The organism is Ruegeria sp. A5 (assembly GCF_056543005.1).
This window is the reverse complement of the sequence record NZ_JBQGAV010000002.1, coordinates 282,830-509,192: the sequence shown is the minus strand read 5'-3', so window position 1 is coordinate 509,192 and position 226,363 is coordinate 282,830. Positions and strand designations below refer to the sequence as shown.

230 protein-coding genes, 1 tRNA gene and 3 pseudogenes (2 of these 234 cut by a window edge) are annotated in these 226,363 nt (G+C 56.0%); 81 read left to right on the top strand and 153 right to left on the bottom strand.

Features of this window, described 5'->3' with window-relative positions; translation table 11 throughout:
• The 3 genes in view from ACR0AY_RS08345 to ACR0AY_RS08335 are tightly spaced (at most 3 nt apart) and all read right to left on the bottom strand, a layout consistent with a single transcriptional unit that may run on beyond the window.
• Positions 1–23: the 5' portion of a DsbA family oxidoreductase gene (locus ACR0AY_RS08345; RefSeq protein WP_480453987.1), read on the bottom strand. Its footprint begins 631 nt before the window's first position; 23 of the gene's 654 nt are visible here — the first part of the coding sequence; it begins with the start codon at positions 21–23; its stop codon lies off the left edge, out of view.
• A gap of 3 nt (positions 24–26) precedes the next feature.
• Positions 27–746 carry a glutathione S-transferase N-terminal domain-containing protein gene (locus ACR0AY_RS08340; protein ID WP_170510847.1) on the bottom strand — a complete coding sequence of 240 codons (720 nt, stop codon included), beginning with the start codon at positions 744–746 and terminating at the stop codon, positions 27–29.
• Positions 733–1,341 (bottom strand): NAD(P)H-dependent oxidoreductase, encoded by a 609-nt coding sequence (locus ACR0AY_RS08335; protein WP_170510850.1) that lies wholly within the window; start codon positions 1,339–1,341, stop codon positions 733–735. Before ACR0AY_RS08335 ends, ACR0AY_RS08340 begins: the two co-directional genes overlap by 14 nt.
• Before the next feature lie 213 nt (positions 1,342–1,554).
• Here ACR0AY_RS08335 and ACR0AY_RS08330 point away from each other — a divergent pair, with 213 nt between their 5' ends.
• Entirely contained in the window at positions 1,555–1,839 is a 285-nt protein-coding gene (locus ACR0AY_RS08330; protein WP_259462647.1) for a winged helix-turn-helix transcriptional regulator, read from the top strand.
• Positions 1,840–1,935: 96 nt separating this feature from the next.
• Here the strand turns inward: ACR0AY_RS08330 and ACR0AY_RS08325 are convergent, their stop codons facing one another.
• The 4 genes from ACR0AY_RS08325 to ACR0AY_RS08310 form a co-directional block, all read right to left on the bottom strand.
• Positions 1,936–2,214, bottom strand: a complete 279-nt coding sequence (locus ACR0AY_RS08325) for a GFA family protein (RefSeq protein WP_170511553.1) — start codon at positions 2,212–2,214, stop codon at positions 1,936–1,938.
• A 307-nt stretch (positions 2,215–2,521) separates the two neighbouring features.
• Positions 2,522–3,307 (bottom strand): hypothetical protein, encoded by a 786-nt coding sequence (locus ACR0AY_RS08320; RefSeq protein WP_170510853.1) that lies wholly within the window; start codon positions 3,305–3,307, stop codon positions 2,522–2,524.
• Between the two features lie 37 nt (positions 3,308–3,344).
• Positions 3,345–5,018, bottom strand: coding sequence for a sulfatase-like hydrolase/transferase (locus ACR0AY_RS08315; RefSeq protein ID WP_170510855.1), 1,674 nt, complete (start codon positions 5,016–5,018; stop codon positions 3,345–3,347).
• A gap of 14 nt (positions 5,019–5,032) precedes the next feature.
• A complete protein-coding gene (locus ACR0AY_RS08310; RefSeq protein ID WP_170380012.1) occupies positions 5,033–5,188 on the bottom strand; it encodes a hypothetical protein in 156 nt (51 codons plus the stop codon).
• Between the two features lie 106 nt (positions 5,189–5,294).
• Here ACR0AY_RS08310 and ACR0AY_RS08305 point away from each other — a divergent pair, with 106 nt between their 5' ends.
• Complete coding sequence (locus ACR0AY_RS08305) at positions 5,295–6,251, top strand: helix-turn-helix domain-containing protein (RefSeq protein WP_170510858.1); 957 nt, start codon at positions 5,295–5,297, stop codon at positions 6,249–6,251.
• A gap of 1,219 nt (positions 6,252–7,470) precedes the next feature.
• Entirely contained in the window at positions 7,471–8,370 is a 900-nt protein-coding gene (locus ACR0AY_RS08300) for a hypothetical protein (protein ID WP_480453984.1), read from the top strand.
• A gap of 165 nt (positions 8,371–8,535) precedes the next feature.
• Here ACR0AY_RS08300 and ACR0AY_RS08295 read toward each other — a convergent pair whose 3' ends face one another.
• Both ACR0AY_RS08295 and map read right to left on the bottom strand, forming a co-directional pair.
• The gene (locus ACR0AY_RS08295; RefSeq protein ID WP_170510861.1) at positions 8,536–8,898 is read right to left on the bottom strand and encodes a nuclear transport factor 2 family protein; all 363 of its coding nucleotides are present in this window, start codon (positions 8,896–8,898) and stop codon (positions 8,536–8,538) included.
• A 220-nt stretch (positions 8,899–9,118) separates the two neighbouring features.
• A complete protein-coding gene (gene map / locus ACR0AY_RS08290) occupies positions 9,119–9,973 on the bottom strand; it encodes a type I methionyl aminopeptidase (protein WP_480453982.1) in 855 nt (284 codons plus the stop codon).
• Positions 9,974–10,039: 66 nt separating this feature from the next.
• Here map and ACR0AY_RS08285 point away from each other — a divergent pair, with 66 nt between their 5' ends.
• Complete coding sequence (locus ACR0AY_RS08285) at positions 10,040–10,261, top strand: ParD-like family protein (RefSeq protein WP_480453980.1); 222 nt, start codon at positions 10,040–10,042, stop codon at positions 10,259–10,261.
• 369 nt (positions 10,262–10,630) lie between these two features.
• Here ACR0AY_RS08285 and ACR0AY_RS08280 read toward each other — a convergent pair whose 3' ends face one another.
• The 3 genes from ACR0AY_RS08280 to ACR0AY_RS08270 are packed head-to-tail and all read right to left on the bottom strand — an operon-like array spanning position 10,631 to position 12,696.
• Entirely contained in the window at positions 10,631–11,371 is a 741-nt protein-coding gene (locus tag ACR0AY_RS08280; protein WP_170510870.1) for an SDR family oxidoreductase, read from the bottom strand.
• Positions 11,372–11,399: 28 nt separating this feature from the next.
• Entirely contained in the window at positions 11,400–12,248 is an 849-nt protein-coding gene (locus ACR0AY_RS08275; protein WP_170510873.1) for an ergot alkaloid biosynthesis protein, read from the bottom strand.
• On the bottom strand, positions 12,241–12,696 hold the full coding sequence (locus ACR0AY_RS08270) for a nuclear transport factor 2 family protein (RefSeq protein WP_170510876.1): 456 nt from the start codon (positions 12,694–12,696) through the stop codon (positions 12,241–12,243). Before ACR0AY_RS08270 ends, ACR0AY_RS08275 begins: the two co-directional genes overlap by 8 nt.
• A gap of 58 nt (positions 12,697–12,754) precedes the next feature.
• Between ACR0AY_RS08270 and ACR0AY_RS08265 the strand changes: the two genes are divergently transcribed.
• Positions 12,755–13,390 carry a TetR/AcrR family transcriptional regulator gene (locus ACR0AY_RS08265; RefSeq protein WP_170510879.1) on the top strand — a complete coding sequence of 212 codons (636 nt, stop codon included), beginning with the start codon at positions 12,755–12,757 and terminating at the stop codon, positions 13,388–13,390.
• A 57-nt stretch (positions 13,391–13,447) separates the two neighbouring features.
• Here the strand turns inward: ACR0AY_RS08265 and ACR0AY_RS08260 are convergent, their stop codons facing one another.
• Entirely contained in the window at positions 13,448–14,197 is a 750-nt protein-coding gene (locus ACR0AY_RS08260) for an SDR family oxidoreductase (RefSeq protein WP_170510882.1), read from the bottom strand.
• Between the two features lie 103 nt (positions 14,198–14,300).
• On the opposite strand from ACR0AY_RS08260, the gene ACR0AY_RS08255 reads away from it, so the two are divergent.
• Positions 14,301–15,206 carry an AraC family transcriptional regulator gene (locus tag ACR0AY_RS08255; protein ID WP_170510884.1) on the top strand — a complete coding sequence of 302 codons (906 nt, stop codon included), beginning with the start codon at positions 14,301–14,303 and terminating at the stop codon, positions 15,204–15,206.
• Between the two features lie 309 nt (positions 15,207–15,515).
• Here the strand turns inward: ACR0AY_RS08255 and ACR0AY_RS08250 are convergent, their stop codons facing one another.
• From ACR0AY_RS08250 to ACR0AY_RS08225, 6 genes and pseudogenes are all read right to left on the bottom strand, one after another.
• Entirely contained in the window at positions 15,516–15,665 is a 150-nt protein-coding gene (locus tag ACR0AY_RS08250; protein ID WP_480453997.1) for a DUF6429 family protein, read from the bottom strand.
• Positions 15,652–15,753, bottom strand: a pseudogene (locus ACR0AY_RS08245) (DUF6429 family protein); the annotation flags it as partial. The pseudogene ACR0AY_RS08245 and the gene ACR0AY_RS08250, both read right to left, overlap by 14 nt.
• A gap of 138 nt (positions 15,754–15,891) precedes the next feature.
• Entirely contained in the window at positions 15,892–16,302 is a 411-nt protein-coding gene (locus tag ACR0AY_RS08240) for a hypothetical protein (RefSeq protein ID WP_480453977.1), read from the bottom strand.
• A gap of 184 nt (positions 16,303–16,486) precedes the next feature.
• Positions 16,487–16,897: a carboxymuconolactone decarboxylase family protein gene (locus tag ACR0AY_RS08235; protein WP_480453975.1), complete on the bottom strand. Its 411-nt coding sequence runs from the start codon at positions 16,895–16,897 to the stop codon at positions 16,487–16,489.
• A 47-nt stretch (positions 16,898–16,944) separates the two neighbouring features.
• Positions 16,945–17,355, bottom strand: coding sequence for a DUF6326 family protein (locus ACR0AY_RS08230; protein ID WP_170510893.1), 411 nt, complete (start codon positions 17,353–17,355; stop codon positions 16,945–16,947).
• A gap of 189 nt (positions 17,356–17,544) precedes the next feature.
• Positions 17,545–17,895, bottom strand: coding sequence for a hypothetical protein (locus ACR0AY_RS08225; RefSeq protein WP_480453973.1), 351 nt, complete (start codon positions 17,893–17,895; stop codon positions 17,545–17,547).
• A 172-nt stretch (positions 17,896–18,067) separates the two neighbouring features.
• On the opposite strand from ACR0AY_RS08225, the gene ACR0AY_RS08220 reads away from it, so the two are divergent.
• Positions 18,068–18,451 carry a winged helix-turn-helix transcriptional regulator gene (locus ACR0AY_RS08220; protein WP_480453972.1) on the top strand — a complete coding sequence of 128 codons (384 nt, stop codon included), beginning with the start codon at positions 18,068–18,070 and terminating at the stop codon, positions 18,449–18,451.
• A 488-nt stretch (positions 18,452–18,939) separates the two neighbouring features.
• On the opposite strand, the gene ACR0AY_RS08215 is transcribed toward ACR0AY_RS08220, so the two are convergent.
• The 5 genes from ACR0AY_RS08215 to ACR0AY_RS08195 all read right to left on the bottom strand — a co-directional run bounded on the left by ACR0AY_RS08215 (position 18,940) and on the right by ACR0AY_RS08195 (position 24,542).
• A complete protein-coding gene (locus ACR0AY_RS08215) occupies positions 18,940–19,758 on the bottom strand; it encodes a homocysteine S-methyltransferase family protein (protein WP_480453970.1) in 819 nt (272 codons plus the stop codon).
• 234 nt (positions 19,759–19,992) lie between these two features.
• On the bottom strand, positions 19,993–20,781 hold the full coding sequence (locus tag ACR0AY_RS08210; RefSeq protein ID WP_170510905.1) for a hypothetical protein: 789 nt from the start codon (positions 20,779–20,781) through the stop codon (positions 19,993–19,995).
• A gap of 234 nt (positions 20,782–21,015) precedes the next feature.
• Positions 21,016–22,500: a cytochrome c peroxidase gene (locus ACR0AY_RS08205; RefSeq protein WP_170510908.1), complete on the bottom strand. Its 1,485-nt coding sequence runs from the start codon at positions 22,498–22,500 to the stop codon at positions 21,016–21,018.
• A gap of 70 nt (positions 22,501–22,570) precedes the next feature.
• On the bottom strand, positions 22,571–23,116 hold the full coding sequence (locus ACR0AY_RS08200) for a GNAT family N-acetyltransferase (RefSeq protein ID WP_170510911.1): 546 nt from the start codon (positions 23,114–23,116) through the stop codon (positions 22,571–22,573).
• A gap of 73 nt (positions 23,117–23,189) precedes the next feature.
• A complete protein-coding gene (locus tag ACR0AY_RS08195) occupies positions 23,190–24,542 on the bottom strand; it encodes a tetratricopeptide repeat protein (RefSeq protein ID WP_170510914.1) in 1,353 nt (450 codons plus the stop codon).
• Positions 24,543–24,713: 171 nt separating this feature from the next.
• On the opposite strand from ACR0AY_RS08195, the gene ACR0AY_RS08190 reads away from it, so the two are divergent.
• Complete coding sequence (locus ACR0AY_RS08190) at positions 24,714–26,273, top strand: winged helix-turn-helix domain-containing protein (RefSeq protein ID WP_480453967.1); 1,560 nt, start codon at positions 24,714–24,716, stop codon at positions 26,271–26,273.
• 258 nt (positions 26,274–26,531) lie between these two features.
• Here ACR0AY_RS08190 and ACR0AY_RS08185 read toward each other — a convergent pair whose 3' ends face one another.
• Positions 26,532–27,095 (bottom strand): TetR/AcrR family transcriptional regulator, encoded by a 564-nt coding sequence (locus ACR0AY_RS08185; RefSeq protein WP_170510920.1) that lies wholly within the window; start codon positions 27,093–27,095, stop codon positions 26,532–26,534.
• An 80-nt stretch (positions 27,096–27,175) separates the two neighbouring features.
• Here ACR0AY_RS08185 and ACR0AY_RS08180 point away from each other — a divergent pair, with 80 nt between their 5' ends.
• Genes ACR0AY_RS08180 through ACR0AY_RS08160 form a run of 5 tightly spaced genes read left to right on the top strand, consistent with a single transcriptional unit; the run spans position 27,176 to position 30,524 of the window.
• Positions 27,176–28,057, top strand: coding sequence for an oxidoreductase (locus tag ACR0AY_RS08180; RefSeq protein ID WP_480453965.1), 882 nt, complete (start codon positions 27,176–27,178; stop codon positions 28,055–28,057).
• Complete coding sequence (locus ACR0AY_RS08175) at positions 28,047–28,901, top strand: oxidoreductase (protein WP_480453964.1); 855 nt, start codon at positions 28,047–28,049, stop codon at positions 28,899–28,901. Before ACR0AY_RS08180 ends, ACR0AY_RS08175 begins: the two co-directional genes overlap by 11 nt.
• A gap of 5 nt (positions 28,902–28,906) precedes the next feature.
• The gene (locus ACR0AY_RS08170) at positions 28,907–29,362 is read left to right on the top strand and encodes a hypothetical protein (protein WP_170510927.1); all 456 of its coding nucleotides are present in this window, start codon (positions 28,907–28,909) and stop codon (positions 29,360–29,362) included.
• An 18-nt stretch (positions 29,363–29,380) separates the two neighbouring features.
• On the top strand, positions 29,381–29,860 hold the full coding sequence (locus ACR0AY_RS08165) for an SRPBCC domain-containing protein (RefSeq protein ID WP_170510930.1): 480 nt from the start codon (positions 29,381–29,383) through the stop codon (positions 29,858–29,860).
• A complete protein-coding gene (locus ACR0AY_RS08160) occupies positions 29,844–30,524 on the top strand; it encodes an NAD-dependent epimerase/dehydratase family protein (protein ID WP_170510933.1) in 681 nt (226 codons plus the stop codon). Before ACR0AY_RS08165 ends, ACR0AY_RS08160 begins: the two co-directional genes overlap by 17 nt.
• Before the next feature lie 528 nt (positions 30,525–31,052).
• On the opposite strand, the gene ACR0AY_RS08155 is transcribed toward ACR0AY_RS08160, so the two are convergent.
• From ACR0AY_RS08155 to ACR0AY_RS08130, 6 genes are all read right to left on the bottom strand, one after another.
• Entirely contained in the window at positions 31,053–31,997 is a 945-nt protein-coding gene (locus ACR0AY_RS08155; protein ID WP_480453961.1) for a helix-turn-helix transcriptional regulator, read from the bottom strand.
• Between the two features lie 769 nt (positions 31,998–32,766).
• Positions 32,767–33,804 carry a hypothetical protein gene (locus ACR0AY_RS08150; RefSeq protein WP_170510939.1) on the bottom strand — a complete coding sequence of 346 codons (1,038 nt, stop codon included), beginning with the start codon at positions 33,802–33,804 and terminating at the stop codon, positions 32,767–32,769.
• 87 nt (positions 33,805–33,891) lie between these two features.
• Complete coding sequence (locus ACR0AY_RS08145) at positions 33,892–35,727, bottom strand: relaxase/mobilization nuclease domain-containing protein (protein ID WP_480453960.1); 1,836 nt, start codon at positions 35,725–35,727, stop codon at positions 33,892–33,894.
• Positions 35,724–36,143 carry a ubiquitin-activating E1 family protein gene (locus ACR0AY_RS08140; protein ID WP_170510945.1) on the bottom strand — a complete coding sequence of 140 codons (420 nt, stop codon included), beginning with the start codon at positions 36,141–36,143 and terminating at the stop codon, positions 35,724–35,726. Before ACR0AY_RS08140 ends, ACR0AY_RS08145 begins: the two co-directional genes overlap by 4 nt.
• Positions 36,144–36,356: 213 nt before the next feature.
• Positions 36,357–36,542, bottom strand: a complete 186-nt coding sequence (locus ACR0AY_RS08135) for a hypothetical protein (RefSeq protein WP_480453958.1) — start codon at positions 36,540–36,542, stop codon at positions 36,357–36,359.
• Between the two features lie 72 nt (positions 36,543–36,614).
• On the bottom strand, positions 36,615–36,950 hold the full coding sequence (locus ACR0AY_RS08130; protein ID WP_170510950.1) for a hypothetical protein: 336 nt from the start codon (positions 36,948–36,950) through the stop codon (positions 36,615–36,617).
• A 545-nt stretch (positions 36,951–37,495) separates the two neighbouring features.
• On the opposite strand from ACR0AY_RS08130, the gene ACR0AY_RS08125 reads away from it, so the two are divergent.
• A complete protein-coding gene (locus tag ACR0AY_RS08125; RefSeq protein ID WP_170510954.1) occupies positions 37,496–38,008 on the top strand; it encodes a class I SAM-dependent methyltransferase in 513 nt (170 codons plus the stop codon).
• Positions 38,009–38,077: 69 nt separating this feature from the next.
• On the opposite strand, the gene ACR0AY_RS08120 is transcribed toward ACR0AY_RS08125, so the two are convergent.
• The 6 genes from ACR0AY_RS08120 to ACR0AY_RS08095 all read right to left on the bottom strand — a co-directional run bounded on the left by ACR0AY_RS08120 (position 38,078) and on the right by ACR0AY_RS08095 (position 44,153).
• The gene (locus ACR0AY_RS08120; protein ID WP_170510957.1) at positions 38,078–38,680 is read right to left on the bottom strand and encodes a methyltransferase domain-containing protein; all 603 of its coding nucleotides are present in this window, start codon (positions 38,678–38,680) and stop codon (positions 38,078–38,080) included.
• 246 nt (positions 38,681–38,926) lie between these two features.
• Complete coding sequence (locus tag ACR0AY_RS08115; RefSeq protein WP_170510960.1) at positions 38,927–39,463, bottom strand: hypothetical protein; 537 nt, start codon at positions 39,461–39,463, stop codon at positions 38,927–38,929.
• Between the two features lie 177 nt (positions 39,464–39,640).
• A complete protein-coding gene (locus tag ACR0AY_RS08110) occupies positions 39,641–40,231 on the bottom strand; it encodes a hypothetical protein (RefSeq protein ID WP_170510962.1) in 591 nt (196 codons plus the stop codon).
• On the bottom strand, positions 40,232–41,506 hold the full coding sequence (locus ACR0AY_RS08105; RefSeq protein ID WP_170510965.1) for a ParB/RepB/Spo0J family partition protein: 1,275 nt from the start codon (positions 41,504–41,506) through the stop codon (positions 40,232–40,234).
• 221 nt (positions 41,507–41,727) lie between these two features.
• Positions 41,728–42,132, bottom strand: coding sequence for a DUF3768 domain-containing protein (locus ACR0AY_RS08100; RefSeq protein ID WP_170510968.1), 405 nt, complete (start codon positions 42,130–42,132; stop codon positions 41,728–41,730).
• Positions 42,133–42,713: 581 nt separating this feature from the next.
• Complete coding sequence (locus tag ACR0AY_RS08095) at positions 42,714–44,153, bottom strand: ATP-binding protein (protein ID WP_170510971.1); 1,440 nt, start codon at positions 44,151–44,153, stop codon at positions 42,714–42,716.
• A 539-nt stretch (positions 44,154–44,692) separates the two neighbouring features.
• On the opposite strand from ACR0AY_RS08095, the gene ACR0AY_RS08090 reads away from it, so the two are divergent.
• Complete coding sequence (locus ACR0AY_RS08090) at positions 44,693–45,001, top strand: hypothetical protein (protein ID WP_170510974.1); 309 nt, start codon at positions 44,693–44,695, stop codon at positions 44,999–45,001.
• A gap of 228 nt (positions 45,002–45,229) precedes the next feature.
• Positions 45,230–45,484 carry a hypothetical protein gene (locus ACR0AY_RS08085; protein ID WP_170510977.1) on the top strand — a complete coding sequence of 85 codons (255 nt, stop codon included), beginning with the start codon at positions 45,230–45,232 and terminating at the stop codon, positions 45,482–45,484.
• Between the two features lie 267 nt (positions 45,485–45,751).
• Here the strand turns inward: ACR0AY_RS08085 and ACR0AY_RS08080 are convergent, their stop codons facing one another.
• The 3 genes from ACR0AY_RS08080 to ACR0AY_RS08070 all read right to left on the bottom strand — a co-directional run bounded on the left by ACR0AY_RS08080 (position 45,752) and on the right by ACR0AY_RS08070 (position 47,683).
• A complete protein-coding gene (locus ACR0AY_RS08080) occupies positions 45,752–46,057 on the bottom strand; it encodes an ArsR/SmtB family transcription factor (protein ID WP_480453955.1) in 306 nt (101 codons plus the stop codon).
• A gap of 359 nt (positions 46,058–46,416) precedes the next feature.
• Entirely contained in the window at positions 46,417–46,686 is a 270-nt protein-coding gene (locus ACR0AY_RS08075; protein WP_480453953.1) for a WGR domain-containing protein, read from the bottom strand.
• A 310-nt stretch (positions 46,687–46,996) separates the two neighbouring features.
• The gene (locus ACR0AY_RS08070) at positions 46,997–47,683 is read right to left on the bottom strand and encodes a Crp/Fnr family transcriptional regulator (protein WP_480453952.1); all 687 of its coding nucleotides are present in this window, start codon (positions 47,681–47,683) and stop codon (positions 46,997–46,999) included.
• 275 nt (positions 47,684–47,958) lie between these two features.
• Here ACR0AY_RS08070 and ACR0AY_RS08065 point away from each other — a divergent pair, with 275 nt between their 5' ends.
• Together ACR0AY_RS08065 and ACR0AY_RS08060 are read left to right on the top strand one after the other, a co-directional pair.
• Positions 47,959–49,080 (top strand): choloylglycine hydrolase family protein, encoded by a 1,122-nt coding sequence (locus ACR0AY_RS08065; RefSeq protein WP_170510982.1) that lies wholly within the window; start codon positions 47,959–47,961, stop codon positions 49,078–49,080.
• Between the two features lie 127 nt (positions 49,081–49,207).
• Positions 49,208–50,554, top strand: coding sequence for a serine hydrolase domain-containing protein (locus tag ACR0AY_RS08060; protein ID WP_170510984.1), 1,347 nt, complete (start codon positions 49,208–49,210; stop codon positions 50,552–50,554).
• 289 nt (positions 50,555–50,843) lie between these two features.
• Here the strand turns inward: ACR0AY_RS08060 and ACR0AY_RS08055 are convergent, their stop codons facing one another.
• From ACR0AY_RS08055 to ACR0AY_RS08045, 3 genes are all read right to left on the bottom strand, one after another.
• On the bottom strand, positions 50,844–51,257 hold the full coding sequence (locus tag ACR0AY_RS08055) for a VOC family protein (protein ID WP_170510987.1): 414 nt from the start codon (positions 51,255–51,257) through the stop codon (positions 50,844–50,846).
• 178 nt (positions 51,258–51,435) lie between these two features.
• The gene (locus ACR0AY_RS08050) at positions 51,436–52,398 is read right to left on the bottom strand and encodes a VOC family protein (protein WP_480453950.1); all 963 of its coding nucleotides are present in this window, start codon (positions 52,396–52,398) and stop codon (positions 51,436–51,438) included.
• Complete coding sequence (locus ACR0AY_RS08045) at positions 52,301–53,080, bottom strand: VOC family protein (RefSeq protein WP_170510990.1); 780 nt, start codon at positions 53,078–53,080, stop codon at positions 52,301–52,303. The genes ACR0AY_RS08050 and ACR0AY_RS08045 overlap by 98 nt, the downstream gene beginning before the upstream one ends.
• A gap of 301 nt (positions 53,081–53,381) precedes the next feature.
• Here ACR0AY_RS08045 and ACR0AY_RS08040 point away from each other — a divergent pair, with 301 nt between their 5' ends.
• Positions 53,382–53,996 (top strand): LysE family translocator, encoded by a 615-nt coding sequence (locus tag ACR0AY_RS08040; RefSeq protein ID WP_170510993.1) that lies wholly within the window; start codon positions 53,382–53,384, stop codon positions 53,994–53,996.
• Positions 53,997–54,221: 225 nt separating this feature from the next.
• On the opposite strand, the gene ACR0AY_RS08035 is transcribed toward ACR0AY_RS08040, so the two are convergent.
• Positions 54,222–55,016, bottom strand: coding sequence for an SDR family oxidoreductase (locus ACR0AY_RS08035; RefSeq protein ID WP_170510996.1), 795 nt, complete (start codon positions 55,014–55,016; stop codon positions 54,222–54,224).
• A gap of 170 nt (positions 55,017–55,186) precedes the next feature.
• The gene (locus ACR0AY_RS08030; protein WP_170510998.1) at positions 55,187–55,585 is read right to left on the bottom strand and encodes a hypothetical protein; all 399 of its coding nucleotides are present in this window, start codon (positions 55,583–55,585) and stop codon (positions 55,187–55,189) included.
• Between the two features lie 182 nt (positions 55,586–55,767).
• Here ACR0AY_RS08030 and ACR0AY_RS08025 point away from each other — a divergent pair, with 182 nt between their 5' ends.
• From ACR0AY_RS08025 to ACR0AY_RS08015, 3 genes are all read left to right on the top strand, one after another.
• On the top strand, positions 55,768–56,412 hold the full coding sequence (locus ACR0AY_RS08025; protein ID WP_170511566.1) for a TetR/AcrR family transcriptional regulator: 645 nt from the start codon (positions 55,768–55,770) through the stop codon (positions 56,410–56,412).
• Between the two features lie 106 nt (positions 56,413–56,518).
• Complete coding sequence (locus ACR0AY_RS08020) at positions 56,519–57,142, top strand: LysE family translocator (protein WP_480453948.1); 624 nt, start codon at positions 56,519–56,521, stop codon at positions 57,140–57,142.
• A gap of 30 nt (positions 57,143–57,172) precedes the next feature.
• A complete protein-coding gene (locus ACR0AY_RS08015; protein WP_480453946.1) occupies positions 57,173–58,084 on the top strand; it encodes an alpha/beta hydrolase family protein in 912 nt (303 codons plus the stop codon).
• A 72-nt stretch (positions 58,085–58,156) separates the two neighbouring features.
• Here ACR0AY_RS08015 and ACR0AY_RS08010 read toward each other — a convergent pair whose 3' ends face one another.
• The gene (locus tag ACR0AY_RS08010) at positions 58,157–58,753 is read right to left on the bottom strand and encodes a dimethylsulfonioproprionate lyase family protein (protein ID WP_170511007.1); all 597 of its coding nucleotides are present in this window, start codon (positions 58,751–58,753) and stop codon (positions 58,157–58,159) included.
• 223 nt (positions 58,754–58,976) lie between these two features.
• Here ACR0AY_RS08010 and ACR0AY_RS08005 point away from each other — a divergent pair, with 223 nt between their 5' ends.
• Complete coding sequence (locus tag ACR0AY_RS08005) at positions 58,977–59,501, top strand: DUF6653 family protein (RefSeq protein ID WP_170511009.1); 525 nt, start codon at positions 58,977–58,979, stop codon at positions 59,499–59,501.
• A 420-nt stretch (positions 59,502–59,921) separates the two neighbouring features.
• Positions 59,922–60,380, top strand: a complete 459-nt coding sequence (locus ACR0AY_RS08000; RefSeq protein WP_170511013.1) for a hypothetical protein — start codon at positions 59,922–59,924, stop codon at positions 60,378–60,380.
• A 285-nt stretch (positions 60,381–60,665) separates the two neighbouring features.
• Here the strand turns inward: ACR0AY_RS08000 and ACR0AY_RS07995 are convergent.
• The 6 genes and pseudogenes from ACR0AY_RS07995 to ACR0AY_RS07970 form a co-directional block, all read right to left on the bottom strand.
• Positions 60,666–60,815 (bottom strand): annotated as a pseudogene (locus ACR0AY_RS07995) (ISNCY family transposase); the annotation flags it as partial.
• A gap of 6 nt (positions 60,816–60,821) precedes the next feature.
• Entirely contained in the window at positions 60,822–61,829 is a 1,008-nt protein-coding gene (locus ACR0AY_RS07990; protein WP_170403814.1) for an oligopeptide/dipeptide ABC transporter ATP-binding protein, read from the bottom strand.
• Positions 61,826–62,794, bottom strand: a complete 969-nt coding sequence (locus ACR0AY_RS07985; RefSeq protein ID WP_170511016.1) for an oligopeptide/dipeptide ABC transporter ATP-binding protein — start codon at positions 62,792–62,794, stop codon at positions 61,826–61,828. Before ACR0AY_RS07985 ends, ACR0AY_RS07990 begins: the two co-directional genes overlap by 4 nt.
• 9 nt (positions 62,795–62,803) lie before the next feature.
• Positions 62,804–63,721, bottom strand: coding sequence for an ABC transporter permease subunit (locus tag ACR0AY_RS07980; protein ID WP_170403821.1), 918 nt, complete (start codon positions 63,719–63,721; stop codon positions 62,804–62,806).
• Between the two features lie 12 nt (positions 63,722–63,733).
• On the bottom strand, positions 63,734–64,657 hold the full coding sequence (gene oppB / locus ACR0AY_RS07975) for an oligopeptide ABC transporter permease OppB (protein ID WP_170511019.1): 924 nt from the start codon (positions 64,655–64,657) through the stop codon (positions 63,734–63,736).
• 89 nt (positions 64,658–64,746) lie between these two features.
• Positions 64,747–66,396, bottom strand: coding sequence for a peptide ABC transporter substrate-binding protein (locus ACR0AY_RS07970; RefSeq protein ID WP_480453944.1), 1,650 nt, complete (start codon positions 66,394–66,396; stop codon positions 64,747–64,749).
• A 304-nt stretch (positions 66,397–66,700) separates the two neighbouring features.
• Here ACR0AY_RS07970 and ACR0AY_RS07965 point away from each other — a divergent pair, with 304 nt between their 5' ends.
• Together ACR0AY_RS07965 and ACR0AY_RS07960 are read left to right on the top strand one after the other, a co-directional pair.
• Positions 66,701–67,729 (top strand): LysR family transcriptional regulator, encoded by a 1,029-nt coding sequence (locus ACR0AY_RS07965; protein ID WP_170734000.1) that lies wholly within the window; start codon positions 66,701–66,703, stop codon positions 67,727–67,729.
• A 58-nt stretch (positions 67,730–67,787) separates the two neighbouring features.
• A complete protein-coding gene (locus ACR0AY_RS07960; protein WP_170511028.1) occupies positions 67,788–68,699 on the top strand; it encodes a glutaminase in 912 nt (303 codons plus the stop codon).
• Positions 68,700–69,182: 483 nt separating this feature from the next.
• Here the strand turns inward: ACR0AY_RS07960 and ACR0AY_RS07955 are convergent, their stop codons facing one another.
• The 6 genes from ACR0AY_RS07955 to ACR0AY_RS07930 form a co-directional block, all read right to left on the bottom strand.
• The gene (locus ACR0AY_RS07955; protein ID WP_170511031.1) at positions 69,183–72,767 is read right to left on the bottom strand and encodes a hydantoinase B/oxoprolinase family protein; all 3,585 of its coding nucleotides are present in this window, start codon (positions 72,765–72,767) and stop codon (positions 69,183–69,185) included.
• A gap of 71 nt (positions 72,768–72,838) precedes the next feature.
• On the bottom strand, positions 72,839–74,122 hold the full coding sequence (locus tag ACR0AY_RS07950) for a TRAP transporter large permease (RefSeq protein ID WP_010441863.1): 1,284 nt from the start codon (positions 74,120–74,122) through the stop codon (positions 72,839–72,841).
• Positions 74,123–74,126: 4 nt separating this feature from the next.
• A complete protein-coding gene (locus tag ACR0AY_RS07945) occupies positions 74,127–74,690 on the bottom strand; it encodes a TRAP transporter small permease subunit (RefSeq protein ID WP_480439428.1) in 564 nt (187 codons plus the stop codon).
• Positions 74,691–74,754: 64 nt separating this feature from the next.
• Entirely contained in the window at positions 74,755–75,792 is a 1,038-nt protein-coding gene (locus ACR0AY_RS07940; protein WP_170511034.1) for a TRAP transporter substrate-binding protein, read from the bottom strand.
• A 20-nt stretch (positions 75,793–75,812) separates the two neighbouring features.
• Entirely contained in the window at positions 75,813–76,628 is an 816-nt protein-coding gene (locus ACR0AY_RS07935) for a putative hydro-lyase (RefSeq protein WP_170511036.1), read from the bottom strand.
• Positions 76,629–76,714: 86 nt separating this feature from the next.
• The gene (locus tag ACR0AY_RS07930) at positions 76,715–77,596 is read right to left on the bottom strand and encodes a LysR family transcriptional regulator (protein WP_170511039.1); all 882 of its coding nucleotides are present in this window, start codon (positions 77,594–77,596) and stop codon (positions 76,715–76,717) included.
• A gap of 325 nt (positions 77,597–77,921) precedes the next feature.
• On the opposite strand from ACR0AY_RS07930, the gene ACR0AY_RS07925 reads away from it, so the two are divergent.
• The gene (locus ACR0AY_RS07925; RefSeq protein ID WP_170511042.1) at positions 77,922–80,447 is read left to right on the top strand and encodes a cation:proton antiporter; all 2,526 of its coding nucleotides are present in this window, start codon (positions 77,922–77,924) and stop codon (positions 80,445–80,447) included.
• A gap of 457 nt (positions 80,448–80,904) precedes the next feature.
• Here the strand turns inward: ACR0AY_RS07925 and ACR0AY_RS07920 are convergent, their stop codons facing one another.
• The 10 genes from ACR0AY_RS07920 to ACR0AY_RS07875 all read right to left on the bottom strand — a co-directional run bounded on the left by ACR0AY_RS07920 (position 80,905) and on the right by ACR0AY_RS07875 (position 91,674).
• Positions 80,905–81,849 (bottom strand): 2-dehydro-3-deoxygalactonokinase, encoded by a 945-nt coding sequence (locus ACR0AY_RS07920; RefSeq protein WP_170511045.1) that lies wholly within the window; start codon positions 81,847–81,849, stop codon positions 80,905–80,907.
• A 4-nt stretch (positions 81,850–81,853) separates the two neighbouring features.
• Complete coding sequence (locus ACR0AY_RS07915) at positions 81,854–83,017, bottom strand: mandelate racemase/muconate lactonizing enzyme family protein (RefSeq protein WP_170511048.1); 1,164 nt, start codon at positions 83,015–83,017, stop codon at positions 81,854–81,856.
• Positions 83,014–84,474, bottom strand: coding sequence for an NAD-dependent succinate-semialdehyde dehydrogenase (locus ACR0AY_RS07910; RefSeq protein ID WP_480453942.1), 1,461 nt, complete (start codon positions 84,472–84,474; stop codon positions 83,014–83,016). Before ACR0AY_RS07910 ends, ACR0AY_RS07915 begins: the two co-directional genes overlap by 4 nt.
• A 7-nt stretch (positions 84,475–84,481) precedes the next feature.
• Positions 84,482–86,098, bottom strand: coding sequence for a GMC family oxidoreductase (locus ACR0AY_RS07905; RefSeq protein ID WP_170511053.1), 1,617 nt, complete (start codon positions 86,096–86,098; stop codon positions 84,482–84,484).
• Positions 86,095–86,547 carry a hypothetical protein gene (locus ACR0AY_RS07900; protein ID WP_170511056.1) on the bottom strand — a complete coding sequence of 151 codons (453 nt, stop codon included), beginning with the start codon at positions 86,545–86,547 and terminating at the stop codon, positions 86,095–86,097. Before ACR0AY_RS07900 ends, ACR0AY_RS07905 begins: the two co-directional genes overlap by 4 nt.
• Positions 86,548–86,556: 9 nt before the next feature.
• The gene (locus ACR0AY_RS07895; RefSeq protein ID WP_170511059.1) at positions 86,557–87,777 is read right to left on the bottom strand and encodes an ABC transporter permease subunit; all 1,221 of its coding nucleotides are present in this window, start codon (positions 87,775–87,777) and stop codon (positions 86,557–86,559) included.
• Positions 87,767–88,582 carry an ATP-binding cassette domain-containing protein gene (locus ACR0AY_RS07890; protein ID WP_170511062.1) on the bottom strand — a complete coding sequence of 272 codons (816 nt, stop codon included), beginning with the start codon at positions 88,580–88,582 and terminating at the stop codon, positions 87,767–87,769. The genes ACR0AY_RS07895 and ACR0AY_RS07890 overlap by 11 nt, the downstream gene beginning before the upstream one ends.
• 12 nt (positions 88,583–88,594) lie before the next feature.
• On the bottom strand, positions 88,595–89,656 hold the full coding sequence (locus tag ACR0AY_RS07885; protein WP_170511064.1) for an ABC transporter substrate-binding protein: 1,062 nt from the start codon (positions 89,654–89,656) through the stop codon (positions 88,595–88,597).
• 154 nt (positions 89,657–89,810) lie between these two features.
• Complete coding sequence (locus tag ACR0AY_RS07880) at positions 89,811–90,578, bottom strand: FadR/GntR family transcriptional regulator (protein WP_170511066.1); 768 nt, start codon at positions 90,576–90,578, stop codon at positions 89,811–89,813.
• 541 nt (positions 90,579–91,119) lie between these two features.
• A complete protein-coding gene (locus tag ACR0AY_RS07875) occupies positions 91,120–91,674 on the bottom strand; it encodes a cupin domain-containing protein (protein WP_170511069.1) in 555 nt (184 codons plus the stop codon).
• A gap of 155 nt (positions 91,675–91,829) precedes the next feature.
• On the opposite strand from ACR0AY_RS07875, the gene aptA reads away from it, so the two are divergent.
• From aptA to ACR0AY_RS07835, 8 genes are all read left to right on the top strand, one after another.
• Positions 91,830–93,152 (top strand): omega-aminotransferase AptA, encoded by a 1,323-nt coding sequence (aptA, locus tag ACR0AY_RS07870; protein ID WP_170511072.1) that lies wholly within the window; start codon positions 91,830–91,832, stop codon positions 93,150–93,152.
• Between the two features lie 34 nt (positions 93,153–93,186).
• On the top strand, positions 93,187–94,698 hold the full coding sequence (locus ACR0AY_RS07865; RefSeq protein WP_480453940.1) for a CoA-acylating methylmalonate-semialdehyde dehydrogenase: 1,512 nt from the start codon (positions 93,187–93,189) through the stop codon (positions 94,696–94,698).
• Positions 94,699–94,723: 25 nt separating this feature from the next.
• Positions 94,724–95,833: an alanine dehydrogenase gene (gene ald, locus ACR0AY_RS07860; protein WP_170511076.1), complete on the top strand. Its 1,110-nt coding sequence runs from the start codon at positions 94,724–94,726 to the stop codon at positions 95,831–95,833.
• A 104-nt stretch (positions 95,834–95,937) separates the two neighbouring features.
• Positions 95,938–96,927, top strand: a complete 990-nt coding sequence (gene dctP, locus ACR0AY_RS07855; protein ID WP_170511570.1) for a TRAP transporter substrate-binding protein DctP — start codon at positions 95,938–95,940, stop codon at positions 96,925–96,927.
• A gap of 71 nt (positions 96,928–96,998) precedes the next feature.
• The gene (locus tag ACR0AY_RS07850) at positions 96,999–97,613 is read left to right on the top strand and encodes a TRAP transporter small permease (protein ID WP_254429826.1); all 615 of its coding nucleotides are present in this window, start codon (positions 96,999–97,001) and stop codon (positions 97,611–97,613) included.
• Complete coding sequence (locus tag ACR0AY_RS07845; protein ID WP_170511078.1) at positions 97,610–98,902, top strand: TRAP transporter large permease; 1,293 nt, start codon at positions 97,610–97,612, stop codon at positions 98,900–98,902. The genes ACR0AY_RS07850 and ACR0AY_RS07845 overlap by 4 nt, the downstream gene beginning before the upstream one ends.
• Positions 98,903–99,044: 142 nt before the next feature.
• Positions 99,045–99,455, top strand: a complete 411-nt coding sequence (locus ACR0AY_RS07840) for a universal stress protein (protein ID WP_170511082.1) — start codon at positions 99,045–99,047, stop codon at positions 99,453–99,455.
• A gap of 231 nt (positions 99,456–99,686) precedes the next feature.
• On the top strand, positions 99,687–100,319 hold the full coding sequence (locus ACR0AY_RS07835) for a tyrosine-type recombinase/integrase (RefSeq protein WP_170511085.1): 633 nt from the start codon (positions 99,687–99,689) through the stop codon (positions 100,317–100,319).
• Positions 100,320–100,479: 160 nt separating this feature from the next.
• Here ACR0AY_RS07835 and ACR0AY_RS07830 read toward each other — a convergent pair whose 3' ends face one another.
• Complete coding sequence (locus ACR0AY_RS07830) at positions 100,480–101,400, bottom strand: LysR family transcriptional regulator (RefSeq protein ID WP_170511090.1); 921 nt, start codon at positions 101,398–101,400, stop codon at positions 100,480–100,482.
• A gap of 115 nt (positions 101,401–101,515) precedes the next feature.
• Here ACR0AY_RS07830 and ACR0AY_RS07825 point away from each other — a divergent pair, with 115 nt between their 5' ends.
• The 4 genes from ACR0AY_RS07825 (at position 101,516) to ACR0AY_RS07810 (ending at position 104,403) form a co-directional block, all read left to right on the top strand.
• Positions 101,516–102,466: a glutathione S-transferase family protein gene (locus tag ACR0AY_RS07825; protein ID WP_480453938.1), complete on the top strand. Its 951-nt coding sequence runs from the start codon at positions 101,516–101,518 to the stop codon at positions 102,464–102,466.
• A gap of 41 nt (positions 102,467–102,507) precedes the next feature.
• A complete protein-coding gene (locus ACR0AY_RS07820) occupies positions 102,508–103,395 on the top strand; it encodes a DMT family transporter (protein ID WP_170819373.1) in 888 nt (295 codons plus the stop codon).
• Positions 103,396–103,434: 39 nt separating this feature from the next.
• Complete coding sequence (locus ACR0AY_RS07815; protein WP_170511100.1) at positions 103,435–103,812, top strand: nuclear transport factor 2 family protein; 378 nt, start codon at positions 103,435–103,437, stop codon at positions 103,810–103,812.
• A 93-nt stretch (positions 103,813–103,905) separates the two neighbouring features.
• On the top strand, positions 103,906–104,403 hold the full coding sequence (locus ACR0AY_RS07810; protein WP_170511103.1) for a DUF6653 family protein: 498 nt from the start codon (positions 103,906–103,908) through the stop codon (positions 104,401–104,403).
• A 67-nt stretch (positions 104,404–104,470) separates the two neighbouring features.
• Here ACR0AY_RS07810 and ACR0AY_RS07805 read toward each other — a convergent pair whose 3' ends face one another.
• Both ACR0AY_RS07805 and ACR0AY_RS07800 read right to left on the bottom strand, forming a co-directional pair.
• Positions 104,471–105,070, bottom strand: a complete 600-nt coding sequence (locus tag ACR0AY_RS07805; RefSeq protein WP_170511106.1) for an HdeD family acid-resistance protein — start codon at positions 105,068–105,070, stop codon at positions 104,471–104,473.
• A 20-nt stretch (positions 105,071–105,090) separates the two neighbouring features.
• Positions 105,091–105,402: a hypothetical protein gene (locus tag ACR0AY_RS07800; protein ID WP_170451072.1), complete on the bottom strand. Its 312-nt coding sequence runs from the start codon at positions 105,400–105,402 to the stop codon at positions 105,091–105,093.
• 163 nt (positions 105,403–105,565) lie between these two features.
• Here ACR0AY_RS07800 and ACR0AY_RS07795 point away from each other — a divergent pair, with 163 nt between their 5' ends.
• On the top strand, positions 105,566–107,158 hold the full coding sequence (locus tag ACR0AY_RS07795) for a hypothetical protein (RefSeq protein WP_170511109.1): 1,593 nt from the start codon (positions 105,566–105,568) through the stop codon (positions 107,156–107,158).
• A gap of 97 nt (positions 107,159–107,255) precedes the next feature.
• The gene (locus tag ACR0AY_RS07790) at positions 107,256–107,486 is read left to right on the top strand and encodes a hypothetical protein (protein WP_170511112.1); all 231 of its coding nucleotides are present in this window, start codon (positions 107,256–107,258) and stop codon (positions 107,484–107,486) included.
• A gap of 299 nt (positions 107,487–107,785) precedes the next feature.
• Here ACR0AY_RS07790 and ACR0AY_RS07785 read toward each other — a convergent pair whose 3' ends face one another.
• Entirely contained in the window at positions 107,786–108,556 is a 771-nt protein-coding gene (locus ACR0AY_RS07785; RefSeq protein WP_480453937.1) for a VOC family protein, read from the bottom strand.
• 383 nt (positions 108,557–108,939) lie between these two features.
• Complete coding sequence (locus ACR0AY_RS07780) at positions 108,940–109,365, bottom strand: VOC family protein (RefSeq protein WP_170511118.1); 426 nt, start codon at positions 109,363–109,365, stop codon at positions 108,940–108,942.
• 103 nt (positions 109,366–109,468) lie between these two features.
• Here ACR0AY_RS07780 and ACR0AY_RS07775 point away from each other — a divergent pair, with 103 nt between their 5' ends.
• The gene (locus tag ACR0AY_RS07775) at positions 109,469–110,062 is read left to right on the top strand and encodes a TetR/AcrR family transcriptional regulator (RefSeq protein ID WP_170511124.1); all 594 of its coding nucleotides are present in this window, start codon (positions 109,469–109,471) and stop codon (positions 110,060–110,062) included.
• Positions 110,063–110,391: 329 nt separating this feature from the next.
• Here ACR0AY_RS07775 and ACR0AY_RS07770 read toward each other — a convergent pair whose 3' ends face one another.
• From ACR0AY_RS07770 to ACR0AY_RS07755, 4 genes are read right to left on the bottom strand one after another with little or no spacing between them, the layout of a single operon-like run.
• Positions 110,392–110,856, bottom strand: coding sequence for a phosphate-starvation-inducible PsiE family protein (locus tag ACR0AY_RS07770; protein ID WP_480453936.1), 465 nt, complete (start codon positions 110,854–110,856; stop codon positions 110,392–110,394).
• A gap of 49 nt (positions 110,857–110,905) precedes the next feature.
• The gene (locus ACR0AY_RS07765) at positions 110,906–111,694 is read right to left on the bottom strand and encodes a transporter (protein WP_170511127.1); all 789 of its coding nucleotides are present in this window, start codon (positions 111,692–111,694) and stop codon (positions 110,906–110,908) included.
• A gap of 40 nt (positions 111,695–111,734) precedes the next feature.
• Positions 111,735–112,745: a DUF1254 domain-containing protein gene (locus ACR0AY_RS07760; protein ID WP_170511132.1), complete on the bottom strand. Its 1,011-nt coding sequence runs from the start codon at positions 112,743–112,745 to the stop codon at positions 111,735–111,737.
• 17 nt (positions 112,746–112,762) lie between these two features.
• Positions 112,763–113,818, bottom strand: coding sequence for a DUF1214 domain-containing protein (locus ACR0AY_RS07755; protein ID WP_170511134.1), 1,056 nt, complete (start codon positions 113,816–113,818; stop codon positions 112,763–112,765).
• Positions 113,819–114,293: 475 nt separating this feature from the next.
• Here ACR0AY_RS07755 and ACR0AY_RS07750 point away from each other — a divergent pair, with 475 nt between their 5' ends.
• The 3 genes from ACR0AY_RS07750 to ACR0AY_RS07740 all read left to right on the top strand — a co-directional run bounded on the left by ACR0AY_RS07750 (position 114,294) and on the right by ACR0AY_RS07740 (position 117,614).
• Positions 114,294–115,370: an AraC family transcriptional regulator gene (locus tag ACR0AY_RS07750; RefSeq protein ID WP_480453934.1), complete on the top strand. Its 1,077-nt coding sequence runs from the start codon at positions 114,294–114,296 to the stop codon at positions 115,368–115,370.
• 67 nt (positions 115,371–115,437) lie between these two features.
• On the top strand, positions 115,438–116,184 hold the full coding sequence (locus ACR0AY_RS07745; RefSeq protein ID WP_480453932.1) for an outer membrane protein: 747 nt from the start codon (positions 115,438–115,440) through the stop codon (positions 116,182–116,184).
• A gap of 254 nt (positions 116,185–116,438) precedes the next feature.
• A complete protein-coding gene (locus tag ACR0AY_RS07740) occupies positions 116,439–117,614 on the top strand; it encodes an alpha/beta hydrolase (RefSeq protein ID WP_170511138.1) in 1,176 nt (391 codons plus the stop codon).
• 298 nt (positions 117,615–117,912) lie between these two features.
• Here the strand turns inward: ACR0AY_RS07740 and ACR0AY_RS07735 are convergent, their stop codons facing one another.
• Positions 117,913–119,307 carry an aminotransferase-like domain-containing protein gene (locus ACR0AY_RS07735; RefSeq protein WP_170511140.1) on the bottom strand — a complete coding sequence of 465 codons (1,395 nt, stop codon included), beginning with the start codon at positions 119,305–119,307 and terminating at the stop codon, positions 117,913–117,915.
• Between the two features lie 116 nt (positions 119,308–119,423).
• On the opposite strand from ACR0AY_RS07735, the gene ACR0AY_RS07730 reads away from it, so the two are divergent.
• Positions 119,424–120,284, top strand: coding sequence for a DMT family transporter (locus tag ACR0AY_RS07730; RefSeq protein ID WP_170511142.1), 861 nt, complete (start codon positions 119,424–119,426; stop codon positions 120,282–120,284).
• Positions 120,285–120,703: 419 nt separating this feature from the next.
• Here ACR0AY_RS07730 and ACR0AY_RS07725 read toward each other — a convergent pair whose 3' ends face one another.
• Complete coding sequence (locus ACR0AY_RS07725) at positions 120,704–120,937, bottom strand: hypothetical protein (protein ID WP_170336649.1); 234 nt, start codon at positions 120,935–120,937, stop codon at positions 120,704–120,706.
• A gap of 135 nt (positions 120,938–121,072) precedes the next feature.
• Between ACR0AY_RS07725 and ACR0AY_RS07720 the strand changes: the two genes are divergently transcribed.
• From ACR0AY_RS07720 to ACR0AY_RS07690, 7 genes are all read left to right on the top strand, one after another.
• A complete protein-coding gene (locus ACR0AY_RS07720) occupies positions 121,073–121,825 on the top strand; it encodes a Crp/Fnr family transcriptional regulator (protein ID WP_170511144.1) in 753 nt (250 codons plus the stop codon).
• Between the two features lie 445 nt (positions 121,826–122,270).
• Positions 122,271–122,579: a hypothetical protein gene (locus ACR0AY_RS07715; protein ID WP_170511146.1), complete on the top strand. Its 309-nt coding sequence runs from the start codon at positions 122,271–122,273 to the stop codon at positions 122,577–122,579.
• A 3-nt stretch (positions 122,580–122,582) separates the two neighbouring features.
• Positions 122,583–122,936 (top strand): hypothetical protein, encoded by a 354-nt coding sequence (locus tag ACR0AY_RS07710; RefSeq protein ID WP_170329075.1) that lies wholly within the window; start codon positions 122,583–122,585, stop codon positions 122,934–122,936.
• Entirely contained in the window at positions 122,926–123,780 is an 855-nt protein-coding gene (locus ACR0AY_RS07705) for a hypothetical protein (RefSeq protein WP_170511148.1), read from the top strand. Before ACR0AY_RS07710 ends, ACR0AY_RS07705 begins: the two co-directional genes overlap by 11 nt.
• Positions 123,781–123,873: 93 nt before the next feature.
• Positions 123,874–125,073 (top strand): DUF1611 domain-containing protein, encoded by a 1,200-nt coding sequence (locus ACR0AY_RS07700; protein WP_170511150.1) that lies wholly within the window; start codon positions 123,874–123,876, stop codon positions 125,071–125,073.
• On the top strand, positions 125,070–126,191 hold the full coding sequence (locus tag ACR0AY_RS07695) for an alanine/ornithine racemase family PLP-dependent enzyme (protein ID WP_170511152.1): 1,122 nt from the start codon (positions 125,070–125,072) through the stop codon (positions 126,189–126,191). Before ACR0AY_RS07700 ends, ACR0AY_RS07695 begins: the two co-directional genes overlap by 4 nt.
• A gap of 379 nt (positions 126,192–126,570) precedes the next feature.
• Positions 126,571–127,143 carry a hypothetical protein gene (locus tag ACR0AY_RS07690; RefSeq protein WP_170511153.1) on the top strand — a complete coding sequence of 191 codons (573 nt, stop codon included), beginning with the start codon at positions 126,571–126,573 and terminating at the stop codon, positions 127,141–127,143.
• A gap of 327 nt (positions 127,144–127,470) precedes the next feature.
• Here ACR0AY_RS07690 and ACR0AY_RS07685 read toward each other — a convergent pair.
• A pseudogene (locus tag ACR0AY_RS07685) lies at positions 127,471–127,617 on the bottom strand (IS481 family transposase); the annotation flags it as partial.
• Here ACR0AY_RS07685 and ACR0AY_RS07680 point away from each other — a divergent pair.
• Positions 127,561–127,830, top strand: coding sequence for a hypothetical protein (locus tag ACR0AY_RS07680; protein ID WP_480453999.1), 270 nt, complete (start codon positions 127,561–127,563; stop codon positions 127,828–127,830). The pseudogene ACR0AY_RS07685 and the gene ACR0AY_RS07680 sit on opposite strands and share 57 nt — an antisense overlap.
• On the opposite strand, the gene ACR0AY_RS07675 is transcribed toward ACR0AY_RS07680, so the two are convergent.
• From ACR0AY_RS07675 to ACR0AY_RS07625, 11 genes are all read right to left on the bottom strand, one after another.
• Positions 127,807–128,916, bottom strand: a complete 1,110-nt coding sequence (locus tag ACR0AY_RS07675) for a Fic family protein (protein WP_170511155.1) — start codon at positions 128,914–128,916, stop codon at positions 127,807–127,809. The genes ACR0AY_RS07680 and ACR0AY_RS07675 overlap by 24 nt on opposite strands.
• A 155-nt stretch (positions 128,917–129,071) precedes the next feature.
• A complete protein-coding gene (locus ACR0AY_RS07670; RefSeq protein WP_480453929.1) occupies positions 129,072–130,697 on the bottom strand; it encodes a hypothetical protein in 1,626 nt (541 codons plus the stop codon).
• A complete protein-coding gene (locus tag ACR0AY_RS07665) occupies positions 130,678–131,127 on the bottom strand; it encodes a DUF5681 domain-containing protein (protein WP_480453927.1) in 450 nt (149 codons plus the stop codon). The genes ACR0AY_RS07670 and ACR0AY_RS07665 overlap by 20 nt, the downstream gene beginning before the upstream one ends.
• Positions 131,120–131,371: a DNA methyltransferase gene (locus ACR0AY_RS07660; RefSeq protein WP_480453925.1), complete on the bottom strand. Its 252-nt coding sequence runs from the start codon at positions 131,369–131,371 to the stop codon at positions 131,120–131,122. The genes ACR0AY_RS07665 and ACR0AY_RS07660 overlap by 8 nt, the downstream gene beginning before the upstream one ends.
• Before the next feature lie 56 nt (positions 131,372–131,427).
• A complete protein-coding gene (locus tag ACR0AY_RS07655; RefSeq protein WP_010442732.1) occupies positions 131,428–132,135 on the bottom strand; it encodes an IS6 family transposase in 708 nt (235 codons plus the stop codon).
• 256 nt (positions 132,136–132,391) lie between these two features.
• Positions 132,392–133,690 carry a carbohydrate porin gene (locus ACR0AY_RS07650; protein WP_170364430.1) on the bottom strand — a complete coding sequence of 433 codons (1,299 nt, stop codon included), beginning with the start codon at positions 133,688–133,690 and terminating at the stop codon, positions 132,392–132,394.
• Entirely contained in the window at positions 133,687–134,052 is a 366-nt protein-coding gene (locus ACR0AY_RS07645) for a DoxX family protein (protein WP_170342826.1), read from the bottom strand. The genes ACR0AY_RS07650 and ACR0AY_RS07645 overlap by 4 nt, the downstream gene beginning before the upstream one ends.
• A gap of 78 nt (positions 134,053–134,130) precedes the next feature.
• Positions 134,131–134,460, bottom strand: a complete 330-nt coding sequence (locus ACR0AY_RS07640) for a hypothetical protein (protein WP_170357382.1) — start codon at positions 134,458–134,460, stop codon at positions 134,131–134,133.
• Positions 134,461–134,600: 140 nt separating this feature from the next.
• Positions 134,601–136,313, bottom strand: coding sequence for an amidohydrolase family protein (locus tag ACR0AY_RS07635; protein WP_171177363.1), 1,713 nt, complete (start codon positions 136,311–136,313; stop codon positions 134,601–134,603).
• A gap of 41 nt (positions 136,314–136,354) precedes the next feature.
• Entirely contained in the window at positions 136,355–137,740 is a 1,386-nt protein-coding gene (locus ACR0AY_RS07630; protein ID WP_480453923.1) for a metal-dependent hydrolase family protein, read from the bottom strand.
• 51 nt (positions 137,741–137,791) lie between these two features.
• Complete coding sequence (locus tag ACR0AY_RS07625; protein WP_170343540.1) at positions 137,792–139,309, bottom strand: metal-dependent hydrolase family protein; 1,518 nt, start codon at positions 139,307–139,309, stop codon at positions 137,792–137,794.
• Between the two features lie 191 nt (positions 139,310–139,500).
• On the opposite strand from ACR0AY_RS07625, the gene ACR0AY_RS07620 reads away from it, so the two are divergent.
• The gene (locus ACR0AY_RS07620; RefSeq protein WP_170357385.1) at positions 139,501–140,544 is read left to right on the top strand and encodes a helix-turn-helix domain-containing protein; all 1,044 of its coding nucleotides are present in this window, start codon (positions 139,501–139,503) and stop codon (positions 140,542–140,544) included.
• Between the two features lie 408 nt (positions 140,545–140,952).
• Here the strand turns inward: ACR0AY_RS07620 and terL are convergent, their stop codons facing one another.
• Genes terL through ACR0AY_RS07605 form a run of 3 tightly spaced genes read right to left on the bottom strand, consistent with a single transcriptional unit; the run spans position 140,953 to position 144,236 of the window.
• Complete coding sequence (gene terL, locus ACR0AY_RS07615; RefSeq protein WP_170352647.1) at positions 140,953–142,431, bottom strand: phage terminase large subunit; 1,479 nt, start codon at positions 142,429–142,431, stop codon at positions 140,953–140,955.
• Positions 142,418–142,849: a DUF5681 domain-containing protein gene (locus tag ACR0AY_RS07610; protein WP_093964947.1), complete on the bottom strand. Its 432-nt coding sequence runs from the start codon at positions 142,847–142,849 to the stop codon at positions 142,418–142,420. The genes terL and ACR0AY_RS07610 overlap by 14 nt, the downstream gene beginning before the upstream one ends.
• Complete coding sequence (locus ACR0AY_RS07605) at positions 142,842–144,236, bottom strand: site-specific DNA-methyltransferase (RefSeq protein WP_480453922.1); 1,395 nt, start codon at positions 144,234–144,236, stop codon at positions 142,842–142,844. The genes ACR0AY_RS07610 and ACR0AY_RS07605 overlap by 8 nt, the downstream gene beginning before the upstream one ends.
• 448 nt (positions 144,237–144,684) lie before the next feature.
• Between ACR0AY_RS07605 and ACR0AY_RS07600 the strand changes: the two genes are divergently transcribed.
• From ACR0AY_RS07600 to ACR0AY_RS07590, 3 genes are read left to right on the top strand one after another with little or no spacing between them, the layout of a single operon-like run.
• Entirely contained in the window at positions 144,685–144,915 is a 231-nt protein-coding gene (locus tag ACR0AY_RS07600; RefSeq protein ID WP_093964945.1) for a DUF3489 domain-containing protein, read from the top strand.
• Positions 144,912–145,328 carry a DUF2924 domain-containing protein gene (locus ACR0AY_RS07595; protein ID WP_093964944.1) on the top strand — a complete coding sequence of 139 codons (417 nt, stop codon included), beginning with the start codon at positions 144,912–144,914 and terminating at the stop codon, positions 145,326–145,328. The genes ACR0AY_RS07600 and ACR0AY_RS07595 overlap by 4 nt, the downstream gene beginning before the upstream one ends.
• Positions 145,325–147,004: a recombinase family protein gene (locus ACR0AY_RS07590; protein WP_480453921.1), complete on the top strand. Its 1,680-nt coding sequence runs from the start codon at positions 145,325–145,327 to the stop codon at positions 147,002–147,004. Before ACR0AY_RS07595 ends, ACR0AY_RS07590 begins: the two co-directional genes overlap by 4 nt.
• 375 nt (positions 147,005–147,379) lie before the next feature.
• On the opposite strand, the gene ACR0AY_RS07585 is transcribed toward ACR0AY_RS07590, so the two are convergent.
• Positions 147,380–147,469, bottom strand: a tRNA-Ser gene (locus ACR0AY_RS07585).
• A 204-nt stretch (positions 147,470–147,673) separates the two neighbouring features.
• On the opposite strand from ACR0AY_RS07585, the gene ACR0AY_RS07580 reads away from it, so the two are divergent.
• The 8 genes from ACR0AY_RS07580 to ACR0AY_RS07545 all read left to right on the top strand — a co-directional run bounded on the left by ACR0AY_RS07580 (position 147,674) and on the right by ACR0AY_RS07545 (position 155,257).
• Positions 147,674–148,987: an SPOR domain-containing protein gene (locus ACR0AY_RS07580; protein WP_170511165.1), complete on the top strand. Its 1,314-nt coding sequence runs from the start codon at positions 147,674–147,676 to the stop codon at positions 148,985–148,987.
• A gap of 18 nt (positions 148,988–149,005) precedes the next feature.
• The gene (locus tag ACR0AY_RS07575) at positions 149,006–150,172 is read left to right on the top strand and encodes a D-alanyl-D-alanine carboxypeptidase family protein (protein ID WP_170396992.1); all 1,167 of its coding nucleotides are present in this window, start codon (positions 149,006–149,008) and stop codon (positions 150,170–150,172) included.
• Positions 150,169–150,801, top strand: coding sequence for a dTMP kinase (gene tmk, locus ACR0AY_RS07570; RefSeq protein WP_170403915.1), 633 nt, complete (start codon positions 150,169–150,171; stop codon positions 150,799–150,801). The genes ACR0AY_RS07575 and tmk overlap by 4 nt, the downstream gene beginning before the upstream one ends.
• Position 150,802: 1 nt before the next feature.
• Positions 150,803–151,921 carry a DNA polymerase III subunit delta' gene (locus ACR0AY_RS07565; protein WP_170511167.1) on the top strand — a complete coding sequence of 373 codons (1,119 nt, stop codon included), beginning with the start codon at positions 150,803–150,805 and terminating at the stop codon, positions 151,919–151,921.
• Positions 151,921–152,727, top strand: a complete 807-nt coding sequence (locus tag ACR0AY_RS07560) for a TatD family hydrolase (protein WP_170511169.1) — start codon at positions 151,921–151,923, stop codon at positions 152,725–152,727. Before ACR0AY_RS07565 ends, ACR0AY_RS07560 begins: the two co-directional genes overlap by 1 nt.
• The gene (locus ACR0AY_RS07555) at positions 152,724–153,521 is read left to right on the top strand and encodes an MBL fold metallo-hydrolase (protein ID WP_170511171.1); all 798 of its coding nucleotides are present in this window, start codon (positions 152,724–152,726) and stop codon (positions 153,519–153,521) included. The genes ACR0AY_RS07560 and ACR0AY_RS07555 overlap by 4 nt, the downstream gene beginning before the upstream one ends.
• Positions 153,522–153,565: 44 nt before the next feature.
• On the top strand, positions 153,566–154,498 hold the full coding sequence (locus ACR0AY_RS07550) for an AEC family transporter (RefSeq protein WP_170511173.1): 933 nt from the start codon (positions 153,566–153,568) through the stop codon (positions 154,496–154,498).
• Positions 154,499–154,570: 72 nt separating this feature from the next.
• On the top strand, positions 154,571–155,257 hold the full coding sequence (locus tag ACR0AY_RS07545; protein ID WP_170511175.1) for a CbiX/SirB N-terminal domain-containing protein: 687 nt from the start codon (positions 154,571–154,573) through the stop codon (positions 155,255–155,257).
• Positions 155,258–155,282: 25 nt separating this feature from the next.
• Here the strand turns inward: ACR0AY_RS07545 and ACR0AY_RS07540 are convergent, their stop codons facing one another.
• The 5 genes from ACR0AY_RS07540 to ACR0AY_RS07520 all read right to left on the bottom strand — a co-directional run bounded on the left by ACR0AY_RS07540 (position 155,283) and on the right by ACR0AY_RS07520 (position 159,661).
• Entirely contained in the window at positions 155,283–156,281 is a 999-nt protein-coding gene (locus tag ACR0AY_RS07540; RefSeq protein WP_170511177.1) for a GGDEF domain-containing protein, read from the bottom strand.
• Positions 156,278–156,865 (bottom strand): heme NO-binding domain-containing protein, encoded by a 588-nt coding sequence (locus ACR0AY_RS07535; RefSeq protein WP_170424083.1) that lies wholly within the window; start codon positions 156,863–156,865, stop codon positions 156,278–156,280. Before ACR0AY_RS07535 ends, ACR0AY_RS07540 begins: the two co-directional genes overlap by 4 nt.
• A 123-nt stretch (positions 156,866–156,988) precedes the next feature.
• Positions 156,989–158,548: a trimethylamine methyltransferase family protein gene (locus ACR0AY_RS07530; RefSeq protein ID WP_170511179.1), complete on the bottom strand. Its 1,560-nt coding sequence runs from the start codon at positions 158,546–158,548 to the stop codon at positions 156,989–156,991.
• Positions 158,549–158,661: 113 nt separating this feature from the next.
• Positions 158,662–159,357, bottom strand: coding sequence for an HAD family hydrolase (locus tag ACR0AY_RS07525; protein ID WP_170424087.1), 696 nt, complete (start codon positions 159,355–159,357; stop codon positions 158,662–158,664).
• A 19-nt stretch (positions 159,358–159,376) separates the two neighbouring features.
• Positions 159,377–159,661 carry a DUF3572 domain-containing protein gene (locus ACR0AY_RS07520; protein ID WP_170397013.1) on the bottom strand — a complete coding sequence of 95 codons (285 nt, stop codon included), beginning with the start codon at positions 159,659–159,661 and terminating at the stop codon, positions 159,377–159,379.
• Between the two features lie 83 nt (positions 159,662–159,744).
• Here ACR0AY_RS07520 and ACR0AY_RS07515 point away from each other — a divergent pair, with 83 nt between their 5' ends.
• On the top strand, positions 159,745–161,151 hold the full coding sequence (locus ACR0AY_RS07515) for a diguanylate cyclase (RefSeq protein ID WP_480453917.1): 1,407 nt from the start codon (positions 159,745–159,747) through the stop codon (positions 161,149–161,151).
• Positions 161,152–161,155: 4 nt separating this feature from the next.
• Here ACR0AY_RS07515 and ACR0AY_RS07510 read toward each other — a convergent pair whose 3' ends face one another.
• From ACR0AY_RS07510 to ACR0AY_RS07495, 4 genes are read right to left on the bottom strand one after another with little or no spacing between them, the layout of a single operon-like run.
• Positions 161,156–161,629, bottom strand: a complete 474-nt coding sequence (locus ACR0AY_RS07510; RefSeq protein WP_170397015.1) for a periplasmic heavy metal sensor — start codon at positions 161,627–161,629, stop codon at positions 161,156–161,158.
• Positions 161,626–161,970, bottom strand: a complete 345-nt coding sequence (locus tag ACR0AY_RS07505) for a hypothetical protein (protein ID WP_170511183.1) — start codon at positions 161,968–161,970, stop codon at positions 161,626–161,628. The genes ACR0AY_RS07510 and ACR0AY_RS07505 overlap by 4 nt, the downstream gene beginning before the upstream one ends.
• On the bottom strand, positions 161,963–162,577 hold the full coding sequence (locus ACR0AY_RS07500) for an RNA polymerase sigma factor (RefSeq protein WP_170511185.1): 615 nt from the start codon (positions 162,575–162,577) through the stop codon (positions 161,963–161,965). Before ACR0AY_RS07500 ends, ACR0AY_RS07505 begins: the two co-directional genes overlap by 8 nt.
• A gap of 6 nt (positions 162,578–162,583) precedes the next feature.
• Positions 162,584–163,039: an EF-hand domain-containing protein gene (locus ACR0AY_RS07495; protein WP_170403961.1), complete on the bottom strand. Its 456-nt coding sequence runs from the start codon at positions 163,037–163,039 to the stop codon at positions 162,584–162,586.
• A 222-nt stretch (positions 163,040–163,261) separates the two neighbouring features.
• Between ACR0AY_RS07495 and ACR0AY_RS07490 the strand changes: the two genes are divergently transcribed.
• A complete protein-coding gene (locus ACR0AY_RS07490) occupies positions 163,262–163,657 on the top strand; it encodes a DUF983 domain-containing protein (RefSeq protein ID WP_170511187.1) in 396 nt (131 codons plus the stop codon).
• Complete coding sequence (locus ACR0AY_RS07485) at positions 163,657–164,358, top strand: NUDIX hydrolase (RefSeq protein ID WP_170511189.1); 702 nt, start codon at positions 163,657–163,659, stop codon at positions 164,356–164,358. Before ACR0AY_RS07490 ends, ACR0AY_RS07485 begins: the two co-directional genes overlap by 1 nt.
• Here the strand turns inward: ACR0AY_RS07485 and ACR0AY_RS07480 are convergent.
• The 32 genes from ACR0AY_RS07480 to ACR0AY_RS07325 form a co-directional block, all read right to left on the bottom strand.
• The gene (locus ACR0AY_RS07480; RefSeq protein ID WP_170511191.1) at positions 164,355–166,022 is read right to left on the bottom strand and encodes a ribonuclease J; all 1,668 of its coding nucleotides are present in this window, start codon (positions 166,020–166,022) and stop codon (positions 164,355–164,357) included. The two genes, ACR0AY_RS07485 and ACR0AY_RS07480, sit on opposite strands and share 4 nt — an antisense overlap.
• Positions 166,019–166,798 (bottom strand): type III pantothenate kinase, encoded by a 780-nt coding sequence (locus ACR0AY_RS07475; RefSeq protein WP_170397028.1) that lies wholly within the window; start codon positions 166,796–166,798, stop codon positions 166,019–166,021. Before ACR0AY_RS07475 ends, ACR0AY_RS07480 begins: the two co-directional genes overlap by 4 nt.
• Before the next feature lie 12 nt (positions 166,799–166,810).
• Positions 166,811–167,560 carry a biotin--[acetyl-CoA-carboxylase] ligase gene (locus ACR0AY_RS07470; protein ID WP_170511193.1) on the bottom strand — a complete coding sequence of 250 codons (750 nt, stop codon included), beginning with the start codon at positions 167,558–167,560 and terminating at the stop codon, positions 166,811–166,813.
• Positions 167,561–167,614: 54 nt separating this feature from the next.
• Complete coding sequence (gene nuoN / locus ACR0AY_RS07465; RefSeq protein ID WP_170511194.1) at positions 167,615–169,057, bottom strand: NADH-quinone oxidoreductase subunit NuoN; 1,443 nt, start codon at positions 169,055–169,057, stop codon at positions 167,615–167,617.
• 15 nt (positions 169,058–169,072) lie between these two features.
• The gene (locus ACR0AY_RS07460) at positions 169,073–170,617 is read right to left on the bottom strand and encodes an NADH-quinone oxidoreductase subunit M (protein ID WP_170511196.1); all 1,545 of its coding nucleotides are present in this window, start codon (positions 170,615–170,617) and stop codon (positions 169,073–169,075) included.
• Positions 170,617–172,746, bottom strand: a complete 2,130-nt coding sequence (nuoL, locus tag ACR0AY_RS07455; protein ID WP_170511198.1) for an NADH-quinone oxidoreductase subunit L — start codon at positions 172,744–172,746, stop codon at positions 170,617–170,619. Before nuoL ends, ACR0AY_RS07460 begins: the two co-directional genes overlap by 1 nt.
• A 6-nt stretch (positions 172,747–172,752) precedes the next feature.
• Positions 172,753–173,058 carry an NADH-quinone oxidoreductase subunit NuoK gene (gene nuoK / locus ACR0AY_RS07450; RefSeq protein ID WP_005984024.1) on the bottom strand — a complete coding sequence of 102 codons (306 nt, stop codon included), beginning with the start codon at positions 173,056–173,058 and terminating at the stop codon, positions 172,753–172,755.
• 4 nt (positions 173,059–173,062) lie between these two features.
• On the bottom strand, positions 173,063–173,665 hold the full coding sequence (locus ACR0AY_RS07445) for an NADH-quinone oxidoreductase subunit J (protein WP_170397038.1): 603 nt from the start codon (positions 173,663–173,665) through the stop codon (positions 173,063–173,065).
• Entirely contained in the window at positions 173,662–174,072 is a 411-nt protein-coding gene (locus tag ACR0AY_RS07440) for a carboxymuconolactone decarboxylase family protein (protein ID WP_010442761.1), read from the bottom strand. The genes ACR0AY_RS07445 and ACR0AY_RS07440 overlap by 4 nt, the downstream gene beginning before the upstream one ends.
• On the bottom strand, positions 174,069–174,563 hold the full coding sequence (gene nuoI, locus ACR0AY_RS07435; RefSeq protein WP_170397042.1) for an NADH-quinone oxidoreductase subunit NuoI: 495 nt from the start codon (positions 174,561–174,563) through the stop codon (positions 174,069–174,071). Before nuoI ends, ACR0AY_RS07440 begins: the two co-directional genes overlap by 4 nt.
• A gap of 1 nt (position 174,564) precedes the next feature.
• Positions 174,565–175,602, bottom strand: a complete 1,038-nt coding sequence (gene nuoH / locus ACR0AY_RS07430) for an NADH-quinone oxidoreductase subunit NuoH (RefSeq protein WP_039534288.1) — start codon at positions 175,600–175,602, stop codon at positions 174,565–174,567.
• A 204-nt stretch (positions 175,603–175,806) separates the two neighbouring features.
• The gene (gene nuoG, locus ACR0AY_RS07425; RefSeq protein ID WP_480453913.1) at positions 175,807–177,828 is read right to left on the bottom strand and encodes an NADH-quinone oxidoreductase subunit NuoG; all 2,022 of its coding nucleotides are present in this window, start codon (positions 177,826–177,828) and stop codon (positions 175,807–175,809) included.
• Positions 177,829–177,830: 2 nt separating this feature from the next.
• Positions 177,831–178,235 carry a DUF5333 domain-containing protein gene (locus tag ACR0AY_RS07420; protein WP_480453912.1) on the bottom strand — a complete coding sequence of 135 codons (405 nt, stop codon included), beginning with the start codon at positions 178,233–178,235 and terminating at the stop codon, positions 177,831–177,833.
• 98 nt (positions 178,236–178,333) lie between these two features.
• Positions 178,334–178,690, bottom strand: coding sequence for a hypothetical protein (locus tag ACR0AY_RS07415; RefSeq protein ID WP_480438780.1), 357 nt, complete (start codon positions 178,688–178,690; stop codon positions 178,334–178,336).
• A 79-nt stretch (positions 178,691–178,769) separates the two neighbouring features.
• Positions 178,770–179,273: a DUF3291 domain-containing protein gene (locus ACR0AY_RS07410; protein WP_170403991.1), complete on the bottom strand. Its 504-nt coding sequence runs from the start codon at positions 179,271–179,273 to the stop codon at positions 178,770–178,772.
• On the bottom strand, positions 179,270–179,686 hold the full coding sequence (locus tag ACR0AY_RS07405; protein ID WP_170397051.1) for an MAPEG family protein: 417 nt from the start codon (positions 179,684–179,686) through the stop codon (positions 179,270–179,272). The genes ACR0AY_RS07410 and ACR0AY_RS07405 overlap by 4 nt, the downstream gene beginning before the upstream one ends.
• Before the next feature lie 5 nt (positions 179,687–179,691).
• Positions 179,692–180,990: an NADH-quinone oxidoreductase subunit NuoF gene (gene nuoF / locus ACR0AY_RS07400; protein WP_170511204.1), complete on the bottom strand. Its 1,299-nt coding sequence runs from the start codon at positions 180,988–180,990 to the stop codon at positions 179,692–179,694.
• Positions 180,991–180,997: 7 nt separating this feature from the next.
• The gene (locus ACR0AY_RS07395; protein WP_170424109.1) at positions 180,998–181,225 is read right to left on the bottom strand and encodes a DUF5337 domain-containing protein; all 228 of its coding nucleotides are present in this window, start codon (positions 181,223–181,225) and stop codon (positions 180,998–181,000) included.
• Positions 181,226–181,255: 30 nt separating this feature from the next.
• Complete coding sequence (nuoE, locus tag ACR0AY_RS07390; protein ID WP_170511206.1) at positions 181,256–182,356, bottom strand: NADH-quinone oxidoreductase subunit NuoE; 1,101 nt, start codon at positions 182,354–182,356, stop codon at positions 181,256–181,258.
• Positions 182,356–183,579, bottom strand: a complete 1,224-nt coding sequence (locus tag ACR0AY_RS07385) for an NADH-quinone oxidoreductase subunit D (RefSeq protein WP_010442773.1) — start codon at positions 183,577–183,579, stop codon at positions 182,356–182,358. Before ACR0AY_RS07385 ends, nuoE begins: the two co-directional genes overlap by 1 nt.
• Complete coding sequence (locus ACR0AY_RS07380; RefSeq protein ID WP_480453909.1) at positions 183,579–183,704, bottom strand: hypothetical protein; 126 nt, start codon at positions 183,702–183,704, stop codon at positions 183,579–183,581. Before ACR0AY_RS07380 ends, ACR0AY_RS07385 begins: the two co-directional genes overlap by 1 nt.
• Entirely contained in the window at positions 183,704–183,877 is a 174-nt protein-coding gene (locus tag ACR0AY_RS07375; RefSeq protein WP_170397057.1) for a hypothetical protein, read from the bottom strand. The genes ACR0AY_RS07380 and ACR0AY_RS07375 overlap by 1 nt, the downstream gene beginning before the upstream one ends.
• A 3-nt stretch (positions 183,878–183,880) precedes the next feature.
• On the bottom strand, positions 183,881–184,483 hold the full coding sequence (locus ACR0AY_RS07370; RefSeq protein ID WP_170511208.1) for an NADH-quinone oxidoreductase subunit C: 603 nt from the start codon (positions 184,481–184,483) through the stop codon (positions 183,881–183,883).
• Between the two features lie 11 nt (positions 184,484–184,494).
• A complete protein-coding gene (locus ACR0AY_RS07365) occupies positions 184,495–185,028 on the bottom strand; it encodes a NuoB/complex I 20 kDa subunit family protein (RefSeq protein ID WP_010442777.1) in 534 nt (177 codons plus the stop codon).
• A complete protein-coding gene (locus ACR0AY_RS07360; RefSeq protein WP_010442778.1) occupies positions 185,019–185,384 on the bottom strand; it encodes an NADH-quinone oxidoreductase subunit A in 366 nt (121 codons plus the stop codon). The genes ACR0AY_RS07365 and ACR0AY_RS07360 overlap by 10 nt, the downstream gene beginning before the upstream one ends.
• Before the next feature lie 182 nt (positions 185,385–185,566).
• The gene (locus ACR0AY_RS07355; RefSeq protein ID WP_170511210.1) at positions 185,567–186,349 is read right to left on the bottom strand and encodes a crotonase/enoyl-CoA hydratase family protein; all 783 of its coding nucleotides are present in this window, start codon (positions 186,347–186,349) and stop codon (positions 185,567–185,569) included.
• A gap of 3 nt (positions 186,350–186,352) precedes the next feature.
• The gene (locus tag ACR0AY_RS07350; RefSeq protein WP_170511212.1) at positions 186,353–187,207 is read right to left on the bottom strand and encodes a hydroxymethylglutaryl-CoA lyase; all 855 of its coding nucleotides are present in this window, start codon (positions 187,205–187,207) and stop codon (positions 186,353–186,355) included.
• Positions 187,208–187,286: 79 nt separating this feature from the next.
• Positions 187,287–189,218: an acetyl-CoA carboxylase biotin carboxylase subunit gene (locus ACR0AY_RS07345; RefSeq protein ID WP_170511214.1), complete on the bottom strand. Its 1,932-nt coding sequence runs from the start codon at positions 189,216–189,218 to the stop codon at positions 187,287–187,289.
• A 3-nt stretch (positions 189,219–189,221) separates the two neighbouring features.
• Positions 189,222–189,647, bottom strand: coding sequence for an ASCH domain-containing protein (locus ACR0AY_RS07340; RefSeq protein ID WP_170511216.1), 426 nt, complete (start codon positions 189,645–189,647; stop codon positions 189,222–189,224).
• 1 nt (position 189,648) lies between these two features.
• The gene (locus ACR0AY_RS07335; RefSeq protein ID WP_170511217.1) at positions 189,649–191,256 is read right to left on the bottom strand and encodes a carboxyl transferase domain-containing protein; all 1,608 of its coding nucleotides are present in this window, start codon (positions 191,254–191,256) and stop codon (positions 189,649–189,651) included.
• Positions 191,253–191,717, bottom strand: a complete 465-nt coding sequence (locus tag ACR0AY_RS07330) for a lysozyme inhibitor LprI family protein (protein ID WP_170511218.1) — start codon at positions 191,715–191,717, stop codon at positions 191,253–191,255. Before ACR0AY_RS07330 ends, ACR0AY_RS07335 begins: the two co-directional genes overlap by 4 nt.
• The gene (locus tag ACR0AY_RS07325; protein ID WP_170511219.1) at positions 191,714–193,240 is read right to left on the bottom strand and encodes an AMP-binding protein; all 1,527 of its coding nucleotides are present in this window, start codon (positions 193,238–193,240) and stop codon (positions 191,714–191,716) included. Before ACR0AY_RS07325 ends, ACR0AY_RS07330 begins: the two co-directional genes overlap by 4 nt.
• A 136-nt stretch (positions 193,241–193,376) precedes the next feature.
• Between ACR0AY_RS07325 and ACR0AY_RS07320 the strand changes: the two genes are divergently transcribed.
• Entirely contained in the window at positions 193,377–193,982 is a 606-nt protein-coding gene (locus tag ACR0AY_RS07320) for an OmpW family outer membrane protein (RefSeq protein WP_170511221.1), read from the top strand.
• 47 nt (positions 193,983–194,029) lie between these two features.
• Here ACR0AY_RS07320 and ACR0AY_RS07315 read toward each other — a convergent pair whose 3' ends face one another.
• The 3 genes from ACR0AY_RS07315 to ACR0AY_RS07305 form a co-directional block, all read right to left on the bottom strand.
• Positions 194,030–195,193, bottom strand: a complete 1,164-nt coding sequence (locus ACR0AY_RS07315; protein ID WP_170511223.1) for an isovaleryl-CoA dehydrogenase — start codon at positions 195,191–195,193, stop codon at positions 194,030–194,032.
• Positions 195,194–195,356: 163 nt separating this feature from the next.
• Positions 195,357–196,547, bottom strand: coding sequence for an aminotransferase class I/II-fold pyridoxal phosphate-dependent enzyme (locus ACR0AY_RS07310; RefSeq protein ID WP_170511225.1), 1,191 nt, complete (start codon positions 196,545–196,547; stop codon positions 195,357–195,359).
• Between the two features lie 39 nt (positions 196,548–196,586).
• Positions 196,587–197,258, bottom strand: a complete 672-nt coding sequence (locus ACR0AY_RS07305) for an HAD-IA family hydrolase (RefSeq protein WP_170424133.1) — start codon at positions 197,256–197,258, stop codon at positions 196,587–196,589.
• Between the two features lie 134 nt (positions 197,259–197,392).
• Between ACR0AY_RS07305 and glmU the strand changes: the two genes are divergently transcribed.
• The 3 genes from glmU to ACR0AY_RS07290 are packed head-to-tail and all read left to right on the top strand — an operon-like array spanning position 197,393 to position 201,262.
• Entirely contained in the window at positions 197,393–198,745 is a 1,353-nt protein-coding gene (gene glmU, locus ACR0AY_RS07300) for a bifunctional UDP-N-acetylglucosamine diphosphorylase/glucosamine-1-phosphate N-acetyltransferase GlmU (RefSeq protein ID WP_170511227.1), read from the top strand.
• A 3-nt stretch (positions 198,746–198,748) separates the two neighbouring features.
• Positions 198,749–200,572, top strand: coding sequence for a glutamine--fructose-6-phosphate transaminase (isomerizing) (glmS, locus tag ACR0AY_RS07295; protein WP_170511229.1), 1,824 nt, complete (start codon positions 198,749–198,751; stop codon positions 200,570–200,572).
• Between the two features lie 6 nt (positions 200,573–200,578).
• The gene (locus ACR0AY_RS07290) at positions 200,579–201,262 is read left to right on the top strand and encodes a DNA alkylation repair protein (protein ID WP_170511231.1); all 684 of its coding nucleotides are present in this window, start codon (positions 200,579–200,581) and stop codon (positions 201,260–201,262) included.
• Here the strand turns inward: ACR0AY_RS07290 and ACR0AY_RS07285 are convergent.
• Entirely contained in the window at positions 201,250–201,663 is a 414-nt protein-coding gene (locus tag ACR0AY_RS07285) for a hypothetical protein (protein ID WP_170404060.1), read from the bottom strand. The genes ACR0AY_RS07290 and ACR0AY_RS07285 overlap by 13 nt on opposite strands.
• 91 nt (positions 201,664–201,754) lie before the next feature.
• Between ACR0AY_RS07285 and moaA the strand changes: the two genes are divergently transcribed.
• Together moaA and ACR0AY_RS07275 are read left to right on the top strand one after the other, a co-directional pair.
• Complete coding sequence (gene moaA / locus ACR0AY_RS07280) at positions 201,755–202,762, top strand: GTP 3',8-cyclase MoaA (protein ID WP_170404063.1); 1,008 nt, start codon at positions 201,755–201,757, stop codon at positions 202,760–202,762.
• Between the two features lies 1 nt (position 202,763).
• Positions 202,764–204,062, top strand: a complete 1,299-nt coding sequence (locus ACR0AY_RS07275) for a 3-deoxy-D-manno-octulosonic acid transferase (protein WP_170511233.1) — start codon at positions 202,764–202,766, stop codon at positions 204,060–204,062.
• A 74-nt stretch (positions 204,063–204,136) separates the two neighbouring features.
• Here the strand turns inward: ACR0AY_RS07275 and ACR0AY_RS07270 are convergent, their stop codons facing one another.
• The 5 genes from ACR0AY_RS07270 to ACR0AY_RS07250 are packed head-to-tail and all read right to left on the bottom strand — an operon-like array spanning position 204,137 to position 210,677.
• Positions 204,137–205,300, bottom strand: a complete 1,164-nt coding sequence (locus tag ACR0AY_RS07270) for a M20 aminoacylase family protein (RefSeq protein WP_170511235.1) — start codon at positions 205,298–205,300, stop codon at positions 204,137–204,139.
• A gap of 17 nt (positions 205,301–205,317) precedes the next feature.
• The gene (locus tag ACR0AY_RS07265) at positions 205,318–206,481 is read right to left on the bottom strand and encodes a M20 aminoacylase family protein (RefSeq protein ID WP_170511237.1); all 1,164 of its coding nucleotides are present in this window, start codon (positions 206,479–206,481) and stop codon (positions 205,318–205,320) included.
• A gap of 14 nt (positions 206,482–206,495) precedes the next feature.
• Positions 206,496–207,662 carry a M20 aminoacylase family protein gene (locus tag ACR0AY_RS07260; protein WP_170511243.1) on the bottom strand — a complete coding sequence of 389 codons (1,167 nt, stop codon included), beginning with the start codon at positions 207,660–207,662 and terminating at the stop codon, positions 206,496–206,498.
• 22 nt (positions 207,663–207,684) lie between these two features.
• Complete coding sequence (gene argE / locus ACR0AY_RS07255) at positions 207,685–208,851, bottom strand: acetylornithine deacetylase (protein WP_170511245.1); 1,167 nt, start codon at positions 208,849–208,851, stop codon at positions 207,685–207,687.
• A gap of 5 nt (positions 208,852–208,856) precedes the next feature.
• A complete protein-coding gene (locus ACR0AY_RS07250; RefSeq protein WP_170511247.1) occupies positions 208,857–210,677 on the bottom strand; it encodes an ABC transporter ATP-binding protein in 1,821 nt (606 codons plus the stop codon).
• Between the two features lie 285 nt (positions 210,678–210,962).
• On the opposite strand from ACR0AY_RS07250, the gene ACR0AY_RS07245 reads away from it, so the two are divergent.
• From ACR0AY_RS07245 to ACR0AY_RS07235, 3 genes are all read left to right on the top strand, one after another.
• The gene (locus ACR0AY_RS07245) at positions 210,963–212,669 is read left to right on the top strand and encodes a peptide ABC transporter substrate-binding protein (protein WP_170397105.1); all 1,707 of its coding nucleotides are present in this window, start codon (positions 210,963–210,965) and stop codon (positions 212,667–212,669) included.
• A 94-nt stretch (positions 212,670–212,763) separates the two neighbouring features.
• A complete protein-coding gene (locus ACR0AY_RS07240) occupies positions 212,764–213,771 on the top strand; it encodes an ABC transporter permease (protein WP_170397107.1) in 1,008 nt (335 codons plus the stop codon).
• Positions 213,764–214,744, top strand: a complete 981-nt coding sequence (locus ACR0AY_RS07235; RefSeq protein WP_170397109.1) for an ABC transporter permease — start codon at positions 213,764–213,766, stop codon at positions 214,742–214,744. The genes ACR0AY_RS07240 and ACR0AY_RS07235 overlap by 8 nt, the downstream gene beginning before the upstream one ends.
• 6 nt (positions 214,745–214,750) lie before the next feature.
• Here ACR0AY_RS07235 and ACR0AY_RS07230 read toward each other — a convergent pair whose 3' ends face one another.
• The 6 genes from ACR0AY_RS07230 to ACR0AY_RS07205 form a co-directional block, all read right to left on the bottom strand.
• A complete protein-coding gene (locus ACR0AY_RS07230; protein ID WP_170511249.1) occupies positions 214,751–215,887 on the bottom strand; it encodes an MFS transporter in 1,137 nt (378 codons plus the stop codon).
• A 69-nt stretch (positions 215,888–215,956) separates the two neighbouring features.
• A complete protein-coding gene (locus tag ACR0AY_RS07225) occupies positions 215,957–217,234 on the bottom strand; it encodes a DUF3422 family protein (protein WP_170404096.1) in 1,278 nt (425 codons plus the stop codon).
• 107 nt (positions 217,235–217,341) lie between these two features.
• Positions 217,342–217,698, bottom strand: coding sequence for a VOC family protein (locus tag ACR0AY_RS07220; RefSeq protein ID WP_170404099.1), 357 nt, complete (start codon positions 217,696–217,698; stop codon positions 217,342–217,344).
• Between the two features lie 159 nt (positions 217,699–217,857).
• Positions 217,858–219,312, bottom strand: coding sequence for an NAD(P)(+) transhydrogenase (Re/Si-specific) subunit beta (locus tag ACR0AY_RS07215; RefSeq protein WP_170397117.1), 1,455 nt, complete (start codon positions 219,310–219,312; stop codon positions 217,858–217,860).
• 13 nt (positions 219,313–219,325) lie between these two features.
• On the bottom strand, positions 219,326–220,897 hold the full coding sequence (locus tag ACR0AY_RS07210) for a Re/Si-specific NAD(P)(+) transhydrogenase subunit alpha (RefSeq protein WP_170397119.1): 1,572 nt from the start codon (positions 220,895–220,897) through the stop codon (positions 219,326–219,328).
• Positions 220,898–221,029: 132 nt separating this feature from the next.
• Positions 221,030–221,479, bottom strand: a complete 450-nt coding sequence (locus ACR0AY_RS07205) for a methyltransferase family protein (RefSeq protein ID WP_170397122.1) — start codon at positions 221,477–221,479, stop codon at positions 221,030–221,032.
• 196 nt (positions 221,480–221,675) lie between these two features.
• Here ACR0AY_RS07205 and kynU point away from each other — a divergent pair, with 196 nt between their 5' ends.
• The gene (gene kynU / locus ACR0AY_RS07200; RefSeq protein ID WP_170511577.1) at positions 221,676–222,869 is read left to right on the top strand and encodes a kynureninase; all 1,194 of its coding nucleotides are present in this window, start codon (positions 221,676–221,678) and stop codon (positions 222,867–222,869) included.
• Here the strand turns inward: kynU and ACR0AY_RS07195 are convergent.
• Positions 222,862–223,440, bottom strand: coding sequence for a TetR/AcrR family transcriptional regulator (locus ACR0AY_RS07195; protein WP_170424159.1), 579 nt, complete (start codon positions 223,438–223,440; stop codon positions 222,862–222,864). The genes kynU and ACR0AY_RS07195 overlap by 8 nt on opposite strands.
• A 99-nt stretch (positions 223,441–223,539) precedes the next feature.
• Here ACR0AY_RS07195 and ACR0AY_RS07190 point away from each other — a divergent pair, with 99 nt between their 5' ends.
• Both ACR0AY_RS07190 and ACR0AY_RS07185 read left to right on the top strand, forming a co-directional pair.
• Entirely contained in the window at positions 223,540–224,004 is a 465-nt protein-coding gene (locus ACR0AY_RS07190) for a (2Fe-2S)-binding protein (protein WP_170397127.1), read from the top strand.
• Positions 224,005–224,007: 3 nt separating this feature from the next.
• Positions 224,008–226,248 (top strand): molybdopterin cofactor-binding domain-containing protein, encoded by a 2,241-nt coding sequence (locus ACR0AY_RS07185; RefSeq protein WP_170511251.1) that lies wholly within the window; start codon positions 224,008–224,010, stop codon positions 226,246–226,248.
• Positions 226,249–226,299: 51 nt separating this feature from the next.
• Here ACR0AY_RS07185 and ACR0AY_RS07180 read toward each other — a convergent pair whose 3' ends face one another.
• On the bottom strand, positions 226,300–226,363 hold the final stretch of the coding sequence (locus tag ACR0AY_RS07180; protein WP_170511253.1) for an autotransporter outer membrane beta-barrel domain-containing protein. The gene runs 1,301 nt beyond the window's last position; only the last 64 of its 1,365 coding nucleotides appear in the window; its start codon lies beyond the right edge, outside the window; its stop codon occupies positions 226,300–226,302.

The window sequence follows — 226,363 nt, the reverse complement described above, 5'->3', positions numbered from 1 at the left end:
CGAATGGGCAGAGCAGCTTGCACGGTTCAGGTTCCTTTTACATCGCTGGAAAAGCGCGACGCGTTTTCCTTAGCAAAGGCGCTGGCATCTGCGTTGGTATCCCAGAATTGGGGGTTGGCCTTTGGGATGGTCAACGCCCGTTGCACGGCCGGCCGGGCGTCAATACGGTCGAACCAGGCGTTCAGATGCGACAGGTCCGACACATCTACCCTTGCCCAGACATATGCACGCGCCCATGGGAACAGCATCATGTCAGCTATGGTGTATTCGTCTGCAGCAATCCATTCGCGCCCGTGCAGACGAGAGTTCATCACCTCCATCAAGCGGCGGCTTTCGTCCACGTAGCGACGGATTGAAAAGGGCTCTTCATGGCCATTAGGCGCAGCGATGTGCTGGAAATACATCGCCTGTCCCATCATCGGTCCTACGTGCCCAACCTGAAACAGCATCCATTGCATGACCTCGGACCGTTTGACCGGGTCCGATGGCAGAAATTTTCCGTATTTCTCGGCCAGATACCACAGGATCGCGCCGGATTCGAAAATCGCGCGCCCTTCCGAACGGTCTTCGATGGTCGGGATCTTTCCGTTCGGGTTCAGCGCCAGATAATCCGGCGCTTTTTGTTCCTGTTTGGAAAAGTTGATGTGAGTCAGGTCGTATGGGACACCTGCCTCTTCCAGAAAGATGACCGGCTTGTAACCGTTCATCGTACCGGCGGTGTAGAGATGGATATCAGGCTGGGACATGTTCAACCTCGGCAAACGTGGTTTTCAGATGCGCGTCAAATCGAGCGAAATCGGTGTCGATTTCTGGGTTCTTCATTACATCAAATGCCGCAAAGGTCGGAAGCGGCTGCATCGCAAAGAACTTTGCGTTCAGGTGCATCGGGCGCAGCAAATCATCGACGCTACCACCGGCAAAGAACGGTTCGGCCTCATTGTTAAACGCTTCTTTCGGGGCGTTGAACGTCACTGAAAGCATGTAAGTCTTATCGCTCAGCGCGCCTCCCATCCCATAATTGGCCTTCGGTGCTTCTGCCGTCCGACCGTCACCGGTACTTAGCCGCCCATCCATTCCAGCGGTGTAAACTTCATCCATGTACTTCTTGAAAACCCACGGAACGCCCATCCAATTCACCGGAAACTGCATGATGACCGTATCGGCCCACATGTGCGCCTCAACCTCAGCATTCGCGTCATAGCCGTCGGCGACAGTTGCCACGCGTACCTCGTGACCCATTGCGGTAAGCATGTCGCGCGCGCGCTCCGTTAGGCTGGCGTTCAACTGCCCAGGGGCGAATTCGTAGGGCTGAGTACCGTTCACGATCAGGATTTTTCTCATGTCCATATCCTATTTGTGTAATCTTGAACCCTTGACTTTCTTCGGGCTCAGAGAGCATTTGATGGTACAGGTGTTGGAAATCAACTAGTATACTTTTGGTAACCTAGTTGCCTAAGCTAAAGGATGACGATGCGAGCGCGGATTGACGAAGATGCCAAAGGGCGCCGACTGGTCTCGGAGGCCTGTGTGGAGCCATGTGCAATAGAACGAGGTATGCGGATCATTGGCGGAAAATGGACCGGGTCTATCTTATGGCACCTCAAAGATGGTCCTGTGCGTTTCAACGATCTGTCGCGCATGATCGGCGGGGCAAGCAAGAAGATGATCACCGAGCGATTGCGTCAACTTGAGGAGCAGGGCTTGGTTGCGAGGCAAGTAATGGATACTGCCCCTATTTCCGTTCAATATTCCATTACCAAGTTTGGCAGAACGGCGCTTGGATTTCTCGATGAACTGCGAAAGTGGAGTGAGGAGTTACCCAACGGTTTGAATCGATAGCATCGGTGTGTGTTATTGTTTCTTCTGATCGCCGTTTGTCAAAATGCAACGACTCGATTTTGATGTGTACAGTTCCCTTCAGACGTCTTGGTTGCGTCAGAGATTTCTTCCGTCATAGATTATCTCAGGAAGGCGAAGTGCGTCCAACTCATCTATGCATCCCAGGTTAACTCGATAGTGGCCAGGGTTCAGCCGCGTCTCGACGAATGTATGAATTCCACAGCGATTGCAAAAATAGTGCCGCGCCGATTCTGTGCCAAATTGGTAGGTTGAGAGAGCGTCCTGCTCACTTCTGATTTTAATTTCTTCAGGCGGGATAACCGTTGCACTCATCACCATGCCTTTGCGGGAACATAGTGAACAATCGCATCGCATTGCATGATCGATGTCGGGTAAGCATAGCTGGCTGGGGATTAGAAGCGCGAACGACGGTTTCAGTTTCAAGGTTCAAATCCATCTCAGCGGATCTCCCAGAGACTGTTGATCTTCCCCGAGTTCAGAGCGGAGTGAACAGATAGAATGATGCGGCGAGACACCAATTTGTTTCATCCCGACCCGGAGCGGGCAGGGATTGAATCAAGGCAGCTCCAAGACGGGTCAAGATAGACGCAGGAAACAAATTGCTGAACAGAGTTCTGGAATGTGACATAGATGATCTTCGCCGAGGTTGGGTGTGGGTGGACTAGTAGTTGAAACGCAAACCTAAGCCAGCACCTTTATCGTAGGGGCGGTCGGAACCTATACCGATGAGGAAATCAGCATAAATTGCCATGCCAGGACTGAGGTTCTTGCCAATCTGGAACTCAGCGGTCGCTGGCCAAGTATCGTTCTCCCAGTCATATGGTGCTTTGATATCAGCCTTGGCCCAGTACCCATCGCCAAACGGTTGTAGCGCAATTAACCGCATCGCGGTTTGGTTTATGTCCGTGGGGCCATTGTATGAAGCAAAATGCTGGAGCAGTGGGATCAGCGTCAGCCCTGATTTTGTGTTTGCAAAGGCGAACCCGCCAAAAGGCGCAATTTGATCGGACCCGGTTCCGATCCCTTTTTCCGGGTCGCCAAAGTCCAGTATCCACTCCAGGCCAATGGCCGACTTGATGGCCCATGTGTCGTTGAGCGGTCTCTGAGAAGGGAAATAGATCGCTTTGAGGCTCAATTTCTCAAAGTCAGTGAAACGCGTTCCGGTCACATCCGTTGAGTTGTAGTGCAACTCATATTTCAGTTTCAGATCAGGCCGCAGCATGTATGCGCCATCTATAAAGGCGTCCTGCTTGTCGGCACCGTTGCCCAAATCAAAATACTGATACCGGATGTCCGTGTTATTGACTGCGGCCAAAGGGTTTGAAGCGTTTTCATCGGCAATTGCTGGGGTCGAGACAATGCCAGTTGCCACTACAAGTACAAGCGCTTGGAATTTCATATCGTTTCCAGAAACTTTGTTGTGGGTGTCGAGCCCCACATCAAGCACATCATTTGTTGATGCGGGGCTTGCAGTACTTTTTGTTTTAGTCGGGCTGAATGTCCCGCTTGGCTACAAAGGCATCCACCGCTGCGACGGTTTCAGGACGAAGGTTCACGATACCTTCATAGGGACGTCCGGTCGCGGCCGGTTGATCGGGGTACATTTCCTTGAATTTCAGGTGGCGGGCAATAATGCGGTTAAACTCATGTCCAGCCCACGCGCCGATCTCTGTCGATACGCTCTGTTCTTCGCGGGGGTCGCGAAACAGGTTGTAGAACTTGGCCACGATAGCATTTTCACCTTTGGCCGGAACCTTGAGTTTGATGTGTTCCTTTACCACCTCTTTCAGTGAGTTGATCGAGTAGATCAGAACATGATCCCGGCGCCCATGCGTATCGCCAATGAACATCAGGGACGTCTGATCGACACCGTCAATGATCCGGTCGCGGGGGATGGCATCCATCGCTCCGCCGATACGCGCAATTGACGTGAACAAATCAGAGATATGAATAATGTCAGATACAATCGAGTCTCCCTCGATCAAGCCGGGCAGGCGGGCAAACGCGTCCACCCGAACGCCTCCTTCAGAAGTATCGGCCTTGCCGCCGCGGAAGACCAGCGGCGAAAACCCACTGCCGGGGGCATATTTGGTGAAGTGACCATTGTCGCCCATCAAAACGATCAGGGTATTGTCTCTGAGCCCCAGCGTATCGACTTCGTTCAGGATGACCCCGATCCATTCATCCAGCTCTTCCATGCTTTCAACGAATGTACCGCCGTTGGGTGTCGTGAACGCCTCTCTCGTCGTGCGCGTTGTCGACAGAGGGACAAGCGGCCAGTATTGCAGGAAGAACGGTTCATCCCGTTCTGCTAGCAGGCGCAACTGTTCCATCGCCTGTGCCTGATAGCGGATGTTCATTTCATTATATTTGTCCTGGGTCCATTTCTCACCCGGTTCCATATGGACTTCGCGGACCTCCCCGCCAATAACAGCTTCAAGGCCGGTAATCATGTGTCCCGGATCAGGGCGAAACCAATCATCCAGCGTGTATTTGGAGTTGTAGTTGTCTTGCCCAATGGCCATGGTGATTTCTTCCTTGGCTGCATCTTCGTTGAAGATGGCCAACTGGCCCTGCTGATGGATGGGGAACGCGGCGTAGTCAAAGCCCTGATAAGTAGGCCAAGATTCCTGAATGTCGCCCATGTGCCACTTGCCAACATGCGAGGTGTTGTAGCCTACGGATTTCAGAACTTCGGCAATTGTGACTTCTGCATCGGCAAGGCCAAAACCTGAAATATCGACGGCCGTATCGCCCATCCCATTGCGATACGGCTGGCGACCCGTCATGAAGGCGACCCGCGACGGTGTACAGGACGGCTCGGTGTACATGCGCGCAAACCGCATGCTTTGCTCTGCGAGCGCGTTGATATTGGGCGTCGAATACCCGCGTATCGCGTTCATCTCGGGCATACCCATGTCGCCAAAACCCATATCGTCAATAAGGATGTAGAAGATGTTTGGAGGGTTCCCTCCGTTTTTCTCACGAAAATCGGCCAGCAGTTGGTCAACCTGTGCGTCGTTCTCGACCCAAACGGCTTCGTTTTGCTGCTTCAGCACATAGTATTCCGCATCATGCACGATATTGCTGTCCTGAGCTGCCGCCGTGATAGCGGAGCCGGCAAAGACCAGCGCGGAGAGGAACAGTTTTGATTTCATGAGATACCCCTGTTTCATGATTTACTTGTTTTCAGACCTTCAAGGATCAGATGATGGCAAAAAGTCGAAAGGGAGAGTTCGCTGTCTTCAGCCTGTGAGCGCAACAACTCTTTTTCGCTTTTGGTTAGCAGCGTTACGACGCGTTCGGTGCGCGCAGTATCGTCAGGCAACGATGGGCGTCCGAACCTCTTCCCTCTCGATTTGTCTGCTTTGTCTTGCAATTGTCCAAGCCTACATATTCGAATAACATTTCATGAAAACTACCTGCGTGGCGGAATGGACGACATCAAAAAACGATCAGCCCCCAAAAAAACCTGCGCCCCAAACACACTTTTTTTGCAGGACCCTTCGCAATTCCGCGAGCTGTCCCAATGGGATGTCGAGCTACGCCAAATTGAAGAGGGAAATATGAACTCTTCGGTATCCGTTTGGGCAGGTCTTGACCTTCAAATGATTGATTTGTCGTTTGATAAGGCTGTGTACCAAACCGGTGTTTCTCGCCCTGACATTCTAGCGTTTGGCTTACCAGACAAAGGGAGTGTAAGGACTTGGCTTAACGGCTCACCCTCAGACACCGCTCTGATGAATTTTGGTAGCGAAGACCCTTTTGAAGGCGTGAGCAATTCAACGCTTACAGGCCTGACCTTTGGTATCGACATCCGAAGGGCTCAACGGATCGCCGACGATTGCGGTCTTGATATCAGCACCGTGCGAAATGACGCTTTAAGATCTTTCGTTAGCGACGCTGGCAAGCTTCATTCTTTAGTTAAAAACAAAGCGCGCTTTCTAATTGGATCAGCGGCTGGACCAAGCTCGGATAGTGAAGAGAGTGATATGATCTTAGAGCTTCTGGAAATGCTGGTGGTAGGCGAAAAATGGAGTGATCGGCGAAACAGTAAAAATAGAACCCGTTTAGCACAACAAGCTGTTGAATTCATGCGAGTTCATTTGATGGATAACGTTTCAATCGGTGAAGTATGTGCAGATATTCAGGTATCCGCATGCACTCTTCGTCGCGCGTTTCAGGAAACATATGGGGTGAGCCCCAAGCAGTTTTATCTAAAAGCCCGTCTCGGTGCTGTGCGCCATGAACTGGTATCCTGCTCGCCAGAGGAGAGTATATCGGACATCGCAAACGCTTACGGATTTTGGCACATGGGTCAGTTCGCGCGAGACTACAGAGCACTCTTTGGACAACTGCCGACACAAACGTTGTCAGGCAAAATGAACTGAAACAGAGCTTGGCAACAGTCTTTGGCGCAAAGTTTGTGTTAAGCAATTGTAGTTGCGGAGCCACTGTCAGAGTTCAGTGGCTAGCGACGCTGAGACCTTGGCAGTACGCGGCCTAACTTGTCCGCAACACGAGAATTGCAAAGTCGGATTTTGAAGGTCCGCTTCGGGCTGCGTGCAGCCATTACGTTAAGCTCTAGGAACGGCGGCTTCGTCCACACACCTGAACTTGAGCCAGGTTCAGGCGTGGCAAAGCATGATCTATTGCGTCAGGTGATCGGTAAAAGCCCAATTTGCCCGCGCCTCGCTCCCAGGGTTGAGAGTTCTCAAAATAGTATATCGTCGAATCACATTTTGGCCGTAGCTTCGAGGCTTAGGCTTTCCTTTCACTGAGGTTTACCCATGCGCGCACTCCCGTTTGCTTCGATTGTCTTATCCGCGATTTTTGGGCCTATGGCGACGACAAGGTGATCTTTGGAAAGGCACTTGATGCACCACCGACCGAACCAGAATTGGAAGGTCCGGTCGGTCGCTCTGAATAACGGAAACTCATTACACCCCCATCTTCAAAAAAGACCCGCATCGTTCGGAGGGAAACCAAGTGAACAACGCGGGCTGTAGTTTTGGGGTGTTGTTGTTACGGTACTGATCGAAGGATGGATCAAAGTTCCCCGCGTCACCTTTATCTGGGATGATGGGCAACGCGGGGAAATAATCTGACCATGGGACTAGCCAGACTATGTCGAATGTGCGCTAGCCGCTGGTAGTCGATCAAGTTGGCATGCGCGCAAATTCTGTTCGCTACAGTCAAAGTTCGTCACCCGCCATTTGCACAGCGCAGCCGCGTTTTCTGAAGCGGACCTACAAGCTGAAACAAACAAGAAATTTTCAAGCACGCGAGAGCAAACTTTTTGGCGCGCGTAAAATTACTTGATTTGTTGTATTTTAGATTCAAGTATTCGCATGCGTGGCAAATTAGTATTACCTCTGTTGCTCGCGCGTTCGCCAGATCCGTCTGGTTGCCTCCCGGAGATTCTAGTGAGTGGTGTCGCCGGGAGGCCATTATTTTCGGTTAAATGTTCAACAAATTAGAGGCCTGTGCGTTACCAAGCTACTGAAACAATATGGCTGCTCTGGTCCGCAGAGCAGATTTTATTGGGCTTGAAACGCTCGTTTAGGAATGGCAACCCAAAAGGAACCAGCGTCACGTGGGAAATGCCAAATGAAAAATCTTTTTCTAACGTGCTGCTTTGGAGCTATTTCTCTAGGATTTGCAGCGTTACCTTCAGCCGCGCAGCCCCGGCTAGGTTGGGCGTATCAGGTTGATGGGCTTGCTGCGTTTCAAGGGGACGCGGATTTGAGTGACGGTGGCGAGTTCTCTGCAAGCCGAGCATTTCTACGCGCCACCGCACTTTACAATCTGGAAGGAGGAAACTCCATTGGGCTTTCAACCAGCTTCGGCAAGCTGGATTATAGCTTTAGTCAATCGAACAATCAGCCATGGGAGAACATCCGTGATTTGCGCGTTGCTGTTCCCATGCGATTTCGTGCGAGCGATACAGCAACAGTTTTTGTGTCACCACAGATCAGGTGGGACTATCAAAGTGGAGCTTCCACATCTGATGGTAGGACCTACGGTATTTTCGCGGGTATTGCTTGGCAACTTAACGAGCGCCTGACGATAGGACCGGCCTTTGGCGCGTTCTCTCAATTTGACGATGGTGGTACAGATTTTTTTCCGGCCCTGCTGATCGATTGGGACCTAAATGATCGCTGGAACTTGAACACCGGCTCAGGGATTGGAGCGACACAAGGCCCCGGGTTGACGCTGAACTACGCGTTGAATGAGACCATAGACCTTTCATTAACCGCACGATCGGAGAGAATTCGATTCAGGTTGGATGGGGAAGGTCTCGCGCCGGACGGGGTGGGCGAAGACAAGAGTGTCCCCGTTGTACTTTCCATTGGATACAACCCAAATCCTGGAGTTTCATTGAGCGTATTCGCAGGCGCAGAATTTGACGGCCGCCTGACGCTAGATGATGCGAATGGAGCAGAAATAAGTCGCCAGAGCTACGATACTGCGCCATTGGTTGGACTGGCGTTTCGGGTCAGGTTCTGATCACAGCATTGACCAAGTTTGCCAGTTGCGTGGGAATTCTTCTTGTGGCTGAGTTCGAACGTCCGCTTAGTCCGCTGAGCCGCTGTTGAACACGTCAGGCAAGCTTACGAACCTTACCGAAACGTCGAATGACCGGTTCGAGCCCAACCTGTGCCGCCGCACGGTCTATGAGAGCCTTTGAAATGCCTTGAAGACAATCTGCCAGCGTCCTCGGTCCTTCAACAACGTAAGCGTGTCGCAAAACTTTCGTTGTCCCCATTGGTCGTGGACAACTGCGACCGCTGTCGCACCGGAAACATGCAACGACCTGATTTCCCAGTCCGGAACCGGGCCCGTAGGGTCGGGAGCTGCTTCTACACAGAAATCAGCGAACTCCTCTGCGCTATCCCATTGAAGTTCGCCATCAATCAGCCCCGACGACACAAATCGCGGATGAAAGGCCCCCGTTAGCAGTGCCTTATCGCCTCGATTGAAGCCGGTCACATACATTTCGATCACGGCCCGGATGGCTTCTTCCTCATTGCCCATTTTAGCATCTCGCGGATTTTTAGGAGCGATGCTGTCAATCGGTCGTAGCGTTTGATGGCTACCAAGCTACTTTATCGCATCCCACCGCCGTTACCAATGACCGCTTCGTCCGCACAGTGACCTTCCAGTTCAGGTGGATTTGCTCCCGCAGCGAATGTCTCCTCTGACGGGCTGCACCGCAGAGACTGCTACGTCGATCGAATGGTAGGTCTGGGCCGTCCTAAGCAGATGCTTCCTTGAGTGTAACGCCGGGTGCATGAAGACCCTTGGCTGATCGCGTGAATATCTCGAAGCCATCCGCTGTCACACCGATCGAGTGTTCAAACTGAGCTGACAGCGATCTATCGCGAGTTACAGCGGTCCAATCATCAGCTAGCATTTTGACCTCCCCTCGACCCAGGTTGACCATCGGTTCGACGGTAAAAATCATCCCTTCACGTAACACTGGTCCCTCGCCAGCCTTGCCAAAATTAAGGATATTGGGCGAGTCGTGAAACACCTGTCCAATGCCATGCCCGCAAAAGTCCCGCACGACCGAACAGCGTTCCGATTTTACATGGGATTGGATTGCATGACCAATGTCGCCGAGCCGTGCGCCAGGACGTACTGCTTTGATCCCAAGCATCATCGCTTCGTGGGTGACCTGGATCAGTCGTTCTGCTGCGCGTTTCGGCTTGCCGATCGCATACATCCGGCTTGAATCGCCGTGCCAGCCATCAAGGATCAGGGTGACATCGACATTGACGATATCACCGTCGCGCAACTTTTTCTCTTTCGGGAATCCGTGGCAAACCACGTGGTTCACTGAGGTGCAGCAGGCGTATTTGTAGCCCTTGTACCCGAGGGTCGCAGGAACTGCGCTATGCGATGCCGCGAAGTCCAGCACGTAGCTGTTGATCTCGGATAGCGAAACTCCGGGAGCTACGAGGTCAGCGACACCGTCCAAACATGCCGCAGTCAAGCCGCCTGCATGACGCATCCCATCAAACGCATCCGCCCCATAAAGTTTGATGCTTTCAGTCCTGCGTGCATCTTGCGCGGGGGGCGCAACGGGGAGGTTGATGTAGCTGTCCATTTGGTTTCCTATGGATTTAGTCGATCTGAAGATTATATACGATTCGCATATGTTTCGTATAATAAAATGGAAGACCTAACGATGGGCATCGTGAAGATTGAAGACGGACTACATGAGGATATTCGTAAGGCCAGCACGGTGATGTGCCGGTCGATCAACGCCCAAGCGGAGTTTTGGATAAGAGTCGGGATGCTCGCTGAGACCAACCCAACTCAAACATTTAATGAGATTATTGCACGGCAACTCAAGGACGCAGACTTGGAACTATCCGATATTGCTGCGGCATAAGTGGAAAATTCTAGGCATCGCCATCCGATGGATTTGGCGGTGTTTCGGTACTGTGCAAGTGAACCTAACCCGTACTATCTCCGTCTTGGCGGTCAGTTCAACCACGCCAGATAGATGGCCATAAAAATCCAAACCAGGACAATCTGTACCACCATAGCGACGATCAGGAACTTTGACCGTTTATAGTCTTGTTTTACGTCGATCTTTTTCATTGAACCATCTCCGGTCTGTCAGATCACTTAGTCTGACACTATTGGTTACATATTCGGAACCGAACCCCACACAAGGCGCGATAGCGCAATGCAGCCATGCATCCAGGAGGCGTTTCTGAACGGTGATAATGTAACGTTAGTCAAAGTGCGGCCATTCTCACACAATTCCACCATTCGCGCGCATGGTCTGGCCGTTGATCCAAGCACTATCCGGCTTGGCTAAGAATGCAACGACGCTTGCGATGTCTTCTGGGGTGCCCAGTCGCTCAAGCGGGGCCATTTTTGCCATCCGGTCCACGACCTCTTGGGGTTTTCCATCAAGAAAAAGGTCCGTTGCTGTCGGTCCGGGCGCGACTGCGTTCACAGTGATCGCGCGACCCCGCAACTCTTTGGCGAATATCGATGTCATGACCTCTACCGCAGCCTTGATGCCTGCATAGACGCCATAGTTCTCAAGCTTTAGCCCCACAACGCTTGAGGAGAAATTGATGATAGCACCTCCGTCGCGAAGACGGTCCGCTGCCTCGCGCAACGTGTTGAATGTCCCTTTAAGGTTTACAGCAACCTGACTGTCGAACAGTGCGTCATCGCTTTGGGCGATAGAGGCAAGTTTCATAATGCCAGCATTGTTCACAAGTACATCGACACCACCAAATTTCTCTTGAGCTGCCTCGAACAGGTGCGCGACTTCGGCTGGGTCCGAGACATCGACTTTTACGGAGATGGCGTGCCCACCCGCGGCTTTGATTTCGTCAACGACCTTTTGGGCAGCGGTTTGATTGCCCGCATAGTTGACAACAACATTCAAACCTTCGGCTACAAGTCGCTGCGCTATGGCTGCACCGATGCCGCGGGAGGCGCCGGTGACAATTGCTGTTCTCTTTGTCGCGTTTTCCATTTCGATTTTCCATATGATTTGGGATGGCCTATGCCTCGACGTGCGCACGCCAGACTGCTTTGTGACGGGCCGCGAAATCCGCCAAACTGGATGGCTGACGGCCGGTAATGCGCAAAACGTTGTCGGTGACGCGGTCTTCTGAGCCCTCGGCAATACTTGTGTCCATGGCTGCAAGCGTTGTCGCATAGGCTTCTGGTAAACCTGCTGCCCTGTACCGTACCGATAGCTCTGCTTCGCTGAGATTATGATGAGTGACCGGGTTCTTTGTCACCTCGGTCAGAATTTTCGCCACGTCGTCATAACTTAGTACAGCGGGGCCGGTCAGGATGAGATCGTCGGACGCAAACGCGTTCTGAGACAACGCTTCGACGGCGACCGTCGCGATATCTTCGGCGTCGATGAAGCCAACCCTACCGCGACCGGTCGCGGTATGGATTGCGCCTTGATCCCGAATGGGCGCAAGCAGCTGCCCTTCGGAAAAGTTCTGCATGAACCATGTCGGGCGTAGAACGACCCATTCCGGAGCATGATCGCGCAACCAGGCATGAACCGCACCCATCATCGGCCCCCCTGCTTCGAGCGAAGACGCGCTGAGTAGGACAAATCGTTTCACACCTTGGCGGATGGCCAATTCCATAAATGGGATCATCGCTGGCAGAGGCACGGCAACGCCGCTTGGTGCGACCAGATAAATGCTCGAAACGCTTTCCAGTGCTGCAGCCCATGAGGTTTCATCGCTCCAATCAAAGCGAATGTCGTGCGCCGCTTTGGGACGTCGTGTTGCGACGCGATAAGCAAGGCGGCGGTCAGCAAGCTGTGCGGATATGCGGCGACCGGTTGTTCCGGTTCCGCCGGTGATCAAGATGGTGTTACGCACGGGTAAATCCTTTCCCTTCAGGGTTGGGCACGGCATCTCCGGTCGCGGCTAGCGTGATGCGCGGGTCCCAATAGTCAGCGTAGTAGGTGATCTTTCCGTCCCGTGTTTCGATGACGGAGATCCATTTCTGATCGTAGGGCGCGCCAGTGCGCCCTTCGCCGCTGCCAGAAAACTCCAGAACAACCTTGTTGCGGTCTGCCATCTCGCTGACACGCAGGTCAAAAAAGTCGTCGATGCGAATGAGATCAGGCAAAACCTTCAAGTAGCGCGCCAACGCGTCGCGCCCGTCGATGCGCTTGATGAAGCCAGGGGGTGCATAAGGCGCCTCAAACACGCAGTCCTCCGCGAACATGTCGAGAAAGCTTTCGGCGGTAGGGTCGATCCGCTGGCCAAGGCCTTCCCGCAATATGTCAGTCAGACCTTCAAAACGGGTTTGCTCAACAGTCATTGACAAGTCTCCTTTTTCGATGGAACGGTAGCGTATCGACCATATAGGGAGTAAATGAATGGAACGCAACCGTTCCGACGAAAATTCTACGGCAGAGCCATCCACGCGAGTGCCCAGCGGGGCGGCGGTGATGCGGACATCAGTCACGGATGCGCTGACGCGGGCTTTCTTTGAGGAATGGGCGCGCACAGGGATTGGCACACTTAGTCTGGAGCGTGTCGCAAAGCGGGCGGGGGTTGGAAAAGCTGCACTTTATCGGCGCTGGTCCTCGAAACACGAGATGGCAATTGATGTGATCAGCGCCGTTGGCCTCAACCTAACACCGATCCCCGACACCGGGTCCTTGATTGAAGACCTGCGGCTGACCCTGCTTTCCTTGCGCCGTGTTCTGAGGCACCCTTTGATCAAGCGCATTCTGCCAGACTTGCATGCCGAAATGGCCCGTACAAGTTTGCTGAGCACAGAGATACGAACGACACTACAATATGAGCGCCGGGCTCGTGGGGCGACGATTGTCGAGCGTGCCATCGCTCGCGGCGAACTGCCTAAGTGCGCGGACATTGACCTGGCAAATGATGCGCTTGCAAGCATTCTGTACTGGCGGATTATTGTGACTGGCGGGCGCGTGCACCGACAGGATCTGGACAAGATTGCACGCTTCATTGCTGTTGGCCTTGGCGCACAACCAGCGTGAGCCAAGGCGGCGTCGGCAGAAACGCAGCGGCGCAAACCGCTGCTTTTCCGATTTGAATTACGCAGCAAGGGCAACAGCATCACTGCCTGCGGGTACGCGGAATGGGCAATTCTCATCCGTTACAGCCCTCCAAACCGCCGCCACAACATCGGAAGGATGTGTCGGTTCTTTGGATGCGTTTTCCATGAATGACGCCATCACTTGATCGATGAAGGCCTGATAGGCGCCGGGCGTGTAGTGTGCTTCAGACATAAGAGCTCGTGCATTGCTGCCAAAGCTGGTGCTTGGCGCTTGTCCAGGCAAAACCAACCGCGTGCGGATGCCCAACGGCGCCAGTTCCAGCGCGAGACATTCCGTGTATGCGTTCACCGCCGCCTTACTCGCGGTATAGGCGGACAAGAGGGGGAGCGGTTTCATCGTCACGCTTGAGGAAACGTTGACGATGACGCCGCTGCCTTGGGCGCGCATCTGTGGCAAGACAGCTCGGATCATTTCGAACGTGCCAAAGACGTTCGTCTTGAAGAGCGAGCGAACGGTTGCATCTGGTGTGCCTTCAAAGGCACCGAGCCATCCGATACCTGCGTTGTTGACCAATGCGTCGATTGGTCCAGCGGCCTCAACTGCGCGGGCGATACTGCCATGATCTGATACGTCCAGCGGCAGAATGTGCAGGCGGTCTGAGGCAGGCAACACGGTTGGATCGGGTGTGCGCATTGTTGCGACAACCGACCAACCTTGATCAAGGAAATGACGAGCAGTCTCAAGTCCGAAGCCTGAAGAGCATCCGGTGATCAATACGGTTTTCATAGTGTTGTCTCCTTCTGGTTTCTGTTGTGGTGCCTCATATCTTGTCAAAGATTGAGAGATTTTCTATAAACAGAAATCCGTATTTTATTATTGAGAGTCCGAAATGGCGGATCCCCTCTCCGAAGTGATCTCGCTTCTGCGCCCACAGGCGCCCTCTACAAAACTGGCGCATGCGTCCGGTCCGTTCCGCGTTTGCCGTGATGACGTAGACGAAGTGTTTTACTGCATGCTGTTGGCCGGGCAGGCCAAGCTGGAGGTTGATGGCCATGCGCCTGTCAACTTGACTGCCGGGAGTTTCGTTCTCATTCCCGCCATCTCCCCGTTTGCTGTGTCCAGTCTTATTCCTCCACCTCCGACGGGGCTTGTTAGCCAACCTGTTGCCGGAGTGGATGGGATCACACGGATTGGCACCTTGGACGGACCGGCAGAGGTTGAAATGCTGGTTGGACATTGCAGCTTTGGCAGCCCGGATGCAGAGCTTTTGGTGTCGCTTTTGCCGGAAATGATCCTTGTGCAGGGAGAGGATCGTTTGGCAACGTTGGCATCGATGGTGCAATGCGAGGCGCGCGCTGATCGTCCAGCGCGGGATGCAGTCGTGGAGCATTTGTTGCAGATCCTTCTGATCGAAGCCTTCCGATCCACATCCCAGCCGAACGAGATGTCTGCATTAATAAGTGGTCTAACCGACGCACGTATCGGAGTGGCGTTACGTGCGATCCATGCGGCCCCTGATCATCCGTGGACGGTTCCTGAACTCGCACGGGAAGCTGGCCTTTCGCGGTCGGCTTTCTTTACCCGATTTAGCAGGATCGTTGGCATTGCACCGATGGGTTATCTATTGAATTGGCGGATGACGCTCGCAAAAGACATGCTGCGCTTAGGCAACCGTGGCATTGCTGAGGTATCAGAGATGATAGGGTACGGGTCTGCAAGTGCGTTTAGCACAGCATTTGCACGTCATGTTGGCGCTCCTCCGGGGGAATACGCGAAGATGGCCGCCGTTGGTTAGAGGCGGGACCAGATCGGCCCCGACCTCCCCGCCACGACCATGGCGCTAAGTGGAACCGGATCAACTTGCGTTCACGTGATTATTGCAGCCTCAGTCGCGACGCTTGAGAGAACTGCATTCGGTTGTGGAAAGCTGGCATTAGAGCAACTGAAGCGAAATGGCGCTTTGTCCCGCAAAGTGTGAGTTCACCTGATCTGAGATTTTGCAAATGCAGCGAACGGCCGGTTTGACGGGCCGCAGCGCAGCATGCTGACTAGGTGAAGGAGGTCAGCTTTGGGCCGCCTTTGGCAGGGACAGCAATTCTTTAAGTCACGGCTTTGGCGCATTGGTAAAAAGAGCTTTGAACAGTTCTTCTGACCGACGTAAGCCGTCGTTTGTAAGCACGACAGACTTTGCTTTGCCGACCGGATCCAAAATGAGTCCCTTTTTGGTGCAGCCGACCGAGCACGTTCCAGTCATAGCCCTTCCAAGCGCGTCGCCGGTCGTGGAGCGTCAGCCAGAGCAGCGCCAGAACCGCGTCGTCAACACTGTCCTCATTGATCTCCATATTCATAGGGAACGGCAGCGACTTGGGTTTCGTCAAGCTTCAATGCAGCTTATGGCCTGAGAGATCAGGGACTGCCTTGGGTCCGTGAGCTACGACATCTTCTGAAACCGTCGGTTGGCCACAGATCGAACAATGCTGTCATACTGTCTCAAGACAGAATTTTAGGAACTTCTCCCCTTCGTACTCGATCTGGCCAACCGGCTTTGCGCCCAGTCTGCCAAGCGCTCCTAGGTTTCTGCGAGACGGTGGCAACAGGAAGGTCACAAATGGAATGCGGTCGTCTGCTATGGCGAATTCAACCGCCTTCATCGCGATGCGCCGTCCTAGGCCGAACGCGTTAGGCTTTAGAACCAAACCGAAGTCCCACTCTTCGCCTTCTTTTTGGAAACCGCCCCACCCGACATAGGCGTCGTCGACCAGAAACGCCCAGTGCCCAAGCCCGTCGCGCGCCCAGTATTCCTCCTTTTTGGAGACGAACCCGGCCGCAACCTTGGTGTCCCACGCAAAGGTCAAAAGCGGCATGTGTTCAGCGACACGTGGGTCGGACATGTGAGCTACGATTTCAGACGACTCAATTTCTGTGAGCCGGACAAATGAGATGTCATCTTTCAAATCAGCATCCTTCAGCGTCCCTATTCGGCCTGCGCGTATCGCAGGCGCCTCGTTCATTTGAGATTGGGGAAAGGCCCGGGTTTCCGGGCCTTCCAGTTGCGGGAGATATAACCGAGCGCCGTTAGTGCTTCGACTTTTGCACCCTGTTCCAAAGATTGATCATGCTGATGTCTGCCGTGATGACAGAGATCTCCTGATCAGAATAATGCGCTCGCAGATCTCTCCGAAGGTCTGACAAGTCCATGTCCCTATCAAGGTACGTCAGCGCTTCGGTCCAGGCGAGAACCGCCTGTTCGGCTGGAGAGAAATGGTCCGCCTCTCGCCAGACAACGAGCGTATCAAGCTTTGCCTGCGAAACACCTGCTTTGCGTGCCTGGTTGAGGTGCATGGCTATACAGTAAGCGCATTGATTGATTTGAGACGCCCTAAGTTCGATCAGCACAGACAGAGCGTGATCGAGGCCATGATTTGCCATCAGAGCGTGGGTATCGCCGAGATGCCCGAATATCTCGGGCTGGTTCTTCTCGTGCATCAGAGGTGGGTTGGTATCAGTCATGGATTTGTTCGTTTTGGTTGGGGTTAAGTGTAGTGCACGTCAGCGACGATCGGCGCCGGTTTCCACCGCCACGCCATCACAACGATGGCCGCCATCGCGATCAGTTGAAGAGCAAGGTGGTAGGCGTCATCCAGGTCGATGGGCGCAGGCGGGATCATTGTGACCGTCGTGATGAGTGCCGCGACAAATGTGAGCGGACGGGCGAAACGAAGCTCCAGTACAAGTGACAGCGGCACCATGGAAATTGGCACCGAGACTACCACACCGCCGATCAACATCAATTCCGGCGTGATCTTCATGCCGTTGAACTGGCCGGTCATGATGGTTTCGAGGAAACCGGGCATCACGAATTGATGGAGGTCGCGAAAGATGATGTTGAGCAGAATGAAAAGCCAAAGGGCCGCGAGTTTGATGTGGGTTTCTGCAGGACGCATTTCTGTGTTCTTTCCTTTGCCTGTGTGGCGTTGATCGTGGTTTTGGTGCCGAGATTTTCCGGGTGAACTGGCACGCTTTTCTTGCTGCGCCAGCGAACTGTCGATTTCCCAAAAATGGACACCAGCTATACGCATATGCATGGCATTGAATGCGGTTCCCTTTCCCGAATCGACGGGCGGGCCGGTTTGCTACCTGGATAGCAAGGGTTGGATGGAGGCAGTTGGGCTGAGCGCTGCCCAGATGAGAAACAGGCCAACGGTCCCAAAAATAGTGGCATAGGCCCGTGACGATGCGGTCGGAGCAAACACCAGAACGCCCGCAGCCCCGACATTGGAGACGATGCCCATCAGCACGGCCGCCCAAGGAAACACTCCGTTCATGCTTTGCCAAAGACCCACACTGTAGCCCACGAGCAAAGCCGTAGCAGCCATTCCGTAAAGCCGGAAAAGGGTCGAGGAAGATGCAGCGACGCCGGTCATGATCTCGAGCCTGTGTCTCGGCAAGACCAAGAACGGCCCCGTCACCAGAACAACTGTCACCATAATCTTCGCGCTAAGTATCAATGATATTGCAGACATGAGCTGAAACTCTATTGTGAACTCAGACGCCTCTTAACGGAGCTAAAACCGAATGTCAAACTCAGATACTACATTTCGTCGGCAATCCCCTGTTCCCATAGACAAGTGCGGGGCAGCCCTCGCGACCGACATCATGTCAGATCGCTGGACAATTCTGATTATGCGCGAGGTATTTTACGGTGTGATGCGTTATGACGACTTCCGCGCGGACATCGGCATACCGCGATCTGTCCTGACAGACCGCCTCAAGCGTCTGGTCGACGCCAAGATGCTCAAGCGCGTGCCCTACCGCGAAGGCAATTCTCGAACCAGATACGGATATGCGCTTACAGATGTCGGTATGAGCTTTGGCCTGACCCTACTTGCTTTGATGGCATGGGGGGACGCGCACTTTGCAGAAAACGGAAGTGCGATAACGATCGTCGATCGGTCAACCGGAAAGAAATTGAAGGTCGCCATAGTGCCCGAAGAAACGCCGGAAGTCAGCATAACCGGCGTGAGGATTGTTCCGAACTAGGTCGGACGAGGAGCGTTGATCCGTCGCGGAACGAGCCGCAGGTTTGACGTCGTTTTGCGGAAGCGCGCCCCATGACAAGACGGCTATGGCCCACATCTGCCAAGCGTCTTTTTGCATGAGTGTCTGCCTTGTCCGCAGAATGTAGGTTCATTCACGACCAGATTTTGCGCTTGCGGCGAAAGTCTGGTTCGGTGAAGCTTCACTGCTGTGCGGCCTAACATGATGAATGGCCGGTATGGGCCGAGCCTACCAAAGAACTGCTGGCCCGCTGTCATAGAGCAGATTCATCGCCGTTAGCCCCAAAAAGCTAGTTGTGAACGGCATGGGTTTCAGATCACAGGGCAAAATCCACGAGGGTACCGAATTGAGGATGAGGTTGCCGACGAAGTAACGATGGTGCAGCTCCTGGATACTGATCAGCAAATGCCCTAAAGCCGCGCAGAGGTTTTTTGTGAAAACTACCTTGCGGTGTTTGACATGCGCTAGATTCAGCCATTCAGGTGCCTCGCCAGTGCTCGGATATGCGCCGTAGATGATCCACAGCAGCCCCCAAGACACGTTATTCCGAACGAAGTCTTTAACTTGGACACACCCATACCAAAATCATCAGGTGCCTCAGTGTCGATTTCCTGCAACCCCTCCAGTTCATCTGGTGATTTGGCAGAAGTGTTGGCATCAATGCCACGTATTCGCTGAGTTGCCTGCGGATTGCGATCATATGCAATCCTATACGCTGAAGAGAAAACTGAGGTATGCACGCAGTTCACGGCATAAGCCTCGGGAGGTCTGGCGTTTTCGTTGTCGAGCGTATCAATGGCCTGATCAAGCGGCGTGCCGTCAAGGATACACCCATCTGGCCTGACAACAAAGCTGAGCACGTAAGGCAAGTCAGTTGACGACATAACACGCGCAATGCCAACCGCTTCGCGAAAGCTCGGCAAGGTCTGAGCCTTGAAGAAATCAATGCCGGTTTCGGCCAGTTCCTCTATCTGGAGGCCATGCCGTTCAATCGCCGTTCGCGTATCTGGGGCTTCCGCCGGCAAATAACCATCACCAAACGGTCCTGTAACCCCGGCGAGAAGAATCTGGGCAGAACCTGCGCCATAGCTGTCCCGCACGTCCTTCATGAACGCAAAAGCATCCCGGTTGACCGACTTGCTTGCATATTTCGACTTTGCGATCCGGTCCGCGCTCGCTCGCCATGTGGGAGTACCCGCAACCATTGGCAGGCCAGACGCCTGGCCAATATTGAGATACTCACGATGCGTTTCGGCCAACACCTGTCTTCCGATCTCATCGTAGATCATTCCGGCATGTGCAATGTGTGGATCAAAGGAGCTCCCTGCGCCTCGCCGCAGGCGCTCATACATTGATCCCTCGCCAAGGATGATTGGATTAGCGTCAAACATGTTTTGAACCATAGGTCATACCCCCATTTGTGTAGTGGGAGCGAGAGGCTTGCGGCGTACGGCCAATCCTGCAATTTTCGCCATTGCATGTTGTGCGCGGCCTGGGTTTCAAGCGGCCACGCGCCAGTTGTTTCACAAGCCGCTTCTTTTGGGCAGCGGGACGTAAAGCTGGACATGGGTGTCGGTCGAGAACGTGCCCGTATCCGGCCCCCATGTCTTGCCATCGCTGTGCCAGGCAATGGCAAGCTCCGAGATGAGCTGCTCACCGGTCAGTTGCAGGCAGGGTGTGATCGAGCGTTGAAACCGTGCACGGCCATCAGCATCTGCGGTAAACGCGTTTTCTGATCCATCGCGAGCTCCGAAAGGAAGGTCATAGAAGCCTTTGAAGGGATCGGTGGGTGGCCATACTGCAAAGTCGTGCCACATGGTATAAAGACCGTTGGGCACAAGGTTTTCGAATTGGATATCGACTTTGCCGGTCCCGTCCTTACACTGGTAAGTTCCTTCCCCTTTCGCAGCAAACCATTCGCCAAGTGTAATCCCCAGCGGCTTGCCTGTTAACCATGGGCCGGTGTTTTCGGTTTGCAGCGGCGTGTGCGGCACCGGATCGGCCGGGGCATAGAGGGGCGCATTCATATCGCGTGTTGCAGCCGTTGGGCGGTACACCTCGCCAGAGCCCGGGTCCTTTTCGAAAAACACGTCCTGCTCGGTCAATCCTTCGTCGATGTGAAATATGAAGGTCAGGGACATAGTGTCCTGCACGTCATACGCAGCCATCAAGATGTTTGCCTCAGGTTCATCTTCAATGGGCCCAACAGGTCCACCGGAATCGTATTCCGTATGGCTGTGATCGTCTGCAATAACGATGCAAGGAAACGCCAGTGAAAATAGAACGGTGGTGGTTTTAAAGATGCGAAACATTGGAATCTCCTTTTCAAATTCGCATTAGAATGTCTTGGAGCCAGCTCTAGAAAGGCCGACATGGTGGTCGTCTGTCCGCGTCACGGTGAAGCCCCATGTCGCGAAGCAAGAAATCGGGCATTTGTTCCAGTTGCTGATGCTGCAGGGCAGTGTCGGTCGGGCGACGGAATGCCCCGCGCTTTGAGTTGTTCGCAGGCTTGAATAGAAGAATTGAGTAGAGTTTTGCGTAAGGTGTCATTCAATCTTTCCTTTTCTTAAGCGCTTCGGCTGCGGTGGCAGTCCCGATAGCAAGCTGGTGGGGATCAGCTCCGACAGGTCCGTCATCGCTGGGTCGGTCAACGCATTGAGAAACGCGACAATGGCTGCGACCTCGTTGTCTGCGATCGGTTTGGGCATAAGTTCGTTGGCTTCGGCAATGCGTCCGCGCAATCGGTCAGAGCCTTGGACAAACCCGTCGCGCACATCGAAAGCGGTCCGCCGCGCAGGGTTGAGCGTACGAAAGATCAGAGTTGACCCCTTCCCAGTCTGCTCGATGACATCATCGATCAGCGGTAGCGAAGGCAACGCGTAGGTTTCTAGACTTTGCAGTGGGTCAACATGGTGTCGGACCACATCTTCAAGTGTATCGTAGGCTCCGCTGTGCCCCCACGGTCCCGTCAAAGCGACGTTGACCAGAGACGGTGTTCGGAAACGGAACAGATCCTCAACCTCGAAGGTCACGCGGTACCGTCCCTCGTCCTCAAGCCGGTCCATGAAGCCAGACGTCCTCCAAAAACTCGCGTCACTGCCATGGCCCTTGCCGGGCCCGATCTGCGGCATCGCAATCGCATGAAAGTTATGATCTGTAAGAAGCGGCCCGCTATGACATTCCGCGCATCCGGCAGAGCCGAAAAACAGGTCCATTCCCCTACGGGCATCGGCTGAGAGTTCTGAAAAATCAGAGGATGCCAAAGCCTGATGAAATGGACTGCCCTCGGACCGGAAGGCCACGCTTTGGAACGCAGCGAGAGCCAGGGCGGCCTGGCTAAAGGATATTTCGCCTGGTCCGAAAGTCTCTTCAAAGAAGCGTTGATACTCCGGATCATCGCTAAGCCGCCCGGCGATCAGATCCCACGCGTCATTCAGCCGGTCTTCGGCCACAGCAGTCGCAACTGGATTCTCTCCTTTTTGTCCCGCCATTTCGATTGGGGACAACACGGGGAACATCGCCTGAGCCGTCAGAGCATTCGGCAATCCTGCGGGCAGATGCTCACGCGCAGGGCTCCAGAAACCGCTGGGGAAGGTTTCGAGAGGATCGGGCTCGAGCCTGCCATCGTGGAACATGCGCGTGTAGCTTTTCGCGCCGATATTATAGAGCGGCTGGGCATTACGGGGGACGCGCCCGATCACGCCGTCTTGCGTTTTGCGCGCCTGTCCTGCGCCGTGACCGCCTTCGCCGATACCCAGCGCCAATCCATCCCCGGTACCCAGTGACGGGTCATGACACGTTCCGCAGGAAATGTTGCGATTGCCCGACAGGATGGGATCGAAGAAAAGGTTCTGTCCAAGGGTGACCAGCGCCGGATCAGGACTTCCATCCCACAGAAAATCTGCATCTGTCAAAGGCTGCGGCAAGGGTTGAACGTCAGCCTGCGCAGCTGGGCAGGCTATCACCGTGGACAGGCAGAGTACTGCGATCGTCAGATTTACCGAACGCTTGGCGCAATTTGTGACAGTCATACCATTTCCCTTCGCAAGTTGACGCCTCTTGCTGCGTTCGATTTAAACGCAGTAACTCTGGTTTTATTCATCAAAATGAGTGGTTTGCTTGGTGGCCAACATGCAAATCAGCCGCAGCGTGTTGATCCGACAATCGACCCATCACCACTGCATCGGCAAAACCGCCCGGACGACGGGCGTATTTGCGAACGACGCCTTCCCGCTCAAATCCAAACGCTTCGTAAAGCTTGATGGCGTGCGTGTTATCCGACCAGACCAACAGACCGGTCCGTTCCAGCTGCAACCAGTTGTCACACAGATCCAGCATCGCGCCCAGCAACGCTTTGGCTATCCCTTTGCCCTGAAAATCGCTGCGGACCGCGACCAGGTCAATTTCACCCGCGTGATTGTGGCGTGGCACGTCGGGCGTCGACGACATAAAGCAGATGCCAACGACACAACCGTCCACTTCAGCCACCAGTTTGTAATCACCCGGTCCCGTACTTATGCGCGCGTCGACATTGGAGTTTGCTACATGTGGCAGGCGCATAGTGCCCAACATCACGGAATCATCAGTTAAAATGCGTTTGATGTCCGATACGTCCTGTGCCTCGACATGGCGGATTTCAATTCTCATTTTTTGTCCTTTCAATCTGGTCTGCCGGCGCGGGCAAACCGCGCTCGCGCCAGTTTCATTGCGACGCTGGCTGCTAGGCCACGGACACAGAGCCTTGAGGATGCGCGTTCGCACGGCCCAGAAAGCGTTTGTTGATGGGGCTGTGTGGTTTGACGGCAATCCGCTCATTTGCCAGCGCTTCCGCCGCATTACGGTTACCAGAACGCAGTGCAGCTTCGGTCAACGTCCAATCGATAATGTCGCGTTGCGCGTGACTGCCTCCAAAAGAGTTCGCGATAAACCGCGCACCATGAAGCGCTTCGGTCGCATCTTCATAGCGGCCCTGCCAAAACGCCCGGAACCCTTCGATCAAGGGCAGCCCAGTTGCAGCGGCCCAACGCGATGTCTCGCCGCCACCGGCAGGTGCGTTGCGATACTGATCAATGATACGATCGACTTCGTCATCGCGACCGGATCCCAGGTAAGCCATGGCAGCGTGCCAATCATTGAAGGGATACAGTTTGCCATCGGCGTGGTTGTCCCAGCACGCTGCAACATCGGCCCAGCGGTTGGAAATGTCGTGATCTTCCAAATGCAAGCGCCACAGCAAGGCCGAGGCATCAACGAGATCCAGCGCCACATCGCTTTTCACTTCGCGGATTCGCGCATCGTACAGCTTGATCGCCTCACCGGCCTGACCGAGGTCGAGGTGATAAAGCGCCTTGTGCCACCAGTTATGGACCTTAAAAAAGTTGTCGTCACCCGACCAATTCGGTTCCCGCGACGCCATCCATTCGATTCCGTCCTCTGCACGTCCCTGCATTTCCAACACGTGCGCAACGGCGTGCTGGGCCCAGCAGTCCAACGGATCGCGTTCGACTGCTTCCCGTCCGACGGCTTCAGCACGGCTGTAGTCACCGGTCTCTTCCAGCCCAAAGGAATACATGCCCAGGAGGATGGAATATCCCGGCTGGTCTTCCGACCACTTCGGCAGAACCCGCGCAATCCGATCCCGCAGGTCGCGTGCATTGGCGCGGTAAAAATCCATCAGATGACCGGCTTGCAGACCCAGAATATCATGTGGAAACGCCATGTTGTGTTGATCCAACTTGACGGCAGCTTCTGTCCAATTGTTGGCGAGAAGCGCATTCAGAGCATCGACGTGAGATCCTTCCAGATCCGATTTGGCAAGCGGACGGACTGTCGCCAGAATGTTCCGTGCCTCGGCTGCGGCCTCGGGTTCTGTTGCCAAGCCGAACAGATAGGCTTTCAGAATATACGGCATCGCATAGTCCGGCGCGGCCTCAATCGCCTGGTCGACCAATGCCACGGGATCGCCCCTGTAAATGTTGAATGCGCGCATGGCGGCGTTGAAATAGTCCAAAGCGACTTCTTTTGAACCGGCTGCCGGCCAGTTTCCGGACAATCGCGTTTCTTGATGGGACATGTCATTCTCCAAACTCTTTTCTGAATGGGCGGATTGCCCGAATGCGATGGCTCTACCGCGCCGCCGACTGCTCTGCTTGAAGTCAACTGGGAGATTTTTGGGAGATCGTTGGAATCTGTATTTGAGACTTCGCTTGAGCTAAAATGGCAGGAACGAGGGAGCAGCACGAGAATGCGATACGAGTTCGATACCTTTGCGTTAGACACCGACACCCGCGAGCTTCGCCGTGGTGCGACTGCTGTCGCGCTCGAGCCGCAGGTTTTTGATTTGTTGGTTCTTCTGCTCGAAAACCGCCATCGGGTGGTTTCAAAGGATGAGATTGTCCAACGCGTTTGGTTCGGACGCGTGGTATCGGATTGGACAATCCTCGGACGCATAAAGTCGCTACGTCAGGCATTGGGCGATGATGGGAGCGCGCAGAAATACATCCGTACCTTGCGCGGGCAGGGGTTTCGATTTGTGGCACCCGCCAAACTGGCGTCGGTCAATGCAACTTTCGGGCAAGACGCTGACGGTTACACCAAGCCGAAAACCGTTGGGTCACCGCCGTGTATCGCTGTGTTGCCATTCTCTGCCATCGGCGACATTGAAGTCGGAAAGTCACTGGCAGACGCCATCCCCCGCGAATTGATCAGATCGCTTTCCAGCGTGCGGTGGTTGCGTGTCATTGCGCACGGATCCTCGTTCAGGTTTCGCGGACAAACAGTCGAGTTTGAAGACGTCAGGTCATTGCTGGGTGCACAGTACAGCATTTCTGGCGTGGTGGAGGCGATGGCAGGTCGTCTCTACGTGGACGCGGAAATGGCCGACACCCGTACCGGCGATGTCGTCTGGGCCATTCGCAAGGACGCCCCGATCGATGAGGTCCAACGACTACGCACCGAGATTGCCGGAGCTGTGCTCAACATTTCTGAGTTTGAGCTTCCTGAGCACGAGGCACAGCTTTTGGATGTGGATGATGCAGAAAACCTGGATGCCTGGTCATCGCTGCATTTAGGGATCAGACACATGTATCGCTTCAACAAGACCGATACAGAGATAGCCCGAAAGATGTTCGAACGTGCTGTAGCGCTGGAACCAACATTGGCACGCGCGCATGCCGGGATTTCGTTCACCACCTTCCAGCGTGTGTTTCTGGGATATTCATCCGACCTTGCTGCGGACCGACTGGCTGCCAGACGCAGCGCCGAGGAAAGTGTCCTACTTCAACCTCGCGATCCGTTTTCGAATGTTGTGATGGGCAGAAGCCTGTGGCTGACAGGCGATACAGAGGCGAGCAAGCCGTGGTTTGACCGGGCTGTCTTTGAAAGTCCGAATTATGCATTTGGCCGTTACGCTTCGAGTTGGGCAAAGGTTTTCACATCCGACTATGCAGGTGGAAACGAAATGACCGACCTTGCCATTGCTCTTAGCCCGCTCGATCCTCTGCGAGGTGGTATGCTCTGCAACAAGATGTGGATCGCGCTTGCCGCAAAGGACTATGATGCTGCCGTACAGTGGGCACAGCAAACCGCGCTGACCCCTGGTGCGCATGCGGGCCACGCGATGTTTGCGGCGATGACAAACCGTTTGGTTGGAAATGATGAAGGTGTGTCGCGGTGGCTAAAAGAGACCAAGCGCCGAAACCCGGGCTTCAGTAAAGCAAAAGCAAAGGCTCTGGTTCCGAGTAGTCACACCGAATTTCGCGCCCTAACTGAAGAGGCTGCGATCGCGCTAGGTTTCCCCGACTAGTGGATGCTGCAAAAAAGTTGGCACTTCATTGGGACGACAAAGTGCTGCTTTGGCAATAGCTGCATGAGCAGACGTCGGTTCAGTCTTATGCTCGAGCTTCGCAGAGCCTAGTTGCGAATGCCTGAATTGGACCGCCCTCTAACGCTCAAACACAATGGTGATCCGAGTCAAATGGGTACTTCGAAGGTCCGCTTTTGGAAAGCTGCAACGCAGTAAAACTGAGAAGGACGGATGTCGCCTTTGGGCCGTCGTGGCCCTCTAATCGGTACCCGTCACCTTCAATGCCGACACCCGAAGCGCAGCCAAAAGTTCAAGTAAGTGCTTTCTGCTCTTGGCACTGTATTTTGCGGCAGTCGCAGAACGCTGAATGAAGTCGGCATACTGGCTGATGGTTAGGTCACATGTCTCGATATTGCCAGAGAAGGGTTCCAAAACCCGCGCAATGATTTTGGTGTTTCTCTGTGCGCCTGCCTCAAGCTCTTCCTGACTGGAGGCTGTCACGCCCGCAATGATATCCTCGGCATTGGGCGAGGATTGCAGGAAGTCATAGTGCTCAATGACGGTGTGTTTGAAAATGAGATCCAGTTGCGCGCCAAGACCGGAGACCTTGTCTAGCCCGGCCTCGATATCCAGGACAACCTTGTCCGCCAGGGACCGTATCGTAGCCTGTAGCACTTCATCCTTATTGGCAAATGCCTTGTAGAGCGTCTGGCGAGAAATGCCCGCGGCCTCGGCAATATCGTTCATGCCGGTTCGCTTCACCCCGTAGCGGAGAAACAGGCCTTTCGCGGCCTCGATGATGTATGCGTAGCGATCTTCCATGATTTACATATTGACAAACGAACGCCGAGTGTCAATATGATGACAATCATACACCAGCTGTCAACTCGTCAGGACCTGATATGTCTGCACAATCTCGAAGAATCGCTATCGTCACTGGCGCAAACAACGGCATTGGATTTGAAACAACGGTCGGCATGGCCAAGGCCGGTTTTCACGTCGTCATGGCCTGCCGTAGCCAGGAGAAAGCCGAAGCTGCCAAGGCAGAAGTTGCCACACGTTTTCCCTCAGCGTCGCTCGATATCATCGCGCTGGACCTCAGTGATCTCAGTTCGGTCCGAGCGTTTGCCAAAGCCTTTCGCGACCGCTATGCGAAGCTTGATGTCCTGATCAACAACGCGGGAATCCTGCTTTATTCGGCGCGAACCAATGCCGAAGGCGTCGATCTGCAGTTCGCAACCAATCATTTGGGGCATTTCCTGCTCAACGCTCTTCTGATCGACCTCATCCCGAATGAGCCAGCATCGCGGATCGTTTCGCTGTCGAGCATTGCGCACAAAGGCGCTAGCATTCACTTCGATGATCTGACCTGTGGCCAAGACCCGGGTTTGGCCTACGGACAGTCGAAGCTTGCCTGCCTTCTGTTCGGCGACGAACTGGACCGTCGTCTTCGGGCGTACGGCAGGGTTCTGAAGTCGCTGACGGTACATCCGGGCGGTTCCGATTCCGGCCTGTTTCAGGACCTGGACGACGCCTCGCGTGAGGCGATGAAGGCGCAAGTCGAACAACTGCTGCATTCCAACGAAGACGCTGCCAAACCGTCACTGTTTGCCGCCTTGTCTGAGGAGGTCGAGGGCGGGGATTACTATGGTCCGACTGGCCCTGAGGAGATGAGCGGGGCGACTGGTGTCGCGACCCGCAATCCGATCTGCGACGATCATGATGTGGCCAAGCGTCTCTGGTTGCTCTCGGAAGAGATGACCGGTCAAACATTTGCTGTTTGAGGGCGAAGCCATGAACAACAGTAAAAAGAGAGTTGCCCTTGTGACCGGCGCGTCCAGCGGTATCGGCAAGGCCACCGCAGAAGCGCTCGTCAAGGAAGGGCATGTGGTTTATCCAGTTGCGCGCCGGGTCGAGATCATGGACGACCTGAAGGCGATTGGATGCATCCCGATAAAGATGGACGTGACCAAGGAGGAGGATGTTGTCGCTGTAGTCGAACAGATCGAGCGCGACCATGGCGGTGTCGACATCCTCGTCAACAATGCCGGCCTGTCTGTCTATGGGTCGGTCGAGGAAACGGACATCGACAAGGCTCGCTATCAGTTCGACGTCAATTTCTTCGGGCTTGGCCGCCTGACCCAATTGGTCCTGCCGCATATGCGCCAGCAGGGGTGGGGCAAAATCATCAATGTGTCGTCCGGCGAGGGGAAGGTGCACGCACCGCTGGCAGCCTGGTATGTCTCAAGCAAGTTTGCGCTCGAAGGGTTCAGCGATTGCCTCCGAACGGAGACCTCGCAATTCGGGATAGACGTGATGGTTGTTCGCCCCGGCGCGATCGATACGGAGATCACGAGCGGCTTTATCGATCCGCTACTAGAGACCTCTGGCAACGGCCCATATAGCGCCATTGCGAACAAGATGGCGAACTGGTTCCGCAACATGAGTGCGGAGAACGGCACAGCCTCTCCACCCAGCGTGATTGCCAAGGTCATCGTTGGTGCTATCCAGGCACCAAAGCCCAAAACCCGCTACGCCGCCGGTGTCGGCGTCAGGCACGCCATTTTCTTCCGTCGCATCCTGAGCGACCGCATGTTCGATCGGTTCATGATGCGGATGTTGGGGTGACGGCGATGACGACAATCATGGACCGTATCTCGCAAGGCTTCGAGTTTCTGATCGTGCTCGCATCGATTTTCATGCTGGGCTGGGGGTTACTCGGGTTTCTGGAGTACTTCACGGGTTTCGCACCCTTGATACCGCTGCAGAACGCGACTTTCCCGGTCGGTATGCAGACCCTCCATTGGATATTGATCACCGCATCTGGGGCCACGTTTCTCCTTGGGTACTTCCTGTGCTGGAGGCTCACGCCGATTGCTATGCTGGTCATGTTCACCGCGCTTGCCACCATGTGTGCGGTACAGACATTCGATATGTTGGAAAGCCCGGATCGCTATCGAAACTTTGTTCAGGAGTGCGTCAATTACATCATCATCTCGATTTATCTCTTCCGATCTAAACGCATGCGGGATCGGTTCGGGAGGATCACAGTTCAGGGCAGGGATGGCCCGTCGCCAATCAGTGCCTGAGACGTAAGGAAGAAAGTCATGGAAAACGGATCATCGGAAAAAGTGAGCTTCTCGCATCACAGGATTCACACCGACATCGTGATCGATGCGCCGCCAGAAGTGGTATGGTCGGTACTGACTGACACGGCCAACTACGGGAACTGGGCTGCGTTTCTCGTCGGTATCAAGGGTGAGATCAAGGACGGTTCGAAGATCACCGTCGACTTTCAACTTGATGCGTCAAAGGAGAAGCTGACTACGTTGGATCACACAATCACAGTCGTGGACGGAACGCAGTTCTATTGGGCCGAGAAGGGACCAGGCAGCATTCGCGACAACCATCATTTCCAGGTTGAGCCTCTAGATGATGGGACAACCCGCTTCGTGCAATCCGACGAGATTATGGGGGGCATCACGTTCCTGATGGGCGGTCGTTTGGCAAAGATGTACGTGGACGGTTACAAGGCCTTCAATCGCGGCTTGAAGGCTGAGGCAGAACGTCGTGCCCAATCCATCTGACAAGACAACGCGACCACTTGGGCGGGTTCTGCTGACCGGTGCGACCGGGATGGTGGGGTCATCGGTTCTCTCTGCCTTACTGAACGAGGATAGCACGCAAGAGGTTGTGTCGCTTGGGCGCAGACCGTCGGGCCGAGATCACACCAAGCTGAGCGAAACAAAATTCTCATCGTTCGGCGATGCTCAGGCAATCGAAACTCACTTGATTGGTATCGATACGGTCTTCCATTGCCTGGCCACCTATTCCTCGCGCGTCAGCCGTGCGGAATACGAGGAAATCACCGTAGAATGGCTAGGTGCATTGCTCTCCGCCTGCGAACAGATGTCCCCAAATGCCACGTTCTGTTTGTTTTCTGCTCAAGGTGCCCGGCCTGATGGCGGCGGCATGTCGTTTGCATTGAAGATCAAGGGCGAGGCAGAGAGCGCACTGTTCGCCTCCGCCCTCGAACGGAAGTTCGCTTTCCGTCCGGGTTACATTGCGCCTTCCGGGCCGAGGAGCAGTTGGAAACCAGCAGATTATGTCTTCAAGCCGCTCCAAAGGCTTATGCCGACAATCGGAGTGACCTCCGACGAGCTGGTTCGTGCAATGCTGGAAACAGCCATGCGCGATCCTCGTGATAGTGCCGTACTCGAAAATGGTGAGATACGAGAACTGCTTGGATGAGTTCGCCATGGCGCCATCAAACAAGCTCGTCAGTATTCCCAACCGCTCTTACTCAGTCTGGATCAATGTCCGCTTCGCAGAAGCCGCGGTGCAGCATTGTTGGTTTGTTTGCAGTCCGCTTGACCTTCGCCAGCGGGTACTCAGCCAAACACAATTCCACACATCGCACCAAGCTAAGCGTCTCCGAAAAGAGGGGAACCGTTTCCCCTTAGCGACCCTTCAAGCGTTCAAAAAACGCAACGCCGATTAACTATGCGGTATCAGCTTGAACTTTTTGACTCACGTGCATGACGTCTCAAGTTCGCTGTCACAGAGTGCCACTAACCGAACCAAGGATCGTCGTCGCTGCGGCAATGAACCGAGCCGACCATGCTACCTCCGCGACGAAGCTCTGAGATGCGGGCGCGGTCACAATACCCCGTGGCATTGTGGATATTGAGAACCAGCGGAAAGTCAGCGGGTGCGAATTGCAGTGAGACTTAGCGCAAATGGCGCTCGCTGGACGTTTTATTCGGAGGCTCTAGCGCACTAAATTGCATGATGGTTAGATGTGTGTGCTACGTCGAAGGTCCCACTCGTTCTTGCCAACGCGCCCAGGTTCTCAAAGAAGCCTTTGTTTGGTTTGATTGAGCTTTCTCTGGTCAGAGTTGGATGCAGGTGGGTCGAATTACGACTAGCATCTACGTTGTCCGGTTCGATGTATTCGGAGCCCAAGATATCGCCCGGTTTACAGTTGTACCGGCGCCGGAAACTTCGAACAAAGCTTGACGTGTCGAGAAAGCCCAAACGAGTTGCGACAGATGTGACCGCCCCTCGTGTTGGCTGACTACTGGCAAGCGTGTCACGTGCGTATTCCAGGCGGAGGTTGGCCAAATAGGCCTGCAATCCGCCATCTGCGCGAAACAGGCGATACAGCGTCGATCGCGACATTCCTACAGCGGCGCACATCTCGTCAACGTTCAAAGGCAGCGAGAGCGATCGCGAGAAAATGTATTGTTCTGCGCGAATACGCTTGGCTCTTTCGGTATGCAGGTCTTCCGAATTGAGTTCCTCGCGATCCGTAATCGCGGCGACGAGCAGAGACGCGAACAGGTTGATCGCTGAAGCATTGCCTGTTTCCGGTTTGTGCGAAATTTCGTTCGCCAGATGTAGGAAATTGGCGATCATCAACCGTCCGACTGGTGTACTATTATCAAAATGCGTCATCGGTCGCAGAGGATGGCGCGTGACTTGAAGGGCCGATTTCCTGAGGGCAAGATACGTGACCTTAGAGCGGTCGCAGTAGCAATATCGGGTCGCAGACAAGTCCATTACAGTGAGAGAGCCAGGTGCCACCCGGGTGGTTTCTCCGTTCACTTTTGCGACCGTGTGCCCCTCATTCTGGTAACGGATCACGACGCAATCGAACTCGTGATTATTGCCTACGAGTTCCGCCGGAGACATGGCCAATTGGCAGAACACGGCGTCTTCCAACTGACGAGACGACACGCTGAGTTCCAGATTCCGACGAGAAACCAAGGGTCTTCCCACGCGCCAAAAGTCCGCCATGAAATCGTCCCACGCATCCCGACGCGCCTTTTCAGGGAGCATCGAGATATTCAGGTCTGGTTCGAGGCCATTCATCTTCGATCTCGTTTCCGCATCGGTTAAGCTAACATACTTGTTCGCATCATACTATCTTAAGGTTGAGCCGATCAACGTGGACTCATTCTAAAATTTACTTCGTAGAGCATCTCCGCCAAAACCTCCAACTTTCAAGCAATGAGGCGAAGGATTGCTAAAAGTTGTCGGGTCCTGTCTGGTTCCTATGCTTCGACACTGCTTTTTTCTACTAGCGGAAGATCCGTTTTGACAGTGTCTTACCAAAAAATACGGTGCCCTACGAATTTCCGGTTTCGCAAGCCGCACGGCGGCAATTCCGAACATTTTCCCGCAACTCGAGATTTGAATTCGCTCGCGGCGAAATGATGGTTTGGGATTCACCTAGGTTTGTCATGATGAATGACTGCTATAGGGGATTTCGCCGCAGCGCAGAAAGCAATCCGCTGCGGGAGCGAGGATTTTCTGCGTCAGCATTCGCCGTGCTGTCAAAAGGCAACAAAGTCCGCGTTGCGGTCGCACACGTCAACGGCAGCGAAGGGTCGTTTTCCAAAAATCCTGTACGGAAGATTCCATCCCGCCCTGTTTTGCGCCGAGCCTGAATTTAGCCCTGTTGCATCAATAAATACCTTCTGCTCGGCAATTAAAGACTCTGTCCATCATACTCATGGACGTGGGTAGCCTGTTCGCGGGTATGGGCAATCTCTTGCACCACGGCGGCAATCTTGCTGGATGAAACTTGATGCAGCTCACCGACAACGGCCTCGGCGCGCTCGTAGCTGTCCGGAACGCCTTGGCTATTAAAATGGGCGGCAGCGGTGGAAATGTCCGCGTCTCGCCAAGTCGCCGTGGTGCCGACTGAAACGCTGTCATGATCGTTATAGCGGGCCAGGAACTTGTTTCCGTCGAGACCGAAGCTGTTGGCGGTCGCCACAATGTCATCACGCACAGCCAGCCACTTTTCGGCTTCTGTCGGGTCCAAGTTGTCCAACTCGGCCGCATTCATGGATGTGGTGTAACTGTCGTCAGCAACAGTGTACGCCTGCAGGTCGGTGTCGTATGGGCGTAGCTCGGCAACATCGCCCTTCAGCTCTCCGATCTGCACGTCCATTGCGGCACGCAGATGCGGATCTTCGACCTCACGTGCAAGAGCCTCCATGTTCTCGATGGAGTTCACAATGTCCTTGGTCTGCTGTTCGTAGTTCTCGAAACCGGCCTGACCCAGAGCGGATTGCATATACTGAACATAGCGATCACCGGGCGACTGGTAGTCGTCGGAATCCTGAAAACCTTTGTCGCCGGACAGGTCAGCAAGGGACGAATAGTAGGGATGATACAGGTCGTATTCCTGAGCATCGTTCATGTGCTGAGAAACCAAAGCCTGCATATCGTTCAGATCAACCGGCTCCCCCGATCGCTCCGCAGCCTCCAATTCGATTTTCAGTTCTTCGACCAAATCTTGTTGCGCCGTATGTTCGTCAACACGGCGGTTGGCCTGGTCCTCGATGTCGAAGCTCTTTGAAGCGATGGCTGCACGATCATAGCCCATCGCCTGCTGCTCTTTCATGATGATGTCGATCTGCTCTGAAACGCGATCCTCGCGCGGGGCGGATTGATCAAATTTGGAATAGGGTGCGAAGTGTTTGACTTCGTTCAAAAGATAGTCTGTACGCGAAACCATAGTTTTTCCTTTGCGAGTTGATGGAAAACTCTGTGTTGGATCTGCCTGGGGCGTTGGCGCGCTCATTAGGCAGACCGGGTGAAAACCTTATAAGCTGTGTCCGTCATCGTCGCCGCGCCCTTGCAAGAGCGGGTGCGTTGCGTGGGCGTGAACCTCTGAGAGTTCTTCTGAGATTGCGATGATCCTGGAAGAAGCAAGCTGGTGCAGCTCGTCAACAACGGCCTCCGCGCGGTCGTGGCTGTCCGACAATCCTTGAGCCTGGAAGTGGGCTGCGGCGGTTGAAATGTCGTCGCTGCGCCATCCCATTGTAGTGCCCAAAGTGACGTTGTGATGGTCGCCAAAGCGGGCAACGAACGCCTCGCCATCAAGGCCGTAGCTGCTGGCCGTGTCGGTGACTTCCTTGCGGATCGCCGCCCACTGTTCGGCCTTTGGATAATCCAAGACATCCATTTCGGCGGTGCCCATTCCCATCATCGTTGAATAGCGGCGGTCCTCGAGGATGAAGGCTTGAAGGTCCGGATCGTTGGTGCGCAGATCCGCAACGTCGCCCTTCAGCTCACCAATCTGAATATCCATTGCGACACGCAGATGAGGGTCGTCAACCTCACGGGCCAGCCCTTCCATCTTGTCGATGGATTGCAGCAATTCTTTGGCCTGAGACTGGAAGTCCTCATAGGCCCCCTCGCCCAAGGTGTCCTGCATATAGACCTCGTAGCGGCGTGCTGCCGGGGCATAATCTGCGGACGCCTGGAACTCTTTGTCATCGACAATATCAGCAAGGGCAGACAGATACGGATGGCTCTGTTCGTTGTCCCGAACGTCGCTGATATGGGCAACAACCTGCGCCTTCAGCTCGGGTGTAATCGTTTCCTCAGAACCGCCTAATTCGATGTGTCGCCGCAAATTGCTCATGACTTCGGGCGACACATAAGACGGGTCTCCAGGCTCGCCATAGTCATCAAAATGATGGGCCTGATCTAGTAGATGTTCCATTCTCGATACCATAGGTTCCTCACTTTCAACGAGTTGGATGGCAAACTCTTCGATCCGGTCTTTGACGGCGTTGGCGCGCTCATCAAACAGATCCGACATTCTTGCGATGGATAGGGTCATCACATCACCGGCCATGTCGCGGGCCGTAACTTCGACTTCCGGGGTGCTTTCAACAACCGACATTCCGGCCTGAACTTTCCACGTATCGGTCTCAACTTCCTGCCGCAAACCGCGCTCAAGGCGGGTCGTCGCGGTCAGCTCAATACCGTATTCCTCTGCAACCTCGACCTGGATAGAGCGCTGGACGTCGATGTTCATTTCGCTGCTCATACCCATAGCCAACCATTGCCCATGCTCGACGCCTCGGTTGTTCACAACGATGTGGACATGGGGGTTGTCAGTGTCGTTATGGAACACTGTCAGGTAGTCCCAGGTATCGCCAAAATCACCGCTGCCAAATAGCCGATCTGCGAACTCTAAACCGGCCTCATGAGCGGCATCCGGATAGGTGCCTTCGGGAAAAGAAACGATCATGTGACGGGTGTAACCGTAGTTGGTTTTCCCATTGAAATCCTCGGCCCAAGTCTCGATCAAATCACTGACCTGATCCGCATCGAGCGGGGTCACGCCATTGTCTCGGATGTCCAACACACCCTCTGCCCGGACGGTCAGATAGTTGATCTGGCGGCGCAGCTCATGCGCGTTTTTTACTCCACCTTTGCGGACGTGTTTCACAACCGCCTCGGGCTTTCCAACCACGGCACCAAGCCGCGCCTTGATGGATGAGGACCGCGAAACCATGAACTTCATGCGCTTTGCGATCTGCAGCTGCTGATTGATCCGCTTGGAACGATCGACACCCTTCTGAGCCTCACGGAAGGCAAGTTCCAGGAAGTCTCCGGCTGTCAGATCACGGGCTGCGGCGTTCATTTTTCTGGTGTCCAATCGTCGTCGCGCAAGATCCGGCGAATGGCGGATTCAGGCTCTCGGCTTCGGCGGGCGGCAGTGATCATCGCCTTCAAGTCTTGCCGGTGCTGGATGATCGCACGATGGAGATTTTCGACGTCGCGGCGGTCGTCATCCGTCCAGATGACCGTGCCGCGCTTGGCCGATTTCGCAAGCTGATTGAGGTTGGTGTATCCACCCTGAACCTGCCGCAAGTGCTTCTGCCAGAGATCCACAACAGCAGGGTCGGGATCGAGATAACCGATCAACCGATAGATCAGACGCTGGATGATCTGATTGCGGCTCTTGGCTCCCAGCACACTTACAGCTGCCTCCAAACGCTCCAGCGCATCCACTGGCAAGCGTACGGAAAAGACAGTGGTATCGGCGGGCTTGCTCAATGCATACCTCTGGTTGTATTTTCAGTTTGTAACACAACTACCTTATCCTGTCATACTCTCCAAGAGGAAACCGGGGGTGATTTTAGAAATCCGTATTTTCTCAAATTGCTCCCGGAACAGTTTTGCTCTTGGAGGCAATTTCCACGCCGGGAAAAGGGTCCCGCCCCTTTTCCAGCCAGCAGGCGTGGGTGCCGGTGGACCGGCGCAGGGCAATCACGCAAAGCGTGGGCTGCCCGAACAGCGCCCGTCACTTTCCGGCACGTTCAAGTTCAGTATGGCATTTTCCGCGCGCCTCAGCGCGCTCAATATCCCGCCGCCTGCGCGGCGGGTGTGGCAGGGTTGAAAGCTGCCGCGTTGCGGTGAGCCACCTCCCTGCCCGGCTGTGAAGTCGCGCGCCACGTGTGGCGCATATGTGGTCCGGGTTGTGGGCGGAGCACAGGAAAGGGCGGCTTGCGCCGCCCTGCCCTCTCGTCATTCGGTGACGGGCTCGTCATCGCTCCGCTTCGGGAAGGCCACCATCTCGACCCCGGGGAACATGCTGTGCTTGACCTGGACCGAGGTGATGTTGCCGGTCTCGTCGGTACTGACGAAGAGAACCCCGCACCGATCCCAGAATGTCTTGCCTTCTTTTTCACCTGTCTTGACGTTCAGTTTCAGAGTTTGAGTTGCCATTGGTAGATCCTCGCTATGACGTGTTTCGATGAACATGAGAAAAGCGGGCATCAAGGGGATGTCAGCAGGGAATTTGATCCGCGCGGAATGCGCCGCAGGCGCAGGGGAATTTCCCTGTTTAAGCGCGGCGCCCATGTCGGGCCCCGCGCGTCTTCCCCGACTGCCCGCTTATGTTCATCCCTTCAGAAACACAGCAGCCGAGGATCTTCTAAGGCAAGGGGTTTGAACCTGTCAGACCAAGTGACAGGAAGGCAAGACATTCTGTGACCGCTGCGGGCGGAACGTCTGAGAAATGTGATGTCTTCGATGGCGGCAACATCACCTCGGTTCATCACAGGCGCAGTGCTCAATTCAAGGTGCGGGTGGCCTTTCTGGATCGGTGTGACCTTCGCAGCAAAGGAGGGAGGATCACCGGTGGCAAAAGTCGCGCTTTTCAACGGGCGGAGGCCAAAGACCGGACGGTCCGGCCCTGATCCGCGCTTGCGTGGATCAGGTTAACAGACGGACTCAATTTAGCGGGGCGGGTTGGGCAAAAGACGGCAGCAAACACTTGAGTTTGAGCCTCACAGCCCAAGAAGAACCGCCCGAACCTAGGCTTTCGACGCGGTCGAAAGGAACAGCCAACGATCACGAAATATTTCACTTAGCATTCAGCGGCCAAATCTACTATCCGCCGATTCATGGCTTACAATTACGACAAACTCTATGGTGAACAACCAAACGCACTTGGCGAACCCACACAGGTATTCGTCGACTTTTTTGATCAGTTTGATCAAACCGGCGCGCGTGTTCTCGACATTGGCTGCGGTCAAGGCAGAGACGCGCTGTTCATCGCCCGGCTTGGTCACCATGTCGTTGGCGTGGATATTTCTCCAAACGGCATCCAGCAACTGATCAGCGCGGCCAAATCAGAAAAACTTGTGGTGGAGGGCACTGTGGCTGACGTCACCGCATACGTGCCAAAAGGCAAATTTGATGTGGTTTTGATAGACCGAACCTTACATATGCTCTCCGAGGCATTGCAGAAGACCGTATTGGAACGGTTGCTCAATCATGTCGAAGATGGCGGCTGGCTTCTGATCGCTGACGAGGCATCCAACATCAAAGGGTTCAAAGACGTAATCCAGTCTCACCAATCAAACTGGAGTACGGAGCTTTCCCAAAAGGGATACTTGTTCATCCGAAAATCTTGAGCGCACCCGGATTTACAACAATGGCTGGCTAATTGGACGCAATGCTTGTTCACGCATCCAAACACAAGATCATTCCGTATTTCGAACCCCTGCTCCTATCAGAACAGGCATGACCTGCTCCTCAGATTTGAACTCAAATATCTGTTCGACCCGAATTGAACCAAGCGTTGCCGCCTCCAGCGCGGCCTTCATTTGATGCAGCGTCAACCCAAATCCGTCATCATCTGACGCATGCCAATCCCACTGAACGAAATGTCCCCCCTTGTTGAGCAAACCCGCCAGCACCGCCACAGCGCCACTGTAGTCTGGGAGAAAGGCGCACACGGAAGACGCGCAGATCAAATCGAAATCTGAAAACCCGTTCTCGAGCCCCGAAACATCTCCAGCCAGAATATCTCCATGAACTGCTCTAACATTGTGCAGCTGCTTTTCCTGCAGGACGGCAATCATATTCTCCGAGGTATCAACTGCGACAACTTCCTCCACAAAAGGCGCAATTTTTTCCGCCAGCAATCCGGTGCCACATCCAAAGTCGAGCACACGCTTTGATCGCCAATTCTTCCCACGAATATCTAGATGCTCGTCCAGCGTGGTGAAAGCGCGACTCGCGTAGCGTCTGACGTCGTCATTGTCGTCCCAACCATCGGCATAGTCGTTCCAGTCATCGGTCATGTTGCTTGTGTTTCCTTGATGGTTTGCACCGGCTCCAACACATGTGCGCTGGGGCAGACGCATCGATACGAACGCGCGACATTGGCTAGGTCGGCGAGAACAGTCAACATGGATTTGGAACGGCATGTGGAGGGAATAGAGGCGACTTCGGCAAGCCTCTGCTGACAGTCTTTCCCGCAAGAAAGAGGCCCACCGAAGCGGGCCGCAAGTTTAACCAAAGGGAAGTCTCGAGGTATTGAAGACAGGCTAACGCTTGCGCGCGCGATCGACAATACCGTCGGCCGTGATTGTGGCAATGCGATCCTCGGTACGGCGGGTCATTTCCACCCCGTCACCCGTCATATGCGCTTCTGCAAACTCCGTGAACTTGAAGATGCTGCCATCGGCTTCGACATGGGTTTCATCTTCCGCCGAGCGACGCTTCACCGACCCGTCATGGCGGATTTCAATGAGCGTATTGTCAGCCATTCGGACCGTCACGGAATGCTGATCCACAGCCACACCCTGCCACCACATATCCGCATCGCGCCGCACAACGATACGGTTAGGATGCAGCTTGATCTGTACATCCTGCGCGACCTCCGGATCAGTGGCTTTCACCACAACAATCGCCTCTTGCGCATTGGGGTCACTGTGGATCGAGGCGCTCCCGTTCTTCGGCGGCCAAAGTTTTGGCTGCGCGCGCGGCTTGCCCTGCTGATCCGAATGAAACCCGACAAACATCTGCGCGGATTTCCAGACGCGGCGGGCCGCTTTTTCGAGCTTGTTTGAAGAGGTGTCCATGGGTCTTTCCAAATCCGTACTGATCAAGTGGTCGCTTTAGAAAATGAGCCGGGTGACCGACCTCTGATAGCTATGCTCGATGGGTTGCTCACGCAATGCCACTTTAAGTTTTCATCTTTGAGACTGACACAGCCAGAGATTGATAAGCAGGGCGCAACGCGCCCTGCCCCGTTAGGTTCAGAAGCACTCAGGAACCCAAGCATCGATCCGGGGTTTCTGTTCTTCGGTCACACCCAACGCGCTCTGATGCTCTGTGTCGTTGAAGAGTTTGTGCATCGCCTCGTTCTTCGCACCTTTCTTGGATTTCGCGAAGGCTTTGAACATGTCGGTGTCACCATGCAGGTCCAGCAATTCCTTGTAGAGATCATCCAGCTGCCAGCCTTTCAGACGCTTGAAACAATTCTCTGTCGAAGGGGTCCAGATCGCGCGCATGTTGGCACCAATCTCAGCCTCGATCTCCGCCATGAACTCCGGGCGTTGGGTCAGAAACTGCCGGGCCAGAAAAGCCGTGATCTCTCCATTGCGGTTCTTCTTGCCCAGTTCGCGAAACGCTTTGAACGCCTCAACGCTGCCCTGTGCGGCCATCTCTTGGAACCGGTCATAGGCTGCGTCTGCCACATCATCGCGCTCCCCGCCAAGGCGCGGGTCGAGGATGAATTGATCATCAATCTCAGGCGCATTCCGTTCAGCGCCACCATAGCCAAACCCAAACAGGGTGCTGGTCAGACCGGAGGCCGGGGTTGCGGAGAAGGCAAACAGGCTCAGCACTTAATCCGGCTTGTCCAGCAGGGCCGTTTGAACCGCCGCCAGCCGGATCGCTACCATGTCGTCGATGAACTTTTGCGAATAGGCCGGTTTTGGTGTCTCTTTGGCCAATGGTTCTTTGATCGGAGCCAGAACACCGGCCTCAGTGGCGGTCTGGACATGTTCTGCCGCGACATAGGCCGATGATGTTTTGATCTCGCCATCGTTGCCAACATAGAGGAACACGCCAGACAGTTTGCGCTGATCATCAGAATAGAACGGTGCGGCATAGTCCTCGAGCTCTGCAAGCTCCTTCTCGCCAGCCTCGTCCAGAGCCTCAGCCTCATAAAGTTCGGCCAATTCGTCATACCGTTCAGCCTGTCCTTCGGTGAACTCCCGGCTCACCATGTCCAGATGGTGCATGCCTTCGATGCCCGAAAACCCATAGGGAATGTAGCTTTCGTCATGGGTGTCCACCCAGTCCCAGCCTTCCGCTTCAAGTAGCTTTTTCGCTTCTGCCACCAGCATTTCAGCAAAGAGACGATCCAGTAGCGCGCCGTCATTGAACAGGGTCTCATCGGCAAAGAGATCAGCGGTGACGGTGCCACCTGCTCCAACATAGGCTTCCTGCCCGACAAACACCGCCTTGCGGCTGGTGCTGCGGACAGCCTCAGACGTCAGGGCTTGTTTCACATCATGCTCACTGAACCACCGGCACTCTTTGGTCTGTTCCAGCACCTCCAGAATTTTCTCCTCCTCGGTGCTGACGGTCATGGCCTTGGCCAGACCCATGCTGATCTCACCCGCCTTGAGCGCGTCCAGTACGGCGACCGGCAGACCAGCCAGTGCGAGGCGGCGGCGCACATGGGCTTCGGTCACACCAAACGCATTGCTGATCTTGGCAACAGACAGAGATTTCTCGGCCATCTTGCCATAGGCGCGGACTTCGTCCACTGGGTCCAGTTCCTCGCGGGCTGTGTTTTCCGCATTGGCCCATTGTTCGGCCACAAACGGGTTATCCGTGACCTTCACGGGGACCTGTGCCAGATCGGCGCGTTCGGTCACGGCGATGTTCAAAGCCCGCAGGCGACGACCACCGGCCACAATGGCGACTTTGCCATCCGCATCGCGCAGACCGCTGAGGTTTTGGATCAGGCCACACATGACCAGACTGTCGGCCAAGAGGGCAATGCCCTCCTCGGTGACCTCCTGACGTGGGTTCAGATCGGACAGGTAGAGATCGGACAGGGCGAGGGTTTCGATGGTCTCCGGTGCGGTGAAGGTTTCAACTTTGCTCATGGGGCAAATCCTTGTTTGAGTGTTTCGCTTCGTGTTAAGGGTGCCCTACCCCTTGTGGGGTAGAGCGGGGCCGCTTAGGCGGCTGCGTGTTGTTTCAAGAAGGCGAGGCCGATCTTGGCGGAGAGACCTCCCTTCTTGACCAGCTCGACGGCTTCGCGCAGTCGTTGCTGCAAGGTTTCCTGACTTATTTTCATCACCCCCTTTCCGATCTGCGGTGAAAATTAGTATTCGCTGGGGCACATGATGGTCAGGACGCGGCGCGTCACTGACGTGTCAAACGGGCGGTCGGACCCGTATGTGTAATCCGTGTCGTAAAGATCGATCTTCCAGAACAGCTTTTGGCCGCTGACCGTCACCGTTCCGAATGTGTGATCGCCATATGGGTCATTGCCCTCGTCGAACTGGTCATCCGATGCCACCGCAGCCAATGCCGCGGTCTGGAAGTCCACCCCTTCGCCGGACACGCCGGGCGTGACAACCACCTGCCCCTGAATGCCTTTGGAATGCATCTCAATTGCTGCATTTGGGTCGATCAGGGCTTTTCGAAACAGGTCAATCTGCGCCGCAATCTCTGCCGCCTGCAGGCTCGTGTCAGTCTCGGTGTCTTTTGTCGTCTCAAGATTCAAAACCGTCTCTCCTTTGTGATGCGACCGCTGGGATTGATCCCCTTTGGTGCTGGTTTTGAGCCGAGCCCTGAAAGGGCGTCGTCTCTAAAACCTGCCCCGTGGCGAACGCGGAGAGGGGCGAGACAGGACAAATCGACAAGAGTGGTGCGGCCCGCAGCGCAGCGCGCGAGGACACGGTCTTGTCTATTTGTCTTGTCCGAGGGGGGAGGCTGCGCCTTCCCCCTGACGTCGGGTGGCGTTTGGCTTGTCCAAATCCCGCCCGACCAACAAATGAAGGCCAAAGGATCTTCGATCCTGCGGGAGCGCAAAAGGGATCGTCACGCGGATGGGCAGATCACCACGGCATGGACCGACCATGACCCAAAGCCCCTGCCCTGGCTCGCATGAGACGGGTCAGGGAGATCATGCTGGGGTGTTCTGGGTGGAAGCCGGCATGTCGGCTGGAACCTAGAGCCCGGTCACGAGACGACAGACTCGGGATTTGCTGAGGAAACGAGGAACACACTAGCTCCCGGCAGTGATTTTAACAGGAGACGGAACACTTCAATGGACATCAAAAAACTGCGTTTCCAGCTGCGCCATTAGGGCGCGCGGCCCTCGGCAACATTCTTGCCAACCTGATAGCAGTGCAGCGAACATGGAAAGTGCCTGATCAACACTCCGTCGATCTCGCTTTCAGCTGTGATCGTCTTCGTTGTCGCCCCAGCAGGGATGCTGGTGTCAAAGTTGCGTTTGGCAAATTCGATAAGCCCACGCAGCTCACCTGGTTGATCTGTTGCATACCTGTCGGACCATTTGATTTCATATGCCCATGTTGGCTTGAGACGCGCCGGGTCTACGCGCACAAGATCGACTTCCAGGACCGCCCTGCCCTTTTTCCAGCGCGCATAATGCAGGTTCTTCATCAGGTCTGAATGGAACCACTGTGAGAAAATCGCCGTTTCAGCCATCGCGCCCATGGCATCGTCTCCGTCTGAGATTTTTGCAAATAAGGCCGAGCGCATTGATGGGTTCGTCAGATAAACCTTGAAATTGCGCATCCGTTGGAAAGTCTTGCCGGTGTCATCGACGCGTCGGACACGCACGATCAAAAAGGCAGCCTCAAGGTAGTCGAGGTATTTTGTAATCGTGTTCTTGGCGACGCCCGAGCTTTGCGCCAGACCATCGAGACTCACTTCTTGGCCAGTGTGATAGGCCAAGGTCGTGAAAAGCCGGTTCAACTCCTGAATATCCTGAATGCCATAAAGGCTGGGCAGATCGCGTAGAAGAACTTTATCGATGATATCCCGCCCAAGGAAGCGCTGCACATCGGCCTGAATTGTTTCGTTCAGAACTGCCTCTGGGTAGCCCCCAAAGTTTAGGTAGTGGATGAACTCCTCGTTCAATCGCACAATGTTCGGCGTGGAAAACCGCAGGGTTGACCCTAACGGAGCCGCATTGACTAGATCGTCTTCTAATTCCCTAAACGCCAAGAATTCCGCGAAGGTAAGTGGAGGGAGAAAAAAATCTGTAAAGCGTCCAGCGCCCGACTCCTCGCTCTTTAATCGCAACGCCGCCGCTGCAGATCCGGATGCAATGAATCTGGTGTTCGGATATTGGTCGGTAAGAACCTTTAGATGAACTTCCCAATCCTTCAGATACTGAATCTCGTCAAATACAATGATACGCCTGTCTTGCTCATTGTGATCGGTTTCATCTTCGAACAGTTCGATCAGACGAGACAGTGGCATTCCGCTGTAAAGCGGCGTGTCGATGGAAACAAACAGGATATTCTGACCATCAAAACCTTCAATGGTCGCCTGCTCAATCAACTGGCGCAGCATGACTGTCTTGCCAACCCTACGCGGTCCCATCAGGATGGTCGAGCGACGCACAGACCAATCCAAAGCGAGCGCCGAGAAGGGGCCGAAATAGGCGCGTTTCTTCTCATTCGGGTTTTGAGAAACCTTGTAAGTGGCGTCCCACCACGGGTTGTCCCGGCGGAGGCTTTTGAGAACGTCTGTTTTTGCAATTTCAAGCATGTCGCGCTAATATCAATCCATTGATACTAAGTCAACGCGACTGTTTATGGCACTGTTTAATATGTGTTTTCCTCGTATCAACAATGACCCGGAGGACGCAAATAGCTGACTCACATTGCTAAAAAACGCGTCTTCCCCTTACAAAGTAGACGTACCATATTGCAGGTCAGCTTTTGGTTTCGCATCGATTTCTGTTCTAACGTTTGATGCTTTCAAGATAGAACAGCAGTCCCGCGAGTTCTCGAGGCGCTTCGAGCCGACAGGCTCAGGATATGCCAATGATGCAGACCGTCCAATGAACGTGACCTTCACGTCATAAACCAGCCCAGAACCTGTAAGTGAAGTTTCAGGGTTGGGATGAGCACGCGCGGGTCTCAATTCACTCTTTGCCTGGTCTTGTCAGAAAACAAATCCACGCGTGTTACCCTCCATCGGCCGAAATACTATATTTAGTATGTGTGTGCCGTGATGACACAATATACTTGCATTTGAACCCCTTTTGTTCTATTTCTTAACTACGCTGCCAAAGGGAAGAACACATGTCCGGATCTGCCAGTTCAGAAACACAGACAGCACTGCCTGCAACGGCCAAGCAACTTGCTTATGCACGTAAGTTGGCAGAACAACAAAACGTCGTTTTGCCTTGGAAAATCCAGCAAGGTCGGCGCGCGATGAGCCAATGGATCGACACGCAGAGATCAGCGCCTCGCGTTCGCGATACCCGGCCAAGCTCCAAGCAAGTGGCTTTCGCGGAGCGCATCGCCCGGATCAAGCGCAGCCCTGTTCCGGACGAGTGCTTTCGGGATCGAAACCTGATGTCCCGCTGGATCGATAGCAACAAGCCCTGAGCGCACCCACGGGAGCGGTAGACTCATTACAGCATCGAAACAATTGTTACGTTGAGAAAGCTCGGCCAGTACGGTATCTGACTAACGCGGCGTGCCTGGGGGGTTTATTGATTTACTTGAGGGGGTACGAGTTTGGTGCGTCGCGCACCCTCCCATCCGATACTGGCCAAGCAACGAGTTATGCTGATATGACATCGCCTGCGTTCAAAAGATTGGAACAGCGCAGTCATGAATATCGATGAACCAAACCTGATAATGTCTGACAAGTGTAAGTCTGTACTTGTCGACGGATTTCGCTTTGAAATTGAAATCTATCGCTTGGAAAACCAGGGCAGCTGGACATTGGAAGTGATCGACGCAGAGGAAGCCAGCTATGTTTGGGACGATAAGTTCAGTTCCGACCAAGACGCGTTGGATACCGCTGTCGATATCCTGAACAATGAGGGCGCGCTGGGATTCATGGGAAAAGACGACAAACCTTAGGGTACCGCCAGAGTCTTTTGCTTGTAACCGGCATTATGGGCAAATTCAGATTAGACTTGTCCGCGTTGGTTCTGCTGCACATCTGAGTGCTAACTATCCCGATTGCACCCAACAATGCGCCAAAGGCCGCGTGTGGTCCAACGCTTAAGCCCTTGGTTTTGGCGATTAAGGCGCAGAAGGTGCCTCATACGCTGGCTGACTTTGCGAGTTTGTGGAATGCCAAACTCCGATTTTGTCCAGCCTTGTAATGACCGCATCGATCGCAGGTTACTTTTCCGCATCTTCGTTACAAAACAGATCGTACAGAACCTTCACAATCGCCAACACGCGTTCATCCGCAATCCTGTAATAGATGCTCTTTCCGTCGCGCCTCGACTCAACCAAACCAGACAAGCGCAGACGTGACAGTTGCTGGGAAGCTGCTGCCTGCCGCATGGAGAAGGTGGTTTCGATTTCGCTTACGGATTTCTCACCGCCAAGAAGCAGGCACAAGATCTGCAAACGGCCGTCATGCGCCATTGCCTTAAGAAAATCGGTCGCTTCCAGAGCGTTTTGGCTGAGATCGGGTTTCAAGTGGGGCCCCAAAAGAATGATAAGTCATGATATCACAACCTCTATGATCTGTGTCGACAAGGCGGAAAGGGTCGAGACAGACAAATCGACAAGAGTGGTGCGGCCCGCCGCGCAACGCGAGAGGACACGGTCTAGTCTATTTTTCTTGTCCGAGGGGGAGGCCGCGCCTTCCCCCTGACGTCGGGGGGCGTTTGGCTTGTCCAAATCCGGCCTGACCAACAAAAAAAGCCAAAGAATCTTCGATCCTGTGGAGGCGCAAAAGGGATCGTTCCTTCACGTCCATTCTGGCCGAGTGGCCAAAGAATAGATCGCTCAATCGGGTTGAGAGATGAACGACCTACGATCGCTGGCGGTTGGTACTAACCACCGACGAGAACATACCCTCGTCGGAGCTTTTGCTTTTCGAGTTTTTGGAGCGCTTCACCGGCCTGGGCTTCGTCATCATACGTCACCCTCATAGCTTGTCCGTTTGTACCAATACGTCCCCAGGCCCGAAGGATGGACACTTCTCCAAACAACGTCGGCTGCAACTCTATTCTATAGAACCGCGCCATGTTGACGTCCGGGTCCACGTGGATCAGGTGGACGGGTGTGGTCGCTGTCAGCTCCATGACACGATTGTCGATCAATAAAGCCCGTCTGTCCAATGACTTTGCAAAACGAGGTGACCGGAACCTCACACCCAGTCACCCAACTGACGTTACATCGTCGGCTTCAGCGGATTATCACACCGTGTTCATAATCGGCGTTCAACAGCATTCCCATGCGTTAGCATTCAGCTGCTGTTAGTTCATAGCGGGCTTGTTCGGGGATCAACAACTCAGACTGAAGAGCCTGTTCACCACCGTAGCATTGCAATCAAGCGGCTGCGAACTGCTCTAATCCGTAGGAAAAGCAGCTTGAAGCCACACCCTGAAATGCGAGTCTTTAAATATTGGGTCATGAGCAAAACGCTTCCAGCGACGCAGGCTCCAGTAACCTGATCCTCTTGTAGGCGACTTCAATCCAGCCTTTTGACGCAAATTGCTTGAGAGTTCGATTGACCACGTCTCGCGCGGCATTGGCCAGCTCACCGATCTGCTCCTGCGTTAGCCCCGAAATGACAGCGGTGCCTTTTTGCCCGGCATCGTGTGATGAAGCGATGCGCAGCAGCGTCGAGGCAATGCGCTGTTGGACATTGGGTATCAGAAGATCGGAGACGGTCGCGATGGCAATATCCATGCCGTGGGACGCGACCTTAGTGAGGGCCCGGTGATAGCTCGGGTCGGATGCAGCTAACTGGTCCAGCGCGACCAGCGGGACGTGGAACGCAATTGAGGGCTCGACTGCCACAAATGTCAGGTTCCTGTGTCGCCGGCTGAGCGAGGCATCATATCCGAACCACACACCGCTACGGCATATATGGGCGAGCCTGTCATCACCACCACGTCGCGGAACCTTGATACCAAAAGCCCCTCCTGCAACTCCAAAGATTCCTCCGCGGAAATCGCCGACATCAAAGACTCGGCTACCGACTGCAAACGTCCGAAGCGTGGCCCTCTCCAGTACTACGGCCTGGAATGCCTTGTCTTGTTCGGCAAGCCACCCGTACCTGAGAACCGCGCGCTTCGCCTCAGTGATATTCAAACTAGGCTTGGCTGATTGCTCTTGATCAAGGCTCCTACCCGCTGGGAGAACGTCACGACGCCTGCGTTTAGCTGGTTCAATCAAGTTTTTATCTTGGCCCATACCGACTTTGTCGTGATTGCTACAGATCAGCACTGAATATCAGATAATATTGATATGAAACACCACTTAGTTTTGATGCAAACCGCCAGTCGAAAGTGGGTTTTCGCAATTGACGCACGATTACCATCGAGCAACTCCAGAATTTAGAAAGACGCCACATCAGGAGGTCATCTATGAACATCATGACGCTGACAAAAACCGTTGCCCGGACCGTTGTTGCGCTGATCGCATCCGCTTCAGTGTCGTGGGCCTGTACCGGCATTATGCTGACCGGTTCGGACGGAAGCATCATTCGCGCAAGGACCGCCGAATGGGGGCCTTTTGATCTCGAAACCAAGATCAATATTATCCCGAGGGGATATTCCTACAGTGCCGGCGAGATGCCAGACGGAAAGCAGGGAACGACATGGACCGGTAAGCATGGCATGGTCGGCATCAGCATGTTGGACCACGGCGCTCCCGCCGACGGCATCAATGAGGCAGGGTTGACTGCCGGGCTGTTCTACCTGCCGGGCTTCACCGAATATCAGGAGTACAATCCTGAACTTGCCGACAACACCATCCCCGGTGATTTGTTGGCAAGCTATGTCCTGTCGAATTTCGAAACGGTCGAGGAGGCGATAGCCGGGCTCGAGAATATTCGTGTCGTGGGCGTGGTGGATGAGACGCTTGGTTTTCCGTTTCCGTTTCACATGCTGGTAGCCGACCGATCAGGTGGACGGATCGTCATCGAGTATATCGATGGCGATCTGACTGTTTTCGATGCCCCGCTTGGCGTAATCACCAATTCGCCAAACTATGACTGGCACATGACGAACCTCAACAATTACGTCAATCTGACTGCTATCGGCGTGCCCCAGGTCGAAGCCAGCGGCGTTACTTTTGCTCCGCTTGGCGCAGGCAGCGGCATGATCGGTCTGCCTGGTGATTTCACACCCCCGTCACGCTTTGTCCGCGCCGTTGCGTTCTCGCAAACGGCCCGTGAAACCCAGGGCGGCTACGATACCGTACGAGAGGCTTTCCGGATCCTCGACAATTTCAACATTCCGGCCGATGCCGCCGAGGGTGCACAGGACGATGTCCAATCAGAAGATCTGCTCTACAGTGCAACGCAGGTCACCACCGCAAGCGACTCTCGGAACCTCACCTACTACTATCACACCATGTACGACCGAACCGTGCACAAGGTCGATCTCAGCAAGATCGATTTCGTAGCCATGGGCAATGAGATGTTGATCTTCCCGACAAGTGGAGATCGCGAACCCACAATTGTCGACATGACACCGAGCAACTGACTGATTTGCTGGCCGGGGTTTTTCGAACAGAACGAGCCCTAGGACCCCGGTCATATCCAAACATTCGCGTCGATGCGACTTGGCAATCGCGTTCCGGCGCATTTCCAAACAGTAAGGTGGTATCTGAATGCAGGCCCGTCTCGGCAAACCAAACAGTCACACCCCAATCTCGTACTTGCGGCCATCCCTGAAGGCGATAGTACTAGCAGGCGCTTCGGCTTTCCTTCCGCATATTACAGTCGCAGAAAATAAACTGGCCGTTGACACACCACTTGGGGAAATTCGCGATAACCATGATTTCTTCGGCGAGGAGAAAAACCGGGTTCAGATGTTGGCGGCAAGCCCACGCACGCAATGGGCATGGCAAAACATGTCACGCTTTTTCCCAACAGCGCAGATCCTTCGCGACGGCCCGATCAGCGAGTTGCAGGAGAACACAGACCCCTCGATCGGAGATATCGAGTTTACGCGTGAAGACGGTTCGACCGCCACCGTTAACGAACAGTTCGACAAGTACCCAATGGACGGGCTGATCGTAGTCAAAGATGGTGAGATCGTGTTTGAGCGCTACAAAACAATGCGTCCGTTCGACAAGCACAATTGGTATTCCTCCGGAAAGATCCTCGGAAGCACTCTGCTCGCTTTGCTGGAAGAAGAGGGAAAAATCGACATATCGCAACCCGTCAGTGCCTATATCCCTGAACTTGAAAGCTCTGTGTGGGACACGGTGCCGGTCGAACACGCCCTGGACATGGCGACGGGTCTCGATTCAACCGAACTTGACGAACCAGCCGGCGACTCGCGTAGTAACCCTGAACAAGGATGGTACCGCTGGACATCTGCCATGGGCTTGCTCGACAATCCACTTGGGGTCGAGGAGACGCCCTTGGAGGTGCTGGCTGGCATGCAGCGCCGTGGTCCGGGCTATGAAGTTTTCGAATACAACTCAATCAACACTTTCGTCGTTGACCTCATTGTGGAGAACATCTCCGGCAAGCCGTTGCCCGAATTCCTGAGCGAACGGATTTGGCGCAAGGCCGGAATGGAGCATGATGCCTTCGTTGCGGTCAGCGATGGCGGGTTGCCGGCAAGTTTCGGCGTAATGAATTCGACGCTGAGGGACATGGCCCGATTTGGCATGCTGTTCACGCCGAGCTGGAGCGAAATCTCCGACGAGCAGATCATACCAGACGCCATCATCAGCAACATTCAGACCGGTGGAGATCCCGCGATTTATCAACGCGGCTATCTCGGTGAATTGAACGCACGCAAGGGCTTCCCGAACGACCGGAACATTTCGAACCGCTACCAGTGGGATGCAGTCTTTGAAGATGGCGATTTCTGGAAGAAAGGCGTAGGTGCACAGGGGCTTTACATTTCTCCGTCACGGAACCTTGTGATCGCCTATTTCTCCACCGGTAGCGGCGACGATCAGGAAGAAACTATGGCAAGGGCAATAGCGAAGCATTTCTGAACTCACGTTGAACGTCGTTGCATAAACAAAGGTCCGGAAAATTTTTATCCATGTATGCTCCGCCTTGGCCGCAGTCGGTGAGTTGCTGCGGTTCTGAAGGTGTTTGCATTCCGCTGAAACACAACCCTCCAACCGAAATCGTAGAGCTGCCCTACGCTGCACACTGAGGAATGAACATTTTGGGCTCTCCCCGGACCTACACCGCCAGACGTTTGGGAGGACGTAGCACAGCGCTTTTCGACAGTTTGTCAAAGCTCCGCATTTGGAGCACTGGTGATAGTTTGATGTCTCAACTGCTTTCACCATCTTTATGGCAGACAACCTCAAGCTTAATGCCGTGTGGGTCGAGCCAATAGGCCGCATAGTGCGTCCCGTATTGAGGAAACTCTTGGGGTGCGTCCAGAATTTGTGACTTCCGCGAGAGTGCCCAATTGTACGTCTCACGCACGACCTCACGCGTTTCGACCGAGAAGGCCAAGTGCTGTAACCCGGTAGCATGGCGCGAATAGTGTCCATCGTCCCTCGCCTGGTAGAAGAACAGCTGCGTCCCGAGTTTTCCATCCGGTCCGTAGTTGAATTCCGGTTCAGTTTTGAACCACTCCTTGAGGCCAAGGATCGGCATTAGCTCGTCATAGTAGGCCTTCGCCGCCACAAGATCCGGCACCGCGATACCGATATGATCTATGAATCCCGTTCTAGGCATGACTGCTCTCCAGTTCTTAGAGTCTCATGGCCTCTACCTTAGTTGTGATCAGCCAGCAGATTTGTGCTCTTGGTTTCGACATCGAGGCTACATTGAGTATTGGCTAAGATGCAAAATTCGAAAAGCTTATGCTCTTTCTCGACCCTGGTTGCGTGGCTGCCATTGTGTTGCAATTCGTTTATTTTGCCAGCCTGTTGCTTACCTCGACCAGATTGTCATCTGGATCGCGGAAGTACACAGACATAAGCTTGCCGACGGCGCCCAGTTTCTCAGAAGGACCTTCCACGATAGTGACGTCATGCGCGCGAAGCTTCGCGGTGATTTCCTCGATTGGTGTGTCGGTCAGTAGGCAGAAATTACCGCTTCCCGGAACGGTTTTTTTCGCCAGATCCGGTGCTGTGCCTGCATCTTGAAGACTGATTTTGTTTGAACCGAAATGTAGGGACCATTTGCCGGGGCGTTCCTCTCGCGGGGTCATGCCCAGCAGGTGTTGATAGAACTCAAGCGTTGCGTCGACATTATGGACGCACAGAACGATGTGATCGAAGCCGTGGATGTTCATGGACAAAGCATACCTTTGGTCAGTTTCCCTGCAAGCGGTGAGCACCGTTATGTCGATCAGACCAAGCTGTCCGCCCAAGCGGTTTTGTATTTGCTCGTTTGTCAGATTTTCAATTGTCTTGCTCAGTATCCAAACATTTCCGAAAGGATCGCGGACGCGGCCCTCTCGCTTACCAGGAGGTCGGTCCTCGAATTCGATGACAACTTCCCTGCCGAGGTCCGTCATCGCCTTTGCCATTTCGTCCCCGGTTTGGCACCGTATAGTGTAGCAGAACAGAAGCGCCCAAGTCCTTGTTCGGCGTAGTGAACCCCCACCCCGCAACTGCTTGAGCCATCGTAAAGACGGATTGTCCGATTCGCATTGCCGGCTCATCTGAGGAAGGCCGTCGGTCTTCCGCCGGAGGTTGACACCCACCTCCTTCGCATTATCGGTCCCCGTTTTAAGGAGCCGACCAAGCAAGGGCATTAAGCTGCCCTTGCTCTTAACAATCGTTCCGTGTCCGGAGTGAAGCGTTAACAAGAAAGAATAGCGCACCATTCGGATCGTAAAAAACTGGGCGGCGTGAGCGATCTGGATCATTCGTGTCGATCTTGGCCAGTTTTCCACCCAATCGATCCACGTCATGACAGGCGGCGGTGACATCTTCAACTTTGATACTTGGAATCCAGCGAGCAACTTCTTGTTCCTGAGGCAGCCCGTGCAACTGCTCGGCAATTTCATCGCCGGACAGTAGCGAAATGGTGGTTGTTCGTTGTAGTTCGCTGTCGTACCCGGAAACCCATCCGAACAACTCCGAATAGAATTCACCAGGGAAATCTGCGGAACTCGATAGATACCCGTCTATTCCAAATTGCCGCTCCTGCACCGGATAGGAGTGTCTGGACAGGCAGATACCGACCAATGCTCCTAAAGGGTCCCTCAAAAGACAGTTGCGACCAACGCCCGGCACCTCGAATGGCGGTCTCACAACGGTTCCACCGAGTCTCTCGACTGCTGACGCGGATTGGTCCACATCCTCGACCTCCACATAGGCAATCCATCCGTCGTCATAGTGTTGCGGTGTCTCTACAAAGCCTGCGCCAACCTCTTCTTGTGCTAAGGCGAGCACAAAGTCCTTCTCACCGCCGCCCCAGGCAAAATCCATCGCGTGCTCGGTCAAAAAGCTCCAGGAGGCAAGGTCTCGATAAAAGTCCATTGAGCGTGATCGGTCGCCCGTGAAGAGATCATGCCAAACAAATCGGCCGACCTTGTTAAATGTCATAGCGGTGAGCTCCCATGATCCCCGCAAATAATACAGTACTGGCCTGCGGTCGATTTGACCCAAGTCAACAGCCGTGATCGCGTGTTTCTGAAACCCATGCTACTGTTGGAAAGCCCCCATTCACTGCGGCCCGGCTCTCTGTGGGATTAACCTTCAACAGCCCTTCGCCGCTTTTTGTGTTCTTTGTTGCTCGCGACCCGATCGAAGCCTAATATTCCGTGTTTTGCAGTTCCAGCTTTTCGGGTTGAAGTTGGCCTTTGGACAATGACCGCTAAAGCTGCTCTCAAAAAAGGAATGTTCGATGGAGCCGAGTCTGATATTCGTACTGGTTGGTGCTACCGCTCTCCTGGTCGCTATTCCTGGGCCGAATGTAGCATTGATTGTTGCAAACACATTGGCTTACGGATTTCGCTTCGGCGCAATTACGGTGTTTGGCACAACTATTGGCGTGGCTTTGCAACTTTTAGTCGTCGTCTTGGGTCTGGCCGCGCTCCTCGAATTTGCAGCCTACGCTTTTCTTTGGCTGAAATGGATCGGAGTGGCTTATCTGGTCTATCTCGGAGTGACCACATGGCGTCAGGGCGTCGCGGACCTGGATAAACAAAGTGCCAGCCGTGAGCCGCTGACAGCACTCTTCTGGCAGGGTCTCCTACTCGCCACGATCAATCCAAAGACCTTAATATTCAACGCGGCATTCCTGCCTCAGTTTGTGGCTATCGGATCAGGTTCTTCTGCTTTGCTTTTTACCGCCGTGATCTATGTAGCCATCATCATGCTCGGTGATCTTGTGTGGGCCGCTTCTGCGCAGATGGCGCGACCCGCAATAGTTAAGCTCGGACGATGGCGTCACAGGCTAACTGGTGTTCTTTTTGTTGGGTCGGGTATCGGTCTCGCTTTGGCCCGTGTTGATCGGTAAACGAATCTTTAGAACAGAAGTCAGTTGCTGTGCCTGGTCTAGAGTTCAGCATGGGTTCAGAGGTGTCACTATCTGCTTCGCTGGTCAGCGGTTGTTGGTGATCCGAACCGGACATTGGTTTAGCTGCCAGCATGCCTATCCGTCGCAGCAAACCCAAAGCCCACCCGCGCCTCCGTGCCATAAAAGTCCAGGCGACGGCTCGGTTGCGCTAACTCCTTCCTGCCTTCACTCGTCAGGAATGGCCACAGACCCCGCAAGGATTCCTCCATCAATGTTAAGCTCAGCTCCGGTCATGTAAGGGGCTTCGTCGGATGCAAGCATAACAGCCAGTGCAGCTACTTCTGACGCTTCTCCAAATCGCCGCATCGGAGTATCAGCAACGATTGCCGCCTCTCGTTTTGCGCGGTCTGCACCTTCGCCTAACAGTGGCTCCCACATTGGCGTCATGATTGCCGCCGGATGGATAGAGTTACAGCGGATGGCAAGACCCTGACTTGCACAATACAGTGCGACCGATTTCGTGTGATTTCGGATAGCAGCCTTTGAAGCGGCATATGCTGCCGCCATAGGCACACCTATGATGCCAGAGCGTGAAGAGATATTGATGATAGATCCGGTTTTCGCTGGGCGCATGGCACGAATAGCGTAGCGGCATCCGAGAAACGTCCCGTCACTGTTGGTCGCATGAACCGCGCGCCAGTCTGAAAGTGTTGCGTTCTCGGGATCATGTGCAGGAGGTTGTCCGTCTAAGGATCCTTCAAATCCGGTGATGCCCGCGTTGTTCACAAGCACATCCAGAACAGGAAATTGTGCTTCGATAGCCTCCCAGTCCATCTCAGAAGACACATCCAGCTTTGCAAACTCCGTGCCTATTTCTTTGGCTGTTTTTCGACCAAGATCGACGTCTTTGTCAGTCAGAATGACCTTCGCTCCTTCGTCACAAAAAGCACGCGCAATTGCGGCTCCAATGCCGCGCGCACCACCTGTCACAAGGGCTGTCTTACTGTGCAATCTGGGCATGTTTTTTCCGATCATTTGTACTCAGGCCGGTCAGGCGCGCCTGCTCAAGACTACCAGTCTTCCAGGTTCATCGTCATGCTGTGCTCGTTTGCCCTCACGCTTTCAGCACATCTCGATAGGTATTTGGTCTCCTAAGTGGCTCGTCAAATTCCCAACAGCATAATGTTTGATCAGTGTGAGTGGGACCGACGCACCTCCTGTAGCGACTTCCAGTATCCATACATACACAAGGCAAAAATCGACACGTTGCCAACAAAGTCGAGCAGCATCCAATGGGTGAACATCTCAACTACAAAGACAAAATAATAGTTGAAGATGAAGAACGGGATCGAGCCCACCAATCCAAATACCAGGAAGGTGGTAGGCGTAAACCGCGCAAGGGCCATGATGGTGCCTGCCAGAACAGCTTGTGCACCAAAGCACGCCAACAATAGTCGGCTCGTTTCGTTGCCCACAAAGTAATTTGGTTTGAAAACAAGCTGCTCGACAGTACCGGGGAAGATCAGTGCCCAACCACCCAGTCCCAGAAAAACACCCGCAAGCATGCGTTGAATGTTGAGAGCCGACATAATTCGTTTCCTACCTAGAGGGATGACAAAGCCAAAGACCTCACCATGCCCTGCTGCACTGATTGCGTGCTGCAACTCCGGGCATCCTGGAAGTTCCAGCTAGCCCAAATTGCCGACAATACACGCTGTTCAGATTTTTAATGACACTTACGTCAGTAACTTGTAGTTGGCAATAGGAGGTAATTGAGATTTCGGAACACACAGCAAAAACCAAGCGCCGTCGTCGCAAAGAGCACCGACCCGGTGAGATACGCCAGGCTGCACTGGAAGAGCTTCGTGAAAAAGGTCTTGCGGGGAGTACTTTTCAGGGAATTGCGCGTCGTGCCGGGATTTCCCGGACAACGGTGTATCTATACTTCAATTCCAAGATGGACATCTTTGAGGCAGTGGCGCGCGACACCATGGAACGTGCACTTGACGAAGCGGCTCAGGCCATCGTCGAGTTTGAAGGACCCTATGAGGAACTCTTTGAGAAGGTCATCGACCGGTTGTACGATCAGCTTGTCGCGGGTGACGCGCGCTACATTTTCAAGGTCATGGTGGCCGAAGGTCACGATCACTCAGAAATTGTTGCTTTCTACCATCGTGAGATTTTTTCAAAAGGTGAAACGACCTTGCGCCGCCTGATCAGCGCCGGGGTGGAGAGTGGCGAGCTCAGCCAACAGGCTTCAGGTTTGGATCCGCGAACCATTATTGCGCCAGCAATATTTGCAGGTATCTGGAGCCTGATCTTCAGCGAAATTGATCCCATGGATGTGGAAAAATTCAAGCGAGACCATGCAAGCATTTTTTTGCGGGGCTTGCTCAAGCGAGAGGACGAAAAATGAACTCAGGCACATTCCAGCGTGTACTGGTGAATCAAGCGCCAAGGACACCGGTTGCGCGAGTCGATTGGTTAGAACAAGGACACTTTGGCGGATTTGGAGGCATGAAATGACGTACGAACTATGGCTGGTTTATTTGGCTGCTGCTGTTGGATTGTCCCTGACCCCTGGTCCAAATGGGTTGTTGTCGCTGACACATGGGGCCTGCTACGGCTTCCGCCCGACTGTTTCCACCGTTTTGGGCGGAGCGCTTGGGTTCTTCCTTCTGATTGCGATTTCTCTGGCTGGCTTTGGCACCTTGCTCGCTGCATCGGAGCGGGCTTTTCTCGTCGCGAAATGGATCGGTGCCGCATATCTCGTCTATCTTGGTATTCGGGTTTGGCGCTCCGCACCCCCCGATTTTGGTGCAGCGACCTGTTTGACAAGAACGAATGATCTTGGAACCTACAAGATGTTCCAGCAGGGATTCCTTGTCGCCGTCTCTAACCCAAAGGGCCTCTTGTTCTTTGCTGCGTTCCTTCCACAGTTCATGGTCGCGGGATCGCCCTTCCTGCTACAGCTCGCTGTATTTGGCGGAACGTTCGTACTCGTTGAGGTTGTCTATGAGCTTCTACTGGCACGATTTGCGCAACGCATTGCGCCCTGGCTTGCCCGTAGCGGACGATGGTTCAACAGAATCACCGGTGGCGCGTTTGTCGGAATTGGATCGGCGCTCGCATCAGCGTCAAAGTAGCCATAAGTCTTTAGGTTGTTAGAGGCGCGGTTGGCAAACAGTCAGGCGCGGCCGCACGATCACTTAGGTATTTCTATGAAGTCAAACGCGGGCATGCGCCAGTTTTTAGTCCCGGATTCAGTTGGGCCTGGCCCGATTCCAGTTGTGATGTTCTATCCCTGCGATACGAAAATGGCACCGCAGAAGGTCGGGCCTTTCGCGTTCACCGCAGCGCGGGATGGTGTGCCCGCACTTGTCAAAGCTCCGCTGATCGTGATGTCGCATGGCAATAGTGGATCGCCCTGGGTTCACCGGGACTTGGCCATGGGGCTTGCAGCGATGGGTGCTTTTGTGATTCTGCCTGAGCATATGGGAAACAGCCGATCTGACAATAGTCTGGAAGGCACGCGGCAGAACCTCATCAACCGTCCTCGACAGCTGAAACTTTGTGTGGAGCACCTATGCCGCTCCGAAGAGTTCGGGCCTTACATCACCGCGACGCACGCTATCGGACATTCCATCGGCGGTTACACCGTGTTGGCGGCCGCTGGTGCCAAGCCATATGCCGGACCACATGAAACACAATCCGGCAAAGCAGAAGAAATTAGTGTTGAACGCACATGTTTTGCATCGATGGTACTACTTGCACCGGCAACTCCGTGGTTTCAGGGCGCGGATTCACTTTCAGGATTTGATACCCCTACACTGATGCTCACGGCTGAACTGGATGATGTAACGCCAGAGTTTCATGCAGGCATTCTTTCATCACGTATGCAGAAACCGGATCTTCTCACGCAAAAAGCTATTCCGGGTGCAGGTCATTTCTCTTTCCAGAGCCCATTTCCTCCGCAAATGACCCACCCTCAGTTTCCGCCATCTCAAGATCCGTCTGGGTTTGACCGCACTGTTTTCCAGTCTGAATTGCTTGTTTTGGTCAGTCAGTTCTTGAGGCTTTACCCATAGCAAAAGGCCTGCGCCACTACCTGCCAACGTGCCAATTGCCTTTGCCTGATGGGTTAGTCAGCGCAGTCTGGGTCATGCGACCGAGAATGTCGAAAGATCAATGTCGCCACTCCAACGCCAAGCACCAAGAAATGGCTGATCCGTGGTCTTTCGACCATGAGGCTCCCACGCAGGATGGTGGACGAACTCCCCAGGTTTTCTTTTGATGTATCCTGAATCCCCCAAAATCCAGTCGGCAATTCCGGCAATGACCAGATAGGTTTCTTCGCCAGAGTGGCTGGAAACAGGGTAATCCGTCCAGGCGTCCGATACCAGTAAACCAACGCGCAATTCTTCGGCATAGATGTGCCCATCTGGGCCGAGCAACTCGGTTGTGAACAACCGGTTGGAAACTTCGGTTGCCAAACCTCCGCCCTCCCAACATGTCCACGACAGCAGATGTTGGCAGCACGTTACCTGGTCCAGAAGCGGCAAAGTGTCTGGCAATGTTTGCAGGGTCGCCAATACCTTGGACGGGTCTTGTTGGCGCGGCATCGTTCGATAGTTTTCGACATCAGCATCCCTAAGTGCGTCAGCGGCTTTGCGACCTCCTTCGCGTTGTTCCCGCGAAAATGCCTCTCCCAAGGCACCCATCAGAGAAGTGAGGTTTTCCCTGTCTGTACCGATCATGGCGCTGTCACCTCTCAACTGTACTGCGACCTCTGCACTTACGCATGTTGCGCCGGACAAACCAGCCTGTTGCGAGTTCTTGAGCCATTCGAGACGCAAGTTAGTGGTGACGCAAGACCTGGTTGGTGATTGTCTCGGGCCAAAAAGAAATGGCAGCGTGTGCGTGATCTATAGAAGGGGTTATTGCCCCTGTAGTTGTTCTATGATTGTCGGAGTGACGCGAATGGACATGGCCCGGTTATCGGAACGCCTGATGGGCATGAAGGATGCGGTATGGCTGCGTCATGCCAATCCATGGTCCGTTTGGACGCGCGTGCTGACGCCATTACCGCTTTTGGCGTTGGCGATCTGGAGCCGGGCCTGGATCGGTGGATGGGCTTGGGCGGCTGTTGCAATCGTTCTGATCTGGATCTGGCTAAACCCGCGCGTCTTCCCGCAACCCAATTGTTTCGACAGCTGGGCGGCGCAAGGCGTGCTGGGTGAACGGGTCTGGCTACGCCATCGTGAGAAAGTTGCCGAGCATCACAATCGTGTCGCGAACGTTCTGGCGGTTGGAAGCAGCTTGGGACTATTACCTTTCGCTTACGGTCTTTGGACATTTGACATCGGCTTCACATGCCTCGGAATCGTTATGATTGCGGGTGGCAAAATGTGGTTTGTGGATAGAATGGTCTGGGTTTGGCGCGACTTCCAGCGAGCGGGAGGATCGATGGAAGATTTGGAAACGACCGTGAGGAATGACGCATAGGCCAGCGAAAGCTTATTCACCTTCATGATTGCATCAGAGCATGATTGGCATTTAAAACAAAGCGTCAATTGATGTGGCGCTTACTCGCTGACAAACAAAACTTCCGCAGACATCAGACCAAATCCTTTAACCTAGGACTCGCGAAACCAAACATGCCGTCGCCCTGTCGGCGTTTGCACAAGACAAATTCGAAGTCATACCCTCCGTTGACTGGGCTCGCGGCGGACTTCCTACGGTGTATGCATTGGGTCCAGAGAGTCTTCTGCAGTTTTAGGTAGGACATCAAACCGTTTCTGGCAGCTTCATGGTCTACTCCACGGACCATAGCTAACTTTGCAGGTCCAGCTATGAGTTCAATTCCTAGCAATAAATACCATAGGCTCTATCATGCCGGCGTTGCCCACTGTCGAAGGAAACAACATGTTGCGTTCAATGCTAATCCCCGCAGTTCTTATAACACCTCATTGCCTGACTGCCGAAGAGAAAGTGTCGGGAACGAACTTCTATGTCGTCAACCAGGAGCAAATTTCCGCAGGCGAGGACGTGTTTTGGAAAGAGGACAACTATGGGACCTATACCGTTGACGAGGGACCAATCGATCCTGGATTTGTCCGGTGCGTGGGCTCAGGTTTCGGCGGACCCAGCGGTGTCAGTGGGGGTGGAGTTTGTGTTTATGGTGAAGAAGAGGACACTTTCACCATGAGATGGGAGGTTGTTTCCTTCGGCGTCAACAACTGGCGAATCGTTTCCTCAACCGGCAAATACTCGGGGATGACTGGAAGTGGAACGACCAAAACACGTGTGGCGTCAAAATTCCTGGCGCTACCGCATCGTATTTCTGACTGGGAAGGCGAAATTGCCTTGCCCGCAAGGGACTAATACTCGAACTGGAAAGATCGAGGATGGTGCTGGTTTGAGAGGTTGAAAAGAGTCGCATTGGGCTCTTCGCAATCGTTAGATCGAACGCAGCTTGTTTGCAGGACAGGGCGCATTCCTTCAGCAGGAACGGCCCACAGCAGCCGTTCACCCAACGTCTCGGTCGCTGCGGTGCGGCTCGTCAAACCGGCCGTTCGCTGCGAGCGCAAAATCGAGCTAAGGTTGAACCTATACATCGTTGGCAAATTTGTTGTTGGCTGAGGTGATGAAGTTCAGAATTGGAAAGTTGGTCGCATCGTAAATGAATACGAGCAGCGTGCAGGTGTCGCTTCGATCCTCGAGCCTTCGGTGATCGGAGCCGTCAATCTGGTTCAACTCGCAATAACCCTCCCGGCGCAAGCGCTGTAAGTGGAATGTCCGTCGCTGTTTACGCAACAGCAAATTTCAGTTGTCGTGTTGGTCAACCCGATGAAAATGACACGCAACACTGTGGCCGTCGAACGATGTTTTTAGTTTCGGCTTGTCAGTACTGCAAATATCCTGGGCCATGGGACATCTCGTACGAAATGGGCACCCGGACGGAGGCGCCAGCGGAGAGGGCAACTCTCCGTCGACCATCAATGACGCCCGGTCTGCCGGGGCGGGCTTGTCCAGATCCGGCACGGCTGCAATCAAAGCGCGGGTATATGGGTGTGACGGGTTCCGATATATGGCTTCGCTTTCGGCCAATTCCACCACATTACCCAAATACAGAACCATCACGCGTGTGGAGATGTGTTTTACAACGCTCAGGTCATGGGCGATGAACATCAGGGAGAGGTTCATCTCTTTCTGTAGGTCCATCAGCAGATTTATTACCTGCGCCTGGATCGACACGTCCAGCGCAGAAACCGGCTCGTCACAAATGATCAGCTTGGGTTCTAGTATCAGTGCTCTCGCAATCCCGATCCGCTGACACTGGCCACCGGAAAACTCGTGCGGATAGCGGTTGACCATGCTGGTCAACAGGCCAACTCGCGCCATCATGGCAGCCACCTTCGAGCGGATCTCGGATCGGGGCATCTTGGGGAAATGTGTTTTCAACGGTTCCGCGATGATCTGCCCCAAAGTCATGCGCGGATTCAGCGAGGCTAGCGGATCCTGAAAGATCATTTGAAGGTCCTTGCGCTGGTCGCGCATGGCGTTTCCATCCAATTCAAGCAGGTCTTGACCCATCCACAACACACGCCCGGAATGCGCAGGAACCATCCGTATGACAGCGCGAGCCAGCGTGGATTTACCGCAACCGCTTTCGCCGACGATCCCCAGCGTTTCGCCGCGTCTAATGTCGAAGCTGATCCCGTCAACAGCCTTGATGTACTTTTGTTCCGTTCTCTTCGCGAGGCCGGTTCCGCCGTACTTGAAATAGACCTTGACGCCATCGACCTTGAGTAATGTTTCGGTACTGGTCATACGAGCTCCTCCAAGGACAGATGACAAGTGCGGCTGCGACCCGCTCTGAATTGTTCCAGCTTGGGCTTCTCGGCGATGCAGCGGTCGTTGGCATACCCGCAGCGCGGAGAAAATGCGCAGCCCTTAGGTGGTTGCTGCATGTTGGGCGGATTCCCGGGGATGGTAGCCAGCTTGGCGTCATTTGACTCCAACCTTGGCACCGCATGCAACAATCCACGGGTATAGGGATGGGTGGGCGCCTCAAAGAGCTGATCCGTCGGGCCGCTTTCCATTACACGCCCGCCATAGAGCACCAGCGTGTTCTCGCACGATCCCTTTACGACTCCAAGGTCGTGGGTAATCAACACGATGCTCATACCAAAATCGCTTTGCAGGTCACTTAACAAATCCATAATTTGCGCTTGCACAGTTACGTCCAGCGCAGTTGTCGGCTCGTCGGCGATGACCAACCTGGGGTGGCATAGCAAGGACATCGCAATCATCACCCTCTGTCGCATGCCACCGGAAAACTCGTGCGGGTACATGTGAACACGTCGTGCCGGGTCGGGGATTTTAACGGCGTCCAGCATCTTGGTGCTATCCTTGATGGCGTCCGTTTTACTTAACCCTTTGTGAAGCATCAGCACCTCAGCCATCTGCTTTGACACTCGGACGAAAGGGTTCAAAGATGTCATCGGATCTTGAAAGATCATCGCTATCTGCGCAGCGCGGTAGGTATTCATCACTTTTTCCGACGCATTAAGAATCTCGGTTCCGTCGAATTTGACCGATCCGGTCACCCGCCCGTTGCCGGCGAGCAGCCCCATGATTGAAAACGCCGTCTGGCTCTTCCCTGATCCGCTTTCTCCGACGATGGCCAGAGTCTTCTGCTCTCCGAGCGAAAAGCTGACGTCCTGCACGGCACGTACCGGCCCGTCGGGCGTGTCGAATTCTACAGAGAGGTTTTTGACTTCTAGCAAGCTCATGAATGGTCCCTACCTGTCTTTGGGGTCCAGCGCGTCGCGCAGGCCGTCACCGATGAAGAAGAAGCAAAAGAGCGTCACAATAAAGAAAGCGAGCGGGAAGAAGAGCTGCCAGTAGGTGCCGTATTGCAGGGTCGAGGCACCTTCCGAGATCAACGCTCCCCAGCTTGTGTTGGGCTCCTGAACTCCGAGGCCAAGGAACGAGATAAAGCTCTCGGTCAGGATCATCTGAGGCACCAGCAGGGTGGCGTAGATCACGATCACACCCAGCAAGTTCGGGATGATATGCCGGATGACAATCACATGGTGCTTGACCCCGATAGCCAGTGCCGCCTCGACATATTCTTTGGATTTCAGGGTCAATGTCTGGCCGCGTACGATCCGTGACATTTCCAACCAGGAAATCAATCCGACACCCACGAACAGCAGCCACATCGAGCGGCCAAAGACGACCAGCAGCAGGATAAGCACGAACATGTAAGGGATCGACATCAGGATATCGACTAGCCGCATCATGATGTTGTCGGTGCGCCCGCCTACATATCCAGCTGTCGCGCCATAGAGGGTCCCGAAGGTGACGGCGATCAACGAACCGACGATCCCGACCATGAGTGAAACCTGCGTACCTTGAACGACACGCGCAAAGAGGTCTCGGCCAAGTTCATCGACGCCGAAATAGTGGCCGTTTCCTAGCGACGGCGCGCCCAACGTAGCAATGTCGCCCAAGACGCTCCAGTCCACCTCTTCGTTGTTCCATGCGGTAAAAAACGGGCCAAGAACGGCAACAAGGCATATAAAACTCAGCACGAATAGGCTGATCACAGCGGCCCGGTTTTGCAAGAACCGGCGGCGCGCGTCCTGCCAGAGGGATCGCCCTTTTGTCGGTGTTTCCACGTGGCCGTCAGGAGCTGCAATGGCGGTGTCAGACATGGTGCGGCCTCCTCATAGTTTGATCTTGGGGTCAATCCAGGCGTAGAGGATGTCCACGACCAGATTAAAAAGGATGGTTAGGCAGCCGATCAGGATCGTGATCCCCATCATCACCGAATAGTCCCGGTTCAGCGCCGAGTTTACAAAGGCCTGCCCGATACCGCCGGTGGTGAAATAGAGGTCGATCACAACAGATCCGGTGATCATGATCACGAAGGTCGGCCCGAGGTAGGAAATCACCGGCAGCATCGCCGGCTTCAAGGCGTGCCGGAAAAGGATTGCACGCGCCGACAGGCCTTTGGCGCGCGCGGTTCGTATAAAGTTGCTGTGCATCACTTCCAACAGCGACGACCGCATGATCCGGGCAATCGACGCCATGAAGCTGGTCGACAATGCGATCACCGGCATGACCAGGTAGGGCCATTGCCCACCGTTCCACCCACCGCCGGGCAGCCATCCGAGCCATAGCGTAAAGATCAGCACGAGGATCGGCGCCATGACAAAGTTCGGCAGCACCTGAGCGCCGATAGAAACACCCACGGCAAAATAGTCCAGCCACGAGTTCTGGTTCAGCGCTGCCGTGATGCCCAAGGCGCACCCAAACACAACGGCAACCACAAATGCGATCGACCCATAAGTCAACGTCACCGGAAAACCCTGAGCGATGATCTCGTTTACCGTCCTATCCTTATATTGAAAGGACGGACCGAAATCGAACTGGGTGACGACACCCACAACGTAGTTCCAGATCTGGAGCGGAAGAGGATCGTCGAGATGGTACTTGGCCTCGATGTTGGCCAGCACTTCGGGCGGCAGGGGTCGGTCAGAAGAAAACGGGCCGCCGGGTGCGGAATGCATCAGCAGAAAGGAGAAGATGATCAGAACAAGTAGCGTAGGAATCGCGGATAGCAGACGTCTGAATATGAATTCGGTCATTGGGACCTCCCGCGGAAAGGGAATGTTTGGGGCGAATTCGGGATGAGGTGCCGGACCAGAGACGTGGTGTGCGGTCCGGCGCTGCCCAGTCAGTCAGCCGCGAAATAGAGCTCGCGCGAGTACCATTTCTGCTCGACATTCCCAACGGGCCAGTTCCTAAGATCGTCGTTCATCATGTAAACGCCTGCGTAGTGATAGATCGGAATGATCGGGAAGTCGGTGGCCAGGATTTCCTCGATACGCGTAAAACTTGCAGACGGATCGGGGCTGGTCTTGGCTTTTTCCAGCAGTGCGTCAACCTCGGCATTGGCATAGCCCGCATCGTTATATGCGTGTGTGCTGCTCATCAGGTCCAGGAAGGACGATGCCAGGTTATATGGCCCGCACCATCCGGCGCGGCCTATGTCGAACTGCTGGTTCGAACGCGCTTCGAGGAAGGTTTTCCATTCCATGTTTTGTAGGACGGTATCGACACCCAGCTTCTGTTTCCACATCTGGGACGCAATGATCGCAATCTTCTTGTGCGCCTCGCTGGTATTGTAAAGAAGATCCAGCTCAATCTCTTCGCCAGAGTAGCCAGCCTCGGCCAGCAAAGCCGAAGCGCGCGCGTCTCTTTCGGCTTGCGTCATTCCACGTGCCGAGCTGTCTGGGCTGACGAAGTTAGCTGTCGCCTCGGGCGTGAAGGTGTAGGCCGGAAATTCGCCACCCTGCAGGATCGCATTGGTGATCACCTCTCGGTCAATGGCCAGGTAAAGCGCCTCGCGAACACGCGGGTCCAGCAGTGCGGGATGCGTGTTTTCCGTCATGTTGATGAAGTAATAGTAGGCACAGAGACGCGGAAAACTAACTGCGTCGTCTGGGTGTTTTTTGCTTAGGGCATTGTATTGCCCGGTAGGCACCTCTGTGCGATCCAACTCACCGGCGAGATAGCGCGTCAGGGCACCGTTGTCGTCACTGATGACAAGAGCCTCGACCCTTTCCAAAATCGTGTTCTGGTCGTTCCAGTAAAGCGGATTGCGTTCGCGCACGGATTTTTCTTGGGGGACATGTTCGGTCAGAACATAAGCACCGTTTGATACGATGTTCCCGGGCTTGGTCCAGTCGGACCCATGCGCATCGATCGCCCATTTTGGCGACGGAAATGTCGGTTCGCTCGTCGTCATCAGCGGAAAGTGCCCCATGCTGTTTTCCAGCTGAACTTCCAGTGTGTGGTCATCCAAGGCTTTCACACCAAGCTCGGACGGATCCATATCTCCGGCCATAACAGCTTTGACATTCTTCAGCCCCATTTCTTTAGCGAACCAGGAATAAGGAGAGGCCGTGTTCGGATCGGCAAGTCGCTTCCACGAATACTCAAAATCATGGGCGGTCACAGGTTTGCCATCCGACCATTTGGCGTTGTCACGCAATTGAAATGTGTAGACGGTGTTGTCAGCGTTCGCTTCAAAATGTGTGGCGACACCAGGCACCAGATTGCCATCTGCGTCCTGGTTCATCAGCCCTTCGAAAAGGTCCCGAATGAATTCACCGCCTTGGACATCTTCCGCCAGTTGCGGATCAATCGAGGCAAATTCATCACCGACGCGGTATGTAAACACCTGCTCGTCGGCTAGTTCTTCATTGGTGACAGGATGGACATCCGCGATTGAGGGCGATGCAAGCAGCGCCATGCTGATTACGGAGGACAATGCAAGTGCGCGGTTCGAGATCATGTTTGCTCCGAGTATGTACAGTGGCATCAGCAAAAAGAATGCGCAGGACTTCACTTGGTCGCTAGTTTGCCAGGCCTTATCTTGTGCCTTGCTGTGCCTTGTGGTTCATCGTGGTCTGAGTGGTAGCAAACATTTTCCCTTCGGAATCCTGCTGAATCATCAAGGTACTTGACCTTACGTCAGCAATACAAATTTTTCGCATTTATCCTAAGATGTTAAATGGCGGCGAGCGCCGAGCGGTTTCTTTGCGACCACCGCTTATTTGAGCGCCTCCAACTTGCGAAGCGATGGCGTGCACCGTAATCTGACGCCTATCGGAACTTCGCCGGTATTGGTCGGGAATCGCGTTTTTTTACCTGAAGGATCCTCAACGAACTGTTGGCCACACTATATTGGATCATTCCTCGAAGAGGGTTGGACGATGACATTTAGGCAGCTTCAGGCGTTTCTGCTCGTGGTGCGAACTGGGACATTGGCGGCCGCCGCTGAACATATGGGGTTAACACAATCGGGTGTAAGTCGACTTGTCACCGAACTTTCGCGAAATGTAGGGTTCGAACTTTTTACTCGCGTGGGCCGGGGCGTAACACCAACAGTTCAGGGTATGGCCTTTTTTAGGATCGCTGAGGGTGTCTACGATAGCGCCGAATCGCTACAACGCGCTGCTGCTGAAATCCGTGCAGGGATCGAAGATCGGGTTCGCCTAGCCTGCCTACCGACTATCGGCGCCGCGGTATTGCCCTCGGTTCTAGAGTCATTTCATCAGAACTACCCAAATGCCTTCGTCGACATTTATGATCAGGATGCCAAAGAAACTGTGGAAGCTTTCTACGACAAAAAGCTCGACTTTGCCGTAACGCACAAAGTTGGTCATCTTGAAGGGATCCATACCGAAGCCTTTGCAACGGCCGATTATGTGTTCGCTGTGCATCAGGACCATGAGCTAGCCAATCTGAAGGTGATCAAAAATACAGATCTCAGCGGGCATAGTCATGTGGGGTTTGAAAGCGAAACGATGTTCTTACCCAATGATGACGAAACCCGGTTGATTGGCGAAGCGTCTGGCAGCATATCCAAGCGAATCTGGTGCCAATCATCCGTAATGCGGTACGCGCTGTTGGCCAACAAACGAAACGTCAACATTGCGGAACCATTTTCACTGCCGCTATTTGCACCGCATGGCGTTGTTGCACGCAGGTTCGAACCGCGGGTTACCATTGAGATGGAATTTGTGATGCCAATGGAAAACACAAATGTGTCTATGTATGTCGTCCTCAAACGAGCATTTCGCAATGCCACATCTGAATTTGCGGCCCGTCACGATCTGCCGATCTTTGTAGGAGGTGCAGAGAAGCTGTAAGCTAGGCCGGCCCCGGTGTGCTGAACAACAACGTCACTGCTAAAATTAGGATTGGCTGATGCTCGACTTACAGGCGCTGCTGACAAGCATATCAGATCGAATCTATCACGAAGCGGATTGGGGACAGCCTGCGCAGTACATTCCGGATCTTGCTGAAATTGAACCCGCCCAATTTGCTATCAGTGTCTGCTTGGCAGACGGGGCGACGTATTCTGCGGGGCTGGCCAATCAACGGTTCACGATACAAAGCATCTCTAAAGTCTTTGCACTTATTGCAACCTTGGGAAGGATCGGCGACCAATTGTGGGCACGGGTCGATCGCGAACCCTCAGGTACTGCTTTCGACTCGATCGTTCTTTTGGAGAGCGACAAAGGCCACCCCAGAAACCCGTTTGTGAATGCAGGCGCTATTGTTACCACAGACGCCCTCCTGTCTGGCCGTGAGCCCAAACTGGCTTTGGCCGAAGTCTTGAATCTCGTGCGCGCAATGGCCGAGGATGATGACATTCATATCAACGGCGCCGTGGCCAGATCCGAGCAAGAGACTGGGGCCAGAAACAAGGCACTCGCTCATTATCTGGCGTCTTATGAGAACCTTTTTAACCCGCCCGATTTGGTCCTTGGAACGTACTTCCATCAATGCGCAATTGAAATGACAACCATCCAACTTGCACGAGCCGGTCGCGTTCTTGCCGGTTTGAAGGGATCGCCAAGAGTGATGTCCCTAAATCACGCGCGACGTGTCAACGCGTTGATGATGACCTGCGGTCACTACGATGGTTCCGGCGACTTTGCATTTCGCGTTGGATTGCCAGGGAAAAGTGGCGTAGGTGGCGGAATTCTCATTATTGCACCCAACGTTGCTTCCATCGGCATTTGGTCACCGGGATTGAATTTCTACGGCAATTCAAATGCTGGTACACGGGCAGCCGCCTATTTGACTCAAGAAACCGGATGGTCCGTCTTCTGAAATAATCAGTGAGTAACCGTTGCTCCAAGATAGGACAGTTTCGTCCGCGACCCGTAAGTTGCCCGCTCTAATCTCGTTGTGTCCTGAACGAATGGCCGGTTTTCACGCTGCCGCGCAGCGCTTAGAAGGGTGCAAGATCAGCAAGGTAGTTTCTTCGTACGCCCGTAGCACAAACTTAGTTCTTCTCCTTCAGACTCCTTTCAGTCCTCGGATGCAGCGCTGCATCAGCTGGAACTAATCGAGTTGCACTACGACGGGTGGCCCACAGCTGCATTCCATCCACCAGTTCGATGTTGCTAAACAGATCCCAATGCGACCGTTCACGACACAAGAGATAGCTGATCAACAGTAGGCCAACACCGCAGAGCGAAGCTGGCCTCAGCTGTTTTTTCCGTAGCAAAAGAAAGCGTTTTCACAATATCCTGAGCAAGTCAAAGGCACCTTTGTATTACGAAAACCCTTCTTTCGTCGTATATCCCCAACTTAAACCGATTTGTTTGGTTGACCGAACCCACCGCCGCCGGGTGTTTCCATTACAAACTCGTCTCCCGAATGAAGAACTGACTGGTCGTTGCCACAGAGCTTTTGTACGGCTCCGTCGCTACGGACAATTGCGTTCTGTCCCGTCGCGCCGGGGGCGCCGCCTGAAGCACCGTGTGGATGGGTATCCCGGTGGGACGAAAGGATGGTCACGGTTGTTTCTTCTAAGAACCGCAACCGCCTGCGGATACCGTCGCCACCTTGAAACTCACCGTTCCCGCCTGAACCAGAGCGGATCGAAAACTCCTCCAACCGTACCGGGAACCGGCTTTCCAGAACCTCCGGGTCCGTCATGCGGGTGTTTGTCATATGGCTGTGTACCGCGCTCGTACCGTTAAAGCCCTTGCCGGCTCCGGTCCCGCCGCAGATGGTTTCGTAGTTTTGATAGGAGGCATTACCGTAGACAAAGTTGTTCATCGTGCCCTGGCTGCCGGCAATAACCCCAAGCGCGCCATAAAGGGTGTCCGCAATGGCTTGCGAGACTTCTGTATTGCCGGAAATGACTGCCGCGGGTGCGTTGGGATTGATCATCGTGCCAGCCGGAACAATCAGTTTCAAAGGTTTCATACAGCCTTCGTTCATCGGAATGTCGCTGCCGACCAACGTTCGGAACACGTACAAGACAACGGCACGGCAAATTGCCAGCGGTGCATTGTAGTTGAGGGGCGATTGATCGGATGTGCCCGAAAAATCGATAGTGGCGGTTCGGGATTCCCTGTCTACCGAAATTGCCACTTCGATTTTTGCCCCTCCGTCCAATGGGTAGGAAAAACTGCAATCTCGCAGGACGTCGAGAACCTGTCGCACGCTTTCCTCAGCGTTGTGCTGAACGTGCCCCATATAGGCGTGGACTGTTGGCAAACCAAACTGCGCCGATATTTTGCGCAGTTCGGCTGCGCCGGTCTCGTTCGCTGCAATCTGTGCCGCAAGATCCGCCATGTTCTGATCGACATTGCGACACGGGTAACGCCCTGAACCCAACAGGTCGCGCGCCGCACCGTCTCGTAATTTACCCTGATCGACCAACAAGAAATTGTCGATCAACACGCCTTCTTCTTCAATGTGGCGACTGTCGGGCGGAGCCGAGCCAGGGGTCTTACCTCCGATGTCAGCGTGATGGCCGCGCGAGGCGACGGTGAACACGATTTTCTCACCTGCTTCGTCAAAAACTGGGGTGACGACGGTAACATCGGGAAGGTGGGTGCCGCCATTATAGGGGTTGTTCATCATAAACACGTCACCTGGACGGATTTTGCCCTTGTTTTGACGTAGGATCGTACGAACACTTTCCGACATCGAGCCCAAGTGCACGGGCACATGCGGTGCGTTGGCAACCAGATCACCGTTTTGGTCAAATATCGCGCAGGAAAAGTCGTACCGTTCTTTGATATTCACTGAATACGCCGTATTCGCGAGCGTTGCCCCCATCTGTTCGGCTATAGACATGAAAAGGTTGTTAAACACTTCCAGCATAACCGGATCGACATTTGTGCCGACTGCTTCAACCCGCTGCAGCGGTGTTTCACGCGTCAGGACCAGGTTGCCACCGCTCAGACAGGTGGCAGTCCAACCGTCTTCGACGACATTTGTTCCAGTTGGTTCGGTCAAGATCGCCGGGCCTTTGATCGATTGACCAATGCCAAGCTGCGTCCGATCAACAAGGGGAACCTGTTGGTGGTGCCCGCTGCAATAAAGCGTCACCGGAATCCGAGCGGCGTTGGTTGCGTCACTATCGGGCAAAGTGACCTGCTCACCCGTCTTTCCAATAGCCTCTGTCACCAGCATTTCGATGATCAGATCGCTGGTATCCGGCGCGAATCCAAAGCGCTGCTTGTGCGACACGACAAATGCGTCGCGCATCGAAATCGGGTCGGAAAATGGCACCGACAGACTTTGCTGAGCGTCCGCGGGACGGATATGGGCAGTTGCTGAGATCGAGATATCTACCTCTGCCACGCCCTGCGCCGCAACCTCGGCCCTGGCGGACTTCGCCAGAGCATCGCAGATATTCTGTGCCTCTGGATCCAGAATAGAGGACTGGAACTGATGTTCCCGGATCGCTGTGATGTCCGCCAAACCCATACCAAAGGCTGACAAAACGCCCGCATACGGGTGGATGAAAATCCGTTCCATCCCCAACGCGTCGGCGACCAGGCAGGCGTGCTGTCCCCCGGCACCGCCAAAGCAATTCATGGTATATTTGGTAACGTCGTAACCGCGTTGCACACTGATTTTCTTGATCGCATTTGCCATGTTCTCAACAGCGATGCGCAAGAACCCTTGGGCAAGTTCTTCAATCGACTTATCCGTACCCATTTCAGCCGCCAGCGCTTCAAATTTTCTGCGCACAATTTCCTTATCCAACGGTTCGTTGCCTTCATGGCCGAAAACCGACGGAAAATGATTGGGCTGCAGTTTGCCAAGCAAAACATTGCAGTCGGTGACGGTTAGCGGGCCACCGCGTCTATAGGCAGCAGGTCCGGGGTTGGCGCCAGCACTTTCCGGCCCGACCTGCATCCTGCCATCACGAAAGGACAGGATAGATCCGCCACCTGCGGCGACCGTATGGATCGACATCATCGGCGCACGCATCCGGACGCCGGCAACCTCGGTTTCAAAGAATCGTTCATATTCACCGGCATAGTGACACACGTCCGTAGACGTGCCGCCCATGTCGAAACCAATCAGTTTGTCAAAGCCGTGATCGGCAGCGGTGCGTACCATTCCGACGACACCGCCCGCCGGCCCGGACAAGATGGCATCACGACCCTGGAAAAGATCGGCGTCGGTCAAGCCGCCGTTAGACTGCATGAACATCAATTGATCGCACCCGCCTTCATCGGCGCCCAGAGCTGTCGCTACCTGCTCTACGTATCGACGAAGAATGGGTGACAAATAGGCATCAACCACTGCGGTGTCTCCGCGGCCCACCAGTTTGATCAGCGGGCTCACCTCGTGGCTAAGCGAGATTTGTGGAAACCCAACGGCACGCGCCAGCTCACCAATCAGTTTTTCATGAGCGGGATACTGAAAGCTGTGCATCAACGCGACAGCGACGGATCGGTACCCGTCCGAATAGGCCTTTTCCAACGCGGTTTTCGTTTTGTCGATATCCAGCTGTGTCACGACCTCGCCATCTGCCGCGACACGTTCCTCGACTTCGACTACGTCTTCGTACAGAAGCTCGGGCAGCTGGATGTTCAGGTCGAACAGGCGCGGACGGTTCTGATACCCGATCCGCAAAAGATCGCGCAGCCCCTTCGTTATGAACAGAATGGTTCGTTCGCCTTTCCGTTCCAGCAGCGCGTTGGTCGCGACCGTGGTTCCCATCTTTACCGCACGAATTGACCCTTTTGGGATGTCCTGATCGCTTTCCAGACCCAGCAATTCACGAACACCTTGTACAGCGGCGTCGGCATAGCGTTCAGGATTCTCGGACAGCAACTTATGTGTCTGCAAACTTCCATCCGGCTTGCGTGCAACGATGTCGGTGAACGTGCCACCCCGATCTACCCAAAACTGCCACATGGACATAACTCCTCTGCTTGCCGGCCAAACCGGCATTGAATTTCATGAAGGGGGAAGGAAGCCTCGGCGGTTTAGTACACCAAGGAAGGCAACCAGGTTGCGAGCTTCGGAAAAACCAAAAGAAGCCCGAGCATGACGAACATGGTAACAACAAATGGCAATGCGCCGCGGATCACATCCATCATCGGTCCTGCTTTCCTGATCCCTTGCACCACATAAAGGTTGATCCCTATCGGCGGTGTGATCAGAGCGGTTTCCAGAAGTACCATCAACAAGATGCCAAACCACACCGGATCAAAACCCAGCGCCACAACGATCGGGGTAACCAGCGGCGCCATGGTCAACAGCATGGACAACGTCTCCATGAAGCAGCCGATCAGGATCAGCACCGCGACGATCATCAACATGGTTTGCATTGGGCTCCAGCCCAGCCCTGTGACAAAATCGGTCAAAGCCTGGGTCAGGCCGATTATTGAAAGGACAAAGTTCAGGAACACCGCAGCTATAATGATCAGCATGATCATGGCGGTCGTGCGCATTGTGCCTTCGATTGCGTGACGCATGGTTTCCATCGACATCTTGCCGTTGAACGCCGCAAGCGCCATCGAGGCAACAACGCCCAATGCTGCGGCTTCGGTAGGCGTAGCCAGACCTGCGTAAATCGAGCCGACGACCACCATGAAGATGCCAAGAGGGGGGATCAGTGCAGGAAGCGCAGCAAGCCGCTCTGCCCAGCTGTGGCGTAATTGGTCCCCGCCCCATTCCGGCCTGATCATGCATGCCACAACGACGGTTGCCATGAACAACAGTGCCAGCAGAAATCCAGGCAGAAAGCCCGCCAGATACAGTTCCGGCACCGAAGTATTGGTCAACAAACCATATAGGATCAGGTTGATCGAAGGCGGGATGAGAATGCCGAGCGTTCCTCCGGCAGCCACGGTGCCGAGAAACAGCCGCTCGTTGTAACCCCGTTTTTTGATCTGCGGCACAGCCACCGTTCCGATGGTTGCGGCAGTGGCTACGGATGACCCAGACGTGGCCGCGAACAGGGCCGAGGATCCGATATTGGAATGCATCAACCCACCCGGCAACCATCCAAGCCATTTGACAATACCGTCGTACATCCGTTCGGTGATGCCAGCACGCAAAAGGATCTCTCCCATCATTACGAACATCGGGATTGCCACCAGCAGAAAGTCCGTGCTGGTCTGCCATGCCATATCCGATATTGCGCGGTGCAACGGCATCGGGCTGTCGGTCCATTGCAGGATCAGGCCCAGCCAACCCAACGAGGCGGCAATAGGAACGGCCAAACCGATGAGGGCAAGTAGGATCAGGAGTGTCTTGATCAGCATCGGTCTATACCGTCTCGTCTTCTATTTGTTCGTCCAGGGATTTCACGCCGATCAGGTCCTGCACTCCGGCCAGATCGCCTCGTAAGTATTGTCTGATCGCGGCCAGAGCGATCAGAACGCCCGAGCCTACAAAGAACATCCAACCCAAGAGCCACGGTATCTGGGGAATGGCCAACGGTACGCGCATCGGAGTAATCGACCGGGAACCGTTAGCCAGCGTGTCGGCCACCATACCCCACACCATCACAACGATGACCAAGGCAAATCCTGTCAAAAGCACGAGGCCAAACAGGTTGATAATTGGGTGCAGCACCTTGGGAATTGCTCCGAGCAGGGCGTCAACCCGGATATGCGCGCGTTCAAACAGCGCAAAAGACATCGCCAACGCGGTTGCCACACCGAAGGCATAGCCCGAGATTTCGTCCGCCCCGCCCAGCGAGATGTTGAAAACTTTGCGTAGAAAGACTTCGAGAGTGATGAGGAAGGCCGAAAACACGATCAGTGTACCACCCAGCCACGTCATCCAAAGGCTCAGCCTTCGCGCGCCGCCTAAGAGCTTGTCTAACATTTTGATTACCTGATGTTTTGTGGTGGGGCGGCGGGAGTTTGACCGCCCCACTGAATCGGCCGGATTACTTGGCTTCGGCTTTCAGGCCAAGGATCGGGCCAACGGTTTCATTCCAGTTTGCAGCACAATCGGCGCCGCAGCGTTCCGCCCAACGGGCCAGCACGACATCGGTCGCGATCTTGTCCCGTGCGGTCAAATCGTCTGCCGTGGGTTCGACGAGCGTCATGGATCCGGCTTCACCGATTTCACATGTGCCGCCGGTGATGCAGGAAATCGCAATATCATCTTCGGTTGCCGTCTCTGCCCACATGGAGTCCGTCAGAACCGCGAGTTCGGTTTCCAAGAGTGCCTGTTGTTCTGGCGTCAGGCTGTTCCATTTGTCCAGGTTCATGGCTCCGAATGCCAGACCCCAGCCAACACGCAAGGTATAGGCATGAGTGGCCACCTGGTTCCACTTGGCCGTATAGGCTGACATGGTGCCGGTGATCGCGCAGTCTACGACACCTTTTTCCAGCGCAGGAATAACCTCGGAGAAGGCGACAGTTACGGATGTGCCCCCGACACCTTCTACAAAATCACCCAAAGTCGTCGAGTAGACGCGGATCTTTTTGCCTTCCAGATCGGAAATTCCGTTCACTTCAGCGTTGCACCAAAGGGTTTGGCTTGGGAACGGGTACAGCATAAGCAGCTTGGCGTTGTAGATCTCTTCGAACGCCGAGGACAACGTGTCGAAATAGGCGTCGGCCACCTTACGCTGCGTGTCGATGTCCTGTGTCAAAGTGGACAGATCAGCGCCTTCGAAAATCGCATTTTCGGCGGCGACGTAGCCGGGCAAGCCAAAGGCAAAGTCGAAGACACCGTTCTTGACCATGCGCATGATCTCGAAGCCCTTTAGCCCCAAACCGGATTGCGACTGGATTTTTCCGACTATTTCGCCGCCCGATGCCTCGTTGAGCCGTTGGTTAAAGAATGGCTCTTCGTGTTTTTGGTAGTTGGTCAGGCTGGACCACGTTCCTACTGCGTTCAAAACCACGGGATTGTCGGCAAACGCTGCGGTTGTTGAGACAGCGAGCGCGCCGAGAGTTGTTGCGAGTTTCTTCATCTGGTTTCTCTCCTGTTGTATTATTTTGATTGATAGATGGGTGTTTCAGCGTCATCCGCGATGTCGGTGATCAGCATGTGCCCCGGCTTGTGCGTGATCGCGATTGAAGGTTTGGCATTCTTGATCGCAGCCTGTGGTGTGACGCCACAAGCCCAGAACATTGGCGTGGTGCCGTCTGAGACCGGAGCCGGATCGCCCCAGTCCGGGCTATTTATTTCGGCGATACCAATTTTCTCTGGCTCGCCCCAATGCACCGGCGCTCCGTGCGCCAGAGGAAATTTGCGTGAGATATCGACAACTTCGTCTACCCTGGCATCAGGGATCGCCCGCATACTGACAACCATTGGCCCCTCGAAAGGACCAGATTTGATCGTTTGGATATTGGTCACGAACATCGGCACTGTGCGGTCGTTTTCGATGTGCCAGAGCGGTACGCCGGCCTGTTGCAATGCATGTTCGAAAGTGAATGAGCACCCCATAGCGAACGCCACAAAATCATCGCGCCACAGTTGCTTGAGATCATGAACCGTGTCGACGTGGATGCCGTCGCGATATACGTAGTAAGCCGGAGTATCGGTGCGGATATCAATATCAACTCCCAAGGTGTCCATGTTTGGATTGCCCGTATCGGAAACGCCGACAATCGGGCAGGGTTTTGGATTTCGCTGGCAGTAGCGCATGAAATCCAACGCGTAATGTTCGGGCAAAATCGCCAGATTGGCCTGCAGGGTATTCCCGCCCAATCCGGCTGTGTGACCGCGATAGGCCCGTGACCTGATCTGCGCGCGCACAGACGCTGTTGTCGCAGATTTCAACGGCTCAAACAGATCGCTCATTACGACCCTCCCTAGTTTGGAATACGTTCGTGCGACTAGGGCATAAAATCAAATTGTATTATTTTTGTCTTCTACATAATATATTTTTATACCTGTTGAAGCGCTACATCTCGGGCGATGACCGCTGCGGCCTCAAGCAGATGATTGCGCGGATCACCCAGGTAAGAGGCAGAAAATTGAAGAGGTTCGGGAACCCAGCCCGGGTCGAATTCGACCAGCTTTCTCTCTTGCACCAGCTTCTTCGCTAGCGAGATCGGCAGCGCGCCAACACATAGCCCGGCCTCGACCATCCGAAAACAAGAAGACAAAGAAGAGGACGGGAACAGGGAGATTTCGGAACCGAATCGTTCGAAAAGTGCGGCCCTCAGTTCCCGGTACGGCCGGGTGTTCTTGGCGTAGGTCGCGATTGGGATGCCAGCCAGATCGACGTTTTGCCCTAGAGTTCCGCCTGCTGCCTGAAACCAGGCCAGTGGTACATCCGGAAGCACCACGTTGTCGACCGTGTAATCTGAGACCGGCCCAAGCAGAATACCCAGATCGATTTCACGCCCCAGCAACTGATCCCGGAGGTTCAATGAAATGTCGACGCTGATCTCGATCTTGAGAGACGGGTACTTTGCTCGCAATGCGCCGACAAATTCGGGCAGCCAACTTTGAGCGATAGTCTCGGACACGCCCAGGCGGATCAACCTGTCAACGGCGCTCGTATCCACAACGTGCTCTTCGACCAGATCTGAAAGGTGCTGAAATTGCTCGGCATAGTGGACAAGCATATCGCCACGCTTGGTGAGGCGCATGCCAGCGCTTTCACGTTTGAACAACGACGTTCCCAAACCATCTTCCAAGGACTTGATGCGAGTAGTCACGGCAGGCTGCGTCAGGTTAAGTACTTCGGCTGCCTTGCTGACACTGCCGAAGCGCACAACAGAAAGAAATGTTTGTAGATGTTCGAGTTTGAGCCGAGCCAAGTTGATCGCTTTCTGCTAAGAACGGTCCTGATCTTACTATCGTATTGTCTACGTTTGAATTGTCAGAGGCTATTGATGATGAACTTGTTGAATATTTATAGGAAACCAGACTTCCATTGAAGGTAATACGGCAATGGGATCAGATAATTACGGCCCAAACCTGCCGTTCACTCACCGCGCTGGTGTCGCACTGCGGCCCGTCATTCCTGACATTCGCTGCAACTGCACATTATTGACGAGTGTAAGTTCACACATTGATCCCACAGGGTCGATCCGGTTTGAAGGTTGGATTCCCTTAGTTCGAGTTCTCAGGTAATAGGTATTGATGGACATAGTCGTAATTACGACCATCATCACTTCGCTTTTTGTTGTAATCGGCGTGGCGGAGCCACTGGCTGCTCGATTGCGCTTGCCTTTCAGCGTTATTCTCGCCGTCCTGGGGGTGGTGATCGGGCTTGGCGCGACCTTTTTTCTCAACACTGACCTGACGGATGCGCTGAATCCTGGGGCGCAAGCGATCATTGATCTGCCGATCCGGTCCAACGCATTCCTTTATGTTTTCCTGCCAACGTTGCTCTTTCAGGCCACACTCGGCATGAACCTACGCAGGATGCTGGACGACTGGATGCCCATCCTGATGATGGCCGTTGTGGCAGTGATTGTGGCTACACTTTCTATTGGCTACGCGCTCAGTTGGGTAAGTACGTTGCCGCTGGCCGCCTGCCTGTTGATCGGTGCTATTGTGTCGACAACTGATCCCTCGGCGGTTGTCAGCATTTTTCGATCCATCTCCGCACCACGCAGGCTGTCACGAATTATCGAGGGCGAAAGCCTTCTCAACGATGCCGCAGCGATTGCTCTTTTCGGGCTATTCATGAGCTTTGTCATGCTCGGAAGACCCGATCCCTTACTAAGTGAAGCCTTGGGGCAATTTCCTCTGTTGATCTTAGGCGGAGTACTCACCGGTTGGCTCATGGCGCGCATGACGGTTTGGCTGATGGCTTTCGTAGACCGCTGGGAAATGGCGCAAATTTCAGTTTCCGTTGCGCTGCCGTATCTCTCCTATATCGTTGCTGAACAAAGCATCGGTGCTTCGGGTGTCATCGCTGTTGTGGCGGCAGGGCTTACTCTCAATCTGACCGGCCCCGGTCGAGTGTCACCGGTCGCTTGGGCAAATCTGCAAGAAGTATGGGACCTTCTGGCGCATTGGGCCGGGGCGCTGATCTTTATTCTTGCAGCATTGCTGATACCGAGATTGTTGGAAGGCGTGCGACCGTCTGACTTTGGCCTGTTGGCTGTGGTGGTTCTTGCTGCAACACTCGCGCGGGCGGCGGTTCTGTTCGGGTTGTTGCCATTGCTTACGACAATCGGTCTGTCGCCGGCTGTGGAACGCCCCTATCGCACCGCGATGCTGTGGGGTGGGCTGCGGGGTGCCGTGACTCTGGCGCTGGCGCTGGCAGTCACCGAAAGCACGCATATCCCGCTCGAGACCAAGCGTCTGGTTGGCATCCTGGCCACAGGCTTTACACTGTTTACGCTGATTATTCAGGGCACAACCTTGCGCTCGGTGATCACAAAGCTGGGGCTCGACAAGCTCTCTCCGCTTGATACGGCACTATCACGCCAGGTGGTCGCGGTCGCCTTGCAATCAGTGCGCGAGGACGTGTCCCGCACCGCAGAAAACTACAACCTGACTCACGATATCGTCAGAACCGAAGCCAAACAGTTCAGCGAACGCCTCGATGAAGCTGTAAAGGCCGCCGAAGACAGCGCTCAGATCCTTGATCGTGACCGGATCACGCTTGGCCTGATTGCACTGGCCGGTGCGGAGCGAGATTCCGTGTTGGCCCGAATGCGAGAGCGCACCATGTCGTCGGTTCTGAGTGAAAAAGTTCTGTCCGACGCGGATAGACTCATTGAAGGGGCACGGACCGGAGGCCGGATCGGCTATCAACGCGCGTCAAATCGGTCCGTCGTTTACGGCAAGTCTTTCCGGATCGCTGTGTTTCTGCACAACCGGCTTCGAATCTCGTTTCCACTCACGCGTATCACAACGGATCGGTTTGAAAGACTGCTCATGCAACGCCTGATCCTGCGGGATCTCGACGGGTTTGTCCGTGGCCGCATACGACGGATTCACGGCCGCCGGGTTGCGGAATTGCTCGATGATCTGTTGGCACGTCGATCCGAGGCGGTTGAGACCGCGCTTGATGGTTTGCGGCTACAATATCCAGGCTATGCCGAAAAACTGGAGCGGCGGTTCATCCGACGAACTGCGCTGCGACTGGAAGAGCGTGAATACACGGTCATGCGCGAAGACGGCCTGGTGGGTGAAGAACTCTATTCGGTGTTGATGCAGGAAATGGCGGCACGCCGTGCCTTAACTGAAGGGCGTCCGGTACTGGACATCGCCCTCAAAGGACGGGATCTGGTCAGGCAGTTTCCGCTATTCTCTGATCTCGACAAAGCATCACTGAGAAAACTCAGCAGAGCACTGCGTACCCGTTATGCCAATGCAGGTGAAACCATCATCTCCAAAGATGAACTCGCCCGGAGTGTGTTCTTCATCGCTTCTGGCGCAGTCGAAGTGGAGTTAGGCAGACACACTACGCGGTTAGGTCGTGGCGAAATGTTCGGGCAATTGGCCATGCTGTTGAAACGGCCCCGTCGCGTTAACGTGCGGGCGTTGGCGCCCTCGACACTACTTTTGCTCGACGAGGCGCGTTTCCGTCGATTGCTTCGCCGAAGTGAAGCCATGCGGAATTCTGTCAGAATGAGCGCAAAAAACCGCATGATAGACCCTGCGGTGCTGGACTTGGATCAGCGTGCAGGGCTTTCTGAACAGGGTTAATTGTCTTGAAAGATCATCAATTGGAAAGGAGCCGCGGAAACAACGGTGTTGTCTCATGGGCACCAGTCGGGTTCTGTTTTGTCGATGGTCTTCTCCTATCAGAAGCTTGTTCACTCGAAAAACCGTCACTACTCTCAACATCCCGGACAATCGCCCCAGTTTCCTAGCTCCATATTTAATAGCACCAGCCACGAAGTGCGACTTTGTAAGAAGGACGGGTAAGCGATCTGTGACAGGTCCGGCCCAGAGCTGCCGTCCATCTGTGTTGTCGGATTCTGCGTCCGCAATCCGCATTGCTGACATTCGTTGCCAGTGCAAAATCCTCACTTTCTAGCTCGACGTAAGATACCGGCAACCAAGATCTCAAACTTTTAGAGCGCTACATAAGGAACGACCTCGTTCATGCTCAAAAGGTCGGTTTGCTGTCGCTTCGCTTCGGTTCGTACTGCCCGAAAGTTCATTGAACTCGCGATGCCACCTTATTGGTTTTAAGAAGCTCGTGAGCAAACAAGGACAATCCCGCGATAGCAGATGTATCTGCTGCAATAGTCTCAACTTCACTTCCTGAGATTTTGATTGCCGAACTATACGCTTCGCGAATGGGTCCACTGGCAATCAAAAATACTGGGTCAGATTCTTCCAGATGAACTCCGGCGATCTCTTGTCCAATCAACAAACCTGATAGCCTAGACGAAAAGTCGTATATGTCAGCTTCGGGGTCCAACAGTGCCCTAGCGCGTATCGAAAACAGTTTGTGAATTGCAGACGCTGGCTGTGCTAATACTTCGTGGACTGCATTCCTAAAAACAGTTTTATCGAAGAGTTCCGATCTGATGTTGCCACAGAATTGCGATAAGGTTGAGGCTGTTGACAGAAGCGCAAATAGCTCTCCGGTCATGACAGTCTGCCAGCTAACAAGATTGCCACACTCGATCCGACACCATTTTGAGTGCGTCCCTGGCAGGCAGAAGATACCATCCCGTACGCCGTTCGAAACTGCGCCAAACAAGAGGGTTTCTTCGCCACGCATCACGTCAAAGCGTCCCTCTTCAGCAATACAGACACCCGGTAAGATAGTGCAGCCATAGCGGCCGGCAGTCACGTGCGCAGCATTATTTACTATGTCCTCAAGACACGCAGGCACCGAAACATACGGTACCTCTCGCCAACCTTCGCGCGCGCCGGCCATTCCACAAATGATTACCGAGGCAGAACAGGAAATCCCTTTGTTTGATAAGATCTTTTCAAGATATGGAGCGAACTCATTGCGCCTGAGTTTTGACATTCCCATATCGCTTTTGTGAATTTGGACTGGCGCTTTCCCGGACTTGCAGTACCAGGCTCGAAAGGTGCTCGTACCCCAATCCACTCCGACAAATTCGAGCGCGTTCACATCACCCATTCCGTCAGCTCGAATAATGTTTGATAAAGTCACGATCTGGATCCACGCCCAAGCCAGGGCCGTTTGGAATCGCTGCAAAACCGCCTGTTGACGCGACTTGAGTTTGTATGTTCAGCGGTTCAGAAAGCAGTTCATCCCGGAACTTGTTGTCCGTGGTATCGAATTCGAGCATCGGTTCCCACGGGAATAATCCACCTGGAAGCGACGGCATGGCTGCCAGAAGGTGCATATTGGTGGCCACTGCCACGGCTGAACCCCAAACATGGTTCACGACCGGAGTGAAATGCGCGTGGCACAATGCCAAAACGCGCAGGTATTCTGTGATGCCGCCGAGAGCACAAACCTCCGGCTGCGCGATATCCAAACCGCGGCTTTCCAACAAGGCGCGCCAGCCCCATCGGTTAAATTCTGCTTCACCCCCCGAAATGTTGACATTCAAACCGGCGCGCAGCTCACGATATCCGTCAAGATCTTCCGGGGCGACGGGCTCTTCAAACCAATAGGGGTCGAACTCTTCCATCGCGCGACCAACATAAAATGCGTCATGGGTCGTGTAGCCGTGGTTCGCATCGATCATGAAGCGATAGTCATCGCCCACACCCTTACGCACAGCTTCGATCAGGCGCACGTCGTCTGTCGGACCAAGCCCCACTTTCATTTTCGTCGCGACGAAGCCCATTTCTTTGATTGTGGCGGCTTCGTCTTCAAAACGAGACACCAGACTGTCCACACTCTCAGGGCGGAGCATCATACCGTAGCCGTAAACCTGAATGCGATCGCGATGGGTGCCCCCGATGAGTTTATGCAGCGGTAAGCCTGCGATTTTGCCTGCGATATCCCACAGCGCAATGTCCACGCCAGAAAGTGACTGTAAAGGCATTCCCTTTTGGCCATGGTCGCGCATCAGGTTGTAAACTTTATGCCAGATCACATCGCGATCCAGTGGGTCCATATCCAACACCATCGGTTGGATCACATGCTCGACGATTGCCTTGTTTGCCAAGGCGACATTGCCTGCACCAAAACATTCGCCCCAGCCCGTGACACCTTCGTTAGTCTCCACCTCGACCAGATGTGCCGTGCGCTTGTGGTAATATTGCTGAGAATAACCCAGTGGTTCAGGCAAATCGTAGCTGAGAACATGGCTGGTGACGCGGGTGATCTTCATGGGTTCAACCCTCCAAATCCAGTGGAATCGAGGGCGCGCGTGATCCGCTTTTGTACAAGATAGTCGTGTAGCGCGAGGGTTGAGCAATCATGCCCGATCCCCGACTGACCGATCCCGCCATGCGGCAAGTCGATATCGTACTTCACCCCGTTGATTTGAATTTCGCCATAGCGCAGATGCGCGGCATAATATTCGGCCCGACCTAGATCACGCGTGAACAAATAGGCCGTTAACCCACCTTCCTCGCAGTCATTGGCCATTTCAACGACCCCGGTTTCATCCGAGAAAGGAATTAGGCTGACGATGGGACCAAAGGTTTCCTGTCGATAGACACCCATCGTTTCGGTCACGTTGTCCAAAACGGTCGGCGCGATGTAGTGACCCTTGTTCAGGTTCGGGGGTCTGTCCCCACCCGCCAGCAGGGTCGCGCCATCCGCGATTGCATCGTCAATCAAACCTTTGATGCGAGCCCATGCGCGATCGTCAATAACTGGCCCAGTTGTGATATCGTCTGTTTTGTTAAAACCAACCGTAGCCGAATTTGCCCGGGCTACCACCTTTTCGGTGAAAGCCTCACGCACGGTCTCGGCCACAAACACACGGTTTGGTGAGACGCAAATCTGTCCGGCGTTGGAAAACTTTACCCCGGTCACGATGTCAGCGGCCAGGTCGAGGTCGGCGTCTTCGAACACGATAACCGGAGCGTTGCCTCCCAGCTCCATCGAATAGCGTTTGATTGATGTAGCACCGGTGCGCATGATGTGCTGCCCGGTCCGGGTCGAGCCGATCAGGGTCACGACTTGTGGGATGGTCGAGGCGGTCAGAGCATCAGCAACGTCATACCCATCCGTACAGAGAATTTGCACCACACCTTTCGGCAGGTCGATTTTTTCGCAAAGCGCCCCCACTGCATAGGCCGAAATCGGCGTCGCTTCAGACGGGCGAATGATGATCGGGCACCCGGCCGCCATGGCCGGGCCAATTTTGAACGCCAGATTCAACAAAGGGAAGTTCCACGCTAGATAGGCCACCGCCACCCCGACGGGTTCATAGACCATTCGATGTGAATGGGTGCCAGCCCGGTCGCTGAAGCCATAATCCTGAACGCGGGCAATTTCCTCGGCATAGAAATCGAGAGAAACGACCAACCTGTCCCAATCCTCATGCGTTTGGGCCCAGGGCTTGCCCATTTCCTGATGCACGCAGTCGCGCAGGAACTCTTCATGGGCGATCACTTCATCGCGCAGCCGTCGCATCAACATTTGCCTGTCCGCAATCGAGGTCTTAGCCCACCTGGGAAACGCAAACTTAGCGGCTTGTAGCGCACGCTCGACATCCGCGAAGCCGGCCGTGGTGACCGTGGCGATGGGATTTTCAGTGGCGGGATTGATGACCTCTTTGCGCCCGCTGCCATCCGTCAGTGCGCCATCAATGTAGATTTGCGTTGGAAACTCCATGGCCACCTCAATCAAACAGTGTTGCGATGTTGGTTTTGATCTGGTCGCCGATATAGAGCGCCAGTGCCTGTATCGTGGAAGTTGGGTTGACCGCTCCAGCCGTAACGAAGATCGAGCCGTCCACGATGAACAGGTTCTTTACGTCGTGGCTGCGCCCCCAGCCGTTCACCACGGACGTCTCGGTGTCATTGCCCATCCGACAGGTGCCCATCTGGTGCCACCCTGCTCGCCACCAGACTTTGTCACCCTTGGGCAGAATGCGCTTTGCCCCGGCGGCCAGCAAAACCTCTTCGGCACGGGCCTCGCCATGTTTCAGCATCGCCTGCGTATTTTCACCCAAGCGATAGGTGATCTTTGGGGCCGGGATGCCATCGCTATCGGTCAGATCTGGGTCAAGGGTCACACAATTATGTTCTTCCGGTAGATCTTCCGTCACCACAGTCAGGCCAGCGAGATAGGGGTAGACATTGTCCATAATCTCTCGGTGTTCAGCCCCCCATGGGATGGGGCTGTCGATGCCATACCCACCAAGCGCATAGGTCATTGGTGTGGTTGAGCGCCCAGAATGCAGACCATAACCACGTACAAACCCGCGACCGGGGTCGCTTTCGTAAAATTCTTGTGAAAGGATCGAACAGGCCATCGGCCCTTCATGTCCCTTCATTGGCTCATCAAATACTCCTGCAACGCCGGTAAGTGGATGGAACATCAAGTTCTTCCCGACCTTGCCGGACCGGTTCGCCAAACCTTCTGGGAATAATTTGGATTTGGAATTCAGCAGCAAGCGCGGTGTTCCAACACCGTTACAGGCCACGACGACCAATTCTGCTTTCTGCTCATGAATTTGCCCATCGGCCCCATGATAGAGTACTCCGGTCGCGAACCCGCTGGCCTCGTCCACCAATATCTCACGGACACGCGCTTTGGTGCGCAGTTCAACACCTGCATTTTCAAGCATCGGCCAATAGGTGAAATTGCTTCCGCCCTTGGCCCCCGCCGCACAACCCAAATCACAGGTCCCGGCGTTCACACATTTCTGGCGGCCATCGTCATCCCGGCTTAGGATCGCGACGTCAGACGGCCACCAATGCCAGCCTTTTTCATTGAATCCACTCGCTAACGTCTGCCCGAGTTTGCCAATCGGAATGGGTGGGTGCGGCGGCTTATAGTCGGGATAAGCCGGATTGCCTCCCAAACCAGAGACGCCCGTGTTGCGGTCATTCATTTCATAAAACGGCGCTAAATCGTGATAATCGACCGGCCAGTCCTCACCCACGCCATCCAGTGATCTTGTTCGAAAATCTGACGGGCGCATCCGCGGCCAGTGGCCCAGGAAGTTGATTGTCGACCCGCCCACGCCATTCCAGTTGACCGGCGTGATGCAGCTATCCTCCGCGTTGATCGGGTAGTCCTGCGGAAGACCTCGAACATTCGGGTCGCAAGAAAACTCAGCGTACCGAGCGAGTTCATAATCCTCGCGGCGCGATGGGAAGTCTTTGTCCAGCAGATGGGCACCCTGTTCCAGGCACAGAATGCGCATCCGTGTTTCCAACAGAGACCAGGCAATCGCAGCGCCTGATGCCCCCGCACCAATGATCAGAACGTCAACGGGTTCGTGTTTCATGCCTGACCTCCGGTAGGATCGCGAAACACTGGCCCACGAGCGCGCACAGGCGCGGTCAATTCATTCAAAAGCGCGGGCGGATCACTGGCAACCTCGTACCCGGCTGGATGCACAGGATGCGATCCTACACCGACCTTGGCGCGCATATCCGGGCGACTGTAATAACCTTTGTAGGTTTCCGTGAGCAGCAAACTGAACGCCTCTGGCAATTCGGATTCCAGCTGGCGGACGGTATGGGGAGTAATACCGTCCGCCAGTTCGCCGGCGCGGGCTATCAAGGTGACGAGCGCGCTGTTGAGAGCGGGATTACGCGCAGCCGCCTCTGTGACGAATGCCGCCACACCCAGATCTCCCGCCGCCGGGATTCCTCGATCGCTATTTTCGGGAATAAGGATGTTGAGGATTGCATCGAGCGCCAAATGTGGACTGATATTTTCATATTCTGACATCGCCGCCTCCTACCTTCCGTTTCCGTTGCTGGGACGCGACACGGCATCAATCGCGACAGCTAAGAGCAGTATCGCACCCGACACCATCAGCTTGTCCGCCGCACTCGCACCAGTCAGGTCCAGCCCGTTTCCGAGCGATCCGATGACCAAAGCGCCAAGGATTGCATTCCAGACTGACCCGCGGCCGCCAAAGAGTGATGTGCCCCCAATCACTGCCGCGCCGATCGCCTCAAGCAGCAAGGAGCCACCGGCGAAGGCCGTATAAGATACCGACCCATAGCGGGACGCTCCGAAAATTCCACCAATGGCGGCCATAAGGCCAACAATTGCGAAGGCCGAGACCCGAATACGTTTGACCTTCATCCCCACGCGCCGCGCGCTTTCAGCATTGCCGCCAACAGCAAAAAGTGAGCGACCATACGGTGTGCTGGTTGTGATCCACCCCAACAGTGCAGTGATCGCGACAAGCAGCACCAGCAACAACGGCAGAGACCGATAAGCGTTAAGCGTCAGCACGACGGCCACGACAATGACAGAAAACGCGACGACCTGACCCCAAAGAGCGAATGGACTGTCCTGTTCCAAGCCAAGCGCTTTGCGCCGGCGTTGCTTGCGCAAATTGGAGTATGCGAACAGGCCGACAACTGCCAACCCCAGAACAATTCCCCAAAGGTCCGGGATAAGAACCCGAGCTATTCCGCGCACGAAGGGATCACCGACGTTCAAGTTTCCCGTCGGCAGGATCTTTTGCATCAAGCCTTGGTACCCCAAAAGCCCGGCTAGCGTTACGACAAATGAGGGGATGCCGACATAGGCAACAAGCAAACCTTGCGCTGCGCCCATAACAATGCCGACGAAAATCACAATGATGCAGGCCAGCCAACCGGGCACGCCGCTCAGCACCAGCACTCCCAATAGCGCGGCACAAACCCCTGCAGTCGCGGCTGCAGACAAGTCTATGTCACCCAGCAGCAATACGATTGTTATCCCAACCGCCAACGTGGCAATCACAGCAGATTGCATAAACAGATTGTAGATATTGCGAGGGCTTAGGAAGATCGCACGGAAACTGTCTGCTTCGCCGCTCATCAAATCAATGAGCGGCAGGACAAGCCCGAAATACCCCCAGATTGCTGCCAACGCGAGGAGGACAGGAACAAAGGCCCCGAATTGCGTCTCGCGCAGAGCGCTGAATCGGTCGAGAAACGTCAATTTAGCATCAGGCTGCATTGCCATTCTCCGTGTCCAGGCCGCGTGTCATGGCGACGACAATTTCGTCTGGGTTCGTCTCCGAGGTTGTGTAAGTGGCGACATTTCCTCCATGACGAAGCACGGTGATCCGGTTTGAGACTTCGAAAATGTCGCGCATGTTATGCGAGATGTAGACGACCGCATGGTTCGTTTCGCGCAGTCGCTTTACGACCTCAAGCACCTGACGGGTCTGTGCGACGCCCAATGCGGCTGTGGGTTCATCCAGCATAACGACCGAGCTTTCGGCTCCAACCGCGCGGGCAATCGCAATGGCTTGACGTTGACCACCTGAAAGACCGCCCACCTTGGCACGAACAGATTGCAAAGTGCGCACTTCGAGCCTGTCGATGGCTTTCTTGGCTTTCACTTCCATTTCCAGATCGTCCAGAGGGCGAAGAAGACGCGGCAGAAACCCCCAACCGGGCTTTACAGGTTCCGCCCCCAAGGACAGATTGGCTGAAACATCCAGATTTTCGCACAAAGCAAGATCCTGATAGACAATCTGAATACCCAGCTCAGTTGCGTCATTGGGTGAGGTCACGTCGACTGGCTTACCGTCGAGAAAAAACGCGCCGTCATCCGCAAGATGTGCCCCGGCGAGCACTTTCATCAGTGTGGATTTGCCTGCGCCGTTGTCGCCGACAAGGGCCATCACCTCACCGCGAGCGACCTCAAAGTCAACACCGCGCAGGGCGTGCACGCCGCCAAACCGTTTTTGAATGCCACGCACAGCAAGGTGCGCTGGTGGGGCAGCTTGCCCCACCATTTTGTCTTCAGACGTCATAACTCGACCTTGTTATTTGCAGAAGTCGGTTGAGGCGGCTTCGCCCTGACAGACCATGTCTTTGGTAATCGAAGCATCATTTTCGATCACATAGGCAACACCTTCTGCGCCGATGGCCGAGTACGAACCAACCGGCACATAGGCCACTTCTGCTCCGACACCGTTGGTGACGGTTTGCGGCGCGAGATCCGAGAAGTCTTCTCCATTGACCAAACGCAATGTGACCTGTGCTGCGGCCGCAGCCATATCTTCAAGCGGACGCCATCCACATTGGGTCTGCTTGCCCAGCAGCATCAACTGTTGTGCTTGCACCGTGCAGTCCAAACCTGAAACCGGAACAGTTCCGGCCATACCCTGCTCCTCCATCGCCGCGATGGCGGCACCGGCGTTCCCGTCGTTGGAAGACACAACGCCCTGAACGTTGTTATCCAGTTGAGTCAGCGCCTGATCCATCGAGCGACGGGCAATGGCCGGGTCCCAGCCCTGTGTCCAGTTCTCGTATCCCATGACGCGTGCGCCGCTTTCAAACAAAGGTGTGAGTGCACGAAGTTGGCCATTGTGGATGACTGCTGCATTCGGATCAGTCGGCGAACCCTTGAGCAATACCAGCGTGTCGCCGTCCTTTGTATTCTCGATCACATGGGTCGCCTGATCAAATCCCATACCCTCCAAATCGGCCTGTACCCAGAACGTGGTGTTAGGCGAGTTGATCATCCGGTCATAGGCGATTGTTGGGATACCTTCTTCGGCAGCCGTATCCGCAATGATCGCCGAGCTTTCCCCGTCGATAGGGATGACAACAAGAACCTTTGCGCCTTGAGTCAGTGCCTGTTCCGCCTGTCTCTGCTGCGTGGCGGTATCATTGTTGGCATTGAACACTTCAACTTTCACGTCAGGTGCAATCTCACCCATAGTGCGCACAAAAGCTGCAGCATCTTGCTGTTCCCAGCGTGGATTCACGTTTTCTGGAAGCAGTAGTGCAACCATATCTTCGGCCGATGCCGCCCCGGCTGCCAGCAACGCGGACGTTGCGACAGATCCGGCCAACAGGCCTTTCGAAAGCTTTGAAAACATCATATCCTCCTCGTCGATGTTTCGGGCGCATTGCGCCGGATTATCTGGTGGAGTTCTCCCGATTTATCGGGCCAACCTGACGACGCGAGGCTGGGTAGAAGCATGTCTCGTGTCGTCACCACTAGCCCGGCCACCTTCCCGGACAGTGGACATCTCATCCCATTTGTTCTTTTGCACCACGTTTTGCGCTGAAATCCGGCAGAGCCCCCGAAAGGCGTTCAAAAGTATCGGCCAAGTGCTCGCGCATTGCAGATGATGCCGCCTCACTGTCGTGAGCTTCGATCGCCTTCAATACTTGCCGGTGCAATGGCAACGATCGTTTGTTTTCGCGCGGATCGCTGTTTGTCACTTTGATTGAGCTCAGCAGCGCCGAAAAGATCACGCCCTCCAAAGCAATAAGCACTTCATTATTCGCGGCGCGCAGGACAGAGCGGTGAAACAGCGCATCGGCAACTACAAAATCCTGGATCGAGGTCGCCTGCTCCATGTCGTGCTGTGCTTTGCGAATGTCTTCGATCTGCTCTGGCGTTGCCGTTTGAGCTGCCCAGCCCGCAGCATTGGGCTCAACCATTTGCCTGACATCCATCAATTGACGCAGAAACTCAGGCTTCGGCTCGATGCCTTGATGCCAAGCCAGCACATCATCATCCAGAAGATTCCAACTTGCGCGCCGCCGCACTCGTGTTCCACTACCGCGACGCACTTCCAGCAAACCTTTGCCAACCAGCAGCTTGATTGCCTCACGGACAACAGATTTGCTGACCCCGAAACGGGTGCACAGCTTGTTTTCATCATCAATCAAACTGCCTTCCGGGAAATGCCCGGCAACAATGCGCCGTCCAAGTTCCCGACACACTTGCGTTGCGAGGCCAGGCGCCACACCCGCAGTGTCTTTCAAGTCATAGTATAGAAGCTCACTCATATGATGATATTAAACATCTGATGTTTAATTTGTCCAGATGTTTTAAGAAATCCGACATAATGATGCTAGGAGATTGCGGCGTGAGAAGAAGCAAAGCACCAAAAAACAAGAACTTTCCTGGTTCGGGAAGCCTACGATTTCTTCAAATCTCAAGAGCGTAACCTTCAACGAAACTTGGAGCGTGACGCCAAGCCTGCGAAAGCTATGGTTTCGCAGCTACTCTTTTGCGTATTGGGTCAGAACTCTAACGTCGACATCGGAGGCGGCGCAGCAGCTGCCAATCCATGGAGCCCGGCGACAGCCGAGATTCGGCCCATAGCCGACTTTGAGCACTTCATTGGATTTCGCAGCTGCAGCCCGCATTCCGGCCATTCGCTGCACGCGCGAAATCTAAAAAGCCCGCCGACGGGGATCGCGTAAGAAATTCGACAAATGGCCTCTGGTTGTGAATGCCGATTGCATTTGTACATTCTAAATTGGTCGTCGAGTTTGACTATCCCGCGAAATATTGAAGCACTCACAGAAGAGCTCTTTCATTTAGTCAGAACGACGAAGGAGTGCAGGCGCTGATCACTTTACATGGCGTATCACCGGCATTCCGAAACCTGTGTGGCAATATGCTTGAGAAGTAGTACGCGTCCCCGGGACCCAGAACCCTGGACTGCCCATCTACGGTCACTTCAAGGCGGCCCTCTATCACAACCGCACATTCTTCTCCTTCGTGGAACAGTTCAGATCGGCCCGAGTCGGCACCGACATCGTACTCTTCTATGAGCATCTGGAGTTTTCTGTCTCGGCGCTCTCCTGCGACAAGCAAATAGGAAACGCCAGGTGATCCCAAGTCGCGCATTCTTTCGTGCGGGTAAAAAAACGACTCCTCGTTCTGCAATTCAAAACTGAAGAAGAAGCCCAAATTGACGTCTACCGAGGCAAGGATCTTCTTTAGCAGCGCCACGGAAGGCTGAGTTGAACCGCTTTCGATTTGAGAAATCGTCCCGCTACCCACTCCCGCGCGTTTGGCCATTTCACGTTGACTGAGGCCTTTGGTCGTCCGAATCAACTTTAGACGACGGGCTGTTTCGAGATCTGATGACAAAACCGTTACTCTAGTGCTTTCTTGCTTTGGATCGAAAGCATTCTAGGGGTGCAATGATTTTTTTCAATAACTTACAGATTAAAATAAAACCGGATGTGCTGAAGGTCTGAACTCTGCAAGGATTTGTCATCAAATGAAAATCTGTTTCACGAGGAATGAACGTGCTCGATCAACCCAACACAATGTCATCGTTTTGGATGCCGTTTTCGGCCAATCGTGATTTCCTTCGCGAGCCCCGAATGATCCAAGCAGCCGAGGGGATGTACTACACCAGTTCTGATGGTCGGAAGGTCATGGATGGCACCGCCGGACTGTGGTGCGTCAATGCGGGTCACCGTGATCCGCTGATCGTTGAAGCCGTGCAAAAACAGGTGCACGAGCTGGATTACGCACCAAACTTCCAGTTCTCCCACCCTCAGGCATTTGAGTTGTCGGCCAAGCTGACCGCGATGATGCCTGAGGGAATGAACCACGCATTCTTCACCAACTCTGGCTCCGAGTCCGTCGATACGGCACTAAAGATCGCGCTTCACTACCATCGAATGCGCGGCGATGGGGCGCGTACGCGCTTGATCGGGCGCGAGCGTGGTTACCACGGCACAGGGTTTGGTGGCATCTCGGTTGGCGGTATCGTCAAGAACCGCATGCATTTCGGCGCGCTTCTGACCGGCGTTGATCACCTGCGTCACACGCATGATCTGGACAAGAACGCATTTTCCCGCGGTTGCCCACAACACGGGGCAGAGCTGGCAGACGATCTGGAGCGTTTGGTTGCTTTACATGACGCCTCGACAATTGCGGCTGTGATCGTCGAACCAATGGCCGGTTCGACCGGTGTTCTCCTGCCGCCGAAAGGATACCTAAAACGACTGCGTGAGATCTGCGACCGCCATGGCATTCTGCTGATCTTCGACGAAGTTATCACTGCATTCGGTCGCTTGGGGGCAGCGACGGCGTCAGAGTATTTTGATGTAAAGCCAGACATCATCACGACCGCCAAAGGCCTGACCAACGGTGTCATCCCGATGGGTGCGGTCATTGTATCCGACAAGATCTATGACTCGGCGATGGAAAACGCCGATGCGCCGATTGAGCTGTTCCACGGTTATACCTATTCTGCAAATCCGGTGTCTTGTGCCGCCGCGCTGGCAACGCTGGAGAGTTACAGGGAGAACGATCTGTTCCGCCGCGCTGCATTGCTATCGCAGCCCTGGGAGGATCAGCTTCACAGCCTCAAAGGTCTGCCGAACGTCATCGATATCCGCAATCTGGGATTGGTGGGCGCGGTCGAGCTTGCACCACGAGAGGGCGCGCCTGGGGCACGGGGTTATGATGCAATGAAACGAGCCTGGGACGCCGGAATAATGATCCGTGTCACAGGTGACATCATCGCCTTGTCTCCACCTCTGATCATCTCGGAACCCGAAATAACAAAACTTTGTCTAACACTTGGAGAGGTATTGGCGGATCTGCCATAACCCCTGACTTCTAACCCCAAAAAGGACTGACATCATGAAAGATGCATCCCCGATCGCTTTGATCGGCCACTACATTAATGGCCAAATCACTGCTCCATCCGGTGAGAATACTCAGCCGGTTTTCAATCCCGCAACCGGTGCGCAAACCGGCGAGGTGTCACTGGCGAACGTCCAGACTGTCGACGACGCAGTGGCCGCTGCCAAAGCCGCGTTCCCGAAGTGGTCAAACACACCGCCAATCCGACGCGCCCGCCTTATGAACAACTTTCTGGCCCTGGTACGCGAGCATAAGGACGATCTGGCACGCGCCATCACGGTTGAGCATGGCAAGGTGTTCACCGACGCCCAAGGCGAAGTTGAGCGTGGCATTGATATCATCGAGTTTGCCTGCGGTATCCCGCAACTCCTCAAAGGCGATTACACGGAGCAGGTCTCCACTGGCATGGACAACTGGACCACGCGTCAGGCGTTAGGCGTTGTCGCCGGGATCACTCCCTTCAACTTCCCGGTCATGGTGCCGATGTGGATGTTCCCGATCGCCATCGCCGCAGGCAATACCTTTATCCTGAAGCCGTCGCCGACCGATCCGTCCGCAGCGTTGCTGTACGCGGATCTGATGCAGAAAGCCGGTTTCCCTGATGGCGTCTTCAACGTCGTTCAGGGTGACAAGGTCGCCGTGGATGCGCTGTTGGAGAATGACGACGTCAAGGCTGTGTCCTTTGTCGGTTCGACCCCGATTGCGAACTACATCTATGAAGTTGGCGCGCGGCATGGCAAACGCGTTCAGGCTCTGGGTGGCGCGAAGAACCACATGCTGGTTATGCCCGATGCCGACATGAACAAGGCCGCCGACGCCCTGATCGGCGCGGCCTTTGGCTCGGCGGGCGAACGCTGCATGGCGATCTCGGTTGCCCTGCTGGTTGGCGATGCTGCAGACAAGCTGATGCCGGTTCTGAAACAGCGCGCCGAAACACTGAAGGTCAAGAATGGCCTTGAGCTGGACGCCGAGATGGGTCCGATCGTCACGGCCGCTGCACGCGACCGCATCAAACGGTACATCGACTCTGGCATCGAAGAAGGTGCGGACCTTCTGGTTGATGGCCGAGACTACACCGTCGAAGGGCACGAGGCTGGCTATTTCCTGGGCGGCAGTCTGTTCGACAACGTCACACCCGACATGAAGATCTACAAGGAAGAGATCTTTGGCCCCGTCCTGTCCTGCGTTCGCGTCTCGAACTTTGCCGAAGGTCTGCAACTGATCAACGATCACGAGTTTGGCAATGGCGTGTCGCTGTTCACCCGTGACGGCAACGCCGCGCGTGAATTCGGCAAGCAGGTCCAGGTCGGCATGGTCGGCGTCAACGTTCCGATCCCGGTTCCGATGGCCTGGCATGGGTTTGGCGGCTGGAAGAAGAGCCTGTTCGGCGACATGCACGCCTATGGCGAAGAGGGTGTTCGTTTCTACACCAAGCAGAAATCCATCATGCAGCGCTGGCCCGAAAGCATCTCGGAAGGTGCCGAGTTTGTCATGCCAACGGCAAAATGATCATCCGATCCAAGGAGTGAAGAACATGTTCATTGGTGTTCCCAAGGAAATCAAGAACCATGAATATCGGGTCGGCCTGACCCCCGAGAGCGTCGCGGAACTGGTTTCGCATGGTCACAACGTCATTGTGGAGACCAATGCCGGTGTCGGCATTGGAGCTGAGGACGAGGCCTATCGTGCCGCTGGTGCCGAGATTGCCGAAACCGCAGCGGATATCTTTGCCAATGCGGAGATGATCGTGAAGGTGAAGGAACCTCAGGCCGTTGAACGCGCTATGCTGCGCGAAGGTCAGATCCTTTACACCTATCTGCATCTGGCCCCCGACCCGGAACAGACCAAAGATCTGGTCGATTCGGGCGCTGTCTGCATCGCTTATGAAACCGTCACCGACGACATTGGCGGTCTGCCCCTGCTGAAACCGATGAGCCAGGTTGCCGGTCGCATGTCAATCCAGGCCGGTGCCAGCGCTTTGGAGAAAGCCAAGGGTGGTCTGGGCGTATTGCTGGGCGGTGTGCCCGGCGTGAAGCCCGGCAAAGTTGTGGTCATCGGTGGCGGTGTTGTTGGGTTCAATGCGGCCCAGATGGCCGTCGGCCTGCACGCGGACGTGACCATTCTGGACCGTAACCCTGCAGTTCTGGAGAAGCTGGAAAACCACTTCGAGGCCTCGGCCAAGGTTGTCTATTCAACCAAAGCTGCGCTGGAGGAAGAAGTCACCAATGCGGATCTGGTTGTTGGCGCGGTTCTGATCCCGGGCGCTGCTGCGCCCAAGCTGGTCTCGCGCGAACTGATCTCGAAAATGAAACCCGGTGCGGTCGTCGTGGACGTGGCGATAGATCAGGGCGGCTGCTTTGAAACGTCCAAAGCCACCACTCACGCAGAGCCTACCTATGTTGTCGACGATGTTGTTCATTACTGCGTCGCCAACATGCCTGGCGCAGTCGCCCGAACCTCGACCTATGCACTGAACAACGTCACGCTGCCGCACGCTCTGGCTATTGCCAACAATGGCTGGAAGCAGGCGCTTGCAGACAATCGTCACCTGATGAATGGCCTGAACGTGGCCCACGGGAAGGTGACGTACAAGGCTGTGGCCGATGACCTTGGATACGAGTTCATCGCCCCGGAACTTTGCTGAACTGAAGCAAAGAAATGTCCCGCCGCGCGTAATGCGGCGGGACACACACCACTGAGGAGGAAACCTAAATGACTACGAAGATTAACCGCCGCGCCCTCGGCGCGATGGGTGGCGCTGTTTTGCTTGCTGCAACCACGATCTCAACAGCAGCCGCAGCGGAAGACATGACACTGCGCTTTGCCGGTGTGTTCCCGATTGACCATCAGGGCACAAAAATGATGGAGCAGGTCGCAGCGGATGTCGCTGCAGCAGACGTCGGCCTGAAGATCGAAGTATTCCCGGCAAACCAACTGGGTTCGGGTGAGGCGCTGTTCGAAGATGTTGCACGCGGCAATATCGACCTGGCATCGGCGTTCATCTATGCCGATACCGATCCACGCCTGGAATTCCTGTCCATGCCGTTCCTGCTGGGCGGCTGGGATGACATGGAAAGCACGCTTCTGAACATGGATTCCGAGTTCAACACCATCCTGCAAGAGATCACCGACGAATATGGCGTGCGCGTCATGGCGCAGAATCCGGAAGGGTTCATCGGCATCGTTTCGTCGCAAGAGCCCCAGAACTGGAATACTTTTGACGACAAGGGCATGAACATTCGCGTCTGGTCGTCCAGCGTTGTGAAGTCGATGGTAGAAGAACTGGGTTACCAGGCGACCACCATGGCATGGGGCGACATCTTCCCCGCGCTTCAGGCCGGCATTGTCGACGGAGCAATCTGCTGCACGAAGACCGCGACTTACTCGATCTTCGCCAAATCGGATGTTGGCACCCATTTTGTCGAGTACAATTCGATCTCAGAGCTGACAACCTTCTATGCATCGCAGCGGACACTCGACAAGCTGAACGACGATCAGCGCGCCGCGCTGCAAGCCGCGATGACCAAGGCGTCCGAAGACTTCTTTGCCTACAATCGAGAGAACGACGAAGTGTTCGGCCAGAAATTGCTCGACAAAGGCTACACCATCCTGCGCCTGAGTGACGAAGAACAAGCTGCGATGGCCGCTCATGTCCAGGAAACGGTCTGGCCAGCGATGGCACAAAACGTCGGTCAGGACATCATCGACCGCCTGCTGGCTGCAAAAGAACAGCAATAATCACTGAGAAAAGGGTCAGCTAATCAGTTGGCCCTTTTTTCGTCTCTGGCTCAACAAAGGGAGGGAGAAAGATGTCTAGCACTGAAGCTGAGCGTCCGTTGGTCGTCGAAAGTGCAGAAAAGAAGAGCTCGCAAAAAATCACTGACGAGTTGCCAGTCATTATTGGGTATCCGCTGAAAGCAGTGGCTTTTGTCATGAGGCAGATCGTCATGTTTGCCGGTTTCCTGATGGCTTTCACATTTGGGGCAGTCGTTGTAATCCGGTATGGATTTGGCGGTGATCTGTTTGCCTACGAAGAGTGGCTTTTGGGCATTAGCATCATCGGCTTTTTTGCAGGTGCTGTTCTGGCCTCTGCCCGCAACCTGCACATCAACGCAGACATTCTTGGCATTGTGATCCAAAACCCTCGGTTGATTTGGTGGCGCGGCTTTGTCGTCCTGACAGTCGAGGTGCTGGTGATCTTATTCCTCATGTACGCCTGCTATGTCTCGCTGCTTGATGACTTCTCATTCCCGCGACTGCGCGCAACCCCGGTGCTGCGCATTCCGTTTGTGACCTGGCGGATTGCGATCATGATTGCCTTTGGCCTCATGGCGACGTTCACGGCGGCATATCTGTACGTGCATATCCGCAAGGGGCTCGGGCTTCCCTTGAGATCAGAAATGCAAAAAGGAGAAACCCAATGATCATCGGAGGAAGTCTCCTAATCGTCTGCTTTATGCTGCTGTTGGGCGTCAGCGTTTATGTAGCATTCGGATCGGTTTTGATTTTCATCGCCCTTGTCGGAGATCAATCCATCACCGGCTACTTGCCCACCGGCTCTACAGGTATCCGCTCACTTGTACTTCTGGCGATCCCACTCTTCATGATCGCCGGAGGCATCATGGAGAAAGGTAAAATCGCGGCCCCTCTTGTCTCTCTGGCTGAAATGTTCATTGGCCATATCAAAGGAGGATTAAGCGCGGCTGGGGTGTTGGCCTGCGGTGTGTTTGGCTCCATTTCCGGTAGTGCCAATGCAACGCTGACCTGTATCGGCGGCATCATGATGCCCCATCTGAAAAAGGCCAACTATCCGGGTGGGCAATCGGCGGCTCTGATCGTGGCGGCCAGCCCCTTGGGTCTGTTGATCCCACCGAGTTCGTCTCACATCCTTTATGGCTGGGTTGCACAGCAGCACGTACTGAAGTGCTTTTTGTCCACGGTCATTCCGGCGATCATCCTGATCACTCTTTTGATCGTCGTTAATCAGTTCATGCTGCGGAAGTATGACGACATCAACCTAACGGAACGTCCTAAACCGTTCCTGCCTACATTCGGAGTTCAGGCACGTTTGGCCGGGCCTGCGCTTATGATGCCGCTGATCATTCTGGGCGGGATCTATGGCGGCATAATGACGCCAACCGAGGCTGCGGGTATCGCAGTGGTCTACTCGATCCCGATCGCGATTTACTTCTACCGTGGCCTGACCTGGAAAACACTGGCTCAGACCATCCAGAATTCCGGTGTTACGATTGGCGTGGTCATGGTCATGATCTTCATGGTTCTGATCGTGTCGGACAATTTGATCTCGCAGGGCGCCCCTCAGTTGGCCAAGGATCTGGTTTATTCCGTGTCGGACAATCCGGTCGTCATCCTTCTGATGATCAACGTCGTGATGATCCTGATCGGGATGCTCATGGATGATATTTCGGGTCTGCTTCTGGCGACGCCGATCTTGCTGCCCATCGCGCAGAGCACTGGAATGGATCCAATACACTTTGCGGCCGTGATTGGCGTGAACCTTGGTATGGCGAACATCACCCCTCCAACTGCGCCGCTGCTTTACCTCGGAGCTCAGGTCTGTGATGAGCCGGTTTCGCGCATGCTATGGCCCACTTTGATCTTCATAGTTTTTGCCTGGCTGCCGACACTGATGCTGACAACTTTTGTACCAGAGTTGGCCCTTTTCCTGCCCGACCTCCTGCTCAGCAGGTAGCGGCAAGAAAGCGCAAAAACCTCAAGACGAAACAACGCGCACCCCATTCTTATGACTGGGGTGCCTGAGCGCCCTCCTAAAGATGAAGTGGGAGAGGCCAGTCAGCAGCAGATAACCGAAAATCCAAATACGGAGGTTTGAAATGTACAAAAATGTCTTAGTCGCGCTGTCTCTGGAGCATGGCATCAGTGAGCACGCGCTTGCGGCGGCACATGCCCTTGTATCCGAAGGTGGAAAAATCACTGCCGCGCATATCCATGAGCCCCCAAATAGACAAATAATGTACTATATGGATGAAGGGATCGCAGAAAAATCTCTTCAAAAAGCAAAGGCGCGTTTGGCCGAGCGCCTAACAAGTGAGACCGACGTGTCGTCTATCTTGCTCGAGAGCCAATCGGCAGGTCGCGCAATCACCGAATACGCCAACAAACATGGCTTCGACTGTATTGTCCTCGCTTCACATAAACCTGGGATGAAAGAGTTCTTTTTGGGTTCCACGGCTGCTCTCGTTGTTCGCCATGCTCAGTGTTCGGTGCATGTACTCCGTCTGTGACGCTGGTACCCGCAACATGTTAGCAACTTTGCCCTGCGAAATCTGCCGCGATAAGCACGTCTGACGGCGACCTAGGTCTAATTTTGGCGTACCTAAAAGAGTTTCACTTTGCGGCATTCGGGAGGTAGGACTCGCAGCCGATCTCGGCGGCAACGCGGCATCCTGTGATATCCTCTTTCGTCAACGTCGGGTTGTCGTTGTGGGCGGGAATGGCGGAAAGGAGGATCTGTTATGGATACACCAAACTTACCTGCCATTCGTGCGCTTCGCCCAGCTTGGAACAAGGGACGCATTGTCGGTCAAAAACGCCCGTTAAAACCCAAACACGTCTGGGCAATTCGAGTAAGATTGGAGCTCGCAGAGAACCATCGCGACCTCGCTCTCTTCAATATGGCCATCTACAGCAAGTTGCGCGGCTGTGACTTGGTGAAGATGAAAGTCGTTGACATCATGGCCTCTGGTCAGATCAAGGAGCGGGCTTCGGTGCTGCAAAGTAAAACTCAGAAACCGGTCCGCTTCGAAATTTCTGAAGGTACTCGGACCTCCGTCGAGAAGTGGATGGAAGATGAACTCATGGTTGGGTCTGAATACCTTTGGCCAGTGCGTTTCCATGAGCGTTTGCACATTTCAACGCGCCAGTATGCCCGGATCGTGCGTGATTGGGTCACGTCTATAGGTTTGGAAGCAAGCGCATATGGCACACATTCGATGCGGCGCACAAAGGTTACTCAAATTTACAAAAAGACGGGCAATCTGCGCGCGGTGCAACTCTTACTTGGGCATACAAAAATGGACAGTACCGTTCGTTATCTCGGTGTTGAGCTTGAGGATGCACTTGCCATAGCAGAGGCCATTGAAATCTGAATACTACGGGCCGCTTTCGTTGGCGGCCCAGAACTGCCGTTCAAGAATATCCGTCTCTGCACTACAGCATTCCCCGAAGAAGACATTGCCGGACTGCCCCGCACTTTGGGTGTTCTTGGTCGGTCCAGGTTTAATGTTAGCGTATCATCGGCCCTTGTCCCTAAAGCGGACCTGCATCCAAATCCCAATAGGGTGCGTCGTGCCCGATGCGTTCCACGACGAAATCCAAAAACGCGCGAACTTTCGCTGGCATGTGCTTTCGTTCAGGGAAGACTGCGTACAGCGCCTGTTCAGGCAGGCGATATTCGGGCAGCACCCTGACCAGACGGCCACTGGTCAAGTGGGCTCCGGCAATAAAGGTCGGCAGGCGGCCGATACCAAGACCGTCAAGCAGCACGGTGCACAGGGCTTCACTGTTGTTCACGCGCAGAACACCAGATGTCTGAACGCGCATGTCACCCGCGGGCCCGGCTAAGCGCCATTCCGAAGGGTCGCGCGAATAGGCGTAGTGAAGGCAGGAATGCGCCAGAAGATCCTCAGGTGTTTCTGGCGTTCCGGACTGCGCAAGATAGTCCGGCGCAGCGACAATCACGCTGTGGATCGGGGCGAGTTTGCGTGCGATCAGGGCCGAGTTCGGCAACGTTCCGGCGCGTAAGGCCACGTCGATGCCCCCTTCGACGAGATCGACAAATTTGTCATCCATCGTCAGGTCAATTCTGATCCCCGGATATTGCCTGAGGAATGCAGCAATCATAGGCGCAACATGCAGTTGTCCAAAGGACATGGGTGTACTGAGCCTTAGTAATCCAACCGGTTGCCCCTGCAACGCCGCAACTGCGTCTTCGGCGTCCTGCGCTGCGTCAAGCGCCTGCGCCGCGTGGGCCAGATAGATTTCGCCCGCCTCGGTAAGGGAAATGGACCGTGTCGACCGATGAAAGAGCTGCGTTCCCAGATGGGCCTCCAGCACGCCGATCCGCTTGCTGACCGCTGATTTTGTAAGACCCAGATGCCGGGCGGCGGCTGCGAAACCGCCATGGTCCGCCACGGCCACAAACACAGGGATAGCGCCAATTTCAGTCATGTTTAAGTTCCTTTGGGCGAGTTTTTCTCGCCTATAAGTTTCCGTATCACACGATTATCATCGAAATAAAAGGTAAATAGGTTGTGGGCATGTCCTGTTAACGCCGGAGGCTGACATGCCCAAGATGCTCATCAAAGGAACACTGCGTGATAAACCGCCGGCCTCGGACGGCCGTTTTCACCGCCTGCAAAGCCCATTCAGGAGCCACATCAGCGCGCAGCCGGGCACCCCTTTCCCGAATACGGCGGGCCGGTATCACCTCTACTTGTCCAAAGCCTGCCCCTGGTGTAACGGCGTCGATCTGATTCTAACTTTGAAAGGCTTACGCAATGCGTTCAGCATCACATGGATGGACCCGGTCATGTCGGAAAACGGCTGGGTCATCGACCAGACGCTGTTCAACGATCAAAGCGGTGTAGAACGCACCCGCTTCCTTTACGAAGTCTATCAGCACGCCAAGCCGGATTACACGGGTCCGATCAGCGTGCCTGTGCTACTGGACACGGATACAGGCCGGATCGTCAGCACCGAATCGGCCGAGATCATGCGCATGCTTCAGACGGCATTTCCCGATACCGCGGGACCCGATCTTCGCCCGTCCCATCTTTGCGACGAAATCGACCGGATCGCCGAACAAATTCAGTCACCGATCCGCGAAGGCGTCTATCGCGCCGGGTTTGCAACCAGCCAGATCGCGTATGGCGAGGCCGTAACGGCGCTCTTTGCCTGCCTCGACGCGATTGAAGAAACGCTTGGCCAACGCCGGTTCCTAGCCGGAGACGTGCTGACAGAGGTTGACCTGAAGCTGTTTCCGACACTTCTGCGGTTTGACCCGGTCTATGTGACCCACTTCAAGACCGACTACAAACGCATCAGCGACTATGTTGCCCTGTCCCGCTATCTGGCCGACATCATGCGGTTGCCGGGCGTGGCTGACACTGTGGACATGGCCCATATCCGTCAGCACTACTTCCTCAGCCATCGGCACATCAACCCCAGCGGAATTATCCCGATCGGCCCGGCTTCTCTGCGCTTAACCGATGTGCCGGAAATGGGGGCCGCGTGATGCCTGATATTGTCAGAAGATCCCCTGTATCCGCGCTGATCATGGCCATCGGTGTCCTGGTGGGGGTCAGTTTCACTTTGTCCAAATTCGTCTCGATGGCAGGAATATCAGCTCTGACCGCTTTGTTCTGGCAGGTTTTGCTGGCCAGCATCGCGCTGTTGGCGTTGTGTTTGCTGTCGCAGAAGCGCGTGGCGCTCAACGCGTGGCACATTCCCTATTATGTCGGCGCCGGAGTTTTCGGTGTCAGCGGCCCCGCTGTGATCGGGTTTCTGGTGCTGGAGCATGTGAGCCTTGGGTTCTATTCCGCCCTCGTCACGCTGTCACCGCTGTTTACCTTTGCGATAACGGCACTGATCGCGCGCAGGATGCTGCCGTTGCACCGCCTGGTTGGTATTCTGATCGGCCTTGCCGGGGTCAGCCTTGCCACCATGGGTGGGTTTGACCTGTCGGGAGTCGAGCCGGCGTGGATTGCCCTGTCGCTTTTGGGGCCCTTGTTTCTGGCCTACGGCAACGTCTTTCGCAGCTATGCCTACCCGCCCGGCGGCGATCCGTTGGGGCTGGCGACCGGAACGCTTCTGTCACAGCTGTTGCTGATTTCCGCCCTGATACTGGGACGCGGCACCACAATCAGCGACGTCTCGGTGCCCCCTGCCCTGCTTGGCGCAATCTTCGGCATCGGATCCATCACTGCGCTCAGCTATGCGCTGACCTTCGAAGTACAGCGGCGCACGGATGGCGTTGGGTTCGCCCAGGTCGGCTATTTTGCCACGCTTTCCGGCATCGCAATCGGGGCAATTGTCTTTCGGGAACCTCTTGGCCTTGGGCTGCTGGGGTCCCTCGCAATCCTGTTCCTTGGGCTAGCCGTCACCAACGGTCACCTGAAACTCCCGCCGGTCCTGCACCGACGGTCACAGGCCAACCAGACTTAGACCCACCGATAACTTTCAAACAGAAAAGGAAACCAAAACATGCAAATCACTGCCCCCACCACAGCGGCCCACGCGCCCCGGATCGCATCCCTTTACACCGCTGTTGACGCGCTGGACGAAGCCGGCGTTGTCGAGCATGTCACCGAAGACGTGCAGTTCCAGCTTGGCAATTTCGAACAGATTGACGGGCGCACAGCCGTGCAAGCCGCGAACGCAGGGTTCTTTGCCACGATCCAGGGTATGCAACATACCATCACCGGCATCTGGTCCAGCGGCGATACTGCGTTCTGCGACGGCACCGTTCACTATACGCGCAAGGACCAAAGCACGCACGACGTGCGCTTTGCTGCACGGTTCAACTTTCGCGAGGACAGGATCGCGGATTACCGGGTGTATGTGGATATCTCCGGTCTTTGATGCCTTTGGCCAGGGCTGCGCGCGTTGCCTGCCGCTCTGGCCGACACGGGCAGAAACGGCCATAATTGCGATCCAGCTTCGGAAGAGGGTTCGATGACCGATCGCAGCATTCTGGAACAGCTCATGACGATGTCCGACGACGTCTGGGACCGGCACACCAACCCGTGGAGCGGCTGGAGCCGCCTGAGCATCCCGCCCCTGTTCGTTCTGGCCGTCTGGAGCCGGGTTTGGCTGGGCTGGTGGTGCCTTGTTCCGGTCGTTGTTGTTGTATTCTGGACATGGTGGAACCCCCGCGCCTTCCGCAAAACGGGCAATCCGGAAAACTGGATGTCCAAAGGTGTACTTGAGGAACGGATCTGGCTTGCGCGCGCGAAATCGCCGATCCCTGCAAGGCACCGCCGGATGCCTCTTATTCTGGCCGCAGTCAGCGCGGTCGGAATCGGCCCCTTGGTCTGGGGGCTTTGGCAGCTTCAATTCTGGCCGACGCTTCTGGGGTTGCTGCTGGTTATGGGTGGGAAGCTGTGGTTTCTGGACCGCATGGTCTGGCTGTTTGAAGACACTCGGGCAGCAAGCACCTGGCAAGGAAAATAGCGGCGCTGTGAAAACGGAAAGCAGGAGCATCAGATGCCCCTGCCATTCCGGGTCTGCCAGGACACGCTTAAGCTTGTGGACCCCCATGCGCCGAGGGCCGCTGCGACAGCCCCAAAGACATCAGGGACACACCGGCGAAAATCAGGTTCAGGCCGGCAAGAACCCCCAGCAGAACAAGGGACGAGCCATTGACGATACCGGTCAGGATCAGGCCGCCAAGCAGGATGGCCATCGCGCCGGACGCAATCATCAGCGCCATGGACCGCTCCTGACGCGACCGAATGGCAATTACGATCCGCAACACACCTTCGGCCAGAAAAACCGCGCCAAGCGCAAGGGTCAGTGCCAGAACGCCGCCGAACGGATCAAGCAACAGAACAAGCCCCGCAAGCGCGTTCAGAACACCGATGGCCAACAGCCAGAAGAACCCTTTCCACGCCTTTTCCGCAAATGCCTGAATCGCTGTGACGATGCCTCCGCCCAGCAGGGCCACGCCGACAAAGGCTTCGACAGCGAGCGTGGACATCAGCGGGAAGGCTACGGCGCACAGCCCTACACAGAGCATGGCGACGCCGAGCACAATCAGCCAGACCGGTCGAGGCTGCCAACCGGCGACCTCTTCCATGAGCGCGGGTTTCGGCACGGTTTCATTAACTGAATCAGTCATGTCGACCTCCAGGATCAGGGTCAGGCGACCGACTTGTCGAGATGATCGCGATAGGCGGCAACGGCGGCGTGCAAGGCTTCCCAATGGTTCTTCGCCTGATCATGCGCGTCCGTCACAGCGTCTTCGCCTTCTTTCTGGATGCGATCGGCAAGGTCAGTGACCTTGTCTTTTGCTTCCTGCAGATCGGATTGCAGCTTTGTCACCTGCTCCTGGGTCCACTTGTCGGTCGCGTCGCCCGCGTCCTTGACCTTCTGTTCGAACGATTTCAGCTCGTCCTCGACACGGGTATAGTCGTCTTTGGCTTTCTGTACGAATTCGGAAAATGTTGTCATGGTTCAGTCCTTTCATGGGTCATATGTTTGCTGGGCTCTTTTGAGCGCCATGGCCCAGACCCTCGCAGATCCACGGCCCGCATCCGAGTGAGTCACGGTTAAACCGTCGCGCTGTCTTGTGGCGCTGCTCGTCATCGGACAAAGTTGAGCGACGGAGGGAAACATGCTTGCCGAAGTAAGCTCTGCCATCGATCCAAGCGCTATTCAGGAACAGTTGAAGCGCGTCCTCGTCAGTCCGCATTTCGCGGATACCACGCGCCTGAACCGCTTTCTGTCGCATATTGTCGGCGAAGCGCTGGCGGGTCGGTCCGAGACGCTGAAAGGCTATGCAATCGGCATTGACGTTTTCGACAAGCCCGAGGATTTCGACCCCACCATCGACACGATCGTTCGGGTTCAGGCCAATAAGATGCGCAGCCGGCTGGATCTCTATTACGCTCAGGAAGGGCGCGAGGACCCGGTTCGAATACATATTCCCAAGGGGTCCTACGCCCCGGTTTTTGAGATCGCGTTTGACCCCGAACGCCGGACCGATGCCGAAACGCCCCCGGCGCCAACCGGACGGGTCGCGGTGGCCGTGATGCCCTTTGACAACTTGAGCGGAGACCCGTCGCAGGAATATCTGGCCGATGGGTTTACCGAGGAAATCATCTCGGCCATCGCCCGGTTTCGCGAGGTGAGCGTGCTGTCCCGGCACGTCACCTTTCGCTTTCGCGGCCGCGGCCGCGATCCGCGCGCGGTCGGAAGCGAACTCGACGTCCAATATCTGGTCGAAGGCAGCGTGCGACATTGGGACAACAAGCTGCGCGTCACCGCCCAGCTTATTGACGCGGAAACCGGCCAACAGGTTTCCGCGGACACTTATGACCGCGACCTGAGCGCGGACAGCCTATTTGAAATTCAGGACGATATCGCCGCCCGGATCGCCACGGAAATCGCGGAACCCCACGGAGTGATCCATCGAACAGGTGCAGTGCAGCGCAGGGCACAGACGCACACGCTGGATGCCTATCAGTGCAGGTTGCTGGCCACCGAATACTGGCGTGAACCCACGGTTAAAAAACACAAGAAGGTCCGCGACCTGCTGGAGCGCGCCGTTGAGATTGATCCCGAATATGCCGGCGCCTGGGGGATGCTCGCGATTGTCTACGGCGACGAAGTGCGCGGCGGGTTCAATTTTCGCAAGTCCCCCCCGCCCTTTGATCGCGCGCTGGAGGCCGCACAGCGGTCGGTCGCTCTGGATCCGCTGAACGCAACCGGCCAGCACGCATTGTTTTTGACCCATTTTCATCGTGGAGAGTTCGAAAGCTTTGAAGACGCGGCTGATAAAGCATTGCGGGCCAATCCGAATTATCCAGACATGTTGGCCGATCTGGCGGCCTGCTTTGCGTTGCGCGGCGATCTTGAACAGGCCGCGAGACTGAGCGCCCGCGCGATCGAGCTGAGCCCCAACCCGCCCGGCTGGTACCACGCAAGCACGTTCCTGATCTGTTTCATGAAAGATGATTACAGCGGCGCGCGTTCAGCGGCGCGCAAAGTCGGTGGTGGCATGTGGAATGGTTCTGAAGTGCTTGAGCTTATGTGCATCCCATACACGGAACCGGACGCCGACCTGGATTCAACCCTGTTGGCCCTGAAGACCAACATTCCCGATGTTGACCGTTTTATCCAGACGCTCTACGCGATCTGGCATGTGCCATCTGACATCTCACAGAAAATGACCGAAGCGCTGCGCACAACCGGGGCGTTGGACTGAGGTTCGGCCGTCAGGGATTTAACGGTGACTCACTCTGCCCTTTCCACCTCTGCGCGTAGGTTGGTCCTGACATCACAACCAGACCCGGAAACGACCAATGCTAACTCTACCTCAGCGCCTTGATCTGATGAAATTGGCGACGGATATTGCAAAGACCAAAGCCAGCTGGTCCGAGGAAAAGCCAGCCAATCTGGAAGAGGAAGTCCTTTCTATATTCGAGCTGCTCAAGCCAAGTATAGAAAGCGGCAGCGCGTTTGAGAACACCAGCATGTCCGATGTGAAAACCGCCGTTGATGTCGCCTCGACCATTGACGGTTTCCTGGAATAGCCGGTACTTGTTTTCAAGGCCAAACAATGCCGTTTCGCATCAGGATGTTGCGTGCTCACAATTCTAACAACTATCAAGTGCAATCGCCCCGACTCGGACCTTAAGTATGGTTCTCGCACACTTCGCTAGCAGCGCGCTTTCCTGCCTTCGCTGCGTTTGTGAAAACTGGCGCTAAATGTATTATCTCTAACGGGGCAAAGTGGAATTGCGTTACGCTTGTACTATAGTCAGATTTGAGATTTTTGACCCACTTGAGGATGCCGCTATAGACAATAGACTGCGAACCTTGCGACCGAGCATCAATTCTGGACGACACAGCACAATGCCCCAGTTGCATCGCATACCAAACCTTTCTCAAAAGTATTTTTATTATTCTGATGACGAGCAAGCACGGAACCTGGGCCTGAGTTGATCTTGCTCAGCGCGTTTTCGAGAAAGTCGACGCGAACACTCGGCACCCACGCCACGTTATTGTTGGGAACTGCAGATTCCGCTGCACATATCGCCAACACTTCGTCTTTTAGACTAATTGGTCTCTGTGACGAAGGTACGTTTCTAGCAGGTGAGAGATTCCATCCGAACATTTGGTGGTAGAAGTTGTCCGGGAATACGCCGCTACGGGATAGGTAGTGTTCATGCGTAAACTGACGAGCGGGGGCAGGGTATTCGTGCCGCGAAACTGATACACCGAAGAATGCGCCAAGCGGATCACGTAAGAGGCAGTTCCGACCAACCCCAGGAACTTCAAAGGGAGGTTTCACTACTGATCCTTCAAGCTTGACGGCGAGTTTGGCGGCCTGATCTACGTCTTCGACTTCAACATAAGGGATCCACCCTTCAAAGAGCACCAGATTTTGAGAAACAATCCCGGCCCCTGCCTCTCCATCGAGAGTGGCGAGGACAAAATCTCTATGGCCGCCGCCCCATGCGAAATCTGTGGCGTGTTCGACAATATAGCTCCAACCTGCCACGCTTTCGTAAAATGACCTGGAAGCTTCCACATCAGGCGTGAAAAGATCGTGCCAGACAATTCGGCCAACTTTTTCTTTTGTCACCGCGACTTCATCCAAACTGCTTCGGTTCGCCATAACTCTCGTTTGCGTTCCAAATATTGATGCAGATCAATTTGCGCGGTTCTGGTCCGTGAAGTCACTTAATTCAGTGGCTCCGTTGGCGGTCAGCCATTCTGCAAATTTACCCATATCATCCGTTGCGGGGCGATCCGAAGGCTAGGCGAAGCAATATTTACCAGCGTTAACGGCTTCACTGAAGGGTTGTATCAGGCGGCCGTGTTCGATGTAGCGTTCGAACATGGGCACAGGTAACAAGGCCGCCCCAGTACCATAGGTGGCCAACTCGGCGAGGGCCACTGATCTGTCCAGAATTGGTCCCTTTACACGCGGGCAAATCGTTCCAACTGCTTCGAACTAACCTGGCCACCCGGCACCCTGAATTACGACGGCACCGCGTCGGCCGCGTATTGCGACAGGAATTCCTCTGAGGGTGGGATCTGAGTGATGACGTCAATCAGTACCCCGTTTGGATCGCGATAAATCGCATGGCGTTGACCAAACGGCTCGCTCACAAGTGACTTTGCCACCGGAACTCCTTCCGACCGAAGTCGTTCATCCACTTTGTCGACATCCTCGACTTCAAAGTTGAGGATCATACCCTTAGACGCACCGCGGGAAACCTCTGGGATCGTCTCGTGGTTTGACTGGACGACCGCGAGATTGACCGACGGATCCGCTTCACTTTGTAGATGCACATACCAATCCGCCTCGAATGCTGCGCGGAAGCCAAAGTGACGTTTGTAGAACTCTGCCGTTTCAGAAACCGTTTCAGACTGAATGACCGGGTAATATTGAGTGACACGCATTTTTCATCTCCTTCACTTACATGCACTGTGTATGTATCATGGATTTGTAAAAACATTCAAGATGTATGTAAGGTGCTAGAAGTGATATTCGGAGCCGTTAAATTTGCCCCAAGAAAAACCCGCCCGACGCAGCCAGGCAGACCGACGCGCCGAAACGCGTGCCAAACTCGTAGAGGCTGCCCGAGAACTGTTTGTGGATTCGGGATTTGCCGATACTGCAACCCCAGACATCGTTCGTAGGGCCAGCGTAACTCGAGGCGCGCTGTATCATCATTTCAAGGACAAGGCTGACCTTTTCCGCGCCGTCGCAGAAGAGGAGGCCATAGCAATCTCACACCATATTGACCAGGAAACGCGCAATGTGGCCGATCCCGAACAGGCCATGGTGACAGGATCGAATGCCTTTTTTGAAGCGATGTTGGTCCCAGGCCGAGTACGCCTCCTGATGGAAGAGGCCCCAGCGGTATTAGGGCACAGCACCGCTGTCGCGTTGACCCGGGCCAATGGAACAGAAGAACTTCGTGAAGGGCTTTCGCGGGCTCTTCCTGAGCATTCCCCAAAACAGATCGATGCTTTGACTAATTTGTTGTCGGCCGCGTTTGATCGCGCCGCGCTAGAGATCGCCTATGGGGGCGATCCGGAGGTCTACAAAGAGGTTATGAACCATTTGATTGGTGAAGTACTCAAGGGCAACTAGCAGACCTCGGAAGCCCCGCAGTATGGGTCCCTACCCTTTCTTCCGTGAGTTACTCGGCCCAATGCGGACCTCCACCACCCGGTCGAGATGCTGCGGCGCGGCCCGTTGAACCGACCATTCGCTGCGACCGCAAAATCTCGAAGTCTGCGAATTCACAGGATGCGGACATAGTGATCTTTCGCCGAGCAAGTGCCAAGGTCAGCTTCTAGATTTTTAAGATTTTCGTCCGTTTCTTCTTTGGCTGAATAAGGAGGCGATTGCGGCTTCAAAAGCACCAATGTCGGCGATCTCTCTTTTGCCAGCGTCGATATAGGCGTTCTGTGAAATACCTACTTGCCACGCCACAACAACCAATACGTGACGCCAAACGCCAGACCGAGTCCAGAGTACCCAACGAAATAAAGCGGCTCCAGGTCCGTCGTGTCGAGTGTGATGACCTTTCTGGCAACGGCCATAAGGGCAGTTGCAACTACCAGCTTAACATGTATGACATCGGCCGTCAGGTAAAGCGTAACATTCGTGTAAATCTCGATGGCGATCAGTACGACAAGCGCGGCCGCAAAAACCTCCAACAGATCACTGACGTCAAGAACCAGGACCGGCGGACTTATAAGCTTGATATAGAACGAGTAACCGGCGTCGATGACGGCAAATCCGATCACAACGACCATGAACAAAGACATCACCCGAACGGCGTGTCGAATGATCCGATTGCAGCTTCTGACAATCAGATCCTCATGGTCTGGGTCAAGCTCGACATGCGCTTGCGCATTGCGTTGCATCTGATCGGCCATCAAGATCACCCTATTGTCGACGTTTCATGAACAATACTTCAGCCAAACGTCAGCGCCCTCTGGGCAAGACGACCTGAGCCTGCAATCGCAAGCGAAAGCCCTCCGCGCCCACCTCGGGCGCTTCCAGCCAATAGCCCGCCCCCGCTTGCAGATTGACCGGCAGCGCCCCCCATTGGACCAGCTTGGAGACCGAAGCGTTTATAGGCACAGCCCAGGCTTCAGTTTCCCAGTCATAGGTGCTTTCGCTTTGCAGAGAATAGGTCCACGCGCCTTCGGTGGAATAAGCAAGAAAGGGCTGGAGAAAACTCACATTCGTGGGGGTGTCGGGGTTGCTTTCTAGATCCCACAGATGATTGGCCAGCGCACCATAGGTCCACGGCCCGGTCTGTCGCAGTGCAATGCCGGTGATCCCAGCAGCCCATGTATCACTCGATACGTCGCTAAAGGTTGGCAAGCGCACAACGGGACCCACGCCCCACGTTATGTCCTCGGTTCCGATTGGCGAGAACCACGCAGAGAACAGGATATCTCCGAACCCCTCCTGGCGTGTGCCCGGCACAACGTCTTCCTGCCAGATGTAAGGAATGATAGTTCGGGTGATCAGGTTAAGGTCATCGTTCAGTTGAAAGGGCACGACTGGTTGAAAGTTCAGCGTGGTGCGCGAGCCCTGATCAGAGACGCCCAGATTTTCATCATAGTTCAATTGAAACGGAACCGAGACGATTGCCGCAAGTGGGTTGGCCAGTTCCTGTGCCAGATCGGATGCCTCGTCTGCAACGGTTGTGGTTCCGGCACTGGCTGTAAAAAGCAGCCCCATAAGAGTATGGGATCGACGCATAGCCGTGTACTCCTTTTGAGATGCGATTTGGGCGAGTGGCCTAGTTGATCGGCTCCAGCTTCGGGAAGGTCCAAGTGCCGTTCAGGATTGCACCCTCGGGCTCATAGAGGCGGATCGCGTAGTTCCAGCCCGGAGTAATCGGCAGACAGTTCACGCGGCCATCGTCGCACCCGCCGAAATGCAACGTGACCGAGCCGTCTTCTGCTGCTTCGGCTGTGTAGCCGTTGTAGCTGTTTACGCCCAGATCATTGGCTTCCAGAAAGCCGTCACCGTTATAGACAGTCACCGACCAGAACGCCCGAACCGGCACATCCTTGACGGTTACCGCATGCGGTGTTTCGCCGTCATTCTGATCGACCGCGTCCAACAGATAGATCGCGGCCTCAGGCGGAAGACCGCCCCAGCCCGAGAAGGCGCCGACCAGAAACTGAACCGGATCAATATCGTCTTTTGTTCTGCCAAAGGCACGGGCTGAATCGGTGCCCAGCAAGGACAGGTCGTTTATCGCCTGACGCGCAGTGGCAAGCTGTTCGGTGTTCCAGTTCGGCGCGTCAAATGGACCCGTTCCACCGCCGCTGACGACAATTCCATCCTGTGCCGCTTGCGCGGCGACAATATCATCCGGGTCAGTCACATCGACGAATGTGCGAAACGCGATGAAACCAAAAGGTGTGCCTAGGTCTTCCTTAGTGATTTGGTAGGTGCCGGGCTTTGCCTCGGCGTACATGAAGTGATCCTGATTGATGACATGCATCGAGATATAGCGGCCATCCGCCTCGGGGAGCGTCACTTCAACGGGTTCGCTCAAATCCAGCAGAATGCCGGAGTAGAGCGTGTCCTGATTCATGCGGATAACCGGCTGGTTGTCCGGTGTCGTGGCTTCGCGCATATGCCCCAATTCGCCAACAGCGAGGCCGAGATTGGCCATGTTGGTGCGAAACATGTGATCTGTCTCGGCGCGCACAAGGGTGTCGACGGTCACATCGACAATGTCTTCGGCCCAAACGCCTGTCGGGAGCGTAAGCGCGACTGTCAGAAGAAGCTTTTTCATCGTAAGCATCCTGTTGTTCAGTTTGCGGTTTCTACGGAGGGGAAGACCCAGCTTCCGTCGATGACCTCTGGGCCCGGCTGATAAAGGCGCACGGCATAGTTCCAGCCATCCATGATCGGGAGACAGTTCATGCGTCCGTCGTCGCAGCTGCCGAAATGCACGGTCACACTGCCATCATCATTCTTGGTGCCTGAGACCGAATTGACCACATACGAGTCGAGGGAATTGAGTTCAAAAAACCCGTCTGCATTATAGAGGCTCACGGACCAGAACGCGTTCACCGGCACATTCGCTGGGACCTGGATTTTGTATTCTCCAAGCGGCAGGCCGGGCTCGATATTAAGATAAAACGCCTCGTCTTCGGGCAGTCCACCAAAGCCGACTGCTGTGCCAAGGAAATGGCGTAATGGGTCTACATGATCTGCCGTACCAAAAGTCCGGACGCTGTCTGTGGCGAACCTGCCCAGCTCAATTGCGGCTTGGCGCAGCGCCTCAAAGCTCTCCGCGTCGTAATTGGGCATCTCGAAGGGCGTTACGGAGGCGGCATCAATGGTGAAACCGTCCTGAATTGCATTAACCGTCGCAACATCCTTGGGGCTCTCGGCATCCACAAGTATTCTCATGAAAACAAGTACGTAAGGGGTATGGAATGTATCCATGTCAAGCTGGAACACACCGCCACCGTCGAACACTTCATTGATAAAATGATCTTGATTGACCACCATCGTCGTCATGTATCGGTCGCCCACATCGGGCAGAGTCAAGGTTGCACCTTTGCTGATATCAATTACCGCAACGCTGTAGAGCGTGTCGCGGTTCATCCGAATGGTTGGCTGATTGTCGATGGGGGTGGGTTCTTTGAAATGAAAGAACTGATTTACGCCTCCGGCCAGGCCATTGTACGTCTTCAGTTCGTTGTCTGTAGCAGCCCGAACAAAGTTGTTTATGGTAATGGGCACTTCGTATGTCTCTGCAAGTGCATCGACCGTGGTATCAAAGCTCTGAGCGGTCGCTGTGCTTCCAATCAGGACAGCTAAAGCAGCAAGTTTCCAGTGTTTGTGCGTGAGATTCATAGTTTGCCCGCTCCACTAGCCAATTACAGAAATGCATTGCTTGATGGTTCCGGCACCTGATCAAGGGCGCATTCTCGCGCCTCTCATTGTGTTGTTTTTTGAAATGCTACAATCGGAGCCTTGGCCATCTCTCTCCAACAAACCACAAAGTTCGAATGTATGCCCTGACAGATTGGAGCGACCGCCTCCGAAAACTGGTCAAAAATGACAGGTAGCGATAGCACTTTGGCCAACAACTAGAGGCTCTCTATTAAAATTGACCCGGCGGCGGGCCTATCGTTCATGCAGTGGTGCCAGTTTGCTAGACTGCTCTCTGCAGTTGGCGTGGTTTAATTCCATTGAGCCTCTGCGAGCGGGCACCTGACTTTTTCATTCAAAAAAGTGTCTTCGGCTTTGACGCAGGTCAGGGACACAGAGCCGCGCTGGTCTATGCTTGACGTGCCCGGCCTTTCAATTGCGGTGTCTTAAGGGAGTTATGATGACAGGGCAGGACGCGCATGCTCGACACAGAACACCACCGCTTACACGCGGGCGGGTCATCGTCCCGCTTTTGCTTGCGTTTCAAGAATCCGGTCAATCTGTAGAAAGTCTCCTTGCGGAATTCGATCTATCCTTCTCGGAGTTGAGCGCTCCGAGTTGTTTCATTCCGCACGACACTGTCTATGCCGTGTTTGAAGCCGTCGCACAAAAGACATCCCCAGACTTTCCAGCACTTGTTGGTCAAACTTCAGATCCGACGATTGCATCCCCATTCGGACAGGCCTTTCGCGTCGCAAAATCGCTGGCTGATTTCATTGCCAGGTTCTGCGTTCATGCGGGAAACAACACAAATGCGGTCACCATGACACTTGATGTCTCTGGCGAGTTCGCCGTGCTGTCCGCCAAACGCAGATTCACGCCATGCTGTTCGCCCGCCTATATGGATGCGTTTCAGATCAGCCGATGGGCTACGTTGCTGCACGAAACTGCAGGTCAGCGTTGGGAAGCAAATAAGGTTCTTGTGCGTGTGAACCGTCCTGATCTTCTCCCGTCTTACTTCTACGGTATCCGGGCGATAGGTGCGGGCTCAGACGGGTATTCCATCCGCTTCCCAAGTGCTTGGCTTTTATTTGAACTGGTTAACCGAACCTCAACCGAGTACGTGTCGACCACTCAGGACGAAAAAAACCCAGTGCCTACAGATTTGCTGAGTTCGATCCAAAGCGTTGCCTACTCAATGGTCGGGCGCACGGAGTTGTCGGTTACGACGCTCGCCAAGGCATGCGGTTTTCGAGGCGCGGTTCTCAACAGACGGCTTGCTGCCTATGGGACATCACTGTCTCGCATCGTTATCGAAGCTAAATGTGACCGGGCGAAGCGCCTGCTTTCAAAGTCTGAAATCTCAATGGGCGATATCGCGGCTCAGTTGGGGTATTCTGACGCGACGGCCATGACACGGGCCTTCAAGAAATGGACGGGTCAGACACCCTCAGATTTTCGAACCCGTGAAATGAATAGCCTTAAGGCATCTGTTCCGATACTCGACCCGGTCGAATGCGATTGTGAAACGTAACAGGAATACGACGCGGCTCACCTTTTTGCCGCGCTTCAATCTTGGGATCAAAAAAGGGGAGCAGATCGTGGAATTCACACAGGTAAGGAGTATCGTGTGCAGCTTTCTAGTTGCGCCGACTACGCTGCTCTACGGATCTCCAGCAGTGGCTCAGGACTCTGGCTGGAGCTTTTACGGCAGCTTCTACATCTATGGCGCAGATACCGAGACAACTATTGGCCCCTTAGAGTCGGAACTGAGCTTCAGCGACGCACTTGATAATCTAGACCTCGCCTTTATGGGCACGGTTGAGGCGCGACACGGTCGATGGTCACTGATCGCAGACTACATGCGCACAGATCTGACATTTAAAGGCGACACCCCTGGCCCGGTGTTCAGCGGCGCAGAAACCATCCTGAAGACACAGTTCTTCAGCGGGTATGCGGCGTACACGGTCTATCAGGACCAAGCTCTGGACGTCGATCTCGGGGGTGGGTTTCGTTGGTTTGATACCAGCAGCACAATCACTCTGGTCGGTGGCCCCAGCCCGGCACCAAGTGCAAGAACAAGTGACGATTGGATCGACCCCCTGATTGCAGCTCGCCTCCGGTATCAGATCAATGACCGCTGGTCAGCAATTGCCCTGGCTGACTACGGCGGATTTCGCTCAAATCGCGAAACGGCGCAATTTGTAGCTACGGTGGGTTATGCCATCACTCCAAAGTGGAATTTGCGCGCAGGTTATCGCTACATCATGGTCGACAAAGGTGAAGGTGACAGCAGGTTCAAGCTCTCACAATCCGGACCCGTGTTGGGTGTGAACTACAGCTTCTGAGTAAGGGCACCATGCGAAAAGCGGCTATGCCTAACACAAACAGGTTTGAAGTAGCGAAGTTGCGTCAAGGCGCGAGCAGCGGTACCGACAGGCTTGGGACAGGCAATTGTAGCCGGATGCGAACAGACGGACAAAGGCAATTGAGGAAAGGAACGACGAGGCAACTGACTACCAGGGCTTTGCCTGCGGCAACCGTGTGTTCGTTCTGTGTCCTCGCTGCCTGCGGGCCAAATGTCTACGACGAAATTGAACTGATGCCCTCCCCAACGGTCTATGCCGAGGCTGCTTTTGACCCTTACACGGACATCACGGCAGACAATTTCGTTCAGCGTTCGCAGCTATTCTACGCCACAGATCGGCTGCCTGCGGTTCCTGGCGACCCACAAGCCTATTATAATAATGAGCGCGGTCACATTCTGCGCACCGGCGTTGCCGATGTGCAAAGCACCCCCCCACTGGCGACGCTGGAAAAGCTTCGCCACGTTACTATGACGCGCGACCGCGCTAAGGAATACACGCTCAGCGTATCCGACGTACAAGAGATTGGTGTCATGCCGTTCAGCGTCACGCACTACATGAACGATCCACCTTCACAACAGGAGATGAAGACAGCCGGTCTTCGGTTTGCCCAACGGGTTGACGATCACCTTGCAGCCTCTCGCAACAAGGACATTTTCATCTATGTCCATGGCTACAATGTCGATTTTGATTACTCGACCCTTGTTTCCAAAGAGTTGCAGCACTTTCTGGGCTATCAGGGCGCTTTCATCAGCTACAACTGGCCCGCTACACCCAATCGCCTGGCGTATTTCCGGGATCAGGAATCTGCATTGGCGACGCGCCGCAATTTGCGGTCTCTTATCGAATACCTGTCGGAAAACACTAACGCCCGACGAATTCATCTCATAGGATACAGCGCAGGCTCGAGGCTCGCATTTGAAGCCGCCTATCAGATTGCTCTGCGGCCTGGGCCAAAGCCGCGGCTGGGACGGCTGATCCTGATCAGCAGCGATCTTGATCGAAGCTACTTTTTGCAATCAATAGAAGACGGCCTTCTGGATGCCGTTACAGATGTGACACTCTATCAATCGCAGACCGATTCAGCGCTGGCGATGTCACGGTTGGTCTTCGGCCGCGACCGTTTGGGTCAGGTTTCCGATGAAGCAATAAATGGGTCTCTGTTCCAGCGCCGACTGTCTGAGATGAAAACCCTACATATCATTGACGTGACCAAGGCCGAAGCGGCCGATACAGGAAACGGGCATTGGTATTTCCGATCTTCGCCATGGGCCAGCAGCGACCTGTTCATTTCTCTACTTACAGACCGAGATCCTGAAGCGCGCGGGCTTGTGCGCGCTCCGGGCGAAGCTGTCTGGAGTTTTCCGCCGAACTATCCGCAGACACTACAACGCTATCGTAGTGGCAGCTAGTACTGGGATTCCAACGGGTGAGAACCATTAGAACCATTAGAACCATTAGAACCATTAGAACCATTAGAACCATTAGAACCAGTTTCTGGAACTAATCTATGAGCCTGACAACGCACCTAGAATGCTCAGCGCAAAGCTGACGTTCGAGCAACGCGCAGCATCGGTTGAAGTGGGCTCAATGCTTACCTCGGAGCAGAAGCGGAATAAGCCCCTGCCCCGCTTGCCACGACCCAGCCATCGACCCAATGCCGACATTTGCTTCATCAAACAACGCTGCAATGCGGCTTCCGCAAAGCGGTCATTGTGGCTCGGCCGCACTCATCAGCTCACGAAGCAGCCTTTTATGCGTCACTCCCGTCATCTGGCTCACGTTGAAGCGCATAAACGAGTTCTTGGACCGGGTCGGACTGAAGACATTTCCCGGGGCAAGCACAACGCCTTGTTTGAGAGCTTCCCGTGCCAGCATGGCCGAATCCCTTCCGTCTGGCAGCTCACACCATAGGTAAAATCCGCCCTTGGGATACACGAAGGGCTTGATGTTTAGGGTGCCCAACTCATCGATAGAACGCGCGCGGGCGCGATCCAGTTTGGCCCTCAGAGTGTCCATATGTTTGCGGTAGCTCCCATCGGTGAGGGCTGCGTGCAGCAATTCTGATACCATCGGGCTCGGCCCACCAAAGCTGATTGCGACCTGAAGGTCGGTCAGGGCGGCAATCCAGCTAGGCCTGGCAGCTATGTATCCGCATCGTAGCGACGCCGAAAGCGTCTTGGAGAAGCTGCCAATCGTAAGAACACGGTCCAGCCCATCCAACGCGGCTAGACGCGGAGACAGGTCCGGCTCGAACTCAGCAAAGATAGCGTCTTCCACGATAAGCAGATCATGGGTCTCGGCCAGAGATAACACGCGATGCGCGGTCGCTGCTGAGAGCGTCGCGCCAGTTGGATTGTGCAATGCCGAATTGGTCAGATAGAGCCGGGGACGCTCTTTGCGTAGAATGCTTTCGAATATCGTGAGATCGGGACCATTGGGCGTGTAGGGCACACTAACAAGTGCGACCTGATGCGCACGCAAGAGGGCTTGAAAATTGAAATAGCACGGATCGTCCACCAGAACTGTATCACCCGGCTTGAGCAGCAATCTGCAGATCAAATCCAGCGCTTGTGACCCAGAATTTGTAAGCAAAACGGTGTTTGGGTCGACGTCTATATTTTGATCGCCCAACATGCGTGCCACGTGTTGGCGCAGGCCCGCATGCCCCTTTGCATTGCTGTAATCGGTCAACACATTGCTGTTGCCCCGTGCCACATTACGCATGGCCCGACGCAGTGACTCCAGTGGCATCCAGTCTGAAGGCATCCACCCGCATCCGGGCTTCTCCATGCTGTCTTCTGCATCAATGGATTGCCGAGCGACCCAAAGTGGATCAATCTCTCGCTCAAGCTGTGGCCCGGTTTGCGACACGACAAAGGGCTGAACGCGGTCTGAAACAAAGAAACCAGAACCACGTCGGGCAAAGATAACGCCCTCAGCGGCCAAGATGTCGTAGGCCTCAACAACGGTCGAGGGCGAGACACCCAATCTACGTGCGAGCAACCGGACAGACGGCAGCTTGGTGCCTGCGCTATATGTACGAGACCGTATCCTGCGTGTGATATAGTCTATCACGAGGGTGCGACGGGTCGCTTTGGCCATGGTACTATCAATCTGTTTGGGTTCATCTATAAATACAGTTCGAACGAATTGTACTGTTCTGTATCTGCATTTACCACAGCGCTTCCACTACAAGATCCAAAAAGGATTGTGTGGCGATGACGTCTTCATTTTCGGGTTGGGGCAGTGGATTGATCGGTGTGCTGATCTTCAGTGGGTCCTTGCCCGCGACACGAGTGGCCGTAAGTGGATTTGACCCCCTTTTTCTGACCTCAGCTCGTGCCGTGCTGGCGACAGCTCTGGCACTGTGTTTGCTGGTCTTATTCAAAGAGCTGAAACCGTCGCGGTCGGATCTTGGATCCCTCATAACGGTGGCCTTGGGCGTCGTGATCGGCTTTCCTCTGCTAACAGCCTTAGCCCTTCAGCACGTCACGGCTGCGCATTCGATCGTCTTCATCGGGCTTTTGCCCTTGAGCACCGCCGCATTTGGCGCGTTGCGCGGCGGCGAACGACCGGCCGGAATGTTCTGGGTGTTTTCCGTCTTGGGGAGTGCGGCCGTCGTTGGTTTTGCCCTCACGCAAAGTTCGGAAGTGTCCCTGATCGGAGACCTGTTAATGCTGGCGGCCATCCTCGCCTGCGGATTGGGTTACGCCGAAGGGGCGCTGCTCTCGCGTCGATTGGGTGGCTGGCAGGTGATTTCCTGGGCGCTTGTCTTGTCATCACCATTCATGGCCATTCTCGCAATCTTCACATGGCCTGACACAATTGCTGATTTGAGCATGCCTGTCTGGCTCAGCTTGGGATACGTCTCCATTTTTTCGATGCTGGTTGGTTTTGTGTTTTGGTATCGCGGTCTGGCTCGCGGGAGCACAGCAGGTGTTGGGCAGCTACAACTGCTTCAGCCGTTTTTTGGCTTGATCCTTGCAGCGGCCTTACTAGCGGAACCAATCGCGCCTTTGATGATCGGGGTAACGGTTTTCGTCGTGATTTGCGTGGCCGGTGCAAAGCACTTTGCGTAACGGCCCAAAGGAGACATCCAGTGCACCCCTCGGATGCTGCGGCTGCTGCCCGCGTTCCTGCCGTTCGCTGCGCAAGCGAAATATGGGCTTTGGTGAACTCACGGTAAGCTGACTTTGCCGTCTTTCGATCTGGAGCCTTCGCTAAAGCAGCACTTGCTCGCGGTCGCGGCATACTTATTGTTGCGTCGCGGCAAGTGTCACCAATCAGGTCATTCGCAGCCGTTGTATTTGCGTTAACGGGAACCGTACCTTCGCCGCGGCTCGGTCGGACGAGCAAGACGCGGGATATGGCAAGTATTGAAACATTGGTTTTTGCTTCGTGTTTGAACTGATTAGAAACGAGACGCCAATTTTGTGTCTTCTTGCTGTTAAGCTTTTTTGACGAGCATAATCTTGTTTTTCCGATACGGGACTTTACGCTACTGCCGAACCCGATAGCCGGAAGCAATGATCCGGTTAATGAGAAAGGCGACGGCCTGGTGCATATCCTTTTCATCGTTATTGCCGACCGCTGTTTCGTGGGCAGCAGCTGCGTCACGCAGAACTCCCACAATTTCATGTTCGGGCAGGAGCTCACGATCTTTGATTGCAAGCAAAAGCGCTTCACAAATTGAGAGTGCGGCCATTCCAGAGTGGTCTTGCCGGTCAGCCATGGTAGACGTCCTTTTTTAACAGGCGTCCAAGCAAGGAAGCGCCACAATGAATTGCATCATACTGGCATAGATTGCTGTATACTTAACTGATCGAAAGCAGTCTTGGCGTCGGATAGTTTCGCGGGCTGCTCATCGATGAAGGAAGAACACTTGCGCACTATCAAAAACAGTCCACTCACCCGAAAGCTTTCAAACTTCGTCGCTCTTACTGAGGTTGAACTTGCGGCATTGGCACGCCTGCACAAGCGTCGCAGAACCTTTGAAGCCGGACGTGACCTTGTGCATCAAGGGCAATCAGAGCAGGCTGCCTACATTCTGGCCTCGGGCTGGGTTTGTTCCTACAAAACCCAGACTGACGGGTCGCGTCAGATCGTCGATTTCCAAATACCGGGTGACTTTCTGGGCTTGCGAAGCGTTCTGCTGCACACCTCGGATCACAGCATAGAACCAATCATGGAAATCCAAGCCATTGAAGTAGTAGTGGATGATCTCCTGGACGCATTTGCGCAAACGCCCCGGCTGGCGACAGCAATTTTTTGGGCGGTCTCTCGAGATGAAGCGATGGTGGTTGAGCACCTGGTCAACATAGGACGGCGAGATGCGGGTGAGCGCATGGCGCATTTTCTATTGGAACTTGGTGTGAGGCTGACTCAGGTCGGGATGGCAAGCAAGACGGGATACGCCTGCCCACTGACACAATACCACCTTGCCGATGCACTGGGACTGAGTGCCGTACATGTTAATCGTGTCCTACGGCAACTGCGGGAGAAGGAGCTGGTTACTTTTCAATCCGGGCAAGTGGTATTTGATGATTATGAAGGACTGGTGACGTTGGCCGGTTTTGACCCCACTTATCTGGATCAGGCCGGGCCACTGTTGAAGCAATAGGTTCACCCCTACAGCGATGCCGGGATTTTGATGATCGTTGCCTGTTAGAGACGGAATTCGCTTCGGCAGATTTGGGATTTCACTGAAAAAGAAGCGCAAGATAAATATAGTCCGATTGCGGTACTGGATTTCCTGCGCTTCTCAATTACTCGTTAAGAACACGCCAGCAAATATCCCGCCAACACACATCATGTTGCCGGAATCCAAACATCGTTGCACTGACGCAGGTTAGTCAATTTTTGGCAGTACCTGATCCTCGGGCACCAAATGCATTTGAGATTCCAATAAAATCTCAGGTCATTGGCCGCAGACTAACATCGATCAGCGCGCGTCTGCCATTTGCACATTATTCTAAATTACAACGCCAGTACTACCGCAGCGCTTACGAGCGTGTACCGCGGCAGACTGCGCGGGGAAGATCCAACAAACTATATGGAGGACCAAGGTGAGCACGAGATCGTCCAGTTCTTTGGTGACGTTTTCAAATCCGTTCTCTTTGTCCGGCTACCCGGATGAACTTCCTGCAGGCGAGTATGAAGTAGTTGTTGTTGAAGAACTACTACAGGGCCTGAGTTTCGAAGCATATCGCAGAACCGGAACCTACCTGACAGTTCAGGGCAAAGGCAGCAAGCCAGGCCGCACGGAAATGCGCCCAATTGACCCAGAAGATTTTGAACTGGCGCTTAAGCACGACCAGACCTTGGCCACATCTAACAATGACAGCGATGCGGCGCTTTCCCCGCAGGAGGAATAGATTATGAACACGCCCGAATGGCTTAAACCCGGAATCTACGGTGCTCTGATCGGCGGGGTTTTCGTAGGCGTCGTTGGATTTTCATGGGGTGGATGGATGACCGGCGGTAGCGCGGACAAGATGGCCAACGCCATGTCCCGCGACAACGTAATCGCTGCGTTGGTTCCGGTCTGCGTCGACATGGCGAGAACTGACGCCCAACGCGCCGAAAAAATAACGACGATCAAAGAGGCTTCTTCTTTCAAGCAGAAGGATGCCGTCATGGCGGCTGGCTGGGCAACGGTGCCGGGATCCCAAACTCCTAACAAAGACCTGGCGCAGGCCTGTATCGAGGGGCTGAACCTGGATGGATCGTAACTCAATCACTCAACATTCGGACAACGCCGTTTGCATCAGGGCAAATCGAAAAAATCAGTACCGGTTTTGCGCTCACTTAATGGCTGCGTTGTTTGTTGTCGTCTTCAGCAGTTTGGCGGGCTCCTTTATCTCATCAAATCCCGCATCGGCCGAAACAAACTCGATCCCGGATAACGCGCATCCCAAAAAGTATGGCGACGGTTGGGAATGCGATTTGTCCTATCGGTTGAAAGGCGAAGAATGCGTGGCCATTGTCGTGCCGGGAAATGCCTACCCCACAAACAGAACCTATGGCTCAGGGTGGGCATGTATGCATGGCTTTGTTGAAGTTGGCGGCGCCTCATGCACTGAAGTGATTGTGCCTGAGGGTGGATATCTCGATCCATCAGGTGAGAGGTGGCGATGCCTGCGGGGGTACATAAGAGTAGACGATAGCTGCCAGAAAATTGTCGTGCCGGATAATGCTTACCTGACGAATAGCACTTATGGATCTGCATGGCGTTGCAACCGTGGCTACGAAAAAAACGGAGAAGCATGCGTGGCAGTAGCGGTGCCGGAAAACGCTTTTCTGAACGCATCAACCAGCGGGCGTCCCTGGACGTGCGAGCGTGGGTATTTTGAGCGCGACGGAAGGTGCGATACCGTTTTTGTGCCTGAAAATGCTTTCTACGATGACGCGATCCATGGAGTTGGATGGAAATGCGAACGTGGCTACGAGGCGTCCGGTGATCGCTGCAATGCAATCGAGCTACCGGCAAATGCCCATATCGACCGATCCGGCAATGGGTGGCAATGCCACAAAAACTATCATCGATCAGAAGGGCTGTGTGTTCTGAACGAATGAGGTTTCAGTCAGAGAGCCCACTTTTCCAAACTTCACATTTTGTGCCCGTTCTTACCAAGGACGGCGTGTTTCACACTCCAAAAAGGAACAGATATGAAACCCGTACCCATTGCGTCGGATGCCAAGCAGTTCAGTGCCAGCGATGCGCAAAAGCTACCACCTGCACAAGCAGTTTTTCCAGAGCTTCACCGCAAGACACTTGTGACAGATACACCGACTGCAATCGTGTATTGCGAAGGAAGCTTCGCAAAGATCGATGGCAAGACGGCTAATGGTCTCGTTCGACATTCACAGGCCTATCGCGTTCTTTCGGTGATCGACAGCACGTATGGCGGTTGTGACAGTGGCAAAGTGCTTGATAATGTCGCAAATCAGGTTCCCATCTTCGATGATCTTGATGCCGCCGTCGCTAATGAAGCTACGATCCCCGACACGTTTATTTACGCAATGGCGCCGGCCAGCGGCAGAATGTCCCTTGAGGATCGCGAAGTTGTTGTGGATGCGATAACGCTCGGAATGAACATCGTCAGTGGGTTGCATGAATTTCTTAGCGATGACAAGGAGCTCGCCGGATTTGCCAAAATTCACGATGTCACGATACGCGACATTCGCAAGCCGCGGCCTATTCGCGACCTGCGCCTGTTAGATGGCAGTGTTGGTGACGTCCAAGCGATCCGCATCGCGGTGTTCGGCACCGATTGTGCAATTGGAAAGCGTACAACCGCGACAATCCTGACAAATGCCCTTAACGCGCATGGGATCAAAACAGTTTTGGTCGGTACCGGCCAGACAGGATTGATGCAGGACGGCAAGTATGGTGTCGCGATGGATTCGGTGCCGCCGCAATTTTGCTGTGGCGAGCTTGAGCGCGCTGTTGTTGCAGCATCTGAAGATGAACACCCGGATGTCATAGTGATCGAGGGCCAGGGCGCGCTAAGCCATCCGGCCTTTTGCACATCAGCCTTCATTCTGCGAGGCAGTCAGCCACATGCAGTTATTCTTCAACACGCGCCTAAACGAAAACGTCGATGTGATTTCCCCAACATGACTATGCCCGACCCTTGCGATGAAATCACCCTGATCGAGGCTTTTGCGAACACAGAGGTAATTGGCATGACGATCAACCATGAAGGAATGAATGATGTTGAGATTTCAAAGGCCATCACAGACTATAACCGCAAATTGTATCTCCCGGTCACTGACGCATTGAACCGTCCTCCAAAAAACTTGGTGAATATGGTTCTATCTGCGTTTCCGCGCTTGCAACCCGTACGTGCTACGACGATTGAATGAGCAAGCTGCGTATCGACGTTGATCTGGACAAAATTCGCTACAACACACGGTTCCTGGTCGACCACCTCAGACCCCGCGGAATTACGGTGACAGGTGTGACAAAAGCCGTTTGCGGTCATCCTGAGATTGCGAATGCTATGCTTGAAGGTGGCGCGACAGGGCTGGCGGACGCGCGGATCAGCAATATCATGCGTATGCGCGATGCTGGGATCTCGTGCTCCATCTCCTTGATCCGAACGCCTATGCTGAGCCAGGTCGCGCAAGTCCTTGAAAACTGCGATGTCAGCTTCAACACTGAGATGGACATTATCGCCAGCCTGGCCATCGAGGCGCTGGGAAAGAGCATGACTCACAATATTATCTTGATGGTGGAAATGGGGGATATGCGGGAAGGCATCTTGCCTGAACACCTTGAAAGCACTGTGTCTCAAATTCTTAGAATGGAAGGGATTTCTCTGAAGGGGATTGGCGCAAATTTTGCCTGTCTGGGTCATGTGGCACCCTCTGCAGGAGCAATGGAATTGCTTTCGTCGCTTGCCGCCGACACCGAACTTGCAAGTGGACCCGCTCTGGAAACAGTGTCAGGCGGCGGCTCTGCCAGTTTGCCATGGGCGCTTGGCAAGGAGGCGACCGGAAAGATCAACAACCTGCGTCTGGGTGAGGCAATCCTGCTGGGTACTGACCCCATTTCGGGGTACACGATCGATGGGCTATACACAGATGTTTTCACGCTTTGGGCGGAAGTGATCGAAACGAAGACCAAAGCAAATTCAAATCCCGTGCAAATGACTTATCCTATGCCTTCAATGCGGTGTGTGACTTTAGACAGTCCTTCGAATACTCGGTCGATCCTTGCCATTGGACTCCAGGACACCGATGCGGCGGGTCTAATTTTCCCTACTGGCGTCACGTTCGTCGGAGCCACCAGTGATCATATCGTTGTTGAAACCACCAATTGCCTGCTTCGCGCTGGTGGCGAGATGAAACTGAAATTGAACTATAGCGCGCTCTCGCGCGGCATGGCTGCACCCGATGTAGCAAAAGTTTTCCATGGTGATGGCGCATTGGTTGACTGCACCGCAGCGAACACTGATCGCCCATATTCGAAGCGAAAGTAGCGCGCCAGGGTTGCCGCCGCCTCGGCTCTGCTTCAGCCACCCGTCTTATTCTACGGCTTTACGTAGTAAATGAGGCACCCAATCCCTATATTGGATGTAGCCGCATTCACTTTTCACACCCCATCTGGGCTCGTGGGTGGTGCGGACAATCAAAGGATCAAAATGATGTCTTTCAAAGACCTGACGACCAGAGCGGCTGCCGCACTGAAGGAAAACGATGCGGACGCGTCAAAAAAAGAAGTGACGTCGAAAGGGCAGGACACCGTCCCCGAAAAACCAAAGCCTAAACCCCAAAACTGATAATACCCTGCCGGGAGTGGGTGGCTTGTTCTTGTCTGCATCTCCGAGCGAGCGGTATCAGCAAAGGAGAATTAACCAAATGAACCAGATAATCAGCAAGACAATCGCAGTCTTTTCCAGGCCGTTTACTTTCCCTGGCTTTGACGAATTACTCCCGGCGGGCGAATACGACATAGAAACTGAGCTTTCCGCACCACCAGATTATTCGGATCCAGAAGCCTGGAAAGCATCAGTGCTAATCTGTCTGCATCCACGGAAATCTCACCCCGGTCTGGCGCGTACCTTGACCGTTTCTCTTACTGATTTGGAGAGAGCCCGCGCAAAGGATAAACTGTCTTCAAAGCAGTTGTCGCAGTTCTTGCTCGACCAACTTTTGGCCGATCCCATGGTGCAATTGATTATGGAAGCGGATGGCGTTTCAGAGACTCAACTTCGGCACCTCTACTCGGACTCGCTCATCTCTGAGGCAGGCGACATATCATCAGATCAACGAGCCCTACCGCGAGGATGCGGAAACGGTTCTCGGTATACTTTCGCTGTCCAAGCTGCTGAGAACGAAGGAATGCCGGTTCGTCCTAATAAAACCCCTCGGATTGCAGGCCGTCCCATCGGACAGTCTGAACCAGGCAGCGCCTTCAATCTCAAGGCTTAGGGCTCGGAACTTTCTTTTCCAGTCGCTGTATAAACCAAAACAGAAATCGAGGCTAAAAACTGATGGAAGACTCCGACAACGAAGCAGATACGATCATGGCTCGCGCCCACAATGACGTGCCGCAAGAACGCCCGTGTCTTCGTTGCAGAACTCCATTCTGGAGCGAAGGGTTCGGAGAGCGGATTTGTCGACGCTGCAAGGGGTTGAACGCATGGCGAAATGGCGTATCGGAAAGCCCTGGGTTTGCTCGGCGTCGCTGATGTACTGACATGTAGTGGTTCCGATGTGATCTGACAGTTGGCCGTTTTTCCTGTGGTGTATGCCAGATTAAGTTTGGTTCCGGATCTTTTGCTTCCTGATCTCTTTGCTCTCGATCATGGTCTGGAAGGGTATTCTTCTGCAACACATTTTGCCCTGATGAGTGTGCTCTTGGTTGTAGTGGTGCAGCCATTCTTCCAGATCGGCTTGCAGCGAAATCTGCGCCGCGAGCGCACGCAAAACGATTATGCTATGTCCGAGTTGGACTCGGAGTTGCCATGCGGTCGTGCGGCGAGATGCTCGGTTTCAGGCCATTCTGAACGTCCGCTCTCACTGTCCTGGCACCATCTCATCGCACTGGCGGCGAATGGCCGGATCCCGCCCTTCGTGCCGTGCTTCAGCCCCCTACCCTTCCCGGTCCAACTTTAGCCAATAGCGTGTGTACCGAAGTTCACCCGTTCGGTTCAGAGCACCCTTCTCTACCAGATCCTGCAGGTCCCGCGTCGCAGTGGCGCGCGACGTTCCGGTGATCGAGATATAGTTCTCGGCGCTCAACCCTCCTTTGAAACCGTCTGGTCCAGCCTTGAACAACCGGGCGATGACCTTGCTTTGACGGGCATTGAACTGATCACGATGCCGGTCGTAGAAATGCGTCTTGGATATGAAAAACCCAACCCGCTCAAGAGTCACCTGCTGCGCTCTCAGGACAGTCTCGGCAAACCATGTGAGCCATGGCGTGACATCCAGCGTCTTTTGATGGCGTTCAAGCTGATCATAATATGCCTTCCGCTCTCGCTCGATCGTGAAAGCAAGAGCAATCAGGCTCGGCTGGCCAATGTTTTGCGCCAGGGACTTTTCAGCCAGCGCCCTGCCCAACCGGCCATTGCCGTCTTCAAATGGGTGAATGCTTTCGAAATACAGATGGCTCAATCCGGCCCGGACTAGTGCGCGCAATGGTTCGGGACCATCCGGTGCGGTCCGGTTGAACCAAGTTACGAACTGGTCCATTTCAGCCGGAACCTGATGCGAAGGTGGCGCTTCGAAATGCACCGTTGGACGATCCAGCCTGCCTGAGACGATTTGCATCGCATCCTCATAGCTCCGGTATGCTCCAATCGTTTCGAGATGCCTGTCATGGGACAGAAGCATGTCATTCCACCGAAACAGGGTGTCGTGTGACAATGGTTCCGCATAGTTGGAATAAACATCCACCATCATTTCAGAAACACCCTGCTCGCGCGGTTTGGATGGATGGCTGTCGAGCGCCAATCCAAGATGCCGACGCAAGGAAGACTGCACGCTGAGTCGATCCAGCATCTCACCTTCGATCGCACTGGTTTTCATCGCTTCTTCGCTTAGCAGGTCGATACGCAATTGATCTCGATCCGACGTGTTCACATGATGAACCGCTCCAAGAACTTCCCCCGAGGACAACAGGAACTGTTGCTCGTATGGTTCGAGTCTTGAGGCATCGTAACGAAATGTCGGCCAATCAGGGCTCTGCCAGTTCCACATCGTGAGGTATAAGAATCCAGTCTATAACTCATTATTTATTACTTTATGATCCATATAGGTCAATCCTATAGCTCATTTCTTCCCGAACCGTTCAATCCAAACATTGGATTGAAGGATAAGCTGACGACAGAAAATCTCTTCCTGTTTCAAAAAACCTACGAAGCATTGGAGGTCCGCGTCAGCATTGCGCTTGGAGATAGTTCTCCCTTTTCAATCTTGACCAGTAGTGAAATCAGATAAGCCCCTGGAGACTGTATGTTCTCAGCACGCTGAAAGATGTACCCGAGAACCATGAAGCGAATAGCTGGGCCAAACGTTGATTTCATTGCATACCAGGTTTGGCCAAGCCGTAGATACTGGGCGATATCATCCATAAGCCGATCACAGTGGTGCTGATCTTTTGCAAAGCGTAGCTCTGAGCATAGCCGTGGAAAACTGCGCTCCATTTGGTCTGGAGAAACCTGAATCTGAGAAAGTTTTTCTTTCTTAACTTTCGGACTCAAAGAGTCCTCTTTGTGCCCCTCAATTTCATTGTCACTGTCCCTCAAATTTTCTGTATCTGTCTGTGTTACTTCTGAGATTTCCACAGAGATTTCTGCCAATAGCTCGCAGAGTACATTCGCATCTGGTTTGCGACGCAGAGCATTGCGCACGGTAACCATCAAATCAGAGACCGCGGTGTCATTTGCTACGAGTTCCCTAAGGTGCGCCAGAGCGGACGAAACCTTGTCGCGGAGTACAGTGCACTCCAGAACTCGATCAGCATGCCACCCAAAGGTCAGCCCAACCGTAAAGTCAGAACGCGGACCATCCTTCGCCGCTGTATCCCAGCTTTGAACGCGTCGTACAAACACGCTCTCGTCCGGCAAGGATTCCACCAGATGTAAGTCGGACAATGAGAGAAACTCGTTTTCTCCGTCCGTGGGGTTTTGTTGATACTGCGCCTGGAAGGCAAAATTGCCTATGTCGGCCTTGATCCGATCAAGAACCTCCTGCGGTTCCCTTTCAGGGTTCAGCAAGTCCCCTGGCCGACGCTTCAGCACCCGGTTGTTGTAGAGCGGGATCTCTTCCGGGATCTCCGCGATCGACGGCAGGCACAGATGGTCAAATGTGTCCTTTTCCAAGAGGTAGGCCGAGAAGTCATCCGGGTGCAGTCGCTGCTGGATCGAGACAATGCGATCGGTGCGCTTGTCGTTCAGCCGCGAGAACAGGGTCTGGTCGAAGAAGTCACGCAACTCCTGCCGGTACGTATCGTGACGCATTTCAGAGGGTTTACCCAGGTCGTCGATGACAATGAGGTTTGCACCGAAGCCGGTGATACCACCGCCAAGAGAGACCGATTTGCGCCCGCCGCTTTTAGTGGTTTTCATATGTTCGAACCGGTTGTGTTTGGGATCAACCTTCATCTTCGGAAACAGGCGCTGATAAAACGGACTGGTCACCAGCCGTCGAAACTGTTCGGCATGTTCGCGCGCCAGATCTTTGCCGTAACTGACAACAACCACTTTCTTTGTCGGATCGCGTCCAAGCTCAAAGGCTGGCAACAAAACAGATCCACAGATCGATTTCAGATGGCGAGGGGCAATCGAGATCATCAACCGTTGGGACTCACCAGAGGCCACGCGCTGAAGGGCATAACACATAGCCTCCAGGTAAGGGGCCCGGGCAAGCCTCTCACCCGGACACAAGATACCAAAACTGCCTGCAAGGAATGCGTAGAGGTTTTCACGCATCGCAGCCTCTGCCAGCCTTTTGCGATCATCAGAATTCAGGGCATTCATCGTCGATGCCTCCCTGAATGCTTGCAAAGAGTTGATCCGGATCGCTGCCAAACATGTCCGCCAGCACTTCTAGGGCGGCCAGGTCTGAACCGGGGTCGGCCGCAGTTACACCTTCGCCACCCGCCAACTCTGCGGCGCGCGCCTCCTGAACCGCAGGCAACAGTTTGAGCACCCGGTCAATCGAACGCATCTCGCCTTTAACTGCCCCATTCACCAGCTGGCGCAGGATTGCCTCCAGCATCGTGACCTCGCGGCGTGATCCATTCTCGGTGATCGGGATTTTCCGAAAGAAGACCTCTTCAAGCATCGACCCAACATTCTTCGACGCTTTCGGCCGCCCTTTCGGATTGCCAGAGCGGCCTTTCTTGAATTGGGTCGCTTTGGGCGGTTTACCGTAGCCCACCTCAAACTCTTTCGTATCGTCAGACATGATCCGCCTCCAGCTCTGAGGTGGCATCGGTTGCCGCAGAACGCGCATCGAACGTTTGCCCCGTGACGGCATGCACGGCGCTCTCACCGGTCATCTCCTGCCAGCGACGGATGGCGACGTCGACGTAAACAGGGTCGAACTCAATAAGCCGCGCCCGGCGTCCGGTTTTCTCAGCGGCCAGCAAGGTCGCGCCGGACCCGCCAAAGGAGTCCAGCACGATTTCGCCGCGGTGGCTCACATCCATGATGGTGCTGTCAGACGAATTCGAACCAGTCTCAGTTTGCCGCGGAAACCGCGAACCTATCCGGAACAAAGCTGACGCCACTCGCTAAGAGCGGCGGCGCGGGTCAGCTTGAAGGTGTCTCGACTGGCTAGCGATCTTTCCTGGTTGAAGTGATTGTAGACGGAGGAATGGACGGAGGCGAATTTCTGTAGACTTCGCATGCGCCTGAAACGCTGCATCGCGCGTTCGCGTCGTCGAAACGGCAGGTGTGAATTCTCGGCGCGGTTGTTGAGCCACCTGCCCGTCTGTTGTTTTTCGAACGCGCCTATTTCTCTGAGCGCAGCCTTGTAGGAAGCGAAGCGATCTGTGACGACCTCCTTGGCGCAACCGTGCCGTTTCATCAATTTCCTGAGGAATTTTAGTGCTGCAGCCTTGTTTCGGCGCTTGGTGACAACTGCTTCCAGCACTTCACCTTCGTGATCTACTGCACGCCACAGATAATGTCGCTTGCCATTCACCTTTACGAAAACCTCGTCCACGTGCCACTTCCATTTCGAGAACGCGCGCAGCTGCTGCACACGCTTCCGTCGGATCTCAGCTGCAAACATTGGACCAAACCTGTTCCACCAATATCGGACGGTTTCGTGGCTCACGTCGATGCCTCGCTCGTGCAACAGATCTTCGACATTTCGAAGCGAGAGCGGGAAACGGATGTACAGCATCACCGCAAGGCGGATGACCTCGGGACTGGTTTTGAAGTACTTGAAAGAGGCAGGTTTGGTCATGGGCAAAAGCTACGCAACCGTCCTGCCTGCCTCAAGACAAGTTCTTCTGACAAGACCCATCCGACAGCTTCATTGGAATGGCTGACATTGCAGAGCAACAAGCCAAATTCGACGGTTGTTCTGCCGTCAAGACTTTCGCCTGACGCAATGCCAATCATCCAAGGGGTCGCCTCCTTGGCCGCGATGGCTGCATGGGCCGTTCCGGCGCAGGCACGACACTCCCAACCAGACGGCATTCTATCCGCCGCTACTCAGGTCAAAGATTGATCCGCAGCCTCAAGCCGAAAACGGTCGTGTCCTGATCGTTGAAGCCCGGGTTGATCATGTGCTGGACGTCCGCCGTCAGGGCGACATTGTCCGACAGGTCCAACCGATAGAAGGCCTCCATTGTGGTCTGGGTGTCGAGCGTTTCATCTACCGGGTCCGCAACGGTCGCGCCAAACCCAAAGAGGTCGTCATAGAGGCCCGGCCGCCATAGAAGTCCAGCGTTGGCTGCGCGTCGGGCGATCGGCGCCTCACCCTCCGACCAGCCGAGGCGTCCGTAGATCATGAATTCCTCGTTGATCGTGTGGTTGGCAGACAGGATCGCCCCGTAGCTCTCCGGCACGCCTGCCTCGGTGCGTTCATCGACGTGAAATACCCCGAGGTGAACGTTGGTTAGAAAGCGCTTCGAGCGTTCGGGCGTCCATCCGATCTCGGCGTATTTGTAGAACTCGGGGCCACCGGGAAACCACTCGACATCGGTCAGCGAGCCGTTTGCATCCGACAGGACACCGAGGGCATAGATCTGGTCGGTCAGGAAACCGCCCCCCGCAATGCCGAAGCCGGGATCGGGGATCGGCAGGACCGGGCTGAACAGGATCGAGAAATTGGAGAAAGTCGTGCGTGGGTTCACGTAGCCGAGGATGTCCGAGTAGTCTCCCGGATCGATCCGGCCGGCCACGAAACCGGCCTTCCCGCCAGCGAGCGTCTGGGACCAGTAGGCGACGGAGAGGGTCGTGTCGGTGTCACTGAATGTCGTTGCGGTGACGCCCGCATAGCCGATTTCCCCGGCAAGCCCGCTTGGCGCGATGTCCGTGCCGAGCAGATGGCGGTTCTCCAATGTGAAGACCAATTGCCCGGGATTTTCGCCGCCGCGATTGAGCAGCGTCCACTGGCCCAGAATGCGCGCCTGGCCCAAGGCGGCCTCGTCGATATCGGTCAGGCTCTCGGTCGCGGACTGGTAATAGGCCTGGTAGTCGAAGGAGAGGTTCAGGCCGGTGCGTTCGGCAAAGCGTTGCCGCGATGCCTCCAAGGGGTCCAATGCCGCATCCAGCCCCGGCCAGCGAGAGTCCTGCAACCGCCGCACTCGGTCTTGTTCCAGTTGGGCCTGCGTGGATGCCGGGCCACCGAGCGAGACCGCTGCGGCGGCCTCCAGGGCGGACGTTGGCCGGCTTTCCTGCGCCAAGGCTCCGGTTGATAACCAGAAGCCAGCGACGATGACCGTACCGAGAAGCCTTGCCTGTCCCATATGAGGTCTCTCTTGTTGCTCTTGATTCTTCTTCGGCCCGCTCATGCAAGTATCGCCAGTACGACATCCCGGCCCGTCCAGAGGACGAAGGCCGAAAGCGTAGCCGTGATCATGGCAGGCACACCGTCTTTCCAAGTGTCCCAGATCAGATGACAACCGATTGCGCCAAGCGACGTGCCCAGAAGGGCAGCGGCCCCGAGCGGCCCGAGCAAGCTGCCTTGAAACCAGATCGCCACCGCCCCGAAAAGCTCGACACCACCGACAAGCGCCATGATCTGACGGTTCAGCCCGTATTTGACGAACATCGCCAGTTGCGTTTCGAAGATGAGCTTCTGCCAGCCAAGGATCTTGATCGAACTGGCGAAGAGAAAGAAGGCGGACAGCAGGCCAATGGCAACTATTTGCATAATACGACTTCGCCGACACACACAGGGCTGAAGTTCATTTGATGTTCCCTTCTGGATCGTCCCGAGTGTGCAGTCCGGTTACTTGAGATCGTCCTGCGCCTTGATCTCCGGCACACGGGCGAGGGCTTCGGCCATGTCGGCGCTGCTCATCAACTCGATCATCTGGTAATCCTCCAGCAACCCGTCACCGAGACGGCTGACATAGAAGGCCTGGATGAAGGTGGGGTCGTCCGGCAGGGCGACGGTGATGTAGTTCTTCCCGTTCCCAAGCCCCCAATAGTAGCTCAAAAGCTCGCCGCCGAGCGCCTCGATCCCACCCTTCACCGAGGCCGCGCGGTCCCCGGGATTGGCGATCTGCATCTCCCAGGCGGCGCTGTTGGATGCGCCGATAAACAGGAAGGTGCGCATGTCTTTTGTGTCCTGCGCCGCTGCAACTGTCGCAGAGACGCAAAGGGCTGTCGAAAGAAGGATCCTGTTCATCTTGCCACCCGGAATTGCTTCGATGTTGTGGTCAGTACAGCATGGCTGCCCTGACCGTTCTTGTGGGTTCAATGCCCCGGAGCTCCGGGAATGGAGTGTTCCAGCTCGGCAGGGCGGAGCGGGAACTCGGAATGCTCATCCTCTGGCGTTTCGATGTCGGCGTGCCAGGTGAATTCCTTGTCCCCGAGGTCCAGATCGATCTCGCCCCCTTCGATGACCGGGTAACGGATCGGCTGCCCGGGCCGCAGGTCGATATTAGCGACACCGTCGTCGATAATGACCTGCCCGCTCACCAGAACGTAGGGGATTCCCTTGGTGAAGGAGCCGTTCATGCCCTTCTTCATCGATGATGTTTCGGTGATCGTGTCGGGGTCGAAGATCGTGATATCCGCGATCATGCCTTCCTGCATCCGGCCGCGTTCCTGCATCGCCTTCAGGCCCACCTTGGAAAAGTACTTCGCGGGAATGTAGGAGGCGTTGTTCACCATCTCCATCAGCGCGATGCCCTGTTCACGGGCCTCGCGGAACACGATGCCATAGGTGCCGGCATTGCGCGGGTGCCCCCCGTACTCCGTGAAATCGGCCTCGATCGGCAGCGGTTCGCCATCGACGGTGAAGCCGACGATGTCGTTGGCGATCGCAATATCCTTCATGTGGATCCAGCGCTCCAGGTCTGCTTCGGGGCGGACTGTGATGAAAATCGGCTTGCTCGGATCCTCCTTCTGCTGCCGGAAGAACTCCTCGTCGGACTCGTAGAGTTCGCCGGTGCTGGTATCGAAGATATCGCGGGTCGGAACGATATTGTTCGCCTCGATCTTGTCCGGCAGCAGTTGCGGTGTCGCGATGTTCGGATTGCCGGTGATGGCCGGGTAGTATTCCGCGAAGATGGTCATTCCGCGCATTTGCAGGCGGCGCGCAAGCTCGTAGATTTCTTCCCACCCCTGGTTCTGGATGTGGGAAAGGATCAGGGCCCCGTCGAGCGCAACGGCGTTTGCGATCACCTCGTTTGCGCCCAGGGAATAGTAGAGCGGCAGGCTCTCGGTCGGACCGAAACGGGTATGGGCGCCAAAGAAGCGGTCATACTTCTTCGCCATTTTCTGAAGCGCGAAAATCTCCTTCGGATAGGTGTTGTATCCCATGTATCCCACCGTCGTGTTGACGGTGATCGCCCCGGCGCGAAGACCCTTTTCATACATGGTCATGACTTCGACGAGCTGATCCGCAGTCGGAATATCCAGCGCCCAGCTGGCATGTCCGTCTTCTTCCTCGGCTGCACCGCGTGACTTGAGGATGTAGGTCGGATCGGATGCCAGCTCGACTGAAACCCCATCCATCACGACACGCCGGATCTCCTCGTGCCCCATCCCGGAACCGAAGTTGAGAAAGGAATTGCCCTCGTACTTGTCGTAGAACAGGTCGGCATCCGCCACGCCGCTCTCGGTATCGAGGATCGTCGTCGTGCCATCATGGGCCATCATCTTCTGATCGAAGCCGCCAAAGGAATGCGAATGGGTGTTGATGAATCCCGGCGCGACTACATGCCCGGAAACGTCGATCTCGCGCTTGCCCGTCAAGGCATCTTCGGTGATCGCGGTGATCCTGTCGCCGGTCACGCAGACATTGCGCACGGCATCAAGATTGGTTTCCGGGTCCATGACGCGGCCGTTGAGAAGCGCGACGTCGCACTCCTGAGCAACCGCCATCGAACTGCAGAGGGCCATGAGAGTGGCAAGAGTGAGGTGTTTCACGGTCAGTCCTTCCGGGATGATTGCGTCGGGCAAAAAAACGCGGGGCGGACGAGGGAGACCGCCCCGCGCTCTCCTCAGTCCAGCGTGTTCTTGTAGATCACGCCGTCCTTCATGATGACCTTCAGGTTGGGATCAGGATCGGCCAGAAGAAGGATGTCTTCGAGCGGGTTGCCATCGACCAGCAGGAGATCCGCGTAAGCGCCTTCCTCGACCACGCCGAGCGGGCCGTCTTGATACGGATTGTTCAAGCCCGTAAGCCGGTTCATGCGGGCGCCGTTCGATGTGGCCATGCGCAGAATGTCGAAGGGTTTGAACTTGGCCTCGTGCAGGTATTTGAACTCGTCGTTCATCTTCTTGTCCTGCTCAAGCGTCTGGTCCCAGTTGTTGATGAGATCGGTGCCCAGAGTGTAGAGGTCGATCATGCCCGGTGTCGTCTGGATCACCTCGATCATGTTGGCGGCGGCGTCACGGACACTCTTCCATTTGGCGAACGAGGCTGGCGTGTAGAAGGCTTCCGCCTGTTCGGTCGTCACCGAGTAGACCGGGGCTACCGCCGTCGCGAACATGATCTGCTTTTCGACCATGATCTCGGCGGCCTCCTTGGTCAGGAACGGGATGTGCTCAACGGTCTTTGCACCGTTGTCGATACAGTTGCGGATCGCCTGCTCGGTGAACACGTGGCAGGTGACGTAAGTGCCCCATTGCTCGGCGGTCTTGACCGCCATCTGGATCTCGTCCGCCTGGTACTGAAGCGAATGCAGCGGGTCGAACTCGGACGTGACCCCACCGCTGACCATGACCTTGATCTGGGTTGCCCCGCGCCGCAGGTTCTCGCGCACCGCCATGCGGATCTGCTCCGGGCCATCCGCGATGAAGCTCATGTCCGTGTCGACCCAATGCGATGGGCCTTGCCCCGACAGGGTTGGATGCCGGTCGTTCAGCTTGCGGAAATCGGCATGGCCCGATGTCTGCGTGATGAAGGCCTCCGAGGAATAGATCCTCGGGCCGGGGAACATACCGGTATCGATGATCCGCGCGATGGACTTTGCCGGTCCGCCGAGGTCACGAACCGTCGTGAACCCGTTCATCAGGATGCGCTCGGACCGGATCGTTGCAACGCCACCAAGATGGAAGGGCGTGATGTTCTGGCGCAACCCGTCACTGAGCGGGTTGAACACCAGCAAATGCACGTGCTGGTCATGCATCCCCGGCATGAGCGTGCGCCCGCCGCCGTCAATCATGGTTGCGTTGGGCGCTTCGATCCCGTCCGTCGAAATTTCCTTGATCAGGTTGCCTTCGACCAGAACGCTGGCGTTTTCGATCCGCGCCTCGTTCACGCCGTCAAAAACATGGACATTGGTGAACAGGGTCTGCGGCAGCGCTTCGTCCTGCGCAGAGGACATGCCGGCAACGAGCGACACCACGCCCGCCAGTAATGTGGACTTGAAAAGATGCTTCATAAGTTTGCCCTTCCGCAATGTTGACGGCGGAGCCAGCGCCCCGCCGAAAGTTCAGTTCAACGTGTTCTTGTAGAACTTGCCGTCCTTCATGATGACGCGAATGCTCGGCACGTCCTGCCCGCGTGGCTCGGCATCGAACCATGTATCGACAGCGCCGATGGCAGTGATGTCTTCGAGCGGGTTTCCGTCAACGATGAGGATATCGGCATAGGCACCTTCCTCGATCACGCCGAGCTTGCCTTCGGGATAGGGGTTTCCGCGTCCCGTCAGTGCGGCCAGTTCGCCGCCATTCGAGGTCATCATCTGCAAGGCCCAGAGGTTGCCGAACTCACGCGCCATGAAAGCCTTGGTGAAGTCCATCGACTGCCGGTACGGCACACCGGTCAGCAGCACGTAGTCGGAATCGAACACCATCTTCGGCTTGTACTTCCGCACCAGATCAAACAACTGCTCGCTGTTTTTCCGCAACCAGAGGAACTTCGCCGTCGGCGGGAAGGTCGGGTCCTGGTGCATCGGATGCTCAAGCGCCTCGGGCGCCAACGCGGTCAGGTTGGGCGAGAAGAACGCTTCCTTCTCTACCAGCTTCTGCATCGTCGGTTCCGTTATGGTCAGGCCGTGATCCACCACTTTGACCCCGAGATCGAGCGCGCGCGACAGGTCGCTATCCATGAAGACATGCATGGCGACATAGGAATCCATGTCCCCGGCCACCTCGACGGCAGCGGCGATTTCTTCGTCTGTAAAGGCGGACTGGTAGATCGGGTCCTTGATGGAGGTCACACCACCACTGACCATGATCTTGAGGTAGTTGGCCCCAAGCGCAAAGTTCCGCCGCGCGCCGTGGAGCACTTCGGCAGGGCCGTCGACAAGCCGCGTGATCTCCAGCCGTTCAAGATTGCTTTCGTTCTTGCGTTGCCCGGCGATCCCCCAGTCGCCATGACCACCGGTCTGGCTGAGGCAGGCGCCGGACGAGTATATCCGCGGGCCCGGAAGCGAACCCTCGTCGATTACCGCACGAAGTCCACCATGTGCACCGCACATGTCGCGCACGGTTGTGAAGCCCATCGCCAGCATTTCCTGCGCAAAGGCCGCAGAACGTGCGCCGATCTCCTCCCATGTCGTGTCCTGAAGGCCCGGGATCGTGCCATCCTTGTACATATTCACATGCACATGGCTGTCGATCAGTCCCGGCATCAAGGTGCGTCCGCCGCCGTCGATCACATTGACCTCGACCTCTTTGGTCTCGATACCGCGTTCGGTCTGGATGGTGAAAGAATAGCCGTCGATACCGCCAACAGGATCGGGCAGGCGCTTGCTTCCGCCCGTTCGAACTTCGACTTCCCACGTGCCGGATTCGGGAATGTCCTCTGCAATCTTGTGAATCTTGTTCTTGACGACGAGCACGTCGACATCTTTCAAGCCGTCATTCACCCCGTCGAAGACCATCACGTTCTTGAACAGCGTGACCTCCGAGGGAATGTTGGGGATATCCTGCGCAATGGCAGGCGTCGTGAGCGCAATTGCCATTGACATGGCCGGCAGCAACGCCTTCAGGTTGAGTGTTGTCATTCGGTGTCCTCCCAGGGGTCGGTCTTCCTGCGGACCGATCCTCCCACTATGCACATGTGCCCCGAGATTCTTTTGACCCGCTGATCCCGTGGTGCATTTTTCTGACCCGATCCGGTCAATTTCAGCCAATTTCTGCTTGGCCGTCAGGCGCCCGCGCCCGTAGCGTGTCGGAGAGCGAAAGGGTGATGTGGATGCCGCAAGGAGAACAAAAGGACGGTTTGTCCCTCGTACGTGCTACGGTCCTCGGCCCCGTCGTAGCGATGATGCGGCGGCTCGATGCGGATCCGGCCTTTGCGCTCGGGCTGCATGGATTGAGCGAGGAACAGGTCCTGAACCCGGCCGAGTTCATCCCGCATGACACGGTCTATGCGGCGCTGGCCTCCATCGCCGACATCACCCGGCCGGATATCTGCGCCTTGGCGGGACAACAGACAGACCTGTTGAAGTTCCTGCCGCGTGGGGCGCTCCTCGGCCAGTCGGTGACCCTTGGCGATTTCTTCACCCGGTTCACCCAGATCGTCTCGAAGGAAAGCAACGCGGTGTCCTTCCGGCTCCTGATCGAGGAGGAACACGCCTACTTCACCACCAGTCGCAATTTCGAACCCGAGGTGTCGCCGGGCCATTCGGACGCCTTTCTCGTCGGGATCTGGATCTCCCTGCTGCACCGTGTTCTCGATTTCCGATGGGATCCAACCCAGGTTGTTCTGCGCCTCTGCGATCCGACCCTGCTGCCGGAGCAGTTTCATGGCGTGCGGGGCATCAAGTGCAACAACAGGGGATTCTCCATCCGCTTTCCGGCGGCCTGGCTGTCGCTTCCAATCAACCCCGAACTCCTCGTGAACCACGACAATGATATCGAAGAACCGGTTCAGGTCGATGTGCCCCTGGACTACCTCGAAGGCTTCGAAATTCTCGTGCGATCAAGGCTGTCCGATCCGGCGCTGACGGTGAGCGAGGCCGCCCGGATGTGCAGCATCACCACCAAGGTGCTGAACAAGCGCTTGTCCTCCTACGGAACAACGGCGTCCAAGGTGATCAACCGGCTGCGGATGGAAAAGGCCTCCGAACTGCTCACCACATCTGATCATTCGATCAAGGAGATCGCCCAATTGGTCGGCTTGTCCGAAACATCGGCACTCACCCGAGCCTTCACGCGGAACTTCGGCATATCCCCGAAAGATTGGCGCAATAAGGAGGCACAAGAGGCCCAAATTGCCGGAGCGCCTGCAGATTAGCCTGACCCCGCTGCGACTTCTCGACTACCGCAATCTCTTGGAACCTCGGTCGCCAATGGTAATGCCGAAGAGATGCATGAACCGGCGAGCCCTTCGCGGGGAGCAATCGATGGGAAAGGAGACCTCCATGCTATCCGCAGCGAACTCCCGCTTGCCGCCCATCTTGACCGCCTTGGTTTCTGCGAACTCTGACTTCTCGTGCCCGCAGCGAAGGTCCGTAAGGTCGGCATTCTGCCCGTTCGTGACAAAAGCTGCATCGGTCGGGAAGGGCTCAAAGCCGTCATCCGACGGCATTAGCGATTAGACCGGTTTGTGGTTGCGAGCGGTCATTGGGGCCGCTCTCAGGATTGGTCCGACATCGGCCCTCCCAGTACTATTCAACGAGTTTTCAAGCTCAACTCCGAGATCCTACCGTCGCCTGACCCTCTCTCGATTACGCTCCCGACGTTCGATGTTGATCCGGTGGTCGCGGCCCAATGCCCGGTAGAAGCCCGGTCCCTTGGACCAGTTCAGAAAGTGGGCAAAGCTGTCGACCTGATCGTCGTTGCGTCCGCGTGGAAAGGACTGAAGCTCCCGTTTGAATACCGGCAGCCAGGGTGCATCTGCAGGCAGATAAACCTTGCCCTCTTCGACAGGACCGCAAGCGGACTGGAACCGGGTTTCCTTGTCCTTGTCGGGTTTAATGCGTTCGTAGCGCCGACGGTCATCACGAAACAATTCGTCCAAAAGAGGTTTGCCGGAGGCCGCATCTTCGATCAGGACACGATCGGGATCCCAACGGCCGACAAGTTGCAGTGCCTTGGCTTTCAGGTCTGGGTAGTCTACCTGCCCGCGCCAGACGTCGATAAGATGCCACGCATTTTCGCGGAACCCCCAGGTTGTACAGACAGAGAAATCAGACCGGGGGTCTGCCGACATGCCCGTATCCCAGCTCTGAACCACCAGTTGGAACCAGCGGCGATCTTCGATGGTCTCGTAGGTGCCAAACCACTCCCAGCGCAAGGGCGACCCGTCGGGAGCAATGGGGTTCTGCTGATACTGGCAATTGAACACGGCCGCGCCCATTTCGCGACGCTTGGTATCCAGCGTTTGCTGATCCAAACGGGACGGGCACAGGAGATCACCCGGTTTGCGGCGCATGACCCTTCCACGCCCAAGAGGAACCACCTCATGGCCTTCTGCGATGGCAGGCAGATTCAGATGCCGGTAGGTCCCGCGTTCGAGCAGATAACCCGGCGGATCCATCTCGTGCAACCGTTGCGCAACCATAACCACACGCCCTTCGGCCGGATTGTCGAAGCGCGACAACAAGGTCCCCTCAATGAACTCCTGCGCCTTGACCAGCTCGGCTTCGGAGCCGGCATCTCCGGCTTTCAGCAGGTCATCGATGATGATGTAATCGGCGCCATGACCGGTGACAGAACTTCCAATGGAGACAGCCTTACGGCTGCCTCCCTTTGTGGTGCGGATTTCTTCTGAGGTGTTGCCCTTTTTAGCCAAGACCGTTTCAGGGAACATTTCCCGGTACCAGCGCGCAGACATGATCCGACGACAATCTTCGGAATGTTTGCGCGCCAGATCCAACCCATAGCTGGCAACGATGATCTTGGCGCTGGGGTTATGACCGAGAAGATAAGCGACATATGCAACGGCCACGGTGACCGATTTCAGGCAACGTGGCGGGATGTTGATGATCAGTCGCTTGTTTTCGCCTCGACGGACATTGTCCAACTCATGGCACATGGCCCGCACATGCCAGGCCGGATCAAAGCTGCGGTCAGTTCCCTGGTGCAGCGTGCCAAACACACGCCAAACGAAGGGAAAGAAATTGTCCCGGCAAACCTCGCGAGCGGCTTGCACGACGATTTTTGGATCAGGAGTCGTCATCTTCCGCCTCCTCGTTTTCCAGATCACCGTCACCGTCCAGTTGGCTGGAAAAGAAATCCCGGAGGATGTCGTAGTCGACAGCGTCGGGCTCAACCGTACGGACGCTTTCTTGCGCGTCCAATTCACTTGCGTTGAACAGATCTGTGTCCAGCTTAAGCAGCGCCATCAACAATTTCGTGTCGCCCTTCAACGCGCCTGCCGTGAACCGCTTGGCAATTGCCTCAGCCTTGGAAATCCGGATTTCGTGGCTGCCTTCGCGAACCGTAATCTTGGTTTCCAATTCACGTTTCAAGCTGGCATTCACCCCCTTGGCACCTTTCGGCCGCCCTTTCGGATTGCCGGATCGGCCTTTTTTGAATTGGGTCGCTTTGGGCGGTTTGCCGTAGCCGACCTCATACTCTTTCGTATCGTCAGACATGACCCACCTCCTGTTCTGAAGTGGTATCGTTGGCCGCAAAACGCGCATCGAACGTCTGGCCTGTTACCGCGTGCACGGCGCTATCACCGGTCATCTCCTGCCAACGGCGGATGGCCACATCGACATAAGCCGGGTCGAGCTCAATAAGCCGCGCTTGGCGCCCGGTTTTCTCAGCTGCCAGCAGAGTCGCGCCGGACCCGCCAAAGGCGTCCAGCACGACATCGCCGCGGTGGCTCACATCCATGATGGCATCTGCAACCAGAGCTGTCGGCTTCACCGTGGGATGATCCGCGAGATCCGCCTCGCGCCCTGCCCCAAAGCTGTTCACACCGGCGTAATCCCAGACGTTGGTCCGGTTGCGCCCGTGTTTGCCCAGCTCGACGTTGTTGATGTGCGGCGCACCAGGCTTCTTGAAAATGCAAATCAGCTCATGCTTTGAGCGATAAAGGCTGCCCATGCCTCCGTTCGTCTTGTTCCAGACGCAGAGATTGATGAGGTCCAATCCAGCTGCTTTGCCCGCCGTAATCAGTTCTTCGATATGACGCCAGTCCATGCAGATCATCGCGATGCCTCCGTTCGGCAGGCAGTCAAACAACTGCGTGATCGCGCCTGAAAGAAAGCCGCGGAACTCGCTATCCGTCATTTCTCCCGACGCCATGGCAAACTCGCGGAGTTCGGCGCTATTGCCGGACCGCACATGCCCATTGACAGGCACGTTGTAAGGCGGATCGGTGAAGACTATCTGCGGGGTCTCGCCTTCCAGCAAGGTGTCGTAGCTCTGGGCTTGAAGGGCGTCCCCGCAGAAAATGCGATGATCTCCGAGAACCCAGAGGTCGCCCGGCTCCGTGACTACGGGTGCCGCAGGGTCCGGCGTCTCAACAGTTTCCGCTACAGATACCGTCACCTCACCGACGCTGTCGATAATGATGTCGATCTCCGGTGTTTCGAACCCTGTGATGTCCAGATCAAAGTTCAACTCGCCATCAAGGCTGAGGTCCATCAGCTCGGCAAATTCGATCTGCAACGCCGCTTCATTCCAGTCCGACAATTCCGCCAGCTTATTGTCCGCAATGCGCAGAGCGCGCACTTCCGCTTCTGACAAATGATCCGCGACAACAGTCGGTACGGAATTCAACCCCAGGGCCTTAGCGGCCTCATAGCGGCCATGACCCGCGATGATTGTGCCCGAACCATCCAACAGGATCGGAGTGACAAAGCCAAACTGGGCCACCGATGCTTTCAGTTTGTCGACATTCTTGGCCGCGTGCACGCGGTTGTTGTTGGCGTAGGGCTTGATCTGGCTGATCTGGGATTGGATAACTTTTTCGGCCATCCAGATCGGCGTATTGGACGCCAGAGCGTCACTTTGTGTGTTTTTGGCAGGCATAACCGCCTCCTTTTGCGTGACGCCGCGCGGACGTCGAGATGGAGGGATCGCGCTGGAAAATCGGAGAGAGCACAAATCGCAACTCCCCGGACCAATCGATCCGAGACGTTGCTCCTTTGAATGCTCTCTGCGGAAACCTGTGTTTCCAATGAGTGCTGCCTGCGGGAGCAGTTTCCCGCCCTGATAGTCCGGGCGATTAGGTCGAATGTAGGTGCCATCAATACGAGACGCAACCCCCCAAACTAAAAGTAACCAATTAAGATTGTTGACGAATAATCGGGGGTACGCCAGCAACGCCCTTCAAAACACACGCCTCAAGTAATCGCTTCAGAAAGAGCTGGACTGTTGCCGTCAACCACGCATCACTGAACCCACGCCCGAGCCATTCGGGCGCTCCTCGGTACCGGGGTTCGGCATCTAGCCAGCCCCAAATCAGAGGAGACAATACATGTCCAAGCGGAAGCAAACCAAAATTGACAAAGTGCAACACTTGTTGCGCCGCCCGAGCGGCGCCAGCCTTGAGGCGCTCTGCAAAGCAACGGGATGGCAGCCTCATTCGGTCCGAGCAGCTCTAAGCGGTCTGCGGAAAAAAGGCGTCACAATTGAACGGCGGACATCCGACAAACCAAATGGACCATCCACATATCATCTGGCGGCGGGAACTGGAGAAGCGTCATGACCAAGACGAGCGATGTCGCCGATCTCGCCGCCATGGGTCGATCGGATCTGGTCACGCTTTGGCAGCAACTGTTTGATCAACCCGCCCCCGCCATGCTCAGCCAACCCTTTCTGCGCCGCTTTATCGCCTTTGAGATGCAGTCCCGCCGTCATGGCAGGCTACCCCGCCAGGTCAAAGCCACGCTGGAAAAGGGCTCTGGGAAGAAACCCCGGCCTACATGCCCTGCCCTAAAACCCGGCGGGCGCCTGCTACGCGAGTGGAATAGTGTGACCCATGTAGTCGACGTTACAGAAGACGGCTTCACTTGGAACGGTCGGTCCTATCGCTCACTCTCGGCCATCGCCCGAGAGATTACCGGCGCGCATTGGTCAGGGCCGCGTTTCTTTGGGCTCACCGGCAAGGCGGCCAAATGAGCCCGCGCCGTAAAATCCGATGCGCCATCTACACGCGCAAGTCCTCAGAAGATGGTCTGGATCAGGACTTCAATTCGCTGGATGCGCAATATGAGGCCTGCGCGGCCTATGTCGCAAGCCAGCGACATGAAGGCTGGACCCTGTTGTCCGGGCGCTACGATGACGGTGGCCTGTCGGGCGGCACCCTAGAGCGACCCGCCCTTCAGCGCCTTCTTGAAGAGATCGATGCCGGGCGTATTGACATGGTGGTGGTCTACAAGATTGACCGGCTGACCCGGTCGCTTGCCGACTTCTCTAAGCTGGTCGACCGGCTGGAACAGGCAAACTGTTCTTTTGTGTCCGTCACGCAGGCCTTCAATACCTCATCTTCCATGGGCCGGTTAACGCTGAATGTGCTGTTGTCCTTTGCTCAGTTTGAACGGGAAGTCACCGCCGAACGTATTCGCGACAAGATTGCAGCGTCGAAGAAGAAGGGGCTTTGGATGGGTGGCAACCTGCCTCTGGGCTATGATCGCCACCCCGATCCGAAGGCAAGAACGCTGGTGGTGAATGAAGAGGAGGCCAGAACGGTCCGGCATCTCTTTGGGCTTTATGACGAGCTTGGTTGCCTGCGCAAAGTAGAAGAACGGGCAACGGCAGAAGACCTGCGGTCAAAACGGGTTGTTCGGACAGATGGCAGTGTGAAAGGGGATTGTCCGCTGTCACGGGGTCAAATCTATTACCTGCTGCGCAATCCGGTCTATCTCGGAAAAATCCGCCACAAGGATAAGATCTGGGACGGACAACATCCGGCGATCATCGATCAGGACATCTGGGACCGGGTGCAGGAAAAAATGCGACAGGCCTCCAACCGCTCGCGGGCACGCGGCGACTCCGATGCGCGCCAACACTCCACTGACCCCGGGGCCTGGCTCACCGGTCTGCTGTATGACGAAACTGGTGATCGGTTGACGCCGACCCACACCACGCGCAAAGGCCGACGGTTGCGCTACTATATCTCCAATCGACTGATCTCAGGCGGCAAGGATATCTCTGGCTGGCGACTGCCCGGCCCAGCGCTGGAAAACGCGGTCATTGATGTCATCGTCAGACATTTGCAAGACGCCGCCGCGGCGCACCAAGTACTGGCGCAGCCGGAGGCCGGGTCAGCCGAGGCAGTTCAGACTTCAGTTGCGGATTTAGTAACCCGGCTTCTAGGCCATGGCTGTCAGATCGGCGCTGCTCTTCTGGCCAAAGGCAAACTTGCACGAGGACAGATCGACCTCGAATTTAACCCCAAAACTCTGGCAAGCGCACTTGGCATCGCGGCCGATCATCTGCACCCGGATCTCGCCCACGTCACCGCATCTTTCGATCTGTGCCGCCGCGGCGTCGAGGCCAAGGTCATCGCCGGAGACATGGCACCCCAACCTGATCCCCACCTCCGGTCCATGCTGATCCGCGCCCATGGCTGGGCCCGTGATCTGAAGGCCGGAGTTCAACTGATGGAGATTGCCCGCCGCGAAAGCGTCCCTGACGCCTTCATCCGCACCCGTGCTCAGCTCGCCTTTCTCTCACCAAAGATTCAAACGGCGATTCTCGACGGGAGCCAGCCGCCCGAACTCACACTCAAGCGTCTGGTCAGCGTGACCCACCCACTTGAATGGTCCGAACAGGAACGCCTGTTCGGCTTCTGACATCTCCAGCTCCTGCGTCCCTGATACAGACTTCGCCCTCCCTGATCCGGCGGAACAATTCCCTGTTCGCACGAGGAAATTCCCTGTTCCACCTTTTAGGGAATTTGCAACATAAACCTCTGAGAAACATACAGTTCTGATAGAAGAAATGACGGAAGTCAGTCCCGGTTTGCGAATATTCCCGGTAAATTGCAGGTTATCAGGGAAATCCAGCCCAAAGCGACCCCGCTAAAATGCGACACTGAGACTCGCGCCTGAATTGTCCTCTGAATGTACGGTTTGCTTCGTCTCTGATTGAAAGCGCATGCGCCAACGCGCGGGAATTGCGTAACAATTCCGGATCAGAAAATACAACTGAAGTGAGACAGGTATGAGTGGCGGGGAGACAGGGATTCGAACCCTGGGAACGCTCTCACGTTCAACGGTTTTCAAGACCGCCGCATTCGACCACTCTGCCACCTCCCCGCGTGAGGCTGGGTCTATGACGAGTTGAGCGCGGAGGCAAGCCATAAAGCGGGAAATCTTGCCGAAGCGAATGTAGCAGTCTTTCCATGGCCCGATGCCCGCGCTATGATCTGCGGGAAAGACCGCACAAGACTGGCAACAAGAACCAGCAGTGACGCGGTGGGGCGCGGCCGGAATGGCCTTGTCAGGCAAGGGATTGAGAAAATGGAGCGAGCTACGGGCACACGCTTTGGGCCACAACGGCTGGCAATTTTGGTCGTGACGATGGCAGCATTGGCAGGATGCGAAGAAGGGCTACTTACTACGGAGGACCCGCCTGAGGATACGGCCGCCGAAGATGCGGACAACACAAACCGGTTCGAACTGTTCCCCGAGGCTGCCGCGACCAATCAGCGCGATGTTGAAGCCCCCGAGGTTTTTCAGGTCACCGAAGCAGGATTGTGGGACGGGCGGCCATCGCTGGGTGGTATCTGGGTGGCGCATCCCGATGTGACTCAACCCGAGCGGGTGCTAATCAAGAATACAGCCAACAACAAATCGGTAACGGGTGCTCTGTTCCGCCGTGAGCGGAATTTGCCGGGACCCGCGCTGCAGGTCTCGTCATCCGCTGCCGAGCAATTGGGAATGCTGGCTGGTGCTCCAACCAGGGTGCAGGTTGTCGCGTTGCGACGTGAGGCTATTGAAGAACCCCCTGCACCTGTCGCCGCGGAACCTGCCGAAGAGACAGATAGTGCAGAGAGTTCGGAAACAACCGAAACCGCAGAAGCGTCGGAAACGGGCGCTGCTGAAAAGCCTCAAAAGCGGAAATGGTGGCAGAAAAAGCCAAGCACCGAAGCAGCGACCGGAGCTGCAGTCGTTGCTGGGGCTGCCGTTGCTGCATCGTCGAATGAAGATGCGCCCAGTGCAGAAGCCCCGACCAATGCAGAAGCCCCGACCAGTGAATTGGCCGCGAATGAGGCCCCAGCCCCAGAGAAACCGGCCAAACGCAAATGGTGGCAGAAAAAGCCAAGCGACGAGACTGCAGTCGCTGCAACTGGCGCAGCAACCGCAGCGGCTGCCGAGACCGAATCCCCTTCGTCAGAAACACAGACGGCAGCATTGTCGGATCCCGAACTGACGGCACCGGCTGAAAAACCGGCCAAGCGCAAGTGGTGGCAAAAGAAAGACCCTAACGCAATCACCGAAACGCCTCTGGACCCGATTGCCGGAGCGGCAGCGGCCATCGAGGCCTCTGAACCAACGGCCGCGGCACCAGCGACGGCGAGTGCTGCGACGACAAGTGGGTTGGCAAAACCTTTTGTTCAGGCGGGCACCTTCAGCGTAGAATCCAATGCCAAGAGCGCGGCGGACAAGATCCGGCGCAATGGCATGGCCGCCGAAGTCATGGAACTGAAAAGCGAGGACAAGTCGGTCTGGCGCGTTTTGGTTGGACCCGTTGCAACCCGCGCGGAACGTCGGGCGATGTTGAACGATGTGAAAGACCTTGGGTTTACCGATGCTTTCACGGCAAAGAACTGATCAAACAGGAGGCCCATGATGCTTTCCGCTTTGCGATCCACCACACTGGCCCTCGGGTTGGCGCTGTTGGCACTGCCCGCCCATGCCTTCGACACCACCGCGCGTGCGGCTTATGTGATGGACCAGAAAACCGGCACTGTGCTGTTGTCTAAAGACGCCGATCAGCCTCTGCCTCCAGCGTCCATGTCTAAGCTCATGACGCTTTATGTGGCGTTTGAAGCCTTGCGCGATGGCCGTTTGACGCTGGACGAAACTTTGCCCGTCTCGGAACATGCAATGAGCTATGGCGGCTCGACCATGTTCCTGAACACGCAGGATCGTGTCCGGGTCGAGGATCTTTTGCGCGGGATCATCGTGCTTTCGGGCAATGACGCCTGTGTCGTGATCGCCGAAGCGCTCAGCCCCGACGGAAGCGAAGCCGGATTCGCCCGTTTCATGACTCAGCGGGCGCAGCAGATGGGCATGAACAACTCGAACTTTGCCAATTCCAACGGCTGGCCTGCTGCTGGGCACATGATGTCAGTGCACGATCTGGCAGTTCTGGCCGACCGGCTGATCACCGATTTCCCCGAGTACTATCCCCTGTTTGCCGAAGAAGAGTTCGAATTCGATGGCCGAGCGCCCTCGAACGCGCGAAACCGCAATCCGCTGCTGAAGCTTGATATCGGGGCCGATGGCCTCAAGACTGGCCATACCCAAGAGGCAGGATATGGTTTGGTCGGTTCTGCTAAACAAGGCGACCGACGGGTTGTCTTTGTTCTTTCAGGGCTCGACAGCACTGCCAAGCGCGCAGAGGAGGCTGAGGCCGTGGTTAACTGGTCGTTTCGAAATTTTGTCGAGAGGACAGTTGCCAAATCAGAAGAACCGGTAGCCCAGGCCAAGCTTTGGATGGGGGCGGAAAAGACTGTGGGATTGGTGCCCGAGGGTGATCTGACCTTGCTGTTCCCCGTTTTGGGCGACAAGGACATCAAGGCCGAGGTTGTCTATGACGGCCCTATCAACGCACCGGTCAGCAAAGGCCAGCAATTGGCCGAGCTTGTGATCCAACCCGAGGGATTGCCCGAAATCCGCCGCCCGCTGGTTGCGGAAAAGGATGTTCCCTTGGGCGGGTTTGTCGTGCGTATGTTGACCGTGGGTGGCATCGTTCTGAAAGAAGTGATCAACACTCCTCTGGAGCAAATGTGACAGCGCGCGGAACGTTTCTGACCTTCGAAGGCATTGACGGATCAGGCAAGTCCACGCAGGCGCGCCTGCTGGCCGAGCACTTGCGGCATCAAGGCCGCGACGTCGTTCTGACGCGCGAGCCCGGCGGATCGGACGGGGCAGAAGAAATTCGCAGCCTTGTGCTGCAGGGTGATCCGGACCGCTGGTCGGCCGAGACCGAGATCCTGCTGTTCACCGCTGCCCGGCGCGATCATCTTGAGCGCACGATTGAACCCGCGTTGGCAGAGGGCAAGGTTGTGATCTGCGATCGCTTTGCCGACAGTACCCGGATGTATCAAGGTCTGTCGCGCGGCGATCTGCGGGGTTTGGTGGATCAGTTGCACAGCTTGATGATCCGGCGAGAGCCAGATATGACCTTGCTGATCGATATGGACCCGGAAACCGGTCTGTTGCGCGCCAAAGGTCGTCAGGGCACCGAAGAACGATTCGAAGATTTCGGTTTGGATCTTCAACAACAGATGCGGGCAGGTTTTCTGGGTCTAGCCCAAGAATTCTCTGACCGTTTCCACGTGGTCGACGGCAATCGGGACATGGACAGCGTTGCGCGGGATGTGACAGATATTGTCATGGCGTCCCTGCAATTGAGCTGACATGAGCGACGATATCCAAACACCGGATCAGGCCCCTGGTGCCCCGCATCCGCGCGAAACTCTCAAGCTGTTCGGACAGGATGCGGCCCAAGAGGCGTTTTTAACCGCGTATAACTCGGACCGGCTGCACCACGGCTGGTTGCTAACGGGGCCGCGCGGCGTGGGCAAGGCTACCCTTGCCTGGCGCATTGCACAGTTTTTGTTGGCCACACCTCCGGCAGATGAAGGCGGGTTGTTTGGTGCCCCTCCTGTGCCTGAGACGTTGGACATCGACCCGGACCACCCCGTCGCACACCGTATCCAGGCGGGGGCCGAGCCCGGCCTTGCCGCAATCACCCGGTCCGTCAACGATCAGGGACGGCTGCGCAACGAAATCGTTGTCGATGACATCCGCAAACTGGGCAAGTTCTTCGGCCTGTCCTCTGCCGATGGTGGTCGCCGGATTGTTATCGTCGATTCAGCGAATGAAATGAATGTCAGCGCCGCCAATGCGCTGCTGAAAATGCTCGAAGAACCCCCAGCGCGCACGACGCTGCTGCTGGTTTCACACCAACCTTCGCGCCTGCTGCCGACCATCCGTTCGCGTTGCCGCACGCTGCGGCTTTCACCCCTTGGCGCAGATGACATGCAGGCCGCGCTAGCGCAGACCGGCACAGAAATCCCTAGTCGGGCCGAGCATTTGGCAGCCCTCGCCGCCGGTTCAGTGGGTGATGCCGTCCGCTTGATCAATCTCGGCGGGCTAGAGCTTTATGCCGAGCTGATTGCAATTCTGGGCTCCCTTCCCCGGCTCGACCGCCAGCGCGCCCTGAAACTGGCAGAAGCGGCTGCTCAGCGAGGTGCTGCGGAACGGTTTGATCTGCTGCTTTCGCTGATCGACGTTGCGCTCTCGCGTTTGGCGCTGACAGGTGCAAAAGGTGCCGCCCCCATACCCGAGGCCGCCCCGAATGAGGCTGAAACTCTGTCGCGCCTCTCTAACTCGCAGCACAAGGCCCGCCAATGGGCGGAGGTCGCCGCGCTCATCACGGCGCGCGCACGACACGGGCAGGCGGTGAACCTTGACCCTGCCTCGCTTGTCCTAGATACGGTGTTCAAGATACAGGAAACCGCCGGTCACAGCTGATGAGCCTCACCCCCGAAATTACCGACAGCCACTGCCATCTGGATTTCCCTGATTTCGACGGTCAGTTGGATGATATCGTCGCCCGCGCTGCCGAGGCTGGCGTGACCCGCATGGTGACCATCTGCACCCGGCTGCGCAACGAACCCGCTGTGCGCGCCATCGTCGAGGCTCACGCCCCAGTCTTCTACGCTGCAGGCACCCACCCGATGAGCGCCGCTGATGAGCCGATGGCCACGGTCGATGAGCTGGTCGCATTGGCTAAGCATCCCAAGTTCGTGGGCATTGGGGAAAGCGGGCTTGATTATCACTACACGGCCGAGTCGGCAGATGTTCAGAAACAATCGCTGCGCATCCATATCGAGGCCGCCCAGCGCACTGGCCTGCCATTGATCATCCACGCGCGCGCTGCTGATGACGACATGGCCCGCATTCTGACCGAAGAGCATCGTAATACGCCCTATTCCTGTGTCATGCATTGTTTCTCTTCATCGGCTGAACTGGCCCGGGCCGCGCTTGATCTGGGCTTTTACCTGTCCATGTCCGGCATCGCGGCCTTCCCAAGAAGCCAAGAACTACGCGATATCTTCGCTTCAGCTCCGGTTGATCGTATTCTGGTCGAAACCGATGCGCCCTATCTTGCCCCCCCACCATATCGCGGTAAACGGAATGAGCCCGCCTATACCGCACACACCGCCCGTAAAGGGGCTGAGGTCTTCGGATTGGATTACGCAGATTTCGCCGCAAAAACGCAGGCCAATTTTGATCGGCTCTTCACTAAAGCCGCCACATACAAGGCGGCTGCATGAGCGAGCTGCGCCTGACAATCCTGGGCTGCGGGTCATCCGGTGGCGTCCCCCGTCTCGGGGGGCATTGGGGCGATTGTGATCCGGAAAACTCGAAAAACCAGCGGCGGCGATGCTCGTTACTGGTCGAACGGGACGGGCCGGATGGGACTACGTCGGTTCTGATCGACACCTCACCTGATATGCGTAGCCAATTGCTGGACACCGGGACTGGGCGATTGGATGGTGTCGTCTATACGCATTCCCACGCGGACCACATGAATGGGATCGACGATCTGCGGATGATCGTTTTCAATATGAAAACCCGCGTCCCCGTCTGGGCCGATGGTGACACGCAGAACGATCTGCTCAGCCGGTTTGGCTATGCCTTCGTTCAGCCCGAAGGATCGCCCTATCCGCCCATACTCGACCTCAAGACAATCAATGGGCCGTTCGAAATTCCCGGCCCAGGCGGCACGATCTCGCTTCGGCCATTTCGCGTGAACCACGGATCGATTGATGCGCTTGGCTTCAGAATGGGAAACATCGTCTATCTGCCTGATGTAGCAGAGCTTTATGATGAGAGCATGACTGAACTGGCGAATCTGGACTGCCTGATTATTGACGCTCTACGTCGTTCCCCGCATCCGACACATGCCCATCTGGAAAAGACGCTGGAGTGGATCGACCAATTGAAACCAAAACGCGCCGTTTTGACCAACATGCATATCGATCTGGATTATGCGACGGTCGATGCGGAAACACCGGATCATATCACGCCTGCCTATGATGGCATGGTGATCCGGCACGCCCTGTAAGGCATGCTGCTGCACGCGCTTACGATACCCCGTATGGCGCCGCCATGTTACAAAGCCTGATTGATGTCATCCTGCCGGTGTTTCTGGTCATCGGTGCCGGATACACGGCGACGAGGTTCGGCTATTTTCGCGAAACCCATATCGATGGGTTAATGAGTTTCACGCAGAACTTTGCCATTCCCTGCCTACTGTTTCTCGCCATTGCCAATCTCGATCTCGGCACCAGCTTCGATCCTCGGCTTTTGGTCAGTTTCTATTCAGCAGCTGGTCTGTGTTTTGTCGCTGGTATGATCGGTGCGCGCCTGATCTTCGGACGAGCGTGGGAGGATTCGGTTGCTATTGGATTTTGCTGTCTGTTTTCAAACTCGGTCCTCTTGGGGTTGCCTATTGCCGAGCGCGCCTATGGGGTCGAAAATCTAGTTGGCAACTTCACAATCATCGCGTTCCACTCACCCTTTTGCTATTGCCTCGGCATCACGGTGATGGAGGTGCTTCGAAACCGCGGAAACGGCGGAGTGCGGATGTTGAAATCCGTGCTGTCGGCCATGTTCAAGAATGCACTCATTCTTGGGATCTCGTTGGGGTTTGTCGTAAACCTCACTGGACTGGCCATACCCGGAGTTGTGGACGAAGCCTTGAACCTGATCACCCGCGCGGCCTTGCCCGGTGCCCTGTTCGCGCTGGGGGGCGTGCTGGTTAAGTACCGACCCGAGGGCGATCTGCGTACCATTATTTTCGTCTGCTGTATCTCATTGATGCTGCACCCGAGCCTGGTTTGGTTCTTCGGGTCATCTCTGGCGTTGCCGCAAGACCTGTTCCGCTCGGGCGTTCTTACCGCAGCGATGGCGCCGGGGATCAATAGCTACATCTTCGCAAACATGTACGGACATGCCAAACGTGTGGCCGCGTCGTCGGTTCTGATCGGAACGACCGCGTCAATATTGACAGTCTGGTTGTGGCTGACTCTACTGGGATGACGAAATTGCCAACACCGCATTGACTCTGCCCACCAGCAATACATCTATCGCAGAACCTATCCGGAGCCCTGCATGACACAAGCCGTTATCGTCGCCCATGGCCAACCCTCGGACCCTGCACCTGCAGAAGCTGCGCTAGCAGCCTTTGCGCGAGAGGTAGATGAGTTATGTCAACGGGTTTCGGTATCGTCGGCCACATTGGCAGCCCCGCAGGCGTTGGAAAATTGCCTTGATGGATTGACCAGCGACACGGTTATCTACCCCTTATTCATGGCGCGCGGCTGGTTTGTCACCAGCGCTCTGCCAAAGCGGATTGGCCAGCGTTCTGTCACGATTCTGGACCCCATGGGTATCGATCCCGAACTGCCTGCCCTGATTACAGCGGCCATACATCAGGAACTGACGAACAGGGTTTGGAGCGCGGCGGACACAGATCTTGTGATCGCTGCACATGGCTCGGGCCGCAGCGCCAATCCGGCCATTGTCGCAAAGGGTTTCGCCGAGAATCTGGGTCGGCTTTCCGCGTTCAATAGCATTCGCACCGGGTTCGTTGAGCAAACCCCATCAATTGCGGACGCCGCCACCGGGTGCGGTGGCAAGGCGCTGTGCCTGCCGTTTTTTGCCTGCACCGGAGGCCATGTTTTGGAAGATGTACCCGAGGAGCTTGCCCGCGCCAGCTTTCATGGACACGTAATGCCTGTGATTTCAGAGCTTCCTCAGGTAAAACGACACATCGCGGCGGTGTTGGATACACAGTAGCGAAGCAATGGGGGGCCACCTGCAGTCAACCGGATTGCTGCGCATCCGATAGCTCGCAATAGAAACGGTGGCAGGATCGCCCGCTTCGTTTCGCGGCGTATAAAGCCAGATCGGCGGCATGAAGAATATCCTCGGCCTTGGGCACTTCGAATTGTGTCGAGAGTGCTGTACCAATACTTGCCGATATACGGCAGGTTGCCCCATCGAACTGCATCGGCTTGCACAGGCGTGAAATCAGGCGCCCTGCAATATCATCAAGCTTTGTACGATCGTTCATGCCCTTAAAAATCAAGACAAACTCATCACCCCCGACTCGGGCAACCGTGTCGTCGCTGCGTGTGACGTCCAGCATGATCTTTGCGGCTTGCTGCAGAACATAGTCCCCTGCAGCATGCCCCAATCGATCATTGACCGATTTGAAGAAATCCAGATCCAGATGCATCATTGCAAAACTCGATTTCGACGAAATCAAATGCCCCAGAATATGATCCATCGCACGTCGATTTTTCAGCCCGGTCAACGTGTCCGTATAGGCTTGTTCTTCTGCCGCCAGCATCGCACCTTGCAGACGCAAGTTCAGCGAGCGTGACGCTTCCATCGCGGCAGAATTTGCCTCGACCAGATACAACAATTCTATGGCCAGATCAGTGCCCGGGAAATCGGTGCTGGTCAGAGAATAGTCGCGTACCGCATCCAGTATCGAAATTCCAAACGACAGGTTGATGACCGCCCCGCAACCGCCAGGAAACGGCGCGATCAGACCTTTGAACGCAGTCTGCGGCCGGTCTTGAAACCTAAGGTGTAGCTTTCGGTCCGGCACCATCATCAGCGCAGCTACTGTCGTGATTGAGCGAGGGCGCACCAGTTCAAAGACATCCAGAAAGCTTTGGCCGACCATAGGCCGATCCGGGCGTAGCTTCTGCAGAGTTGGTCCAACCTGCCCGATCCGCCCCATGTCATCTACAAGGACGAACATCGGACATAAGGTGTCCAGCAACTGTCCAAGATCTGCGGTCTTGATCATGATTTACGTGCCCCAAGATCAAAGTGACGCCCTTCGGCAAACGCGCTTTCGATCAATGTGATTGAAATCAACTCAGCCCCGTTTTGGCACCCTTCATTGGACAGGATCACCAACGCCCCATAGTCATCCGCCATGGCTCGCAGTACACCGGTCATGACGCTGGAATACCCCGGCAAATCAGGAGTGCAATGCAGGTGATATTCCCCGGGCGAGTGTTCCTGCAATTCCAAATCCGGCAATCTCAGATCGGACACAGCAAGGCGGACGCGATCCGACAGATCATCAAGCGAATGCAGAAACTCCAAATAGGTGACCCCGCCAAAACGCAATAACCTGCGTAGATCTTCCATGTTCGAGTGTGAGACCAGATAAGTGCCCAAATCCTCAAGAAATTCGGATTTTGGGCGGTTCAAGTCAGCGCACAAAGCGTCGAGCACTCGGGTCGATATCTCCGTGTCATAGATCAACATCGCCTCGAACTCGTCAAATCCCAGCCCGGCCGTATGAGTCGCGCGCAACCAGCATTGACGCCCGTAGGTGGCGCAGACAAAGGATTGGATCGCCCTGTTGATCAGCCCGTGCATGTGTCGCCTCAGATTGAAAGACACTCTCAAGTGATCGCAGAAAGCTTAACAAACACCCAAAATCCGATACGGGATTATGAGAATCCGATCTAATCCCAAACTGAAGGGCGGATTGGGCAGCGATCAGAAATCGGTCGGCGCACCGCCTTCGGCCTTGCGGCGCTCAACAAACTCGGCCAGCTCCTCGCGGATCGCCTCATCCATCTTCGGGGCTTCGAAATTGTGCACGATCTCCTTGAACATCCGATGGGCACGTTCCGCAGTCCAGATACCACCAGCTGCTTCCCAGGCTTCGAAGTTTTTCCAGTCACTCAGGAACGGCTGATAAAATGCGGTGGTATAACGATCTTGCGTATGTTGGATGCCAAAGAAATGCCCGTCGTTTCCAACAGACCGGATCGCTTCAAGGGCGATGTCATCCGGGCCCGTTGCTGTCAGTTCCGGCTGCATATACCGCTGAATCTGCTGCAGGATTTCGCAATCCATGATGAATTTCTCGGGGCTTGCGATAAGGCCTCCTTCAAGCCAGCCTGCCGCATGATATACCATGTTGGTGCCTGACTGCACCGCCGCCCAAAGGGAATTCGAGGTTTCCCAAACCGACTGCCCATCGGGCACATTTGCCGCGCAAACGCCCGAGGACCGCATAGGCAAGCCATAATACCGTGCCATCTGCCCAGTCATCTGGGTCGAGCGCATGTATTCCGGTGTCCCGAATGCAGGCGCACCGGATTTCATATCGACATTCGAAGTAAAGGTCCCGATCACGCATGGAATACCCGGGCGAACATACTGAAACAACGCAATCGCGCACAGCGCTTCGGCAAGCGATTGTGCCACTGCGCCAGCCATCGTCACAGGGGCCATCGCCCCGGCCAGAGTGAAAGGCGTCACGACAATTGCCTGCCCACGCCGCGCAAGCCGCAGGCAGCCATCGATCATTGGATGGTCGTGTTTCAACGGTGAGGTCGAGTTGATGTTAGTGTACATCCGGGGCGTGGCCTCGAATTCCTCGTGGCTCAGGCCACCCGCGATACGCACCATCTCCATCACGTCTTCGACGCGCTCTTTCCCCAGCGAATAGGCATGCATTGCCTTATCAGTCAGGGTCAGCTTGTCATAAAGCACATCAAGGTGCCGTATGCTGGCGTGGATATCGACCGGCTCAACCGGATATCCACCTGCAAAGTGGATACAGTTGAAGTATTGCGTCAGCTTCAGCAGGTCCTGACACATCCGCCGGGTGCCGGGCACTTTTTTTCCGATTTCCATGTCCCAATAATTTGGTGGGGATGAAACATTGCCGAACAGAATGGTCTTGCCACCAATCTCGATCTGATGCTCCGGGTTGCGCGGCGTGATGGTAAATTTGTTGGGCGCCTTGCCCACCATTTCCATCACGAAATCCCGGTCCATACGGACGTTGTCGCCGGAAATTGTACAGCCCGCCTTGCGCAGGATCCCGATGGCTTCTTGATTGTAGAACTCGATGCCGATCTCTTCGAGAATCCGCATGGCACCTTCGTGAACCGCTTCGATTCCCTCGGGTCCCAACGGCTCGATTGGCTTGTCGATGTTTGTGGGCGGGTTCCAGGGCATCTGCTCGATCACCGCCGCGCCGCGCCTCGCGGCTGCGCCCGCGCGTCCACCACCGCGACGTTTGCGTGTCTTGCTCTCAGCCATCACCATCCTCCGCGCTTTCACTCCTATGAAAGCCCCGAAGATTCAGCATCGCCGTTCTGTCTGCGACAAGAGTTGTCGGTTTTATTATCTAACTCGGCGATTTGAAACCGAGGTTATTCGGTTTTCGACAACCAGCCGGGAATGTGCCCGATGTTGGGCAAGACGACATCCGCCAGCGGTTCGAGTGTTTTGGCCGTCGCCATGCCGGTCAGAACCCCGATGGTGACCATCCCTGCGGCGCGTCCCGCCTCTAGATCGTGAAGACTGTCACCAACCATCGCAACACGAGATGGCGCGACCTCGACATGCTGAGCAAAGGCCAATAGCTGCCCCGGACCTGGCTTGTAACCATGTCCGCTGTCATATCCGGCTACAAAATCAAAATGGTCTCGCACACCAACGGACTGCAGGTGCTGCAGGGCCGGCATTTCAGCATCGTTCGTCGCAACGCCCAGTTTCAGCCCGGCGCGCCGCAGCTCGGCAAGGAATGGTGCCAAGGGAACGGCTTGGATCTGCTCTGCGTTCGCTGACGCCCGGTTGAGTGTTTCGATCAGGTGCCCCAGAGATACCTCAGGCAAATGCGGTGTCAGAGCTGCAGCAACTTCATCGACCGTTCCGGCGATGACTACGCTATTCGGGTCGTAGCTCTCTTGTTCAAAATCAAATCCGATGGCCTTCCCCAACTCGGTCGCGCGCTGCACATCTCCATCAGAGAGCTGCAGCATCGCGATACGCCCGAACGCACCCCAAGTGGCTGCAAAATCAAAAAGAGTACCGTCCTTGTCGAACACGAGGGCGTCGATTGCCATGAAACAAATTTCCTTTGGGTTAGGTCCAGTGCATATCCGAAATTCCGGACAACGCGGCACGGGCTTGACCCGGCTCTTCGTAGGGCACGGAATTGGCGTCACAAAAAGCGATCACCCATGAATCGTCAAGCAGCAGAAAGTCCAACACAGACCCAAGAAATTCAGCCTCACCCGCACGGTCGCGCAAATCTTGTTCCGAGGCACCTGTCGCCCCCAGGAAAACGGGCAGCAACTCATCATTTCCCACCAGCCAGCCCAGCACATTCAGGGCCAGAGTTTCAGCGGAATTGGCGGAGATCGGCATAAACTGGCCTCGGACACTGTGTTGGAAAGGGTTTGTTAACCAGACTCATAAACACTTTAGCAACGCATGCAATCAAACGGTGAATGGCTATGTCTGTACAAGGCACCATACTCGTCCTCGACGGTGTTTCGACCAATCGCATAATGCTCAAGGTTCAGTTGACGGCCGCCTGGTACCAAGTCGTGCAGGGTGAGAAAGTGGCCGGGCTTGGTGCATTGCTGCGGCGGACACGGCCTGATCTGGTTCTTACAGCGCAAACTCTGCCCGACGGAAGCGCTGCGGATGTTAAGAAAGTGATGGCGGCAGATCCTGCTCTGATCGATGTGCCGATTGTTGCGATTGCACCGCAAAACGACAAAGCAGCGCGTTTGAAGGCACTGTCGGACGGGCTGGATGATGTGCTTGGCTATCCGTTCAAGGATACACTTCTATTGGCCCGCGTGCGCAGCTTGTTACGTACGCGCGCCGAACGGCAGGAATTAAACATCGAAGGTTCGGCCCAAACCATTGGCTTTGGCGAGGCGCCACAGGTGCTGATCGCCCCGCCATCGACGGCAGAGATCGCGATCCTGACGCAAACAGTTCGAACCAGCGCGTTGTGGAGTAATGCTCTGACCCATCAAACCCGGCATCGTGTGACCGGCCATACTCTGCCTGATCTCAAAGGCATCCTGTCCGGAACGATCCCGGACGCGATTGTTGTTGAGCTTGCACCGAATAGCTCGGGGCGGAACCTTCTGGCAGATCTTCGGTCGCGCGGTGCGACACGAAATACGGTGCTGATCGGTGTGTTGCCGGATGATAATCCCGCACTTGCGGCCGAGGCGCTGGACCGAGGTGCTGATGCGGTCTGCATGGGCGGGTTTCAGACAGATGAGATATGCTTGCGGCTTGAAACTCTGATCGCCCGCAAGACCCGAGACGACAGATTGCGAGCGACATTGCGCAGGGATTTGGCCGAATCCCTGATCGATCCGCTGACCGGACTGTTCAATCGCCGCTATGCGATGCGCGCGCTGGACCAGATCGCGCATCAGGCCCCAGAAACGGAACACGGATTCGCCGTGATGCTGGCCGATCTGGACCACTTCAAGGCAATCAATGACCGTTACGGTCACGCCGCGGGGGATTTGGTTCTGACCGAAACCGCGAAAAGGCTGCGAGTCGTGATAGGAAAAACCGGTTTTGTCGCGCGTATCGGCGGCGAAGAGTTCATGATAGGGCTACCGAATGCCTCAACCGACCAAGCGCTGAAGCAAGCGAAGCAGATCTGTGCAACAATTTGCGAAACACCTTTTCAGCTGCCGGATCGTCCGGCCCCAGTACCCGTAACGATCAGCGTGGGGGTGAAATTATGTACCCCGCCCGAACTCTCTCATCCAGGCGAAGCAGACCCGGTCGGTCGATTGATCAGCTCGGCGGACAAAGCACTTTATGCCGCCAAAAAAGCGGGCCGCAACCAGGTACAGATTCGGCAAAGCGCAGCGTGACTAGTCAGTCCCGTTTTTTGTGTTTGCGCGGGCCGCGTTTAACCACGTCCTCCAGCCGGTCCGCGTAAGCGGCACGTTGGTCATCATTCATGGCCGAGATCTGGGCCAGCCATTGCTGATGAAGCGCAGTCTGCAGATCAGCAGTTGCCTTCGACTGCTGTGCCAAAAGACTCGCAACCGCTGCGGGATCGAAAGGCACGGCCCTAAGCACTTGACTGAGAGCAGTAAAATCCTGCTTGCGCCGATGTGATCCTTTTCCGCGCAGGTCCGACAACTCACCCCTCAGAGCCTTTCGATCCGACTTTGGCAGCGCATAATACAGCGCCGGGCCAAATCCCGGAGGCGCATCGGCATGAGCGCTTCCTTTAAAGCGCAATGCCGCACCCAAAATGACTCCGACAATCAGCAGATTCAAAGCAAGAGAGACAACCAGCAATATCGGCATCCATTTGCGTTTGGGTGCGGGATGATCGCTCATTCTGCGTCCTCCAGATAGTTTTCGTCTAAATTCAGATCGGCCATCAGATAGGTCGTCTCTTGTGAGATGAAATAATCAACAGGGTCCGGCAAGAAGGTCGGCGCGGAGAACCCGATCCAGACGCCAGCTGCGCTTGCGGCCACAAGACCGCTCAACCCTTGCCACCCCCCGATAACGCCTATCTTTTGCCGCCATGTCCGCCGCTGCGGTCTTGCAGTCCGGGCCAGACGTATGGCTTCGGCATCAGTTTCGATGCGAACAGCAAGATCGTCAGGAAACGTATCCCGCGCCGCACGCGCCCGTGCAAACAGATGGTCGAGTTCGTTATCTTGATCAGCCATGTTCGTACCCCAGTTCATCCCGACGCCCCGCCAGTATCGCGGTCAGAGATCGTTTGCCACGCGCGGTCAGGCTTTCAACCGCCTCGACCGAAATATCCATGATCCCTGCGATTTCGGGATTGGACAATTCTTCGATGTGCCGCAGAACCACAGCCTGCCGCTGCCGGTCCGGCAAATGCTCCAATGCAGCCTGCAACGCGTCCTTGCGGGCACTCTCCTGCATCTGGTCGACCACACTGGCAGTCTCATCTTCGGGTTCGGCCACATTGTCCAACGCTTGAGGCCGCATTTTCCGGCGCAAGTCCACACATAGATTCAGTGTTACGCGATAGAGCCAGGTCGATAACTGCGCCTGCCCCGGCACCCAGTCAGGTGCCATCTTCCAAAGGCGCATCATCGCTTCTTGCGTCACGTCCTCTGCTTCGGCTGGGTTTCCCAGCATTCGCAAAGCCACGGAATAACTTCGCGGCCCCAACCGCCCGGTCAGCAGGCGGGCTGCCGTAGCATCGCCATCAGAAAACCGGCCCAGCAACTCTTCGTCGCTGGGCTCGGGCATGGCAGGTGTTCCGCCATGCTCGATGTCGGGATAAGAGGTCAGATCCTCCATCCCGCATCAGTTGTTGTCGGTGTCCGACTTCTGATGCCGCTTGTGTTTCCGGCCCATTTTGTCTTTTGCATCCGCGTATTCCTGCTCTGAGATCGAACCGTTGCCGTCGGCATCGATGCGCTCGAACATCTTGGAGGCGCGGCGCGGTTTCGGCAATTCATCTTCGCTAAGGAAACCATCCGCATTTGCGTCGTGCTTTTCGAACATCTTGGTGACACGCTCGTTGGCCTTGGTCTGCGCCGCAGCCTGCATTTCTTCGACGCTCAGTTGGCCGTCGCCATCCGTATCGGCAGCGGTGAATTTCTGGTTGCGATGTGTCTCGATCTCGGCCTGAGTCACCTGCCCGTCCCCGTCGGCATCCAGTTCCTGAAATGTCGCACGCGGGCCCTTGGCCAAAGCGGAAGTGCCGGTCACAGTAACTGCAGCTACGACGATTGCCGAAATGAAGCTTTTGGTTTTCATTACATAGTTCCCTGAATTTGGCGGCCATTTGCCGCTGTTGATACCTGTTCAAACGCGGCTTGGGCGGGTTTCCGTCGCTTCCGGCACAACTTTTTTTTGGTTTATTTGAAACGCCAATAGAAAATGATACGCTAAGCAGCAGCGCCACAAAGCGACGCACCCCCCTTTTCCGTTGGGTCTGATCCTGCCTATATGCCTTCAGGAAAGATGCGCGAGATACATATGATTGACCAAACTATTGACAGTTCGCTCGAAGAAGACCGCCCAACAAAACCCGCATTGATCCGAGGGTTCCGGTGCAAATGCCCGAATTGCGGTGAGGGTGCGCTGTTGCACAGCTATCTCAAGGTGAATGACACCTGTTCGGAATGCGGGCAGGAATTGTTCCATCATCGCGCTGATGACGGCCCGGCCTACCTGACGATCCTGCTGGTGGGGCACCTTCTGGCACCCGCCCTTCATGTCTCTTACGTGCAGTGGCGTCCCGATCCATGGACCATGGCGATTGCATTCTCGATCGGCTGCGTCGCGCTATCCCTGTTCCTCCTGCCCCGTCTCAAAGGGGCCGTTGTCGCCTATCAATGGGCGCGGCGGATGCACGGGTTTGGCAAGGCCTGATGACGGCGGATAAAACCGCAATCCGGGATGCTGCTACCGTAATCGTATTGCGTGATCGGTTCACAGACCCGTCGATCCTGATGGGCCAACGCGGTGCCAAGGCTGCGTTCATGCCGAACAAATTCGTGTTCCCGGGCGGCGCGGTTGATGCTTCCGATGCGGGCATCTCGCTCAGCACGCCATTGCCCGATCTATGCACCGATCGCCTGTCACAACAATCAGCGCCAAACTTGCAGACCTCTCTGGCTGTCGCGGCGATCCGAGAGTTGTGGGAAGAAACCGGGCTTATTCTGGGGCAACAAGGGGATTGGCAAGGCGCGATCCCGGCCGATTGGCAAAGCTTTGCGGCGATGGGCTACCTGCCGTCTGCAGAAGCACTGCAATTTGTCTTTCGCGCAGTCACACCACCGGGACGACCCCGCCGGTTCGACGCCAGGTTCTTTCTGGTCGATGCGGACGCGATTCAGGGGGGTCTTGACGACTTCACCCATGCCTCGGACGAGCTATCGCATTTGCAATGGGTCAAGATCAGCCAAGCGCGGGAGTACGACCTGCCCTTCATCACCGAAGTTGTTCTGGCCGAAGTCGCCGCCCGTGCAGAGGACCAGAACCCGCCTGAAACCGTTCCCTTCTTTCTCAACAACGAAGAGGCCAGCCTTTTCCTGCAGCTTCGGGGCTATCCGATGCCTTATGCAGATTAACGCATTCGGCTAACAACCACTGTTACCTCGGGTTTCTTGCCGATCTCGGCCTGCGCGGTCTGACGTGCGATCCGGCGCAACCCTTCTTCAAGTTTGTCGTCATCACGCAGCGTCTTTGCGCCCGCACGCATCAGGAACTGGTTCAGGTCCTCTTCCAGCACCTCAATCAGCCCCGCGCGGGATGATCCCATTTCGGGCAGGCCCATCGTATCGCACCACGGCTCACCCAGCGGTTCGTCTTCTTCGTCCAATATCACGGTGATGGTGATATGGCCGTTCAGCGCCATGCGAATCCGGTCGCGTACCACGCCGTCCAAGGCGCCGATTTTGACTGTACCATCCAGATAGGTCCGGCCAGTCTCGATATAATCCGCCACTTTGGGCGCATTCCCAGTCAGATCCAGCATAGTGCCGTTAACAGCGAGAATCCCAGTACGTCCGCCCGTTTCGGCCAGTTTGGCATGCTCACGCAAGTGGCGGTGTTCGCCATGCATCGGGATGACCATCTGCGGATCGATCAGAGCGTGAACCTTCTCAAGATCAGGCCGGTTGGCGTGACCCGAGACGTGATACAGACCAGAGCTGTCATCGACTACATCCACTCCCTTCTCACTGAGCTGGTTCATGATGCGGATCACGCCACGTTCATTGCCGGGAATAGTCTTGGACGAGAACAGAAACAGATCGCCCTCGTTCGCTTCTAGTCCGCGATACTTACCGCGCGCCAGTTGGGCGCTGGCTGCGCGGCGTTCGCCTTGGCTGCCAGTCACAATCAACATCAGGTTCGCGCGCGGCACGTCGACGGCCTCTTCGGCGCTGATAACCTTTGGAAAATCGGTCAGGATGCCGGTCTCGGTCGCCGCCTCGATCATACGCCGCATCGCACGACCCAGCAGAACGACCGAACGGCCGGCTTTCTGTCCCGCCTCTGCCAGCGTTTTCACGCGTGCCACGTTCGAGGCAAACGTGGTTGCGATGACCATGCCGCTGGCCTCTTGAACCAGACGGGTGATCTCGGGGCCGACTTCGGATTCCGAACGCCCGGGATGGCTTGAGAACACATTAGTACTGTCACAGATCAACGCTTTGACGCCGGGCTTTGCCACCTCGGCCCACAGATCGGGATCGAATGGTTCGCCCACGACCGGGTTGGAATCGAGCTTGAAATCCCCCGTATGCACCACGCGTCCGGCAGGCGAGTCGATAACGAGCCCTGCACTTTCAGGGATGGAATGCGAAACCGGCAGGAAACCAACGGTAAACGGGCCAGCCTTGATCTGTTCGGGCCATGGAGACGCAGTTTGCACCGCCTCGGTCGGGTGGCCGCGTTCTTCCATCTTGCGACGCGCGATATTGGCGGTAAAAGCGCGCGCGTAGACCGGCGCGCCTAAAGCCTCATAACAGTGGGCCACCGCCCCGACATGATCTTCGTGCGCGTGAGTGACAAAAACTGCTTCCAGCTGATCGGCGCGCTCTTTCAACCAGGTGATGTCTGCAAAGATCAGATCCACGCCGGGCGAGGTGTCCATGTCCGGGAAGGCAACGCCAAGATCCACAAGGATCAACCGCTCTTGCCCCGGCTTACCGTAACCATAGACATAGGCATTCATGCCGATTTCGCCTGCACCGCCCAGCGGCAGATAGATCAGTCGTTCACTGCTCATGTTGAGCCATTTTCCTTGTTATAGCGATGTATCACGGTCAACCCGTGCATCGTCAGATCATCCTCGATAGCGTCAAAACCCACGTCAGCCTGGTCAAACAGAGGCGCCAGGCCCCCGGTACCGACGACTTTCATCGCCATTCCGTATTCAGCTTTCACGCGCGAGATCAGCCCTTCGATCAGGCCGGAATATCCCCAATACACGCCGGACTGGATACAGCCAACCGTGTTTGTTCCAATCACTTTTTCGGGCCTCGTGATGTCGATATGCGGCAACGCCGCGGCACCCTGATGCAGTGCCTCAAGGCTCAGGTTCACGCCAGGGGCGATGATACCACCGACGTAGGCGCCGTCGGCTGCGACCACGTCGAAATTCGTGGCCGTCCCAAAGTCAACCACAACCACATTGCCGCCATGGCGGTCGAACGCCGCCGCCGCGTTGGCCAACCGGTCCGGACCGGGCACGGTGCCTTCGTCCACGCGCGGATTGACCGGCAGCAGGCAATCTGGCTTGCCAACAACAATCGGCCGGCATCCAAAAAAGCGATCAGCAAAGACCCGCAGGTTGAACACCACGCGTGGCACGGTTGAGGCGATGATCACATCCGAGATATCAGCTTCGATACCGTAGTGTTTCACCAAGGTTGAATACCAGGTGAAATAGGCATCCGCTGTGCGGGCATGGTGGGTTGAGGTGCGCAGAGTGCACAGGAACTTTTCGCCATCCCAGATCGAGAAAACGGTGTTGGTATTGCCGCAATCAATCGCCAGAAGCATCCCGCGCCCCTTTCAGAAGTACACATCCGCAGCCGGAATGCTGACCCGGCCCTTGGCGGTGTTTAGGACAAGGCTGCCACCCACGTCTACCGTTTCGAAGGTTCCAACCGTTTCGGACGTGGCTGTACGAGCGGTTATGACTTCGCCCAACCGCGCTGCTCGGGATAGCCAGGCGGTGCGGATAGGTTCGAACCCGTAAGTCATGAACTGGGTCTCATAATGCGCATAGGCTACCGCCAGTTCGGTTAGAAAATCCTCGGGGGTGGTGAGCGCGCCGGTTTCCGAAAGCAGAGAAACAGGTCGCACCGCTCCGGCTTCGACGCGATCAGTGCCCGGTGCCTCGGACAGGTTCACCCCAATACCTATCGCCAGATGTGACACACCCCGGCCCTGCCCCGTGCTTTCTAGCAGGATACCCGCTAGTTTTCCGCCGTTGAGCAGTACGTCATTGGGCCATTTCAGTGCCAAACCTACTGCGCGCCCCGTTACCGCCACACAGGCATCATACAGGGCGAGCGCTGCGACAAAACTTCGAAGGGCCGCCTGTTCCGGATCACTCGGCGGGCGCATCAGCAAAGTCGCTGCCAGATTACCTTTTGGGTTGGCCCAAGCTCGCCCGCGCCGACCACGCGCGGCGGTCTGATGATGTGCCATGATCCAGACCGGACCGGTCGCTGTTGGCGCAAGCCGCACCGCCTCATTCAGAGTACTGTCGACTTCTTTCAGTATATGCAGGCCATATCCCTGCGGCCATTCGCTCATGTCAAAAAGGCCCGGTCGCGCGACCGAGCCTCGGTTGATCGAAACGCGGCAGTATCAGTTGACAAGCGTCGCCGCAGCAGCTGCAGCTGCCGCTTCCACACCGAACTGATAAAATACGCCAATCAACATCAGAGCCGCAGAGCCCATCAGCGCTGCCCACAAAACCGGGGTCGAGCGGATGTCGATCGGGTCTTCATTCTCCGCCCCGAAATACATGTAGAACACGATCCGCAGATAGTAGAACGCACCAATGACCGAGGCGATGGCCGAGACGATCACCAGCCCGAACAGGTCGGCATCGATACCGGCTTGCCAGACGCCGAACTTGGCGAAGAAGCCCAGCATCGGTGGCACGCCCGCCAGACTGAACATCAAGATCAGGACCGCCAGAGCTTTGCCCGGATCGCGCTTCGAGAACTGACGTAGCGCATCAATATCAGTGACCGGTTTGCCATCACGCTCCATCATCAGGATGAATGCGAAGGTTCCTATGTTCATCGTCACATAGATGGCCAGATACATCAGCATTGCCTTGATGCCCATCTCGGTCCCGGCGGCCAGTCCGATCAGAGCATATCCCATATGGGCAATCGACGAAAACGCCATCAGCCGCTTGATGTCCCGCTGCCCGATGGCCGCAACCGCGCCCAGCAGCATCGACAGGACCGAAAGCAGCACGATCACTTGCTGCCAATCCTTGATCACGCCTCCGAATGCGTCATGCATCAGGCGCGCGAACAAGGCCATCGCAGCCACTTTCGGAGCGGTGGCGAAGAACGCGGTAATCGGGGTCGGTGACCCTTCATACACATCCGGCGTCCACATGTGGAACGGCACGGCCGAGACCTTGAAGGCCAGACCCGAGATCATGAACACCAGGCCAAACAGGAGGCCAATCGAGACATCTCCATGATGCACCGTTTGGATGATGCCCGAGAACAGCGTGGTGCCAGTGAAGCCGTAAACCAGCGACGCACCATAGAGCAGCAAGCCAGAACTCAACGCGCCCAGCACGAAGTATTTCAGACCGGCTTCGGTGGATTTGGCACTGTCGCGCCGCAAGGCGGCCACGACGTAAAGCGAGAGCGACTGCAGCTCAAGCCCCATATAAAGCGACATCAGATCGCCTGCGCTAACCATCATCATCATGCCTACAGCCGCAAGTGCGACCAGCAGAGGATATTCAAAGCGCAGCAGATCGCGGCGCGCCATATATTCTTGGCTCATCAGCAATACCGCAGCGGCGGACAGCAGAATCGCAACCTTTGCAAATCGAGCAAAGCCGTCATCCACAAACATGCCGTTGAAGGCCACGTTGGTACCTTCGCCATTCATCGCAATCCAGATTGCCAACACCGCCATCAGACCTGAAGTGGCCCAGACCAGCATGGGGGCCAGAGCATCCTTGGTGGTGTAGACAGCCCCGATCAGCGCCGCCATCGCATAAATTGCCAGAACAATTTCCGGCAGGATGATTGTCAGATCAGCCTGGATCATGTCTCCAAAGCCCCCTTAATGCGAAGCGGCTGTCTGGGTTGCGGCTTCAGCCGCGGCCAGAGCCGTGTCATAGTTCGAGATTAGCGCTGCGGTGGATTGCCCGATCACATCGGTCACCAGCGAGGGATAAACCCCAAGCAGAATGGTCATCACGATCAGCGGCGCGAAGATCAGCCGCTCGCGCGAACTCATGTCTGTGATGGCCTTGAGGCTTTCCTTGATCAGATCTCCAAAGACTACCCGGCGATAGAGCCATAGCGCATAGCCCGCTGAGAAGATCACACCGGTTGCAGCCACAACCGTCACCCAGGTGTTGACCTGGAAAGCGCCCATCAGGGTCAGGAATTCCCCGATGAAGCCCGATGTACCAGGCAAGCCGACATTGGCCATGGTGAACAGCATGAAGACCAGAGCGTAAGCCGGCATCCGGATGACCAAACCGCCATACGCCTCGATATCGCGGGTGTGCATCCGGTCATAGATCACGCCAACACACAGGAAGAGCGCTGCTGAAATGAACCCATGACTGAGCATCTGGAAGATCGCGCCATCAATGCCCTGCTGGTTCGCTGCAAAGATACCCATGGTCACAAAGCCCATATGCGCGACCGAGGAATAGGCGATCAGCTTCTTCATATCTTCCTGCACCAGCGCAACCAGAGAGGTGTAGACAACGGCAATCGCCGACATCCACAGAACCACGTCGGTCATCACCGCAGCCCCCACTGGGAACATCGGCAGGCTGAAGCGCAGGAAGCCATAGCCGCCCATCTTCAACAGGATCGCCGCCAGCACGACCGAACCCGCCGTCGGCGCCTGAACGTGCGCATCCGGCAGCCAGGTATGCACCGGCCACATCGGCATCTTCACCGCGAACGACGCGAAGAAGGCCAGGAACATCAGCGTCTGCATGCCGCCGACGATATAGATGCCCAGCACGCTGAACCCTTCGGACGAGAACTGATGGCTCATCAGCGCCTCGATATCCGTGGTGCCCGCATCCGCATACATCGCAACCATCGCCACCAGCATCAGCACCGAGCCGAGGAAGGTGTAGAGGAAGAACTTGAAGCTGGCATAAATGCGGTCTTTGCCGCCCCAAATACCGATGATCAGGAACATCGGGATCAGGCCCGCCTCGAAGAACAGGTAGAACAGCACAAGATCCAGCGCCATGAACACGCCCAGCATCAGCGTTTCCAGCAGCAGGAATGCGATCATGTATTCCTTGACCCGGTCCGTGACCTGCCAGCTGGCCAGAATGGTCAGCGGCATGATGAAGGTGGTCAGCAGCACGAAAAGAACGCTGATACCATCGACACCCATCTTGTACTTCAAGCCCAGCAGCCACTCGCCCTCTTCCACCATCTGGAAGCCGGTGTTGGACGGATCAAAGCCGGTATAGATGCCGATTGAGACCAGAAAGGTCACGGTTGTGGCCACCAGCGCAACCCATTTGGCGTTGCGCTGCGCGGCTACGTCCTCGCCATGCAGAAACAGGGCCAGAATGCCTGCTGCGATGGCGGGGATGAAGGTGACAATAGATAGGATATTGTCCATTAGTTTGCGCCTCCGCCGATTGACATCCAGGTGACAAGAGCGGCGATGCCCAAAACCATCCAGAAGGCGTAAGTAAAGATGTAACCCGTCTGAGCTTTGCCTGCGAGGCGGGTAAAGAAGGGCACGACGCCCATCGAAACCCCGTTCAGGAAGCCATCAATCGTGTTGCCGTCACCGCGTTTCCACAGGAACCGACCCAGCGCAATGGTAGGTTTGACAAAGATCGCGTCGTAGATCTCGTCAAAGTACCACTTATTCTTGAGAAACAGGTACAGCGGCCGCTGGTTCGCCGCCAGACGAGCGGGCAGCGACGTGTTCACGATGTAGAACCAATAGGCGACGACAAAACCCAGCAGCATAGCAACAAAAGGCGATACTTTGACCCATTTCGGAGCCTCATGCGCATCGTTCAGGACATTGTTGTCAGGTGCCATATACAGCGCGCCTTCGCCCGGCTCACCGCCAAAGCTGGCATGCTTTTTGTCCGCCTTGTAGTCACCCTCGCCTTTATCAGCCTTCGCGTCGACTTGGTCGTCATCTGCCTTGGCCTCACCATGAGATGCGTCTGCGGCAACTTCGCCATGACCGCCGGTCTCTTCCGCCAGCGGAATGCCGTAGAACTTGGCCACTTTATCGGTGTAGCCGAAGAACTGGTTGTACCACAGCATCCCCGAGAACACCGCGCCCAGCGACAGCACGCCCAGTGGGACCAGCATGACCATTGGACTTTCATGCGCGTGCTCATGCGTGTGCTTGTCGCCACGCGGCTCGCCATAGAAGGTCAGGAATATCAGACGCCAGCTGTAGAATGAGGTGAACACCGCTGCGATTACCAACATCCAGAAGGCATAACCTGTGCCACCTACAAAGGCGCTTTCGATTATGGCATCCTTCGACAGGAACCCGGCGAAGCCAAACGTGGTCAGCGGGATGCCCACACCGGTAATGGCCAGCGTGCCGATCATCATCGCCCAGAACGTATAGGGGATTTTCTTCCGCAGACCACCGTACTCGGTCATCTCCTGCTCATGATGCATTGCATGGATCACTGAACCGGCACCAAGGAACAGCAGCGCCTTGAAGAACGCGTGCGTCAGCAGATGGAACATCGCGGCTGAGTACATGCCAACGCCGGCGGCGACAAACATGTAACCCAATTGCGAACAGGTCGAATACGCAATGACCCGCTTGATATCGGTCTGCACCAAGCCCACGGTTGCTGCGAAAAACGCAGTCGAAGCGCCAAGGAAGGCTATGAACCCGGTGGCCCCCGGTGCGAACTCCATCAGCGGCGACATACGGCAGACCAGGAACACACCTGCGGTAACCATGGTCGCAGCGTGGATCAGCGCGGACACAGGGGTCGGACCTTCCATCGCATCCGGCAGCCAGGTGTGTAGTATCAACTGCGCCGATTTACCCATCGCGCCAATGAACAGCAGAACACAGATCACCTCGATCGCAGTCCACTCACCCCAGAGGAAGCTCAGTTTTTCCTCCGCCAATGCCGGGGCCGACGCGAATATGTCTGAGAAATTGATGCTGTCGGTCAGGAAGAACAGCGCGAAGATCCCCAGCGCAAAGCCGAAATCGCCCACTCGGTTCACGATGAACGCTTTCATCGCCGCTGCATTGGCGCTGGGCTTGCGATAATAAAACCCGATCAGCAGGTACGAGGCGACACCCACGCCTTCCCAGCCAAAGAACATCTGAACCAGATTGTCCGCCGTCACCAGCATCAGCATGGCGAAGGTGAAGAACGACAGATAGGCAAAGAAACGCGGCTTATAGCTTTCGCCTTCACGCCATTGCGGGTCGTGATCCATGTAGCCGAACGAATACAAGTGAACCAGCGCCGAAACGGTCGTCACCACGATCAGCATGATCGCCGTCAGACGATCCAGACGAATGGCCCAGCTTGTCGACAGCGAACCACTTTCGATCCAGCGCATGATCTCGATCTGCTGGGTGTGGCCGTCAAATGAAAGGAAGACGATCCAGCTGAGCAGGCAGGCCAGAAACAGCAGGCCCGTGGCAGTCCACATGGCGGCTTTCTCACCAATGAAGCGCCAGCCAAAACCGCAGATCAACGCACCCACGAGCGGGGCAAAGAGGATGGTGGTTTCCATATTCTCTTACCCCTTCATCATATTGACGTCTTCAACCGCGATGGTGCCACGGTTGCGGAAGAAGCAGACCAGAATGGCAAGACCAATCGCCGCCTCAGCCGCCGCAACTGTCAACACGAACAGCGTAAAGACCTGCCCGACCAGATCGCCGAGGAAACTAGAGAACGCCACGAGGTTGATATTCACCGCCAGCAGCATCAACTCGATGCTCATCAGCAGGATGATGACGTTCTTGCGGTTCAGGAAGAGACCAAAAATGCCGATGACGAATAGCGTCGCCGCGACCGTAAGATAGTGTTCAAGTCCGATCATCGTCTCAAAGTCCCTGCCCCGGTTTCACGTCCTTCAACTCCATCGCTTTGGCCGGGTCGCGCATCATCTGGCCGATGATGTCCTGACGCTTGATGTCCTGACGGTGGCGCAGTGTCAGCACAATGGCACCGATCATGGCCACCAGCAGGATCAGGCCCGCCAGTTGGAACAGAAGGAAGTATTGATCGTATAGAATGACGCCTAGCGCCTCAGTGTTGTGGCGGTCGCTCGGTACCGGCTGCGCCAGATTGGCGGCGGCACCCTGCGCGCTGTCCCATGCTCCGATGGCCATGACGAACTGCATCAGGATCACCAATCCGATCAACAGCGCCAGCGGCATGTAGCGCGCCATCTCGGCCTTCAGCTCGGCAAAGTCCACATCCAGCATCATCACCACGAAGAGGAACAGAACCGCGACCGCGCCGACGTAAACGATAATCAGCAGCATCGCCACGAACTCGGCCCCCAGCAGCACGAACAGGCCCGCCGAGGACAGAAAGGACAGGATCAGCCACAGCACCGAATGCACCGGCTGGCGGCTGATCACCGTGAACAGCCCGCCGGTGATGGCGCTGATGGCAAACAGATAGAAGGCAAAGACGGTCATTGATCCTCATCCTCGTTATCACCCATGACCTCTTGCGCCAGATCCAGCGCACGGGTCATGGCCGGGATGCCGGCAAAGACCGACATCTGACCGATCGTTTCCACGATCTCTTGTTTTTTGGCGCCAGCTTCCAGCGCGTGGCGCACGGTCTGACGCACCGCCGAGTCCGCCTGAGCGCCCTGACAGGTCAGCCCGGCCAGCGTCAGCAGAAGGCGCGTTTTGGCGTCCAGCCCGTCCTTGTTGACGGTATTGCCGAACATCATCTCCATGACCTCTTTCGGCATGGTCGGCCACAGCGCCTCGAACCCTTTGGGCGAGAAATTTTCCATCGCCGGGTTCATCGCCTTGGCCATGTCCTGAGCTTGCTTCATCATCAGCTCGAACGGATTTGTCGGACTGTCACTCATCTGTACGGCGCGTCCATTTCCAGATTGCGAGCGATTTCGGCTTCCCAGCGTTCGCCATTATCCAGCAGTTTCTGCTTGTCGTAGAACAACTCTTCCCGGGTTTCGGTGGCGAATTCGAAATTCGGGCCCTCGACGATGGCATCAACCGGACATGCCTCCTGGCAGAAACCGCAATAGATGCATTTGGTCATGTCAATGTCATAGCGCGTGGTGCGGCGGCTTCCGTCTTCGCGCGGCTCGGCATCGATGGTGATGGCTTGTGCAGGACAGATCGCTTCGCACAGTTTGCAGGCGATGCAGCGTTCCTCACCGTTCGGATAACGGCGCAGGGCATGTTCACCCCGGAACCGCGGGGACAAGGGCCCCTTTTCATGCGGGTAGTTCACGGTGGCTTTTGGGGCGAAGAAATACTTCAAGCCCAATTTCATTCCGACCCAGAAGTCCTGCAGCAGGAAATACTTGGCGGCGCGGGTGTAGTCGATTTGAGTCATATCAGCCTCCTACGCTCCAACGGGCAAACGCGCCCCAGAACCAGTCGAATTTCGCCGCGAAGGCCACGAAGACGACCCAGACGAGGCTGAACGGCAAGAACACTTTCCAACCCAGGCGCATCAACTGGTCATAGCGGTAGCGGGGTGTGATCGCCTTGACCATCGCGAAGATGAAGAAGAAGAACGCCATCTTGGCAACCATCCACAATACGCCGTCAGGCAGGCCTGGGATCGGGGACAGCCAGCCGCCAAAGAACAGCAGTGTGGTCAGAGCACACATCAGGAAGATGGCGATGTATTCACCAGCCATGAAAAGCAGGAAAGGCGTGGCCGAGTATTCGACCTGATAGCCTGCAACCAGTTCCGATTCCGCCTCGGGCAGATCGAAGGGTGGACGGTTGGTTTCAGCCAATGCCGAGATGAAAAACAGGAACACCATCGGGAAATGCGGCAGCCAGTACCAGCTGAAGAACCCGAACGAGCCATCCTGTGCGCGGACGATATCACCAAAGTTCATCGAACCGGTCGAGATGATGATGCCGATGATGATTAGACCGATGGATACCTCGTATGAAATCATCTGCGCGGCAGAGCGCAGCGACCCAAGGAATGGATACTTTGAGTTCGACGCCCAACCACCCATAATCACGCCATAAACCTCAAGCGATGAGACTGCGAAGACATAGAGGATGGCGACGTTGATGTCCGACAGGACCCAGCCATCGTTGAACGGGATCACCGCCCAGGCGATCATCGCGAGGACAAAACTGGTCAATGGTGCGAGGATAAACACCGTACGGTCGGCACCTGCGGGAATGACGACCTCTTTCACCACATATTTCAGTGCGTCCGCCACCGATTGCAGCAGGCCGTATACGCCGACAACGTTGGGGCCGCGACGCATCTGGACGGCGGCCCAGATCTTGCGGTCGCCGTAAACGAGGAACAACAGCGAGATCATCACGAACGCAACAACAGCAAGCACTTGCGCCAGAATGATGATGGCTATTCCGCCTGGGGTGTTAAAGAAGTCAGCCATTGGTCCTCACACCGTGGGTATTTTGGTTTCCGCGTGCGATGCAAAGGCCAGATGCCTGCGCAATCTGCGGCTGGGTCGGCGCGTTGGTGTAAACAGCATCTGCCGTCTGTACGCCACCCTTAATCTTCAATTTCACACGCAAATCCGGCGCGGCTATCTGCCACCCGGGCACCGCGTACGTCTGCGATATGAAACGTTTCTGGTTCATTCAGCCGCAATCTTCTCAGTCTTGCGGGTCTGCGCCTGTGCCGATAGTTCGGCCATCAATTGCGAGGCGCGGGCAATCGGGTTGGTCAGGTAGAAATCCTTGATTGCATTGCGGAAGCTGGCTTCTCCCAATTTTCCGGCTTGTAGCGCCGCTGCTTCATTCTCAATCACCTCATCAATGCGCGCCAGATGCGGAACAGATTCGAGCAAGGAGGTGCGCAACTGAGCCAATGTATCGTAGGGCAGAGTAGCCCCCAGCTCGGCAGACAACGCCCTTAGGATTGCCCAGTTTTCCTTGGCCTCTCCCGGTGCAAAGCCTGCGCGCATGGCGAGTTGAGGACGCCCTTCGGTGTTCACGAACAGACCGTTTTCTTCTGTGTAAGCCGCCCCCGGCAGGATCACATCTGCGCGGTGCGCGCCACGATCGCCGTGACTGCCCTGATAGATCACAAAAGCACCCTCGCCGATCTCGACTTCGTCAGCACCGAGGTTATAGATCACATCGGCCGCGTTGACCGCCTCCATGCCACTTTCGTTGGTCGCATCCACATCCATCGCACCTACGCGCGATGCCGCGGTGTGCAGAACGATCAGCCCACTTTCGGTATTGCTTGCAATGGCTTGCGCGGCGGCCAGAACGGCAGAGCCATCGGTCTCCTGTAGCGCGCCCTGCCCGACGATGACAAGAGAGCGCTTGCTCTTGATCTCATCATCACCACCCATATCAACGATGGTCTGCAGCGCGGCACGGTCGCTGCCTACATGGTGATACTCATAGGTCAGATCGACGGCAGGCCCGACCAAGGCCACCTCGGCGCCGTGTGCCCAGGCCTTGCGGATACGAGCATTCAAAACCGGAGCCTCGTCACGCGGGTTGGTCCCGATCAACAGGATACGTTCAGCTGCATCAATATCTTCGATTGCCGCGGTCCCGGCATAGGCTGCTCGGTTACCCGCAGGCAGTTTGGCGCCGTCGGTGCGGCACTCAACGATACCGCCTTGCCCTTCGATCATCTGTTTCAGCGCATAGATGGCCTCAACCGAAGCCAGATCACCTACGATCCCAGCCGGTTTCTCGGCCCCCTTAAGAACCTCAGCAGCTTTGTTCAGTGCTTCTGGCCATGTGGCAGGACGCAGCTTGCCGTTTTCGCGCACATAAGGCCTGTCCAGTCGCTGACGCCGCAAGCCGTCCCAGACAAAGCGGGTCTTGTCGCTGATCCATTCCTCGTTCACGCCGTCATGGTTGCGCGGCAGAAAGCGCATCACTTCACGCCCTTTGGTATCTACACGGATGCTTGAGCCCAAAGCGTCCATCACGTCGATACTCTCGGTTTTGGTCAGTTCCCAAGGGCGAGCGGTGAATGCATATGGCTTCGAGGTCAACGCCCCTACCGGGCACAGATCGATGATGTTGCCCTGCAGGTTCGAATCCAGCGTCTGGTTCAGGTACGAGGTGATCTCGGCATCCTCGCCGCGTCCGGTCTGACCCATCTGGGTGATCCCGGCGACCTCTGTGGTGAAGCGCACGCAACGGGTACAACTGATGCAGCGAGTCATCGCGGTGCCAACCAGCGGACCAAGGTCCAGATCATCCACGGCACGCTTGGCTTCTTTGAAGCGCGTGCCTGACAGACCATAGGCCATGGCCTGATCCTGCAAGTCACACTCACCGCCCTGATCGCAGATCGGGCAATCCAGCGGGTGGTTGATCAGCAGAAACTCCATCACCCCTTCGCGGGCCTTCTTGACCATGGGCGAGTTCGTCTTGACCACCGGTGCCTGCCCTTCGGGACCCGGACGCAGATCGCGCACCTGCATCGCGCAGGAGGCCGCTGGTTTCGGCGGGCCGCCCACGACCTCGACCAGACACATCCGGCAGTTCCCGGCAATCGACAGACGCTCGTGATAGCAAAAGCGCGGCACTTCGACCCCGGCCTGCTCGCAGGCCTGGATCAGTGTCATCGCGCCATCGACTTCGATTTCCTGCCCGTCGATATTGACTTTGCGGAGGTCAGACATCGCTAGTTCGCCCTCAAATACACGCCGATGGCGCTGTTTCTTTCAATCTCTTTCCGCCCCAACGTGCAGAAAGAATTGGGATTTTCATAAGACACGCCGTTTTGGGTCAGATATGCCTCACCCTTGGCACGCATCCTGTCTTTCTCGGCATCCGAGTCCACATAGGCGCGGATTTCCTTGTCCGAATATCCCAGTTTGTTCGCCTTGGACCGCAGATCCCACATCACCCCAATCGCCTTAAGTCGACGCCCGCTGATCGACGGACAGTACTCCGAAATCTCATTTGCGATCGCGATGTAGTAGAGTTCGTTGTCGATCTCTTTGACATCCCTCAAGGGTGGTTTGGCTTCGGCCATTACAGGCATCAAAATCGCGCAAATCGCGGCCAGAAGTCGTACAACAGTCATGACATTTCCTTTCGTCTTGGGATTCCCAAGACGGCGGTCAGCCGGGCTGCTATGCAATAACAGCCCATGGGTTTTGCCGTGATATGCGATACGGTGGCTCATGGTCGCTGACAGCTTCCGGCATACGTCAGCTTATCGTTTTCGATCCGTAGATTTTGCGGCTCGGTCTCCGGCCCAACCTTCCATACAATTCTGGACGATCCAAAATTCTGAATGCAGAATTTTGTCGCCTCATAGCGGCCCGCTTCGCGTGCGCCTTCCAATGACTGCGAAACGCCATTCACAGTCACAGTGAAATCGGTAGGTGTCGTCTTCTTATCCACGTGTTTAGCGTTGGCGTTGAAGAAAATGCCATCAAACGCCACGCGGGTCGCCCTCGATTTCGCTGTACCGCAGGCAGATACAAGTAAGCTTCCCACCAATACCATTGTCATTACGAATACGCGTTTCGCCATCATGACCACTCCTGTTTCGTGGCTGGCGCTTGTGGCATCCGCTGATGCGCAGGAGAAAGCGTATGAATCAACATCCCGTTCACTCCGCCGCGACCTGTACGCAACGATTGTCGCGCCACTTGCTGGCCTGTTTCAATTCTGCCCACCCAAAGGCATGCTCGCTGGGTCCTTCCGAGCGCAGCTTTTCCAGACGATCCAGCGCTTCGGCCAAACTGGGGCAATGCCCTTCCCGCACCCACCACATGACAAAATGTTGTTCGCCAAGGATTTCGAACCACTCTTGCCGACGCTCGTAGAACTGTTTGTGGATAGTCCCCCAAACAAATTTCTCAAGGCTGGCGACGTCTTCCCAAACCGTCAGGTTCGCGACGAATTGCGGATCATCCCCGATGCTGTTTTCGGTGTTGCCTGTTCCCGGTTCTCCAGACCCTTCCATCATCCAGACAAAGCCGGACATCCGCTTGCCAAGCCCGTTGACGCGATCCAGGTTGGCCATGAATTCAGCCACGCGCGGATCGTCTGTTGGCGCCAACAAACGGCCGACATTCAACTCGGCCAGATGATATCCTTCGGGCTGGATCAAAACGCGGCCACCAACGCAATAAGGCCAAGAATGAACATGCAGGCCCATCCAACCACATAAGCAACAGACCGGACCCCGCTATGCGGCTTGCCGATCCCGCGCAGGTGAATCACCAACATAACAACCCGCGCCAGCAGCGCTATTGAGGCCAGCAGGTTCACCCAGAACGGGCTGGCCCCCAACAGGATCGCCGCGACTGTAACAGTCAAAAAGGCAGGCAGAGTTTCAGTGCCGTTCAGATAAGCGCGGTTCAAACGATAGGCCCTGTCCGAATAATCCTGATCCGGAGTGGCCCCCGGTGCCAGCCCCTTGCCCGCTTTTGCAAGCGCCGAGAACGGCGACATAAACAGAACGATCAGGGTAAAGATCACCAAAGCGGCGATCGCGTGGGAATATTCGGCATAGACTTCCATCGATTTTACTCCGCTGCCATCGCACCCATGCGGCCCGATTTCTGGGCCTTGATGCGGTCCTCTATTTCTTCTCGGAAATTGCGGATCAGACCTTGGATCGGCCAAGCGGCGGCATCGCCAAGGGCGCAGATTGTGTGGCCTTCAACCTGTTTGGTGACGTCAAACAGCATGTCGATCTCTTCCAGTTCGGCTTCACCGCGTACAAGACGGTCCATCACGCGCATCATCCAACCAGTGCCTTCACGACATGGCGTACACTGGCCGCAACTTTCGTGCTTGTAGAACTTCGACAACCGCCAGATTGCCTTGATGATGTCGGTAGACCTGTCCATCACGATGACTGCCGCCGTGCCCAGACCCGAACCCAGTTCTCCGCGCAGATAGTCAAAATCCATGATGGCATCGCGCATGTTCTCACCACGCACACACGGTACCGAAGACCCGCCGGGGATCACCGCCAAGAGATTATTCCAACCGCCGCGAATACCGCCGCAATGGGTCTCGATCAGGTCTTCGAAGGAAATCGACATTGCCTCTTCGACAACGCAAGGGTTGTTCACATGACCCGAGATCGCAAACAGCTTGGTGCCTGCGTTGTTCTGACGACCAAAACCCGCAAACCAGTCAGCGCCACGCCGCAGGATGGTGGGCACAACGGCGATGGATTCCACGTTGTTCACCGTGGTCGGGCAGCCATAAAGCCCCGCGCCTGCCGGGAACGGAGGCTTCATGCGCGGCATGCCCTTTTTACCCTCTAGGCTTTCGATCAGGGCGGTTTCCTCACCGCAGATATAGGCCCCAGCGCCATGGTGCAGGAACAGGTCGAAATCCCAGCCCGAGCCAGCAGCGTTCTTGCCAAGAAGACCGGCGTCGTAGGCCTCGTCAATCGCGGCCTGCAGCGCTTCACGCTCGCGGATGTATTCGCCGCGCAGGTAGATGTAGCAAGTATGCGCATTCATCGCGAAGGACGCGATCAGGCACCCCTCGATCAGCGTGTGTGGATCATGACGCATAATCTCGCGGTCTTTGCAGGTGCCGGGCTCGGATTCATCCGCGTTCACCACCAGATAAGCCGGACGCCCATCGCTTTCCTTGGGCATGAACGACCATTTCAGACCGGTCGGGAATCCCGCACCACCACGGCCACGAAGCCCTGAGTCTTTCATCGTCTGAATGATCCAGTCGCGGCCTTTCTCAATCAGGCCAGCAGTGCCGTCCCAATGCCCGCGGGCCTGCGCACCTTTCAAAGTGCGCTCGTGCATCCCGTAGATGTTGGTAAAGATCCTGTCCTGATCCTTCAGCATCGCTCAGTTACCCTTGGCTATCCTGACGCATGCGCCAGAGTTGAAATATGTTGACGCCCGCATAGATGAATCCGGCCAGAGCGGCGAAATCAAACAGCAGCGCGTAGCGCCCCGGCAATCCGATTGCTGGGCCGATGAACAAGGTCATGCCAAGCCAAACCACCATCGTCACGGCGATGACGATGCCGATATGTCGGCCCTTGCGGGCTATGGCCAGTTCCTTATCCGTATCCATCTCATCCTGATGCCCCGAACGGGCACCCGTTTAGTCTTCGTATGTGCCGTCTTCCTTGGCACGTTTGGCGAAATCGGTCTCTTCACCTGCGGCCAGTTTCGCGGCTTGTTCGATCCACCCGTCCCGCTCGATCCGGCCTTTGAATTTCAGGCGCGCATCCACCCAGGCCACTTGCTCGGGTGTCCATGCAGCGATCTGGTCATAGTGGTAAAAGCCCAACTCGTTCAGGGTCTCTTCCAGCTTCGGACCCACACCCTTCAGCATCTTCAGATCATCGGGCTTGCCATCGCGCGCACTGCTCAGCGTTTCCGGTTGATCCTCTTTCGCCGCTTTCGCCTCAGCAGCCTGTTTCACCGCTGGCTTCGCCGGGGCCGGCGCTTTAGGCGGCTTCGGCGCGGCCTTGGCCGCCGTCGCTTTTCCATCCTCGCCCAGCCAAGGGGTCAGGATTGGAACCTCGGTCCCATCGATGCGCTTGACTGTATCGCCCAGATCGCTCGCAAGCTGCACGCTTGCGTTATACTGCGTTCTGCCGCTGTCATAATCCGTCAGGCTGGTCAGACCTTTCAAAGGTTCCGCCGCGTACCGCCCGTTCTGAGGACCCGGAGTAGGCACTTTGCCCGCCACCAGATCATCGAGAATCTTACCAAAGCTCTCGGTCGTCAGGTCTTCGTAGTAATCCTTGCCGATCTGAGCCATCGGCGCGTTGGTGCAGGACCCGAGGCATTCCACCTCTTCCCAGCTCAGCTTACCGTCAGCAGACAGTTCATGCGGCTTGGTCGCGATCTTTTCCTTGCAGACCGCAATCAGATCCTCGGCCCCGCAGATCATGCAGGATGTCGTGCCGCACACCTGAATATGTGCCACCGATCCAACCGGCTGCAGCTGGAACATGAAGTAGAACGACGCGACCTCAAGCACGCGGATATAGGCCATACCCAGCATGTCGGCGACGGATTCAATCGCCGGACGGCTCAGCCAGCCCTCTTGTTCTTGCGCACGCCACAGCAGCGGGATCACCGCGCTGGCCTGACGGCCTTCGGGGTATTTGGTGATCTGCGCTTCGGCCCATTGCTGGTTGGCAGCGGTAAAGGCAAAGCTTTCGGGTTGTTCGGGGTGAAGACGGCGGAGCATTAGCGGTCAATCTCTCCAAATACGACGTCCATGGTGCCGATGATGGCGGCGACGTCGGCCAGTTGGTGTCCTCCGGCAACGTGGTCCATGGCTTGCAGGTGCAGGAAACCCGGCGCGCGGAGTTTGGCGCGGTAGGGCTTGTTGGTGCCGTCGGCGACCAAATAGACGCCGAACTCGCCCTTGGGGGCTTCGACAGCGGCATAGACCTCGCCCGCAGGGACGTGGAAGCCTTCGGTATAGAGCTTGAAGTGATGGATCAGACTTTCCATCGAGGTCTTCATGTCCGAACGTTTCGGCGGGGTGATCTTGCCGCGTGCCAGAACGTCACCGGGGCAGTCACGGATTTTGGCGATGGCCTGACGGATGATCAGCAGCGACTGGCGCATCTCTTCCATGCGGACGAGATAGCGGTCATAGCAGTCGCCGTTTTTGCCGACGGGGATCTGAAACTCGAACTCGTCATAGCACTCATAGGGCTGCGCGCGACGCAAGTCCCAGGCCAGACCCGATCCACGCACCATCACGCCCGAGAAGCCGTATTTCTGAATGTCATCCTCGGTTACGACGCCGATATCGGCGTTGCGCTGTTTGAAGATGCGGTTTTCGGTCAGCAGTCCGTCAATGTCGTCCAGAACGGCAGGGAATTCATGGCTCCACGCCTCGATATCATCCAGCAATTCCGGCGGCAGATCTTGGTGGACACCGCCGGGGCGGAAATAGGCGGCGTGCAGGCGCGCACCGCAAGCCCGCTCATAGAACACCATCAACTTCTCGCGTTCCTCGAACCCCCACAAAGGTGGGGTCAGCGCGCCCACGTCCATCGCCTGCGTGGTCACGTTCAGCAGGTGGTTCAGGATGCGGCCGATCTCGGAATACAGCACCCGGATCAGCGATCCGCGACGCGGTACTTCAACACCGGTCAGTTTTTCGATGGCTAGACACCAGGCATGTTCCTGGTTCATCGGTGCCACGTAATCAAGACGGTCGAAATACGGCAGATTCTGCAGATACGTCCGACTTTCCATCAGCTTTTCGGTACCACGGTGCAATAGGCCGATATGCGGGTCGCAACGTTCGACGATCTCGCCGTCCAGCTCAAGCACAAGTCGCAGAACTCCGTGCGCCGCAGGGTGTTGCGGGCCGAAGTTAATGTTGAAGTTGCGGATCTTCTGTTCTCCGCTCAGCGCGTCCGTGCTGCCGTCATCGTATCTTGAGCCGTCCATCAACGCCCTCGTTTCTTCTTCGCTTCGGCCCGTACCCGGACCTTTTCCGCCTCAGCTGCCTTGGCAGCGGCCCCAGCCAGCAGAACCCCAAGCGCCCCCAACGCAATCAGTTCCCCCAGAGCCATCAGCGGCGCTCCATCTCTTGCAGTTTCATGGCCATGATCCAAATCAGGATCAGCGTTCCAATCGGGATGACGCAGGCTACGACCCAGTATTTCTCGATCCCGAAATGCGGTAGCAGCTTCAGCATCGGGATAATCGTGGCAACCGTGACGGCAATCCAGATCAGGAACTCCATGACTTACGACTCCTGTTTTTCATCCCCCGGAAGAATGTAGTTCGCACCTTCCCACGGGGACATGAAATCAAATTGACGGTATTCCTGAACCAATGAGACCGGTTCGTAGACCACGCGCTTTTGCGCTTCGTCATAGCGGACTTCAGTATAGCCGGTGGTCGGGAAATCCTTGCGCAGCGGATAGCCGCGGAAACCATAATCCGTAAGGATGCGTCGCAAGTCTGGATGACCCGAGAACAGGATGCCGAACATGTCGAACACCTCGCGCTCGAACCAATTGGCAGAGGGGTGCACGTCCACGATTGAAGGCACCATGTCATCTTCTCGGATCGAGACTCGCAAGCGAATGCGCTGGTTCTGATACATTGACAGGAAGTGGTAGACCACATCGAACCGCTTGGCCCGTTCGGGGTAGTCGACGCCGGTGATGTCAACCAGGGTCGAGAACTGGCAGGTCCGCTCACTTTTGAGAAACTCAATGAATTCCACCAGATTCGAAGGAGCCACATCGACGTTCAGCTCGCCATGGGTCACATCCCAGGCCAGAACGCAATCTGCACGTTTCAGCTCCAACTGAGCGCCGAGTTCTTTGAGTGCTTCGCTCATCTACCTCTCCCTCAGCGTACGATGGTGCCGGTTCGGCGGATTTTGCGTTGCAGCTGCATCAGTCCATACAACAACGCCTCAGCGGTTGGAGGGCAGCCGGGCACGTAGATGTCCACCGGAACAACCCGATCACAGCCACGAACGACCGAATAGGAATAGTGATAGTACCCACCGCCATTCGCGCAGGAGCCCATCGAGATCACATAGCGCGGCTCGGGCATCTGGTCATAAACCTTGCGCAGCGCCGGGGCCATCTTGTTGGTCAGCGTTCCAGCGACGATCATCACATCAGACTGGCGCGGAGACGCACGAGGCGCGATGCCGAACCGTTCCGCGTCATACCGTGGCATCGACGTGTGCATCATCTCTACCGCGCAGCAGGCCAGACCAAAGGTCATCCAGTGCAAGCTACCGGTCCGCGCCCAGTTGATGATGTCTTCGGTCGAGGTCAGCAGAAACCCCTTGTCCTGCAGTTCCGCGTTCAGGGCCTGGGTGGCGACTTCCTTGTCGACGCCGGCGGTGTTTGCGCCCGTCATCACTCCCATTCCAGGGCCCCTTTCTTCCATTCATAGGCAAAGCCGATGGTCAGCACCGCCAGGAACACCATCATCGACCAGAACCCAACATCGCTGATGTCTTTGAAGCCAACGGCCCAGGGGAACAGGAAGGCGATTTCCAGATCGAAGATGATGAAGAGAATCGCGACCAAATAGAATCGGACGTCGAATTTCATCCGCGCATCGTCGAATGCGTTGAAGCCACATTCATAGGCGCTGACCTTTTCGGGGTCGGGATTGCGGACAGCCAGGACCACAGCAGCCAGAATCAGTACGATTCCAAGGCCCACGGCAACGGCCAGAAACACCAGAATCGGGAGGTACTCCCGCAGCAGGTCTTCCACGTATAGCTCCTTTCCTGCGCAAGTCCCGAAAGGGTGCGCCGTCAATTGGCGATTTGACTGGACATTCTCTATCCCTGTGGGGTCAGAGGGTCAACCGAACAGAAACGCGCAGGTCGGCATTGTTACAATCATCCAACGGGCTATTGCGGAGAATACTTCTGGAACAAAGTGATCGGCTAAACCTAACTAATCCATGCAGGTTTTCGTTTGTCGAAAAAGGCGCCGATTCCCTCTTGCGCCTCATCAGTTTCCCAACGCGCGACAAGCTGTCGAATGGTGTGGTCAATCACCGCGTCATCAATTCGCGGCCCAAGTGACTGGATCAGCTGCTTGGCCGAAGACACTGCACCGGGTGCACAGGACAGATAGGGAAGCACCTCGGCTTCAACCGCCTCGGCCAACGTTTCAGCGGGCACTGCGCGGGCCAGCAGGCCCAGTTCGACCGCTTCTGCCGCTTCGAACAGGCGGGCAGACATAAAGACGCGCCGCGACCGTGCTTCGCCCATTCGGGCAATGACATAGGGTCCAATCGTCGCCGGAATCAGGCCAAGCCGCGTCTCGGTCAGACCCATCTTCAGGCTTTCCACACCGATCGCCACATCGCAGACCGAGGCCATCCCGACACCTCCACCAAACGCGTTTCCCTGCAACGCGCCGATCAAGGGTTTGGGCAGCGTATTTAAGGCATTCAGCATCTCAGCCAGCTTGCGCGCTTCGGCAAAACGCGTATCGGGATCGGCAGCCATCTGCGCCCGCATCCAACGCAGATCTCCCCCGGCGCAAAAGCTCTTGCCCGAGGCGGCCAGAACCACCACCCGCACCGCATCATCATTTGCCAATTGCCCAGCGGCCTGGGTTAGCTCTGCAATCATCTGCGCCGACAGTGCGTTGTGCTTCTCGGGTCGATCCAGCGTCAGAGTGGCCACGCCACGCGCGTCTGTGTTCAGCGTAATGGTCTCGAACATGTCTTATTCCGCCCGCATTGCCCGCGCCATGCGCGCCGCCTGTTCCAGAACCGGCACATCCAGACCGGTCTCATATCCCAACCGTTCCAGATGTGCGGCCACAGCTTCGGTTGCGACATTACCGGCCGCACCCGGCGCATAAGGGCAACCACCCAGCCCGCCCACGGCGGTATCAAATACCCGCACACCCAAGGCAAGCGAAGCGTCTATGTTGTCGATTGCCCGCCCGTTGGTGTCATGAAAATGACCTGCAAGCCGGGTAACCGGCACTCGTTCGCGCACCGCCAGCAGCATATGAGCAATCTTGTCCGGCGTCCCCTGCCCAATCGTGTCCCCCAGCGAAATCTCATAGCAGCCATGGGCAAACAGCGCGTCCGCCACCTCGGCCACCTTCTCGGGTGGGGTCGGGCCGTCATAGGGACAGTCGGTCACGCACGAGACATAGCCCCGGACGGGCAGATCAATATGTCGTGCCGCTTCGAGAATGGGCACAAACCGTTCGATGGATTCGGCAATCGTCGCGTTTATGTTCGCTTTCGAGAATCCCTCGGACGCCGAAGCAAACACCGCGATCTCATCTGCCTTGGCTGCCAACGCGTCCTCATACCCTCGCATATTCGGCGTCAGCGCAGCGTACCGCACGCCTTCGGTCCGTGTGATTCCAGCCATAACTTCACCGCTGCCCGCCATTTGCGGGACCCATTTCGGTGAGACAAAACTGGCAACTTCGATCCGGTTGAAACCGGCCCGGCCGAGGCAATCGACCAAGGCGACCTTCTCGGCCACCGGGATCTCGCGCTGTTCGTTCTGCAGGCCGTCGCGTGGCCCGACCTCGAATATTTCGACCCGTTCTTTCATCAGCGCATCCCTTCCCGGTTTCTTATCGTTTCAATTGCGGATGGCCCGACTTTGCCACGCAATCCACGGGCCGAACAGATCAATCCTCGGCCAACCGAACCAACGCCGCACCTGCCTCGACCTGTGCCCCCGCTTCGGCCAGCACTTCTGCAACCACGCCATCGCGGGCGGCTAATAGAGAATGCTCCATCTTCATGGCTTCCAGAATGGCCAGCCGGTCGCCCTCTTTCACCTCCTGCCCCGCCGAGGCGAAGACGGCCTTGACCAGCCCGGGCATCGGCGCCTCGATCACGTTGGTGTCACCTGCAGCACTGGCATCGCGGTCCAGAGGGTCAATGACCTCAAATACCTGCCCATAGTCGTCGAATACAGTGACCTGTGACCCGGCCATGACAACATTGGGCATGGGTGTCCCATCGATGGTCCAGCCAGCGCCACGCCGCCGCGCAACAAGCTGCGCACCTTCGATCTCCCAAATCTGCCGATCCGGGCCTTCGACCTGGACATCCAGATCAACAACCTCTCCGTCTCGCAGTAAATGCACAGCGCGATGTAACGGTGCCCATAGCGTAAAGCCCGTTTCAGAGACCGTCTCGGCCAGACCCAACGCCGTCATCGCCGCAGCCACTGCCGAAGCGTTGCTTACGCCAGCTTCCTGCACCAGATCATCAAGATCCCGCCCGATCAGCCCGGTATCCACGTCGCCCGACGCAAACCCGCTGTGCCGCGTCAGAGCACCAAGGAAGGCGAGATTTGTGACAGTCCCGGCGACCTCGGTCTGGCGCAAGGTCCGGTGGAGATTTTCCAAAGCGACCGCGCGTGTCGGGCCATGCACCACGACCTTGGCGATCATAGGGTCGTACCATGGGCTGATCGTATCCCCGGCGCGCACGCCACTGTCGGCACGGCAGCCTTCCGGGAACTGTAGATGAGTCAGCGTACCCGTCGCAGGCAGAAAGCCTTTGGGCACATCTTCGGCATAAAGCCTCGCCTCAAAGGAATGCCCGCGGATCGACAAATCGCCCTGCCGCTTCGGCAGGCTTTCACCCGCTGCTACGCGCAACTGCCATTCGACCAGATCGACGCCGGTAATGGCCTCGGTCACCGGGTGCTCGACTTGCAGGCGCGTGTTCATCTCCATAAACCAGAACCGATCCGGGCGTAACCCGTCCGAGGCATCGACGATGAACTCAACCGTCCCTGCGCCCTTGTATCCAATCGCCTCAGCCGCACGCACGCCCGCCTGCCCCATCGCCTCACGCATCTCGGCAGTCATTCCAGGGGCTGGGGCCTCTTCGATCACTTTCTGATGTCGCCGCTGCAACGAGCAGTCGCGTTCAAACAGATGCACCGCATGGGTGCCATCGCCGAACACCTGCACCTCGATATGGCGGGGCTTGGCGACGAATTTCTCGACAAGTACAGCATCGTTACCGAACGCCGTCTTTGCCTCACCGCGCGCGCTGTCCAATGCAGCCGAGAACTCCTCGGGCGCCTCGACCAGCCGCATCCCCTTGCCACCACCACCTGCAACGGCCTTGATCAAAACGGGGTACCCGATGGTATCTGCCGCGCCAGCCAGATGTTCGGGGTCCTGATTGTTGCCATGATAGCCGGGGACGACGGGAACTCCTGCGTCCTCCATCAATACCTTGGCTGCATCCTTAAGGCCCATCTTGCGGATCGCGTCCGCCGATGGCCCGATGAAGGTCAGACCTGCAGCCTCGACTGCATCCACAAAATCCGGGTTTTCGGACAAGAAGCCATAACCAGGATGGATCGCCTGCGCTCCTGTATCCAGCGCCGCCTGAATGATCACATCACCCTTCAGATAGCTTTCGGCTGGGGCCGCGCCACCAATATGCGCCGCTTCATCCGCCATTTGCGCATGCTTGGCCGATGCATCGGCATCCGAATACACAGCCACACAAGATACGCCCATCTTCTGAGCAGTTTCCATGACCCGGCAGGCGATCTCGCCGCGGTTGGCAATCAGGATTTTGTTAAACATAGCTTACCCCTTAACCGCCAGATCTTCGACAAGGCGGAAGCGTTCGCACAGCAATTCCATCTCGGGATCGAACCCGCCATTGCGTTCGAAATACCGGCGATGATCCTCGCGCCATCCCTCAAGCGTTTCATTCTCACCCTCGGCCAACGCAAAGTCTTCGGTCACATCGCAATATCGGCAGGTCGAGACCTCGACCGTTTCGATCACCAAAGCCGGGCGATCATCCCATTCCAGCGCAATATCCTGACGCCCAACGACCGGAATATCTGCACTGCCTTCGGGGTAGTCTCGCAAAGCACCACATGTCGCCGTTTTTCGGCCTAATCTTACCAACGCCAGCAGCTCGGCGCTTAGCGATGCGCTGTCTCCAAACTTGAAGGTCTGCGCGCCCGGGTAGCGGGCCATTACTTCATTCAATGAAACGCTCATCTTACATCCTGAACACGCCGAAACGTGTCTCCTCAATCGGGGCGTTTAGCGCGGCGCTCAGCGATAGGGCCAGCACGTCGCGGCTTTTGCGCGGGTCGATGATGCCGTCATCCCAGAGCCGGGCCGAGGCATAAAGCGGGTGGGATTGCTCCTCGAACATGTCCAGCGTCGGGCGCTTGAATTCAGCCTCTTCCTCGGCGGACCATGTGCCGCCCTGTCGTTCGATCCCGTCACGCTTGACGGTGGCAAGAACGCCCGCAGCCTGCTCGCCCCCCATCACGGAAATGCGCGAATTCGGCCAGGTCCACAGGAACCGAGGCTGATAGGCGCGTCCTGCCATGCCGTAGTTTCCAGCTCCGAACGACCCTCCGACAAGCATTGTGATCTTTGGAACGCTCGTCGTCGCCACCGCCGTCACCATCTTGGCCCCGTGCCTCGCGATGCCTTCGTTTTCGTATTTGCGGCCGACCATGAAGCCGGTGATGTTCTGCAGGAAGACCAGCGGGGTTTTGCGCTGCGAACACAGTTCGACAAAATGCGCACCCTTCTGCGCAGCCTCCGAGAACAGCACGCCATTGTTGGCAATGATCCCAACCGGGCAACCTTTGACATGGGCGAATCCGGTCACCAGCGTCTCACCAAATCGCGGTTTGAACTCGTCGAAGCGCGAGCCATCGACCAGCCGCGCAATCACCTCGCGGATGTCATAGGGCGTCCGCAGATCGGCGGGAACTACGCCCAAAATTTCCTCGGGATCATAGGCAGGCTCTTCCGGTGTTTCGAACTGTAGGCCAGGCTTCAGCTCGGCACCCCCCAACGACCCGACGGCCCGCCGAGCCAAGGCCAACGCATGCGCATCATCCTCGGCCAGATAATCCGCCACACCGGACAGGCGCGTATGCACATCGCCGCCACCCAGATCTTCGGCTGTCACAACCTCCCCCGTCGCAGCCTTGACCAAAGGCGGTCCGGCCAGAAAGATCGTGCCCTGTTCTTTTACGATGATCGTGACATCGGACATCGCAGGCACATAGGCCCCGCCTGCCGTACACGAGCCCATCACGACGGCTATCTGAGCGATCCCCTTCGCGCTCATCCGCGCCTGATTATAGAAGATGCGGCCAAAGTGATCGCGGTCGGGGAAAACCTCATCCTGATTGGGCAGGTTCGCGCCGCCGCTATCGACCAAATAGATGCAGGGCAGATGGTTTTCCTCGGCAATCTCCTGCGCGCGGAGGTGTTTCTTGACCGTCAGCGGATAATAGGTGCCGCCCTTTACTGTGGCGTCATTGCACACCACCATGACCTCGCGCCCTTGCACCCGGCCAATCCCGGCGATCACCCCAGCACAGGGCGCGGCATCCCCATACATCCCATGCGCCGCCGTCGCGCCGATTTCCAAGAACGGAGAACCCGGATCGAGCAGGTTCGCCACCCGACGACGCGGCAGCATCTTGCCCCGCGATTCATGTCGCGCCCGGGATTTCTCACCCCCACCCATGCGGGCCGCTTCGGCGGCATCCGCAATATGTGCCAGCGCATCCAGATGTGCGGCTCGGTTCGCCTTAAACCCCTCAGAGGTTGGTATGGCTTTGGATTTTAGTTTCATTCCATCTTCCCCAAGTCGCGCAATTCCACAGCGCGTTCAGCGGTTTCGGTCAGCAGGCAATTTGCGGCAACAATCGAGCGTATCGTTCCATCAGACCATATGCCGTAGGCCAGACCGCATTCAGCATCCCGAAACCCGATCCATGCGCGTTGAGCATCTCGCAACTGGTCCGAAAGTTCGGGACTTTGTTCAGCCAGTTCTGCTCGACGCAGTTTATACTGTTCGTTTAGATATGAATCCCAAATTTGGGTTTCGGCTTGAATACACTCGGTGATGCCAAGGGTTGTTTCATTTCCCGGTATAGTTTGGCAGGCATTGGCAGCTGCGCCGAGACATGATGACATGCTATCGCCCTGCTGCGTCTGAGAAAAACATTGTTGAATATACGACTGGTCTACCCAAGCGCCCTGAGCGGAAACAAGCGATGGTGCTAGCATCGCAGCAAGTGCAATTCGCATCATGTAATTGCCTCCCCTGCAGCCCGCGCCTTCAATTCCTTCCGGATCACCTTTCCCGTGACCGTCATCGGCAACTCTTCCAGAAACGACACCTCACGCGGATAGGAATACTGCGCCAAACGGTCCTTAACCCAGTCCTGCAACTCAGCGCCCGACGCCTCAGCCCCCGGCTTCAATACCACATAGGCCTTCACGATCTCGGTCCGCAGCTCATCGGGCTTGCCGACCACGCCCACCGTTGCCACTGACGGATGGGTCAGCAGGCAATCCTCGATCTCAGCCGGGCCAATCCGGTAACCTGCCGAGGTAATCACGTCATCATCCCGACCGACAAAGCGCAGATAATCGCCCACCCACACGCCACGGTCACCGGTGATCAGCCAATCACCTCGGAATTTCTCAGCCGTTGCTTGCGGATTATTCCAGTATTCCAGCAGCATTGAGGCCGAACCGCGCCGGATGGCAACATCGCCTTCCTCCGTCGTCGGTAGGCCGTGATCGTCAATTACCGCCACCTCATGACCAGGCACCGGTTTACCGATACAGCCGGGTTGCACGGGAAAGTCGTGGGCACAGGACGAAACAACCATGTTGCATTCCGTCTGACCATAAAACTCGTTGATCGTCAGACCAAAGGCCTGCTGGCCCCAAGCCAACATCTCAGCGCCCAAAGGCTCGCCCCCAGACGCTACCGACCGCAATCCCGGTATCGACTGATCCGCAGCTTTGAGCATCCGTAAAGCCGTCGGCGGAAAGAAGACGTTCCGCACCCCCGCCCGCGCGATCACATCGGCGCAGGCCTGTGGGGTGAATTTGTCCAAACGCGTGGCAACCACCGGAACACCCAGCGCAAGCCCGGGTATCAGAACGTCGAACAAACCGCCGATCCACGCCCAGTCTGCTGGAGTCCACAGGCAATCCCCATCACGCAGGTGGTTGTGGCTGATCGAGACGCCCGGCAGGTGGCCCAGCAGCACACGATGACCATGCAGCGCACCCTTGGGACTGCCAGTGGTGCCGGACGTGTAGATCAGGACCGCCGGATCTTCGGGGCCGGTATCGGCAAAGGGCACCGGTTCCCCCTCCTGCCCGATCTCGTCAACCAAAAGTGGCTGGGCCAGATCCCCCAGCAACGCGGCCCCTTCTGCATCGGTCAAAACAATCAGGGCGCCTGAATCTCTGACGCGCGATGCCAGCGCATCGTGTTTGAACAGCTTGAACAACGGCACCGAAATCGCGCCGATCTTCCAGATCGCCAGATGCGCGGCGGCACACCACGGCGACTGGCTGAGCAAGACGCCAACCCGGTCTCCTGGCTGGACCCGAGCTATCAACGCGCGAGCGATGCCATCAACCATAAGCTCCAGTTCGCCAGATGTTACCACGCTCGGATCGCCCTGGGTCAGATCCAACAAAGCAACCCGATCGGATTGTTGCGACAGGCATTGCTGCGCCATGTTCAGCCGATCAGGGATCGCCCAGCTTTGGTCGCCGCGCAAACCCGGTATGCGCTCAGCGGGATGCATGCTGATTTTCCCTTATTTCATTAGCGGTTGCAGCTAGCCTCCCCGCTTCAGCAATTTCCGGAGTTTGATGCAGATCAGAGCGTTTTTGCACCGCGGCATTCAAAACATCGGCATCAACGCAAGCAAAGGCACGAATATGACAAAGAAACTCGCCGCTTTGACCCTTTCTACCGCACTTGTCGCTCTGGCTGCCCCAGCCTTCGCCCAATCCCAGGGCGATTGGACAGTCGGTGTTGGTGTCGGCTATCTGGACCCCAAATCCGACAATGGGACTCTGGCCGGGTTCGACGCCGAAATCGACTCGGACACCCGTCCGATTTTCACCTTCGAATACTTCGTTCAGGACAATCTCGGGATCGAGCTCTTGGCCTCGACCCCCTACAAGCATGACATCACTCTCGGTGGCAGCGTTGACGCGGGCAGCGTCAAGCATCTTCCGCCTACTCTGTCGCTGAACTATCACTTCCCGACCAATAGCGCGTGGAAGCCCTATGTCGGCGCCGGTCTGAACTACACCATCTTCTTCGAGGAAGACTCGCCTTTGGGCGATCTCGATCTGGACAACTCCTTCGGCGTTTCTCTGCAGGCCGGTCTGGATTACATGGTCACGGAAAAAGGCGCGGTGCGTCTGAACGTGCGCTGGTTCGACATCGACTCGGACGTCAAACTTGACGGCAACGACATCGGCACCGCCGAAATCGACCCGTTCCTGATTGGCCTGTCCTACGTTCATCGTTTCTGATCCAATCGCAAAAAGCCCCGTGGTTCAATGAACTGCGGGGTTTTCCGTCACAACATCTCGTTCATCATTTCGCGCCCAATCAGCATGCGGCGGATTTCGCTGGTGCCCGCGCCGATCTCCATCAGCTTTGCATCTCGGAAAATCCGGCTGACCGGCGAATCCGACAGGAATCCGGCACCACCCAACGCCTGAACGGCTTGATGCGCCTGCACCATCGCCTGTTCCGAGGCATATAGGCAGCACGCCGCAGCATCCTGACGGGTTACATCCCCGCGGTCGCAAGCCTTGGCAACTTCGTAGACATAGGCCCGCGCCGAATTCATGGCTGTGTACATATCCGCGATCTTGCCTTGCATGAGCTGGAAGCTCCCGATCGGTTTTCCGAACTGCTTACGCTCGGCCAGATAGGGCATCACTTCATCCAAGCAGGCGGCCATGATCCCGGTTCCAATACCCGCAAGAACCACACGCTCATAGTCCAGACCGGACATCAGAACGGCTACACCCCGCCCTTCTTCGCCCAGAACATTCTCGAACGGCACTTCAACATCTTCAAAGATCAACTCAGCGGTGTTCGAGCCGCGCATGCCAAGCTTGTCGAAATGAGGCGAAGTCGAAAACCCGGTCATCTCTTTCTCGATCAGAAAAGCCGTGATCCCCTTTGACCCGGCGTCCGGATCGGTCTTGGCATAGACGACCAGAGTGTCTGCATCCGGCCCGTTAGTGATCCAGTATTTGTTGCCATTCAGCCGATAGTGATCGTTTCGCTTTTCAGCACGTAGCTTCATGGAAACCACATCCGACCCAGCCGAGGGCTCGGACATAGCCAACGCCCCGACATGCTCACCCGAAATCAGACGGGGCAGATATTTTTGCTTCTGCTCATCCGTTCCGTTCAGCTTGATCTGGTTCACGCACAAGTTCGAATGCGCCCCATAGGACAAAGATACCGAGGCCGAGGCGCGCGCCACTTCCTCAACTGCCACCGTATGCGCCAGATAGGACATACCGGCCCCGCCATATTCTTCAGGGACTGTGACGCCCAACAAGCCAAGCTCACCCATTTCTTTCCACAGCTCATTCGGAAAGGCATTGGACGCGTCGATCTCGGCCGCCATCGGCTTGACCCGCTCCTGAGCCCAGCGGTGCACCATCTCACGCAGAGCGTTCACGTCCTCGCCCAGATCGAATTGCATTGTGGCCATAAACATGCAGGGCTCCTCCGATTGCATTAATGAACAAGCGTTCAATAATCAGATAGCAGCGTTTCCTCCTCGGGTCAATGACGACACGCAGACCAACGCAAAACGCCGCCCGGCAAGGGGCGGCGTTTTCAGATAAATCGAGCGTGCGTTGAAAGCGCACTCCGCTGGACTAAGACTGATAGACAGCGCTGACTTCAGCCCGGATAATGCGTGCAATTTGGGCACAATCTTCCAGCGAAAAGGTCAGTGGAACGCGCATATCCATGATCCCTGCCAATATCCGATCACTGACCGGCATCGGGGCGCTGTCGGCATAACGCCAACTGTCATAGCGTGAGGTAAAGCCCGACGGTTCAGCCCCCCCGAACCACTTCAGTTCGACCCCGCGCGCGGCGCAACGCTGGATTACCTCGGCAATGCGCTCGGGTGTCCAGTCCAGCAACAGGAATTGTATCGATGAACCGACATAGGTCTCAGCATCAGGCCGCTCCACCATCGTCAAACCCGGCGTTTCACGCAGGCCATGCTCAATCACAACATAGCGTTCATTCCAACGCTGTACCTGCCGATCAAGATCACGCAACTGCGGACGTAAGATCGCTGCACGCAAATTATCCATCCGACCCGAGACATTGGGGGTTGTGTATTTGATCTGCTCGAACACCTCCGGCCCGGGCGCGGCCAGATGGCGTTCATACAGCATATATGAGCCAGAGAGCATCGTTGCCTTGGCCGCCAGCTTCGGATCATCCGTGATCAGCAACCCGCCCTCGCCCGAATTGACATGTTTATAGGTCTGGCACGAGTAACATCCGATGGCCCCCTGCCGCCCAGACAGCTGCCCGCGCCAGGCGGCACCCATGGTATGGGCGCAATCTTCGATCACGATCACACCCGCCGTATCACACGTCTGCATCAGGCGATCCATATCGCATAGATGCCCTCGCATGTGGCTCAGCATCAACACCTTCGCCTGATCCAGCTTGGCCTCAAGATCATCCAGATCGATGGTCAGGGCTTCGGTCACACCAACAAAGACCGGCTTTGCCCCAACCGACGCGATCGCCCCGGGCACCGGGGCCAGAGTGAACGCGTTGGTCAAAACCGGATCGCCCGGCTTAACCCCCACCGCCCGCAGAGCTGTGGCCAGAGCGTAGCCACCCGACGAGACCGCCAGACAGTATTTCGCTCCCATCTGGGCGGCGAATTCCTGCTCCAACAAAGCCGTCTCGCTCAACTCGCCAGGGGCAACATTGTAGCGGTGCAAACGACCATGGCGCAAAACGGCCAAGGCGGCCTCGATCGCCTCTTCGGGAATGGGTTCTTGCTGGGTGAAATTACCTGTGAATGTCTCAGTCATGAATCCGTTTTTATGCTGAGTGTTAAGCGGGTCAAGGGATCAGGCCGCCGCTCCGATCAAATCGGAGACCAGTTTCGGTAAATCATCAAAATGATGCAACAACGCCTCGGGCTCCAGCGCAGCCATCTCATCGCCCGACGGGCCGAATGTCACCAGTACCGACGGCACTCCCGCAGCCCGCGCCGTATTTCGGTCGGTATCTGAGTCGCCGATCAATACGCAGTGGTCAGGGTGCCCTCCGGCGCGACGCGCTGCTTCGCGTAACGGTTCAGGGTCGGGTTTCCGCACCGGTAATGTGTCTGCACCGATCAGTGAAGCAAAGTGATCACGGACACCCATCCGGGTCAGCAGCAAATCAGCCAGGCCTTCGGGCTTGTTGGTGCAAATCCCCACGCCATAACCTGCATCTTTCAGTGCTTCGACGGCTTCAAGCGCACCGGGATAGAAATAGGTATGCGTATCGATCGCCTGCCCATAGACGTCCAAAAAGACCGGATAATAGGCTTCAACAACGTCCGCGTCATAGGCGCCGACCCGCTTCAATCCATGGGACAACATCAAGCGTGCACCGCGTACCGATACCGCCGCATCAAGCTCGGGCGACAGAACATCCCCATGACCCATCTCGCGAAAACAATGGTTTGCAGCGGCCAGCAAATCACCAGATGTATCCGCCAAAGTTCCATCCAGATCAAAGATTACCGTTCGCATGCTCACCTCCTGAACCGGCGGGTTTCCGCCATGTCGTGTTGCAAACGGCAATCTTCTTTGATGGCTGAACCGCTTGCGCCTTTGCCCACAGCGGATAAAACGGGCGGCGACAAAACAAAAGAGAAAACGATTTCATGAGCACTGCCCTTGTCATTCTTGCCGCCGGAAAAGGCACAAGGATGAACTCTGATATTCCCAAAGTCCTGCATCCGATCGCTCAGGCCCCAATGCTGGTTCACGCCATGCGCGCCGGTGCTGTCCTGTCGCCCGAGCGCACGGTGATTGTTACCGGCCACGGTGCGGAAGCAGTCGCGCGTGTGGCTGAAGCCGAAGATGAAAACGCCAGCATTGCGGTGCAGGAAGAACAACTTGGCACCGCCCACGCGGTTGCGCAGGCGCGTGCAGCGCTGGAGGGCTTTCAGGGGGATGTGGCAGTCCTCTATGGTGATACCCCACTTTTGCAGCCCGACACACTGGAGCGGATGATCGAAGCGCGTGCAAAAAACGATCTAGTCATTCTTGGGTTCGAAGCTGCAGATCCCGCCCGTTATGGCCGCCTTGTGATGAACGGAGACGCCCTTGAACGGATCGTCGAGTTCAAGGATGCCTCAGATGAAGAGCGCGCCATAACCTTCTGTAACTCTGGTCTTTTGGCATGTAATGCCAAGACCTTGTTCTCGCTGATCGATGCCGTTGGAAATGATAATGCCTCGGGTGAATACTATCTGACCGACGTGGTTGAGATCGCACGCAGCCGGGGCCTGACCGTGACTGCTGTGGCCTGTGATGAAGCTCAAACGCTGGGCATCAATTCGCGCGCCGATTTGGCGGCGGCGGATGCTGTGTTTCAGGCGCAAGCACGGTCCGCGTTGCTGGATCTAGGGGTCACCCTGATGGCGCCTGAAACGGTGTATCTTGCTGCAGATACGGTGATCGGCCGCGACGCTATTATTGAACCCAATGTGGTTTTCGGCCCCGGCGTGACTGTGGAAAGCGGTGCAACGATCCGGGCGTTTTCACATCTCGAAGGCTGCCATGTCAGCCGGGGTGCAATAATTGGCCCCTATGCCCGGCTGCGTCCGGGTGCCGAGCTGGCCGAAAACACCAAAATCGGCAACTTTGTGGAGATCAAGAACTCAGAGATCGCCAAAGGCGCAAAGGTGAATCACCTCAGCTATATCGGCGACGCCTCGGTCGGGGCGGCGACAAATATCGGCGCAGGAGCTATCGTATGCAATTATGACGGCGTGATGAAGCACAAAACGACCATTGGGGAAAACGTGTTCATCGGTTCGAACACAATGCTGGTGGCCCCGGTCACTCTGGGTGATGGCGCGATGACCGCGACAGGCACGGTGGTGACCAAAGATATTGAGCCAGACGCACTGGCAGTGGCACGTGCCAAGCAGGAAAACAAACCCGGATATGCGCGCAAATTGTTTGAAATGTTGAAGGCGAAGAAGGCTCGCCGCGACAAAGGAGCCTAAGTTATGTGTGGAATTATTGGTGTTCTGGGCAGCCACGAGGCCGCCCCTATCCTGGTCGAAGCGCTGAAGCGGCTTGAATATCGTGGCTATGACAGCGCCGGTATCGCGACTGTGAACGATGGCGCTTTGGGCCGCCGACGGGCCGTCGGCAAGTTGGTGAACCTAAGCGACCTTCTGGTTCACAACCCCCTTCCGGGTAAATCCGGTATCGGTCATACCCGCTGGGCCACCCATGGTGCCCCATCAGTTAACAATGCGCATCCGCACAAGGCCGGGCCTGTCGCCGTAGTGCACAACGGCATCGTTGAAAACTATCGTGAACTGCGGGCCGAACTGGCCGAGAATGGGGTCGGTTTCGTGACGGATACCGACACTGAAACCGTCGCACTGATGACGGAACGCTACATGTCCGAAGGGCTGTCTCCGGTCGACGCCGCGTTTAAAACCATTGATCGGCTCAAGGGTGCATTTGCGCTCGCCTTTCTGTTCGACGGTCAAGAAGACCTGATTGTTGCGGCGCGCAAGGGCTCGCCCCTTGCAATTGGTCACGGCGATGGTGAGATGTTTGTTGGGTCTGATGCGATCGCGCTGGCCCCCCTGACGGATCGCATCACCTATCTTGAGGAAGGCGATCGGGCGGTTCTGACCCGCACTTCGCTTGAGATTCGAACCGAATCGGGAGAGCTTGCCAACCGCGAAATTCGGCAAATTCAAATCGATCAGACCCGTGCCGACAAAGGCGGCCACAAGCATTATATGGCCAAGGAAATTGCCGAGCAGCCTGTTGTGGTGGCCGAAGCCATCCGCTCGTATCTTCCGACCGGAGGCGATCAGGTTGTATTGCCCGGTGACGGTCTGGATTTCACCAAGCTGGACCGTCTGACCATGGTGGCTTGCGGCACGGCATTCTACGCTTGCCTGACGGCAAAATACTGGTTCGAACAGCTGGCCAAGATGCCGGTTGAAGTCGATATCGCCAGCGAGTTCCGCTATCGTGAGCCTCCAATCTCGGACCGAACGCTGGCGCTGTTTGTCAGTCAATCCGGCGAAACCGCCGACACGCTTGCTGCCCTGCGCTATTGCGAGGGCAAGGCGGACAAGATCGTCTCGGTCGTGAATGTCGCGGAAAGCTCGATTGCGCGCGAAAGCGATGTGGCGTTGCCGATCCATGCGGGTGTTGAGATCGGTGTTGCTTCGACCAAGGCGTTCACCTGTCAGCTTAGCGTGTTGCTGATGCTTGCCCTCAAGGCCGCTGCAGATCGAGGCACGCTTAGCGATGAAGAGATCGCCGATCACGCGGCCGCCCTTCGCGGTTTGCCGACTGTTCTGAATGCTGCGCTGGATCAGAACGACGCTATTCGCCAATCCGCCCAACGCCTGTCCGAAGCGCGCGACGTGCTGTTCCTGGGCCGTGGCCTCATGTACCCGCTGGCGATGGAAGGCGCGCTGAAACTCAAGGAAATCAGCTATATCCACGCCGAAGGCTATGCCTCGGGTGAGTTGAAGCACGGCCCCATCGCCTTGATCGACAAGCATATGCCGGTTGTTGTCATGGCACCGCGCGACGCAGTTTTCGACAAGACAGTTTCGAACATGCAGGAGGTGATGGCGCGCAAGGGCAAGGTTATCCTCGTCTCCGACGATGATGGAATCGCTGAGGCTGAAGATGGGGTCTGGAGCACGATCCGTATGCCGCATGTCCACACCAGTCTTGCCCCGATCCTCTATTCGGTGCCCGCGCAATTGCTGGCCTACCACACGGCTGTGGCCAAAGGCACAGATGTGGATCAGCCCCGCAATCTGGCAAAATCCGTCACGGTCGAGTGACGGCAGATGCAGGCCTATCTGAATCAGATCAAAGCCCATGCCGATCCTGAACGCGCAGAACAGGCGGCGGCCTATCACAAGGTAGACCGCCCCTATCTGGGCGTTCCGAACCCGGTATTGATTGATCTGACCAAGGCTTGGCGGCGCGAACTTGAAGTCATCGACCGCATCGCTGTCGCCGATGGGTTGTGGCAGACCAACATTCACGAGGCGCGGGTCGCGGCGGCAAAGCTGCTGACCCAAGCCCGTATCCGACCGGATGACGCGGTGTGGGACCTGTTGCAAAGCTGGTTACCGGATTTTGATGCCTGGGCCGTGGCCGATCATGCCTGTATGGCGATGCAAAAGCGTCTTTCGGCTGATCCAACCCGGCTGGATCAGGTCGAACGTTGGACCACGTCGGGCCACATGTGGACCAAACGCGCCGCGCTGGTCGCCACCTTGCCCTGGACCAAACAGAACCATCCCAAACCGGAAGACCTGGCATGGCGCGACCGTATACTCGGCTGGGCTGCCACGTATGTCTCCGATCGGGAATGGTTTATCCAGAAGGCCATCGCATGGTGGCTGCGCGAATTGTCAAAGCATGATCCAGAGCGCGTGGTCGCGTTTCTGGAAACGCACGGCGCAAACATGAAACCCTTTGCCCGCAAAGAGGCTGGGAAATACCTGCGCGCTCAGTCGGAATAGACTTCCAGTTCCACCAACTCGTCATATGGCACCAACAGCGCGCGCATGGCTTCAAGCGACAGCCGTCCGCCACCGCCTTCGGGGCCTGGTGCGGGAACAAGCGTGACATAGGCCTGCGCACCCGTGCGCGGCACAACCACGCGGCCGTTGATTTCAGTTTGTACCAGAGGCGTCTGCAACCATCGCCCCGGTGTGTTGGGATCGCCCAGCCCGGCAACGGTCGTTTTGGCGCCAGACCACCCTGCGGCAGCCACAGGTTCAGGAGTTACCTCCGTCGCCTCTGCTGTAACGGGTTCAGCCGCCGTCTCGTTGGATGAACTTCCGAACACCCGATCCGTCGTGGACCGAACGGCATCGCAACCGGCAACGAGGCTAAAAGCTAAAACCAAAGCATATTTCATAACACAAAACCTAGAGCGCTGCGCCTAACTGTACCAGTCCAAAACGCAGATGGCACTTGCCGCGAACATGCCTCCGCTTTACCTATAAGCCATGACAGCTCCGCTTATAGACCCGTTTGCCCGCGCCATCACCTATCTTCGCGTCTCCGTTACGGATCGCTGCGATTTCCGCTGCGTTTACTGCATGTCCGAAGATATGAAGTTTCTTCCCAAAAAAGACCTTCTGACTCTGGAAGAGTTGGATCGTATGTGCACGACTTTCGTCAATTTGGGCGTCGAGAAATTGCGCATCACCGGGGGCGAACCACTGGTTAGGCGAAACATCATGTCATTCTTCAACAGCATGACCCGACATCTGGACAGCGGCGCCCTGAAGGAGCTGACGCTGACAACCAACGGATCACAATTGCACCGATTTGCGGATGATCTTTACGCAGCGGGCGTGCGGCGCGTGAATGTATCGCTCGATACGCTGGATGAAGACAAATTTGCCAAGGTCACCCGATGGGGCCGCCTGAAACAGGTGCTGAACGGCATTGACGCAGCGCAGAAGGCTGGCCTGCGGATCAAGATCAACGCTGTCGCTCTGAAAGGGTTCAACGAGCCCGAGCTACCCAAGATCACCGAATGGTGTGCCGAACGTGATATGGATCTGACCTGGATCGAGGTGATGCCCATGGGCGACATAGGCAACGAAGACCGGCTGGATCAGTATTGGTCGCTCAAGGACGTCCGCAAGGAATACCAGAACCACTATACGGTCACTGATCTGGCCGAACGGACAGGTGGTCCGGCGCGGTATGTCAGGCTTGAGGAGACCGGACAAAAGATCGGTTTCATAACGCCACTCAGCCATAACTTCTGCGAAAGCTGCAACCGCGTGCGCCTGACCTGCACTGGTGAGATCTACATGTGCCTTGGCCAGGAAGATATGGCTGATCTGCGCGCACCCCTGCGCGATCATCCCGATACCGAGAAACCGTTGGAAGACGCGATCCGTGCAGCCATCAACCTCAAGCCCAAGGGCCATGATTTCGACTATTCCCGGCAAGCCGTCGACGGTCAGATGAGCCGCCACATGAGTCATACGGGCGGCTGAGATGCCCGGCACACCCGCGCAGCCAACGCTGCTGTACAAACTGTACTGCGGTCTCATATCTATTGCCGAACCCCTGATTTGGCGAAATGTACGCAACAAACTGCACGCTGCGGGTGTTCCCGAAAGCCGCCAGCAAGAACGGCTTGGCCATGCCAGTTTGCCGCGCCCAGATGGGCAGCTGATCTGGTTTCACGCGGCCAGTGTGGGTGAAAGCCTATCGGTTCTAAGCCTGATCAACCGTCTGGGGCAGCGCCTGCCGAATGCTGAGTTTCTCATCACCTCAGGCACCCCGACCTCGGCGACGTTGATTGCTAAGCGCTTGCCTGCCCGGACGCGCCACCAATATCCGCCATTGGACAGCGCCGCTCCGGTGCGCGAGTTTCTGGACCACTGGAAACCCGATGCAGGCATCTTTGTAGAAAGTGAAATCTGGCCCCGGCTGATCGTAGAGGCCGCAAATCGCGGCACGCCACTGGCGCTCTTGAATGCCCGGCTATCTGACAAATCAGTGGATAGTTGGAACAAGCGCCCGAACACTGCGCGCTTCATTCTGGATCATTTCAAGGTATTTCTGACCCAGAACGACAAAACCGCCGCTAATCTGATCGCAATTGGTGCCGACGCGGATCGCGTACAGCCCGGCACCAACCTCAAGGCCATGTCTGACCCGCTGCCCGTAAATCAGGATGTCCTGACCAAAACCCAAGCGCAGATAGATGGTCGCCCGCTATGGATTGCCAGTTCGACCCATGCAGGGGAAGAAGAAACGGTTCTGGCAGCCCACAAAGCGTTGCTACAGCGCTGGCCCGACCTGCTATTGCTGCTGATCCCTCGCCATCCGGAGCGTGGAGACGACGTTGCTAAATTGGTGAGTGATGCTGGTCTTTCGCATGCACGACGCAGCGCTGACCAACAGATAACATCAGACCTACAGGTCTATGTCGCGGATACATTGGGTGAAACCGGAACCTGGTACGCCCTCTGCCCCATCGTTTTCCTAGGGGGATCGCTGAAAGAGATCGGCGGCCATAACCCGTTCGAACCGGTTCAGGCGGGGGCTGCGGTGATCACCGGCCCTGGTTATTTCAATTTTGCCGAGACATTTGAGCCGCTCATCAAAACGGGCGGCGCCGTCCGGATCAACTCGGCCAACGCATTGTCAGATGCTGTCACCCTCTGGCTGTCGGACAAAGCCGAACTGCACACCGCTCGAATGGCGGCCGATGCCTGCGTGAAAACACAGAGTTCGGCGTTGGATGCGGTGATCGAAACGCTCTGCTCCCGCCTGTCTCTCGGCTGACAAAACACACCGATCCCTCTTCATCAGGCTAAAAATACCTCGGGGGGGGTGGGGCAGAGCCCCCACCCTTCCCATCAAGCAGCAGGCATCCGCTGCTCAACAATCTCGGCCCACCAACTACACCCGGCAGGAATGGCCTCGTCGTTGAAATTATACTCGGGATGATGAACCATGGCCGTATCTCCATTGCCCACCAGAATATAAGCCCCCGGACGCTCTTCGAGCATAAAGGCAAAATCCTCACCCCCCATGACAAGGGGCGCCTCGTCACAGCTGCCCGAGACCGATTTCGCCACCTCGGCCGCGAAATCGGTCTGCTCGTCACTGTTCACCATCACCGGATAGCCACGAATATAGGTCACATCCGCCGTGCCACCAAAGGTCGCTGCAACTCCTGCGCAAATCTCGTTGATCCGTTTCTCGGCAAGATCGCGCATCTCTTTGCTCATGGTGCGTACGGTGCCTTTGATCTGCACTGTTTGAGGAATGACATTGAACGCCTTCGAGGATGTCTCGAACGATGTCACAGACACCACGACCTGATCGATCGGGTCGGCATTGCGCGAGGCAATCGTCTGCAACGCCAACACGGCCTGCGCGGTCATCACGGTCGTATCCACGGTCTCCTGCGGTTTCGCGGCGTGGCCACCGCGACCTTCAAAGGTGATGTCGAACTGATCGGTCGCGGCAAAGAACGAACCCGGACGGATAGAGAAACTGCCGACCGGACGGCCCGGCCAGTTGTGCATGCCGTAGACTTCCTGAATGTTCCAGCGCGCCATCATGCCGTCTTCGCACATTTCGCGACCACCGCCGCCACCTTCTTCAGCGGGCTGGAAGATCACCACTACAGTACCGTCAAAATTACGCGTTTCCGAAAGGTATTTCGCCGCCCCGAGCAGCATCGCCGTATGTCCATCATGGCCACAAGCATGCATCGCCCCATCGGTTTTCGAGGCGTAATCCAACCCCGTCGCCTCGTGAATCGGCAGCGCATCCATATCAGCACGCAGACCGATGACTTTGCCACTCGAGTCTGATTTGCCTTTGATCACACCGACAACCCCGGTGCGACCGATCCCGGTGACGACCTCGTCGCAGCCGAACTCTTTCAGTTTGTCCGCGACCAAAGCACTGGTGCGGTGGGTTTCAAACAGAATCTCGGGGTTTTCATGAATATCCCGTCGCCATTCGGTAATTTCGGCCTGCAATTCGGCAAAGCGGTTCTTAACTGGCATGTCTTCTCTCTCCTAATTCAAGCCGCCGGCATCCGGCGCTCGACCATTTCCGCAAACCATGAGCACCCCAGTGGAATGATCTCATCGTTGAAATTGTATTCGGGGTGGTGCAGCCCGGCACTGTCGCCGTTGCCCAGCACGATGAACGCTCCGGGGCGTTCTTCCAGCATGAACGAGAAATCCTCGCCGCCCATCACCATGGGCGCTTCATCACAGCTGCCACCTACGGAAATGGCGGCCTCAGCGGCAAATTCCGTCTGTTCTTCGGCGTTGATCGTCACCGGAACTCCACGCGTGTATGAGACTTTGACAGTGCCACCGAAGGTTTCAGCAATACCCTCAGCCACCTCGCTTAGCCGCGTCTCGATCAGGTCGCGCATTTCGTTCGAATGCGTTCGTACAGTACCGCGCACCTGCGCCGATTGAGGGATCACATTGAACGCTTTGGATGAGGTCTCGACCGAAGTCACAGACAGAACCGCCTGTAAAATAGGGTCCGCGTTACGCGACACGATGGTCTGAAGTGCCACGATCAGTTGCGACAACATCACTGTAGTATCAATTGTTTCATGCGGTTTCGCCGCGTGGCCGCCTCGACCTTCCAGATGAATGTCGAACTCATCCGCAGCCGCCAGCAGCGGGCCAGACCGGATCGCGAACTGCCCCGTCGGCACACCTGGCACATTGTGCATGGCATAGACTTCCTGAATGCCGTACCGATCCATCAGACCGTCTTTGCACATCGCTTCGGCTCCATTGCCGCCTTCTTCCGCTGGTTGGAAAATCACAATGGCCGTGCCGTCGAAGTTCCGCGTCTCAGACAAGTATTTCGCCGCGCCCAACACCATCGCCGTATGGCCATCATGGCCACAGGCATGCATGGCGCCATCGGTTTTCGAGGCATAATCAAGGCCCGTCTGCTCCTGCATCGGCAGCGCGTCCATATCGGCACGCAGGCCGATCACACGACCCTGCGTGTCGGTCTTGCCCTTGATGACGCCAACAACTCCGGTGCGGCCAATGCCCGTCACAACCTCATCGCAACCGAACTCTTTCAGCTTTTCAGCCACCAAGGCGCTGGTGCGGTGGGTGTCATAAAGGATCTCAGGATGTTGATGAATATCCCGCCGCCAACCGGTGATTTCTTCGTGCATTTCGGCAAGTCGGTTCTTGATTGGCATCTAATCCTCCCAAATCAGGCGACGGGTAATCGTCGTTCCACCAGCTCGGCAAACCAGCTGCAACCGGCGGGAATGGCGTCGTCGTCGAAGTTGTATTCCGGGTGATGGCACATGGCCGTGTCCCCGTTTCCGATAAAGATGTAGGCTCCGGGCCGTTCTTCAAGCATGTAAGCAAAATCTTCTGACGGCATGATTGGATCGGTGCTGTCATTGACCTTGCCTGCCACGGCCTGCGCGGCCTCAGCAGCATAGATGGTTTCATCGTCCGAATTCACCGTCACCGGATAGCCCGGTGTCCACGACATCTTAGCCGAAGCTCCAAAGGCCGAGGCAGTGTCCTCGGCGATCCGGCGCACGCGTTCTTCAGCGACCTTTCGATATTCTGGGTCAAGTGTGCGAACAGTTCCCCGCAACCGCACCGTATGGGCAATCACATTCGAGGCCACACTATCGGTTTCAAATGTCCCGACGGTCAGCACCACCCTTTTGATAGGGTCCACGGTACGCGACACCACTGATTGCAAAGCTACAACAATGTGCGACGCAATCAGCGTTGTATCTACCGCCTCATGCGGGGCGGCAGCATGACCGCCTTTACCCGTTACAACAATTTCGAATTCATCCGAAGAAGCCAGCAATGCGCCTGGTCGAATGGCAAACTCACCAACCGGCATTCCCGGCATGTTGTGCATGCCATAGACTTCTTGAATACCCCAGCGCTCCATCAGCCCGTCCTGACACATGGCCAGACCACCTGCCCCGCCTTCTTCGGCAGGCTGGAAAATCAACACAACGGTACCGTCAAAATTCCTCGTCTCAGCCAGATACTGCGCCGCGCCCAACAGCATTGAGGTATGACCGTCATGACCACAGGCATGCATCTTACCAGAAACCGTCGAAGCATAGTCCAGCCCCGTCGCCTCTTCTATGGGCAGCGCATCCATGTCGGCACGCAGCCCGATAACACGGCCTAGCGTATCCTGACGTCCCTTGATAACGGCAACCACGCCAGTCTTGCCGATGCCGGGCGTGATCTCATCAACGCCGAAGTCTTTCAGGCGGTCGACCACAAACCCTGCCGTTTGCTCAACATCATACATCAGCTCGGGATGCATATGCAGGTGACGACGCCATTTGGTGATCTCGCCATGCATTTCGGCGAGCCGGTTCTTGACGGGCATCTTTAACCTCTCCTTTGAGATGTTATTCGCAGAGCCTCTTTACCAGACGCTCCATAAATTTTTGACCTGCGTTGAATTGAGAAATCGTAATGAACTCATTCGGCTGATGGGCCTGCGCGATATCACCGGGGCCGCAGATAACAGCGGAATAACCGGCTTCCTGAAACTGCCCCGCCTCAGTGCCATAGCTTACCACATGTGTCGCATTGTCACCGGTGAGCGCGCGCACCAGCGTCTCAGCCTCGCCATCTTCTTCAGGCACAAGACCGGGGATCGAGAAATGCTCGGATAGCTCGATCCGGGCTTCCGGATGTACCGCTTGCATTTGGGCCTCGACTTCTCGAACCTTGTCAAAATAGGCTTTCTGCCAGACCGCCTTTTCATCATCCGGAACGGTGCGAAAATCCATCATGAACCGGCAATCCTTGGCGGTGATGTTATGCGCGGTTCCGCCTTCAATCATTCCCACGTGGCAAGTTGTCCAAGGGGGGTCGAAGACCGCTGCAATATCCGAAGGTTGTGCCGCCATGCTCTCAGCATTGCGCTGGTTGGCCCAATTGATCAGCGGCGCGGCCTCCATAATTGCGTTGACACCCGTATGCATGATCGAGCTATGCACCTCAAAGCCAACGATATGAGTGTCATAGCCGAACCCGCCCTTATGGCCAGTAACGGCCTGCATCATCGAAGGTTCACCCACAATCACAGCCGAGCCCTTGGGTAATACGTCCTGCATGCGAGCGATCATTGGCGGCGCGCCGGTGCATCCGACCTCTTCATCAAAGCTCAGCGCCAGTTGAAGCGGACGTTTGATACCTGAATGATGTGCCTCGACCAAAGCCCAAATCGCCAGAGCGTCGAACCCCTTCATGTCGCAAGTACCGCGACCGAAGTATTTGCCGTCTTTCTCGGTCACAACGAAAGGATCGGTATCCCAGGGCTGACCATCGATGGGCACGACATCCGTATGCCCCGACAAGACGATTGCACCTTCTTCCCACGGACCGACATGCGCAAACAGTGCCGCCTTGTGAGGCTGATCCGGATCAGGCCAGCGATGTGGTTCGATCCCATGACTTGTTAGATAGTCTTCGACCCAATCCACCAGAGGCAGGTTCGTGTCGCGGCTGACTGTCGGGAACGAAATCAGCCGGGTCATGATTTCTAACGGCGTCAAGCGTTCAACCATGAGGGTCAATATCCGCTGTCAGTGGTCAGAATGAAATGACCCGGCTCGACCTCATTGTATTCAGATGGTTCTGGCTTGTAGCCGATGGGATGAATCGGGGACGGAATAGGTTTGAAGTTCAGGTCTTTTTCCGACTTGCGCTTGTTCGGGTCGGCAATTGGTACCGCCTTCATCAGTGCCTGCGTATAAGGGTGCTGTGGGTTCTCAAAAACCCGAGCACGCGGGCCCAGTTCGACAATGCGGCCCAGATACATCACACCGACATGGTGACTGACCCTCTCGACCACCGCCATGTCATGGCTGATGAACAGATAGCTGAGGCCAAGCTCGGACTGCAGCTCCATCATCAGGTTCAGCACCTGCGCCTGAACCGAGACGTCCAGCGCCGAAACGGCCTCATCCGCGATGATTAGCTTGGGATTCAGCGCCAGTGCTCGCGCAATCGCAATCCGTTGCCGCTGACCACCCGACATCTCATGCGGGAAGCGGCGCATGAAGCTGCGCGGCAGTTGCACCTTGTCGAACAGTTGCGCCACGCGGTCCTGCAGTTCTGACCCCGACGCAACCCCATAGTTCCGCATCGGTTCAGCGACCTGATCAACCAACTGCATCTGAGGGTTCAGCGAGGCGAACGGATCCTGAAAGATCATCTGCATGTCCAGCCGCGCTTTGCGCAGGCCGGCCTGGTCCAGCTTCATGATGTCGACACCGTCCAGATCAACCTCACCCGCCATCGGCTCCACCAATCGCAGGATCGAGCGCCCTGCCGACGACTTGCCACACCCAGATTCGCCCACGAGGCTGAGAGTCTGCCCCCGGTTCAGCGTGAACGAGACATCTTCGACTGCATGCACGTTCGAGATGGTCCGGCGCAGCAATCCGCCTTTCACCGCAAATCGCGTGGTCAGGTTCTTGACCGTCAGCAACACTTCGTTCGTACCCGGGATCGGAGCGATCTTCTGGCCTTCCTCACCCAGCAGTTTCATTGGCTCGGGCGCGGCTTTGCCCTGCATCTCGCCCAATTTCGGAACCGCCGCCAGCAGAGCCTTGGTGTAATCGTGCTGCGGGTTTTCGAAGATTTCTTTGACGGTGCCTTCCTCGACCTTGTTGCCACGGAACATGACCACCACCCGGTCCGCCATCTGCGCGACGACAGCCATGTCATGGGTGATAAACATTACTGCCGTACCGGTCTCGCGCTTCAGGCGGTCCATCAGCGCCAGAATCTCGGCCTGGATGGTCACATCCAATGCAGTAGTGGGTTCATCCGCAATCAACAGGCGTGGCTCACACGCCATGGCCATGGCGATCACCACACGCTGGCGCATGCCACCGGACAGTTCATGCGGATATTGCTTCAAACGTCGCTCGGGCTCAGGGATGCGCACCTGACGCAATAGTTCCAGCGCGCGCTCTTCGGCCTGCGCTTTGTTCATGTCCTTGTGGATTCGCAATCCTTCGGTGAGCTGCCGTCCGACGGTGAAAACCGGGTTCAAGGCCGTCATCGGCTCCTGAAAGATCATTCCGATCTCATTTCCGCGAATCTGCTTCATCAGATCTTGATCGGCGTGGGACAGATCCATTTCCTCGCCGCCGCGGCGATCGAAAAGCAGTTGCCCGCCAGCAATTTCACCGCCGCCGAACTCGACCAAGCGCATCAGCGATAGAGATGAGACTGATTTGCCCGACCCCGATTCGCCCACGATACAGACGGTTTCGCCTGGGTTGACCTCGAACGAGACGTCCTCGACGCCCACCACTGGGCCATCTTTAGTTTGAAATTCGACCCGCAGTTTTTTGATCTGGGCAATTGGCTGATCCAGCACGCGCGCTCTCCCCTTGGCGGCTTTTCGGATTGGGTGCCAAACGCTAAGGCGGGCAGATGTGAAAAGTCAAACCGATAGGTCAAATTTCGCAAGGCAAGGCTTGCAATTTTCCAAAACTCTGTTTCGATACGCCTCGTAACCGTTCTGGGGGGAGGTCTGAATACACGAAGGCGATACAATCGTTTCCGTTTGATTCCAAATCCTTATCCCTTTTGACGGCCACGCCTAACCCGCGGGCATCGCGGAGATAATCGAGACACGTATGTGTCCAACATGGAGTGTATGATGAAAATCAAAACCCTTTTGCTTGGTGCGATTGCAAGCACGGCAATGGCCCCGATGGCCATGGCCGAGCGTGGATCGGACGGCAATGTCAGCATCATTTACTGGCAAGCCCCATCGATCCTGAACCCGTTCCTTTCGGGTGGCACCAAGGATGTGGAATCCGCGTCGCTAGTGATTGAGCCGCTCGCCCGGTACAATCAAGATGGCGAAATGGTTCCGTTCCTGGCATCCGAAATTCCGACAGTTGCAAATGGTGGCGTCAGCGAAGACCTGACCTCGATCACTTGGAAAATCGCGCCGGGAATCACCTGGTCAGACGGCACACCTTTCACCTCCGCTGATGTAGTGTTCACTGCAAACTATTGCATGGACCCAGAAGGCGGTTGTGCGCAGGTGACCAAATTTGAAGGTGTCACCAATGTCGAAGCTGTCGATGATCTGACCGTCAAAGTCACATTCGATGCGCCGACCCCGTTCCCTTACGGCCCGTTCGTGGGTGGTGAGAGCCCGATCATCCAGGCGGCACAGTTCGCGGATTGCATGGGAGCCAAAGCGCCCGAATGCACCGAGCAGAACTTTAACCCGATCGGCACAGGCCCGTTTGTTGTCACCGAGTTCAAGCCAAATGACGTGATCACTTTCAAGGCCAATGATAACTACCGTGACCCGGCAAAGCCTGCGTTCGCAACGGTGACATTCAAAGGCGGTGGCGATGCAACTGCAGCTGGTCGTGCGGTCATGGAAACCGGCGAATTTGACTATGCCTGGAACTTGCAGCTTGCGCCTGAAGTGATCGCGCAGATGCAGGAAGGCGGCAAAGGTACTCCGGTCGCAGGCTTCGGCCCGCTGGTGGAACGCATCATGCTGAACCAGACCAACCCGTCGCCAGATCTGCCGGAGGGCGAGCGTTCGACTGCAACGCATCCGCACCCGTTCCTGCAGGACCCTGCTGTTTACAAGGCCATGTCGCTGGCCATCGACCGGCCGCTGCTGGTTGAAATCGGCTACGGTCAGGCCGGTAAGGTTACCTGCAACTGGGTACCTGCGCCTGCCGCGGTGAATTCCGACACATTCAGCTGCGATACTCAAGATATCGAAGGTGCCAAGAAGCTTCTGGATGACGCGGGTATCGTTGATTCCGATGGCGATGGCATCCGTGAAAAAGACGGTGTACCGCTGAAGATTGTCTACCAGACTTCTACCAACGCAGTTCGCCAGGACTTCCAGGCGCTGATCAAAGAATGGTGGAGCCAAATCGGTATCGAAACTGAGCTGCGCAACATCAATGCTTCGGTCTTCTTTGGTGGTGATCCGGGTTCGCCTGACACCTTCCAGAAGTTCTATGCCGACGTTGAAATGTATGCCAACACCTTCAACGGCACTGACCCGCAGTCCTATCTGGGCAACGGCCTGTGCGACAAGGCACCCAAGCCTGAAAGCCAGTGGCAGGGCGAGAACATCAGCCGTTTCTGCAACGAAGAGTTCGACAAGCTGCATGGCAAGCTGGCCGAAACCGCAGGTGCGGATGAGCGCGCGCAGATCGCGCGTCAGCTGAACGACATCATGGTTGAAAATGGCGGAATGATCCCGCTGGTGCACCGTGGTCGTCTGTCGGCACACGCCAATACGCTGGGTGGCGTTGTCCTGAACGTTTGGGACAGCGAGCTGTGGAACATTGCGGACTGGTACCGCAAGACCGGTTCCTAAGCGTTAATCTTGCAAAACCGCGCCCCGACCCATATCGGGGCGCGGTCATTTGCAGACCACTCCAACAAGAAGACGCATATAAAGGCGCCTCTTAATGCTCAACTTTACCATCAGACGACTGGTGCTGGCCGTTCCCACGCTACTGTTCATCAGCCTCGTCATCTTCCTGCTCCTCGAACTCGCACCCGGCGATCCGATGGCGCAGGTTCCACTTACCGTCCCCCCCGAAGTCAAAGAGAAGATGCGCGAGGCACTGGGCCTCGGTCAGCCGATGCATATCCGGTTCTGGAAATGGATCGTGCAGTTCTTCTGGATCGAACCGCAGGTTCTGGTCGACTCGATCTTTGGTACAACCTTCTCCGAAGGTGACCTGCGCGTGATTTCGTGGCAGACCCGCTCACCCGTCATGGACATCGTCGTTCAGCGCATCCCGCAGACCCTGTGGGTTGTTGGCACCGCTTATGTGGTCGCCATCCTGATCGCCCTGCCCATCGGTATCTATTCGGCTTACCGGCAGTATTCCTGGTTCGACCAAATGGGCACATTCGTGTCGATGGTCGGCTTCTCGGTACCGCCGTTCTTCTCGGGCGTATTGGTGATCGTGATCTTCTCAGTCCAGCTTGGATGGTTCCCGTCGATCTATGACACCACCCATGTGGTCAATAGCTGGGACAGCTTTGTTGTACAGCTGAAACAGATGATCATGCCGGTCATGGTTCTGGCTCTGCAGATCACCGCGCAGCTCAGCCGATTCATGCGCGCCTCGATGCTGGACAACCTTAATCAGGATTATGTCCGCACCGCCCGCGCCAAGGGCCTCAGCGAATATACGGTCGTCATGGTCCACGTCCTGCGCAACTCGATGATCCCTGTGGTCACCGTTATCGCGCTGGGTATTCCAGCCATCTTCGGCGGAGCGATCATTACCGAGCAGGTGTTCAAAGTGAACGGCATCGGCCAGTTGCTGATCGGGGCTATTCAGGCCAATGACTTGCCGATGGTCCAAACCCTGACCTTCATATTTGCAGTGCTGATCGTCCTGTTCAATCTGATCGCCGACGTTCTCTATGGCATTCTGGACCCGAGGATTCGTTATGACTGATCATGATCGTACCGATACACTGGTCCCGGACGAAGGGCTTGCGCCCGCCTCGACAGCGCTGCCAACCACCGATGTGATGGAAGAACTGGCCACCCCACCACGGAGCCAATGGCGCGATGTCTGGGATCAGTTCAAGACCCACAAAGGCGCGATGATCGGAGCGATTCTGTTCATCTTCATCGTCGCAGGCGTCTATCTGGGCCCATACTTATGGAGCATCGACCCCACTCAGATCGACATCCGTTCGCGCAATCAGGGCCCCAGTTGGGCGCATCCCTTTGGCACCGACCAGTTGGGCCGCGATATCCTAGCTCGCATGATGTCAGGCGGTCAGACATCGGTGTCAGTCGGCATCACCGCGATGCTGTTGGCGCTGTTTCTGGGCTCGTTCATCGGTGTTCTGGCCGGGTTTTTCAAACGGCTGGATGGCCCACTGATGCGCCTGACGGATCTGTTCTTGGCCTTGCCGTTGCTACCGCTGCTGCTGGTCATGATGCTGCTCTTCCGCGAGCCGCTATCTGCTGCCTTCGGGTTAGAGCGTGGAATCTTCATCCTGATCGTCTGCGCCATCGGCATCACCTCATGGATGCCCACAGCGCGGATCGTGCGCGGCGATGTGCTGGCGATCAAAGAGCGTGAGTTCGTTCTGGCCGCCCGGTCCATCGGCACCAGCAATGGCCAGATCATCACCCGGCACATCCTGCCGAATGTTCTGTCTCCGATCATGGTGTCGGCCACGCTGGGGATTGCAACTGCGATCATCACCGAAAGCGCGCTTTCCTTCCTCGGCCTCGGATTTCCGCCGGACTTCCCGACATGGGGTCGGCTGCTCTTCGATGGCGTCGACTATCTGCAGCAATACCCCGAGCGCGTGTTCTGGCCCGGACTGGCGATCTCACTAACCGTCCTCAGTGTAAATTATCTGGGTGACGGCCTGCGCGATGCGCTGGATCCACGTATTCGCGGACGATAAGCGAACTTAGTCGGCGCGCTTCAGCGCGCCGGCCAATACGATGATAAGAACGGCCAGCGGTAAAAGAACTGCAAAGGCAAATCTCAGCGTCATCAACTCGGCCAGAAATCCGATCAGAGGCGGCCCGATCAACAACCCTCCGTATCCCAATGTCGCGACGCTTGCGATCGCCTGTCCGGGCGGGACATGCGGGTCGTTGGCCGCACGGCTAAAGGCCAGAGGCATGATTACCGCATAGCCCACTCCCATCAGAGCAAAACCTGCCAAAGCCAATTCTGCCCCTCCCGCCGATACTACGCCAAACACGCCCAGCGCGGCGCAAACGCCGCCAAATCGTGCTGTTGCAACAGGCCCGAAACGCGCGATCACCACCCCGCCCGCAAGCCGGAACGCAACCATCGTGACCGAGAAGACCGCATAGCCCAGCGCCGCGATACTCTCAGCCGCACCGGTGACATCGCGCAGGAAGATCGCACTCCAATCCGCAACAGCCCCTTCGCCCAAAGCGCCGCACAGCGCTGTGAAACCCACAAGGATCAGGGCACCCGATGGCAAAGCGAACACCGATCCAGGTTTCGAAGCCGAACGTTTCGAAGTCCAGCGTACCCAAGACAAAACAAGCGCAAGCGCGACGACAACGCCACCCGCTAGCAGAAAATGTTGCAACACCGACAGCCCCATCTGTACGGCACTGTATCCGCTGAGCGCCCCCAGCCCGGCTCCAAGGCTCCACATCGCGTGAAAGGACGACATGACCGGCTTGTCATAGGCCTGTTCGACTTCTGCCGCCCAGGCGTTCATCGCAACATCCATCGAGCCATGGAAGGCTCCGAATACAAACAGAAACGCCGCAAGCGACCAGAACCCGCCGGCGAGAGCCAAAAGGATCAGGGAAAAGGTGTAGAGAACCGCGATCACCCGCGTGATCGCCACCGCCCCAAACTTGTCCGTCAAACGGCCCGTGATCGGAAACGAACAAACGGCCCCTGCTGCCATGAACAGCAAACCAAGCCCTAGCGCCTCGTGCGTCAGATCCAGCCTGTCCCGAACCGCAGGTATGCGCGATGCCCAGATGCCGAACAGCGCACCGTTCAGGATAAACATGGCGGCCACAGCCCGCCACGCCGCAACAATACCGATCACAGGGAATCCTCATAAAATCTGCCAAACGCCACCCGTTCTACAGATCATTCGTCGCCCGGCATAGACCGCTTATTCAATTCGCTTCCGGATCTGGCGCACCCCGAACCAAACGGCAAGGATGACAGGCACGGTCACAATTGCCGTCAGCATCCCTTTGCTAATCCCGGCCTGCGTCAGTGGGTAGAGCAAGTAGCTGACCAGAGACACCGCATAGTAGCTGATCGCCACCACAGATAATCCCTCGACTGTGTGCTGCAATCTAAGGGCCAGATCAGCACGCCGGTCCATGCTTTCCAGCAGAGCCTGATTTTGAGCGCTGCGTTCGACATCGACACGGGTACGCAACAGGTCGCCGGCGCGAATAGCCCTGTCGGACAAGGCCTGCAAACGTCGCTCGGTTGATTTAACCGTCCGCATCGCGGGGTCATAACGACGCATCATGAAATCGGCAAAACTCTGACGTCCATTGAATCTTTGTTCACGCAACACTTCGATGCGCTGATTAACAATCGCCTCATAGGCACCCGTGGCGCCGAACCGAAAAGAACACCGTGCCGAAAGTGTCTCAAGCTCGATCGAGGTAGACAGAAGATCCGGCAACAATTCGTCTGGGTGCGCTGTTTCATCGGACATCTGCCCCATCAGGCGGGTCAATTGACCATCCAGTTCGCCGATGCGCGGCATCAGTTGCTTGACCCGTGCAAATCCCAGCATCGACATTGCCTTGTAGGTCTCAATCTCGCACAGCCGCTGAACGATCCGCCCGGTCCGACGCCGCCCGGTGCCTTTCTTGACAAACATCGCAAGCCGCATATGCCCCGCCGGATCAATTCGGAAATCACAAGCGCAGATCGCAGCATCATCCAGCACCCGCGCCACTGCTAGGCTTTCCGGCTCGAACCACTGAGCCAGCGAAGCCTTTGCCGCCTCATCCCCCTCGTACTCGACGACGCGAATTAAGGCCGATGTCACGCGCTGCCCCGGGCTCGCCATCAACCAATCTGGCGGAAACACCTCAAAGTCTGCCGGATTGAATGCACGTTCACTGACGTTCGGAGTGATCGCGGTATAGGTCACAAACTCGGTATGTTGTTCCCATTTCAGCCAATGACGCCCGATCTGACCCGCGTAGTGAGTGGCTTCTGGCTGAGGGTGCTGCGCGCCGTGGCGATCCAGCAGATTGATCAGGTGGGCCATATCCTCGCCACGATCGCGCGTAACCGCTTCTTTGGGCTTCTTGATCGCCAGAAACACAACCGTGCTGGGTAAGGGTGCAACCGGAAATGGGCGTGCATGCAGTTCATTGGCCAGCGTATAGCGAAGCGGATGATTGTCTATGGGCGTCATGTAAGGCTCCGGTGTATCACCGGCACTATAAGGCAGACCGACACAACATCAATTGTTTATTTATTTCAATTACTTACAAGGATACAACGGTATACAATCCCGCTATCTTATTGATTCGGCTCCCATAGCTCGATGGGATTGCCTTCAGGATCGTGGATGCGGGCGAATTTCCCGACCTCGCTGTCCCACTCCGGGTTCGTCTCGACGGTGATTCCGGCGATCTTTAATTGGTCGATCAACGCGCTCAGGTCATCGACACGAAAATTGATCATCCATTGCTGCTCGGAGCGGCCGAAATACTCGGTGTCCTGCGCAAAGGGTGCGAACACCGTATATCCTTCCCGCTGCTTCCAGGGCACAGGATCGTAGTGATTGACGCCCAAATGCTTCTCATACCAAGCACTCAACGCCTGCGGATCACGGGCCCGAAAGAATATCCCGCCAATTCCATTTACCTTCTGCATGGTCTGCCTCCGACTATCCCGAACACTCGCCAAGTTTAACACAGCCCGCTTGCTTCATATGGCTAAAAAACCTTGAGGGGGTTGGAGGCAAGCCCCCATCTCATCACAAAAGAAAAGGGCGCCCTCAGGCGCCCTTTGCAATCAGATTGTCCCTTCTGATCAATCGATCATGGGCAACAGCTTGTCGAGCGAAGCCTTGGCGTCGCCATAGAACATGCGGGTGTTCTCCTTGAAGAACAGCGGGTTCTCGATGCCCGAATAGCCGGTGCCCTGACCACGCTTGGACACAAACACCTGCTTGGCTTTCCAGCATTCCAACACCGGCATCCCGGCGATGGGGCTGTTCGGGTCTTCCTGCGCCGCAGGGTTCACGATATCGTTCGAGCCAATCACGATGGCCACATCCGTATCCGGGAAGTCGTCGTTGATCTCGTCCATCTCCAGAACAATGTCATACGGCACCTTCGCCTCGGCCAGCAGCACGTTCATGTGGCCCGGCAGACGACCGGCAACGGGGTGGATCGCAAAGCGCACGTTCTTGCCCTTGGCGCGCAGCTTGCGGACCAGCTCGGACACCGACTGCTGCGCCTGCGCCACGGCCATGCCGTAGCCGGGGATGATGACGATACTATCTGCATCATTCAGCGCCGCCGCGACACCATCTGCCTCGATGGCGATCTGTTCACCCTCAACAGCCATCTGTTCACCCTGCGGGCCACCAAAGCCGCCCAGAATTACGCTGACAAAGTGACGGTTCATCGCCTTACACATGATGTAGGACAGGATTGCACCAGACGAGCCCACCAATGCACCAACCACGATCAGCAGGTCGTTGCCTAGCGAGAAGCCGATGGCCGCAGCCGCCCAACCCGAATAGCTGTTCAGCATCGACACAACCACCGGCATGTCGGCCCCGCCGATGCCCATGATCAGGTGATAGCCGATGAACAGCGCTGCCAGAGTCATCAGGAACAGCGGGAAGAAACCGCCCGAATTGGTGTACCAGATCAGGCAGATGAACGACAAAGCAGCCGCACCCGCGTTCAAAGCATGACCGCCCGGAAGCTTGGTCGCCGCCGAGGTCACCTTGCCCGCCAACTTGCCATAAGCCACGACCGATCCAGTAAAGGTGATCGCACCGATGAAGATACCGAGGAACAGCTCAACATGCAGGATCGCCAGTTCGGCCGCGGTCTTCTTCGCGATCAGCTTGGCGAACGCCCCGAGATCGGACAGGTCTGCCTGAGACGCACTGTCAGCAATCGCCATGACTTGCGCCACATTGCCGATCTCGAAATGGGCATTGAATCCCACGAACACAGCCGCGAGACCCACCAGCGAATGCATCGCGGCCACAAGCTGCGGCATCTCGGTCATCTGCACGCGTTGCGCCACGTACTGTCCGATCAGACCACCGCCCGCGATCAGAAGCAATGACAGCAGCCACAGGCCTGAACCCGGACCAACCAGCGTGGCAAAAACCGCCAGCGCCATACCAACAATGCCATACCAGACCGCTCGCTTGGCGCTTTCCTGGTTCGACAACCCACCCAGAGACAGGATGAAAAGGACAGCCGCAACGACATAGGCGGCAGTAGTGAAGCCAAATTCCATGTGCCCGGCCTCCTTAAGATTTCTGGAACATGGCGAGCATGCGCCGGGTTACGAGGAAGCCGCCGAAGATGTTGATTCCGGCCATGAAGACGCTAAGCGCTGCCAGCAGAATGACAAGGAAAGATCCCGATCCGATCTGCATTAAGGCTCCAACGATAATGATCGACGAGATCGCGTTGGTGATCGCCATCAGTGGTGTGTGCAGGCTATGGCTCACATTCCAGATCACCTGGAAGCCCACAAAGATCGCCAGCACAAAAACGATGAAATGCTGCATGAAGCTGGCCGGAGCGATCAACCCCACCAGCAACATCAACGCACCGCCGACGCCCAGCAACGTGAACTGTTGCTTGGTCTGCGCTTTGAAGGCCGCGATTTCCTGCGCCCTTTTCTCTTCCGGCGTCAGTTCCTTGACCTCGGCCTTAGGCTGTGCCGCAATCGCCTGCACCTTGGGCGGCGGTGGCGGGAAGGTGATCTCGCCCTCATGGGTCACGGTCGCGCCACGGATCACGTCATCTTCCATGTCGTGATTGACCTTGCCGTCCTTCTCGGGTGTCAGGTCAGCCATCATGTGACGGATATTGGTCGCGTAAAGAGACGATGACTGCGCCGCCATCCGGCTGGGGAAGTCGGTATAGCCGATAATGGTCACGCCATTGTCGGTCACGATCTTCTCATCCGGTACCGTCAGTTTACAGTTACCGCCCTTTTCCGCTGCAAGGTCAACGATGACCGAACCCGGCTTCATGCTCTCGACCATATCTTTGGTCCAAAGCTCAGGTGCCTCACGGTTGGGTATCAGCGCCGTGGTAATGACGATGTCCATCTCGGGTGCCAGTTCCCGGAACTTGGCAAGCTGGGCGTTGCGGAATTCTTCCGACTGGACCGATGCGTAGCCGCCAGTCGATGCACCGTCCTGCTGTTCTTCCTCAAAATCCAGATAGACGAACTCAGCCCCCATGGATTCGACCTGCTCGGCCACTTCGGGGCGCACGTCGAACGCATAGGTGATCGCACCCAGCGAGGTTGAGGTCCCAATCGCGGCCAGACCAGCCACACCAGCACCAACGATCAGCACCTTGGCAGGCGGCACCTTACCGGCCGCCGTCACCTGACCGGTGAAGAAACGGCCAAAGTTGTTGCCTGCCTCGATCACAGCACGGTACCCGGCGATATTGGCCATCGAAGACAGCGCGTCCATCTTCTGCGCGCGCGAGATACGCGGGACCATCTCCATCGCGATCACGGTTGCGCCCTTGGATTTGGCGGCCTCCATCCCATCTTCATTCCCAGCCGGGTTAAAGAAGGAAATCAGGGTCTTATCCTTGGTCAGACGCTTCAGTTCGGTGGCATCGGGCTGACGCACCTTGGCAATAATATCCGCCGCCTTCCAAAGCGAGGCGGCGGTCTTCATGACCTCAACGCCTGCGGCTTCATAAGCGGCGTCCGAAAACCCCGCAGCAGCGCCTGCGCCCTTTTCGATCAGGCACTCATAGCCCAGTTTCTGCAACTGCACAGCCGAGTCCGGAGTCATCGCGACCCGGTTCTCGCCCTTGTACGTTTCCTTTGGCGTCCCAATTTTCACCAGTCGGTTCCCCCTAATTTTTGATTCAGGCCAGGTGGGTGTTCAGCATAGAATGACAAGCAGACATGTATCCTGCGCAAGATTATTTCGCAAGCGCAGCAATTATGACGCTGTGTCATGATGACCACACCCTTATATCCATCGTCTGGTCTTGCGTTCATACCGGGCGAAATCGGCGCGGAATGTGCGGCGCAGACGGTCTTCCTCGGGTATGATAAAGCGGCGTTCCAGCACCCAGACAAAAACCGGGATCAGCACCAGCGACAACACCGCGTCAAAACGCAGGATCAGCCCGGTCAGGATTAGCACATCGCCCACATAGATAGGATTGCGGCTGCGCTTATAAATCCCGGTCTGCACCATGGTCGAGGGTGTTTCGTGCGGAAAGACCGTGGTTTTGTGCCGGCGGAACTCAATCACCGCCATCACGGCCAGAATGATACCGCCACCGATCAGTATGCCGCTGAGCAGATCTGTCACCGCTCCATCCAGAGACAACCCCAGCGGCAACACGCGCGCCTGGACCCAGGCGAGCAAGGCAAAGCCCACAAGCCAAACAGGTGGTATGTCGATCAGGCGCATGGCTGTCCCTTCACGCGGCGACACATGGTGGCAGATGTCGCTTCTGATCGCTCTCCTATCGTTTTCTGACCGCATTGGCAAAAGCGCAGGGTGTCGCATCGACCCAGGGCGCTGGACAACCCGCACCAATAGACAGACACAACGGGATCAGATAGCCAGTTACAACCTGACTGTTTCAGAAAGACAAAGCCTCGCCATGACCGATTTCGCCAAAACCAAATCCATGTTTCACCTGCCCGAGGGCATTCTTTATCTCGACGGTAACTCTCTGGGCCCGTTGCCGAAATCAGCCGGTGACCGTGTCGGAAGCATGATGAAGGACGAATGGGGTCAGTTGCTGATCACCGGCTGGAACAAAGCCGGGTGGATGGGTATGCCGACCGGCCTTGGGGATCGGATCGGACGGCTGATCGGGGCAGAGCCCGGCAGCGTCGTGGTAGGCGATACTCTGTCGATCAAGGTTTATCAGGCGGTCGCCTCAGCGCTGGAACTGAACCCGACCCGCAAGCTGGTCCTGTCGGACAACGGCAACTTCCCGTCGGATCTTTACATGGCAGATGGGCTGTTGCGATCACTGGGGACGGATTACGAACTGCGCGTGGTCGATCCCGAAAACGTCGCTGCACATATCACCGAAGAGGTCGCCGTTCTGATGCTGACCGAGGTCGATTATCGTTCCGGCCGTATGCATGACATGAAGGCTTTGACCGAACTGGCCCATGCGAACGGTGTCGTGACCGTCTGGGACCTTGCCCATTCTGCGGGGGCAATCCCGGTCGATCTGACCGGTTGCAGCGCGGATTTCGCTGTTGGCTGCACGTATAAGTATCTCAATGGCGGTCCCGGTGCGCCAGCGTTCGTCTATGTCGCTCCGCGTCTGTCGGATCGCGTGCGCCCGGCGCTTTCGGGCTGGTTGGGGCATGAAGCCCCCTTTGCCTTCGATCTCGACTATCGCCCCGGCGCGGGAATCGAGAGGATGCGGGTCGGAACCCCTCCGGTCATTCAGATGGCAGCGCTGTCGGCAGCGATGGATATCTGGGACATGGCTGAAATGGCCGATGTGCGCGCCAAGTCAATCGAATTGACCGAATTGTTCATTACCCGGGTTGAGGCTACCTGCCCGGGATTGACACTCGCAAGCCCCCGCGATCCAGCCCAGCGCGGAAGTCAAGTATCGTTTCATTTTGATGAAGGATACGCTGCCATGCAGGCTTTGATCGCGCGTGGCGTGATCGGCGATTTCCGAGCGCCCGATATCATGCGGTTTGGCTTCACACCGCTATATGTCGATGAAGGGGATGTAGAACAGGCCGCCCAAATTCTGGCCGATATCATAACCAACAAGCTGTGGGACAAACCGGAATACAAAATCCGTCAGCGCGTCACCTGACCTCAAGCGCCGCGCCCAAAAGCGTGGCCAATTGCGAAATGCCTTGTTCGAACTCTTCAGCGCTGGAGGCCGTCATCTTGACGCCCTTCAGCGATGTGGTGATTGTCTTTGCGGCCTCATCCGGGCCGACAGGCAAATGCGCGCGACCTGCCGCATCCTCGCGCCGTAACCATTCGGCGTAAAGTTGCGTCAATTTGGCCTCGCCCTCCTGAACGATATCCGTCGACATGGATTTGGTCGCGTCCAGCATTTCAAGCCCATGAGGTGAGGCCAAAATTTCAGCCATCCCGTTTGATTGCGCCTCGATCGCCTGAGCGAGGATCTGAGGCAAAGGACCTTCGCTGGCCAAGGCTTCAGCGACTAGGGTAACTTTCTCGCCATAATAAAACTGCGTCAGTTCGCGAACGATGGCCTCTTTATTCTTGAAATGCAGATAGACCGCAGGCCGGGACATCCCTGCCCCTTTGGCAATGTCATCCATCGAAGTTTTCTTAAACCCATAGGTCGCAAAGGCCTGAAATGCCGATTTCAGAATGGCCGCTGTCTTGGAATCTTCACTTACACTCGTCATGCGAGAACCTCTGACACTTCTTGTTCATTTTGTCAATTGACAAGATGACACTTTTCATTAATTATGTCAGAAACCAGCCAAAGCTAAGAGAGGTGCGCCATGGCGACGGCCCTTAAGATCAACGGAAAGACCCATCAGGTTGATCTGCCTGATGATGTGCCCTTGTTATGGGTTCTGCGTGATGAGGTTGGACTAACCGGTACCAAGTTCGGCTGTGGTGTGGCTGCCTGCGGCGCCTGCACCGTTCATATTGATGGTGAGGCCGTGCGGTCCTGCCAGGTAGCGCTCTCGGATGTTTGGGGTGATGTCACCACGATCGAGGGGCTTGGCACGCCTGACGCCATGGCAACGATCCAGAAGGCCTGGGTTGACCACCAAGTGGCCCAATGTGGTTACTGCCAGTCGGGCCAGATCATGCAGGCCGCATCGCTACTGGCTGAAAACCCGGCCCCAACGGACGAAGACATCGACGATGCGATGCAAGGCAACCTTTGCCGCTGTGGCACCTATCCTCGCATCCGCGCGGCCATCCATGATGCCGCTGCCAAGTTGAAGGAGGCTTGAGCCATGGGACGTATCGGTAAAATCGTTCGCCGCACATTCCTGATCGGATCTGCCGCCATCGTAGGTGGAGTGGCCTTCGGTGCCTACTACGTCACGCGTCCAGCTGCCAACCCGCTGAAACCGCGTGACGGGGAAACCGCGCTCAGCCCCTTTGTTCTGATCGACCAGCAGGGCGTGACCCTGTTCGCCCCCCGCGCTGAAATGGGTCAGGGCGTTATGACCACCTGGGCAGCACTGATCGCCGAGGAGCTGGATGTTGAGCTGGACGAAATCCGTGTGCTGCACGGACCTGCTGCTGCCGCCTATTACAACCATGCTCTTATGGGGGAAAGCCTGCCAGGCAAGGGCTATGACATCTCGGATTTCCAGCACAATCTGGGTGAGGCACTGGGTGTTCTGGGCAAAACGTTAAGCCTGCAGGTTACCGGCGGCTCAACCTCGATGAAAGACGGGTTCGAACGGATGCGGATGGCTGGCGCTACTGCGCGCGAAACCTTGAAGCAGGCTGCCGCGGACCAACTGGGGGTCGATCGCGATCAACTCATGACCGAAAATGGTGCTGTGGTTGCCCCGGATGGCACTCGCATTCCCTATAGCGAACTGGCCGAGGCCGCAGGCCAGATCGAACCGCCCGAGGTTTCCCTGCGTGATCCGTCCGAATGGCGTTTGCTCGGCAAATCCCTGCCCCGCGTCGACATTCCGGGCAAATCCACCGGCACCGCCACCTTTGGCATCGACGTGCGCCCCGAGGGCCTGAAATTCGCCTCGGTCCGCATGAACCCCAAGCTGGGCGGGGCAATGAACGGCTTTGACGCCAGTGCTGCAGAAGCCATGCCCGGCGTTGAAAAGATCGTCGATCTGGGCACTGGCGTCGCGGTGATTGCCAACAACACTTGGCTTGCCATGCAGGCGGTCGAGGCGATTGACGTGGATTGGGGCGATGCCCCCTATCCGCCCGATACTGATGCGGTATTCGCGCAAATTGCCAACGCGTTTGATGACGCCCCGAACTCGACCATGCGCGATGAAGGCGATGTCGAAACGCTTCCTGAAGGTGCCACCGAGATTACGGCAGAATATACCGTGCCCTATCTGGCCCACGCCACAATGGAACCGATGAACGCCACGGCGCTCTATACCAGTAACAAGCTGGACCTGTGGTGCGGCAATCAGGCCCCGACCCTGATCCAGATCCGCGCAGCCAACACCGCCGGTCTGGACACCGAAGCCGTCGAGATTCACACCACCTATCTGGGCGGCGGTTTCGGCCGCCGGGGCGAGCTGGATTTCGGCGAGATCGCCACAAAGGTCGCCATGGCCATTCCAGGCACCCCTGTGCAAACGACGTGGAGCCGCGAAGAGGATATGCGTCACGATTTCTACCGCCCCGGCGCGATGGCGCGCATGCGAGGGGCAGTGAAGGATGGCAAGGCCGTTCTGATCGACGGCAAGGTCGCCTCGCAATCGCCGACCCATCAGGCGGTTGAACGTGTTACGGGTTTCTCAGGCGGTGGCCCCGACAAGGTTCTGGTTGAGGGATTTTTTAACCAGCCCTACGCGGTGCCCAACTACCGCATGAGCGGTCATGTCGCCGATCTGGCCGTGCCGGTGGGCTTCTGGCGCTCGGTCGGCAACAGCCATAATGCCTTCTTCCACGAGACCTTCCTGGATGAAATGGCCCATGCCGCCGGGCGCGACCCGCTGGAGTTCCGGCTGGAGTTGGCAAGGTCCGAGTTCGCCCCGGCTGCGGGATGCCTGGAGGCCGTGAAAGAGATGTCAGGCTGGACCGGCAAAACCCCCGATGGTGTCGGACGTGGCGTGGCAATGGCCTACAGTTTTGGCACCCCGGTCGCACAGGTGATCGAAGTGGTTGACGATGACGGCACCATCCGCATCAACAAGGCCTGGATCGCCTGCGATGTCGGCTTGGCTTTGGATCCGGCGACGGTCGAGGCGCAGATGATCGGCGGCATGATCTACGGATTGTCTGCCGCCGCTCAAGAAGAGATCACCTTTGCCGATGGCGAGGTCGAACAGTACAATTTCCCGGATTATGATGCGTTACGGATGCAAAGCACACCGATCACGGAAGTCCGGATACTCGAGACCAACAAACATCTGGGCGGTGTCGGTGAACCGGGGACACCGCCGTCGATGCCTGCTTTGGGCAACGCGCTGTTCGACCTGACCGGCCAACGCGCGCGCAGCTTGCCGCTGAACAAGCAGTTCGACTTGCTCGTATGATCAATTTGCGCCGACCCGGTTCTGGGTCGGCGCTCGCTCTTCCTGATGGCCTTAGAAGTTGACAGAAAGAAAGATTGCAGCTTCCGTCGCTTCAAAATCACTTTCGAACATGTCG

Excerpts from the sequence above, each read along its gene's own strand:
- ACR0AY_RS08340 (WP_170510847.1), bottom strand. The coding sequence starts at position 746 with ATGTCCCAGCCTGATATCCATCTCTACACCGCCGGTACGATGAACGGT.
- ACR0AY_RS08335 (WP_170510850.1), bottom strand. The coding sequence starts at position 1,341 with ATGAGAAAAATCCTGATCGTGAACGGTACTCAGCCCTACGAATTCGCC.
- ACR0AY_RS08330 (WP_259462647.1), top strand. The coding sequence starts at position 1,555 with ATGCGGATCATTGGCGGAAAATGGACCGGGTCTATCTTATGGCACCTC.
- ACR0AY_RS08325 (WP_170511553.1), bottom strand. The coding sequence starts at position 2,214 with ATGCGATGCGATTGTTCACTATGTTCCCGCAAAGGCATGGTGATGAGT.
- ACR0AY_RS08315 (WP_170510855.1), bottom strand. The coding sequence starts at position 5,018 with ATGAAATCAAAACTGTTCCTCTCCGCGCTGGTCTTTGCCGGCTCCGCT.
- ACR0AY_RS08305 (WP_170510858.1), top strand. The coding sequence starts at position 5,295 with ATGGACGACATCAAAAAACGATCAGCCCCCAAAAAAACCTGCGCCCCA.
- ACR0AY_RS08300 (WP_480453984.1), top strand. The coding sequence starts at position 7,471 with ATGAAAAATCTTTTTCTAACGTGCTGCTTTGGAGCTATTTCTCTAGGA.
- ACR0AY_RS08295 (WP_170510861.1), bottom strand. The coding sequence starts at position 8,898 with ATGGGCAATGAGGAAGAAGCCATCCGGGCCGTGATCGAAATGTATGTG.
- map (WP_480453982.1), bottom strand. The coding sequence starts at position 9,973 with ATGGACAGCTACATCAACCTCCCCGTTGCGCCCCCCGCGCAAGATGCA.
- ACR0AY_RS08285 (WP_480453980.1), top strand. The coding sequence starts at position 10,040 with ATGGAAGACCTAACGATGGGCATCGTGAAGATTGAAGACGGACTACAT.
- ACR0AY_RS08280 (WP_170510870.1), bottom strand. The coding sequence starts at position 11,371 with ATGGAAAACGCGACAAAGAGAACAGCAATTGTCACCGGCGCCTCCCGC.
- ACR0AY_RS08270 (WP_170510876.1), bottom strand. The coding sequence starts at position 12,696 with ATGACTGTTGAGCAAACCCGTTTTGAAGGTCTGACTGACATATTGCGG.
- ACR0AY_RS08265 (WP_170510879.1), top strand. The coding sequence starts at position 12,755 with ATGGAACGCAACCGTTCCGACGAAAATTCTACGGCAGAGCCATCCACG.
- ACR0AY_RS08260 (WP_170510882.1), bottom strand. The coding sequence starts at position 14,197 with ATGAAAACCGTATTGATCACCGGATGCTCTTCAGGCTTCGGACTTGAG.
- ACR0AY_RS08255 (WP_170510884.1), top strand. The coding sequence starts at position 14,301 with ATGGCGGATCCCCTCTCCGAAGTGATCTCGCTTCTGCGCCCACAGGCG.
- ACR0AY_RS08250 (WP_480453997.1), bottom strand. The coding sequence starts at position 15,665 with ATGACTGGAACGTGCTCGGTCGGCTGCACCAAAAAGGGACTCATTTTG.
- ACR0AY_RS08240 (WP_480453977.1), bottom strand. The coding sequence starts at position 16,302 with ATGTCCGACCCACGTGTCGCTGAACACATGCCGCTTTTGACCTTTGCG.
- ACR0AY_RS08235 (WP_480453975.1), bottom strand. The coding sequence starts at position 16,897 with ATGCACGAGAAGAACCAGCCCGAGATATTCGGGCATCTCGGCGATACC.
- ACR0AY_RS08230 (WP_170510893.1), bottom strand. The coding sequence starts at position 17,355 with ATGCGTCCTGCAGAAACCCACATCAAACTCGCGGCCCTTTGGCTTTTC.
- ACR0AY_RS08220 (WP_480453972.1), top strand. The coding sequence starts at position 18,068 with ATGTCAGATCGCTGGACAATTCTGATTATGCGCGAGGTATTTTACGGT.
- ACR0AY_RS08215 (WP_480453970.1), bottom strand. The coding sequence starts at position 19,758 with ATGATCTACGATGAGATCGGAAGACAGGTGTTGGCCGAAACGCATCGT.
- ACR0AY_RS08210 (WP_170510905.1), bottom strand. The coding sequence starts at position 20,781 with ATGTTTCGCATCTTTAAAACCACCACCGTTCTATTTTCACTGGCGTTT.
- ACR0AY_RS08205 (WP_170510908.1), bottom strand. The coding sequence starts at position 22,500 with ATGACTGTCACAAATTGCGCCAAGCGTTCGGTAAATCTGACGATCGCA.
- ACR0AY_RS08200 (WP_170510911.1), bottom strand. The coding sequence starts at position 23,116 with ATGAGAATTGAAATCCGCCATGTCGAGGCACAGGACGTATCGGACATC.
- ACR0AY_RS08195 (WP_170510914.1), bottom strand. The coding sequence starts at position 24,542 with ATGTCCCATCAAGAAACGCGATTGTCCGGAAACTGGCCGGCAGCCGGT.
- ACR0AY_RS08190 (WP_480453967.1), top strand. The coding sequence starts at position 24,714 with ATGCGATACGAGTTCGATACCTTTGCGTTAGACACCGACACCCGCGAG.
- ACR0AY_RS08185 (WP_170510920.1), bottom strand. The coding sequence starts at position 27,095 with ATGGAAGATCGCTACGCATACATCATCGAGGCCGCGAAAGGCCTGTTT.
- ACR0AY_RS08180 (WP_480453965.1), top strand. The coding sequence starts at position 27,176 with ATGTCTGCACAATCTCGAAGAATCGCTATCGTCACTGGCGCAAACAAC.
- ACR0AY_RS08170 (WP_170510927.1), top strand. The coding sequence starts at position 28,907 with ATGACGACAATCATGGACCGTATCTCGCAAGGCTTCGAGTTTCTGATC.
- ACR0AY_RS08165 (WP_170510930.1), top strand. The coding sequence starts at position 29,381 with ATGGAAAACGGATCATCGGAAAAAGTGAGCTTCTCGCATCACAGGATT.
- ACR0AY_RS08150 (WP_170510939.1), bottom strand. The coding sequence starts at position 33,804 with ATGGTTTCGCGTACAGACTATCTTTTGAACGAAGTCAAACACTTCGCA.
- ACR0AY_RS08145 (WP_480453960.1), bottom strand. The coding sequence starts at position 35,727 with ATGAACGCCGCAGCCCGTGATCTGACAGCCGGAGACTTCCTGGAACTT.
- ACR0AY_RS08130 (WP_170510950.1), bottom strand. The coding sequence starts at position 36,950 with ATGGGCGCCGCGCTTAAACAGGGAAATTCCCCTGCGCCTGCGGCGCAT.
- ACR0AY_RS08125 (WP_170510954.1), top strand. The coding sequence starts at position 37,496 with ATGGCTTACAATTACGACAAACTCTATGGTGAACAACCAAACGCACTT.
- ACR0AY_RS08120 (WP_170510957.1), bottom strand. The coding sequence starts at position 38,680 with ATGACCGATGACTGGAACGACTATGCCGATGGTTGGGACGACAATGAC.
- ACR0AY_RS08115 (WP_170510960.1), bottom strand. The coding sequence starts at position 39,463 with ATGGACACCTCTTCAAACAAGCTCGAAAAAGCGGCCCGCCGCGTCTGG.
- ACR0AY_RS08105 (WP_170510965.1), bottom strand. The coding sequence starts at position 41,506 with ATGAGCAAAGTTGAAACCTTCACCGCACCGGAGACCATCGAAACCCTC.
- ACR0AY_RS08095 (WP_170510971.1), bottom strand. The coding sequence starts at position 44,153 with ATGCTTGAAATTGCAAAAACAGACGTTCTCAAAAGCCTCCGCCGGGAC.
- ACR0AY_RS08090 (WP_170510974.1), top strand. The coding sequence starts at position 44,693 with ATGTCCGGATCTGCCAGTTCAGAAACACAGACAGCACTGCCTGCAACG.
- ACR0AY_RS08085 (WP_170510977.1), top strand. The coding sequence starts at position 45,230 with ATGAATATCGATGAACCAAACCTGATAATGTCTGACAAGTGTAAGTCT.
- ACR0AY_RS08065 (WP_170510982.1), top strand. The coding sequence starts at position 47,959 with ATGAACATCATGACGCTGACAAAAACCGTTGCCCGGACCGTTGTTGCG.
- ACR0AY_RS08060 (WP_170510984.1), top strand. The coding sequence starts at position 49,208 with ATGCAGGCCCGTCTCGGCAAACCAAACAGTCACACCCCAATCTCGTAC.
- ACR0AY_RS08055 (WP_170510987.1), bottom strand. The coding sequence starts at position 51,257 with ATGCCTAGAACGGGATTCATAGATCATATCGGTATCGCGGTGCCGGAT.
- ACR0AY_RS08050 (WP_480453950.1), bottom strand. The coding sequence starts at position 52,398 with ATGATCCAGATCGCTCACGCCGCCCAGTTTTTTACGATCCGAATGGTG.
- ACR0AY_RS08045 (WP_170510990.1), bottom strand. The coding sequence starts at position 53,080 with ATGACATTTAACAAGGTCGGCCGATTTGTTTGGCATGATCTCTTCACG.
- ACR0AY_RS08040 (WP_170510993.1), top strand. The coding sequence starts at position 53,382 with ATGGAGCCGAGTCTGATATTCGTACTGGTTGGTGCTACCGCTCTCCTG.
- ACR0AY_RS08035 (WP_170510996.1), bottom strand. The coding sequence starts at position 55,016 with ATGCCCAGATTGCACAGTAAGACAGCCCTTGTGACAGGTGGTGCGCGC.
- ACR0AY_RS08030 (WP_170510998.1), bottom strand. The coding sequence starts at position 55,585 with ATGTCGGCTCTCAACATTCAACGCATGCTTGCGGGTGTTTTTCTGGGA.
- ACR0AY_RS08020 (WP_480453948.1), top strand. The coding sequence starts at position 56,519 with ATGACGTACGAACTATGGCTGGTTTATTTGGCTGCTGCTGTTGGATTG.
- ACR0AY_RS08010 (WP_170511007.1), bottom strand. The coding sequence starts at position 58,753 with ATGATCGGTACAGACAGGGAAAACCTCACTTCTCTGATGGGTGCCTTG.
- ACR0AY_RS08005 (WP_170511009.1), top strand. The coding sequence starts at position 58,977 with ATGGACATGGCCCGGTTATCGGAACGCCTGATGGGCATGAAGGATGCG.
- ACR0AY_RS08000 (WP_170511013.1), top strand. The coding sequence starts at position 59,922 with ATGTTGCGTTCAATGCTAATCCCCGCAGTTCTTATAACACCTCATTGC.
- ACR0AY_RS07990 (WP_170403814.1), bottom strand. The coding sequence starts at position 61,829 with ATGACCAGTACCGAAACATTACTCAAGGTCGATGGCGTCAAGGTCTAT.
- ACR0AY_RS07985 (WP_170511016.1), bottom strand. The coding sequence starts at position 62,794 with ATGAGCTTGCTAGAAGTCAAAAACCTCTCTGTAGAATTCGACACGCCC.
- ACR0AY_RS07980 (WP_170403821.1), bottom strand. The coding sequence starts at position 63,721 with ATGTCTGACACCGCCATTGCAGCTCCTGACGGCCACGTGGAAACACCG.
- oppB (WP_170511019.1), bottom strand. The coding sequence starts at position 64,657 with ATGACCGAATTCATATTCAGACGTCTGCTATCCGCGATTCCTACGCTA.
- ACR0AY_RS07970 (WP_480453944.1), bottom strand. The coding sequence starts at position 66,396 with ATGCCACTGTACATACTCGGAGCAAACATGATCTCGAACCGCGCACTT.
- ACR0AY_RS07960 (WP_170511028.1), top strand. The coding sequence starts at position 67,788 with ATGCTCGACTTACAGGCGCTGCTGACAAGCATATCAGATCGAATCTAT.
- ACR0AY_RS07955 (WP_170511031.1), bottom strand. The coding sequence starts at position 72,767 with ATGTGGCAGTTTTGGGTAGATCGGGGTGGCACGTTCACCGACATCGTT.
- ACR0AY_RS07950 (WP_010441863.1), bottom strand. The coding sequence starts at position 74,122 with ATGCTGATCAAGACACTCCTGATCCTACTTGCCCTCATCGGTTTGGCC.
- ACR0AY_RS07945 (WP_480439428.1), bottom strand. The coding sequence starts at position 74,690 with ATGTTAGACAAGCTCTTAGGCGGCGCGCGAAGGCTGAGCCTTTGGATG.
- ACR0AY_RS07940 (WP_170511034.1), bottom strand. The coding sequence starts at position 75,792 with ATGAAGAAACTCGCAACAACTCTCGGCGCGCTCGCTGTCTCAACAACC.
- ACR0AY_RS07935 (WP_170511036.1), bottom strand. The coding sequence starts at position 76,628 with ATGAGCGATCTGTTTGAGCCGTTGAAATCTGCGACAACAGCGTCTGTG.
- ACR0AY_RS07925 (WP_170511042.1), top strand. The coding sequence starts at position 77,922 with ATGGACATAGTCGTAATTACGACCATCATCACTTCGCTTTTTGTTGTA.
- ACR0AY_RS07920 (WP_170511045.1), bottom strand. The coding sequence starts at position 81,849 with ATGGGTGATGTGAACGCGCTCGAATTTGTCGGAGTGGATTGGGGTACG.
- ACR0AY_RS07915 (WP_170511048.1), bottom strand. The coding sequence starts at position 83,017 with ATGAAGATCACCCGCGTCACCAGCCATGTTCTCAGCTACGATTTGCCT.
- ACR0AY_RS07910 (WP_480453942.1), bottom strand. The coding sequence starts at position 84,474 with ATGGAGTTTCCAACGCAAATCTACATTGATGGCGCACTGACGGATGGC.
- ACR0AY_RS07905 (WP_170511053.1), bottom strand. The coding sequence starts at position 86,098 with ATGAAACACGAACCCGTTGACGTTCTGATCATTGGTGCGGGGGCATCA.
- ACR0AY_RS07900 (WP_170511056.1), bottom strand. The coding sequence starts at position 86,547 with ATGTCAGAATATGAAAATATCAGTCCACATTTGGCGCTCGATGCAATC.
- ACR0AY_RS07895 (WP_170511059.1), bottom strand. The coding sequence starts at position 87,777 with ATGCAGCCTGATGCTAAATTGACGTTTCTCGACCGATTCAGCGCTCTG.
- ACR0AY_RS07890 (WP_170511062.1), bottom strand. The coding sequence starts at position 88,582 with ATGACGTCTGAAGACAAAATGGTGGGGCAAGCTGCCCCACCAGCGCAC.
- ACR0AY_RS07885 (WP_170511064.1), bottom strand. The coding sequence starts at position 89,656 with ATGTTTTCAAAGCTTTCGAAAGGCCTGTTGGCCGGATCTGTCGCAACG.
- ACR0AY_RS07880 (WP_170511066.1), bottom strand. The coding sequence starts at position 90,578 with ATGAGTGAGCTTCTATACTATGACTTGAAAGACACTGCGGGTGTGGCG.
- aptA (WP_170511072.1), top strand. The coding sequence starts at position 91,830 with ATGAACGTGCTCGATCAACCCAACACAATGTCATCGTTTTGGATGCCG.
- ACR0AY_RS07865 (WP_480453940.1), top strand. The coding sequence starts at position 93,187 with ATGAAAGATGCATCCCCGATCGCTTTGATCGGCCACTACATTAATGGC.
- ald (WP_170511076.1), top strand. The coding sequence starts at position 94,724 with ATGTTCATTGGTGTTCCCAAGGAAATCAAGAACCATGAATATCGGGTC.
- dctP (WP_170511570.1), top strand. The coding sequence starts at position 95,938 with ATGGGTGGCGCTGTTTTGCTTGCTGCAACCACGATCTCAACAGCAGCC.
- ACR0AY_RS07850 (WP_254429826.1), top strand. The coding sequence starts at position 96,999 with ATGTCTAGCACTGAAGCTGAGCGTCCGTTGGTCGTCGAAAGTGCAGAA.
- ACR0AY_RS07845 (WP_170511078.1), top strand. The coding sequence starts at position 97,610 with ATGATCATCGGAGGAAGTCTCCTAATCGTCTGCTTTATGCTGCTGTTG.
- ACR0AY_RS07840 (WP_170511082.1), top strand. The coding sequence starts at position 99,045 with ATGTACAAAAATGTCTTAGTCGCGCTGTCTCTGGAGCATGGCATCAGT.
- ACR0AY_RS07835 (WP_170511085.1), top strand. The coding sequence starts at position 99,687 with ATGGATACACCAAACTTACCTGCCATTCGTGCGCTTCGCCCAGCTTGG.
- ACR0AY_RS07830 (WP_170511090.1), bottom strand. The coding sequence starts at position 101,400 with ATGACTGAAATTGGCGCTATCCCTGTGTTTGTGGCCGTGGCGGACCAT.
- ACR0AY_RS07825 (WP_480453938.1), top strand. The coding sequence starts at position 101,516 with ATGCCCAAGATGCTCATCAAAGGAACACTGCGTGATAAACCGCCGGCC.
- ACR0AY_RS07820 (WP_170819373.1), top strand. The coding sequence starts at position 102,508 with ATGGCCATCGGTGTCCTGGTGGGGGTCAGTTTCACTTTGTCCAAATTC.
- ACR0AY_RS07815 (WP_170511100.1), top strand. The coding sequence starts at position 103,435 with ATGCAAATCACTGCCCCCACCACAGCGGCCCACGCGCCCCGGATCGCA.
- ACR0AY_RS07810 (WP_170511103.1), top strand. The coding sequence starts at position 103,906 with ATGACCGATCGCAGCATTCTGGAACAGCTCATGACGATGTCCGACGAC.
- ACR0AY_RS07805 (WP_170511106.1), bottom strand. The coding sequence starts at position 105,070 with ATGACTGATTCAGTTAATGAAACCGTGCCGAAACCCGCGCTCATGGAA.
- ACR0AY_RS07800 (WP_170451072.1), bottom strand. The coding sequence starts at position 105,402 with ATGACAACATTTTCCGAATTCGTACAGAAAGCCAAAGACGACTATACC.
- ACR0AY_RS07795 (WP_170511109.1), top strand. The coding sequence starts at position 105,566 with ATGCTTGCCGAAGTAAGCTCTGCCATCGATCCAAGCGCTATTCAGGAA.
- ACR0AY_RS07790 (WP_170511112.1), top strand. The coding sequence starts at position 107,256 with ATGCTAACTCTACCTCAGCGCCTTGATCTGATGAAATTGGCGACGGAT.
- ACR0AY_RS07780 (WP_170511118.1), bottom strand. The coding sequence starts at position 109,365 with ATGCGTGTCACTCAATATTACCCGGTCATTCAGTCTGAAACGGTTTCT.
- ACR0AY_RS07770 (WP_480453936.1), bottom strand. The coding sequence starts at position 110,856 with ATGGCCGATCAGATGCAACGCAATGCGCAAGCGCATGTCGAGCTTGAC.
- ACR0AY_RS07765 (WP_170511127.1), bottom strand. The coding sequence starts at position 111,694 with ATGCGTCGATCCCATACTCTTATGGGGCTGCTTTTTACAGCCAGTGCC.
- ACR0AY_RS07760 (WP_170511132.1), bottom strand. The coding sequence starts at position 112,745 with ATGAAAAAGCTTCTTCTGACAGTCGCGCTTACGCTCCCGACAGGCGTT.
- ACR0AY_RS07755 (WP_170511134.1), bottom strand. The coding sequence starts at position 113,818 with ATGAATCTCACGCACAAACACTGGAAACTTGCTGCTTTAGCTGTCCTG.
- ACR0AY_RS07750 (WP_480453934.1), top strand. The coding sequence starts at position 114,294 with ATGATGACAGGGCAGGACGCGCATGCTCGACACAGAACACCACCGCTT.
- ACR0AY_RS07740 (WP_170511138.1), top strand. The coding sequence starts at position 116,439 with ATGCCCTCCCCAACGGTCTATGCCGAGGCTGCTTTTGACCCTTACACG.
- ACR0AY_RS07735 (WP_170511140.1), bottom strand. The coding sequence starts at position 119,307 with ATGGCCAAAGCGACCCGTCGCACCCTCGTGATAGACTATATCACACGC.
- ACR0AY_RS07730 (WP_170511142.1), top strand. The coding sequence starts at position 119,424 with ATGACGTCTTCATTTTCGGGTTGGGGCAGTGGATTGATCGGTGTGCTG.
- ACR0AY_RS07725 (WP_170336649.1), bottom strand. The coding sequence starts at position 120,937 with ATGGCTGACCGGCAAGACCACTCTGGAATGGCCGCACTCTCAATTTGT.
- ACR0AY_RS07720 (WP_170511144.1), top strand. The coding sequence starts at position 121,073 with ATGAAGGAAGAACACTTGCGCACTATCAAAAACAGTCCACTCACCCGA.
- ACR0AY_RS07710 (WP_170329075.1), top strand. The coding sequence starts at position 122,583 with ATGAACACGCCCGAATGGCTTAAACCCGGAATCTACGGTGCTCTGATC.
- ACR0AY_RS07705 (WP_170511148.1), top strand. The coding sequence starts at position 122,926 with ATGGATCGTAACTCAATCACTCAACATTCGGACAACGCCGTTTGCATC.
- ACR0AY_RS07700 (WP_170511150.1), top strand. The coding sequence starts at position 123,874 with ATGAAACCCGTACCCATTGCGTCGGATGCCAAGCAGTTCAGTGCCAGC.
- ACR0AY_RS07695 (WP_170511152.1), top strand. The coding sequence starts at position 125,070 with ATGAGCAAGCTGCGTATCGACGTTGATCTGGACAAAATTCGCTACAAC.
- ACR0AY_RS07690 (WP_170511153.1), top strand. The coding sequence starts at position 126,571 with ATGAACCAGATAATCAGCAAGACAATCGCAGTCTTTTCCAGGCCGTTT.
- ACR0AY_RS07680 (WP_480453999.1), top strand. The coding sequence starts at position 127,561 with ATGAGTGTGCTCTTGGTTGTAGTGGTGCAGCCATTCTTCCAGATCGGC.
- ACR0AY_RS07675 (WP_170511155.1), bottom strand. The coding sequence starts at position 128,916 with ATGTGGAACTGGCAGAGCCCTGATTGGCCGACATTTCGTTACGATGCC.
- ACR0AY_RS07670 (WP_480453929.1), bottom strand. The coding sequence starts at position 130,697 with ATGAATGCCCTGAATTCTGATGATCGCAAAAGGCTGGCAGAGGCTGCG.
- ACR0AY_RS07665 (WP_480453927.1), bottom strand. The coding sequence starts at position 131,127 with ATGTCTGACGATACGAAAGAGTTTGAGGTGGGCTACGGTAAACCGCCC.
- ACR0AY_RS07660 (WP_480453925.1), bottom strand. The coding sequence starts at position 131,371 with ATGGATGTGAGCCACCGCGGCGAAATCGTGCTGGACTCCTTTGGCGGG.
- ACR0AY_RS07655 (WP_010442732.1), bottom strand. The coding sequence starts at position 132,135 with ATGACCAAACCTGCCTCTTTCAAGTACTTCAAAACCAGTCCCGAGGTC.
- ACR0AY_RS07650 (WP_170364430.1), bottom strand. The coding sequence starts at position 133,690 with ATGAGCGGGCCGAAGAAGAATCAAGAGCAACAAGAGAGACCTCATATG.
- ACR0AY_RS07645 (WP_170342826.1), bottom strand. The coding sequence starts at position 134,052 with ATGCAAATAGTTGCCATTGGCCTGCTGTCCGCCTTCTTTCTCTTCGCC.
- ACR0AY_RS07640 (WP_170357382.1), bottom strand. The coding sequence starts at position 134,460 with ATGCGCACCTTCCTGTTTATCGGCGCATCCAACAGCGCCGCCTGGGAG.
- ACR0AY_RS07630 (WP_480453923.1), bottom strand. The coding sequence starts at position 137,740 with ATGAAGCATCTTTTCAAGTCCACATTACTGGCGGGCGTGGTGTCGCTC.
- ACR0AY_RS07625 (WP_170343540.1), bottom strand. The coding sequence starts at position 139,309 with ATGACAACACTCAACCTGAAGGCGTTGCTGCCGGCCATGTCAATGGCA.
- ACR0AY_RS07620 (WP_170357385.1), top strand. The coding sequence starts at position 139,501 with ATGCCGCAAGGAGAACAAAAGGACGGTTTGTCCCTCGTACGTGCTACG.
- terL (WP_170352647.1), bottom strand. The coding sequence starts at position 142,431 with ATGACGACTCCTGATCCAAAAATCGTCGTGCAAGCCGCTCGCGAGGTT.
- ACR0AY_RS07610 (WP_093964947.1), bottom strand. The coding sequence starts at position 142,849 with ATGTCTGACGATACGAAAGAGTATGAGGTCGGCTACGGCAAACCGCCC.
- ACR0AY_RS07605 (WP_480453922.1), bottom strand. The coding sequence starts at position 144,236 with ATGCCTGCCAAAAACACACAAAGTGACGCTCTGGCGTCCAATACGCCG.
- ACR0AY_RS07600 (WP_093964945.1), top strand. The coding sequence starts at position 144,685 with ATGTCCAAGCGGAAGCAAACCAAAATTGACAAAGTGCAACACTTGTTG.
- ACR0AY_RS07595 (WP_093964944.1), top strand. The coding sequence starts at position 144,912 with ATGACCAAGACGAGCGATGTCGCCGATCTCGCCGCCATGGGTCGATCG.
- ACR0AY_RS07590 (WP_480453921.1), top strand. The coding sequence starts at position 145,325 with ATGAGCCCGCGCCGTAAAATCCGATGCGCCATCTACACGCGCAAGTCC.
- ACR0AY_RS07580 (WP_170511165.1), top strand. The coding sequence starts at position 147,674 with ATGGAGCGAGCTACGGGCACACGCTTTGGGCCACAACGGCTGGCAATT.
- ACR0AY_RS07575 (WP_170396992.1), top strand. The coding sequence starts at position 149,006 with ATGCTTTCCGCTTTGCGATCCACCACACTGGCCCTCGGGTTGGCGCTG.
- ACR0AY_RS07565 (WP_170511167.1), top strand. The coding sequence starts at position 150,803 with ATGAGCGACGATATCCAAACACCGGATCAGGCCCCTGGTGCCCCGCAT.
- ACR0AY_RS07560 (WP_170511169.1), top strand. The coding sequence starts at position 151,921 with ATGAGCCTCACCCCCGAAATTACCGACAGCCACTGCCATCTGGATTTC.
- ACR0AY_RS07555 (WP_170511171.1), top strand. The coding sequence starts at position 152,724 with ATGAGCGAGCTGCGCCTGACAATCCTGGGCTGCGGGTCATCCGGTGGC.
- ACR0AY_RS07550 (WP_170511173.1), top strand. The coding sequence starts at position 153,566 with ATGTTACAAAGCCTGATTGATGTCATCCTGCCGGTGTTTCTGGTCATC.
- ACR0AY_RS07545 (WP_170511175.1), top strand. The coding sequence starts at position 154,571 with ATGACACAAGCCGTTATCGTCGCCCATGGCCAACCCTCGGACCCTGCA.
- ACR0AY_RS07540 (WP_170511177.1), bottom strand. The coding sequence starts at position 156,281 with ATGATCAAGACCGCAGATCTTGGACAGTTGCTGGACACCTTATGTCCG.
- ACR0AY_RS07535 (WP_170424083.1), bottom strand. The coding sequence starts at position 156,865 with ATGCACGGGCTGATCAACAGGGCGATCCAATCCTTTGTCTGCGCCACC.
- ACR0AY_RS07530 (WP_170511179.1), bottom strand. The coding sequence starts at position 158,548 with ATGGCTGAGAGCAAGACACGCAAACGTCGCGGTGGTGGACGCGCGGGC.
- ACR0AY_RS07525 (WP_170424087.1), bottom strand. The coding sequence starts at position 159,357 with ATGGCAATCGACGCCCTCGTGTTCGACAAGGACGGTACTCTTTTTGAT.
- ACR0AY_RS07520 (WP_170397013.1), bottom strand. The coding sequence starts at position 159,661 with ATGCCGATCTCCGCCAATTCCGCTGAAACTCTGGCCCTGAATGTGCTG.
- ACR0AY_RS07515 (WP_480453917.1), top strand. The coding sequence starts at position 159,745 with ATGGCTATGTCTGTACAAGGCACCATACTCGTCCTCGACGGTGTTTCG.
- ACR0AY_RS07510 (WP_170397015.1), bottom strand. The coding sequence starts at position 161,629 with ATGAGCGATCATCCCGCACCCAAACGCAAATGGATGCCGATATTGCTG.
- ACR0AY_RS07505 (WP_170511183.1), bottom strand. The coding sequence starts at position 161,970 with ATGGCTGATCAAGATAACGAACTCGACCATCTGTTTGCACGGGCGCGT.
- ACR0AY_RS07500 (WP_170511185.1), bottom strand. The coding sequence starts at position 162,577 with ATGGAGGATCTGACCTCTTATCCCGACATCGAGCATGGCGGAACACCT.
- ACR0AY_RS07495 (WP_170403961.1), bottom strand. The coding sequence starts at position 163,039 with ATGAAAACCAAAAGCTTCATTTCGGCAATCGTCGTAGCTGCAGTTACT.
- ACR0AY_RS07490 (WP_170511187.1), top strand. The coding sequence starts at position 163,262 with ATGATTGACCAAACTATTGACAGTTCGCTCGAAGAAGACCGCCCAACA.
- ACR0AY_RS07485 (WP_170511189.1), top strand. The coding sequence starts at position 163,657 with ATGACGGCGGATAAAACCGCAATCCGGGATGCTGCTACCGTAATCGTA.
- ACR0AY_RS07480 (WP_170511191.1), bottom strand. The coding sequence starts at position 166,022 with ATGAGCAGTGAACGACTGATCTATCTGCCGCTGGGCGGTGCAGGCGAA.
- ACR0AY_RS07475 (WP_170397028.1), bottom strand. The coding sequence starts at position 166,798 with ATGCTTCTGGCGATTGATTGCGGCAATACCAACACCGTTTTCTCGATC.
- ACR0AY_RS07470 (WP_170511193.1), bottom strand. The coding sequence starts at position 167,560 with ATGAGCGAATGGCCGCAGGGATATGGCCTGCATATACTGAAAGAAGTC.
- nuoN (WP_170511194.1), bottom strand. The coding sequence starts at position 169,057 with ATGATCCAGGCTGATCTGACAATCATCCTGCCGGAAATTGTTCTGGCA.
- ACR0AY_RS07460 (WP_170511196.1), bottom strand. The coding sequence starts at position 170,617 with ATGGACAATATCCTATCTATTGTCACCTTCATCCCCGCCATCGCAGCA.
- nuoL (WP_170511198.1), bottom strand. The coding sequence starts at position 172,746 with ATGGAAACCACCATCCTCTTTGCCCCGCTCGTGGGTGCGTTGATCTGC.
- nuoK (WP_005984024.1), bottom strand. The coding sequence starts at position 173,058 with ATGATCGGACTTGAACACTATCTTACGGTCGCGGCGACGCTATTCGTC.
- ACR0AY_RS07445 (WP_170397038.1), bottom strand. The coding sequence starts at position 173,665 with ATGACCGTCTTTGCCTTCTATCTGTTTGCCATCAGCGCCATCACCGGC.
- ACR0AY_RS07440 (WP_010442761.1), bottom strand. The coding sequence starts at position 174,072 with ATGAGTGACAGTCCGACAAATCCGTTCGAGCTGATGATGAAGCAAGCT.
- nuoI (WP_170397042.1), bottom strand. The coding sequence starts at position 174,563 with ATGACTCAAATCGACTACACCCGCGCCGCCAAGTATTTCCTGCTGCAG.
- nuoH (WP_039534288.1), bottom strand. The coding sequence starts at position 175,602 with ATGGCTGACTTCTTTAACACCCCAGGCGGAATAGCCATCATCATTCTG.
- nuoG (WP_480453913.1), bottom strand. The coding sequence starts at position 177,828 with ATGTCTGACCTCCGCAAAGTCAATATCGACGGGCAGGAAATCGAAGTC.
- ACR0AY_RS07420 (WP_480453912.1), bottom strand. The coding sequence starts at position 178,235 with ATGACTGTTGTACGACTTCTGGCCGCGATTTGCGCGATTTTGATGCCT.
- ACR0AY_RS07415 (WP_480438780.1), bottom strand. The coding sequence starts at position 178,690 with ATGGCGAAACGCGTATTCGTAATGACAATGGTATTGGTGGGAAGCTTA.
- ACR0AY_RS07405 (WP_170397051.1), bottom strand. The coding sequence starts at position 179,686 with ATGGAAGTCTATGCCGAATATTCCCACGCGATCGCCGCTTTGGTGATC.
- nuoF (WP_170511204.1), bottom strand. The coding sequence starts at position 180,990 with ATGCTGAAGGATCAGGACAGGATCTTTACCAACATCTACGGGATGCAC.
- ACR0AY_RS07395 (WP_170424109.1), bottom strand. The coding sequence starts at position 181,225 with ATGGATACGGATAAGGAACTGGCCATAGCCCGCAAGGGCCGACATATC.
- nuoE (WP_170511206.1), bottom strand. The coding sequence starts at position 182,356 with ATGCTCCGCCGTCTTCACCCCGAACAACCCGAAAGCTTTGCCTTTACC.
- ACR0AY_RS07385 (WP_010442773.1), bottom strand. The coding sequence starts at position 183,579 with ATGGACGGCTCAAGATACGATGACGGCAGCACGGACGCGCTGAGCGGA.
- ACR0AY_RS07380 (WP_480453909.1), bottom strand. The coding sequence starts at position 183,704 with ATGGCTCTGGGGGAACTGATTGCGTTGGGGGCGCTTGGGGTTCTGCTG.
- ACR0AY_RS07375 (WP_170397057.1), bottom strand. The coding sequence starts at position 183,877 with ATGGAGTTCCTGATCTGGATTGCCGTCACGGTTGCCACGATTATCCCG.
- ACR0AY_RS07370 (WP_170511208.1), bottom strand. The coding sequence starts at position 184,483 with ATGAGCGAAGCACTCAAAGAACTCGGCGCTCAGTTGGAGCTGAAACGT.
- ACR0AY_RS07365 (WP_010442777.1), bottom strand. The coding sequence starts at position 185,028 with ATGGGAGTGATGACGGGCGCAAACACCGCCGGCGTCGACAAGGAAGTC.
- ACR0AY_RS07355 (WP_170511210.1), bottom strand. The coding sequence starts at position 186,349 with ATGTTCGAGACCATTACGCTGAACACAGACGCGCGTGGCGTGGCCACT.
- ACR0AY_RS07350 (WP_170511212.1), bottom strand. The coding sequence starts at position 187,207 with ATGAAAGAACGGGTCGAAATATTCGAGGTCGGGCCACGCGACGGCCTG.
- ACR0AY_RS07345 (WP_170511214.1), bottom strand. The coding sequence starts at position 189,218 with ATGTTTAACAAAATCCTGATTGCCAACCGCGGCGAGATCGCCTGCCGG.
- ACR0AY_RS07340 (WP_170511216.1), bottom strand. The coding sequence starts at position 189,647 with ATGAGCGTTTCATTGAATGAAGTAATGGCCCGCTACCCGGGCGCGCAG.
- ACR0AY_RS07335 (WP_170511217.1), bottom strand. The coding sequence starts at position 191,256 with ATGAAACTAAAATCCAAAGCCATACCAACCTCTGAGGGGTTTAAGGCG.
- ACR0AY_RS07330 (WP_170511218.1), bottom strand. The coding sequence starts at position 191,717 with ATGATGCGAATTGCACTTGCTGCGATGCTAGCACCATCGCTTGTTTCC.
- ACR0AY_RS07325 (WP_170511219.1), bottom strand. The coding sequence starts at position 193,240 with ATGCATCCCGCTGAGCGCATACCGGGTTTGCGCGGCGACCAAAGCTGG.
- ACR0AY_RS07320 (WP_170511221.1), top strand. The coding sequence starts at position 193,377 with ATGACAAAGAAACTCGCCGCTTTGACCCTTTCTACCGCACTTGTCGCT.
- ACR0AY_RS07315 (WP_170511223.1), bottom strand. The coding sequence starts at position 195,193 with ATGTTTATGGCCACAATGCAATTCGATCTGGGCGAGGACGTGAACGCT.
- ACR0AY_RS07310 (WP_170511225.1), bottom strand. The coding sequence starts at position 196,547 with ATGACTGAGACATTCACAGGTAATTTCACCCAGCAAGAACCCATTCCC.
- ACR0AY_RS07305 (WP_170424133.1), bottom strand. The coding sequence starts at position 197,258 with ATGCGAACGGTAATCTTTGATCTGGATGGAACTTTGGCGGATACATCT.
- glmU (WP_170511227.1), top strand. The coding sequence starts at position 197,393 with ATGAGCACTGCCCTTGTCATTCTTGCCGCCGGAAAAGGCACAAGGATG.
- glmS (WP_170511229.1), top strand. The coding sequence starts at position 198,749 with ATGTGTGGAATTATTGGTGTTCTGGGCAGCCACGAGGCCGCCCCTATC.
- ACR0AY_RS07290 (WP_170511231.1), top strand. The coding sequence starts at position 200,579 with ATGCAGGCCTATCTGAATCAGATCAAAGCCCATGCCGATCCTGAACGC.
- ACR0AY_RS07285 (WP_170404060.1), bottom strand. The coding sequence starts at position 201,663 with ATGAAATATGCTTTGGTTTTAGCTTTTAGCCTCGTTGCCGGTTGCGAT.
- moaA (WP_170404063.1), top strand. The coding sequence starts at position 201,755 with ATGACAGCTCCGCTTATAGACCCGTTTGCCCGCGCCATCACCTATCTT.
- ACR0AY_RS07275 (WP_170511233.1), top strand. The coding sequence starts at position 202,764 with ATGCCCGGCACACCCGCGCAGCCAACGCTGCTGTACAAACTGTACTGC.
- ACR0AY_RS07270 (WP_170511235.1), bottom strand. The coding sequence starts at position 205,300 with ATGCCAGTTAAGAACCGCTTTGCCGAATTGCAGGCCGAAATTACCGAA.
- ACR0AY_RS07265 (WP_170511237.1), bottom strand. The coding sequence starts at position 206,481 with ATGCCAATCAAGAACCGACTTGCCGAAATGCACGAAGAAATCACCGGT.
- ACR0AY_RS07260 (WP_170511243.1), bottom strand. The coding sequence starts at position 207,662 with ATGCCCGTCAAGAACCGGCTCGCCGAAATGCATGGCGAGATCACCAAA.
- argE (WP_170511245.1), bottom strand. The coding sequence starts at position 208,851 with ATGGTTGAACGCTTGACGCCGTTAGAAATCATGACCCGGCTGATTTCG.
- ACR0AY_RS07245 (WP_170397105.1), top strand. The coding sequence starts at position 210,963 with ATGAAAATCAAAACCCTTTTGCTTGGTGCGATTGCAAGCACGGCAATG.
- ACR0AY_RS07240 (WP_170397107.1), top strand. The coding sequence starts at position 212,764 with ATGCTCAACTTTACCATCAGACGACTGGTGCTGGCCGTTCCCACGCTA.
- ACR0AY_RS07235 (WP_170397109.1), top strand. The coding sequence starts at position 213,764 with ATGACTGATCATGATCGTACCGATACACTGGTCCCGGACGAAGGGCTT.
- ACR0AY_RS07225 (WP_170404096.1), bottom strand. The coding sequence starts at position 217,234 with ATGACGCCCATAGACAATCATCCGCTTCGCTATACGCTGGCCAATGAA.
- ACR0AY_RS07220 (WP_170404099.1), bottom strand. The coding sequence starts at position 217,698 with ATGCAGAAGGTAAATGGAATTGGCGGGATATTCTTTCGGGCCCGTGAT.
- ACR0AY_RS07215 (WP_170397117.1), bottom strand. The coding sequence starts at position 219,312 with ATGGAATTTGGCTTCACTACTGCCGCCTATGTCGTTGCGGCTGTCCTT.
- ACR0AY_RS07205 (WP_170397122.1), bottom strand. The coding sequence starts at position 221,479 with ATGCGCCTGATCGACATACCACCTGTTTGGCTTGTGGGCTTTGCCTTG.
- kynU (WP_170511577.1), top strand. The coding sequence starts at position 221,676 with ATGACCGATTTCGCCAAAACCAAATCCATGTTTCACCTGCCCGAGGGC.
- ACR0AY_RS07195 (WP_170424159.1), bottom strand. The coding sequence starts at position 223,440 with ATGACGAGTGTAAGTGAAGATTCCAAGACAGCGGCCATTCTGAAATCG.
- ACR0AY_RS07190 (WP_170397127.1), top strand. The coding sequence starts at position 223,540 with ATGGCGACGGCCCTTAAGATCAACGGAAAGACCCATCAGGTTGATCTG.
- ACR0AY_RS07185 (WP_170511251.1), top strand. The coding sequence starts at position 224,008 with ATGGGACGTATCGGTAAAATCGTTCGCCGCACATTCCTGATCGGATCT.